The organism is Streptomyces griseorubiginosus, assembly GCF_001514195.1.
In the GTDB taxonomy this organism is placed as follows: domain Bacteria; phylum Actinomycetota; class Actinomycetes; order Streptomycetales; family Streptomycetaceae; genus Streptomyces; species Streptomyces griseorubiginosus.
In genome coordinates this window covers 720252-947642 of the sequence record NZ_KQ948734.1, presented here as the reverse complement: position 1 = coordinate 947642, position 227391 = coordinate 720252, and the positions used below count along the sequence as shown (strand labels likewise).

The following is a 227391-nucleotide window of genomic DNA, read 5'->3' as shown; positions in this document are numbered from 1 at the left end:
TCGCACCGCTGCCGGCGGTGGCCGTACCGGAGCCCGAGCCGCGTGAGCACACCGTGGCCGTACCGGAGCCCGAGCCGCGTGAGCGCACCGTGGCCGAGCTGCTGACGGATCTTCAGCGGCTGTACCAGGAGACCGAGAAGGCCACCGAGACCTACAACGCCACCGAGGAGCGGCTGCGGGAGAAGCGCGCCGAGGTGACGCGTCTGGACACCGCCCTCTCCCGGGCCCGGCTCTCCCTCCAGGACAGCCGGGGTGCCGCGGGGCGGCTGGCCCGGCAGCAGTACCAGAGCGTCACCGCCATCTCCCCGTACGTCCGCCTCCTGCTGGCCCGCGATCCCCAGCACGCCCTCGAACAGAACCATGTCATCGGCCGGTTGGCGACGGAGCGGGCGAAGACGGTGGGCCGCCTCACCGGCACCGAGCACCGCGCCGACGGGCTCGCCCGGACGGCCCGCAGAGCGCTCGACGACCAGCTCACCCTGGCCGCGCGGCAGAAGACGGAACGGGACGCCGTGCAGAAGAAGCTCACGGAGGTCGAGGACCTCCTCGCGTCCCTCACCGCCGAACAGCTCGCCCGGCTGGCCGAGTTCGAGGAGAAGGGGGTGGCGAGGGCGCAGGAGGAGCTGACGACCTCCGGCGCCCTCGGCCACGGGGAACGCAAGTCGACCAAGAAGGGCGAGAAAGCCCTGGAGTACGCCCGCCGTCAGCTCGGGAAGCCGTACCAGTGGGGCGCGGAGGGCCCGAGGACGTACGACTGCTCGGGCCTGACCTCCCAGGCCTGGGCGCACGCCGGCACCCGGATCCCGCGGACCAGCCAGGAGCAGTGGGCGCGGCTGCCGAGGGTCGAGCTGAAGGACCTGCGCCCGGGGGACCTGGTGATCTACTTCCCCGAGGCCACGCACGTGGCGATGTACCTGGGGAAGGGGAAGGTCATCGAGGCCCCGAGGACGGGCCAGAGGGTGAAGGTGTCCCCCATCGCCTCCCACCCGATCCTCGGAGCCGTACGGCCGGACGGTGGCGGTCAGGCTCCGGCGACCGAGGCCAGGTAGGCGCCCGCCTTCTCCGGCTCGTAGAAGTACTCCTCGAAGTCCGCCGGGTTGTCGAAGCCGTTGGCGAAACGGTCCGCCACCGGGGGCAGCTGCCCTGCCGCGCCGATGAGGTTCAGGATGTGCTCCGGCGGCGGGGCGAGCATCGCGTTGGTCCACTTGGTGACGTGCCGGGCGGTGTCCCAGTACCGCTCGAACGTCCCCCGCATCCACTCCTCGTCGAACTCCTTCTCGCCCTGCTCCAGGATCGACGCGAGGTAGGAAGCGGCGCACTTGGACGCGGAGTTGGAGCCCTGCCCGGTGATCGGGTCGTTGGCGACGACGACGTCGGCCACGCCCAGGACCAGTCCCCCACCGGGCAGGCGCCCTATCGGGTTGCGCACGGTGGGCGCGTACCGGCCGGCCAGCGTGGCGCCGGCGTCGGTGAGTTCGACGTTCGTGGCGCGCGCGTACTCCCAGGGCAGGAACTTCTCCATGAGCTCCAGGGTCAGCGAGAGGTGCTGCGCCGGGTCCTTCACGCCGTTGAAGACGTCGAGCGGGCCGCCGGGAACGCCCTCCCAGAACAGGATGTCGGCGCGCCCGGAGGTGGTGAGCGTCGGCATGACGAACAGCTCGCCCACGCCCGGGACCAGGTTGCAGCGGACCGCCTCGGTGTCCGGGTGCTCGGGGCGCGGGCCCAGTCCGTGGACGTACGAGACGGCGAGGGCGCGCTGCGGCTCGGTGTACGGGGAGCGCTCGGGGTCGCGGGCGAACATCGACACCAGCTCGCCCTTGCCGGCGGAGACCAGTACCAGGTCGTAGGTGCGGGAGAAGTAGTCGAGGTCGCCGACGGCCGCGCCGTGGATGACGAGCTGGCCGCCGCGCTGGGCGAACGTCTCCATCCAGCCGGCCATCTTGACCCGCTGGTCGACCGACTGCGCGTACCCGTCGAGCCTGCCCAGCCAGTCGATCGCGCGCTGCGAGGGGCCCGGGTCGAAGGAGCCGGGGGCCGCCACCGAGACGCCGAGTCCCTCGATCTTCGGGGCCTGGGACTCCCAGAAGTTCAGCTGGAGGTCGCGCTCGTGCTGGAGTGCCGTGTGGAACATGCACTGCGTCGACATGACCCGGCCGGAACGGATCTCGTCCGCCGTCCGGTTGGACATCAGGGTGACCTCGTAGCCGTGCGACTGGAGGCCGAGGGCGAGCTGGAGTCCGGACTGGCCGGCTCCGACGACGAGTATCTTCCGCATGCGGGTGATGGCTCCTAAGGATGGACTACTCGGGGGTCTCGTCCAGCGCGTGGCCGACGAGGGACAGGAGTGTCTCGATCACCGAGATCCGCCGCCGCGCGTCCATGATCATGACAGGTATGTGCGCGGGGACCGTGAGCGCCTCCCGCACGTCCTGCGGGTCGAACAGCTCGCTGCCGTCGAAGTGGTTGACCGCGACGACGTAGGGCAGTCCGCAGCTCTCGAAGTAGTCGAGCGCGGGGAAGGAGTCCTTGAGGCGGCGGGTGTCGGCCAGCACGACCGCGCCGATCGCGCCGCGCACCAGGTCGTCCCACATGAACCAGAACCGCTCCTGGCCGGGGGTGCCGAAGAGGTAGAGGACCAGGTCGTCGTCGAGCGTGATGCGGCCGTAGTCCATGGCCACGGTGGTGGTGACCTTCTCCGGGGTGCCGGTGAGGTCGTCGACCTGCTCGCTGGCCTCGGTCATCAGCGCCTCCGTCTGGAGGGGCTCGATCTCCGAGACGGTGCCGACCAGGGTGGTCTTGCCGACGCCGAAGCCGCCGGCCACGACTATCTTCGTGGCGACGGGCGCCCGGGTGCGGTCCGTCTGCCAGGACTTCAGGTTGTCGTCGGTGTCCTCGAGAGCGAGGTCCCTAAAGGCGACGGAGTCCACTCAGCACCCTTTCCAGCAGAGCGCGGTCGGGACGGCCCGTACCGTGAGCGGTACCGGTGCCGTACACACGGATCTTTCCCTGGTCCGCGAGGTCGCTGAGCAGCACCCGGACCACACCGAGCGGCATCTTCAGCAGCGCGGAGATCTCGGCCACCGTGCGCATCCGGCGGCACAGTTCGACGATGGCCCGCAGTTCCGGCATGACCGACTTCAGCGAGCCGTTGGTCAGCTCCTTGCGCTCCTCGGGCGCTTCGAGAGCCGCCACGAAGGTCTCGACCAGGAGGACGTGACCGAAGCGGGTGCGGCCGCCGGTGAGGGAGTACGGCCGTACGCGCGCGGGTTTGCGGTCGCCGCCGCGGACGGGGAGCTCGGGCAGGTTCGTCATCGGGTGCTCCCCGTCCCCTCGTTCTCCAGCGACTGCCGTAGCTCGCTGCGGAGTTCGGGGGTCAGGACGTGTCCGGCGCGGCCGACGAACAGGGCCATGTGGTAGGCCACCACGCTCATGTCGCAGTCCGCGGAGCCGTGCACGCCGAGCAGCGAGCCGTCGCTGATCGACATCACGAACAGGCTGCCGTCGTCCATCGCGATCATGGTGTGCTTCGTGGAACCGAAGTCCATGAGCTTGGCGGCACCGAGGGTGAGGCTGCCGATGCCGGAGACGATGGTCGCGAGGTCGGCCGACGAGCCGCGCGGGCCGGCGGGTTTGCCCTCCCGGGCCTCGCGTGCCTCCGCGTTCCGATCGGCGTCGGAGGAGAGCAGGAGCAGGCCGTCGGAGGAGACGACGGCGACGGACTGGACGCCGGGGACCTCCTCCACCAGGTTCGTCAGCAGGAAGTGGAGATTGCGGGCCTCACGACTCAGTCCGAAGGTACTGGGCGCGGTCAACTGCTTGCCTCCTCGACTGTGCCCCCCGTGGCTTCTTCGGATGCGGTGCGGTGTTCTGCGGCCGGCAGCTTGGTCTCGCCGGTTCGTTCCTTGATCTCTGCCTCCACGTCCCGGTGACCGGCCTCCGCCCCCCGACGGAAGCCGCCCAGCCTGCGGCGGAGTGCCTCGGCGTCCACCGACGTGTTGCGTCGGCGCGGGACCGGGGCGGTGGGCGTGGTGATCTTGGGCGTGCGCTTGGGGAGGCCCTTGTCGGTGAGGGGCTCCTCGTCGGCGCGCGGCTCCTCGTCGGCGCGGGTGTGCTCGATCTCGGCGGCGGGTGCGGGTGCCTGCGGGTCCTGGGGTGCGGCTTCCGGGGTGTCCTGGGCCGGTACCGGTACCAGCAGCTCCATCGTCGTCTCGGCCGGGGACTCCGCGGGCTGCTCGCGCACGGCCTCGTGGGCAGGAGCGTCCGCCCTCTGCTCGCGCACGGCCTCGTGGGCAGGAGCCTCCGCCCTCTGCTCGCGCACGGCCTCGTGGGCAGGAGCGTCCGCCCTCTGCTCGCGCACGGCATGTTCGGCCGGGGAATCCCCCGCCTGCTCGCGTACCGCCTGCTCGGCCAGGGTGACCAGTGGGTCGCCCTGGGAACGGCCGCTGAGGACGTTGGAGTTGACCTCCGCGTCCGCGCCCGGCAGGGCGAAGGTGTGGGTGGTGCCGGTCCCCGGGGCGTCGGCGGCCGGTACGGCCGACGCGGGCGCGGCGGAGAGCAGGGGCCCCGGGAGGACGACGACCGCGGCCACGCCCCCCTGCTTCTGCTCGCGCAGCTGCACGCGGACGCCGTGCCGGTGGGCGAGGCGGGCCACGACGTACAGGCCGAGGCCGAGGCCCTCGTCGCCCTCGTCGTACGACTCGTAGGCGGCCTCGGGATCGAACGCGGCGAGGCGGGAGTTGAGCGTGGTCATGCGCTCGGCGGTCATGCCGATGCCCTCGTCCTGGACGGAGAGCATGACCTCGCCGCTCTCCAGGAGCCAGCCGGAGACCTCGACGGGCAGGTCGGGCGGGGAGAACGCGGTGGCGTTCTCCATCAGTTCGGCCAGCAGGTGGGAGAGGTCGTCCGCGGCGAAGCCCGCCACATGGGCGTGCGGCGGCAGGGCGGCGATACGGACCCGCTCGTAGCGCTCGATCTCGCTGACCGCGGCCCGGACGACGTCGACCAGCGGGACCGGACCCGCGCTCTGCTGGACGTGTTCCGTGCCGGCCAGGACGAGGAGGTTCTCGCTGTGGCGGCGCATGACCGTGGCGAAGTGGTCGAGCTTGAAGAGGGTCGCGAGGCGCTCGGGGTCCTGCTCGCGCTCCTCCAGGTTCTCGATGACGGCGAGTTGGCGTTCGACGAGGCCGAGGGTGCGCAGCGCGAGGTTGACGAAGGTGGCGCCGATCGTCCCCCGCAGACGCGTCAGCTGGGCGGCGGACTCGGCGAGTTCGCCCTTGAGCTGCTCGCGGGCGTCGGCCATCTTCTGGCGCTGGCCGACCAGGTGCTTGCGGTCGGCCTCCAGCGTGGTGATCCGCTCGGCGAGGGCGACGGCGTGCGCGTGCAGGGCGTTGACGGAGCGGACGACCTGGGCGAACTCGTCGTTGCGGCCGGTGAAGGAGACCGCTTCCTCGGTGGTCGGGTCCTCCGCCCCGGCGAGCCGCGCGGAGCCCCGGCGCAGCACGGACAGCGGGCGGGTGAGGGTGCGGGCCATGGCGGTGGCGATGCCGACGGCGAGCAGCATCAGCGCGCCGAGTATCGCGACGCGCAGCTCCAGCGCGGTGACGTCGTCGTCGCGCAGCTGCTCCAGCGCCTTGACCCGGCGGTCGAAGAGGGCCGACTCGGCGCCCCGCATCAGGTCGACGCGGGCCGAGAGGGCGTCGTCGAGCTTGGCGGTGCTGGTGCCCAGCTCGCCGCCGGCGAGGGTGGGCTGGTCGGTGAGGGCGGCGAGGTACTTGTCGGCGGAGTTGACGTCGGGGCCGGTGACCGTGGAGTCGAAGCTGGCCTTGGCGGCCGCGGGCGCGGAGTCCTGGAAGTCGGCGAGGGCCGCGTCGGAGCGCAGCCGGGCCTGCTGGGCGGCGGCGCTGAGCGCGTCGCGCTGCTTGGCGTCGGCGGCCGAGGTGACCTTCTTGGTGTCGGTCAGGCCGGTGAGGGGGTTGTAGACGCTCTCGGTCGTCGTCGGCACGCTGAGGGCCGCGAGCAGCAGTCCGCGGGTGGCGGCGGCCTGCTGTACGGCGGAGTCGAGCTCGGCGAGGGCGTAGGCGCCGGAGCCCGCGCGGGGCGGTGTCCTCGCGGCCAGTTCCTCGGCGAGCCGGTGCAGCTCGGTGACGACGGCCGAGTAGGCGCTGTGCGCCTCCAGGGCGGTGGACTTCCCGGTGAGGGCGGAGTGCCGTACGGCGGCGATGTCGTCGAGGTCGCCGCGCAGGGCCGGGGAGAGGTCGGTGTCGGCGCGCAGTTCCTCGATCTGGCGGTCGACGCGGGCGCTCGACTGCTCGCCGGGGGCCTTGGACTTGGGGCGGCCGGCGGCGATGTAGGGGGTGACCTCGTCGCGTTCGTCGGCGAGCGCGTGGGCGAGGTCGAGCGCGTCCTGGGTCTGCTCGGCGAGCGTCACCAGGTCCTGGGAGTCGTGGAGGTCCCCGGACGCGGTGACGAGGGAGGGGACGCCGGCCCCGGCGATCGCGGCGGCCACGACGGCGACGGCGAGAATCAGCCGGGTGCGGACATGAGTGGGGCGGCCCTTGCCGACGGGGGTCTCGGGGGCGCCGGGCGCGACGGGTGTGCGCTCCGCTTCCGTGCCGGAGGCCGTCTGCTTGCCTGTGCGACGAGGCCGCGTCTTCTGCACCGCTGCTCGCATTCCTGAACTCGTGAAACCCATGGGCCCGGAGTGACGCTCCGTCAACTGGTGTGCACACCGGGGTGCGATTCCCGACCCTCCCAGCGCCGGTGGGCGGTGGGCGAGCATCGCCTGAGCCGCCACCCGAAGGAGTGAACCCCGTCGGGGAGTTGGCGGGCAAGTTCCTGGGACACGCGCGCGTGTCGGGTCCGGTGGGCCGGTTGGACGCCGGGGAGAACCGATGGCAGGATTCGCCACCACGTCGGGCCGGAGTGCGCCAATCCCTCCTAAACCAGGCGTCTGACCTGCGCGTGTGCGTCAATTCCGCGACCGTTGCCGGGCTTTGGCGAAGCTTGTGAAGGGGTCGTGCAGACTGGCCGAATGCGTACGGAACTTGTCACGGAGCCCGGGGATGTCCAGCGGCCCAACGAGGACTTCGCGAGTGTCGCCCTGCCCGCGTCCGGGCGGGGCGGAGTGCTGGTCGTGCTCGACGGGGTGACGCCGCCGCGGAGCGGGACCGGGTGTCTGCATTCGGTTCACTGGTTCACGGCCCGACTGGGCGGGGCGCTGACCGAACTGGCCGTTTCGCTCATGGATGTTCCGCTGGTGGAGGTGCTGTCGGGGGCCATCGTGCGCACAGCTCGGTCACACGGTGAAGGTTGTGACCTTTCTCACCCACGCACGCCCCAGGCGACGGTGGCGATGGCGCGGTGGTCGCCGTCGGCCGTGGAGTACCTGGTCCTGTCCGACTCGATGCTGCTGGTGGAGTCCCCGGCCGGGGTGGTGACGCCGGTGCTGGACGACCGGCTGGCGCGCATCCCGCGTGCCGCGCTGGCCACGGACGCGCTGGTCGACACCCACCTCCGCAACAAGGAGGGCGGCTTCTACACGGCGGCCGCGGATCCCTCGGTGGCCGAGCGCTCGGTGACGGGCTCCCTCCCCCGCGCCGAGGTCCGCACCCTGGCCGCGCTCACGGACGGCGCGGCCCGCTGGGTGGAGCGCTTCGAGGAAGGCACCTGGACCGACTGCCTCACCTTCGTACGACAGCGGAGCGCGCAGGCCCTGGTGGACCGCGTACGAGAACTGGAACGCGAGGACGCGGAGGCACGCGTGCGCTTGGGCCGGGCCAAGACCCACGATGACGCGACGGTGGTCTATGCGGAGCTGTGAGGGGGGCGCGGGGCTGGTCGGGGGTCGATGGGGTGCGTCGGGCCGCGCGAGGGGGTGGGGGCGGGGGCTCGACGGGACGGCGGGCGGTTCGACCAGGTGGGACGGAGTGCTCGACGGGTGGGGGCGGCTCAGCCGGGTGAAGAGGGGGCGGGCGCTTGATCGGGTGACGCAGGCGGGTCGGTGCCGCGGAGGTCCGAACGGGTGAGAAGGGACGGCCGATTGGCCGATCAGGTGTCCGAGGCGCCCGATCAGGTGCAGCAACCAGGTGCCTTGGGGCGCTCGACCGGGTTCCGGGGGCGCCCGGCCCGGTGCCGCGAACAGCTCGCTCTACCCGACGCCGGACCACCCGCCCGGCCGACGCGGACGGCCCGACCCGGCGCTGCCGCGGGACGCAGACCGTCTCAGCCGGCGCCACGGGCAACGCGGCACACCGCTTGCGGCAAGCCGCTCGGCGAGTCGCTCGCCGTTCCGCGCCAAGGGCAACTTGATCCACCGACGCCCTGCGTCCCAGCAGCCGCAGCAGATCACCCGACCGCCCGACGCCCCCCGTGGCTGCGGACCAGTGCAGCCCCTCGGCTCGGCCAAGTGGCGGACGCTCGCTACTTCTCCATGCCCCGGTTCAGCTGGTGCAGGAGGCGGGCCAGTTCCGTGACCTCTGCCGGGTTCCAGTGGGCGAGGCGGCCCGCGTAGCGGGCGCGGCGGGCGTCGCGGACGCGGTGGACCCGGGTGCGGCCCTCCTCCGTGAGGTCGACGAGCCAGGCGCGGCCGTCCGCGGGGTCCGGTTCGCGGGCGACCAGGCCCAGTTCCTCCAGGGCGCGCAGCTGGCGGGACATCGTGGCCTTGCCGACGCCGATGTACCCGGCCAGTTCCGTGGCGCGCTGACGGCCGCATTCATCCAGACGGATCAGCAGGCCGTACGCCGCCGACTCCAGGTCCGGGTGGACCTCGCGGGCCATCTCCCCCTGGTTGGCCCGGGCGCGCCGCAGCAGGACGGTCAACTCGCGTTCCAGCGCCAGGAATCCGGGCTGGTCCACACCGCTCGCCGGGGCGTCTGCCGCACCCCGGCCCGCGCCACCCTTTCCGTCTTCGTGCACGTCAGCCCCTGCCTCGGATTTCCCGGTTCTGAAAGTTTGCGCCAAATTGCGCCGTAGCCGCAGCTCCGTAAGTATTTCGCAGGGCTAGACCAACGGCAGCAACCGGTCCCTCTTCCCAGCCGCTCACAGCCGTGCGTAGCTTCTTGACCGGGCGATGTCTGGCATGCCCACGCCACACACCCCGGCCGGGTGTTCCCCCACCGAGCATCACCGAGCCCTTCGGAGGCCCGCCATGCCCGTGCACAGACCCGGATCCCCCCGCCCACGGCGCGCGTTCCTCGCCGGCGCCCTCATAGCCGTATGCGCGCTGGTGCCCATAACCCCGGCGTCGGCCGCGGAGTCGCCCGACGCCACAGCCAGCGCCACCGCCGGCACCACGACCAACACCCCCACCACCCCCGCCCGCGGCACCGCCCGCATGGGCATGGGCGTCGCCGCCCACGACGGCCAGGACGGCCTGCCCACCGGCACCCGCGCCGCCCAGACCGAGGGCGTCGACGTGGCCAGCTACCAGGGCAACGTCTCCTGGACGACCCTGTGGAACAGCGGAGTCCGCTGGTCGTACAACAAGGCCAGCGAGGGGACGTACTACACGAACCCCTACTTCTCCCAGCAGTACACCGGCGCCTACGGCGTCGGGATGATCCGCGGCGCGTACCACTTCGCGACCCCGGACACCACGTCCGGCGCAACGCAGGCGAACTATTTCGTCGACCACGGCGGCGGCTGGTCCGCCGACGGCAGGACCCTGCCCGGCACCCTCGACATCGAGTGGAACCCGTACGGCGACACCTGCTACGGCAAGAGCACGAGCGGGATGGTCAGCTGGATCCGTGACTTCCTGAACCAGTACAAGGCCCGCACCGGCCGCAACGCCGTCATCTACACCTCCACCACCTGGTGGTCCCAGTGCACCGGCAACTACGCCGGCTTCTCCGCCAACCCGCTGTGGATCGCCCGGTACGCCTCGACCGCCGGAACGCTGCCGGCGGGGTGGAGCACCTACACGATGTGGCAGTACACCTCCTCCGGGCCGACGGTCGGCGACCACGACAAGTTCAACGGGGCCCTGGACCGCGTCCAGGCGCTCGCCAAGGGCTGACGCGCTTCCTCACCGACACGGCGAAGGCCCGGGCCTCCCTCACGAGAACCCGGGCCTTCACCTCATCCGGCAGCGCCCGTCACGCCGCCACCGGAACCTCCGGCGCCGCCCCGTTCACAGCCGGGGACAGCGCCAGCTCCAGGACCTGGCGGACGTCGGTGACGGCGTGGACGTCGAGCTTGTCCAGCACCTCCGCCGGGACGTCGTCCAGGTCGGCCTCGTTGCGCTTGGGGATGATGACGGTGCTCACCCCGGCGCGGTGCGCGGCGAGCAGCTTCTGCTTCACGCCGCCGATCGGGAGCACCCGGCCGGTCAGCGAGACCTCGCCCGTCATGGCCACGTCCGTGCGGACCAGTCGGCCGCTGAGCAGCGACGCCAGTGCCGTCGTCATCGTGACGCCCGCGCTCGGCCCGTCCTTCGGGACCGCGCCCGCCGGGAAGTGGATGTGCACGCCCCGGTCCTTGAGGTCGGCGACGGGCAGCTCCAGCTCGGCGCCGTGCGACCGGAGGAAGCTCAGCGCGATCTGCGCGCTCTCCTTCATCACGTCACCCAGCTGGCCGGTCAGGGTCAGCCCCGCCGCGCCCGTCTCCGGGTCGGCCAGCGACGCCTCCACGTAGAGGACGTCCCCGCCCGCGCCGGTGACCGCGAGTCCGGTCGCCACACCCGGGACCGCCGTACGGCGCTCCGCCGGGTCCTGGGCCGACTCGGGCACGTGGTGCGGCCGGCCGATCAGTGCGCGCAGGTCGTCCGCGCCGATGGTGAACGGCAGCTCCCGCTCGCCCAGTTCGTGCTGCGCCGCGACCTTGCGGAGCAGCCGGGCGATCGAGCGCTCCAGGGTGCGCACGCCCGCCTCGCGGGTGTACTCCCCGGCGAGCTTGCGCAGCGCGCTCTCCTCCAGTGTCACCTCGTCCTTGTCGATGCCCGCCCGCTCCAGCTGGCGCGGGAGCAGGTGGTCGCGGGCGATGACGACCTTCTCGTCCTCGGTGTAGCCGTCGAGTCGGACCAGCTCCATACGGTCCAGCAGGGCCTCGGGGATGGCCTCCAGGACGTTCGCCGTGGCGAGGAACACCACGTCGGACAGGTCGAGTTCGACCTCCAGGTAGTGGTCGCGGAAGGTGTGGTTCTGCGCCGGGTCCAGGACCTCCAGGAGGGCCGCCGCGGGGTCGCCGCGGAAGTCGGAGCCCACCTTGTCGATCTCGTCGAGCAGGACGACCGGGTTCATGGAACCGGCCTCCTTGATGGCCCGCACGATCCGGCCGGGCAGCGCGCCGACGTACGTACGGCGGTGGCCGCGGATCTCGGCCTCGTCGCGGACGCCACCGAGGGCGACGCGGACGAACTTGCGGCCCATGGCGTGCGCGACGGACTCGCCGAGGCTGGTCTTGCCGACGCCGGGCGGGCCGACGAGGGCCAGCACGGCACCGCCGCGCCGCCCGCCGATGACACCGAGGCCCCGGTCGCTGCGGCGCTTGCGCACCGCCAGGTACTCGGTGATCCGCGCCTTCACGTCCTCAAGACCGGCGTGCTCGGCGTCCAGGACCGCCTTGGCGCCCTGGATGTCGTAGGCGTCCTCGGTCCGCTCGTTCCAGGGGAGTTCGAGGACGGTGTCCAACCAGGTACGGATCCAGGAGCCCTCAGGGGACTGGTCGCTGGACCGCTCCAGCTTGTCGACCTCCTTGAGGGCGGCCTCCCGCACCTTCTCGGGCAGGTCGGCGGCCTCGACCCGGGCGCGGTAGTCGTCGGACTCCTCGCCGTCCTGTTCGCCGTTGATCTCGCGCAGTTCCTTGCGGACGGCTTCGAGCTGACGGCGGAGCAGGAACTCGCGCTGCTGCTTGTCGACGCCCTCCTGGACGTCCTTCGCGATGGTCTCGGCGACGTCCTGCTCGGCGAGGTGGTCGCGCAGCTGCTGGGTGGCGAGCTTGAGGCGGGCGACCGGGTCGGCGGTCTCCAGCAGCTCGACCTTCTGCTCGGTGGTCAGGAAGGGGGAGTAACCGGAGTTGTCGGCAAGGGCGGACACGTCGTCGATGGCCTGTACCCGGTCCACGACCTGCCAGGCTCCGCGCTTGCGCAGCCAGGCGGTGGCGAGGGCCTTGTACTCCTTGACCAGTTCGGCGACATGACCGGGCAGCGGTTCGGGGACGGTCTGCTCGACCGTGGTCCCCTCGACCCACAGGGCGGCGCCCGGGCCGGTGGTCCCCGCACCGATCTTCACCCTGCCCCGGCCGCGGATGAGGGCGCCGGGGTCGCCGTCGGCCAGCCGGCCGACCTGCTCGACGGTGCCGAGCACGCCGGTGCTCGCGTAGGTCCCGTCGATCCGTGGCACCAGCAGGACCTTGGGCTTGCCGGGTTCCGAACGGGCGGCGGCCTGGGCGGCCTCCACCGCGGCGCGGACGTCGGCGTCGTTCAGGTCCAGCGGCACCACCATTCCGGGCAGCACGACCTCGTCGTCGAGCGGCAGCACAGGCAGAGTGAGCGGTGTGGACGTCGAAGCCATGATCTCCCCTTCGGCAGTCAAGTTGAGCTATGCCGACTCAATGCACGTGAGCCTTCGAATGTTCCCCATGCGCTTCCCTGTTCGCTGTGGGCGATCACCGCTGTCGGGGCCGACCCCCCCGACCCCTATCGTGACCATGCGTAATAGTCATGATGCTCGATAGACCATTACAGGGGGTTCGATGGACGGAATCGTGCAGGCATGGGTGGAGGGCTGGGTCGTGTCCCGCGGGGCCGCCCCGCCGCAGCGTGAGGCGTGGGGCTTCACTGTGGACGTGGGGCAGATCGCCCAGGTCTCGCGGCATGTCTTCGACACGCTGGGCGACGAGGTGGACGAGGGCGCCGTGCGCAAGGTCGCGGACGCGGTGACGGGCGCCGGGGTGTGGCTGAAGGTGTTCCAGGACCCGGAGATCGTGGGGAAGTGGCTGGGCGAGGGCTGGTGGGTGGATCCCGAGCCCGGATATCTGATGACGGTCCCGCTGGCGGGCACGCGAGCGGAAGCCGGCGACGTGCCGGACGGTTACCGCACGCGCGTGTGGTCCGTCGGCGGCGTCACACGCGTGCTCGTCGCCGCGCCCGACGGCTCCCTCGCCGCCCGCGGCCAGGTGGCCCCGACCGGCGCGAGTGCCGTCTTCGACCAGATCGAGACCGTGACGGCCCACCGGCGACGGGGGCTGGGCAGCGTCGTCATGCGCACGCTCCAGGCCGCGGCGACCGCGACGGGTGCGCAGACCGGCGTACTGGCGGGGACACCCGCGGGCCGCGGGCTGTACGAGTCCCTGGGCTGGCATGCGCAAGCTCCGCTCACCAGCGCGAAGTTCACCGGCCCGAACGCCGGGTGACCACCCGTCACCATCCGCGGGAAACCCGGAGGCGGCCCGGGGCGGCCTCTGTCATGCTGCGCCGGTGATCGCCGAAAACGGGGGACGACCGACCATGACCACCGCAGCCGTACAGCCCCTCCTCTCCGCCTACGACGACCAGATGCGCGGCGCTCCCCCGACCCCGCCCACGGGTGTGACGTACGAGCAGGACGGGCCCCTGCTGCGGATCGTCGGCCAGTTCCGCGGGTTCGTGAGCGGGCCGCGCAACCTCGGCGTGGACGGTGACGCGCTCGACGCACTCATCGTCCGCCAGCGCGACTTCTTCGCGGCGCGCGGTGAGGCGCTGGAGTGGAAGACCCGGGCCCACGACACCCCGGCCGACCTCACCGAGCGGCTCCGCGCGGCCGGGTTCGTGCCCGAGGAGCGGGAGACGGTGCTGATCGGCCGGGCCGCCGAGATGGCCGTGGCAGAGCCCGCACTGCCGGACGGGGTGACCCTGCGGCGGGTCACGGCCGACGAGGACATGCGCCGGATCGCCGCGATGGAGTCCGAGGTGTGGGGCCAGGACTGGAGTTGGCTCGCCGAGGACCTCGTCGGCCGGGTCGCCGCCGCTCCGGACGAGATCGCGGTGTACGTGGCCGAGGCGGACGGCGAAGTGGTGTCCGCCGCCTGGCTGGCGTTCCGCGCGGGCACCGAGTTCGCCAGCCTGTGGGGCGGCTCCACGCTCGCCGAGTGGCGGGGCCGGGGCATCTACCGGGCCCTGGTCGCCGTACGCGCGGCTCTCGCCGCCGCCCGCGGGGTCACCTATCTGCACGTGGACGCCTCGGACGACAGCGCCCCCATCCTGCGCCGCCTCGGCTTCCACGCGGTGACCGCGACGACGCCCTACGTCTGGACGCCCACGGGCAGTTGAGGCGGCCGCGGCTTCCCTGCGGCGGCCTGGGCGTCCACCGTTTCGGCGGGCGTGAAGGGACGGGACGGTGCTGTGCCGGACGGCGACGATCACCCCCGTCCAACGTCAGCCAGGCCCGCGACGGCCACCGGCGCTCGGTGCCGTCGCGCACCAGGGACGCCTCGTGCTGCCCGAACCCTGGATGCCGTCGATGCCGGCGTGCCCTCCCGCCTAGCCGGCCCGGAGCGGGTGCCGCTCGCGGTGCCATTGCCGGACCAGCGGCCAGGTCGCGATGCCGGTCAGCAGGGCGATCGGGTGGCCCCAGTCGGTCAGCGGGTCGGTGAAGGTGATCAGGTCGGTCGCCAGCTCCCAGCCGAAGAGGGCGAGCAGCGGCCAGCGCAGCCACGGCCGGAGGAGTCCGGCGAGGGCGCCGAGGCTCGCGGCGACGCCGAAGCTGACGCCGTAGTCGAGCCGGTGCAGCGAGGAGGCGGGGAGGTGTCCGACCAGGACCGCGACACCTACGGGGACCTCCGTCGCGAGGGTCGCGCCGATGTGCCCCAGCAGGAAGACGGCGGCCGTGCGCGTCCCGCCGATCCTGCGCTCCAGCGCGGTGAGGACGAACAGCAGGGCGACGGCGTACGGCGAGAGGATGCCGCCGGCGATCCACAGCGCGCTGGCCACCAGCACCAGCACCGGCGTCCGCACCAGATGGGCCACATCGGTGCTGGAGCCCTGGTGCAGGGTGTGCAGGAGGGCGGGGCCCAGCCGCGCCGAGACGAGCGCGACCGCGACCAGGACGGCGCCGTAGCCGAAGGTGAACGGGGTTCCGGTCGGTGTGGGGAACAGCCGCCGAGCAAGCCGGACGTCAAACCGCCGGGTGGGGACGGCCGTTGAAGCTTCCCGTGGCTCGGTGGCGGCCTGCTCCGCCGCACTCCGCTGCCGGGGCATGCCGTCGAGCAGGACGGCGACATCCGGGAGGCGGTCGTCGGGAGGGGAGCCGTCGGGAGGAGCTGCGGGGGCGGTCCGTTCCAAGGTGAGCTGCTCCTTCCGGTTCGCCTCCAGCCTTCGCGCCCGAACCACCCGCTGTCTGTGACCGGCGCCACCCTGGACCTGATTCACAGTGACTTCTCAAGAACCTGTAATTCGTTCGGCCCGCCTCGCCCTCCCTGCCAGGATGGGCCGATGCCCACCTCGTACGACATTCCCGAAGTCCTGGACCGTCGCGAGGGCCCCTACGGGGAGGTCGTCCTGCGGCGCCACGGCGAGTTGCTCCAGATCATCGCCAACGGCTGCTTCCTGATGGACACCTCCGACGGGCGCTCGGAGCGGATCCTCGTCGACGCGGCGCTCGGTGCGCTGGACGACCGCCCGGACCCGCACGTCCTGATCGGCGGTCTGGGCGTGGGCTTCTCGCTCGCACACGCCGCCGCGAATCCGCGCTGGGGCCGGATCACGGTCGTGGAGCGGGAGCCTGCCGTCATCGACTGGCACCGCGCGGGGCCGCTGTCGGAGCTCTCCGCGGCCGCGCTGGCCGATCCTCGGACGAACATTCTGGAAACGGATCTAGTCGGATTCGTCAATGAGACATGCGCCACTTTTGACGCGCTCTGCCTCGACATCGACAACGGCCCCGACTGGACGGTCACGGACGGCAACCACGGCCTCTACGCACCTGCCGGACTCACAAGCTGCGCAAGGGTGTTGAAGCCGGGCGGGGTACTGGCGGTGTGGTCCGCCAGACCATCAGCGGAATTTGAGGGATCCCTAGCAAATGCCGGGTTCCAGCAGGTACGTACCGAGGAGATCCCCGTTGCCCGGGGCGTACCCGACGTCGTACATCTCGCCGTCCGACCTGGATAGCAAAGGGGTGATGACTCCCCGTACTCTGCTTCCCTACGCCGATCATTCAAGCGTCAATCGCAGTCATGCGCAGACAAGGAATCACCCCACATGGTTCCGGAAAGCACTCCCCAGGGGCGGGCGATGGAGCAGACACACACCTCCCAGAACGGCACGACGACCACCCAGGGCGCACAGCGTCGGGTCCTGGTCGTCGAGGACGATCCGACGATCGTCGACGCCATCGCGACCCGCCTGCGCGCCGAGGGATTCCTCGTGCAAACGGCGGTCGACGGTCCGTCGGCGGTGGACACGGCCGAGGCCTGGCAGCCCGATCTGCTGATCCTCGACATCATGCTGCCCGGCTTCGACGGTCTGGAGGTCTGCCGACGCGTGCAGGCCGCCCGCCCGGTGCCGGTGATGATGCTCACCGCGCGGGACGACGAGACCGACATGCTGGTCGGACTCGGCGTCGGCGCCGACGACTACATGACCAAGCCCTTCTCGATGCGTGAGCTGGCCGCGCGCGTGCACGTCCTGCTGCGGCGGGTCGAGCGGGCCGCCCTGGCCGCCGCGACCCCCAGAAGCGGCATCCTCCGGCTCGGCGAGCTGGAGATCGACCACGCGCAGCGCCGGGTCCGGGTGCGCAGCGAGGACGTGCACCTCACCCCGACCGAGTTCGACCTGCTGGTGTGCCTTGCGAACACCCCGCGCGCGGTGCTCTCCCGTGAGCAGCTGCTGGCCGAGGTCTGGGACTGGGCGGACGCCTCCGGCACCCGCACGGTCGACAGCCACATCAAGGCGCTGCGCCGGAAGATCGGCGCCGAGCGGATCCGCACGGTGCACGGCGTGGGCTACGCCCTGGAGACGCCGACGCCATGAGCGAGGGTCCGGCAGGCCGGAGAGGTCCCAGGGAGGCCTGGGGGGGCGTCAGCCCGTTCTCGATCAAGACGAAGCTGGGCGCGCTGGTCGTCATCGCGGTCCTCATCACCACCGGGCTGATGATGATCGCGATGCGCACGGCGACCGAGCTGCGCTTCATCACGGTCTTCTCGATGATCGCCACGCTGCTCATCACGCAGTTCGTGGCGCATTCGCTCACCGCGCCCCTGGACGACATGAACGCGGTCGCCCGGTCCATCTCGCACGGCGACTACACCCGCCGGGTCCGTGAGAACCGCCGGGACGAGCTGGGCGACCTGGCCCAGACCATCAACCGCATGGCGGACGACCTGGAGGCCCAGGAACGCCAGCGCAAGGAACTTGTGGCAAATGTCTCCCACGAGCTGCGCACCCCCATCGCGGGCCTGCGCGCGGTGCTGGAGAACATCGTCGACGGGGTCACCCAGGCCGACCCCGAGACCATGCGCACGGCCCTCAAGCAGACCGAGCGGCTCGGCCGGCTGGTGGAGACCCTGCTGGACCTGTCCCGCCTGGACAACGGCGTCGTACCGCTGAAGAAGCGCCGTTTCGAGGTGTGGCCGTACCTCTCGGGCGTGCTGAAGGAGGCCAACATGGTCGCCACCGCGCGCGCGGGCATCGCCTCCGGATCCGGCAGCCACACCCGCAACGACGTGCATCTGCACCTCGACGTGACGCCGCCGGAGCTGACCGCGCACGCCGATCCGGAGCGCATCCACCAGGTGGTCGCCAACCTGATCGACAACGCGGTCAAGCACAGCCCGCCGCACGGCCGGGTGACGGTCAAGGCGCGGCGCGGGGCCCTGCCGGAATCCCTTGAGCTGGAGGTCCTCGACGAGGGCCCCGGCATCCCGCGCTCCGAGTGGCACCGCGTCTTCGAGCGGTTCAACCGCGGTCAGGTGCCGCGGCCGCACGGTCCGGGCAGCGACGGCGGCACCGGCCTCGGGCTCGCGATCGCCCGCTGGGCGGTGGATCTGCACGGCGGCCGGATCGGTGTGGCCGAATCCGAGCGGGGTTGCCGGATTCTTGTCACCCTTCCAGGGCTTCCCTCTCTGCCAAGTTGACGTAAAGTTCGAAGCGGAGCCACAAGATCCATCTCTGTTCCGCACTGACGGACACGTGTGATCAGGCAGAGGGCCGCGCGGTCGTCGCGCAGGGCCCCGCTCGGCGCTTCCCGAACCGGCCGTCACAGAACGGAACCCCGCTTGTTTCCCGCCATTTCCGGCCCCGAAACCCGCAGTTTCATGTGACTTACACGACGATGGACGGGCCCGGCCTGACCTTAGGGGTCTTGGGGGCGTAGCCTTTATTCCCGCTGTCCATCACCTTGTGAAGCGGAAGAGGGCGGTTGCCGCCGTGTCGCCACAGTCCCCCAGTAACTCGAGCATCTCGACCGACGCAGACCAAGCGGGCAAGAACCCCGCTGCCGCGTTCGGCCCGAACGAGTGGCTCGTCGACGAGATCTATCAGCAGTACCTCCAGGACCCGAATTCGGTAGACCGAGCCTGGTGGGACTTCTTCGCCGACTACAAGCCGGGTGCTGCGGGCGCTCCGGCTCCGGCGGGTACTGCGGCCGCGGGGGCCGCAGGGACCACCACCCCGGCTCCGGCCGCCGCGGCTCCGGCCCAGGCTCCCGCGCCGGCCGCTCCTGCCGTGCCGGCTCCCGCCGCCGCGAAGCCCGCCACCGCTCCGGCTCCCGCGCAGGCCGCCGCGCCCGCCGCCCCGGCCCCGGCGGCTCCGGCCGCCAAGCCGGCGGCCGCTCCCGCGAAGCCCGCCGCCGCGAAGCCGGCCGCGCAGGCCTCCTCGCCGGAGGGCCCTGAGCTGATCACGCTGCGCGGTCCCGCCGCCGCGGTCGCGAAGAACATGAACGCGTCCCTGGAGCTGCCCACGGCCACGTCCGTGCGCGCGGTCCCGGTGAAGCTGCTCTTCGACAACCGCATCGTCATCAACAACCACCTCAAGCGCGCCCGGGGCGGGAAGATCTCCTTCACGCACCTGATCGGCTACGCGATGGTGCAGGCCATCAAGGCCATGCCGTCGATGAACTGGCACTACGCGGAGAAGGACGGGAAGCCCACCCTCGTCAAGCCGCCGCACGTCAACTTCGGCCTCGCCATCGACCTGGTGAAGCCCAACGGCGACCGTCAGCTGGTCGTCGCGGGCATCAAGAAGGCCGAGACGCTGAACTTCTTCGAGTTCTGGCAGGCCTACGAGGACATCGTCCGCCGCGCCCGTGACGGCAAGCTGACGATGGACGACTTCTCGGGCGTCACCGTCTCCCTGACCAACCCCGGCGGCCTCGGTACGGTCCACTCCGTGCCGCGTCTGATGCCCGGCCAGTCGGTCATCATGGGCGTCGGCTCCATGGACTATCCGGCGGAGTTCCAGGGCACCTCCCAGGACACCCTGAACAAGCTCGGCATCTCGAAGGTCATGACGCTCACGTCGACCTACGACCACCGGGTCATCCAGGGCGCCGCCTCCGGCGAGTTCCTGCGGATCGTCGCGAACCTCCTGCTCGGCGAGAACGGCTTCTTCGACGAGATCTTCGAGGCCCTGCGCATCCCCTACGAGCCGGTCCGCTGGCTCAAGGACATCGACGCCTCGCACGACGACGACGTCACCAAGGCCGCCCGCGTCTTCGAGCTGATCCACTCCTACCGGGTCCGCGGCCACGTCATGGCCGACACCGACCCGCTGGAGTACCGCCAGCGCAAGCACCCCGACCTGGACATCACCGAGCACGGCCTCACCCTGTGGGACCTGGAGCGGGAGTTCGCGGTCGGCGGTTTCGCCGGCAAGTCCCTCATGAAGCTGCGCGACATCCTCGGCGTGCTGCGCGACTCGTACTGCCGCACCACCGGCGTCGAGTTCATGCACATCCAGGACCCGAAGCAGCGCCGCTGGATCCAGGACCGCATCGAGCGCTCCCACACCAAGCCGGAGCGCGAGGAGCAGCTGCGCATCCTGCGCCGGCTCAACGCCGCCGAGGCCTTCGAGACCTTCCTCCAGACGAAGTACGTCGGCCAGAAGCGCTTCTCCCTGGAGGGCGGCGAGTCCGTCATCCCGCTGCTCGACGCGGTCCTCGACTCGGCCGCCGAGTCGCGCCTGGACGAGGTCGTCATCGGCATGGCCCACCGCGGCCGCCTGAACGTCCTGGCGAACATCGTCGGCAAGTCGTACGCGCAGATCTTCCGCGAGTTCGAGGGCAACCTGGACCCGAAGTCGATGCACGGCTCCGGCGACGTGAAGTACCACCTGGGCGCCGAGGGCACCTTCACCGGTCTGGACGGCGAGCAGATCAAGGTCTCGCTGGCCGCGAACCCCTCCCACCTGGAGACGGTCGACCCGGTCATCGAGGGCATCGTCCGCGCCAAGCAGGACATCATCAACAAGGGCGGCACGGACTTCACCGTCCTGCCGGTCGCCCTGCACGGTGACGCGGCCTTCGCGGGCCAGGGCGTGGTGGCCGAGACCCTGAACATGTCGCAGCTGCGGGGCTACCGCACCGGCGGCACGGTCCACATCGTCATCAACAACCAGGTCGGCTTCACGGCGGCGCCGGAGTCCTCGCGCTCGTCCATGTACGCCACCGACGTGGCCCGCATGATCGAGGCCCCGATCTTCCACGTGAACGGCGACGACCCGGAGGCCGTGGTCCGCGTCGCGCGGCTGGCCTTCGAGTTCCGCCAGGCGTTCAACAAGGACGTGGTGATCGACCTCATCTGCTACCGCCGGCGCGGTCACAACGAGTCGGACAACCCGGCCTTCACCCAGCCGCTGATGTACGACCTGATCGACAAGAAGCGCTCGGTGCGCAAGCTCTACACCGAGTCCCTCATCGGTCGCGGCGACATCACCCTGGAAGAGGCGGAGCAGGCGCTCCAGGACTACCAGGGCCAGCTGGAGAAGGTCTTCACCGAGGTCCGCGAGGCCGTCACGGCCCAGCCGGCCGCCGGTCCCGTCTCCGACCCGCAGGCCGAGTTCCCGGTCGCCGTGAACACCGCGATCTCCACGGAGACCGTGAAGCGGATCGCCGAGTCCCAGGTCAACATCCCGGACACCTTCCACGTCCACCCGCGTCTGCTGCCGCAGCTCCAGCGGCGCGCGGCCATGGTCGAGGACGGCACCATCGACTGGGGCATGGGCGAGACCCTCGCCGTCGGTTCGCTGCTCCTGGAGGGCACCCCGGTCCGCCTGTCGGGCCAGGACTCCCAGCGCGGCACCTTCGGCCAGCGCCACGCGGTCCTCATCGACCGCGAGACCGGCGAGGAGCACACCCCGCTCCAGTACCTCGCCGAGGAGCAGGCCCGCTACAACGTCTACAACTCCCTGCTCTCCGAGTACGCGGTCATGGGCTTCGAGTACGGCTACTCGCTGGCCCGTCCCGACGCGCTCGTGATGTGGGAGGCGCAGTTCGGCGACTTCGTCAACGGCGCGCAGACGGTCGTCGACGAGTACATCTCGGCGGCGGAGCAGAAGTGGGGCCAGACGAGCGGTGTCACGCTCCTCCTGCCGCACGGCTACGAGGGCCAGGGCCCGGACCACTCCTCGGCCCGTGTCGAGCGGTTCCTCCAGCTCTGCGCCCAGAACAACATGACGGTCGCGATGCCGACCCTGCCGTCGAACTACTTCCACCTCCTGCGGTGGCAGGTGCACAACCCGCACCACAAGCCGCTGGTGGTCTTCACCCCGAAGTCGATGCTGCGTCTGAAGGCCGCGGCGTCGAAGACGGAGGAGTTCACCTCGGGTCAGTTCCGCCCGGTCATCGGCGACGCGACGGTGGACCCGGCCGCGGTCCGCAAGGTCGTCTTCGTGGCGGGCAAGCTGTACTACGACCTCGAGGCCGAGCGTCAGAAGCGCGGCATCACGGACACGGCGATCATCCGCATCGAGCGCCTGTACCCGCTGCCGGGTGCCGAGCTCCAGGCGGAGATCGCCAAGTACCCGAACGCCGAGAAGTACCTGTGGGCCCAGGAGGAGCCGGCGAACCAGGGTGCCTGGCCGTTCATCGCCCTCAACCTGATCGACCACCTGGACCTCGCGGTCGGCGCGGACGTCCCGCACGGCGAGCGCCTGCGCCGCATCTCCCGCCCGCACTCGTCGTCCCCGGCGGTCGGTTCCGCGAAGCGGCACCAGGCGGAGCAGGAGCAGCTGGTGCGTGAGGTGTTCGAGGCGTAACCGTTGGCACTCGGCCGGGCCGCACTCCTCTTGCGAGGGGTGCGGCCCGGCCGTTTGCGCGCACTTATCCTTGACGGCATGTACTTCACGGACCGTGGCATCGAAGAGCTGGAGAAGCGGCGCGGCGAGGAGGAGGTCACCTTCGAGTGGCTGGCCGAGCAGCTGCGGACCTTCGTCGACCTCAATCCCGACTTCGAGGTGCCGGTGGAACGACTGGCCACGTGGCTGGCCCGCCTGGACGACGAGGACGACGAGTAGGACCGCGGTGTGGTGCGGGGCGCTCCTTCGGGGGCGCCTTTTGCGTTGTCCCGTCGCGTCTGCAACCGCCTACGGCCGCCCCCCTCCCCCGAAAGAGCGCCTTGACTTTCGGAGCCCACGATATATCGTGAATTGCAGGAGACGCGATATGGCGCGTTGCTACGGGGAGGTCTGCCACCATGTCCGAGTGGTCCGTCACTGAGCCCAGCAAGCTCACCTTCGACGAGCCCGTCCGCGAACTTCACGTACGCATCGTCAACGGAACGGTGAACGTGGTGGGCACGGACGAAGGTTCCGCCCGCCTGGAGGTCTCGGAGATCGAAGGCCCGCCCCTGATCGTCACCCAGGAGGCGGGCACCCTGACCGTGGCGTACGAGGACCTGCCCTGGAAGGGCTTCCTCAAGTGGCTCGACCGCAAGGGCTGGCGGCGCAGCGCGGTCGTCTCGCTGGCGGTGCCTGCCGAGACCCGCGTCGAGGTGGGCGTGGTCAGCGCGGGGGCCGTGGTGTCGGGGGTGCGCGGCCCGTCGGTGGTGAAGGGGGTCAACGGCGACACCACCCTGGTCGGACTCTCCGGCCCCGTCCGCGCCGACACCGTCTCCGGGAATCTGGAGGCCCAGGCCGTCACCGGTGACCTGCGCTTCAACTCGGTCTCCGGGGACCTCACCGTCGTGGAGGGCTCGGGCTCCTCCGTGCGGGCGGACTCGGTCAGCGGCTCGATGATCGTGGACCTCGACCCGGAGGGCCCCACCGACGTCCGGCTGACCAGCGTCTCGGGCGAGATCGCCATCCGGCTGCCCCAGCCGGCGGACGCGGAGGTGGAGGCCAACACCGCGAGCGGCACGATCTCCAACGCATTCGACGGCCTGCGGGTGCACGGCCAGTGGGGCGCCCACAAGGTCACCGGCCGCCTGGGCGCCGGCACCGGGAAGCTCCGCGCCACCACCGTCTCCGGCTCCATCGCCCTGCTGCGCCGCCCGGCCCGGGAGGACGAGGAGGAGCCGTGGGACAGTGCCCCGGGGGACCATCCCCTCTCCGGCCAGGACGAGCCCTCCACCCCCACGGACACCTCCACTCCCCCGGCCGACGGCACGACCGACAAGAAGGTGCTCTGACATGCCCCCCGTCTTCGCCCACGGCCGCCTCCGCCTCTACCTGCTGAAGCTGCTGGACGAGGCCCCGCGCCACGGCTACGAGGTGATCCGGCTCCTGGAGGAGCGGTTCCAGGGCCTGTACGCCCCCTCGGCGGGCACGGTCTACCCCCGCCTGGCCAAGCTGGAGGCCGAGGGGCTGGTCACCCACACCACCGAGGGCGGCCGCAAGGTGTACGCCATCACGGACGCGGGCCGCGCCGAGCTGGCCGACCGCAGTGGCGAACTGGCCGACCTGGAGCTGGAGATCCGCGAGTCGGTCGCCGAGCTCGCCGCGGAGATCCGGGCCGATGTGCGCGGCGCGGCGGGCGACCTGCGGCGCGAGATGCGGGCGGCGGCCACCGAGGCCCGCCGGGGATCCGGCAGCGCCGGCAAGGGCGCCGGAGCCGAGTCCGAGGGCCCCTTCGGCGACTTCACGGAATACGCCGACAAGGAGTCGTGGCGGGCCGCGAAGGAGGAGATGCGCCGGGTCAAGCAGGAGTGGAAGGAGCAGGCCCGGCGCGCCAAGGACGAGAGCCGCCGGGCTCGTGAGGAGGCCCAGCGGGCCCGCCGCCAGGCCAAGGAGGCACAGGACCGGGCGAGGGAGCAGGCCCAGGAGGAGGTGCAGCGCATCGCCCGCCGCGTCCAGGAGCAGGTGCAGGACCACTTCGCACGCGGCGACTGGCCGACGGGGGTGCGCGAGGGACTGACCGAACTGGCCAAGGAGTTCGGCGAGTTCGGGAAGGACTACGGCAAGGAGTTCGGGAAGGACTTCGGTTTCGGCCGGGGCGGGGCGAGGTCGGAGAAGGCCGGGCGGTTCGAGAAGGCCGAGGGCTCGGCATCCGGCCCGGAGTACTCCCACACCCCTGAGGACTTCCCCGCCGAGTACGAACCGTCCTGGGCCCACGAGGACTCCACCGGCAACCCGGCCCGGGACCTGGACCGCCTGCTCGACCGCTTCCGCGACGACGTCCGCGACGCGGCCCGCGACCACGGCGTCACGGCGGACCAGTTCCGCGAGGCCCGCCGCCACCTGTCGACGGCGGCGGCGCACATAGGAGCACTGCTGCGGGCCCCGAAGGCGTGACCGGCCCGCGCCTCCGGCGGTACGACGGCTCCGGCCCCGCCGGCCAGCGGCGGCCGGGCCGGACCGCCGGAGCGGACCGCCGGAGCGGGGGCCGGAGCGGGGGGCCGGAGCGGGTGCCCAGAGCGGTTGCCGGGTGGCTGAACTGTGACGCCGGAGCGGGTGGCTGACCGTGGTGCGGGCGCGGGTAGCTGACCGTGATGCCGGAGCAGGTAGCTGACCGTGGCGCCAGAGCAGGCAGCTCCGCTCAGCCGGCCTTCGCCGCGCCACCCCCGCCGTACAGGACGCGCGTCACCGACTCATGGGTCACTCCGTGATCGGCGAGCACCTCACCGGACACCCCCGGCCTGACCGTCAGCGCCAGCAGGATGTGCTCGTCGCCGATGTGCCGGTCCCGCCGGGCCACGGCGATGCGCAGGGCCTTCTCCAGCGTCTCCTTGGCCCCCTTGCCGAAGGGACGGCGACCGGACCACCGCCCCCGCCCGCCACGGTCGCCCGCCATGGCGCCGGCGCCGTGCGCTTCCTCCACCCGGGCGATGATCTCCGAGACGTCGATGCCGAGCCCGGCCAGGGCCTCGGTGTCCGCCTGGGACAGCCCGGCCCGCCGCCGGGCCTCGCCGAGCGCCTGCCGTACGGCGTCCTCGCGTTCCGCGAGCCCGAGGGCGGCGAGGGCGAAGGAGGCCCGGCTGCCCTCCCGGTCCAGCAGGGCGAGGAGCAGGTGCTCGGCGTCCACGGACCCGGCCCCCGCCTCCTCGGCGTGCTCGACGGCGCCCGCGACCACGGCCCGGGCGTCCTTGGTGAATCGCTCGAACATCAATGCCTCCCGTACTTCTTGTGCACGGCCTGCCTGCTCACACCGAGTTCGGCGGCGATCTCCTGCCACGACCAGCCCTGATTGCGCGCACTGCGCACCTGCACCGACTCCAGCTGCTCGAGCAGCCTGCGCAGTGCGGCGACGGCACGCAGTCCGACACGGGGGTCGCGGTCACCGGCCCGTTCGGCGAGATCCGTTGCTTCGGTCATGATGTCAACCTACATTGACAGCCCGTCGACGTCAACCAAAGTTGACAAGCGAACGGCCGACCCACAAGGAGCCGGCCGCCGACAAATGAACCAAGGAACTCAGCTGTTGGTGAGTACGACCTTCCCGAACAGGTCACCGGCCGCGATCCGCTCGAATCCCTCACGGGCCCGGTCCATGGGCAGCACCTCGTCGATGACGGGACGCACACCGGTGGCGGCGCAGAAGGCGAGCAGGTCCTCCAGCTCGTCCTTCGTCCCCATGGTCGACCCCACGACCTTGAGCTCCAGGAAGAAGATCCGGGTCAGCTCGGCGTGCGAGGGACGGTCGCCGCTCGTGGCACCGGAGATGACCAGCGTGCCGCCGGGCTTGAGCGACTTCACCGAGTGGGACCAGGTGGCCGCGCCCACGGTCTCGATGACGGCGTCCACCCGCTGCGGCAGCCGCGCCCCGGACTCCAGCGCCTCCACGGCCCCCAGCTCCAGGGCACGCTTCCGCTTGGCCTCGTCCCGACTGGTGGCGAAGACCCGCAGCCCCGCGGCCTTCCCGAGGACGATGGCGGCCGTGGCGACACCGCCGCCGGCGCCCTGCACGAGCACGGAGTCACCGGGCCGTACGCCCGCGTTGGTGAAGAGCATCCGGTAGGCCGTGAGCCAGGCCGTGGGCAGACAGGCGGCCTCGGCGAAGGACAGCTCCTTCGGCTTGGGCAGCACGTTCCAGGTCGGCACGGCGACCCGCTCGGCGAACGTCCCCTGATAGTGCTCCGTCAGGATGGACCGCGGCTCCTTGGGCCCGACACCATGCCCGGTCTGCCCGATGACGGAGTGCAGGACGACCTCGTTGCCGTCCTCGTCGATCCCGGCGGCGTCACAGCCGAGGATCATCGGCAACTTGTCCTCGGCGAGGCCGACGCCCCGCAGGGACCAGAGGTCATGGTGATTCAGGGAAGCGGCCTTCACATCGACGACGCTCCACCCCGAACGGGCTTCGGGGGCCGGACGCTCCCCCAACTCCAGTCCCGAGAGCGGGTTGTCGCGGTCGATGCGGGCGGCGTAGACAGCGAACATGACCTTGACGATAGGGTCCCCCGGCGACACGGGGAACAGGGACGCGTTGTGACACATGCCCTCTTGCGAAACGGTACGCCCAGGTTGTGGGGCGAGTGCGGGTCCGTCGTGGCTGGTCGCGCAGTTCCCCGCGCCCCTGGGGAGTTGCAGTCCACGTGCGCCACGACGGAACCGTCAGCCGCGCGCCTCCACCCCCACCGGCCGTTCGCCGCGTACGGCGCGCAGGGGACGGGGTGGGGGGTGTCCGCCCGCAGCGGCCGGCGTCCGAAACCGAGAACTGACCGAGAGACCGAGCCGCCGGACCGAGGACGGACACCCCCCACCCCGGCACCGACCCACAACGCACCCGCACGCGCTACGCACGCCCCCACCGGACAGCAAGAGGCCGCCGCAGGCCTCCAGGGGCGCGGGGAACTGCGCAAAACGCCCGCCCCCACCAAGCCGCACCCAACCGACAACCCCAGCCACCCAACCGGCCCAACCCCCAAGCAAAGAAATGGCCCCGCCCAAGCAACAACACGCCCGGACGGAGCCACCTCCCCGCACAACAGACTCAGCGGCGAGCAACCCCTTCCGCCCGAGCCGCCGCAGCGACCGCCGCCGTGACCGCCGGAGCAACCCGCTCGTCGAACGGCGACGGAATCACATAGTCCGCCGCAAGATCGTCACCGACGACCGACGCCAGCGCCTCCGCCGCCGCGATCTTCATGCCCTCCGTGATCCGGGAGGCCCGCACCTGGAGCGCCCCCGCGAAGATCCCCGGAAACGCCAGCACGTTGTTGATCTGGTTCGGGAAGTCGGACCGCCCGGTCGCGACGACGGCCGCGTACTTGTGCGCGACCTCCGGATGCACCTCGGGGTCAGGGTTGGCCATCGCGAACACGAAGGCCCCCTCCGCCATGGACGCGACGGCCGACTCCGGCACGGTCCCGCCCGACACCCCGATGAAGACGTCGGCGCCGGCCAGGGCGGACTCCAGCGACCCCGACAGACCGGCCTTGTTGGTGAACCCGGCCAGTTCCCGCTTGACGGACGTGAGGTCGTCCCGGTCCGCGGACACGACACCACGCCGGTCGGCGACCGCGACGTCCCCGATGCCCGCCTCGACGAGCATCTTGGCGATGGCGACACCGGCCGCCCCGGCCCCGGAGATCACCGCACGAAGATCCCCGATGGCCCGCCCGCTCAGCCGCGCGGCGTTCCGCAGCGCGGCCAGCGTCACGACGGCCGTGCCGTGCTGGTCGTCGTGGAAGACGGGAATGTCGAGCCGCTCCTGGAGCCGCCGCTCGATCTCGAAGCACCGGGGAGCCGAGATGTCCTCGAGGTTCACCCCGCCGAAGGACGGCGCGAGACGGACCACGGTCTCGATGATCTCGTCGACGTCGGTGCAGGCCAGCGCGAGCGGAACCGCGTCCACCCCGCCGAACTGCTTGAACAGGATCGCCTTGCCCTCCATCACCGGGAGGGAGGCTTCGGGCCCGATGTCACCGAGCCCCAGCACGGCCGTGCCGTCGGTGACGACGGCGACGACGGACGACTTCCACGTGTAGTCGTGGACGAGGTCCGGCTGCTCGGCGATGGCGCTGCACACCTTCGCCACGCCGGGCGTGTACGCGAGGGACAGGTCGTCCTTGTCACGGACCGGCACGGTGGCCTGCACGGCCATCTTGCCGCCGCGGTGCAGCGCGAACGCGGGGTCGAAGGAATCGAGGGGCTCCGCCCCGCCGTCCTGGCCCGTATCGCTGTCGCTGCGAGGATTGACGATCTCCGCTGCCACTTTGTTGTACCCCTTAGGTCTTCATGGTTTGAGGGTTGGCCGCTCCTGATTGAGGAGCGGGCGGGCACCGCGCCACGGCCCTGGTCGTGGACCCATACGGATACGTACGGGCCGCTGCGCGACGGGCGCGCCGCACACGCGCCCTGAGCCCCGGATGAGGGGTGTAAAGAACCTTCTTACCGGACGAACGGCGTCGAGGACGAGTCCAGTACGGCCAAGGTCACACGCCGCGGCGCAAATCGATCATCGATCATCCGAGGGCGGTGACATGAATCATGGATCGGCATCCGGACAAACCGTCGGAGGCCCCTTGACGATCACCGGAGGGCCACTCGGGGGACACCCGGTCCACCCTTTACGGGTCGTCCGCCCCGCGAACGGCACCGAAGATCTTCCGGCCGGAATGCGAGATTCCCGTAGATGGTCCGGCCGTGATGTACGGACATGGTCCGGTTCGGGGGTCACCCGTTATCCGATTTTGACATGACCGTCTCCCTGAATGGTCCAGTCCGAATGGCAAGATGCCGTAATCACACGAGGTCGCGACACTCGAAGACGTGTGCTCTCGTCGACCTGAGGAATGAAGGCAGTCTGCCGAACCCGTCGGCGGCCGCCCCGCCCATCGGCAACTCCACCCATCCGCCGGAGGAACCCAAAATGACCGCAAGCACCACCCGTCGTACGACCGCCGCGCGCACCAGGACAGCCGCGGTAGGCGCGATCGCGGTCGCAGGCGCCCTGATCCTCACCGGTTGCGGTGACCAGACCAACAGCGGCTCGGACAGCTCCAGCTCCGCCTCCACGTCCTCCGCCCCGCTGGCGGACAAGCTGCCCAAGGAGATCCGCGACAAGGGCGTCATCAAGGTCGGCTCGGACATCGCGTACGCGCCGGTCGAGTTCAAGGACAGCGCCGGCAAGGTGGTCGGCATCGACCCGGACCTCGCCGACGCCATGGGCAAGGAACTCGGTGTGAAGTTCGAGTTCGAGAACGGCACCTTCGACACCCTGATCACGGGTCTGCGCTCCGACCGGTACGACATCGCCATGTCGGCGATGACGGACACCAAGGACCGCCAGGAGGGCATCGACTCGGACACCGGCAAGAAGGTCGGCGAGGGCGTCGACTTCGTGGACTACTTCACGGCCGGTGTCTCGATCTACACCCAGAAGGGCAAGAACACCGACATCAAGACGTGGTCGGACCTGTGCGGCAAGAAGATCGTCGTACAGCGCGGCACCGTCTCCGAGGACCTCGCCAAGTCCGAGTCGAAGAAGTGCACGGGTGGCAAGAAGATCGCCCTGGAGTCCTTCGACAACGACCAGCAGGCCCAGACCCGCCTGCGCGCGGGCGGCGCGGACGCCGGTTCCTCCGACTTCCCGGTCGCCGCGTACGCCGTGAAGACCTCCGGCGGTGGCAACGACTTCCAGCTCGTCGGCGAGCAGGTCGAGGCCGCCCCGTACGGCATCGCGGTCGCGAAGAAGGACACCCAGCTGCGCGACGCGCTCAAGGCCGCCCTCGACGCCATCATCAAGAACGGCGAGTACGGCAAGGTCATCAAGAAGTGGGGCGTCGAGGCCGGCGCGGTCACCCAGGCCACCGTCAACGGCGGCAAGTGATCGCGGGCCGAGTCCGCTGAAAGGCAACACCGGTGACTGTTGACATCGACAAGACGGACGGGCCGGCGGACACCCCGCCGACCCGCCCGGAGGCCATCAAGGCCATCCCGGTCCGTCATTACGGGCGGTACGTCTCCGCCGTGATCGCGCTCGCCGCACTGGGCGCCATCGTCTACGCGTTCTCCCAGGGCAGGATCAACTGGGGCGCGATCCCTGACTACTTCTTCAACGACCGCATCCTCAGCGGCGTCGGCAAGACGCTGCTGCTCACGGTGCTGTGCATGCTCATCGGCGTCGTCGGCGGCATCCTGCTGGCGGTGATGCGGCTGTCGAAGAACCCCGTGACCTCGTCCGTCGCCTGGTTCTACATCTGGTTCTTCCGCGGTACCCCGGTTCTGGTCCAGCTGATCGTCTGGTTCAACCTGGGCCTGGTCTTCGAGTACATCAACCTCGGGCCGATCTACAAGGACGAGTGGTCGCAGTTCATGACCCCGTTCCTGACGGCGCTGCTGGGTCTCGGCCTCAACGAGGCGGCGTACATGGCGGAGATCTGCCGGGCCGGTCTGCTCTCGGTCGACGAGGGCCAGACCGAGGCGTCGCACGCGCTGGGCATGAGCCACAGCAAGACGCTGCGCCGGATCGTCATCCCGCAGGCGATGCGCGTCATCGTGCCGCCCACGGGCAACGAGGTCATCAACATGCTGAAGACGACCTCGCTGGTGTCCGTGGTCCAGTACTCGGAGCTGCTCCGCGTCGCCCAGGACATCGGGCAGACCTCCGGCGCACCGGCCGAGATGCTGTTCCTCGCCGCCGCCTGGTACCTGGTGCTGACCTCGGTCTTCAGCGTGGGCCAGTACTACCTGGAGCGGTACTACGCCCGCGGCTCCAGCCGCAGCCTCCCCAGCACGCCGTTCCAGAAGATCAAGGCGAACCTGTTGTCCCTGTCGAACCGTTCGTCGGCGGGAGGCACCGCATGACCGCCATGGTGAAGGCCGAAGGCGTCCACAAGTCCTTCGGGCTCGTCGAGGTCCTCAAGGGCATCGACCTGGAAGTGAAGCAGGGCGAGGTCTTCTGCCTCATCGGCCCCTCGGGCTCCGGCAAGTCGACCTTCCTGCGGTGCATCAACCACCTGGAGAAGATCAACGCCGGCCGGCTGTACGTCGACGGGGAGCTGGTCGGCTACCGCCAGAAGGGCGACAAGCTCTACGAGCTCAAGGACAGCGAGGTCGCGCTGAAGCGCCGGGACATCGGCATGGTCTTCCAGCGCTTCAACCTGTTCCCCCACATGACGGCGCTGGAGAACGTCATGGAGGCTCCGATCCAGGTCAAGGGCGTGAACAAGGGCCAGGCCAGGGACCGTGCAAGGGAGCTCCTGGAGCGGGTCGGACTGGCCGACAAGGCCGGGAACTACCCCTCCCAGCTCTCCGGCGGCCAGCAGCAGCGGGTGGCGATCGCCCGGGCCCTGGCGATGGACCCGAAGCTGATGCTCTTCGACGAGCCGACCTCGGCCCTGGACCCGGAGCTGGTCGGTGACGTCCTCGACGTCATGCGCGACCTCGCCGAGTCCGGTATGACGATGGTCGTCGTCACCCACGAGATGGGCTTCGCCCGCGAGGTCGGCGACAGCCTGGTCTTCATGGACGAAGGCGTGGTCGTCGAGTCCGGCGACCCCCGAGAGGTCCTGACGAATCCTCAGCACGAGCGCACCAGGTCGTTCCTGTCGAAGGTGCTGTAGCGGTACGACGACGAAAGGGGCGGTACGACGGTGTCGTGCCGCCCCTTTCGCGTGCCCCTACTTCAGCGCGAGCAGCAGCGTGTCCGAAGGTGAGCACCACACCGGCCTGGCCTCGGCGAAGCCGCGCTCGCGCAGGACTCGTGCGTGCCACTGGGCCGACGGGGTGTCGCCCTCCGCGTGTTCGCCGTAGATCTCGAAGCGCCGTGCCGTGGGGCCCGCCAGGACCGGGTCGGCGGCGGCGACCTCCCACCAGGCGGCCCAGTCGAGGGCGCCGTCCTGTCGGGCCCGTTCCATGTGCGCGTGGCGCTGCGCGCGTTCGGCCGCGTTGATCCGGGGCGTGGACTCGTCGATCATGTGGTCCGCGTTCATGAAGACGCCGCCGTCGCGGACGAGTTCGGCGATCTGCCCGTAGAGGACCGTGAGGGGTTCGCTGTGCAGCCAGTGCAGGGCCGTGGCGGTCAGGACGGCGTCGTAGGAGTCGTACGGCAGCTCCGCGACCCAGTTGGGGTCCTTGAGGTCGGCCGTCACGAAGGTGACCCGCGTATCGCCCGCGAAGGTGCCCTCGGCGATGGCGAGCAGCGCCGGGTCGAGGTCGACGCCGGTGCTGGTGGCCTCCGGGAACCGGGCGAGCAGCCTGGCCGTGATACTTCCTGTGCCGCACGCGAGGTCCAGCACGCGCGGCCGGGGTCCGACGAGGGCCTCGACCATGTCGAGCATCACCCGGAACCGCTCCTCGCGGTCCGGCATGTACCACTCCTGCTGCCGGTCCCAGCTCTCCTGCCAGGCCTGCCAGTCGGTTCCGACACCGGTCGTCATCAAAGCCCCCTGTCCCGTCATCGCCGTAATACCCTGGAAGCACGATCAGCTGTTACCCGACCGCACCCCGACGATAGAACGCCTCCGTAAGGACTACAAGTGGAACTGGCCTATTACTCGGACTACGCCGTACGTCTGGTCAACAGCGAGGACCCGGCCCGCGGCCAGGACTCCCTGACCTCCGTCGAGGCCGTCCGCGATCTGTTCGGCGCCGGCCAGGAGGCGGGCCGGCGGGCCACGGACGCCGACGTGACCCGCTTCCGCTCGGTCCGGGCGCGGCTGCGCGCGGTCTTCGAGGCGGCCGACCAGGGCGACGAGACCCTCGCGGTGAACCTGCTGAACTCACTGCTCCTGGAGTTCCCGGTGAGCCCGCAGATCTCCGGGCACGACTTCCGGGACGACGACGGCCGCCCGCTGTGGCACATGCACCTGGCGGACCACCCCTCCAACGCGACGGCGGGGTACGCGGCCATCGCCGCGATGGGCCTGGCCTTCCACCTCACCGAGTACGGCGTCGACCGGCTCGGCCTGTGCGAGGCCGCGCCCTGCCGCAACGCCTACCTCGACACCTCCACCAACCGCTCCCGGCGCTACTGCTCCGACCGCTGCGCCACCCGCGCCAACGTGGCCGCCTACCGGGCCCGCAAGCGCCTGGAGGCCGACCGGTCGGCGAACAGCGGCCGCACCGCGGACACCGCCCAGCGCACGGCGGCCAGCGGCGAGCGCTGACCGGGCCTGAGCGGCCGGTACCTGAGCCGGGCCTTCCCCAGCACGAGGTCCTCCGGTACGACGCCGTAGTCGGTGCTGTCGCCGCCCGCGAACGCGTTGTCGCCGAGCACCCACCAGCCGCCCTCGCGGCGCTCCACGGCCCGCTTGACGACGAGCAGGTCCTGCTGGAACGGATGCCTGAGGACCACGATGTCGCCGATCCCGACCCTGGCCCCCCAGTGCACGACGAGCTGGTCCCCGTGCTGGAGCGTGGGCACCATCGACGGCCCGGTCACCTCGGCCACCCCGAGGAAGGGCAGCAAGGACCTCCCCCGCTCGGTCTCCTGCGACAGCTCCGGCATCCCCGGCACCTCCCCGGTACGTTCATCCACCAGTCTCAGTCTGACCCCGGACTTTTGTCCTAAGCCCATGGGGGCACTCGCGAATTCGGCTCTCCCAGGGAGTAATGTCGCACCTGAGAAGACGATCACGAGGAAGGAATGCTCCATGCTTTCCCGCCTGTTTGCCCCCAAGGTCAAGGTCAGCGCACACTGCGACCTGCCCTGCGGTGTGTACGACCCGGCCCAGGCCCGCATCGAGGCGGAGTCGGTGAAGGCCGTGCAGGAGAAGATGGCCGCCAACGACGACCCGCACTTCCAGGCGCGTGCCACGGTCATCAAGGAGCAGCGCGCCGAGCTCGCGAAGCACCACGTTTCCGTGCTCTGGAGCGACTACTTCAAGCCCCCGCACTTCGAGAAGTACCCGGAGCTGCACCAGCTGGTCAACGACACCCTGAAGGCCCTCTCGGCCGCCAAGGCGTCGACCGACCCGGCGACCGGCCAGAAGGCTCTGGACTACATCGCCCAGATCGACAAGATCTTCTGGGAGACCAAGAAGGCCTGACCCAAGGCCTGCTCCGCCTGGTCGGCGATCGGTGCACCATCGCGGATCCGAAGGCGGTCGAAGGGGCCCGGACGGTTCACCGTCCGGGCCCCTTCGCGCTGTTCGGGCCGCTTCGTGCGTTCGGGCCGCTTCGTGCTGTACCGACCACAGGGCGCGGCCACGCCTGCGCAGAGGACCCTCAGTGCTCCCCCGCCTCCAGCAGCCCCGCCGCCGCTCCCACGATCCGCGGGTCCGGGGTGCCGACGACCTCCTCGTCCTTGTCGGAGTAGTCGAAGCGGGCCAGGACGCTGCGCATGGCCTCGACGCGGGCGCGCTTCTTGTCGTTGCTCTTGACCACCGTCCAGGGGGCGAACTGCGTGTCCGTCTCACGGAACATGGCGACCTTGGCGGCGGTGTAGTCGTCCCAGCGGTCCAGGGAGGCCAGGTCCATGGGGCTGAGCTTCCACTGCCGTACGGGATCGATCTGGCGGATCGTGAAGCGGGTGCGCTGCTCGCCCTGGGAGACCGAGAACCAGAACTTCAGCAGGTCCACGCCGTCGTCCACGAGCATCCGCTCGAACAGCGGGGCCTGCCGCATGAAGCGCCGGTACTCGTCGTCGGTGCAGAAGCCCATGACCCGCTCCACGCCGGCCCGGTTGTACCAGGACCGGTCGAACAGCACGATCTCGCCGGCGGTCGGCAGGTGTTCGACGTACCGCTGGAAGTACCACTGCCCGCGCTCGCGCTCGGTCGGCTTCTCCAGCGCCACCACGCGGGCGCCACGGGGGTTCAGGTGCTCCGTGAAGCGCTTGATGGTGCCGCCCTTGCCGGCCGCGTCCCGTCCCTCGAAGACGATGACGAGCCGGCGTCCGGTCTCCTTGACCCAGCTCTGGAGCTTCAGGAGTTCGATCTGCTGGAGCCGCTTGTGCCAGTCGTACTCCTTGCGCTCCATGCGGTGCTCGTAGGGGTAGTTCTCCCGCCAGGTGTCGATCGGGCTGCCGTCCGGGCGGATGAGCACGGGTTCGTCGGGATCGGTGTAGTCGACCTTCAGGTCGGTCAGCAGAGGCGTCATCCTGGGTCCCCTCTCATCTCGGTGGGTCAGTGGAACTGCGGCACGATCAGATGGATGCCGTACGCCACCACCGCCGCGCAGGCCAGGAAGCAGAGGCCGGCCTGGGCGACGCCGAGAGTCGACGTGCTGGTGCCATCCTCCCTCGCTCCCTCGAATCGGGCGAGGCCGAGTACCCCGAGGGCGAAGACGACGACCACGGCGACGGTGACACCCACGCTCACCGCGGTGACCTGGCCGAGTGCGGACCAGTCGATGCTCATGACAGGAACTCCTGGGGAGGCTCAGGCGGCCGTGCGGACACGGGCCGGCGGCTCGGTGCGGAGGGTGACCTCGTGGGTGTCGTTGACGTTGTGCGCGCTCACCGGATTGCGGCGGGACAGCAGCACGATGCCCCCGGCGACGGCCACGCCGACCAGGGCGACGACGACGGTGCCGAGGTTGCCGCCGTGCTTGACCGCGCTCGCGGAGAGGCCGCCCACCAGCGCGGCGGCGGGCAGGGTGATCAGCCAGGCCAGGACCATCCGGCCGGCCACGCCCCAGCGGACCTCCGCGAGCCGCCGGCCGAGGCCCGCGCCGAGGATGCTGCCGGAGGCGACCTGCGTGGTGGACAGCGCGAAGCCGAGGTGGGCGGAGGTCAGGATGACCGCCGTGGACGCGGTCTCGGCGGCGAAGCCCTGCGGGGACTGGATCTCGGTGAGCCCCTTGCCCATGGTGCGGATGATCCGCCAGCCGCCGAGGTAGGTGCCGAGACCGATGGCGAGGCCGGCGGAGGCGATGACCCACACCGGCGGACCGGCGTCGGGACCGAGCGCGCCCGCGGAGATGAGGGTGAGCGTGATGACGCCCATGGTCTTCTGGGCGTCGTTGGTGCCGTGCGCGAGGGAGACGAGGGACGCGGAGGCGATCTGGCCGAGCCGGAAGCCCTTGGTCACCGAGTCCCTGCGGGCGCGGGCGGTCAGCTTGTAGGCGAGGAAGGTGGCGAGCAGGGCCGCGAGACCCGCCACCACCGGGGAGGCCACGGCCGGGAGCAGGATCTTCTCGACGACCTTGTCGAAGTGCACGCCGTGTTGACCCGCCCCGACCCAGACCGCGCCGATCAGGCCGCCGAAGAGCGCGTGCGACGAGCTCGACGGGAGACCGATCAGCCAGGTCAGCAGGTTCCACAGGATCGCTCCGACCAGCCCCGCGAAGATCATCCCGGGTGAGACGAGGGTGTCGTCCACGATGCCGCCGGAGATCGTCCTGGCGACCTCGGTCGACAGGAAGGCGCCCACGATGTTGAGGGCGCCGCTCACCAGGACCGCGGTCCTGGGTTTCAGTGCGCCGGTCGCGATGGACGTCGCCATCGCGTTGGCCGTGTCGTGGAATCCGTTGGTGAAGTCGAAGGCCAGAGCCGTGACGATGACGACCGCCACGAGGAACGTGATGTGGTCCATGCCCTCATGGGAGCAAGCGCTTCCGTACGGGAGGCGAACGCGAGGCAAAGCCCGTTCCAGGTCCACGCACCCGACCGGTGAGCGTCGTGCGATGCTGGCGTGATGGTGAGCGTGTCATGGTGAGCGTCGAGGACCTGGTGCGGCTGCGGCAGGCGCGGGACCGGATGGACCGCGAGTACACCGAGCCGCTGGACGTGCCCGCGCTCGCCCGCACCGCGCTGATGTCCCCCGGACACTTCCAGCGCAGCTTCCGCGCGGAGTTCGGGGAGACGCCGTACGGCTATCTCATGACCCGGCGCATCGAGCGCGCGAAGGCGCTGCTGCGGCGGGGCGACCTGTCGGTCACCGAGGTCTGCATGGCGGTCGGCTGCACCTCCCTCGGGTCCTTCAGCTCACGGTTCACGGAGCTGGTGGGCGAGACACCGAGCGCGTACCGGGCCCGCCCGCACGAGGAACTCGCGGACATCCCGCCGTGCGTGGTCCGCCGGCACACCCGGCCCCGAAGGACCTGAGCGGTCCCCAGGCGGACCCGCCCTCGGCGGGCCTAACGTGAACCCATGGACATCAAACTCAAGAACTGCTTCATCGCCGTCGACGACCACGACAAGGCGATCGCGTTCTACCGGGACGTCCTGGGCATGGAGGTGCGCAACGACGTCGGGTACGAGGGGATGCGGTGGGTGACGGTCGGCTCGCCGCTCCAGCCGGACGTGGACATCGTCCTGGAGCCACCGGCGGCTGATCCGGACGCGTCGCCCGCGGACAAGGAGGCGATGGCCCGGCTGCTGGCGAAGGGGCTGTTGCGCGGGGTCAACTTCACGACCACGGACTGCGACGCGTTGTTCGCGCGCGTGCGGGAGTCCGGGGCCGAGGTGATCCAGGAGCCGATGGACATGCCGTACGGGGTGCGGGACTGCGCGTTCCGGGACCCGGCGGGGAACATGCTGCGGTTCATGCAGGTCGGGGGCAGCTGAGTCCGTCGGCTGCCCGCGGCGTCGTCGTGGCTGGTCGCAGTTCCCCGCGCCCCTTCAGGGCGCATACGATCACCGGCATGACCACGCGCTGGACTTACGCCTTCGTGGACCGGCCCGTCCCCCGCTTCGCCCAGGCCTGCGACTTCTGGGCCGGCGTCACGGGCACCCGTCTCTCCGAATTCAGGGGCGAGCGGCGGGAGTTCGTGACCCTGCTGCCCGCCGACGGGACCGACGCCTGCGTCAAGATCCAGGCCGTCGCCTCCGGGCCCGGCGGTGCGCATCTCGACTTCTGCGTCGACGACGTACGGGAGTTCGCGAGGACGGCGGAGGCGCTCGGCGCGCATGTGGTCGCCGATCAGGGGACGTTGGTGGTACTGCGCTCCCCCGCGGGCCAGTTGTTCTGCGCCGATCCCTGGCGGGGGCAGTCGGCCCGCCAGCCGGTGTTCCGGGGCACCCGCCTGGACCAGGTCTGCCTGGACGTCCCGCCGTCCCTCCACGAGGCCGAAGTCGCTTTCTGGACCGCCCTGTTGCCCGACTGGGAGTCCTTTCCCGGCTCGCTCCCCGAGTTCCACGTGCTGAGGCCGCCGGCCGGCTTCCCCGTCCGCATCCTCCTCCAGCGCCTGGAGGAGGAACGCCCCGCCTCCGCCCACCTGGACCTGGCCTGCGCGGACATCGGGGCGACACGGGCCGAACACGAGCGCCTGGGCGCCGAGTTCGTCGCCGAGGGCCGGAGCTGGACGGTGCTGCGGGACCCGGCGGGCGGCCTGTACTGCCTGACGGGCCGGGACCCGGAGACGGGTGGGCTGCCTAGCCGGAGGTGACTGTCAGGCAGGCGCCCCACCCCTGCTCGTCGGGGGTGACGTCGGGGCACGCCGACCTCCACCCGTCCGGCAGCGAGGGCGTCGGACTGGTCTCCTCCCACACGTACGGCCCCGGGGGCTCGGTGGAGTCCTGGAGCCACAGCGTGAGCCCGCCCGCGACGACCACGAGAACCGCCCAGACGAGCAGCGCCCAGCGCCATAACCGGCTGCGGCGTCCCGTCACCCCCACGGCTCCACGTCCACGACCGCGGACACCGGAAGCGGGCCGTAGATGTGCGGGAACTCCTCGGCGCCGGGCTCGGGGGCCTCGTACTTCAGGGGTACGTCGAGGAGTGCGGGGTCGATGACGAGGACCACGAGGTCGGGCACGTCGGCGAAGAACGCGGCGGCCGTGCGCGGCAGCTGCTCGCGCGTCGAGCAGTGGATGAACCCCTCCTCCTGGAGGGTGCGGCCGCGCGTGGAGATCTCGTAGGTGCCCTTGGCCTGCGCCTCCTCCCAGAGGAAGCGTTCGGTGAGGTGCACGATGGGCTCCGTTGTGGACATGCCGTCACGGTACGGCCTGAGCCGGGCCGCCCGCGCCTGCAAGTACCGCTGCTCGGGCAGGCTCAGCGTCCTGGCGGCCGCCGACGCGTAGGCGGCCCGCGCCTCCTGACGGGCACCGGCCCGCTCCAGCAGGTGCCCGCGTACGGCGTCCAGCCGGTGGCCCAACTCGTCGGGCAGCCGGTCCAGTTCGGCGAGCCCCGCCTGCGGACCGTGGACCATGGCCACCGCGACCGCCCGGTTCAGCCGCTCCACGGGCCCGGGAACCAGCCGTACGAGAACGTCGTAGAGCCCGAGGATCTCCCGCCAGTCGGTCTCCTGCGCCGAGGGCGCCTCGTCGTGCACGGCGGCGATGGCCGCGCGGATCTGGTAGGGCCCGGCACGGTGGCGGGCCAGCGTCCGGGTGACCAGCGCGACGCCCTCCTCGATCGCCGCCCCGTCCCAGCGGGCGCGGTCCTGTTCGTCGAGGGGGACGAGGTCGCCGTCCGGGCCGGTGCGGGCGTCGCGGCGGGCGTCGGTGAGGAGCATCAGGGCGAGCAGGCCCGCGGTCTCGCAGTCGTCGGGCAGGAGCCGGTGGACCGTGCGGGTCAGCCGGATCGCCTCGCCGGCGAGGTCGTGCCGCTGGAGCGCGGGTCCGGAGGTCGCCGTATGCCCCTCGTTGAAGATCAGGTAGAGGGTGTGCAGGACCGCGGGCAGCCGCTCCTCCCACCGGTCGGGGCGCCCGAACCGCACGCCCCGCACCTTCTGCTTGGCCCGGCTGACGCGCTGCGCCATCGTGGCCTCGGGGACGAGATAGGCCCGGGCGATCTCCGCCGTGGTCAGACCGCCGACCGCGCGCAGGGTGAGCGCGATCTGCGCGGACGCGCTGAGGTCGGGATGGCAGCACAGGAACAGCAGCGACAGGGTGTCGTCCTCGCGCGGCGCACGGTCGGCGACGGCCGTGACCCGCAGGTCCAGCGCCGCCGCCCGCTCCTCCCGGGCCCGCCGGGCCTCCTCCGCGCGCAGCGCGTCCGTCAGCCGCCGCGAGGCCACCCTGATGAGCCAGCCGCGCGGATTGTCCGGCACTCCCGCGGCCGGCCACTGTCCGGCCGCGGCCAGCAGTGCCTCCTGTACGGCGTCCTCGGCGGCGTCGAAGCGGCCGTACCGCCGGACCAGCGCGCCGAGGACCTGCGGCGCGTGCAGGCGCAGCAGGTCCTCGATCGCGGTGGTTCCCGGCACGGGTCTCAGATGTCCCCGGCGCCGTCCAGGATGGGCCGGATCACCACCGGGTACTCGGGGGCACCGGCGGGCTGGGGGCACTGGGCGATCCGCTCGGCGATCTCCGTGACCCGCTCCAGGCTCTCGCACTCCAGGACCCAGTAGCCGCACATCAGCTCCTTGGTCTCGCCGTACGGGCCGTCGGTGATCACCGCCTTGCCGTCCGCGTCCCGGCTGACGTGCCGGATCTTCGCGGGCTCGGCGAGACCCTGGGCGTCGAGGAACTCGCCGGTCTCGGAGAGGTCGTTGTTGATGGCGCCCATGAAGGCGTACATCGCCTGGATCTCCTGCTCGCCCCAGACGGGGGAATGCTCGGAGCCCTTGCCGCGCATGGCCTCGTAGTCCGCCTGCGTCGCCTGCACCATCACCAGGTACTTCATGATTCCGCTCCTTCGGCGTCGATCGGCTCGGCCACCCGGGCCGGGCGGCTCTCACAGGGGACGTCGGAGCCGGGGACGGATTCTCGACAGGGTTCGGGAAAGGTTTTCTCGACAGGGCTCAGGAAGGGTTTTCGGCGGGCGCGCCGCCGTGCTCCTCGCCCGGGTCGGCGACCTGGTCCCGGTCGGCGCAGGCCGGGCACTCGGGGTTGTGGCAGGGCCCGCCCGTCCACACGGGGACCCATGCGCCGAGGGTCTTGTGACGCCGTACGACGGTCTCGACCGGCTGCCCGCAGACGGGACAGACGCGTTCGTCAGTGCCCATGCCCTCAGGGTAGGGCGAAGGGGGGCAGGGCGCTCTGTGCCGTACGCCGGTGGCGGCTGCGGTATCGGCGCCCGGACCGCTCGGGTCCTACCGCGAGGCACCCGGTTCGCGCCACATCGGCCACATCAGGGGGCCGTCGGGCAGTTCGAGCGGGCGTTCCACGAGTGCGAAGCCGAGACGCTCGTACAGCCCCCGGCTCCGCTCGCTGCTCGCTTCCAGGTAGGCCGGGACCCCCTCCCGGTCGCAGCGCTCCAGCACCGACCCGATGAGCGCGGTCCCGAGCCCCTCCCCCTGCCGCCCGGGGGCCACGCCGATCATCCACAGGTACTCGTGCGCCCGTCCGGCGGGGTGCACCCCGGCCGTGAGGGTGCCGATCAGCTCGATCCGCTCGTTGTCCGGGTCGATCGCCTCCCGCAGCTCGGCGAAGCCTTCCTCCTCCTCGGCGCTCTCCGCCGGCACCGGCAGCCACAGCGCACACGCCGCCCCGTCCTCCGTCACGTCGACCCGGCCCTCGGCCATCACGATGTCGACGAACGCGGCCATCAGCCGGGGATGCGTGGCACGGCGGTCTTCCTCAGCGGGGAAGATCCACCCGCTGACCGGATCGTCCTGGAAGGCCGCGTCCAGCAGCCGCGTGACCGGCTCCCGGTCGTCCGCGTTCGCCGTCCGTATCGCCACGCCCATGCCTGCCCGCCCCTTTGGTCTCAACAGCCTCTGCTCGCAAGGTTGTTGAGCCTAGCCGGTGTGCAGACGGAAGCGGGCCCCGCACACCGTGGGGATGTGCGGGACCCGTCCGTACCGGAGCCTTCGAGGGCCACGCGGGGTCAGGAACCGCGCGGTCCCCCTCGCTCCGGCGTCCTCAACTGCTGCGCCGGGTCACGAACTCGGCGAGCGACAGCAGGCCGCCCGCCGCCTCAGGATCCGGCACCGCGCGGGCCAGCTGCCCCATCGCCCGGGCCATCCGGTCGGCGGCCTGAACCTGTGCCCAGTCCCGGCCCCCGGCCTCCTCGACGGCGAGGACCGTGCGCGCCAGGTCCTCCTCGTCGTACGGCGCCGCGTACAGCTCGGCCAGTTCCGCGGACGCCGCCGTGCCCGAGGTGAGCGCGGCGACCACCGGGAGGGACTTCTTGCGGGCGGCCAGGTCCGCGCCGGCCGGTTTGCCGGTGCGGACCGGGTCGCCCCATATGCCGATCACGTCGTCGATGAGCTGGAAGGCGAGCCCGGCCTCCCGGCCGAACGCGTCCATCGCCTCGACGTCCGCGGTGGACGAGCCCGCGTACAGCGCCCCGAGCGCACAGGCGCACCCGAGCAGCGCGCCCGTCTTCGCCTCGGCCATGACGAGCACCTGGTCGAGGGTGACCTCGCCGGGGCCGAGCTCCTCCATGGCGGTGTCCTCGTGCTGGCCCTCGCACAACTCGACGACACAGGAGGCGAGCCGGGCCGCGGCGGCACCGGCCGCGGGATGCGGATCCTCGGCCAGCAGCCGCAGCGCCAGCGCCTGGAGGGCGTCCCCGGCGAGGATCGCGTCCGCGTCGCCGAACACGGTCCAGGCGGTGGGGCGGTGTCTGCGGGTGGTGTCGCGGTCCATCACGTCGTCGTGGAGCAGGGTGAAGTTGTGGACCAGCTCCACCGCCACGGCCGCCCGTACGGCGGCTTCCCGCGCCCGGTCCCCACCGAGCGCGGCGGCCGCGGTGAGGACGAGGGCGGGCCGAATCGCCTTGCCGGCGTTGCCCGCGGCCGAGGTGCCGTCGGCGTGCTCCCAGCCGAAGTGGTAGAGCGCGACCCGGCGCAGGGACCGGGGCAGCGACTCCACCGCGCGGCGCAACGCGGGGTCGACCGCCGCCCGGACCCGCTCCAGGATCACAGCGGCCTCATGCCCGTCGGCCGGGCCGGACACGGTCACCCGCTCCCCCGGGCGCTGGGTTCTCTCCGGCGCCCGCGCCTGCGTATCCGTCGTGAACTCCGCCATGGGACCCCCCTCGGTCAGTCCGCGGACGGTGGCGCTTCCGCTGCGGGTGGGCGCCTGCCACCGGGGTGTCTCCACCCCGGTGTCCGACCGGGATGTACCCGCGCCCGAGGGCGAGGACACGGCTCCCAGGTGCAGAAACGTCACCTCCACCGGCCGATCTCGACGTTCTCCAGCACCCCGAGCGCGTCCGGCACCAGCACGGCCGCCGAGTAGTAGGCCGTCACCAGGTACTTGATGATCGACTGTTCGTTGATGCCCATGAACCGCACCGACAGGCTCGGCTCGATCTCGTCCGGGATGCCCGCCTGCTGAAGGCCGATGACGCCCTGGTCCGCCTCACCGGTACGCATGGCGATGATCGACGTCGTCCGCTCCGGGGTGACCGGAATCTTGTTGCAGGGGTAGATCGGCACCCCGCGCCAGGTGGGGATGCGGTTGCCGCCCACGTCGATGGTCTCGGGGACGAGACCGCGCTTGTTCAGCTCACGCCCGATCGCGGAGATCGCGCGCGGGTGGGCCAGCAGCAGCTTGGTGCCCCGCCGGCGACTGAGCAGTTCGTCGAGGTCGTCGGGGCTCGGCACGCCGTCGTGCGGCTGGAGCCGCTGGTCGTACTCGCAGTTGTTCAGCAGCCCGAACTCGCGGTTGTTGACGAGCTCGTGCTCCTGGCGCTCCTTGAGGGCCTCCACGGTCAGCCGGATCTGCTGTTCCGTCTGGTTCATCGGCTGGTTGTACAGGTCGGCCACGCGCGTGTGGATGCGCAGGACGGTCTGGGCGATGCTCAGCTCGTACTCGCGGGGCCGGGCGTCGTAGTCGACGAAGGTGTGCGGGATGTCGGGCTCGCCGTCATGGCCCGCCGCGAGGTCGATCTCCTTCTCGCCGTACTTGTTGGTGCGCTGCGAGGGGATCGCCCGCTGCTCCCGCAGGTGCTCGCGCAGGGCGTCGGAGCGCTCCGCCACCTGCTCGACGTCCTGGCGGGGCAGCACCAGGACCGTGCAGGTGGTGGCCGCGCGGGCGGTGTACTCCCAGATGGCGTCCGGGTCCAAAAGCGCCTGGTCGCCGAAGTAGGCGCCGTCGGCGAGGACTCCGAGGACCGCGTCGTCGCCGTAGGGGCCGGTGCCGACCTTCTCCACACGGCCGTGCGCCAGCAGGTAGACCTCCTCGGTCCGGGCGCCGAACGAGGCGATCACCTGGCCGGGGGCGAACTCCCGCTGCTGGCAGCGCTGGGCGAGCTCGGAGAGCACGTCGTCGTCCTCGTAGGACCTGAGCGCCGGCAGCTCGCGCAGTTCGTCGGGGATCACCTCGACCCGGTCGCCGGTCTTCACGAACGTCACCCGGCCGTCACCCACGGCGTAGCTCAGCCGCCGGTTCACCCGGTACGTGCCGCCCTGGACGTTCACCCAGGGCAGCATGCGCAGCAGCCAGCGGGAGCTGATCTCCTGCATCTGGGGTGCGGACTTGGTGGTGGTGGCCAGGTTCCGCGCGGCCGCCGTGCCGAGACTCTGCTGCGGCCGGCCCTGCTCGGTGCGGACCTCTTCGCCTACCGACATAAGGAATTGCCCTCCCGATACATGCCCGGACGCGATCTGCTCACGGGCATCGATGTGCGGGACCAACCCTTCCTCACGGAACGTGCCGGTGCTATTACCCGAAAGAGCGGGAATGGATCACCGCGAGGCTGGGCATATGCGCGTTTCGTGTCCCCTTCCGCCCGGCCAAGTCCGTTGGCCGGAGCGGAATATGACTGTCCGAATCAGCTCGCACGCCGCACGAACCAGGAGTCGGATCCCGCCGCCTTCGGTACAAGCACGGGTACGAGCCGACCCGCGCCGGGCGGTCGGCGCGCAGCGCGAAGGAGGGGGCCATGGCCTCACCCATGTCCGCCGCCAGATTCCTGGCCGTCCTGAAGGCGGAGGGCGCGACCGTCGTCGAGGTCGGTGACTGGGAGCACCACAACCGCAACCACGTCGGCGCCTGGGGGCCCGTGCACGGCGTGATGATCCACCACACGGTGACCAGCGGCAGCGCGGCCACGGTGGAGCTGTGCCGCAAGGGCTACACGGGCCTGCCGGGCCCCCTCTGCCACGGCGTCATCACCAAGGACGGCCGGGTCCATCTCGTCGGCTACGGCCGCGCCAACCACGCCGGTCTCGGCGACGACGACGTCCTGCGGGCCGTGATCGCGGAGACGGCACTGCCGCCCGACAACGAGGCCAACACCGACGGCAACCGCCACTTCTACGGCTTCGAGTGCGAGAACCTCGGCGACGGCGACGATCCCTGGCCGGACGCCCAGCTGAAGGCGATCGAGCGGGTCTCCGCGGCGGTGTGCCGTCACCACGGCTGGACGGAGCGCTCGGTCATCGGCCACCTGGAGTGGCAGCCGGGAAAGGTGGACCCCCGCGGCTTCACGATGTCCTGGCTGCGCGGCCGGATCCGCGAGCGCCTGGAGTGACCCCGCAGGTCACAATGGGGGCGTGACCGTCCTCGACGCCCTGCGCCCCCGCCTCCCCTCCCCCGTGCAGGAGCTGTCGGACCGCCGTTTCGCCCGCCACGGCCTGCGTCTCGTCCTCAAGCGGGACGATCTGATCCACCCGGAGATCGTCGGCAACAAGTGGCGCAAACTGGCGCCGAACCTCGCCGCGGCGGCCGGCCGTACCGTCGTCACCTTCGGCGGCGCCTACTCCAACCATCTGCGGGCCACGGCCGCCGCGGGACGCCTCCTCGGCCTGCCCACGGTGGGTGTGGTCCGCGGGCAGGAGCTCGCCGACCGGCCCCTGAACCCCTCCTTGGGCCGGTGTGCGGCCGACGGCATGCGCCTGCACTTCGTGGCCAGGTCGACGTACCGCGACAAGGCCGACCCGGCCGCCCTCGCGCGCGTGCTGCGCGCGGCGGACGCCGAGGACGCCTACGTCGTCCCTGAGGGCGGCAGCAACGCGCTCGCGGTACGCGGCTGCCGGGCACTCGGCGAGGAGCTCGCAGGGCAGGCGGACGTGGTCGCGATCGCCTGCGGCACCGGAGGCACCCTGGCGGGCTTGGCGGCGGGCCTCTCCCGGGATCAGCGCGCCCTCGGCATACCGGTCCTCAAGGGCGGCTTCCTGACAGCCGAGACGGAGTCCCTGCAACGCCGCGCCTTCGGCGACCGGCGGGGCGACTGGACGCTGGACGACCGCTTCCACTGCGGCGGTTACGCCCGCACCACCCCGGAGCTCGACGTGTTCGCGGACGACTTCGAGCAGCGCCACGGTGTGCCCGTGGAACGACTTTATGTCGCCAAGTTGCTGTTCGGACTGGTCGCTCTGGCTGAAGAGGGCGCCTTCGCGCGCGGGACGACCGTCGCGGCCGTGGTCACGGGCCGGCCCTTTCCCTGACGAGGGGCCGGCCCCGGCCCTACTCCGCCGCCTCCCGGTAGGCCGCCGCCTCCTCCAGGTCCAGCCTGCGCAGCAGGGTGCGGAGCATCTCGTCGTCGATGTAGCGCAGGTCCCGCAGCTTGACGAAGACCGTGCGCTCGGCGCCGATCATCTCGCGGGAGAGGCGGCGGTAGGTGTCGTCGACCGTCTCGCCGGTCAGCGGGTTGGACTGGCCGAGGCGTTCCCAGACGGCGTTGCGGCGGCGTTCCAGGACCGTGCGCAGACGGTCGGCGAGGGGCGGGGGGAGGGCGTTGCGCTCGTCGGCGAGGAGTTCGTCCAGGCGGCTCTCGGCGGCCCGGGAGGCCTGCGCCTGGGCGTTGGCCTCGGCGAGGGTCTCCGCCTGCCGGTCGCGGCCGGGGAGCTTCAGCACGCGGATCAGCGGGGGCAGGGTGACGCCCTGCACGACGAGGGTGCCGATGACCGTGGTGAAGGTGAGGAAGAGGATCAGGTTGCGGCCCTCGAAGGCCTCGCCGTCGTGCAGGGTCTCCGGGATCGAGAAGGCGATGGCCAGCGAGACCACGCCCCGCATTCCGGCCCAGGCGATGACGAACGGCCCCTTCCAGGTGGGGTTCTCCTCACGTTCGCGGATCCGCGCGGACAGCATGCGGGGCAGGAAGGTCGCCGGATAGACCCACACGAACCTCGACAGGACGACCACGAAGAACACGGCGACCGCGTACCAGGCGGCGCGTCCGCCCTCGTACTCGCCGAGGCCCTTCAGTACGACGGGCAGTTGCAGTCCGATGAGGGCGAACACCGACGACTCCAGGACGAAGGCGACCATCTTCCAGACGGCGTCCTCCTGGAGGCGCGTCGCGAAGTCGACCTCCCACGCGCGGTGCCCGAGGAACAGCGCCACGACGACCACCGCGAGCACCCCGGAGGCGTGGAACGACTCCGCGGACGCGTAGGCGACGAACGGGATCAGCAGGGACAGGGTGTTCTGGAGCAGGGGCTCCTTGAGGTGGGTGCGCAGCCAGTGGATCGGCACCATCAGCACCAGGCCGACCACGACCCCGCCGACCGCGGCGAGCAGGAACTCCCCGATGCCGCCCGCCCAGGAGGCGCCCTCGCCGATCGCGGCCGCGAGCGCGACCCGGTAGGCGGTGATCGCGGTCGCGTCGTTCACCAGGGACTCGCCCTGGAGGATCGTGGTGATCCGGGAGGGCAGCCCCACCCGCCGGGCGACCGCCGTGGCGGCGACCGCGTCCGGCGGCGCCACCACCGCGCCCAGCACGAGCGCCCCGGTCAGCGAAAGGCCCGGCACGATCCGGTACGCCGCCCAGCCGACGACGAGGGTCGCGAAGAGCACGTACCCCACCGACAGCAGCGCCACGGGCCGCAGTTGCGCCCGCAGGTCGAGATAGGAGCTGTCGGTGGCCGCGGTGTGCAGCAGCGGCGGCAGGATGAGGGGCAGGACCACGTCCGGGTCCAGCGTGTACTCGGGCACCCCGGGCACGTAGGAGATCACGAGCCCGGCGGCGACCAGCAGCAGCGGTGCCGGCACCGGGGTGCGCCGGGCCGCCGCGGCGACCGCCGCGCTCCCCGCCACCAGCAACAGCAGTGGCATCACGTCCATGTCCCTCGCCCGCCCTCGTTCATCGTCGTACGCCCACCCTCGTTTTTCCGCGCCGCCATCCGCGCGGCCGTCGTAACCTGGCAATCATGAAACAGTGCACGCACGCCGACGCGCTGCCGCACCCGGAACCCGAGCCTCTCAGCGAGACGTGTCCGGAGTGCCTGAGGGACGGCACCCACCCGGTACAGCTGCGCCTGTGCCTCGACTGCGGTCATGTCGGCTGCTGCGACTCCTCGCCGGGACAGCACGCGACGAAGCACCACAAGGACACCGAGCACCCGATCATGCGCACGCACGAACCCGGGGAGAACTGGCGTTGGTGCTTCGTGGACCACGTCCTTGTGTGACCCTGGACCCCCGGGTTCCAGGACGGTTCGACCGTCTGACGTCTGGGTACGTCAACCCGGCGCGCGTTCTTCCCAATTGGAGCCGCAAACCCCCTAGACACGGAGCGTGTCCACAGGTTTACTGTGAGTGACGGTATGGGGTTGGGGTCCCGGGACAGAAAAGCCGAGAGCGCGGTAGCGTCACCGCTGAACCACACTTCGCGTTACTCCGGGGGGCGACCCTCGGCCCCCGAAAAGCTTGTACCACCTTGGAGGTGAGGGTGTCCCAGATCGCAGGCGAGCCCGCGACCCAGGACTTCGTGGAAGTCCGGCTGCCGGCCGCGGGTGCCTACCTGTCGGTGCTGCGGACGGCCACGGCCGGCCTCGCAGCCCGTTTGGACTTCACCCTCGACGAGATCGAGGACCTGCGCATCGCGGTGGACGAGGCCTGCGCGATCCTGCTCCAGCAGGCCGTGCCCGGCTCGGTGCTCAGCTGTGTCTTCCGCCTCGTCGACGACTCGCTGGAGGTCACCGTCTCGGCCCCGACCACGGACGGGCACGCCCCCTCGCGCGACACCTTCGCCTGGACCGTCCTGTCGGCCCTCGCGGGCAAGGTCTCGTCGGCCGTGGACGAGGACAGGACCGTGTCGATCAGCCTCTACAAACAGCGCGGCGCGGGACCCGGGCCGGCGTGAGGAACGGGGACGGGCCGGTGCGGGACGAAGAGCGCGGCACACGGGAGCTGCCGGCCGAGGGCGGACTCCGCCCTGACCGCCCGAGCGGCACCGACCGCCTGGGCGACGACGGCCCCGGCGGTTCCCGGCACATGGTGGACGGCATCGACGGCATCCCCGAGCAGGCCCGGCCGCACCCCGAGGAGAGCGTCGGTGACACCACGGCGACCGGCCTCCTGGACGACGGGCAGGGTGATCGGGAAGGTGCCGTGCAGGACACGCCTCCGGCAGGACCGGCCGGGGTCTTCCCGGCGCGGACGGAGGCGAGGGCTCGTGGAAGGGCGACGGGCGGGACGATGAGCGAGCACGAGCGAAACGCAGAGGACGGCGCGGCGGGCGCGAACAACACGCCGGTCCCGCACCATGATCCACAGGACCGCAGCGGGGCACGCGCGCTGTTCGTCGAGCTGCGCACGCTGAAGGACGGCAGCCCGGAGTACGCGGAGCTGCGCAACCGGCTGGTCCGGATGCACCTGCCGCTCGTCGAGCACCTCGCACGCCGCTTCCGCAACCGCGGCGAGCCGCTGGACGACCTCACCCAGGTCGCCACCATCGGTCTGATCAAGTCCGTCGACCGCTTCGACCCGGAGCGCGGCGTCGAGTTCTCGACGTACGCGACACCCACGGTCGTCGGCGAGATCAAGCGCCACTTCCGCGACAAGGGCTGGGCGGTCCGCGTGCCGCGCCGTCTCCAGGAGCTGCGGCTGTCGCTCACGACGGCCACGGCGGAGCTCTCCCAGCAGCACGGCCGCTCCCCCACGGTCCACGAGCTGGCCGAGAAGCTGGCCATCTCGGAGGAGGAGGTCCTGGAGGGCCTGGAGTCCGCCAACGCGTACTCCACGCTGTCCCTGGACGTCCCCGACACCGACGACGAGTCGCCCGCGGTGGCGGACACCCTCGGCGCGGAGGACGAGGCGCTGGAGGGCGTCGAGTACCGCGAGTCGCTGAAGCCGCTGCTGGAGGATCTCCCGCCGCGCGAGAAGCGCATCCTGCTCCTGCGGTTCTTCGGCAACATGACCCAGTCACAGATCGCGCAGGAGGTCGGCATCTCCCAGATGCACGTCTCCCGGCTGCTGGCCCGCACCCTGGCCCAGCTCCGGGAAAAGCTCCTCGTGGAGGAGTAGACCCGCAGACCCACAGCCCGGCGAGAGCGGCCGTCCCCGCCGCCGGGCTCGGTCCGACGGGGGCCCGCGGAACCCCGGGCCCGACGAGGGGCGGACACCCCGGGCATCGCGTCCCAGCGGTCGCCGGTCACAGCACGCAGGTGTGCCACGGTCGGCGCCGTGGGGCCGGATCGCCCAGGACCCGCACGCCTCGGCCGGTTCGCGCCTTCTCGGCGACCGGCCCCGCCGCGTCAGAAGGCCGGGCACCGCCTCCGCGGCCGGGCCCACCCCAGTTCTACGACCGGCCCTCGCCGTCCTGGGTGCGCCCAGGTCCCCTGATTCCCAGCGCCCTGGTCGTCTCCGAGTTGATCAGGAGGATCAGGGCCGCCACCGCGACGACCGCGAGGGCGATGCCTGCCGGGATGGCCGCGCTGTCGGCCTGGAGGAGGTTGTAGGCGACGGGCAGGGCCATGATCTGGGTGATGACGGCCGGGCCCCGGCTCCAGCTGCGGCGGGCGAGCAGTCCGCGCGCGGCGAGCAGCGGCAGCAGGGCGAGGACGATCAGCGTGATGCCCCCGGTGACGGCGGACTGCCGGTCGTCCGGGTCGCCGACGATGCCCTCCACGAGCAGCCAGCCGCCCCCGACGACGAGCGCGAGCCCTTCCAGTCCGGCCAGAGCGGCGGCGTACGTCAGTCGCCGCGGGCGCGGACCGGAGATCTCGGCGGTCTCGGCCGTCTCGGCGGAAGAAGGGGTGGCCGGGTTCTGCTTGCTGCTCACCCCTGAAGGGTAGCCCTCGGGCTCGGGGCCCCGCGGTGAGGCGCGGGCAACGCATGCCGCCTCTCACGGGTTGCCTGGCGCCCCCGTGGCAAGGCTCACGGACCGAAGTCTTACGTGATCCCTACCTCGAACTGTGCCCGGTACCACCCAGTAGGTACGCTGCAACCCATGCGTGCACTTCTCGTGGTCAATCCGGCGGCAACCACCACAAGCGCACGTACGCGCGATGTCCTGATCCACGCGCTCGCGAGCGAGATGAAACTGGAAGCGGTCACCACCGAGTACCGCGGCCACGCCCGCGACCTGGGCCGGCAGGCGGCGGAGAGCAAGGACATCGACCTGGTCGTGGCCCTCGGCGGCGACGGCACGGTCAACGAGGTCGTCAACGGCCTCCTGCACGCGGGGCCCGAGCCCGACCGCCTCCCCGGGCTCGCCGTGGTCCCCGGCGGCTCCACCAACGTCTTCGCCCGCGCCCTGGGTCTGCCCAACGACGCCGTGGAGTCCACCGGCGCCCTCCTGGACGCCCTGCGCGAGGGCCGCGAGCGCACCGTGGGCCTGGGACTGACCTCGGGCACGCCCGGCACCGAGGACGAGGCCGTGCCGGGACGGTGGTTCACCTTCAACGCGGGGCTCGGGTTCGACGCCGGTGTGGTGGGGCGGGTGGAGCAGCAGCGGGAGCGCGGCAGGAAATCCACACACGCTCTCTACGTCCGCCAGGCCTTGCGCCAGTTCTTCGGCGAGGCGCACCGCCGGCACGGGACGATCACGCTGGAGCGGCCGGACGCGGAGCCGGTGACCGGTCTGGTCCTTTCCATAGTCTCGAACACCTCACCGTGGACCTTCCTGGGCAATCACCCGATGTACGCGTCACCTAAGGCCTCGTTCGATAAAGGCCTCGACGTACTCGGTCTGAGCCGCATCACGGCGCCCGCGATCACCCGATATGGCACGCAGTTGCTCACTTCGTCCCCCGAACGCGGCCCCCACGGCAAGCATGCGATCTCCCTGCATGACCTGGACCAGTTCACCTTGCATTCGAAGGTGCCTCTGCCCCTCCAGATGGACGGCGACCACCTCGGACTGCGTACGAGCGTGACGTTCACAGGCGTACGCCGTGCACTGCGTGTGATTGTGTGAGCAGAAGGGGCTAAAGTCCTTTCACTCGAACGTTTAGGCCAGGGTCCACCCCATGGAAGTACGGCTGTGACCTAGTCGACACCGAGGAATCAAAAAAAACTTTCCGGAAGGGGTTGTATCCGCCGCTGAGGTTTGCGAGTCTCTACGTGGCGGTCGGGACAGCCCGCAACACCAGCGTCCACAGGCCACCGGAACCCCTCTTCAATCAACAGGACCACGCCGGGGAAGACTCGGCGGTCGGCCCTTCACTTGTTGAGGGATTCGTGAAAGCGTTCACATTCACAAGCAACTTGCACGTAATACCAAGGAGAGGTAGCAGCCATGGACTGGCGTCACAACGCCGTTTGCCGCGAGGAAGACCCCGAGCTCTTCTTCCCCATCGGCAACACCGGTCCTGCGCTGCTGCAGATCGAGGAAGCCAAGGCCGTCTGCCGTCGCTGCCCCGTTATGGATCAGTGTCTGCAGTGGGCGCTCGAGTCCGGCCAGGACTCCGGCGTCTGGGGTGGTCTCAGCGAGGACGAGCGTCGCGCCATGAAGCGCCGTGCCGCCCGCAACCGGGCCCGTCAGGCCTCCGCCTGACACACCCGCCCCGCAAAACAGCCTGAGCTTGGCGGCGCGTACACCGCGTACGCTTCTCCCGCCCCCGAGCCGCAGCGCGCAGTACCCCCGATGCGCAGCACACGCTGGCAACGAGCATGTGAGCCCCGGACCCCTGAACGGTCCGGGGCTTTTTGCTGTCCGCGGTTCCGTCGCCGCCCTACTTGTGCGCCCGCACCGGCACGTCCAGGATCACCCGGGTCCCGCGCTCCGGCGCCGGGACCATGTCGAACGTGCCGCCCAACTCCCCCTCCACCAGGGTCCGTACGATCTGGAGCCCCAGGTTTCCGGCGGTGTGCGGGTCGAAGCCCTCGGGCAGGCCGACGCCGTCGTCCTGGACGGTGACGAGGAGGCGGGCCTCCTTCGTGGTGCCGCCGCGGACGGCCGAGACCTCGACGGTGCCGGTCTCGCCCTCCCGGAAGCCGTGCTCCAGGGCGTTCTGGAGGATCTCGGTCAGGACCATCGAGAGCGGGGTGGCGACCTCGGCGTCCAGGATGCCGAAGCGGCCGCTGCGCCGGCCGGTGACCTTGCCGGGCGAGATCTCCGCGACCATCGCGAGCACCCGGTCGGCGATCTCGTCGAACTCCACCCGCTCGTCCAGGTTCTGGGACAGCGTCTCGTGCACGATCGCGATCGAGCCCACGCGGCGGACCGCCTCCTCCAGCGCCTCACGGCCGCGGTCGGACTCGATGCGCCGGGCCTGGAGCCTGAGCAGGGCCGCGACCGTCTGGAGGTTGTTCTTCACCCGGTGGTGGATCTCCCGGATGGTCGCGTCCTTGGTGATCAACTCGCGTTCGCGGCGGCGCAGTTCGGTCACGTCCCGGAGCAGCACCAGTGAACCGATGCGGGTGCCCTTGGGCTTGAGCGGGATGGCCCGGAACTGGATGACCCCGTCGTGGGCCTCGATCTCGAACTCGCGGGGCGCCCAGCCGCTGGCGACCTTGGCGAGCGCCTCGTCCACCGGCCCCCGGGTGGGGGCGAGTTCGGCGGTGGTGCGGCCGAGGTGCTGGCCGACGAGGTCGGAGGCGAGGCCCATGCGGTGGTACGCGGACAGCGCGTTCGGGGAGGCGTACTGGACGATGCCGTCCGCGTCCAGGCGGATCAGTCCGTCGCCGACGCGCGGGGCGGCGTCCATGTCCATCTGCTGGTTGGGGAACGGGAAGGAGCCGGCCGCGATCATCTGGGCGAGGTCCGACGCGCTCTGGAGATAGGTCAGTTCGAGCCGGCTCGGGGTGCGGACGGTGAGCAGGTTGGTGTTGCGCGCGATGACACCGAGGACGCGCCCGTCCCGTCGTACCGGGATCGACTCGACGCGGACCGGGACCTCCTCGCGCCACTCCGGGTCGCCCTCGCGCACGATCCGGCCCTCGTCCAGCGCGGCGTCCAGCAGGGGGCGGCGGCCGCGGGGGACGAGGTGGCCGACCATGTCGTCCTGGTAGGAGGTGGGGCCGGTGTTGGGGCGCATCTGGGCCACGGAGACATAGCGGGCGCCGTCCCGGGTGGGGACCCACAGGACGAGGTCGGCGAAGGAGAGGTCGGAGAGCAGCTGCCACTCCGAGACCAGCAGATGGAGCCACTCGAGGTCGGAGTCGTCGAGTGCGGTGTGCTGGCGGACCAGTTCGTTCATGGAGGGCACGGGTGCGAGCGTACCTGGGGGTATGTGAGTGACCTAAAAGCGCTGTCACCGGGGACGCTCGGGCCCGGAAACACCCGCGGGCCGCGGCGCCTGGGAAGGACCCTCAACCTTCCCGGCACCGCAGCCCGGAGCAATATCGGCCGTGGGGTGTGCGGTCCCGGTCGGCCGAAGGATGAGGACCCGGGGCAGTCAGGGCAGAGAGCTCCGGTTCCTCGATCCCGCCTTCCTGTGCGGGGAAGACGGAAGTCACGATTCAATTGTGGACTAGACCACTAGGTGTGTCCATGCGTGGGAGCCTGTTTGTTGTTGGAGCTTTCCCCCACGGGAGGCAACTAGTCGGACGCCCTAACATCCACCACGCAGCCTAACGCGTGTGGGTTCATGTGCGGGGCGGCTTTGTCGGGCAATTTCCGCGACGGTCGTCAGATCCGGACCCGCTCGGCCGCCGGAAGTGGACTCGCTCAGTGCGTCTCCGTCACCTTCGCCAGGGCGCGCGGTGCGTCCGGGTCCTGGCCGCGGGCGATGGTGACCTCGTAGGCCAGGAGCTGGAGGGGGATGATCTCCAGGACGGGCTGGACCTCCTCGGCGACGTTCCCGGTGGGCAGGACGAAGCCGGCCGAGGCGCGCTCGACCTGACCGCGGGGGCCGATCACGACCAGGTCGGCGCCCCGGCCGCGCAGCCGGTCGAGGACGGGCTGGAGCGCCTCGCCGCCCTTGCCGTCGGTGACGACCGCGATGACCGGGGAGACGTTGTCGACCATGGCGAGCGGCCCGTGCAGCAGATCGGCGCCCGAGTAGGCGAGGGCGGGGATGTAGCTGGTCTCCATCAGCTTGAGGGCGGCCTCCTTGGCGGTGGGATAGCCGTAGCCGCGCGAGGTGATCACCATGCGCTCGGCGAAGCGGTAGCGGGCGGCGAGGGCGCGGACCTCGTCCTGGCGGGCGAGCAGTCCGGCGGCCAGTTCGGGCAGGACGTGGGCGGGGCCGCCGTCGCCGCCGCGCAGGCCCTCGACGAAGAGGTAGAGCGCGAGCAGGGAGGCCGTGTAGGTCTTGGTCGCGGGGAGGGCCTTCTCCGGTCCGGCCATGATGTCGATGTGGTACTCGGAGACCGCGGCCAGCGGGGAGTCGGGGTTGTTGGTGACCGCCAGGGTGACGGCGCCGGCCTCGCGGGCGGCCCGGGTGGAGGCGACCAGGTCCGGGGAGCCGCCGGACTGGCTGACGGTGACGACGAGGACGTCGGTGAGGTCGGGTCGGGCGCCGTAGGCGGTGGTCGTCGACATGGAGGTGAGGCCGCAGGGCAGGCCGAGGCGCACTTCGAGGAGGTACTTGGCGTAGAGGGCCGCGTTGTCGGAGGTGCCGCGGGCGGTGAGCAGGACGAAGCGGGGGGCGCGGGCGGCGATCTCCTGGGCGACCTTGCGGATGGCCGGGGCGCCCTCGTCCAGGATGCGGCGCAGGACCTCGGGCTGTTCGGCCATCTCGCGGGCCATGATCCGGCCGGGGAGTTCACTGTGCGGGTCGGGTGTCGTGACGGTGCTCATGGCTCCTATTGCACTACCCGTTCGACTCCCCCGCGAGGAAGGGGATCCGACCTCGGCATGACGCGGGGGCGGCGGGGCGATGACGCCCGGGGACTCTGGGCCGGGACGCCCGATTCTGTTAGATTGGTCTAAACCACATGGGCTGTGCCGGGTCCGGTCGAGCCCTCCCGGTGCAGAGCGTTTCTCCAGATCAGATCGTTTCCTCAGATCGGCAGGCCCAGCGTGGAAGTTGTCATCGTTCCGGACGCCAAGGCAGGCGGCGAGCTCATCGCCGAGGCCATGGCCCAGCTCCTGCGGCGCAAGCCCGACGCCCTGCTCGGGGTGGCGACCGGCTCGACCCCGCTGCCGATCTACGAAGCGCTGGCCTCGAAGGTGCGGTCCGGTGCCGTGGACGCCTCGCGGGCGCGGATCGCCCAGCTCGACGAGTACGTGGGGCTGCCGGCCGAGCATCCGGAGTCGTATCGCTCGGTGCTGCGCCGGGAGGTCCTGGAGCCGCTGGGGATACCGATGTCCTCGTTCATGGGGCCGGACGGGACCGCTGAGGACATACCGGGTGCGTGTGCGGCGTACGACGCGGCGCTGGCCGAAGCCGGGGGCGTGGACCTCCAGTTGCTGGGGATCGGGACGGACGGGCACATCGGGTTCAACGAGCCGTGTTCCTCGCTGGCCTCGCGGACCCGGATCAAGACGCTCACCGAGCAGACGCGGGTGGACAACGCGCGGTTCTTCGAGGGGGACATCTCACAGGTGCCGCACCATGTGATCACCCAGGGGATCGGGACGATCCTCGAGGCCCGGCATCTGGTGCTGCTGGCGACGGGTGAGGGCAAGGCGGATGCGGTGGCGGCGACGGTGGAGGGGGCGGTTGCGGCGGTGTGTCCCGCGTCTGCGCTTCAGTTGCATCCGCATGCGACGGTTGTCGTCGACGAGGGGGCGGCTTCCAAGTTGAAGTTCGCCGATTACTTCCGGCACACGTTTGTCAACAAGCCGGACTGGCAGGGGATTTAGGGAACTCGTCTGCCGGGTTCTGTTCGTTGCCGGGTGCGGGTTCGTGGTGGCTGGTCGCGCAGTTCCCCGCGCCCCCAAAAGAAAAGACCTAGGTGCCGGTTCCTTTCGAAGGGACCGGCACCTGTGGCGTCGTCAGACTCAGGCCCCCGCAATTACCTCCGCCGCCGCCCGTCCGCACACCCTCGCCGCGCCGTGGGTTGCGATGTGGAGGGCTCCTCGGGCCGGGGCCTGGGGGAGGCCCATTTCGATGACGACGGTGTCGGGGCGGGTGCGCAGGACCGTGTCCAGGGCCGCTGCCATCCACGGGTGGCGGTGTTCGTCGCGGACCACGGCCACGATGCGGCGGGGGCCGGCCGCGGCCAGGGTCGCGAGGCCCGCGTCCTCGCCGGCGAAGCTCCCCGTCTCCGTGCCGGGGAGGAGACGGGTGAGTTCGGCGGCCACGCCCCAGGGCGTCTCGTCACCGACGGCGATGTTGGCCACCGGGGTGAAGGCGGCGACATAGGGGGCCGCGGACAGCGGGGTGAAGTCGGCGCCGGTGAGGCGCAACGCCCGCCGGGCCGCGCGCAGTCCCACCTCCTCGTCGGCCGGGAGCTGGGGGTCGGCCGCGCCGGCCGCCGTCCAGTGGGCCAGGGTGCGGACCCGTTCCGCCGCCTGGGCCAGGCGCTCCTCGGGGAGTTCGCCCGAGCGGACCGCGGAGACCAGGGCGTCCCGCAGCCGCCGTACCGTGTCGTCGTCGGCGAGGCCGCCGCCCACGCAGATCGCGTCGGCCCCTGCGGCGATGGCGAGCACGCTGCCGCGCTCGATGCCGTAGGTGCCGGCGATGGCCCGCATCTCCATCCCGTCGGTGACGATGAGGCCGGTGTAGCCGAGTTCGCCGCGCAGCAGCTCGGTCAGGACCGGGTGGGACAGCGTGGCCGGGCGGTCCCGGTCCAGGGCCGGGACCAGGATGTGGGCGGTCATCACCGCACGGGTGCCGGCGGCGATGGCGGCGCGGAAGGGCCGCAGTTCGCGCTCCAGCAGCACCTCTCTGTCCACGTCGATGCGCGGCAGGGCGTGGTGGGAGTCGATCGCGGTGTCGCCGTGGCCCGGGAAGTGCTTGGTGCAGGCGGCGACGCCCGCCGACTGGAGCCCGGTGACGTATGCCGCCGTGTGCCGGGCGACCAGGTCGGCGGAGGCGCCGAAGGAGCGGACGCCGATCACCGGGTTCGCGGGATTGGAGTTCACGTCGGCCGACGGGGCCCAGTTGAGGTTGACCCCGCAGGCCGCGAGACGGCGGCCCAGCTCGGCGGCGACCGCGTGGGTCAGCTCCACGTCGTCCACCGCGCCCAGGGCGTTGTTGCCCGGGAAGGACGAGCCGGAGCGCACCTCCAGGCGGGTGACGTCGCCGCCCTCCTCGTCGATGGCGACCAGGACGTCGTCGCGCTCGGCCCGCAACTGGGCCGTCAGGGCGGCGAGTTGTTCCGGGGAGGTGATGTTGCGGCCGAACAGGCCGACCGAGGCGAGGCCCTCGCCGAGGCGGCGCAGCAGCCAGTCGGGGGCGGTCGTCCCGGTGAAGCCGGGTTGCAGCACGGTCAGCGCGTCGCGCGTGAGGGTGTCGGTACCGCTGGCGAATGTCGTCATCGGGGGGCGTTATCCCTTCACGGCGCCCGCGGTGAGACCCGCGGCCATCTTGCGCTGGACGAGGAGGAAGAGGACCACGATCGGCACGGCCATCATGGTGGCGCCGGCCATCATCGGGGCGTATTCGGTGCCGTGTTTGGTGGTGAAGTTGCCGAGCCAGACGGTCGCGGTCTGGTTCTTCTGGCTGAGCAGCATGAGGGCGTAGAGGTACTCGTTCCAGGCCTGGATGAAGGCGTAGACCGAGGTGGCGACCATGCCGGGGGCCAGGAGGGGGAAGACCACGCGCAGGAAGGCGCCGGTGGGTGAGCAGCCGTCGACCATCGCCGCCTCCTCCAGCTCCCTCGGGATGTTGACGATGAAGCCGCGCAGCGTCCACACCGTGAAGGGGAGGATGAAGGTCAGGTACGTGATGATCAGGCCGGACAGCTTGTCGTACTGGTCGAGGTCGTTCAGGAGCAGGAAGACCGGGATGATCATCGCGACCAGGGGGACCATCTGGACCGCGAGGATGCCCACGATCACGACCTTGCGGCCGCGGAAGGCGAAGCGGGAGATGGCGAGGGCGGCCAGGGTGCCGACCACGATGCCGATCGCCACGACCGCGAGGGACACGACGAGGCTGCGGCCGACCGGGCCCCAGAAGTCGGCGATGTCCAGCGCGCGGCTGAAGTTGCTCAGCGTCACGCCCGTCGGCAGCAGGCTCGGGTCCGGGTCGATGGCGTCCTTCGCCGGCTTGAACGCGGTGTTGAGCATCCAGTAGACGGGGAAGCCGGCGGTGACGAAGACGAGGAGACCGAGGAGGTTCCAGCCCAGCTTCGACCTGCGGCGGACCCCGGGAGCGAGCGTGCTCATTCGACCTCTCCGATCTTCAGCATCTGACGCATGTACACGGCGACGACCCCGAGCAGCAGCAGCACGGTGATGAGGGCGATCGCGGAGCCCTGCGCGTAGTCGTTGACCACGAAGGCTCGGTCGTAGGAGTACGTCGGCAGGATCTGGAACTCCGGCTCCGGGTGGCCGTTGCGCATCACGAACACCTGAGGGAAGACGCCCATGTCCCAGATGACCGACAGGGTCGTCAGCATCACGATGATGGGCTTGAGGATCGGCAGGGTGACGTACCGGAACACGCCCCAGGCGCCGGCGCCGTCGAGACGGGCGGCCTCCTCCATCTCCTTGGGGACCTGGGTGAGTCCGGCGCTCAGGGTGATCACGACGAAGGGCACCGCGCCCCAGACCACCAGCAGCATGATCACGGCCAGGCCCTGGGGACCGCTGGCGAACCAGTTGTGGCCGATCATCTCGACCCCGGGCAGCTTGCTGAGCAGCGCGTTGAGGATGCCGTAGTCCGCGTCGAACAGCCACTTGAAGACCGTGGTGGCGACGACGATCGGCATGCCCCAGCTGGCCACCAGCGCGATGTTGATCAGGGTCTTCACCCAGCCGGACACCCGCTGGAGCAGCAGGGCGATCAGCATGCCGGTGACCATCGTGAAGATGACGCAGCCGGCCGCGAAGACGACGGTCCGGACGACGACCGTCCAGAACTCGCCGTCGCCCAGTACGGCGGTGAAGTTGTCGAAGCCGACCCACTGGGCGGGCAGGAAGCCCCACAGCTGGGACTGGCCGAACTTCTGGAAGGACAGGGTGACCAGGCGGACCAGCGGATAGCCCATGACCAGGCCGAGGATGAGCAGGCAGGGCGCGAGCAGCAGCCACGGGGTGGCGCCGGGCCCCCGCCTTCTGCGGGGCGCCGACGGGGTGGGCGGCGGTGGTACCGACAGCGGCGGCGGCACCTCGGTGGGGGTGGTGGTGTCTGCGGCACTCATGGCGCGCTCCTCAGCGGTCCCTCTGGTCGTACGAAAGCGATGCGCGCGGTCGTGCACGGGGCGCAGCCCGCACGCTCGTCTGCGGAGGCGGGGCCCGCACGCTCGTCTGCGGAAGCGGGGCCCGCACGGCCGTCCACGGAGGCGAAGCCGGCACGTCGTGCGGACGGCGGGGTCCGCGCGGACGTACGAGAGGCGATGCCCGCGCAGCCGTACGGGAGGCAGGGCCCCGTCGGTCCCGACGGGGCCCTGCCTGCGGTCACTTGGTGTTGATGACCTTGTCGATCGCCGCGTCGGCGGCCTTGGCCGCCGCTTCGACGGACTGCTTGCCGGTGCCGATGTTCTGGAGCATGTTCTGAAGGACCTGCGCCTTCTCGACCTGGCCCCAGCCGGGCGCCATGGGCACGAACCAGTTGGACTCGGCGGCGGTGGCCGGGACCGCCGTCGCCGGGTCCTTCTTCAGGGTGGCGAGGTCGGTCTTGTTGTTGGGCAGGTTGCCCTTGGCCATCAGGCCCTTCTGGCCGGAGGGACCGGTGAAGGCGTTGATCCACTCGGCGGCGACGGCCTGCGCCTTGGACTTCACCGGAACCGCGAGGTCCGAACCGCCCAGGAAGACGGGCATGTTCTTGCCGGACGGGCCGGGCATCACGAAGTTCTCGAGGTTGTCCTTGAGCTTGCCGGTCTTGTCGTTCTTCGGGTCGGCGGAGGTCGCGCCCTCCCAGGCCGCGCCGAAGATCATGCCCGACTTGCCCTGGCCGTAGACGATGTAGCGGTCGGACTCGTCCTTGGTCTTGTCGCCGTGCATGTACTTGTCGACGACGTTCTTGAACTCGGTGAGGCCCTTGAGGGACTCCGGCGAGGAGAGGTTGGCCTTCCAGGTGCCGCCCGAGTCCACCGCGATGGAGCCGCCGGCGTCGTAGACGAAGGACATGGCCGCATACCAGTCACGGGTGGGCTGGTACCAGGCGGAGAACGTGTTGCCCTCTTTCTTCTGGACCTTGTCGAGGGCGGCGGTCAGCTCCGCGTAGGTCTTCGGGGCGGACTTGACGCCGACCGAGGCGAAGACGTCCTTGCGCCAGTTGCCGACGCGGCCGCCCGCGTAGTACGGGACGCCGTAGGTCTTGCCGTCGTAGGTCACCGAGGCCTTGAGGCCGTCGAGCCAGGCCGCGGAGTTGGTGAACTTCGAGGCGTCCAGGGGCGCGAAGGCCCCCTTGACCATGTAGCCGAGCATCTCGGTGTTGCCCATCTCGACGACGTCGGGGGCCTTGTCGGTGGCGAGGACCGCGTCGAGCTTGGTGTTCTTGTCCGGCCAGCCGTAGTACTCGTGGTTGATCTTGATGCCGGGGTGCTTCTTCTGGACCGCGGCGTCCGCGGCCTTCACCAGCTCGGGCCAGTTGTTCTGGGCGTCGACGGTGAGCCAGACGGTCAGCTCCTTGGCGTCCGCGCCGCTGTTGTCCGAACTTCCGCTGTCGCTGCCCCCACATGCCGCGACCGAGACCATCATGCCCGCGATGCCTATCGCGGCTGCCAGCTTGCGCTTCACGCCACCCTCCTCAGGGATGCCCACACCTCCCGCCCACCAGCCGGGACCTGGACCAATGGTGTAGACCAGTAGAGGGAGCTTGGACCAGACCACAGAGCCTGTCAAGAGCCCGAGAAACGCCCCTGACCAGCCGTTATGCGAGCTACATATGCAGGGACCATTAGTAAAGAAGGCAGCGAAAACAGCGGCGGCGGAGTACTCTCGTCCGCTATACCACTCACCTCTGTGGACTAGACCAAAAGAGTCGGCGACGGTATACAGAAGGGATCACGATGTGACCCGCATCCGGAGCCGGGAAGGCAGACCATGAGCAGCGACGTCAGCAGTGCGGAGACCGAGGGCGGGGCAGGAGTCCGTACCGCGCGCGTGCCGAAGTACTACCGCCTGAAGAAGCACCTGCTCGACATGACGGAGACCCAGTCGCCCGGCACCCCGGTACCGCCCGAGCGCACGCTCGCCGCCGAGTTCGACACCTCCCGCACGACCGTGCGCCAGGCACTCCAGGAGCTGGTGGTCGAGGGGCGCCTGGAACGCATCCAGGGCAAGGGCACGTTCGTCGCCAAGCCGAAGGTCTCCCAGGCGCTGCAACTCACCTCCTACACCGAGGACATGCGCGCCCAGGGCCTCGAACCCACCTCGCAGCTCCTCGACATCGGCTACATCACCGCCGACGACCGGCTCGCCGAGCTCCTCGACATCACCGCCGGCGGCCGGGTGCTGCGCATCGAGCGGCTGCGCATGGCGAACGCCGAGCCGATGGCCATCGAGACGACCCACCTGAGCGCCAAGCGCTTCCCGGCCCTGCGCAGGTCCCTCGTCAAGTACACGTCCCTCTACACGGCGTTGGCCGAGGTCTACGACGTCCATCTCGCCGAGGCCGAGGAGACCATCGAGACCTCGCTGGCCACCCCGCGCGAGGCCGGCCTGCTCGGCACCGACGTGGGCCTGCCGATGCTGATGCTGTCCCGGCACTCGTTCGACAAGGCCGGAGAGCCGGTGGAGTGGGTGCGGTCGGTGTACCGGGGGGACCGGTACAAGTTCGTGGCCCGCCTGAAGCGGCCGGTCGACTAGGACACCGCGGGGGCCGCGGGGGCCGTACCGATGTACGGCCCCGCCGATGCTTCACAGAATCGACATACCGATACGCCGACGAGGTCTTCCCCTCACGTGACGCGTGACCTAGATTGCCTGCGCGTTACAGGTGATCAACGCTGATCAGTGAGGGGTAGGAGCCACGACATGTCGGACGCACCTGAAGTGAGACCACCGGTGGTGACACCGGTGCGCGTGGTCATCGCGCTCTGCCTGCTCGCGCCCTTCGTGGCGATGCTCTGGGTCGGCTCGTACGCCAAGGTCGACCCGGAGTTCATCGGGATCCCGTTCTTCTACTGGTACCAGATGCTGTGGGTGCTGATCTCCACCGCGCTGACGATGATCGCCTACCAGCTCTGGAGGCGTGACCAGCGCGCCCGCCACGGAGGTGCCAAGTGAACGGCGGCGTCAACGGCGTGGCACTCACCGTCTTCATCCTCTTCTTCCTGGCCGTCACGGTCATGGGCTTCCTGGCCGCGCGCTGGCGCAAGGCCGAGAACGAGCACTCGCTGGACGAATGGGGCCTGGGCGGCCGGTCGTTCGGCACCTGGATCACCTGGTTCCTGCTGGGCGGCGACCTCTACACGGCGTACACCTTCGTCGCGGTGCCCGCGGCGATCTACGCGGCGGGCGCGGCCGGCTTCTTCGCGGTGCCGTACACGATCCTGGTGTACCCGCTGATCTTCACCTTCCTGCCCCGGCTGTGGTCGGTCTCCCACAAGCACGGATACGTCACCACCTCGGACTTCGTGCGCGGCCGCTTCGGCTCCAAGGGACTCTCGCTGGCCGTCGCGGTCACCGGCATCCTCGCGACCATGCCGTACATCGCGCTCCAACTGGTCGGCATCCAGGCCGTCCTGGACGTCATGGGCGTCGGCGGCGGCGAGAACACCAACTGGTTCGTGAAGGACCTCCCGCTGCTGATCGCCTTCGGCGTGCTCGCGGCCTACACGTACTCCTCGGGCCTCAGAGCCCCCGCACTGATCGCGTTCGTGAAGGACACGCTGATCTACATCGTCATCGCGGTGGCGATCATCTACATCCCGATCAAGCTGGGCGGCTTCGACGACGTCTTCGGCGCGGCGAGCGAGAAGTACACGGCGGCCAAGGCGGGCGGACTCGTCCCGCTGGAGGCGGGTCAATGGACGTACGCCACGCTCGCGTTGGGCTCCGCGCTCGCGCTCTTCATGTACCCGCACTCGATCACCGCGACGCTGTCCTCCCGCAGCCGTGAGGTGATCCGCCGCAACACCACGATCCTGCCGCTGTACTCGCTGATGCTCGGCCTGCTGGCCCTGCTCGGCTTCATGGCGATCGCGGCCGGGGTCAAGGTCACCAACCCGCAGCTGGCGATCCCGCAGCTGTTCGAGGACATGTTCCCGGACTGGTTCGCGGGCGTGGCCTTCGCGGCGATCGGCATCGGCGCGCTCGTCCCGGCGGCCATCATGTCGATCGCGGCCGCGAATCTCTTCACCCGCAACATCTACAAGGACTTCATCAAGCCGGACGCGACCGCGGCCCAGGAGACGAAGGTCTCCAAGCTGGTGTCCCTGCTGGTGAAGGTGGGCGCCCTGGTCTTCGTCCTGACCATGGACAAGACGGTCGCCATCAACTTCCAGCTCCTGGGCGGCATCTGGATCCTCCAGACCTTCCCGGCCCTGGTCGGCGGCCTGTTCACCCGCTGGTTCCACCGCTGGGCGCTGCTCGCCGGCTGGGCGGTCGGCATGGTCTACGGCACGGTCGCCGCGTACGGCGTCGCCTCGCCGACCCAGAAGCACTTCGGCGGCTCGGCGAAGGAGATCCCGGGCATCGGCGAGATCGGCTACATCGGCCTCACCGCGTTCGTGCTCAACGTGGCGGTGACGGTGATCCTCACGTTCATCCTGAAGGCGGCGAAGGCCCCCGAGGGCGTGGACGAGACGAGCCCGGAGGACTACACGGCGGACGCGGGCGACCCCGGGGTCCAGGTGGAACTTCCCCCGGCTACCGCGGGAACCTCGCACTAAGGCTTTTTGGGGGCGCGGGGAACTGCGCGAGCAACCACACACAACCGTCAAGCGGGCCACCGAGAGCAACCCCCCTCGGCGGCCCGCTTTCGTGCACACTCTCCCCCATGGACTTCCTGATCCGCCCCGCAGAACCCACCGACTACGAACCCCTCGGCGAGATCACCGCCCACGCCTACCTGAACGACGGCCTCCTGGCCTTCGGCGGCGAGGACGACTGGTACTTCCAGGAGCTCAAGAACGTGGCCAAGCGAGCGGACACCGCAGAGGTCCTGGTGGCCGCGGCGGACGACCGCATCCTCGGCGGAGTCACCTACGTCCCGTCCGGCGGCCCCCTGGCCGAACTCGCCGGCCCCGCAGAGGCCGAGATCCGCATGCTCGCCGTGTCCCACGAGGCCCGCGGCCGAGGCGTCGGACAGGCCCTGGTCCAGGCCTGCATCGACCGCGCGGCGGCCACGGGCCACGACCTCGTCCTGTGCACCCAGCCCACCATGCACACCGCCCACCGCCTCTACGAGCGCCTCGGCTTCACCCGCGACCCGCAGCGCGACTGGCGGCCGGTCCCCGGCGACGACTTCACGCTCCTCACCTACAAGTTGACGCTGTCAACCAGCCGGCGCTAAGGCACCGGGCTTGCACAACGGGCACCACTGGCGGTGGGGCTACGTTTGCGTCCAGCTCCGTTCCCTTTACGCGGCGTCGGAGCAGGGGCCGGTGACTGGGCCCCGCATCTCCACAACTCCCACGCGCGAGCGCGGATGTTGCGGGAGCTGTTCCGGTCGGCGTGATCAACGAATCCGCAGGACCGGCATGCGAACCAGGCCTGGGAGACCCGGTTCGCCTTGTCGATGTGTCCGCACTCAGCGCAGGTACGAGAGGTGTATGCCGGATCGACGTACACCACCAGCACCCCTGCACGGCGGCCCTTGTACGCGATGAACGAACCCAGCTGGGCGAAGCTCCAGCTGGAGTGGGTGGCCCTCCCCCACTGCCTCAAGGGCGTGGGAGGTGCCCCCAGGCTTGCGAAGCCGGACCCGCTCACGGATGCCCGTCAAATCCTCCAAGGCGATTCCGCGACCGGTGCGTTCCGCCTCGGCCACCACATGCTTCGCGATCTTGTGGTTGATGTCTCTGGCCCGCCGGGCCTCCTTGCGTCGCCGCTTCCTCAGTCGGCGCTTGGTGGACGGAGTGTTCTTCTTTTGCAGTTTGCGCCGCAGACCGCGCTCTCGTGTACGCATTCGATTGAGCGCCCGACCGGCCATGATCTCGCCGTCGGAGGTGGTCGCGATGTTCACGACTCCGAGGTCCACACCCAGAAAATCCACCGGGTCCGTATTCAGCGGCGCCTCGGGCACCTCACAGGTCGCGAACAGGAACCACATGCCATCCCGGAGGACGAGATCGGACTCGCCCTTGCGATACAACTCCAGCGTTGTCAGTTGTTCGGCAGATCCGGTGAACGCCACGTTCTTGATCCGCCCGTAGGTGGTCCAGACGGACACAGTGCGGTCCGGCATCTGCCAGGACAGCATGCGATCGTCTTAGGGCTGGGCACCCTGGGGGCGGAAAGCGATCGGCCTCTCAGTAGCCTGGCGATGGCGCCTAGACCCCGGCCGTCCCAGGTTCCCGGCCCTCAGGTTCGCCTTGAGGGAGGCGTACGCGTCGCACGTCTTCTTGATCACTTGTTGAGCGGCCTGAGCTCCCAGACCCCAGCGGGATTTGACCACCCCGTACACATGCCTACGGAGCGCGAAGTTCTTGAACTGTCCGCGCTCAAAGGCCACCTGACTCACCCAGGTGGCAGCCTCGTTGCAGGAGTACATGGTTGCCTCGAGCGCCGCCGCCTGCTCGGGCGTCGGCAGCAACCTGACCTGCATGACGAGTTTCATGATGCCCAAGCTAGACGCGTATGCGAGTTGCATCCGCGTGTTCGCAATCGATCACCCGATCAGGTGACTGGTTCCCACGCGTCCGCGACACCGAACGAACACCGACCCCGGGCCATATCGAGGATGGTTGCCGACGACAACACGCTCTGAAGTCACCGCGACACAACATATGGGCCTGCTTCCACCACCGGGCACAAGATGTATGCTCATGCTCGCTGTCGCCGCAGGGGAATCCGGTGTGAATCCGGAACTGTCCCGCAACGGTGTACTCATGCGTGCATAAGCGCACATGAGCGTCAGTCCGAGGACCTGCCGACAGTACGCCCGGCCACCGTGGCCCGGGTGTCTTGACGTCCGGGCCTCGTGGAATGGGCCGGTGGACGCGACGCCGTGTGCGCTCGTGTGCTGCCCCTGCCCTCCGCAAGGCCCCGTGCCAGCGAGGGAGAGCCCCACGTGACCATCGCGCCAGCCGATCCGGCCTCAGCGGCGATCGAGCGGACCGAGCAGCGGACCGAGCAGGAGAACGACGGCCCCGGAGCCGCGTTGCTGCGGACCCTGGCCGAGCTGACCGCCGACCTGCCCGACGCCGACCCCGGCCGGGTCGCCGCCGCCGCGCTCCGCGGCCGGTCCGCTCGGGCCGACGAGTCGGAGCTGCGCGAGCTGGCCACCGAGGCGGCCGCCGGGCTCATCTCCGAGGACCCGGCGTACAGCAGGCTCGCCGCCCGGCTGCTGACGATCTCCATCGCCGCGGAGGCCGCCTCCCAGGGCGTCACCTCGTTCACCGGCTCGGTCGCGGTCGGGCACCGCGAGGGCCTGATCGCCGACCGTACGGCCGAGTTCGTGCGGGTGCACGCCGAGCGGCTGGACGCGCTCGTCGACACCGAGGCCGACGACCGCTTCGGCTACTTCGGGCTCCGCACCCTCCACAGCCGCTATCTGCTGCGGCACCCGATCACCCGCAAGGTCATCGAGACGCCCCAGCACTTCATGCTGCGGGTGGCGTCCGGCCTCGCCGAGGACGACACGGTCCGCGCCCTGGACGAAGTCGCCGCGCTCTACGGGCTCATGAGCCGCCTCGACTACCTCCCCTCCTCCCCCACCCTCTTCAACTCCGGCACCCGGCACCCCCAGATGTCGTCCTGCTACCTCCTCGACTCCCCGATGGACGAGCTCGACTCCATCTACGACCGCTACCACCAGGTGGCGCGGCTCTCGAAGCACGCAGGCGGCATCGGCATCGCGTACTCCCGCGTCCGCAGCCGCGGTTCGCTGATCCGTGGCACCAACGGGCACTCCAACGGCATCGTGCCGTTCCTGAAGACGCTGGACGCGAGTGTCGCCGCCGTGAACCAGGGCGGCCGGCGCAAGGGCGCGGCCGCGGTCTACCTGGAGACCTGGCACTCCGACATCGAGGAGTTCCTGGAGCTCAGGGACAACACCGGTGAGGACGCCCGCCGTACGCACAATCTGAACCTCGCGCACTGGATCCCGGACGAGTTCATGCGCCGGGTGAACGCGGACGCCGAGTGGTCCCTGTTCTCCCCCGCCGACGTGCCCGAACTGGTCGACCTGTGGGGCGAGGAGTTCGACGCCGCGTACCGCGCGGCCGAGCAGAAGGGGCTGGCGAAGCGGACCATCCCGGCCCGTGACCTCTACGGCCGCATGATGCGCACCCTCGCCCAGACCGGCAACGGCTGGATGACCTTCAAGGACGCCGCGAACCGCACGGCCAACCAGACGGCCCTGCCGGGGCACACGGTCCACTCCTCCAACCTCTGCACGGAGATCCTGGAGGTCACGGACGACGGGGAGACGGCGGTCTGCAACCTGGGGTCGGTGAACCTGGGCGCGTTCGTCGACACCAGGACCGGCGACATCGACTGGGAGCGGCTGGACGAGACCGTCCGCACCGCCGTCACGTTCCTCGACAGGGTCGTCGACATCAACTTCTACCCGACCGAGCAGGCCGGGCGTTCCAACGCCAAGTGGCGTCCGGTCGGCCTCGGCGCGATGGGCCTCCAGGACGTCTTCTTCAAGTTGCGGCTGCCCTTCGGCTCCCCGGAGGCGCAGGCCCTGTCCACCCGGATCGCCGAGCGCATCATGCTCGCCGCCTACGAGGCCTCCACCGACCTCGCCGAGCGCAGCGGCCCGCTGCCGGCCTGGGAGAAGACCCGTACCGCTCAGGGTGTGCTGCACCCGGACCACTACGCCACGGACCTGGCCTGGCCCGAGCGCTGGGCGGCACTGCGCGAGCGCATGGCCACGACGGGGCTGCGCAACAGCCTGCTGCTGGCCATCGCGCCCACCGCGACCATCGCCTCGATCGCCGGGGTGTACGAGTGCATCGAGCCGCAGGTCTCCAACCTGTTCAAGCGCGAGACGCTGTCCGGGGAGTTCCTCCAGGTCAACTCGTACCTGGTGAACGACCTCAAGGCGCTGGGCGTGTGGGACGCGCGCACCCGTGAGGCGCTGCGTGAGGCGAACGGCTCGGTGCAGGACTTCGCGTGGGTCCCGGAGGACGTACGGGCGCTGTACCGCACGGCGTGGGAGATCCCGCAGCGTTCCCTGATCGACATGGCGGCGGCCCGGACCCCGTTCCTCGACCAGTCGCAGTCCCTGAACCTGTTCCTGGAGACGCCGACCATCGGCAAGCTCTCCTCGATGTACGCGTACGCCTGGAAGTCCGGGCTGAAGACGACGTACTACCTGCGCTCGCGCCCGGCGACCCGTATCGCCCGCGCCGCTCAGGCGACCGTCCCGGTCCAGCAGGTGACGTCGGAAGAAGCCGTCGCCTGCTCCCTGGAAAACCCCGAGTCCTGCGAGGCATGCCAGTAATGACCACCGAAGCCAAGAACCTTCTCGACCCGGGCTTCGAGCTGACCCTCCGGCCCATGCGCTACCCGGACTTCTACGAGCGCTACCGGGATGCCATCAAGAACACCTGGACCGTCGAGGAGGTCGACCTCCACTCGGACGTGGCCGACCTGGCGAAGCTCAGCCCCGCCGAGCAGCACCTCATCGGCCGGCTGGTGGCGTTCTTCGCGACGGGGGACTCGATCGTCGCGAACAACCTGGTGCTGACGCTGTACAAGCACATCAACTCCCCCGAGGCGCGGCTGTACTTGAGCCGTCAGCTGTTCGAGGAGGCCGTGCACGTCCAGTTCTACCTGACGCTGCTCGACACCTACCTCCCCGATCCCGAGGACCGCGCGGCCGCCTTCGACGCGGTCGAGAACATCCCCTCGATCCGTGAGAAGGCGGAGTTCTGCTTCAAGTGGATCAACGAGGTGGAGAAGCTGGAGCGCCTGGAGTCCCGGGCCGACCGCCGCCGCTTCCTGCTCAACCTGATCTGCTTCGCCGCGTGCATCGAGGGCCTGTTCTTCTACGGCGCCTTCGCCTACGTCTACTGGTTCCGCAGCCGGGGTCTGCTGCACGGCCTCGCCACGGGCACCAACTGGGTGTTCCGTGACGAGACCATGCACATGTCGTTCGCCTTCGACGTGGTCGACACCGTCCGCAAGGAGGAGCCGGAGCTGTTCGACGAGGAGTTGCGGCAGCAGGTCACGGACATGCTGGCGGAGGCCGTGGAGGCGGAGCTCCAGTTCGCCCGGGACCTGTGCGGCGACGGACTGCCCGGCATGAACACCGAGTCGATGCGGCAGTACCTGGAGTGCGTCGCCGACCAGCGGCTCACGCGGCTCGGTTTCGCGCCGGTGTACGGCTCCGAGAACCCCTTCTCCTTCATGGAGTTGCAGGGTGTCCAGGAGCTGACGAACTTCTTCGAGCGCCGCCCGTCGGCCTACCAGGTCGCGGTGGAGGGCACCGTCGACCTCGACGAGGACTTCTGACCGTAAAGTAAGGAACGGCCAGTGGACGGCCCATGGAGCTTCCATGGGCCGTCCATGAGGCTGCTATGGGGCAGCAAAGATCTCCTCTGGCTCCTTCTCCCGGCTTCACACCCGCCGCTAGCTTCTGGCACGTCATGCTCATGACTGCGTGATCTGCCGCCGCTGCGCGCGTCACGGGCCTGCCTGTAACCCCACCGATGGAGGCAGTACCCCATGCGTGAAATGCCCCGACGGAGCCTGCGAAGACTCCTGACCGCAGCGATACCCGCCCTCGCCCTCGGCCTCGCCGGATTCGCGGCCGTTCCGGCGCACGCGGCACCGGCGACCACCCACACCTCCCGGGTGACCCAGAACAGCAAGGCCCTCACCTCCCCCGACCGGCAGACCTTCCACACCACCGGCAAGGCCGGCCAGAAGGTCCCGACCACCCACCTGTGCGCCACCGCGGCCCCCGGCGAGGCGTCCTGCTTCGCCCAGCGCCGTACCGACATCAAGCAGCGCCTGGCCACCGCGCTGGCCGCCGCGGCCCCCTCCGGCCTCAGCCCGGCCAACCTGCACAGCGCGTACAACCTGCCGTCAACGGGTGGATCCGGCCTCACGGTTGCGGTCGTCGACGCCTACAACGACCCCAACGCCGAGGCGGACCTGGGCACGTACCGCTCGCAGTACGGCCTCTCCGCCTGCACCAAGGCCAACGGCTGCTTCAAGCAGGTCAGCCAGACCGGCTCCACCACCTCGCTGCCCACCAACGACACGGGCTGGGCGGGTGAGGAGGCGCTGGACATCGACATGGTCAGCGCGGTCTGCCCGAACTGCAACATCACCCTCGTGGAGGCCAACTCGGCCAACGACACCGACCTCGGCATCGCCGAGAACGAGGCGGTGTCCCTGGGCGCCAAGGTCGTCTCCAACAGCTGGGGCGGCTCCGAGGCCTCGTCCCAGACCAGCGAGGACACCTCGTACTTCAAGCACCCGGGTGTGGCGATCACCGTCTCGGCCGGCGACTCCGCCTACGGCGCCGAGTACCCGGCGACATCCCAGTACGTGACGGCAGTCGGCGGCACCGCGCTGTCGACGTCCTCCAACTCCCGTGGCTGGACCGAGTCCGTCTGGAAGACCAGCTCCACCGAGGGCACCGGCTCCGGCTGCTCCGCGTACGACCCGAAGCCGAGCTGGCAGACCGACACGGGCTGCTCGAAGCGCATGGAGGCCGACGTCTCCGCGGTCGCCGACCCGGCCACCGGTGTGGCGGTCTACGACACCTACGGCGGCTCCGGCTGGGCGGTCTACGGCGGCACCAGCGCCTCCGCCCCGATCATCGCCGGTGTCTACGCCCTCGCGGGCACCCCGGGTTCCAGCGACTACCCGGCGAAGTACCCGTACTCCCACACCGGCAACCTGTACGACGTCACCAGCGGCAACAACGGCTCGTGCTCCCCGTCGTACTTCTGCACCGCGACCACCGGCTACGACGGCCCGACCGGCTGGGGTACCCCCAACGGCACCACCGCCTTCACCGCCGGCACCAGCACCGGCAACACGGTGACCGTCACCAACCCGGGCAGCCAGTCGACGACGACCGGCGGCACGGTCAGCCTCCAGATCAGCGCCACCGACAGCGCGGGCGCGGCCCTGACCTACAGCGCGAGCGGCCTGCCGACCGGGCTGTCGATCTCCAGCTCCGGCAAGATCACGGGTACGGCGTCCACCGCGGGCACCTACCAGGTCACCGTCACCGCGAAGGACTCCACCGGCGCCTCCGGCTCCACCTCCTTCACCTGGACCGTGGGCTCGACCGGCGGCACCTGCACCTCGTCCCAGCTGCTCGGCAACGCGGGCTTCGAGTCGGGCAACACCACCTGGACCGCGTCCAGCGGGGTCATCACCAACGGCACCGGCGAGTCGGCGCACAGCGGCTCCTACTACGCCTGGCTGGACGGCTACGGCTCCGCGCACACCGACACGCTCTCCCAGTCGGTGACCGTCCCGAGCGGCTGCAAGGCCACCTTCACCTTCTACCTGCACATCGACACCAAGGAGACCGGCAGCACCGCCTACGACAAGCTGACGGTCAGCGCCGGTTCGACCACCCTGGCCACCTACTCCAACGTCAACGCGGCCACCGGCTACGTCCAGAAGTCCTTCGACCTCTCCTCGTTCGCCGGCTCGACCGTCACGCTGAAGTTCAGCGGGGTCGAGGACTCCTCGCTCCAGACCAGCTTCGTCATCGACGACACGGCCGTCACGACCAGCTGATCCGGATCCATGAGCGGGGGTCGTACGTCACAGAAGGGAGAGGAGTCTCCCATGCGTCGTACGACCCACCGCACGACCCTCGCCCTCGCCGCACTCACCCTGCTGGCGGGGGCGGGATGCGGCACCCAGGCAGGAAGCGACGGGGGTGGCGCCGCCACGGTGTCGCCGCCACCCCCCTCGTCCGCATCGCCGTCCCCCTCGTCGTCACCCGGCTGTACGTCCGTCCCCGAGCTCGGCGCCTCCGACAGCGGCGCCCGGGTCTGCCTGGCCGTCGGTGACACGGTCCGGCTGAGCCTGGACGGCACGAAGAGCCGCCCCTGGAGTCCGGTCACCGTCGAGGGCACCGGCCTGGAGCCCGTCAACAGCGGTTTCGTCCTCCAGCCCGGCGACGCGAACGCGGCGTACAGGGCGGTCTCGGCGGGACAGGTGCGACTGAGGTCGTCGCGGCCCCTGTGCGCCACCGAGACCGGCAAGGTCTCCTGCAAGGGCATTCAGGAGTGGTGGGTCACCGTGGTCATCGCTGGAGCGTGACCGCGTCCCCTGCCGACGCCTTCAGCGAGGTCGTCGTGGTGCCGGGGAAGTACCAGCGCCAGCTGCCCGCCTGCGTGGCGGTCACCTTGGTGCTGAGCCGGCCCACGTTGTCCGTCTTCACGGTCTTGACCGTGCGGTAGTGGGCGGCACCGGCCGCGCGGAACTGGAGCCTGACCGACTGACCCGGGTAGCCGTGGTACTTCAGGTCCTCCCAGTTGGCCCGGGAGAGCTTGCCCTTGACGGTGAGCTTGGCGCCCTTGGCGACGGGTTCGGGGGTCGCGTCGGTGGTGAGCTGCGCGGCCCGCTTGACCTTGTACTCGGCGATGGCGTCCGAGATCCAGTAGTCGCCGTCGTTCGCGTTGACGGTGGCGTTGACCTGCCAGACACCGGCGACCCTGTTGCTGTCGATGTCGTCGCTCGCGGCGATCCAGCCGGGGTCGACCGTCATCGTGCCCGTGCACACGGAGGTGGTCGCGCTCTTGCGCACGCAGGACGAGTCGCCGTCCCAGTCGACGAAGCCATAGCCGTTGGACTTGTTGAACGTGCTGAGACGGCTGATCTTCTTGACGCCCGAGTCGTCCTTGATGGTGATCGCGATCGGGTACTTGACGGTCCTCGCCGTACCGATGATCACGTTCCCGCCCCTGTTCACCACGGTCTTGGTGACCCTGATGTCGCCCTCGCCCTCGGCGTGGGCCCCGGTGGCCGTGAGCAGGGTCAGGGCTGCCGCCCCGCCTGCCACGGCCCACAGTCTGTGTCTCATGTTCCTCCCCTGTTGATCAGGAGAGACTAGACCGTGCGGGTCGCCCCGTGCGCGGCCCGGAACTCGCGGGCCCGACGGATCTGACGGTCGACGCGCTTGTCGTGGACGATCCCGATCACGGACGGGAGCACCAGCAGAGCGAGGATTCCGAGAACAATCAGCATTCCGATCAGTCCTTCTGTCTGCGCTGAGGTCATGTCACTACTGTCGCGCCGTAGACTCCTGACAAACAGTGGCAGGACTGCCGCACACCCTCGATTTACTGCCAACCCTGAGGCACACTGGCAGCATGCTGACCAACGTGGCCGCCGTCGTCCTGGACGGTGTGAATCCCTTCGAGCTCGGAGTCGTCTGCGAGGTCTTCGGCACCGACCGCAGCGACGACGGACTGCCCGTGTACGACTTCGCGGTGGCCTCGGCCGAGGGGCCCACCCTGAAGTCCCGCTCGGGCTTCTCGCTGAGCGTGGAGCACGGTCTGGAGCGGCTGGAGTCGGCCGACCTGATCGCCGTGCCGGCCGGCGCCTGCTACGAGACGCGGGAGTTCCCTCCCGAGCTCCTCGAGGCCCTGCGGCGCGGGGTCGAGCGCGGCGCCCGGGTGCTCAGCGTGTGCTCCGGCGTCTTCGTGCTGGCCGCCGCAGGACTGCTGGACGGCCGGCGCTGCACCGTGCACTGGCACCACGCGGAGGAACTGGCGCTCGCGTATCCCCGGCTGACGGTCGAGCCGGATGTCCTGTACGTCGACGAGGGCCCGGTGATCACCTCCGCGGGGACCGCAGCCGGCATCGACGCCTGTCTGCACATCGTGCGCACCGAGCAGGGCCCCGAGATCGCCAACAAGATCGCCCGGCGCATGGTCGTACCGCCGCACCGGGACGGCGGCCAGGCCCAGTACATCGAGCGGCCGCTGCCCCGGTCGAAGTGCGACACGGTCGGCGAGGTCCTCGTGTGGATGGAGGGCCACCTCGACGAGGACGTCACCGTGGAGCAGCTCGCGGAGCGCGCGCACATGTCCCCGCGCACCTTCGCCCGCCGCTTCCAGCAGGAGACGGGCACGACTCCCTACCGCTGGATCCTGCGCCAGCGGGTGCTGCTGGCCCAGCGGCTGCTGGAGGCGACGGACGAGACGGTGGACGCGATCGCGGGCCGAACCGGGTTCGGCACCGCGGCCGCGCTGCGCCACCAGTTCCTGCGGGCGGTGGGCACCACCCCGAACGCCTACCGGCGCACCTTCCAGGGCCCCGAGGCGGCCGCCTGAGCCGTCACCTTGCCACCGGCCGCACGAGAAGCCGGTTCGGGCGCAGGGTGATGCCGGGGCGGGGGGTGTCGTCCGAGCCCGGCACCTGTTCGAAGCGGTACCTGCGGGCCAGGGCCGCCGTGAGCAGCGTCAGCTGGGCCATCGAGAAGTGGTCGCTGGGGCACTTCCGGTTGCCGGTGCTGAACGGGCTCATGGCGTGTTTGGGAACCGCCCTCGCGCGCTCCGGACTCCAGCGCAGCGGGTCGAACTCCGCACTGTCGTCGAAGGACTTCGCGTCCCGCTGGATCGCGTAGGGACTGTAGACGATGTCGGACCCGGCCGGAATGCGATAGCCACCGAGTTCGGTGTCGCGTACCGCCCGCCGCGTCAATATCCATACCGCGGGCCACAAACGCATGGTCTCGACCACCAGATAGTTCGTGTACGTGAGCGACCGGACGTCCTCGAATGCCGCGGGACGGCCACCGGTGACGGATTCAACTTCCGCGCACACCTTGTCCGCGTGTTCCGGGTGTTCGGCGAGTACCTGAAGCAGCCACATGATCGTGGACGCGACGGTTTCACCGCCGGGGGTGAGTATCGCGACGACCTGGTCGTGGATCTCCTGTTCGCCGATCGGATCGCCATTCGCATCCTTGGCCGCCAGCAATGCCGTCAGCAAATCGTCCGGCTTTTGACCGGATGCCCGGCGTTCGGCGATGATCTCGTCGACCACGAGATGCAGATCGGCGAGCGCCCGGTTGAATGCGAGGTTGGCCGGAAGGGGCAGCTTGTACAGCGGCCCCGCCGGTATCACCATCCGCCGGTACATGCCCCGGAAGACGGTCGTCAGCGCGACGCACAGCCGCTCGGCGCGCTCGTCCATGTAGTCCCCGCGCAGCAGGCACCGGGCCGCGATGCGCACGGCGACCCGGAACGACTCCAGGGTGGCGTCGACCGTCTCGCCGGGCCGCCAGCGCTCGGCCAGCGCCTCGGCCTCCTCCTCCATGATCGGCCCGTACGCCGGTATCGCGTCGAGCCGGAACGCGGGCTGGATGGTGCGCCGCTGACGCCGGTGCTGCGGGCCGTTGGCGGTGGCCACGCCCTCCTTCCCGACCAGCCCCTCCAGGGACTCCCAGAGCGGCCCGGCGATGATGAAGTCGGGGTTGAGCGCCACCGCTCCGGTCAGTTCGGGGGTGGTGGGCGCGTACACCGTCTTGGGGCCGAGCCGCAGGCGCACGACGTCGCCGTACGCCCGCAGGCCGGACAGGAAGGTCAGCGGATCGCGTGCGAGGCGCAGCCCGTGCCCGAGGAGCGGCACCCGGCTGCCGGCGAGGGGCGGCTCACCCGGCTCGGGAACCACCGGGGTGTCGGGTTTCACGGATTCGACGGTCATTTCTCACCTGCCGCTTCGTTGTTGACGTACGGGGGCGTGGACCGGTCGTCCCAGCTGTCGACCTGGTAACGGCCGGACTCGTGGTGGAACCAGTAGACGGCGCTGAACCAGTTGCGCATATTGCGGACGCAAGTCCTCACGGCCGCGCTGAGTTCCTTTCCGCGCGCTGTGCCGTCGTCGAGACCGAGGGCGAACTGAAGGGCGTCCGCCTCGGCCACCAGGAATGCGTCCACGCATTTGGCGACCAGTCGCTGCATTTCCCGGATCGCCTCTTCGAGGGTCAGTCCCTCGTGGTGAATGAGGCTGATTCCGAGATTGTGCACCTCGTCGCCCGCGATTTCCTTGGGGAGCGAACACAGGTCGTTGTACCAGGCGGCGAATTCCTGACTGAGCAGGGCGGCCCGCCGATAGGAGGAGTGTTTCCTCACCGGGTCCGGGAGTTCGCGTCCGGCGGCGGCCTCCAGAAGGTCCGTCCAGATCCAGTGGGCGAACGTCAGGCGACGCAGCGCCAGATACTCCTGGACCGGGGGGACGACTCCCTCGACACGATTGCGGAATTCCCGGTCGTAGGCCTCGATCACGTCGTGGAAGTGCCGGGCGAACCGGGCGTTCCACGTCGGCGGCAGGAACGAGTACAGCCGGGTGAGGGTGTCGGCGAAGGCGGCGACCAGCGGATCCTCGTGGTGCAGGTGGACCCGCGGGGCGTCGAGCGCCGAGTGCAGCCGGCGCCTCAACCGCCGCCAGGCCGCCGGACGGTGGTGGACGATGTCACGGTCGTGCCGGTCGTCCCAGACGAAGAACCAGGCGCTGAAGTCCGCTATCGCCTGGAGGACCTCGTCGGGGGCCTCGAGGTAGTACCCCGCCATGAGGTCCGTGTAGCACAGTCCGTCGGCATATTCTGCGACCGCGTCCGGCGGCATGAGCCGCTTTTCCAGAAGCCAGGTGCGGGTCCTCTCCTGGAGCCTGGGCCAATACGGATGCAGTTGCCTGGGAAACGCTGCCTCGATCACCGGGAGTGAGAGTGACGGTGGAACCGCGATCGCCGTCGGCGACGGCGCCGACGACGTGATGCCGTGTTGGAAAGCAGGCACGAACAAACCCCTTCCAGCCGCCAGTTGACGCACGCCCTCCGCTGAACCGGGCGTGCGCCGTTGCGTATCCCCGCACTTCCCATTCAGCACCACAACTGACCGTTTTGAGAACGGATTTGCTTCGTTCACTACCCCCAAGGTGCCGAGATTCCCCCCATGCGTGACCAGAACCGGATCACCGCATGAGCACATCCGATCGAACGTGCGACGCACATGCGAACGGCGCCTGTCGGGGCGGTGCTCCCTGAACAGGCGCCGTGCGGAAGGGCGTTGTACGACGTCAGTCGTTCGCGACCACGGGGTAGCGGGGCTCGTTCTCCGCCATCTGCCGCAGCGCGTCCTTGCGTTCGCGCTTGGAGAGACGGTCGATGTAGAGGTAGCCGTACAGGTGGTCGGTCTCGTGCTGGAGGCAGCGGGCGAAGTAGCCGGTGCCGCGGACCTTGATCGGGTTGCCCTTCTCGTCCTGCCCGGTGACCTCGGCGTAGTCGGGGCGGGCGAGCGGCGCGTACGCGGTGGGCACCGAGAGGCAGCCCTCGTTGCTGTCGTCGAGCCGGCGCTGGTCGGCGGGCAGGTCGACGAGCTTCGGGTTGCAGACGACACCGACGTGCCGCTTGCCCTCGTCGTCCTGGCAGTCGTACACGAAGACCTTCAGGTCGACACCGATCTGGTTGGCGGCGAGGCCGACGCCCTCGGCGGTGCGCTGGCTGGCGAACATGTCCGCGACCAGCTGGTCCAGCTCCGCGCCGAACTCGGTGACGTCCTTGCACTCCTTGTGCAGCACGGGGTTCCCTACGACGGTGATGGGCCGCGAGGTGCCGCGCTCACGCCAGGCGTTCTCCCGCTCCTCGGTCTCCTCGGTGTCGACGACGAACCCGTCGTCGTCGACGGGGAGCACGCCCGCGTGCTGCTGATCGGTGTCCTGCTGGGCCATGACCTACGGATCGCCTTCCTCAAACAAGAACAGGGGGTGACTGCGCATACAGGGTACGGGGAGCTCGCTTTTTGCTTTCAGGGGCGCGGGGAACTGCGCGACAAGCCACGACGAACCCGCGGCCGAAATCCGTCAGCACACCTCTTCAAGATCACGCCAGTCTCGGGAATCAGGGCTGTCGGCAACCCACCCGTCCAGCAACCCCCGTACCAGCGAGGCCGGCGCCGCCACCCCGCACTCCCGCTCCGGCACCCACAACTGCCCGTCCGTCCGATGCCCCAACGGCCCGGGATGCCCCGGCTCGCTGTGATCGTGCGGATCGAGATGCTCCCCGTCGCCCTCATCGGACGGCATCCGCGACTCGGAACACATCCGGCACAGCAGCCGTACGGACGACGACCAGTCCTCCGCGGCGAAGCCCGCGTCGGCGGCCAGCTGTTCCAGCGCGTCCCGGTCCGCCTCGGTGGCCGCCTCCAGCAGCACCACCCAGGTCGGCACCGGCGACGGCGCCCACAGCTCGATCTCGTCGAACACCGGGTAGGCATGGCCGGACGCGGTCGTCCGCTCGCCGTGCGGCACACCGTCGTGCAGCACGACCTCGCCCCAGCGCCGCCCCGAGGACGGCAGCGGGATCGACAGCACCTCGATCCGGGCGGGGTCCAGCCGCCGCCCCCAGACCACCTCGGCCTCCCCCTCCGGGGACAGCCGTACGGCGGCACTGCCCAGGTCCATCCCCAGCGGCTCGCCCGAAGCGGTGGCGCCGCCCGGCACCCGCAGCCCGTACGCCTGCCAGGCCCGCCGGGCCAGCGGCCAGTCCTGGAGGGCGGTCGCGGCGATGCCGACGTTCCACCAGTCGGGCGCCCCGGCCTCCCGGTCGAGCAGCGCGACGGCCCTGAGTCCCGCGGCCCGCGCCTGCTCCCAGTCGTGCCGGAACTTGTGCAGCAGGGCGAGGTTGAACCAGGACTCGGACAGCCACGGCTCCAGGTCCGCGGCACGTGTCAGCAGCGCGCCCGCGTCCTCGTACCGGCCGTCGCCGATCAGCGTGAACGCACGGTCCGTGGCCTGCCGCCAGGAGGCGGAGGGCCGGTGCCGTCCCTTGCCGAAGATCCTCACGATTCCCGCCTGCCAGTTCCGTCGAGTGGGCTGGCTGTGCCCCCGGACACCCTCTCTCTCGCATCCAACCACGTGTGGTCGGAAGGGCGCTCATTACCCATGGGTTACCCCGTCCCGGGCGAGGTCAGACAGTCTCTCGACAGCACTCTGGCCAGCGCCTCCACGACCTCCGGAGCGTAGTCCCCCGCGGTGCCCAGGCGCAGCTCCTCGAGCGCGGTCAGGGGCCCGCCGGGGCCGGCGTCCCGGGCCTTCTCCTCGTACGCGTTCACCGCCCGCACGATCCGGGCCGCCGTCGGCTGCTCCCGGCAGGGGTCGGCCTGCCGCTCCACGACCACCGCGACGGCCGCGTCCACGCCCGTCTGCCGCACGACGGCCCCGCCGAGCAGGGCGATACGGCGCTGTTCGGCGACGGGCAGCGACGCGGTGGCGCCCGCGGGCACCGGGTCGACGAGGCTGAGCTGGCCGATGTCGTGCATCAGGGCCGCGTACTCCAGGACGGTGAGCTCGGGCCGGGTGAGCCCGAGGTCCCGGCCGACCTCCCGGCAGAGGGCGGCGACCCGGCGTGCGTGCCCGGCGGGGGTGTAGCCGGCGATCTCGGTGGCGCGGGCGAGGGAGGCGATGGTCTGCCGGTTGGTGGCCCGGACGGCGGCGTACCGGCGGACGGAGAGCTGGGTGAGCAGCAGCGGCACGGAGAACACGGGCAGCGCCCACAGTCCCGCGACGGCCACCGCGAGCGCCATCACGGCCCCGGTGGCGACGACGGCGGACCCGATGCCGAGCAGCGCCCGCAGCTCGTCCCTGAGCAGCGGGGTGAAGGGCCAGCCGGTGCGGGAGTGCGCGAGCGCGGCGGCGAGCACGGCGTCGCACAGCGCGGTCAGGGAGAGCAGCGCGAGCAGGAGCAGGGCGTAGGCGGGGCCGCCCCAGTGCTCGAACGTCCCCTGGTTGTAGAGGGGTTGGAAGCACACGGCGGCGAACCCGACGGTGAGCACCCGGCGGGCCAGCTGGTCGGTGGTGGGGCCCTGGCCGCGCCCGACGTGCGGCACGCTGCCCACGAGGGAGGCGGCGAGGACCACGGTCACGACCTGACCGGCGCCGTGATGGGTGGGCGCCCCGGCGTTCTCCCCGAGCAGCGCGTAGGACAGCGCCCCGGCGGCCCCGAGCGGCGCGGCCTCCCGGACGTGGGACCCACCGCGCCGGTTGAGCTCGCCGACGGCGATCAGCACCCCGAAGGCGAGAGCGGTCCCGCGCTCCTCCAGCCCGCCCCAGAGGGAACCGGCGAGACAGCCGAGCGCGAGGAGGGCGGCACAGGTGTGGACGACGACCCGGAGCCAGGAGCACCGACGGGATGTCCTCGACAGCTGTCGGCCGTTCATCGGCGTGCTCCCTGCGGCCCGGCGACTCCCGGCCGCGGCCGGGGCACGTCCGTCTCGTCGGCCGTGACGGCGGGATGCCAGCCGTGCCGGGACAGGGCGTTGACGAGGGCGGCCACCATGCGGGGGTCGAACTGGCTGCCCGCGCACCGCTCCAGCTCCTCCAGCGCCGCGCCGACCGGCCGGGCCCGGCTGTAGGACCGGGTGGAGGTCATGGCGTCGAAGGCGTCGGCGACCGCCACCACCCGTGCGGACTCCGGGATCTGGGCCCCCCTCAGTCCGTACGGGTATCCGCTGCCGTCCAGCCGCTCATGGTGGTGGAGCACGGCGGCCCGGGCCTCCCCGAGGAAGGAGATGCCGCGCACCATCTCGTGCCCGTACTCGGGATGCAGTTCGATGACCCGCCGCTCCTCGGGCGTGAGCGGCCCGTCCTTGCGGAGCAGCCGCGTGGGCACCCCGAGCTTGCCCACGTCGTGCAGGATCCCGGCGAACCGCAACACCTCGGTGCGGGCGTCGTCCATGCCGAGCTCCCGCGCGATCATCATGGACGCCTGTCCGACCCGCTCGCTGTGCCCGCGCGTGTACTCGTCCTTGATGTCGACGGCCTGCACCAGGGCCCGGATGGTGGCCTGGTGCGCGGCCCGCTCCCGGTGGTACTGCGCGAACGCCCACCACGACACGCACATCGGCAGCAGCACGAGCAGCGCGGCGACGGGGCCGTAGGGACTGCGCCAGAGCACGGCCATCATCAGCCCGGCCAGGCCGTGGACGGCGACGGGAGCGAGAGAGCGGAGGAAGAGACCGCGCCAGGCCCGTCGTACCGGAATCCGGTCGGCGAGCGCCAGGATGCCGCCATCCAGCAGGCTCAGCACCAGGCAGAAGGCGAGCACCGCGGCCCCGGCCGAGACCAGCGCGTACGGGAAGTCGGAGGCGGCGACGGCGTCCCGGCCGCCCAGCGTCCCGTGCACCCGCGCGGCCGCCCACACCCCCACGGCGAGCTGCGCTCCCCGCCAGAGGCGCCTGAGCCACCGGGGGCGCTGACCGACCGGGGACAGCAGTGCCCCCGGCAGGGCCACGAGGGCGGCGGCGGACGGCGGCAGCAGAAAGGCACCGGCGAGCAGCACGGGATGGAAGGTGCCGGCGTACCGCCATCGGGCGGCGGCCTGCTCGCATCCCGCGTACAGCGCGGCGAGCAGGAGGACCGCCCACCAGGGGGCGCGGACGGCGGGGGGCGGCAGCAGGCAGAGCAGTGCGGCTACGGCGACGCAAGCGACGTACGCACGCGCGCGTACCGGTACCGCCTCCACGCCAACGCCTCCCCCGGCCGCGCCTGCTACGGCTCCGGAGCGTAGAACGCGGGGCAGGCCGCGGGAGGTGCTATGAGGGAATCTGCGAGCGTATGGCCTCAGGATTAGCCCGATCGGGTGACCGTCGCCTGCATGTTCTCGTGTGCGTGTTCCCGTGGGCGGCGGCGCGGCCGCGTTCCCGTGTCAGTGGGAGACGTCAGCGGCGAGCACCTTGCCGAGTTCCTCGACGACGGCGGGCGACTCGCGTTGCAGGGCGGCGAGGTCGAGCCCCTCGTCGCAGATGAGTGTGAGCAGCGCGCGGTCGCCGACGGCCGTCACGACCACGTGTCCCGTACCGCCCCGCACCACCACCTCGCGCAGCGGTCCCGCGCCGCACTGGTCGGCCATCCGGCGGCCGACCCCCAGGGTCGCGGCGGCGAGGGCGGCGACGGACTCGGGATGCACGGAGTCGACGTCGGCGACGACGAGCAGTCCGTCCGCGGTGGACAGGACGCTCTCGCTGACGCCCATCACGCGGTCGCGCAGGGAGGTGAGGATGTCGGTGAGGGTGGTACCGGAGTCCTGCGGTTCGCCGTCCGGCCGGGGCGAGGGGTTTTCGGTCATGGACACGTGCTCCTTGGTCCGGACGCCGACGGGGGCTCGGTCGAGCTCCTGTTCTCGGGAAGGGCCCCGAGCCCCTGACGGACGCGCCGCAGTGTTTCGATCGAGGGTTGTTCGGCGGCCAGTTCCTCGGGCGAGGGAACCGGAAACGCGAACGGAGGCGCGGTGGTGGGGGAGACACCGCGCACGGGGAGGGGTGGGCGGGGAGAGGGCCCGGCGGGTCGGGCGCCGGGGCTCGCCGAGCCGTCAGGGCCGAGGGGGGTGGCGGCGCCTGGGGAGCGGGGGAATGCAGGGGAGTTGGGGTTTCCGGGGGCCTCGGGGGTGATCGAGGGCCCGGTGGGTCTTGGGGGTTCGGGGGTGGCCGACGTTCCTGGGGATCCGGGGGGTTCGGGGGTGGCCGACGTTCCTGGGGATCCGGGCGGCTCGGGGGTGGCCGACGTTTCTGCGGATCTGGGCGGCTCGGCGGTGGCCGACGTTTCTGCGGATCTGGGCGGCTCGGCGGTGGCCGACGTTTCTGCGGATCTGGGCGGCTCGGCGGTGGCCGAAAGCTCCGGACGTAAGCACACGCTCCCCGCACCGGGATCCGACGGCACGGTCCCCGCATCCGAAGCCGCATCCATGCCCTCGGCGGATCTCTCCGCTCTCCCTGCAAACTTCCCCGACCGCGCGGCGCTCGCTCTCCGTCGTCTCGCGGGCTCGTCGGCTGCCGGGCTCACCGGTCGGCCTTCTCTCCGCGCTCGCCGGAAGGCGTGCCGCCGCCCGGTCTGCGTCGGGGCAGGGGGCCGCCCGTGGGGGTGGACCCGTCGGCGGTCCCCGGGATGACACGGGGCGCGGTGCTCGGCCGGTCGCCCGGCGTGGTCCTGGCCTCCCGGCGGATCAGGCCCTGTGATTCCAGGTGGTCGAGATCCAGCATGACCGCGTACAGCCCCCGCCCGAGAGCGAAGGCGAGATCGCGGGGAGTACGCCGCCCGTTGACCGCGTCGAGCAGTCCCCGGAGCCGCGGCTGCACCCACGGCCCGCCGCGGCGCCCTGCGGGCGCGACGGCAGACTCCTCCACCGCCTCGGGGCGCGACCGTGCCAGCTCGCCCGCCGTCACCCCGGCCCGGCCCAGCAGGCCCACCCGGCGAGTGACCTCGTCGGTGAGCGCCCGGGGTTCCACTCCGGGCGCGGCGACCAGCGTCGGCTCGCGGTCCCCGATATCCCAGCCGCCCGCCGCCCCGAGGGACATCGCGAAGGCGCCGTCGTGGACCGCGGCCGTGCAGACGACCTCCAGTTCCGCCGCGCCGATCAGCCCGGCGGTGACCAGGTGGGCGCCGAGCCGGTCGGCGTCCGGTTCGGTGGCGCAGGCGGTGAGCCAGGCCTCGTCGTCGATGCGGCCCGTGGTGAGCAGGGCCGAGGTGGCGGTCGGCGCACCGGGCGTCTCGATGGCGCCGACCAGGCCGTTCCTGAGATGGATCGTTCCGCCGGGTGAGCCGGAGACCCGGACCGTGCCGGTGAACTCCTCGTCCCGCAGCGCCTGGAGGAGCGCGGGGACGTTCCGCGCGGCGGGCGCTTTCACGCCAGCACCTCGGTGACGCGGTCGCCCAGGCTGCGCAGGGCGAGCGCCACGTTGGCCCGGTCGCGGTCCAGTCCGGCGGCGAGCAGCAGGGGGTCACCGGCGGGCCGTACGACGGAGAACAGCATCTGATGGCGGCGCCTGCTGGTCAGGACCACGCTCTCCAGATCGCCCTCGGCCCCGGCCTCGCCGAGCCGCTGTGCGATGAGGGCGGCGAGTTCGCTGCTCTCCGCACCGCCGCCGGCCTCGCCGATGTCGCCCGCGGCGCCGTAGACCAGTCCGGTCACCGCGTCGATCAGGGCCACGCCCGTGACTCCGGGCGAGTCGAGCAGTCGGTCGAGGGAGGTCTGGAGCGCCGTCGCGTTTTCCCCCATTGGCCCTCCACGGTCAGACACCACGCACTACTTTGAACGACAAGTTTCGGCGCACACGCCAAAGTTGGCGCTAAGTGACCCATGAGTCGCTTGCTGTCGATCGTAGTTGGCCGAGCATCGACCGGTCAGCAGCACGGAAGAATTGAGGGAACCGGTGAACATCGAGACCGCACTCAAGGAAGCCATGAGCCTGGACGGCGCGATCGGCGCCGCCATCGTGGACTATGACAGCGGCATGACGCTCGGCTCGCTGGGCGGCGGCCAGGGCCTTGACCTGGAACTCGCGGGTGCGGGCAACACCGAGGTGGTGCGGGCCAAGATGCGCACCCTGGCCTCGCTGGACATGGACGACGTGATCGAGGACATCCTCATCACACTCGGCAAGCAGTACCACCTGATCCGGCCACTGACGAGCAGCCAGGGTGCGCTCTTCTTCTACGTCGCTCTCGACCGGTCCCGCAGCAATCTGGCGCTGGCCAGACATGGGCTCAAGCGGATAGAGAGCGGTCTGGAGATCTGATCCCGCGGTACTCCGCGGGCCCCACGGCACGCGCGGACGGCGGCGCTCAGGAGTCCTGCGGCGTCGCCGGCGCGGCGGTCACGTCGTGCTCGGGCACCGTCTGCCCGGAGCGGATCAGGTCGAGCCGCCCCAGGACCTTGGCGCGCAGGTCGGTCGGGACGTCGTCCTGACCGCAGCAGCGCTTGACGAGCTTCTTCACGGCCTCTTCCAGGCCGTACTTCTCCAGGCACGGCGAGCACTCCGTGAAGTGCTGCTTGAACTTGGCGCGGTCGACGTCCGGCATCTCACTGTCGAGGAACTCGTAGAGATGGTCCAGGACTTCAGAGCAGTCCGTCTCGTGCGGCTCTCCGCAGCTCATGAGCCCGAGCCTTTCGCTTCGTTCGACTCCCCTGCACCGGCCGGGACGAGCCCGCGCTCGCGGGCGTAGTCCTCGAGCATGCCGCGCAGTTGACGGCGTCCGCGGTGCAGGCGGGACATCACCGTACCGATGGGTGTCCCCATGATGTCCGCGATCTCCTTGTACGCAAAGCCCTCTACGTCAGCGAGATAGACGGCGATGCGGAATTCCTCGGGGATCGCCTGGAGCGCTTCCTTCACGTCCGAGTCGGGCAGGTGGTCGAGCGCCTGCGACTCGGCGGAGCGCAGACCGGTCGACATGTGCGACTCGGCACGGGCGAGCTGCCAGTCCTCGATCTCCTCGGCCGCGGAGCGCTGGGGTTCGCGCTGCTTCTTGCGGTACGAGTTGATGAAGGTGTTCGTGAGGATCCGGTACAGCCACGCCTTGAGGTTGGTGCCCTCACGGAACTGGTGGAAGGACGCGTACGCCTTGGCGTACGTCTCCTGCACCAGGTCCTCGGCGTCGGCCGGATTGCGTGTCATACGCAGAGCGGCCGAGTACATCTGGTCGAGGAATTCGAGCGCGTCCCGCTCGAAGCGCGCAGTGCGCTCCGCGGTGGTCTCCGTGCTCGTGCCCTGGCCCTCGGGCTGCTCCGCCTGGCCGTTGTCGGTCCCTGCGTCGATCCCAGTGACCGGACCCACCTCCTCAAGATTCCTGGCAGCAACGAAACCGGTGCCACCGGAATTGGAGGATAGACGACTACCCGTCCCGGCCGCCCCTCGAATCGGGGTGGTCTTGGCCGCATGCAGTACCGTCCAGTCCAGGTCAGCACGGCTGCTACGGCTCGGGCAGAAGGTCGAACCCATGCGGCGGACTTCCTCTCCACGACGGTCGGTGCTGGGTGTTCAGCACTTCTGTCCGCCTCAACAGAGGGCCGCGGCTCAACATTCCCGGGGCTTCACCCCAGTGACCCGGCCCACGTCAAGACGGCGTCCGTGATGACCGTCACGGCCTCCTCCTGGGTCAGCCCGGCCCGCTTCGGCACCGCGAAGCCGTGATCGCCGTAGGGGACCTCGACCAGCTCGAACGAGCCGTCCGGGAACTCCTCCGGCTTCCCGAAGGGGTCGTTGCCGCCCTGTACGACCAGGGTGGGCACCCCGGATCCGAGCAGCTCCCCGGCCCGGGACTTCTCCGGCTTGCCGGGCGGGTGCAGCGGGAAACTGAGGGCGAGCACGGCGGCGGCGCCCAGCTCGACGGCCGTACGGCAGGCGACCCGGGCGCCTGCGCTGCGCCCGCCGGAGATCACCGGCAGGCCCGGCTTCGCCAGGGCGGGCCACAGACCCCGCCAGCCCACGTCCAGCGTCTTCGGCGCGGGCGCGAGCTTCTTGCCGGCCACCCGCCAGGGCTGTTCGACGAGGGCGACGGTCACTCCGTGTCGCGGGAGGGTTGCGGCGAGGGCCTGGAGGTCCCGTGCCTCGATGCCGCCGCCCGCGCCGTGGCTCACCGCCAGGACGAGCCGTGCCCTGCTCGCCCGGTGCCAGGTGATGCGGGCGTCCCCCGCGTCGGTACCGACGATCTCCGTGGTGGTCTCACTGGAAGTCACGTCAGAAAAGTGTGCCCTCTTCGGGGCCGTCGAGCTCCTTCAGCAGCTCCGGGCCGTTGTTGCGGACGTTGCTGACGGCCGTGCTCACCGGGTACGCGCGCATGAGCCCCTCGGGCGGCGGCGCGAGCAGGGAGCGCAGGTCCTCCACGTCCGTGCGGGACGGGTCGAGCCAGCTGTCCCAGCGGTCCGGGGTGAGCATGAGCGGCATCCGGGGGTGGATGTCGGCGAGGGAGCGCGGTCCGTCGGCCGGGGACACGGCCAGCGGGCCCGTCTCCGCCTCGGTCGTGATCACCGAGCAGGTGACCCACCAGGCCCCCGGGTGGTCGTCGGGCAGGGTCTTGTCCCGCCAGAACTCGTACAGCCCGGCCATCGCGAAGACCGAGCCGTCGGCGGGCAGCACGAAGTAGGGCTGCTTGCGCGGCCGCTTCTTCTTCCCCTCGACCTCCAGGTCGCGCTCCTGGGTGCCGGTGACCCACTCGTAGTAGCCGTCGGCCGGGATGATGCAGCGGCGGGTGGCGAAGGCCCTCTTGTACGACGGCTTCTCGTGCACGGTCTCCGCGCGGGCGTTGATCATGCGGGCGCCGCCCTCGGGCGTCTTGGACCAGCTCGGCACCAGTCCCCACTTGAGCCTGCGCAGCTGCCGAACCGGCCGAGGATCCTCCGCGTCCTTGAGAGGACGGTCGAGGACGGCGTAGACCTCCTTGGTCGGGGCCACGTTGTAATCGGGCTCCAGGGTCTCCTCGGGTTCCCACTTCTCGATCTCAAAGATTCCTGCGAGATCCTCGGGCCCACGACTCGCTGCATACCGTCCGCACATACGTGCCACACTGCCAGACTCCGTACGAGGAGAGGGAGCCACCCGGAAACATGGACACCAGCACAGCGACCTCTCTCTGGGACGAGCTCACCGGCCTCCAGCCCGATCCCGACCTGTGGGTGGTGCTGGCCACCCTGGTGGCGGCGCTGGCCGTAGTGGTCCCGCATCCGCTGTGGCGCGTCTCGCGCAACGCGATCACCATCGCCCACGAGGGCGGACACGGCCTGGTCGCCCTGTGCACCGGCCGGCAGCTCACCGGCATACGGCTGCACTCGGACACCAGCGGCCTCACCGTCAGCCGCGGCAAGCCGCACGGCATCGGCATGATCCTCACGGCAGCGGCCGGCTACACCGCTCCCCCGCTGCTGGGCCTGGGCGGCGCGGCGCTGCTCGCGGCAGGCCGGATCACCCTGCTGCTGTGGGCGGCGACGGCCCTGCTGGTGGCGATGCTGGTGATGATCCGCAACGCCTACGGGGCCCTGACGGTCGTGCTCACCGGCGGCACCTTCGTGGTCGTCTCCTGGCTCACCGGCCCCCAGGTACAGGCGGCCTTCGCCTACGCGGTCGTGTGGTTCCTGCTGCTCGGCGGAGTACGTCCCGCTTTCGAGCTACAGGCGAAGCGCTCGAGAGGCGGCGCGGGCGACTCGGACGCGGACCAGCTGTCCCGCCTGACGCATGTACCGGCGGGGTTGTGGCTGTTCCTGTTCCACGCGGTGTCGCTGTGCTCGCTAATAGGCGGGGGCAGGTGGCTACTGGAGGTATGACGCGCCCCGAAGGGGCAGGCGTCAGGGGCGCGGGGAACTGCGCGACCAGCCACGACGGCGCAGCACCCGACACACAACCCCCGACTAAAGTGAACCCATGGCTTTGAACCCCTCAGACACCGCCCTCTGGCCCGCCCCCCAAGCAAGCGGAGCCGTAGACGCAACAGTCCACGTCCCGGGGTCGAAGTCAGTCACCAACCGCGCCCTCGTACTGGCCGCCCTCGCCTCAGAACCGGGCTGGCTCCGCCGACCCCTCCGCTCCCGCGACACCCTCCTCATGGCGGCAGCCCTCCGCGAGATGGGCGTCGGCATCGAGGAGGGAGTCGGCCCCGACGGCACCGGCGAGACCTGGCGCGTCCTGCCGGCAGGCCTCCGCGGTCCCGCCACCGTCGACGTCGGCAACGCCGGCACCGTCATGCGCTTCCTGCCCCCCGTCGCCGCCCTCGCCGACGGCCCCGTCCGCTTCGACGGGGACCCGAGGTCGTACGAACGCCCCCTGCACGGCGTGATCGACGCCCTGCGCGTGCTCGGCGCCCGCATCGACGACGACGGCCGGGGTGCCCTGCCCCTGACGGTGCACGGCAGTGGCGCCCTGGACGGCGGCCCGGTGGAGATCGACGCCTCCAGCTCGTCCCAGTTCGTGAGCGCCCTGCTGCTGAGCGGGCCGCGCTTCAACCAGGGCGTCGAGGTCCGCCACGTCGGCTCCTCGCTGCCGTCGATGCCCCACATCCGGATGACCGTCGACATGCTGCGCGCGGTCGGCGCCCAGGTGGACACCCCGGAGTCGGGCGGCGAGCCGAACGTCTGGCGGGTCACGCCGGGCGCCCTGCTGGGCCGGGACCTGACCATCGAGCCCGACCTGTCCAATGCCCAGCCCTTCCTGGCGGCCGCCCTGGTGACCGGCGGCCGGGTGGTGATCCCGGCCTGGCCGGCCCGCACCACCCAGCCCGGCGACCGGCTGCGCGAGATCTTCACCGAGATGGGTGGTTCCTGCGAACTCACCGAGTACGGCCTGGTGTTCACCGGTTCGGGTGCCATCCACGGCATCGATGTCGACCTCGGCGAGGTCGGCGAGCTGACCCCGGGCATCGCGGCGGTCGCCGCCCTCGCGGACTCCCCCTCCACCCTGCGCGGGGTGTCCCATCTGCGTCTGCACGAGACGGACCGGCTGGCCGCGCTCACCAAGGAGATCAACGAACTCGGCGGTGACGTCACCGAGACGGCCGACGGACTGCACATCCGCCCGCGCCCGCTGCACGGCGGGATCTTCCACACCTACGAGGACCACCGCATGGCCACCGCCGGCGCGATCATCGGCCTCGCGGTCGAGGGAGTGCAGATCGAGAACGTCGGGACGACGGCCAAGACCCTGCCGGACTTCCCGGATCTGTGGACAGGGATGCTCGGGAGCGACAGGCCGTAGGGACGTAGACGATGCGCCGCTACGGCAAGCACACCGACGAGGACGACATCCGCAGCCGTCCCAACCGCAAGGGGAACCGGCCGCGCACGCACATCCGGCCCAAGCACGAGGACGCCTCCTGGGGCATGGTCCTGACCGTCGACCGGGGCCGGCTGACCGTCCTCGTCGACGACCGGATCGTGATGGCGATGAAGGCCCGCGAACTGGGCCGCAAAGCGGCGATCGTCGGCGACCGGGTGGCCCTCGTCGGCGACCTGTCCGGCCAGAAGGACACCCTCGCCAGGATCGTCCGTATCGAGGAGCGCACGTCGGTCCTGCGCCGTACCGCCGACGACGACGACCCCTACGAACGGGTGGTCGTCGCCAACGCCGACCAGCTCGCCATCGTCACCGCCCTCGCCGACCCGGAGCCCCGCCCCCGTCTCATCGACCGCTGCCTGGTGGCGGCCTTCGACGGCGGCCTCACCCCGCTCCTGGTCATGACCAAGTCGGACCTCGCCCCGCCGGACAAGCTCCTGGAGCTCTACGGCGACCTGGACATCCCGTACGTGGTCACCAGCCGCGAGGAACTGGAGAACGGCGACGCGGCGGCCCGGGTGCGCGAGCAACTGGACGGCAAGATCACGGCGTTCGTCGGCCACTCCGGCGTGGGCAAGACGACCCTCGTCAACGCGCTGGTCCCGGAGGACCGCAGGCGGCTGACCGGGCACGTGAACGCGGTGACCGGACGCGGCCGGCACACCACGACCTCGGCCCTCGCGCTGCCCCTGGCGGGCGACGACGGCTGGGTGATCGACACCCCGGGCGTGCGGTCGTTCGGGCTGCACCACGTGGACCCGTCCCGGGTGATCCACGCGTTCCCCGACCTGGAGCCGGGGACCGAGAACTGCCCTCGCGCGTGCAGCCACGACGAGCCGGACTGTGCGCTGGACGAGTGGGTGGCCGAGGGCCACGCCGATCCGGCCCGGCTGTACTCGCTGCGCCGGCTGCTGGCGACGCGGGAGCGCACGGAGGGGGACTGACCGGGGGCCCGGGCGACTGACCTCCGCGTTGTTTGGGTGTACGCGAGTTCGGTAAGTGCATACTCGCACCGGGCCGGACATACGGGAGGACAGCACATGGCGTGGCTGCTGGTGGTGGTGGCCGGGTTGCTGGAGACCGGTTTCGCCGTGTGTCTGAAGCTCTCCCACGGGTTCACCCGGCTGTGGCCGACCGTCGCGTTCTGCATCTTCGCGCTCGGCAGCTTCGGCCTGCTGACCCTGTCACTGAAGAAGCTGGACGTCGGCCCCGCCTACGCCGTGTGGACCGGTATCGGCGCGGCGGGCACCGCGATCTACGGGATGATCTTCCTCGACGACCTCGTCTCGACGCTGAAGATCGTCTCGATCAGCCTGGTGATCATCGGCGTGATCGGCCTCCAGCTGTCGGGCTCGCAGCACTGACGCACGCGCTAGACCGGTTGCCGCTGCAGCGCGCTGCGGACCAGGTCCGCGACCCCGCCCTCGCCCGGCGGAGCGACCACGCAGGACAGGGCGAGCCGGACGGCCAGTTCGCAGGAGCGGGCGAGTTCGGGGACGTCCGCCTTGTGCACGCCGGGTCCGGCGAGGACCGAGACGGCACGGTCGCGGACCAGCGCCACGAAGTCACCGGGCGACGGCAGCGGCCCGTCCGCCCGGCGCTGGGCCGGCACCGCGGAGGAGGACGGCACCGCGGAGAGCGTCGGCGAGGGGAGCCGTTCACCCCAGCAGCCGGTGAGCATGGCCCGTACCAGCGCGTTCTCCCGGGCGGAGACCGTGGTCCACTCGGCGGCCGCCGTGAGCCGCTCGCGGGCGTCGCCGTGCCCGGTGAGCGCTCGCTCCACGCCGACGAGGTAACCGTCGGCCTCTCGTCTCACGAGCGCGCGGGCCAGCCCTTCCTTGCTCCCGAACTCGTTGTACAGCGTCTGCCGGGACACCCCGGCCACCACCGCTACGTCCACCATCCTCACGGCGGACCACGGCCGACGCGCCAACGCCGCGTAAGCGGCATCCAGCAGCGATTCCCGCGCAGCAGGCATCATCGCCTCCCAGGGAGCAAGCAGCCCTGCGCCCAGATTTGACGCGCCCGGGGGCACTGTCAAGGGTTCGCGGGGCGCAGAGGGGAGGCGTCCACACTCCGACCCCTATGGCCCCGTACCGACAGGGACGGATACCGTTCGCCCCATGCCGGACTACCTCGACGACCTCCGCCTCGCCCACGTCCTCGCCGACGCGGCCGACGCGACCACCATGGACCGCTTCAAGGCGATGGACCTCAAGGTCGAGACGAAACCGGACATGACCCCGGTCAGCGAAGCCGACAAGGCGGCGGAGGAACTCATCCGCGGCCACCTCAAGCGGGCCCGCCCGAGGGACGCGATCCTCGGCGAGGAGTACGGCGTGGAGGGCACCGGCCCCCGCCGCTGGGTGATCGACCCCATCGACGGCACCAAGAACTACGTGCGGGGCGTCCCCGTGTGGGCCACCCTGATCTCCCTGATGGAGGCGGCGGAGGGCGGCTACCAGCCCGTCGTCGGCGTGGTCTCGGCCCCCGCCCTCGGCCGCCGCTGGTGGGCCGCGAAGGGCCACGGCGCCTTCACCGGCCGCAGCCTGTCCTCCGCCTCCCGCCTGCACGTCTCCAAGGTCGGCAAGCTCACCGACGCGTCCTTCGCGTACTCCTCGCTCACCGGCTGGGAGGACCAGGGCCGGCTGGGCGGGTTCCTGGACCTGACCCGCGAGGTCTGGCGCACGCGCGCGTACGGCGACTTCTGGCCGTACATGATGGTCGCCGAGGGCTCGATCGACATCTGCGCCGAGCCGGAGCTGTCCCTGTGGGACATGGCGGCGAACGCGATCGTCGTCACCGAGGCCGGCGGCACCTTCACCGGCCTCGACGGCCGCCCCGGCCCGCACAGCGGCAACGCCGCCGCCTCCAACGGCCTGCTCCACGACGAGCTGCTGGGTTACCTCAACGAGCGCTATTAAGAAGCCACATCTGAGCGCGCACGCCCTCAATTGGCGACGCGCGCCCTCTTGTTGACCCCCGCTTTACCTGGGACTCTGAGGGAACCCTCGTTTGTGAACTTGTGAACCACTGAACTTTCTCAGTGGCCCACCAGGAGGTGACCGAGAACCCATGCTCGTCCGCGACGCCATGAGCACGGTGGTCCTGACCATCGGCCCCGCCCACACCCTCCGCCAGGCCGCCGCCCTGATGTCCGCCCGCCGGGTGGGCGCGGCCGTGGTCCTCGATCCCGACGGCACCGGCACCGGCATTCTGACCGAGCGCGACCTCCTCAACTCCGTGGGTCTGGGCCAGAGCCCGGACGCGGAGCACGTCCACGCCCACACCACCACCGACGTCGTCTTCGCCACCCCGACCTGGACACTGGAGGAGGCCGCGCAGGCGATGGCGCACGGCGGCTTCCGCCACCTCATCGTGCTGGACCGCGGCGAGCCCGTGGGCATCGTCTCGGTCCGCGACATCATCCGCTGCTGGGCACCGGCGCGGCAGCGCGTACCGGCCGCGACCGGCTCACCCCGCTAGAGCCACACCAGAGAGCCACATCAGAAGAGTCACACTGGACTCAGTCCAATTCGAGCAGCCATCCAATCTCACACCCGTTCGGATTCTGGTCTCCAGCTGTTAGGCTGGTGCACATGAGCGACCTACTGGAACGACTGCGCGGCCGCGGATGGCGGATGACCGCGCAGCGGCGCGTCGTGGCCGAGGTCCTCGACGGCGATCACGTCCATCTGACGGCCGACGAGGTCCACGCGCGCGCCGTGGCCAAGCTGCCCGAGATCTCCCGGGCGACCGTCTACAACACTCTGGGCGAGCTGGTCACCCTCGGCGAGGTGCTCGAGGTCGCGACCGACAAGCGCGCCAAGAGGTACGACCCCAACGCGCACCGGCCGCACCACCACCTGGTCTGCGCCCAGTGCGGCGCCATCCGGGACGTCCACCCCACGGGCAACCCGATGGCCGACCTGCCCGACTCCGAGCGCTTCGGCTTCACCGTCTCGGACGTCGAGGTGACGTACCGCGGCGTGTGCCCGAACTGCGCGGCGGCCTAGCACCCCGTACCTGAGCCCCGGCGTCCTTCCAGGACTCCGGGGCTTCGTGCTGCCCACGGGACAACAAACCGACAGGTCAACAAACCGAGGGCCGGAACCCTTTCGGATTCCGGCCCTCGGCCTTCAGTAGCGGGGACAGGATTTGAACCTGCGACCTCTGGGTTATGAGCCCAGCGAGCTACCGAGCTGCTCCACCCCGCGTCGATGAATGCAACGTTACGTGAAGGGTGAGCCCAGAAGCAAATCGCTTCGCTGCACCCACTCAGGGGCGCGGGGCTGCATCCGATGTGCGGCTACCGCCGCGCGGGCGCGACAAGCCACAACGAACCCGCAGCCGCCAGACATGCGCACCCGGCACCCTCTTAGGCGGACAGTTCTTCCCGCAGAGCGTCCCGCAGCCGCGCCGCCCGCTCCGACACCTCCGCCGGCCCGAGCGCCACCGCCCGGTCGGCCCACCGCTGCCCCTCCGCCAGCTCTCCCCGACGCGCGTAGACGAGGGCCAGCCGCAACGCCGCCCGCCCGTGCCCCGCGTCGGCGGCCCGGGTCCACCACACGGCGGCCTCCGGCTCACTCCCCTCGCGGGCGAGCAGCAGCCCCAGGTTGAACGCGCCGTTGCGGGAGCCGGCCTCCGCGGCCTCCCGGTACCACCGGGCCGCCTCGACGACATCGCCCCGGGACGCGGCGAGCATCCCCACCCGCACCTGGGCGCGCCGGTGCCCCTGCGAGGCCGCCCGCTCGTACCACTCCTCGCACTCGCTCTTCTCCTCGTGCACCGGCTCCCCGAGCGTGTGCGCGGGCACCGGCGGCCGCCGGGCGTCGAGCACGGTGGCGAGCCGGTACGCCGCCTCCGCGCTGCCGCCCCCCGCCGCGCACCGCAGATGCCGCTCGGCGGTGGCCTCGTCACCGTCCCGCAGCCTGGCGATGCCGACCTGGAGCGCCGCCTCGGTGTGCCCGGCGGCGGCCGCCCGCTCGTACCAGCGCAGCGCGACGGCCTCCTCGCCCCGTCCGGCGAAGAGGATGCCGAGGTTGAACGCGGCGTCGACGCTCCCGGCCTCGGCGGCCTTGGAGAACCACGGCTCCGCACCGGCGGTGTCGCCGCCCTGGAGCAGCAGGATGGCGAGCGCGTTGGCCGCCTCCCGGTGCCCCGCGTAGGCGGCCCGCCGGTACCACTGCTCGGCCTGCGCGGTCCGGCCCTGCTCGGCGCAGAGCAGCCCGAGGTTGTACGCGCCGTTGTCGTCCCCGGCGTCCATCGCGGCCCGGTACCAGCGCTCGGCGGTCTGCGGCTCGCCGCGCTCGGCGTGCAGCGCGCCCAGCGCGTTGGCCGCGTTGCCGTCGCCGTCCTGGGCGGCGCGCAGCCACCACACGGCGGCGCTCTCGGTGTCGCCCGCGTCCCGCAGCAGGAACCCGAGCGCGCAGGCGGCCCGCGCCTCGCCGTCCTTCGCGGAGGTCAGGTACCAGCGGCCGGCCTCCTTGAGCGCGCCGCGCCGCTCCAGGATGGCCCCGAGGTGCAGGGCCGCCCGCCGGTGTCCGCGCGCGGCGGCCTGGCGGTACCACTGCTCGGCGTCGGCCCCGGCGCCGTGGTCCTCGCCGACGTCCCCCTCGGGCACCAGCCGGCGGTCGAGGGTGCGGGCGAGCCGGTAGGCGGCCTCGCGGTGGCCCCGCTCGGCGGCGGTCCGCATCCACTGCTCGGCGTCCGCGTCCCCACGGTGCTCCAGCAGGTCGGCGAGGGCGTAGGCGCCCAGCGCGTGCCCCTGCTCGGCGGACTGGCGCAGCCAGTACTCGGCGGCGGGCTCGTCGCCCCGCTCGCGGTGGTGGCGGCCCAGCGCGTGGGCGGCCGCGGCGGATCCGGCGACGGCGGCGATCCGCCACCAGCCGGCCGCGTCGTCGGCGTAGCCGCGCTGGTGGAGGAGGACGCCCAGGTTGTTGGCGGCGGCCCGGTCGCCGGCGGCGGTGGCGGCACGCAGGTGGGGCTCGGCTCCGTCGAGATCGCCGCGGCGCAGCAGCAGGGCGCCGAGGACGCTCATCGCCTCGACGTCCCCGGCTTCGGCGGCGAGCCGCTGCCGGACCTCCTCGGCGGCGTCGTCAGGCGCCTCCCCGACCCCGTCCCGCCCGGAAGGTTGCACAAAACGCCCTGTCTCGAACAGAGTTGCCTTGTCCCCCATAACGTCCATCGTCGCACCACCTGCAACCTGGGTACACCTGGTATACCGCAGCCAGTGAGGTCACTTCAGCGTTTTGTCGACATGCCCACAGAACGACAAGTGAAACACAGTTCCCGCCAACTGCCCCCGGCGGCACGGCCGTCGTTTCCTCGGCACATGCGTTCGCACACCACGAAGGCCCGGATCCTGAAAAGGATCCGGGCCTTCGATTCCAGTAGCGGGGACAGGATTTGAACCTGCGACCTCTGGGTTATGAGCCCAGCGAGCTACCGAGCTGCTCCACCCCGCGCCGTTGTGTTCTCACCGTATCACGGCGCGGGGGTGGGCTTTTGACCAGCGCTGCTCAGCCGCCGGGGCTGCCGCTCGGGCTCGGGCTGCCGCTGGGTTTCGGACTGCCAGTGGGTTTCGGGCTGCTGCTGGGCTTCGCGCTGCTGCCGCCGCTCTTGTTCGCCGCGGCCTGGGCGTCCTCCGCACGCTTGAGTGCGTCCTGGAGGTCGTCCTGGGCCCGGCCGTACGCCTCCCAGTCACCCTTCTTGAGGGCTTCCTGGCCGGCGTCGAAGGCCTTCTGGGCGTCGTTCAGGGCCTGTTGGACCGTCGGGTTGCCGGCCGTCGGCGGCGGTTTGGTCCCGCCGTCGTCCTCCGGTGGCGGGGTGGTCGAGGCGTCCGCTCCGAAGACCTTGTTCAGGGCCTGGTCGAGGGTGTCCTCGAAGGCGGTGTTGCCTCCGTAGGTCACCAACACCTTGCGCAGCAGCGGGTACTTGAGTCCACCACCGCGTACGTAGACCGGCTCCACGTAGAGGAGACCTCCGTCGAGCGGCACCGTCAGGAGGTTGCCGTACTCCACATTGGAATCGCCTCTGTTGAGGAGGCTGATGGTCTCGGCGATGTCCTGTTCGGAGTTGAACTGGCTCTGCACCTGTTTGGGCCCGTTGACCGTGGTGTTGGTCGGCAGTTTCAGGATTCTGATCTTGCCGTAGTCACTGGTGCCCGCCTCGGCGTCGACCGCCATGAACGCGCTGAGGTTGTCGCGGCCGTTGGGCGTGAACGTCGTCGTGAGCGAGAACGCCTGCGCCTTCTGGTCGGGCATCTTCATGCTCAGGTAGTACGGCGGCACCGCGTCGCCCGACTTGTTGGTCGGGTCGTCCGGCACCTGCCACACCTCGCTGCCGCTGAGGAAGGTGTCCGCGTCCTCGACGTGGTAGCGGGCCAGCAGTTCGCGCTGGACCTTGAACAGGTCCTGCGGGTACCGCAGATGCGCCATCAGGTCGGTGGAGATGTCCTTCTTCGGCTCCACCGTGCCCGGGAACGCCTTCATCCAGGTCTTGAGGACCGGGTCCTTGGTGTCCCACTGGTAGAGCTTGACCTGGCCGGTGTACGCGTCGACGGTCGCCTTCACCGAGTTGCGGATGTAGTTGACCTGGTTCTGCTGGGCGACCACCGCGCGCTGGTTGTTGGTCGCGGTCAGCGAGTCGGCCGTGGTGTCACCGAGGGTCGTGCGCGAGGAGTACGGGTAGCCGTTGGTCGTGGTGTACGCGTCGACGATCCACTGGATCTTGCCCTTCACCACGGCCGGATAGGCGTCGCCGTCGATGGTCAGCCAGGGGGCGACGGCCTCGACGCGCTGCTTGGGCGTGCGGTTGTACAGGATCCGCGAGCCCTCGCCGATCGCTCCGGAGTAGAGGATCTGCGGCTCGCTGAACGCCACCGCGTACGCGGCCCGGTTGACCGGGTTGGAGAGGTTGACCCCGCTCTTGGCCTTGTAGCTGTAGGTCTTCTCACCGTCGTCGTCGGAGTAGTCGATCTCCTTCTGGGGACCGCCGACGATCGAGTAGGTGGTGGTCTTCTCGCCGTAGTAGACGCGCTGCTGGTACGTCCCGAGGTCGCCCTGCGACGGCAGGTTGGACTCGGTGAAGACCGGGCGGCCCTCGTCGTCGGCCTCGGTGCCCTTCGCGGCGACGACGCCGTAGCCGTGGGTGTAGCGGAAGTGGTCGTTGATCCAGTTGTTCTTGGGGATGCCCGCGAGGTTCAGCTCACGCAGCCCGATGACCGTGTCTTGATCCCCGGCGTTCTTGCCGTCCTTGCTGTAACGGTCGACGTCCAGGTTGGTCGGGAACGCGTAGTAGTTGCGCATCTGCTGGAGCTGCTGGAACGTCGGCGAGACGACGTTGGGGTCCACGACCCGGATGCTGGCCGTGGCGTCGACGTCGTCGCGCAGCGTGGTCTTGTCCGTGGTGGTGGACTTGCCCGCGTACTCGGTCACCGAGGCGTCGTCGATGCCGTACGCCTCGCGCGTCGCCTTGAGGTTCTTCTCGACGTACGGGGCTTCCTTGGCCTGCTCGTTGGGCTGGACCTGGAACTTCTGGACGATCGCCGGGTACAGGCCGCCGATGAGGATCGCCGAGAGCACCATCAGGCCGAAGCCGATCACGGGCAGCTGCCAGGTGCGCCGCCACAGCGTGGCGAAGAACAGCAGGGCGCAGATGACGGCGATGCAGAACAGGATGGTCTTCGCCGGCAGATAGGCGTTGGCGTCGACGTACCGCAGGCCGGTCCAGCTGTCGGTGGCCTTGAAGTCACTGGACTTGACCGCGAGGCCGTACCGGTCGAGCCAGTAGGCGACCGCCTTCAGGGTGACGAAGACGCCGAGCAGCACCGAGAGGTGTCCGGTGGCCGCGGCCGTGGCCCGCGCGCCCGGCGAGGTGATCCTGAGGCCGCCGTAGAGGTAGTGGGTCAGGGCCGCGGCGATCACGGAGAGGATCGTGGCGGCGAACCCGAAGCCGAGCAGGAACCGGTACCAGGGCAGGTCGAAGGTGTAGAAGGAGATGTCGAGGTGGAACTGCGGGTCCTTCTGGCCGAAGGAGACGCCGTTGACCCACATCAGCCAGGTCCGCCACTGGCCGGCCGCCGAGGCGCCCGCGATCAGGCCCACCAGGGAGACGATGCCGAGCAGCAGCCACTTCTTGTACGGCGCGATGCCCATCCGGTAGCGGTCGAGGTTCTGCTGCTCCATGGACATGGCGCTCAGCGGCGGGCGGAGCCGGTGCGCCAGCCAGATGTTGAGGCCGACCGCGAGGGCCATCAGCACGCCGAAGACGAAGAACAGCCCGATCTTGGTCCACAGGGTGGTGGTGAACACGGACGAGTAGTCGACCGAGCGGTACCAGAGCCAGTCCGTCCAGAAACCCGCGAACATGGTGAACGCCATGCCGAGGACGGCAAGGACGCCCAGCGTCATGAGCAGGGTCCTGGCACGCCGGGACGGGCGGCCCACTCTCATCCGCGGCCCTGTCGGGCCTCCGCCGCGGTCCGGCATCTGGAAAGCCAAGGTGCGCACCTCGAAGTTCGCTGTCGTTCCTTCAGACCCCCGGGTTCGCGGGCCCTGGGTGGCCCCCCGTGATCGCGGGCCCACACCTATGCAACTTACTCACCGTTTACTCGGTTCCCGATTCCGGTGATGAACGAGGCAGGATTGTGACCATGTCCAACACCCCCATGGCGGCGAGCCCGCTCACCAGGGCCGTGCTCGAGATCGACGAGTACGCCTCCGGCCTCGGCTGGGACCAGCCCGCTCGCCTCTTCGCCCTCGTCGACACCGCCCGGCTGCGCGCCCAGGAACCCGCTCTCGCGAGCCAGCTCGGTCAGGAGGGCGGGCAGGAGTCCGCGGCTCTGACCCCCGTCGAGCAGGAGGAGATTCCCGCGGGCAAGCCCCTCGACGAGTTCCTCGGCACCATCGCCTGGCCCGACGCGGTCGTCGGCTGCGCGCTCACCGTGGAGCGCCTGATGCTGCCGCCGTCCGCCGAGGCGTCCGTCCCGCAGGGGCTGAGCGAGGCCAGGCTGGCGAAGTGGGTCGCCGAGCACCCGGACCGCCAGGAGGTCCGTATGACGGTCGGGGTGCTGCGCGACGGCACCCGCGACTCGGCGCTGCGGCTGCGCGAGAAGGACTCCCCCACGGAGGTCCTCACGGGCGGCGACCTGGTCCCTGGTCTCGCGGAGGCGTTGTCGGCGACGTTCGAGGAGTAGCCCGCGCGGCTAGCTCTTCGTGCACTTCGGCAGGTCGGACGTCTTGCCCTCGCGGAGGTCCTTGAGCGCGCCGAGGGCGTCGTCGATGGTGCTCACCTTGATCAGGGTGAGTCCGCTCGGGGTGTCCTTGGCGGCGGCCGCGCAGTTGTCGGCGGGCGTCAGGAAGTACTGGGCGCCCTTGTCGCGCGCGCCGACCGTCTTCATCTCGATGCCGCCGATCGGGCCGACCTTGCCGTCGTCGTCGATCGTGCCGGTGCCCGCGACGAACTTGCCGCCGGTGAGACTGCCCGGGGTGAGCTTGTCGTAGATGCCGAGCGCGAACATCAGGCCGGCGCTCGGGCCGCCGACGTCGGCGAGCTTGATGTCGATGGTGAACGGGAAGGTGTGGTCGGTCCCGGCGGCGATCCCGACGATGGCCCGCTTGGCGCCCTCGTCGTCGGACGTCCTGGTGGTGATGGTGATCTTCTCGGTCTTCGTCGCCGGCTTGTTCGCCTTCTCGGCGGCGGCCTGTTCCTTGGCGGGCACGATCGTGAAGACGACCTTCTCGCCCGGCTTGTGCCTGGTCACCAGCTTGGCGACGTCGTCCGGCGCCTTCACCGCCGTCCCGTCGACGTCCTTGATCACGTCACCGGCGTGCAGCCGGCCCTCGGCCGGGGAGTCCTTGACGACGGTCGAGACGATCACCCAGGACTGCACGGGGACGTGCAGCTCCTTCAGGGCGGCGACCTTGGCGCTCTCCTGGGACTGGCTGAACTCCTCGGCGTTCTCCTGGGTCGACTGCTCCTCGGTCTTGCCGTCCGGGTAGAGCGTGTCGTGCGGGACGATCTTGGCGTCGTGCGCGAGCCAGCCGTAGACGGCCTCGACCAGGTTCATCCTGAAGTCGGCGCTGGTGACCCGGACCGTGGTCATGTTCAGGTGACCGCTCGTCGGATACGTCTTGCGTCCGGAGATCTGGAGCACCGGCTCGCCGCCGTGGTCCCCGAGGGTGTTCACCGTGGGGCCCGGTGACAGCTCGGAGTAGGGCACTTTGATGAAGACTCCCGCGCAGAGAAGCGCGATCAGCATCAGGGTGGAGGCGAGCATCGTCGCGGTGCGGCGTGGCATGGCACGACAGTACGGGACGTGTCTGTCGGACCCTCGTCAGGGCGCCGTACTCGACCGAGGTCAGGTACCGGAGTGGGACTTCTCCATGGCGGCGCGGAAACGGGCGTATCCGTCGAGCTCGGGCCCGTCGCTGCGGACCTTGCGGGTGCGGTTGGCCCAGCTGCCCCACAGCCCGGCCGCGACCGCGGCCACGAGTGGAATCAACAACCAGATGAGCGCCCCCATGCCGACCTCCGACCCCGGACCGAGCGACCGCCGAGCGATCGCGGAAAACTGACTGATCAGCAGATTAACCATCCGCACTGACAACGCTCGTGCCAGGGGTGCGGTTACGCAACCGGAGGGGTGAAGGAAGGGTTCAGCAGGCGCCGGTGAGGAGGCTCAGCAGGCGCCGACCCATTCCTCCGTACCGTCAGAAAACGTCTGGTGCTTCCAGATCGGCACCTCGTGCTTGAGATCGTCGATCAGTTTCCGGCAGGCCTCGAAGGCCTCGCCCCGGTGCGGGCAGGAAACGGCGACGACGACGGCGAGGTCCCCGACCCCGAGATCCCCCACTCGGTGCACAGCCGCGAGCGCCCGCACCGGGAACCCGGCGACGACCTTCTCCGCGACCCTTCGCATCTCGGCCTCGGCACTGGGGTGGCAGGAGTACCCGAGCTTGTCGACGTCGGCCCCACCGTCGTGATTCCGCACGGTCCCGACGAACAGCGCGGTCCCCCCGGCGGCGTCGTCCCCCACGGCCCGGAAGACCTCGTCGAGGGAGAGCGGGGTGTCGCGAATGGCGAGGAGCTTGATGGGCTCGTCGGCGGTCTGCTCACCGGGGTGATCGAAGGTGGGTGCCATACGTCCATCGTGCCGTACGTCCTGGGCACCGGGGAATGAAGCTTTTGCCCGGGACACGCGCGTGTGGCGTTGGAGACTCGTACAGGTGGTCCACCCAGGGGCGCGGGAACTGCGCGACCAGCCAGGACCGACCCGCAGCCGCCCGACGACCTCCCGCGGCACTCCCTGAAGCGCTCAGATCCTCCGCCGAGCCTTCCGAGCCCGCCGCACCACAGCCGCCGCACCCAGCAGAGCGACCGTCGCCCCCGCCGCCCCCGCCGCCGTCGCGTCCTTCCGCCCCAGCCGCCGCCCGGCGACCGTGTGCCGCCCGGCGACCTCCTCCAGGAGCTCCGCGAGCACCTCCTCGTTGGTCCACCGCGGCCGCCACCCGGCGTCGTGCAGCCGGCTGCCGCTCACCACCCAGGGGTACATGGTGTACGCGAGGTCCCCGGCGGGGGACGGCGTGAGTCCGATCCGGTGCAGCCGGGCCGCCGCGCCCAGCGCCACCGCCGACGGCAGCTCCATCCGGCGGATCCCGCTGAGCTCCTCGATCTCCTCCTGCTCCAGCCACCCGTCACAGCCCACGGCGAGCTCCCCGTCGACCTTCTCCAGGACGGCGTGCTCCAGAGCGGCGCACAGGTCCTCGACGTGGCAGAACTGCCAGGCGGGCCGGGACCCGGCCACCACCAGCAGCCGGGGCGACTCGAAGTACCGGGTCAGGGCCGTGTCGGTGCCCCCGCCCACCAGTACGGCGGGCCGTACGACGGTGACGTTGAGCCCGGGGTGCGCCCTGGGGGCCCGCCGCGCGAGCCGCTCGATCTCCAGCAGGTCGCCGACGCCGGTGGCCTCGGCGGTGGCCCGCAGCTCGGCGTCCTCCGACAGGGGCAGCTCGTTGTCCGGCAGCGCGCCGTAGACCATCGCGGAGGTGCACAGCACGACCCGGTGCACGCCCGCGGCCGCGGCCGCGGTCAGCACGGTCTGGGTCCCCCGGACGTTGTAGGCCGTGCGCGCGGCGGGGTCCGTCTCCAGATCGAGGTCGAGGGCCAGATGCACCACGACGTCGGCCCCGCGGAGCTTGTCCGCGATGGCCGGGTCCCGCACGTCCAGGATGTGCCACTGCGCCGCCGCGCACTCGCCGCGCCGCTCGTCCAGCGCGATGACCTGCTTGATCTCCTCCGAGGCGGCGAGCCGCTCGACGAGCAGTGCTCCTACGCCGGACGCGGCACCGGTGACCGCGACGACTGGCCCGCGCGCGGCGGGATTGGTTGACTGGTTTCGCGCTGCGCGAACCTGCGGATCAGGGGAACTCACCGGGCGTCTCCAGCGGTTGTCTTCAGTAGGAACGCGAGTGACGCGTACGTACCAGGTGGCATCCATCCTGCCGCAGGCGGAGAGTCGGCGGAGCACCGAGGCCCTCACGGCCCGCGGTGTCTACGCTGGGGGGTGTTATCGGGCAGCCGCGCCACCGGGGCAACCGGTGGCCTTACCAGCCGAGGAATCCCGTGAGTGACACCCCATTCGGATTCGGCCTTCCGCCGGAGGAGCCGGACGACGGCGACGAGGGCAAGAAGAAGGACCAGCAGAGCGGCGGTGGTCAGGGACCGAACAACCCGTTCGGTTTCGGCGGCCTGCCCGGCGCCGGAGGCTTTGGCGGCCCCGGTGCGGACAATCCGCTCGCTGCCATGTTCGGATCGCTGAACCCCACCGACCTGGGCGCCGCCTTCCAGCAGCTGGGGCAAATGCTCTCGTACGAGGGCGGCCCGGTGAACTGGGACATGGCCAAGCAGATCGCCCGCCAGACGGTGTCCCAGGGCACCGCGGACGGCACCAAGGACGCGAGCGTGGGCCCCGCCGAGCGCACCGCGGTCCAGGAGGCCGTCCGCCTGGCCGACCTGTGGCTCGACGACGCGACGTCCCTGCCGTCCGGCGCGGGCTCCGCGGTGGCGTGGTCCCGCGCGGAGTGGGTCGAGGCGACCCTGCCCGCGTGGAAGGAGCTCGTCGACCCGGTGGCCGAGCGGGTCGGCACCGCGATGGGCGATGTCCTGCCGGAGGAGATGCAGGCCATGGCGGGCCCGCTGATCGGCATGATGCGCTCGATGGGCGGCGCCATGTTCGGCACCCAGATCGGACAGGCCGTCGGGGTGCTCGCGGGTGAGGTCGTCGGCTCCACCGACATCGGCCTGCCGCTGGGCCCGGCCGGCAAGGCCGCGCTGCTCCCGGCCAACATCGAGGCGTTCGGCAAGGACCTCGGTGTCCCCAAGGACGAGGTGCGGCTGTATCTCGCCCTGCGCGAGGCCGCCCACCAGCGCCTCTTCGCGCACGTGCCGTGGCTGCGCTCGCACCTGTACGGCGCGGTCGACGGCTACGCGCGCGGGATCAAGGTCGACACCGCCAAGCTGGAGGACGTGGTCGGCCAGTTCGACCCGCAGAACCCCGAGCAGCTCCAGGACGCCCTCCAGCAGGGCATGTTCCAGCCGGAGGACACCCCGGAGCAGAAGGCCGCCCTGGCCCGTCTGGAGACGGCTCTGGCGCTGGTGGAGGGCTGGGTGGACGCGGTGGTCCACGCGGCCGCGAAGCCGCGTCTGTCGTCCGCCGACGCGCTGCGCGAGACCCTGCGCCGCCGGCGTGCCTCGGGCGGCCCGGCCGAGCAGACCTTCGCCACGCTGATCGGCCTGGAGCTGCGCCCCCGCCGTCTGCGGGACGCCTCCCGCCTGTGGGCCTCGCTCACGGACGCGCGCGGTGTCGACGGCCGTGACGGCCTGTGGGCCCACCCGGACATGCTGCCGACCGCCTCCGACCTGGACGACCCGGACGGCTTCGTGCACCGCGAGCAGCTGGACTTCTCCGAGCTGGAGAAGATGCTCGGCGAGACGGGCAGCGGCTCCGACGGCACCGACGGGAAGCCGGACCTGAAGAAGGACGACGACACCGAGTGAGCCTCCATGACGACGCGGTCCTCGTGATCAAGGGGTACGAGGGCCAGGAGGAGCTGCGCCAGGCCTACCTGGACCATCTCGCGGCCCACCCGGACGGCGTGTGGAAGGCCTGCCGGGCGGGGCACGTCACGGCGAGCGCACTGGTGATCGACCCGTCACGCGGACAGGTCCTGCTCACCCTTCACAAGAAGTTGCGGATGTGGCTCCAGATGGGCGGCCACTGCGAGCCGGCCGACACCTCCCTGGAGGCGGCGGCCCTGCGCGAGGCGACGGAGGAGTCGGGGGTCGCCGGTCTGACCCTGCTGCCCGGCGGCCCGGTCCGCCTGGACCGGCACCCCATTCCGGCGCCCTGCAACTGCCACTTCGACGTCCAGTACGCGGCTCTCGCCCCGGCCGGAGCCGTGGAGACGATCAGCGAGGAGTCCCTCGACGTGCGGTGGTTCGCCTACGACGAGGTGGCGGGCGTGGCGGACGAGTCCGTCGTACGCCTGCTGGAAGCGACCCGCGCGAGGCTGTGAGCGCCTTCTTGGCGCATGGGTAAGGGGCGCCCGGTATTGCCGGGCGCCCCTTACCCATGTCTAGCTGTTGCTGCCCCCGTGCCTAGCTGTTGCTGCCCCCGAGGGAGTTGCCGCGCATGCCGAACTGGCCGAGCACCCCGCCGTTGCGCATGCCCTGCGGCGGCAGGAGCTCACTCGGCTGGACCAGGACGTGGCCGGTGCCGCCGAAGTGCATCTCCCAGCCCTCGCCGGTGGTGCCGCGGCGGCGCCACACTCCGGAGGTGGAGGTGGGTGCCTGGAGCTGGGTGCGCAGGGACGTGGACCAGGCGATGACGGCGTCGGAGTCGACGCAGACGTTCTTGTCCGGGCCGACCTCAAGCACCAGCGGCTCGCCCGAGGTCATCAGGACGACCTGCCCGGAGCCGGACAGCTCCAGGTTGTAGGCGCCCGCGGCCGCCACCTCGACGGCGCTGTCCACGGCGACGATGCCGACGCCGAGGGAGCCGTCGAAGGCGAGCACATAGGAGCTGTCGACGGTGATGCCGCTGCCGACCTCCATGATGTGCAGGTGCTGGGCGAGGTTGGCCAGGTAGACGATGCCGTTGCCCTTGCAGCGCATGAGTTCGAGGCGCTCACCGGTCATCCGCTCGACGTTGCGCCAGCTGCGGTTGCGGTACTGGCTGTCGAACTCGACCTGCCCCTCGAAGGCCACCATGGCGCCCTGCCGGGCGAGGACGGGACTGCTGCCCTGGGTGACGTCGGTCTTCAGGAGCTGCGGGTTCTGAAGCGTGTAGCGGCCGGTCGACTCGACCGGGACGTGTGCGAAGAGTGTGCTGTGCATGATGTGCCTGGTGCTCCCCTCAGCCCCGGATCTTGAATCGGTCGCCGGTGTCCTCGCTCGGCTGGACGACGACGAAGCCCTGCCCCTTGAAGCCGATCTGGAAGGCCTCGCCGCTGCCGCGGCCGATGAGGGCACTCGCCTTGATGGTGCGGCGGGCCTTCATCTCCAGACCGGCCGTCCAGGCGACGAGGGCGTCCGGGTCGACGTACGTCTCGCGTTCGGCGCAGTCCAGGGCCATCGGGATGCCCCGGCTGACCAGGGCGACCCAGCCGGTGCCCTTGACGACCAGGTTGGTCAGACCGGAGCCGGACAGCTTGGCGAGTCCCTTGACCGGCTCGATGGCCAGTTCCAGGGAGGCGTCGCAGGCCAGCAGGGTGGCGCCGTTCACGGACAGCGCCTCGCCGTTGAGGTGCAGGACGAGGATGTCGCCGCCGTAGTCGGCGAGGTACAGGTCGCCGTCGCCGCGGGCCAGCATCAGCCGGCCGCCCTCTCCGGTGACCATCTCCTCCGCCGAGCGGCGCAGGCTCGCGGGCGCCGCGTCGAACTGCACATAGCCGTCGTAGGCGATCATCGAGCCGGCCTTGGCGATCAGGTCGTGGCCGGTGACCATGGTGACCTTGAGCGTCTTGGAGCTGTGCACACTCATGCGGACGCCGGTCGCGGCGGCGCGGTGCGCACTCAGAGTCTGGGTGTCCATGGCCTCACACCTCGAAGGGCTGTACGACGACGAAGTTTCCGGGGGCGCCGCGGAACTGGAGGTTCACGGCCTCGGTGGTCTGCCGGGCGTACCCGGAGCGGCGCAGCCTGAGCGAGGTCGTGGTGACCGCCTGCGCACCGGCCGACCAGGCGATGACGGCGTTGCCGTCGACATAGGTGGCCGGACCGACGGGCAGGACGACGGGCACACCGCGGGTCTTGACGACGACGGCTCCGGTCCCGGAGAAGAGCATGCTGAAGAAGCCTCCGCCGGGCAGTCCCGCACCCTCGATGCGGCGGACCTCGGTCTCCAGGGTCTCGTCGAAGGCGAGCACGCCCTGGGCGCTGGTGTAGAGCTGCTCGCCCTGGAGGCGGATCACGAAGACGCGGCTGGCCTCGTCGGCGAGGAACACCTCTCCGTTGCCGGTGCAGCGCATCAGGGACATGCCCTGGCCGGTGAGCGCTCCGGTGAGCTTGCCGAGCACTCCCGAGCCCTTGTGGGCGAAGTCGATGTCGCCCTGGTAGGCGACCATGCTGCCCTGCTTGGCGAGGATGGGCGTGTCCTTGGTGAGGGCGGCCCGCACCAGGTTGGCGTTCTGCTCGGTCCAGCGGTCGCCGACGGGCGCTTCCGCGTACTTCGTCAGGACGACCCGGACGTTGGCCTCCGGCGGCACGGGGGCGAGCTGGGTCCCGCCGCCGAAGGGCTGCGCCTGGCCGGGGAAGGCACCGGGCGCGCCGGGGGGCGCGAACTGACCGGCGACGGCGCCGGGAGGGGTGAACTGGCCTGCGGGGGCGCCGGGAGGGGCGTACTGGCCGGCGGGTGCTCCCGGAGGGGCGTACTGGCCCGCCGGAGGTGCTCCTGGTGGCGTGAAGGTCTGCCCCGGAGGAGTGAAGGCCTGCGGGCTCGACGGAGCGGCGGGCGCGGGCGACGGAGCGGCGGGGGTGGTGGGGGCCGGGGCGGGCGCCGGGGGCGCGCCGAACGACGGCGCGGGCGCGGGCGCGGGCGGGACGGCCTGCGGGGGCGGCGCGAAGGCAGGCGCCTGGGACTGCGCCGGGATACCGGGCTCGGGCGCGGGCTCGGGAGCGGACTCCTCCTCGGCGACCTCGCCGCCGAAGTTCTTCAGCAGCGCCTCCAGACCGCCGTCGAAGCCCTGGCCGACCGCGGCGAACCGCCAGACGTCCTTCAGGTAGAGGTCGCCCACCATCAGGGCGCGCTCGGTGGAGAACTCGCTGCCGTCGAACGAGTACCGGGCGACTTCCTCGCCGCCGGCGACGATCCGGAGGTAGCCGGGAGCGATCTGCGACATCTGGCCGTCGCCGTCGATCGTCGCCGTGAACGACAACTTCTGGATCTGCGACGGAATCTGGTCGAGAGTGACCCGGAACGACTCCGTGTCGCCCGACTGCGCCCCCAGGAGCTGGATGGAGTCCTCGGGGGACTTGGGCTGGTTGAAGAAGATGAAGTACCGGTCGTCGGAGAGCCGTTCGTCGGCGTCGAGGCCGAAGCAGCTGATGTCGAAGGTCAGTCCGGGGCCGGAGATCTGTACACCTACGTACAGATCCGTGCCCGCGGTCAGGTCACTGATCTTGGCCTTGTGGCCGCGCTGGAATTCCCTGGCCATGCGTTACGACCGTCCCCCATCCCGAATGCGAGTGCGTCGCGACAGGCTAACGGCAAATTCGGACACCGGCTCAAGCCGGTACGGATCCGGTACAAAAACCCGTTCGGGTCGACCGTCACTCTCCGCGCCCGGGCGGCAGGTGCGGCAACCGGTCGGCGGCCACCACGCCCTCGAGATAGCCCTTGGCCCGCTCGGTGCGCGGATACGCCTCCAGCAGCCGCCAGAACCGGGGCCCGTGACCGGGTACGAGCAGATGCGCCAGCTCGTGGAGCAGGACGTAGTCGACGACGTACTCCGGCATCCCCTGGAGCCGGTGCGACAGCCGGATGCTGCCCTCGGACGGGGTGCAGGAGCCCCAGCGCGTGTTCTGGTTGGTGACCCAGCGCACCGAGGCGGGCCGGGCCCGGCCGTCGAAGTACTGCGCCGACAGCCGCTGCGCCCGCTCGGACAGCTCGGCGTCCCCGAGCACCCGTTTGCTTTCCTGCGCGGCCAGCTTGTCGAGCATGACGCTGACCCAGCGCTGCTCCTCGGCCTCGGACATCCGGGCAGGGATGAGCACGACGGTGCGATCGCCCTCGCGGTACGCGGAGACCGTCCGGCGTCGGCGGCTGCTCCTGCGTACCTCGATCGCGCTCGCCCCCGAGCCGCTCGGCGGCTGGCTCGTCGTGCTGCGCTGTGGCGTTCCGGCGCTGTGCAGTGGATCGGCGGGCACGCCCTGACGTTACCCGCTGCACACGGGGGAAGTCCCGACTCCGGGACGGTTCGGTTCCGATCCCCCTCCAAGCGTCTGATTTGTACGACGAACAGCCCTCACCTGTGGACAACTTTCGGCACGTGATGTCCGGCTCGGGGCATGCTGGCACCGCCGCCGGGACCGCGGCCGAGCGTCGCCGGGCTTCGACGGCGGACCGTCGGCTGGTTCCGGTGGCGGACCGTCGCCGGATTCGGGTGGCGGACGGGGATGTTCTACGAGGGCTACGGGGGCCTGTCATGGAAGCAGTGGTTCCGCCGGCACACGCCATGGTTCCGCGGATGAAGCCCGCGCTGCGGCGCGGCTGGCGCGATCTGAACACGGTGCAGTTCGGGATGACCCCGGCGCACGCGATGACGCTGGGCCCGATGGACCAGGCGACGGGCGACTTCCTGGATCTGCTCAACGGCACGCGCGGCCTCGCGCTGCTGCGGGAGGAGGCACGCGGAATGGATCTTCCCGAGGGTCATGTCGACGCGCTCGTGGACCGGCTCGCCCGGGCCGGGCTCGTGGAGGACGCGAAGGGCGGCGGACCGGCCGCGGACGCGCTGCGCGGGAAGAAGGAGGTCATGGACCGGCTGGCGCCCGACCTGGCGTCCCTCTCCCTGACCACGTCAGGACCGGATGACGCGATCAGCCTCCTGTCCGCCCGCCGCTCACTGCGTGTGCAGGTCAGAGGCGCCGGCCGGGTGGGCGCGGTGCTGGCCGCACTGCTCTCGGGCGCCGGCGTGGGAGAGGTGGACGTGCGGGACTGGGGCCGGGTCGAGCCGGGGGACGTGGCGCCGGGCGGGCTGCCCGCCGCCTCCGTCGGCGAGCGCAGGGACACGGCCGCACGCCGGGCGGTGTCCGCGGCGGCTCCCGGCCGCCCGCCGCGCCGCGCCTCCCGGACCGCGGCAGGAGGGGAGGACCCCGGTTTCTCCCTGGTGGTCCTCGCCCCGCGCGACGACGTCGACGTGCACGCTCCCGCCATGGCGGTGGCCGAACCCCTGGTCCGGTCCGGGACACCGCATCTGTACGCGGGTGTGGTCGAGGCGACCGGGGTGGTCGGCCCCTTCGTCCTTCCGGGCGAGACGGGCTGTGCGGGCTGTCTGCACGAGACGCGGACCGACCGGGACGAGGTCTGGCCGCGACTGGTGGCCCAGTGGCGCTCGGGCAGCGGGCCCCGGTCGGCCCGCCCCTGCGACCTGGCGCTGGCCACCACCGTCGCGGGGCTGGCGGCCGCGCACGCCCTCGCCTTCCTGGACGGCCGGGTCCCGTCGAGCGCCGGTGCCCGCTGGGAGGTCTCGCTGCCCGGCCTGAACTGGCACGCACGGCCGGTGTGGCCGCATGCGGCATGCCCGTGCGGGGCCGCGGAGAAAGGTAAGGGAGAACACACCTCCAAGGAGGAGGCTGCACACGAGACAATGGCAGTGCAAGGGTCGTCGGAGGAGTCGTGCCGCAAGGCAACCGCACCACGGCCTGCTGGGACCTGGAGGGCGCATGTCTGATCTTCCCCGGAAGGCGGTCACCCGGACCGCCAAACTCGCCGCGCTCCCGCTCGGCTTCGCCGGGCGGGCCACCTGGGGACTCGGCAAGCGGATCGTGGGCGAGTCCGCGGAGATCGTCGGCCGCGAACTGCAACAGCGCACCGCCGATCAGCTCTTCAAGGTGCTCGGGGAGCTCAAGGGCGGTGCGATGAAGTTCGGGCAGGCCCTGTCCGTCTTCGAGTCGGCGCTGCCCGAGGAGGTCGCAGGACCCTACCGGGCGGCCCTGACGAAGCTCCAGGAGGCGGCGCCCCCGATGCCCACCCGCACCGTGCACACGGTGCTGGAGGAGCGGCTGGGCGAGGACTGGCGGCAGCTGTTCGCCGAGTTCGACGACAAGCCCTCCGCGGCGGCCTCCATCGGCCAGGTGCACCGGGCCGTCTGGCACGACGGACGTGAGGTCGCGGTCAAGGTCCAGTACCCGGGGGCCGGTGAGGCCCTGCTCTCCGACCTGAACCAACTGGGGCGCTTCGCCCGCCTGTTGGGGCCCCTGGTACCCGGCATCGACATCAAGCCGCTCATCAACGAGCTGCGCGACCGGGTCTCGGAGGAACTCGACTACGGTCTGGAGGCCCAGGCCCAGCAGGCCCACGCCGAGGAGTTCGCGGACGACCCGGACGTCGTGGTGCCGGCGGTGGTCCACCAGGGCGAACAGGTCCTGGTCACGGAGTGGATCGACGGCGTCCCCCTGTCCGAGGTGATCGCCGACGGCACCCAGGAGCAGCGCGACCGCGCCGGCCAGTTGCTGGCCCGCTTCCTCTTCTCCGGCCCCGCCCGCACCGGCCTGCTGCACGCCGACCCGCACCCCGGCAACTTCCGTCTCCTGCCCGGCGGACCCGACGGCGAGGAGGACTGGCGCCTGGGCGTCCTGGACTTCGGCACCGTCGACCGGCTCCCCGGCGGGCTGCCGGAGACCATCGGCGACTCACTGCGCATGACACTGGAGGGCGACGCCGAGGCGGTCTACGAACTGCTGCGCACCGAGGGCTTCGTCAAGGACTCGATAGAGCTGGACCCGGACGCCGTCCTCGACTACCTCCTGCCGATCATCGAACCGGCGGTGGTCGACGAGTTCACCTTCACCCGGAGCTGGATGCGCAGTCAGGCCGCCCGGATCGCCGACCCGCGCTCCCCCGCGCACCAACTGGGCAAACAGCTCAACCTTCCGCCGGCGTACCTGCTGATCCACCGGGTGACCCTGAGCACCATCGGCGTCCTGTGCCAGCTGGGCGCCGCGGTCCGGTTGCGCGAGGAACTGGAGGAGTGGCTGCCGGGGTTCCTGCCGGAGGACGACGGCGGGGAGGACGAGTCGGCCGCAGAGGCGTGACGCGACGCGGTCTACCACCAGGCCGAGTCGAGCCGCCCCTCGATCGCCCTGAGGTGCTCCCGGGAGCAGGTGTCGCAGACGTACTGCCGGACGCCGTTCTCCACAGAAAGGGTCCAGGTGGGCTCGGGTCCCCCGGCCCGTCGTCCGCAGCGGGCGCACACGAGAGGCCGCGCCTCCGCCTCGGCGTCCTCGCTCGGGAAGCCGCCGTCGTCGCTGTCTCCGGAAGGAGTCGTCACGCGCCGACGATAACGCCGGGCCGACCCGTTCGGCGCGCGGAACGCACCGCGGGGGCCGGTCCGTTGCGACGGACCGACCCCCGCGGGGAACTACCGGGTCGTGTTACTGCATGACGGCCATGGCGAGCGCGCGACGGGCACGCAGCGAGGCGCGCTCCGCCCGGCGCTGCATCCGGCGAGCGGTCGCGAGGCGGATCGCCCTGCGTTCCTGCTCGGCCTCGTGCAGCCGGTCGCGCATATGCGCACGAGCCAGGGCTTCTGGGATGAGTTGCATCTCTCGGGTCCTGTTCTGACGCGAGTCGATCGCGCCGGTGGTGGTGAAGTCTGGGATCGCGGAGCCTGCGGGCTCGCTGGTGGACGGCTTCATCGGGGCCTGCTTCTTGGGGTCGTTCGTGAGGGGGCGGTCGATCGTTCCAACGATGGTGTTCATGCCGTGACCGGGTTCTTGCGCGGGCGACCACGGGGCCGCTTCCGGGCTACGACGACACCCTGGACGAACAGCTCGCCACCCCAGACGCCCCAGGGCTCACGCCGCTCCTTGGCGCCGGCGAGGCAGGCCTCCATCAGCGGGCAGGTACGGCAGAGGGACTTGGCGTACTCGACGTCCGCCGGCGACTCGGCGAAGAAGACCTCCGGGTCGTAGGAACGGCAGGGGACGGGTACGCCGAGGTTCTCGATGGCGTCGTCGAGCGCGGTGAGCGCAGTGAGGGGGATCAAGGTGGAGTCCTCCGTGGAACCGGGCGGGGGGAGCGTTGCGGAAGGCGGTACGGACGGGGCGTGCGCTTCGAGTTGCACGGTTCGTCTTCCTCGTCTGGTCGGTCCGGCCCTGTGGGACCGGTAGTCGGCTTGGTACCGGGTTCTTTTCTTGTCCCGAGGCCCCTTCGCTCCGCTGTCCCCGTTCGGGGAAAACAGAAGGGCCGCGGATCCCGGATGGGGTTCCGCGGCCCTGAAGGCGCCGGCCTGAGTCGATCAGGCTGGATCACTCCAGGGTTCTGGCCCACGGAAGGCCCACATCTGGTGGTGCTGCGTCGTCAGCTTCCGGAATCCGGCACCGGCAGCCGCAAAGGCATAGGCGTGCGCCTGTGCCACTACTGCTTCCAGTGCCTTGGTCGGTCGCTCATTGCGCTCACGGACGGGAAGGACCGCGAGAGACAGGGAGGACGCCGGACGCACGGCAGAGATGCCGGACAGACCAGTGCCCAGGTTCGAAACGCCGAGCATGCACGTGGAGACGACCGAGCGATCGGTCATTTTGGCGGTGCTGATGGCCTTGGTGCTGTTGATGCTGATCACTTCAATCGCCTCCTCTCGGCGTCTAGGGGGACTGCGGCGCGAGCCGCTGTCCGACGGATATGCAAGTAGAACACGGAATCGGGGCCTCCGAGAAGGCCTCCGTCCCCGTGGCTAAGAACCTATGGGGATTCCCGGGGCATGCGCAAACTATTTTTTCGACGAGTTGGGATCAGTCCTCGTCTTCTTCCTGCGCAACCTCCTGGCCTGCGCAGATGGCCAGCACATCGGCTCCGTAACGGTTGAGCTTGCGCATGCCGACGCCCGGGATCCGGGTCAGTTCGTGCTCGTCGTCGGGGACGGCCTCGGCGATCGCCATCAGGGTCTTGTCCGTGAAGACGCAGAACGCGGGCTGTCCGCTGCGCTCCGCCTGCACGGCCCGCCACTCGCGCAGTCGCTCGTAGAGCCCCTCGTCCATGTCGGAGGGACAGTCCTCGCAACGCATCAGCTTCATCTCGCCCGCGTCGGTGAGCGTGCGCCCGCAGACCCGGCAGCGCGCCGGGGTGCGCCGGGTGCGTCTCGGGACCTCGCCCGCGGGGCTGGTGAAGCCGCGCTCCACACCGCCGGGACCGCCCGCGGCGGCCCGCCCCGCGGTGGCGGTGGAGCCGGGGCGCAGTCCGTCGAGGAAGCGGCTGGGGCGGCGGTTGGGGCGGCCGCCGGGCGAGCGGGAGAGCGACCAGGAGACATGGAGGCGCTCGCGGGCGCGGGTGACGCCGACATAGAGGAGCCGGCGCTCCTCCTCGATCTGCTCGTCGGTCTTGGCGTAGGTGATCGGCATCATGCCCTCGGCGACCCCGACCAGGAAGACGGCGTCCCACTCCAGGCCCTTCGCGGAGTGCAGGGAGGCCAGGGTGACGCCCTCGACGGTCGGGGCGTGCTGGGCGCCGGCCCGCTCGTCGAGTTCGGCCACGAGGTCGTTGAGCGTGGCCCCGGGGCGGGCGGCCGCGAAGTCCTGCGCGAGGTTCACCAAGGCGGCCAGCGACTCCCAGCGCTCTCTGACGGCGCCGGACCCGGCCGGTGGTTCGCTGGTCCAGCCTTCGCCCGACAGCACGGCGCGGACCTGCGAGGGCAGGTCGACGGCGTCGTCCAGCCGGCTGTCGTTGCCGCCGAAGCGGGCCGCGCCCCGGAGGTTGACGATGGCCCTGCGGACCTCGGGCCGGTCGAAGAACCGCTCGGCGCCGCGCAGCTGGTAGGGCACTCCGGCGTCGGCCAGGGCCTGCTCGTAGGTCTCGGACTGGGAGTTGGTGCGGAACAGGATGGCGATCTCGCTGGCCCGCACGCCCGCGTCCATGAGATCCCGGATGCGCCGGGCGGCGCCCTCGGCCTCGGCGGGCTCGTCGGTGTACTCGGTGTAGACGGGGTCGGGGCCGGAGCGGCGCTGGGAGATCAGTTCCAGCCGGTGGTCGGCGGCGCGGCCGCGGGCCTGGGCGAGCAGGCCGTTGGCGAGATGGACGACCTGGGGGGTGGAGCGGTAGTCGCGGACCAGCTTGACGACGGTGGCCCCGGGGTGGCGGGTGCGGAAGTCGAGCAGATGGTCGGGAGTTGCTCCTGTGAAGGAGTAGATCGTCTGGCTGGCGTCGCCGACCACGCACAGGCTGTCCCGCTGCCCGAGCCACAGCTCCAGCAGGCGCTGCTGGAGGGGGCTGACGTCCTGGTACTCGTCGACCACGAAGTGCTGGTACTGCGAACGGACCTGGTCGGCGATGTCGTGCCGGTCCTGGAGGATGGCGACGGTCAGCAGCAGCACGTCCTCGAAGTCGATGACGGCCCGCTCGCGCTTGACGTCCTCGTAGGCGGCGTAGAGCTGGGCGATCTCGGCCGCGGCGCGGGGTGTCTCACGGCCCGCCTTCGCGGCTGCGAGCGCGTAGTCGGAGGGCACGGTCTGGGTGACCTTGGACCACTCGATCTCGCCCGTGACGTCCCGCAGCTCGCCCCGGTCGAGGCGGATGCGGCACGCGGCGGCCGCGTCGGCGACGAGCTGGATCTTGCGGTCGACGAGCCGGGGCATGGACCCGCCGACGGCTTTCGGCCAGAAGTACTGGAGCTGGCGCAGGGCGGCCGAGTGGAACGTACGCGCCTGGACGCCCGCCGCGCCGAGCTGGCGCAGTCGCCCGCGCATCTCCCCTGCTGCGCGGTTGGTGAAGGTGACGGCGAGCACGCTGGAGGGCTGGAGGATCCCGGCCCGCACCCCGTAGGCGATGCGGTGGGTGATGGCCCGGGTCTTGCCGGTACCGGCACCCGCCAGCACGCACACCGGCCCGTGCAGGGAGGTGGCGACCTCGCGCTGCTCCGGGTCGAGCCCTTCGAGCACGGCGTCGGCCGAGTCCGGTGTGCGCGGGAAGAGCGTGGAATGCGTTGCTGCTGTCACACCGCCATGCTGCCAGGTCGCTGGAGACGGGTGAGCCGGTTGTCCACAGGCAGGTAGCCGCAGTCGTACTAATGCGGCAGGCGAATGCGGCAGGCGTCACCGGGCCGGGAACCCCGCATCGGGAATGGCGTCCCGCTCGCGTACGTTCCCTCTTCGGACGACCTCATCCCCGAGCCCCCGAAGGAGCGCGCGAGACATGCAGGGCACTGTGACGATGTACAGCACCACCTGGTGCGGTTACTGCCAGCGGCTGAAGAAGCAGATGGACCGCGAGGGCATCGCGTACACCGAGATCAACATCGAGCAGGACCCGGCGTCCGCGGCGTTCGTGGAGAAGGCCAACGGCGGCAACCAGACGGTTCCGACGGTGCTGTTCGGGGACGGTTCGACGCTGACGAACCCGTCGCTGGCGCAGGTCAAGCAGAAGATCGGCGCGTAACGCTGCGCGGGGTACGGGCGGTTCCTGGGGCGACTCAGGGGCCGCCTTCTTTTGGCTTGTCCCACACCGCCGGGTACCGCCACAGCAGCCTGCGGCGGTAGCGACAGCCCGGCAGGAGACTTCGGGCGCCTCTGCGGACCTCGCCCCAGTGCATGGCCGAGTCCTCCACGGGCATCCCGGCCGGAGCCCGCCTGCCGCCCCGCAGCCACCTGAGTAGCAGGCGCACGAGGCTGCCCACCGCTTCCTCGTAGGGTGCATGGTGCACGACGGCGACCGGCTGACGAAGTCGTAGGTGCCCTCGGGCAGGGCGGTCCTGTCAAGGTAGTCCGCCGTCAGGAACGTGGCGTTCGCTGGAGCCTCCTCGCATGCCTGGCGAATCATCTCCGGTGAGCGGTCCACGCCTGTCACGCAAGTGGCCTTCCCGGCCGGCTTGCGGGCGAGCAGCCCGTCCCCACACCCCACGTCCAGGGCCGCGCGGCAGTCGTGCGGGACGGCGTCGAGCACCGCGCGGTGGTAGTGGACGTTGTGGTTCCAGTAAGGGTCGGGCATGCCCGTCGCTCTCAGACGAAGCTCCTCGTGGGCAGCGGCTTGCCGTACCAGAGTTCGATCAGGCGGGCCGCGATCGAGATGCCGTACGGCGGGAGGACCTCGCCCGACTCGAAGGCGGCCTGCAGTTCGTCGCGGGAGAACCAGCGGGCCTCGTGGATCTCGTCTCCGTCGACATTGATGTCGGTGGAGGTGGCCCGGGCCTTGAAGCCGAGCATGAGGCTGGACGGGAACGGCCAGGGCTGGCTGGCGACGTACTCGACCGGACCGACGGTGATGCCGGCCTCCTCGAAGACCTCGCGGCGCACCGACTGCTCGATGGACTCACCCGGCTCGACGAACCCGGCCAGCGTCGAGAAGCGGCCCTCCGGCCAGTGCACCTGGCGGCCGAGCAGGATGCGGTCCCGGTCGTCGGTGACGGCCATGATCACGGCCGGGTCGGTGCGCGGGTAGTGCTCGGCGCCGCAGGCGGGGCAGCGGCGGATGTGGCCGGCCGCGGCGATGACGGTGCGCTCGCCGCAGCGGGAGCAGAAGCGGTGGGTGCGCTGCCAGTTCTCCAGCCCGACCGCGTGCACCATGAGGCCCGCCTCGCGCGCGGACAGCAGCAGACCGGCCTCACGCAGTCCCGCGGGGCGCGCGGACTGGTCGATCCGCCCGGGCAGGGCGTCCTTCTGGAGGGCGAAGTAGCGCACGCCCTCGTCGTCGATGCCGAGGAAGTAGCGGTGCGCCTCGGTGAGCGGGGCCTCGAAGGCCGGGGTCATGACGAGTTCGGTACGGCCGTCCGGCGTCTCGTCTATGAGGACCTGGCCGCCGGAGACCACGAAGCAGCGGGTCGTGGGGTGACTCCACGCCGCCGCGAGCCAGGCCTCGTCGAGCCGGTGGTGCGCGGCGCGGTCGATGCCGCTGGGGGCGGTGAGTGAGACGGGACGGTCGGCGGTGTGGTCGGTCCAGGTGGTCACGGGTGCTTCCAACTCCCCCGGTGCAGCGGATTGTTTCGGCGGACGGTTCGGAGGGACGTACGACGCGGGACGCTCGGGGCGCATGGACGCTCAGGGCGCATGGCTGAAGTGCTCGCCGAGATCACCCCACAGGTAGGCGGAAGTCTCGACGCCCTTGAGGAGGAGGTCGAGCTCGACCTTCTCGTTCGGCGCGTGCCAGCCGTCGGAGGGGACGGAGATGCCGAGGAACAGCACGGGTGCGCCGAGGAGTTCCTGGAGGTCGGCGGCGGGGCCGGAGCCGCCCTCGCGGGTGAAGCGGATCGGCCGGCCGAAGGCGCGGCCCATGGCCCGGACGACGGACTGGAGGGCCGGGTGGTCCAGCGGGGTGAGGCACGGGCGCGTGGCGGCGCCGAAGGTGATCTCCTGGCGGATCCCGGCGGGCACCTGCGCGGCGGCCCAGTCGCGGACGGCCTTCTCGATGTGGTCGGGGTCCTGTCCTGCGACCAGCCGGAAGGACAGCTTGACCATGGCGGAGGACGGGACGACCGTCTTGCTGCCCGGGCCCTGGTAGCCGCCGCCGATGCCGTTGACCTCGGCGGTGGGGCGGGCCCAGACGCGCTCCAGGGTGGTGTGTCCGGCCTCGCCCAGGGTGGCGTACGACTTTGCGGTGCGCAGCCACCGCTCCTCGTCGAAGGGCAGTTCGGCGAAGAGCTCCCGCTCGCGGTCGGTGAGTTCGACGACGCCGTCGTAGAAGCCGGGGATCGCCACCCGCGCGTGCTCGTCGTGCAGGGCGGCGACGAGGCGGGCCACGGCGGTGGCCGGGTTGGGGACGGCACCCCCGAAGGAGCCGGAGTGGATGTCCTGGTCGGGGCCGTGCAGGACGATCTCGCACTCGGCGAGGCCGCGCATGCCCGTGCAGACCGTGGGGGTGTGCTCGTCCCACATGCCGGTGTCGGAGACGATCACGGCGTCGGCCGCGAGCCGCTCTCGACGCTCCTCCACAAGGGCACGGAAGTGCGGGGATCCCGACTCCTCCTCGCCCTCGATCAGCAGCTTGAGGTGCACCGCCGGGGCGGTGCGGCCGGTGGCCGCGAGGTGGGCGCGGACGCCGAGGGTGTGGAAGAAGACCTGGCCCTTGTCGTCCGCCGCCCCGCGCGCGTAGAGGCGGTCGTCCCGGACGACCGGCTCGAAGGGGTCGCTGTCCCAGCCGTCCTCGCGGGCGGCGGGCTGTACGTCGTGGTGGCCGTAGACCAGGACCGTGGGCGCCCCGGGGTCCTCCGCCGGCCACTCGGCGAAGACGGCGGGTGCGCCCGGGGTCTCCCAGACCTCGGCGGTGGGGAAGCCGGTCTCCCTGAGCTTGGCGGCGAGCCAGTCGGCGCTGCGGCGTACATCGGGTCCGTGGTCGGGCTGGGCCGAGACGGACGGGATGCGCAGCCATTCGGCGAGGTCGTCGAGGAAGGCGGCGCGGTGCTGCTGGATGTACGAACGGACGGCGCTGTCCGGGGTCGGGCTCATGGTCATGAGCCTATCGGCCCGCACCGACATCCTCGGTGGGCGGTTCCTCACAGTTCGCCGGCGCGGAACCGTCCGGTTCCTGGGTCAGGAGCCGTTCCAGGGCGGCCCGGCCCGGAAGGTTCCTGGGGCGTACGACCTCTCCCGTGCGGACGTACAGGAAGGCCGCCGTGACCGATTCCACAGGCACTCCCTGCCGCTCGGCCCAGGCCAGCCGGTACACGGCGAGCTGGAGCGGGTCGGCGGTGCGGGTGCGGCTGGTCTTCCAGTCGACGATCTCGTACGTCGTCGTCTCCCCGTCGGTCTGCCGGTAGACGGCGTCGATACGGCCCCGGACGACCCGTCCGGCGATGGCGAGCTGGAAGGGCGTCTCGACGCGGTAGGGGGTGCGGTGGGCGTACTCGCTGCGCTCGAAGGCGTCCTTGAGGGTTTCCAGGTCGCGTTCGTCGGCGATCTCGGCGTCGCTGCCGGGGAGGTCGTCCGGTTCCAGCATGGGCAGGGTCAGTGCCTCGAAGCGGGCCTCGACCCAGGCGTGGAAGCGGGTGCCTTGACGTGCGGCGGGTTGTGGCGGGCGCGGCATGGGGCGCGCGAGTTCCTGCGCAAGCCCGTCCGGGTCGGCGGCCAGGCGCAGCACCTGGGACGCGGTGAGCGACGCGGGCAGCGGTACGTCGGTCACGGCGGCCCGCGCGCGCAGGAGCTCGCCGGTGAGCGCGTCGAGGTCGCGGTCCCAGGAGGCGATGGTGCGGGCTTCCTCAGGGGTGAGCGACTCCCGTTCCCGCGGGTGAGGGCGGGCCGGCGCGCCGAGTTCTTCCGGGGTGGGCCGGTGTCGGGCCGGGTGGGTCTCCGGGGCCGTGGGCCGGTGCGGGGCCGGGGGTGCTTCCGGAGCCGTGGCCTGGTGCGGGACGGCCGGGCGCTCCGTGCTCCAGGCGTCCCAGTCGGACGGGCTGTCCTGCTCGACGACATCGTCGTAGGGCGCCTCTTCGTCGTACGGCACCCCGTCGTCCTCGTAGGGTGCCTCTTCGTCGTCCGGCGGCGGGGGCCAGTCCGGGTCGTCGTAGGTGTCCGGGTCGTGTACGGCGGCGGGGTGCGGGTCCGTGTGGTCGGCGAGCCCGGCGAGCTCCTCCAGGTGGTCCAGGACCGTCTGCGCGGCCGCCCGGCGGCGGGCCAGGGCCTTGTCGTCCAGGGGAAGGGGCCAGACCTGGTCCTCGGTCCGGCTGTGCAGCGCCGGGTTCTCCTCGTCCTCGGCCGGCTCGTCGGCCCATGCCTCGATCTCGCCGTGGCCGGCCGCGCAGTGGTCGTGGAGGTCCTGGAGGAAGTCCGACGGCCCCCGCGGCTTCTTCTGCGTCGGGCCCCACCAGTGGCCGGAGCCGAGGAGCAGGGAGCGGGGGCGGGTGAAGGTGACGTAGCCGAGGCGGAGTTCCTCGGTGTGCTGGTGGTCCTTCATGGCCTCGTGGAAGGCCTTCATGCCGCGTGCGTCCCAGGAGGCGATGTCGGGCAGGGTCTCGGCGTCGCCGCGCAGGGCGTGCGGCAGCACCTTGCTCTGCGCGGTCCACTTCTCGCGGCCCTTGGCGCTCGGGAAGGTGTCGGTGACCAGCCCGGGGACGGCGACGACGTCCCACTCCAGGCCCTTGGACTTGTGCGCGGTGAGCACCTTGACGGTGTTCTCGCCGCCCGGGAGGGCGTTGTCGAGGCCCTTCTCGTACTGGGCGGCGGTGCGCAGGAAGCCGAGGAAGGCGAGCAGGGTCGCCTCCTGGTCACCGGCCGCGAAGGAGGCGGCGACGTCGAGGAAGTTGGACAGGGTCTCGCGGCGGCGGGCGGCCAGCGCGTGCGGGGACGCCGACAGTTCGACCTCCAGGCCGGTGACGGCGAGGACGCGGTGCAGGACGTCCATGAGGGGGTCGGCCAGCGAGCGGCGCAGGTCGCGCAGTTCGGCGGCGAGGCGGGCGAACCGCACGCGCGCGTCCGGCGAGAAGGGCAGCCCGTCGTCGTCCTCGTCGCTGTGGAGGGGCGTCTCCAGGAAGGTCTCCAGGGCGTCGGCGAGCGATATCACCTCGGCCGGGTCGACCCCCTCGACGGCCTCGGCGAGCCGGCGGTCGGGATCGTCGTCGGCGTCCACGCGCGCGTAGGACACCAGACGGCGGGCCCGCCGCCCGAGGAGGGCGAGGTCGCGCGGGCCGATGCGCCAGCGCGGGCCGGTCAGCAGCCGGACCAGGGCGGCGTTGGCGCCGGGGTCCTGGAGGACCTCGCAGACGGCGACGAGGTCGGCGACCTCGGGCAGGTGCAGCAGGCCCGAGAGTCCCACCACCTCCACCGGCACGTCTCGTTCGACCAGGGCGCCCTGGATCTCGGCGAAGTCGGTCGCGGTGCGGCACAGGACGGCGATCTCGCCGGGCTCCTTGCCGGTCCGTACGAGATGGGCGATCGAGTCGGCGAGCCAGTCGATCTCCTCGGCGTGGGTGGGCAGGAGGGCGCAGCGCACCACGCCGTCGCGTTCGGCGCCGGGCGCCGGGCGGAGGGCCTCCACGCCCGCGTGCATGGCGCGCAGGGGCTCGGCGAGACCGTTGGCCAGGTCGAGGAGACGGCCGCCGCTGCGGCGGTTCTCGCTGAGTGCCTGGCGGGTGGCAGGCCGGCCGTCGGGGTGGGCGAAGTGCTCGGGGAAGTCGTCGAGGTTGGCGACGGAGGCGCCGCGCCAGCCGTAGATGGCCTGGCAGGGGTCGCCGACGGCGGTGACGGGGTGGCCGGTGCCGCCGCCGAACAGGCCTGCCAGCAGGACGCGTTGGGCGACCGAGGTGTCCTGGTACTCGTCGAGGAGCACCACCTTGAACTCCTCGCGCAGGAGGCGGCCCACCTCCGGGATGCCCGCGAGACGGGCGGACAGGGCGATCTGGTCGCCGAAGTCCAGCAGGTCGCGTTCGCGTTTGGCGGCGCGGTAACGGACGACCAGGTCGGCGAGTTCACGGCGGGCGGCGGCCGCCTCGGGGGCCTTGCGCAGGGTGTCGTTGGTGAGCTTGGCGCCCTGGAGGGTCAGCAGCAGCTCGGCGTCGTACGCCCGCAACCGCTCGGGGCGGACGAGGTGCTCGGAGAGTTCGGCGTCGAGGGTGAGGAGATCGCTGACCAGGTCGGCGAACGAGCGGGTCAGGGCCGGGTAGGGGCCGGGGGCCTCTCGGAGCACCCGCGCGGCGAGCTGGTAGCGGGTGGCGTCGGCGAGCAGCCGGGAGGTCGGCTCCAGGCCGATGCGCAGGCCGTGGTCGGTCAGCAGGCGGCCCGCGAAGGCGTGGTAGGTGGAGATCACGGGCTCGCCGGGCGGGTTGTCCGGGTCGATGACGTCGGGGTCGGTGACGCCTGCCCTGACGAGTGCCTTGCGGACGCGCTCGGCGAGTTCTCCGGCGGCCTTGTTGGTGAAGGTGAGGCCGAGGACCTGTTCGGGGGCGACCTGGCCTGTGCCGACCAGCCAGACCACACGGGCCGCCATCACCGTCGTCTTGCCGGAGCCGGCACCGGCCACGATCACCTGCGGGGCCGGGGGCGCGGTGATGCAGGCCGTCTGCTCCGGGGTGAACGGGATGCCGAGGAGCTCCTTGAGCTGATCGGGATCGGTGATACGGGCGGCCATGTCGGAGAGGCTAGCGGCGCGCACTGACAACGGAGGACGAATCGCCCCCGGGGCACGGACGAAACGCAGGTCAGCACGTGGGGTGCGACTGATCACACCGACCGCGCCGCTCACTCCACGACGTGCCGTCCCTCCGGCTGCGCGCTGCACGAGGCCCGGAACGCGCAGTGGGAGCAGTGCTGTCCCGCGCTCGGCGTGAACCGTTCGTCGAGGACCTTGCCGGCGGCCGTGGCGAGCAGGTCGCCGACCCACTCCCCCTCCAGCGGTTCCTGGGCCTGCACCTTGGGCAGGGTCTCGCCGCCGTCGCGCTTGGGGGCGCCCTGGCGCAGCTGGACGAGTTCGGCGCCGCCCGGTTCGGGCCGTACGCCGTCGAAGGCCTCGTCCACGGCACCCTCGCGCACGGCGAGCTGGTAGACGGCGAGCTGGGGGTGGCGTTCCACGTCGGCCGAACTCACCGGCTGCTTGCCGGTCTTGAAGTCGACGACGTACGCGCGTCCCTCGCCGTCGGCCTCCACGCGGTCCATCTGGCCGCGGATGCGCACCTCGACCTCGCCCGCCTCCAGGGTGACGTCGAAGTCGTGCTCGCTGGCCACCGGGGTGCGTCCGGTGCGGACGCCGTTGGAATCGACGTGCCACTTCAGGAAGCGTTCGAGCGCCACGCGCGCGTTCTCCTTCTCCTGCGCCGACTTCCAGGGCGCGTCGAAGGCGAGCGCGTTCCACACGGAGTCGAGGCGCTCCATGAGGACGTCGAGGTCGGCGGGGGTGCGTCCGGAGGCGACCTCGTCGGCGAGGACGTGCACGACGTTGCCGAAGCCCTGGGCGACGGTCGCGGGCGCGTCGGCCTTCACCTCACGGCCCAGGAACCACTGGAGGGCGCAGGTGTTGGCGAGCTGGTCCAGCGCGCTGCCGGAGAGCACGACGGGCTGGTCGCGGTTGCGCAGCGGCACCTTGGACTCGGTCGGCTCGAACATGCCCCACCAGCGGTACGGGTGGGCCGCGGGGACGAGCGGGCGGCCGTCGTCGTCGGCGAGGGCGGCGAGCCGGGCCAGGCGGCGCGCGGCGGCCTCCCTGAGGGTGTCCGAGACCCGCGGGTCGACGGTCGTGGCGCGGAGTTCGGCGACGAGCGCGGAGACCGACAGGGGGCGGCGGGGGCGTCCGGTGACGTCCTTGGGTTCGACCCCGAGCTCGGTCAGGAAGCGGGAGGGCTGGTCGCCGTCGTCGGCCGGTGCCTTCACCGCGGTGACGACCAGCCGCTCACGCGCGCGCGTGGCGGCGACGTAGAACAGGCGGCGCTCCTCGGCGAGCAGGGCTCCCGGGGTGAGCGGTTCGGCGAGGCCGTCGCGGCCGATGCGGTCGGCCTCCAGGAGGGAGCCGCGGCGGCGCAGATCGGGCCACAGGCCCTCCTGGACGCCCGCGACGACGACCAGGCGCCACTGAAGGCCCTTGGAGCGGTGCGCGGTCATCAGGCGCACGGCGTCGGGGCGTACGGCGCGCCGGGTGAGGGTGTCGGCGGCGATGTCCTCGGCGTCGATCTCCTCCAGGAAGTTCAGGGCGCCCCGGCCACCGGTGCGCTCCTCCGCGCGCGCGGCCGTCGCGAAGAGGGCGCACACGGCGTCGAGATCACGGTCGGCGTTGCGGCCCGCCGCGCCGCCGCGCCGGGCGGCCCGCTCCAGCCGTCCGGGCCACGGGGTGCCGTCCCACAGGTCCCACAGCGCCTCCTCGGCACTGCCGCCGCCCGCCAGGCGCGCCCGGGCCTTCCCGAGCAGCGCGCCGAGCCGCTGCGCCCCGCGCGCGTACGCGGGGTCGTGCGCGGCCAGTCGCTCGGGCTCGGCGAGCGCGCGCGCGAGCAGTTCGTCCGAGGGCGGCGGAAGGGCGTTCCCACCGGCCCGTTCCTCGTCCCGCAGGGCCCGCCCGAGGCGGCGCAGGTCGGCGGCGTCCATCCCGGCGAGGGGGGAGGTGAGGAGGGTGAGCGCGGTCTCGGTGTCGAGCCAGGAGGCGACGGGTGCCAGGGCTTCGTCGGCACCTTGCCGATCGGCAGCGCTCGGTTCCTCGTCGGCACCTTGCTCGTCGGAGGCGCCGGCCTCGTCCGCGGCACCTTGCTCGTCGGAGGCGCCGGCATCCCCGGAAGCGCCCTGCCCGTCGGTAGCGCCGGCATCCTCGGAAGGGCCCTGCCCGTCGGAGGCGGCGGCGTCCTCAGGCGCTGTCTCCTGGTGCCGTACGGCGCTCCCCTCGGTCTCCGCCGTGGCCACCGCCCGAAGTGCCGTCAGCAGCGGTGCCACCGCCGGTTCGTGCCGCAGCGCGAGGTCGTCGCCGTCGATGTCGAGCGGCACCCCGGCGGCGGTGAGTGCGCGCCGGACCGTCGGGATCGTGCGGGAGCCCGCGCGGACCAGCACCGCCATCTCGCCCCAGGGAACGCCGTCCTCCAGGTGCGCGCGGCGCAGGATGTCCGCGATGTTGTCCAGTTCGGTGCCCGGCGTCGGGTAAGTGAAGACCTCGACGCGGCCGCCCTCGCGGACCGGGGCGAGCTCCCGGTGGGCGCGGACCTTCTCCGCGGGCAGGCGGGTCAGCGGCATGCGCTGGGTCACCAGCCGGGTCGCGGCCAGCAGGGCGGCGCCGGAGCGGCGGGAGGTGCGTAGGACCTCCACGGGGGCCGGTCGGCCGTCCGCGCGCGGGAAGGCGTAGGGGAAGTCGAGGATGCCGTTCACGTCGGCGCCGCGGAAGGCGTAGATCGACTGGTCGGGGTCGCCGAAGGCGACGAGGGTGCGGCCGCCGCCGGCGAGGGCGTCGAGCAGCCGTACCTGGGCCGGGTCGGTGTCCTGGTACTCGTCGACGAACACGGCGTCGTACTGGGCGGCGAGCTGCTCGGCGACCTCGGGGCGGCGGGCGAGGAGCACCGCGCGGTGGACCAGTTCGGCGTAGTCGAGGACGCCCTGGAGGTCGAGGACGTCGAGGTACTCGGCGAGGAAGGCGGCCGCGGCCCGCCAGTCGGGGCGGCCGATGCGGCGGGCGAAGGCGTCCAGGGCGCCGGGGCCGAGACCCAGCTCGCGGCTGCGGGCGAGCACCGCGCGGACCTCGTCGGCGAAGCCGCGGGTGGTCAGGCAGGCGCGCAGTTCGTCCGGCCAGCGCACGTGGGCGAGGCCGAGCCGCTCCAGGTCCGGCTGGCCTGCGAGCAGCTCGCGCACGGTGACGTCCTGTTCGGGACCCGACAGCAGCCGCAGCGGTTCCACGAACAGGTCGCTGTCCTGGTGGGCGCGGACGAGGGCGTAGCAGAACGAGTGGAAGGTGGTCGCCTGCGGGGCGCGGGCCGCTCCGACGCGCAGCGCCATGCGGTCGCGGAGCTCGACGGCCGCCTTGCGGCTGAACGTCAGCACGAGCACGCGCGCGGGGTCCCCTCCGCGGGCGATTCGTGAGGCCACCGACTCGACGAGGGTCGTGGTCTTCCCCGTGCCCGGACCTGCAAGAACGAGCAAAGGCCCGCTTCGGTGCTCAACCACGGCGCGCTGTGCGGCGTCCAGATGAGGGGGATCCACCCGGGCCGGCGGGGTACGAACCAGTCGGTAAGCGCCACGGGCCCCCTGTCGCACCTGGGCGTGCGACGGGTGCCTGGTGGAGAAAGAGGAGCTCACGTGGTTCGCCGGTCCTGGTGGGTGTGCTGTCGGTCGGCCCGCCGCGCGTGCAGGGCGGTGGACGGGGGGTGAGGGGGACGCGTGCAGCCGACGCTACGCCGACGAGTGGAGCGGAAGCAGGGCTTCCCCTTCTTCCCTCGCACCACTCACGACACCACGGCCACGTGCGTCCCTCGCCTCACGAACGTACGCCATGCCTCGGACATGCCCCGATTCCCCCGTACGGGTCGCGGGGTGTCCCCGGGGCGGCCGGATGGCGGAAGCTGTCAGGTGTGACCCTCCGCGCGATCGTCGCCGTCCCAGCGCGCCCGTCTCATGTCGAGTCGCGGGAGATGGCCCTCGGCGGCCCTGCTCGCCTCCTTCAGGGGCGTGCCCTCCGCGCGGTAGCGGTTCAGCGCCTCCAGCTCGTGCCCGGGCAGCAGCACGCCGTCCGCGCGGACGACACGCCACCACGGCACCGGCGACCCGTACAGGGCCATGACCCGGCCCACCTGGCGCGGCCCGCCCTCCTCCAGCCACTCGGCGACGTCGCCGTACGTCATGACGCGCCCGGGCGGGATGCGTTCGGCGACGTCGAGGACCCGCTCGGCGTACTCCGGCAGGGTGTCCGCGTACTCCGGGTGGGCGTCCCGAGGAAGGCTCTGCTCGCTCATCCGCCCCATCCTGCCCCACCCCACCGACAATGTGACGGGCTCGCGACGGTGCGTATCCCTCGCCCGGAAAGGGCGCTTCGGGCAGACTGTGCGCCCCCGCATGTGCACCCTGACACCCCCGTGTGTCGGTGGGGCATGCCACCATCGTGCGGGCGGTGACTGGTGATACGAGATCAAGAAGAGACGATGAAGCCACAGGGTGTGCACCCGGAGGACGCCGAGAGCACCTCTGCCGCCTCGTCGCGCCCTGACGCCGCCGAGGGAGACGACGGCCGGGCTCCCGGCACGGACGCCGACGTCGCAGCCGAGGAGACGCACTCCGAAGAGGCCGAGGAGACACACGCCGAAGAGGTCGAGGGCGACGAGCCCCTGCTCCCCGCGCGCGTGCACCGGCCCTCCGACCTCATGCGACTGCTGGTCGGCGTGCTGGCCGTCGTGGTCCTGCTCGCGATCGCCGCGTTCGCGCACGGCACCACCTCGGGCCTAGAACAGGACATCAACAAGGGCACCGGACAGGCGCCCGACCTGCTCATCAAGATCGCCGGACTCGCCTCCAGCATCGCGATCCTCCTGGTCCCGGTCGCGTTCGCGATCGAACGGCTGATCAAACGCGACGGGCTGCGGATCGCCGACGGTGTGCTCGCCGCGGTCCTCGCCCACGGTGTGACGCTCGCCACCGACCTGTGGGTCGCCAAGGCCGCCCCGGACTCCATCCAGGAAGCGCTCACCCAGCCCTCCCCCGGCGACATCCACGCCCTCACCGACCCCGTGCACGGCTATCTGGCGCCCGTCATCGCCTATATGACGGCCGTCGGCATGTCCCGCAGGCCGCGCTGGCGGGCGGTGCTGTGGATGGTGCTGACGCTCGACGCGTTCTCCATGCTCGTCACCGGCTACACCACCCCCTTCTCGATCATCCTGACCGTGCTGATCGGCTGGACGGTCGCCTACGGCACGCTGTACGCGGTCGGCTCGCCCAATGTCCGGCCGACCGGACAGACGCTGATGGCGGGCCTGCGGACCGTCGGCTTCCACCCGGCCGGCGCGGCCCGCGAGGAGACCCCGGAGACCGCGGAGAACGGCGACCGCGGCCGGCGCTACTTCGTCACCCTGGAGGACGGGCCGCCCCTGGACGTCACCGTGGTCGACCGCGAGCAGCAGGCACAGGGCTTCTTCTACCGGGTGTGGCGCAATCTCACGCTGCGCGGCTTCGCCACCCGCAGCAGCCTCCAGTCGCTGCGCCAGGCACTGGAGCAGGAGGCCCTGCTCGCGTACGCCGCCATCGCGGCCGGCGCCAACGCGCCCAAGCTGATCGCCACCTCCGAACTCGGCCCCGACGCCGTGATGCTCGTCTACGAGCACACCGGCGGCCGCACGCTCGAATCGCTGTCCGAGGACGAGATCACCGACGAACTGCTGCGCAACACCTGGCGCCAGGTGCAGGCGTTGCAGTCACGGCGCATCGCGCACCGCAGGCTCGCCGGAGACGCGATCTTGGTGGATCGTTCCGGCTCGGTGATCCTCACCGATCTGCGCGGCGGCGAGATCGCGGCCAGCACCCTGCTGCTGCGCATGGACGTCGCCCAGTTGGTGACGACCCTGGGGCTGCTCGCCGGCGCGGAACGCGCGGTCGCCTCCGGAGTCGAGATCCTCGGCCCCGACGCCGTCGCCGACTGCCTGCCGATGCTCCAGCCCATCGCGCTGACGCGCTCCACGCGCGCGACGCTGCGCAGACTCGCCCGGGAGCGCGCCCAGCGCGAGCGCGAGGCGGTCCTGGAGGCCTCCCGGCTGGCCAAGCAGGCCCGGCTGGACGAGGCGGCGCAGGACGCCGGGCCCGTACTCGACAAGCCCGACAAGAAGGCCGAACGCGCGGAGGCGCGGGCCGAGAAGCGGGCCATCGACGAGGCCCTGGAGGAGGCCCGCGAGGAGGATCTGCTGAGCCAGATCCGCAACCAGGTCCTGCTCATCAGGCCGCAGGCACCGGTGGAGCCGGCCCGGCTGGAACGGGTCAAGCCGCGCACCCTCATCAGCGTCTTCGCGGGCGCCATCGGCGCGTACTTCCTGCTGACGCAGCTCACCCACATCGAGTTCGGGCCGCTCATCGAGAACGCCGAGTGGGGCTGGGTCGCCGCGGCCGTGCTGTTCTCGGCGTGCAGCTACTTCGCCGCGGCCATGGCCCTGCTGGGGTTCGTGCCCGAACGCGTGGGCTTCCTGCGGACGGTCGCTGCCCAGGTCGCCGGGTCGTTCGTGAAGATCGTCGCACCGGCCGCGGTGGGCGGTGTCGCGCTCAACACGCGCTTCCTGCAACGCCAGGGCGTACGGCCCGGGCTCGCGGTCGCGAGCGTCGGCGCCTCGCAGCTCTTCGGGCTCGGCTGCCACATCCTGATGCTGCTGTCCTTCGGCTATCTGACCGGCACCGAGAAGACGCCGTCGCTGTCGCCGTCCCGGACGGTCATCGCGGGTCTCCTGACCGTCGCGGTGCTGGTGCTCGTGGTCACCTCGGTGCCGTTCCTCAGGAAGTTCGTCGTCACGCGCGTGAGGTCGCTGTTCGCGGGTGTCGTGCCGCGCATGCTGGACGTGCTCCAGCGACCGCAGAAGCTGGTCACCGGCATCGGCGGCATGCTGCTGCTGACGGCCTGCTTCGTGATGTGCCTGGACGCCTCGATCCGCGCCTTCGGCCAGGAGGGCACCTCGCTGAGCATCGCCAGCGTCGCGGTCGTCTTCCTCGCCGGCAACGCGCTCGGCTCGGCCGCCCCGACGCCGGGCGGTGTGGGCGCCGTCGAGGCGACCCTGACGGTCGGTCTGATCGCCGTGGGGCTGCCCAAGGAGGTCGCCGCGCCCGCCGTCCTGCTGTTCCGTCTGCTGACGCTCTGGCTGCCGGTGCTGCCGGGCTGGCTGGCCTTCAACCACCTGTCCCGCAAGGGCGCCCTGTGAGGCGGTAGGACGTACCCCTTCCGGCGCCTGCCCCGAGCGCACCCGCGCGCGCGAGCGCAGGATGGGGTCATGCCGAACCCCCCTCGCCCGCGTGTCGCCGCCCTGACCGCCACCGCCCTGCTGCTGTCCTGCACGCTGGCGGGCTGCGGCGGCGACTCGCACGACGAGGACCTGCCGGCCCAGAAGCTGAGCTGGAAGGACTGCCAGGCCCCGTCCCGGGCCGAGGGCGGTGGTGAGGCCCCCTCTCCGCTGCCGGGCGGCGCCGAATGGCAGTGCGCCACCCTCAAGGCCCCCCGCGACTGGGCGAAGCCCAAGGGCGACACGATCGACCTCGCGCTGATCCGGGCCAAGACCAGTGGGCCGAAGGACAGGCGCATCGGCTCGCTCGTCTTCAACTTCGGCGGCCCCGGCGGCTCCGGCGTCACCACCCTGCCCGCCTTCGGCACGGAATACGCCAAGCTGCGCACCCGCTACGACCTGGTGAGCTTCGACCCCCGCGGCGTCGGCCGCAGTGCCCCCGTGGAGTGCCTGAACGACCCCCAGCTCGACTACTACTTCGAGCAGGACTGGACGCCGGACGACTCGGCCGAGCGCACCGCGCTGCTGAACAACACCAAGGAGTTCAACGCGGCCTGCGAGGACAACTCCAAGAAGATGCTGCCGCACGTGCGCACCACCGACGCGGCCCGCGACATGGACCTGATGCGCCAGGTCCTCGGCGACGACAAGCTGTACTACTTCGGCATCTCGTACGGCACCGAACTCGGCGGCGTCTACGCCCACCTGTTCCCCGAGCACGTGGGGCGGGCCGTCTTCGACGCGGTCGTCGACCCGACGCAGAACAGCGAGCAGGGTTCGCTCGGGCAGGCCGAGGGCTTCCAGCTCGCGCTGGACAACTTCGCCGAGGACTGCACCTCCAAGACCGAGGACTGCCCGGTCGGCGACACCGCCCAGGACGTCAAGGACCGTATCGCCAAGCTCCTCGCGGACCTCGACCGCAAGCCCATCCCGGGAATCGGCCAACGGCTGCTGACGCAGACCGCCGCGACCAACGGCATCGCGCAGGCGCTCTACTCGAAGGACTTCTGGGAGTACCTCGTCGAGGGCCTTCAACAGGCGTACGACGGAGACGGCAGGGTCCTGATGCTGCTCTCCGACTCGCTGAACGGGCGCAGCGAGAACGGCGAGTACAGCAACATCACCGCGGCCAACATCGCCATCAACTGCGCCGACGACAAACCCCGGTACACCGCGGCCGACGTCGAACGGAGACTGCCCGCGTTCCGCGCCGCCTCCCCGCTGTTCGGGGACTTCCTGGCCTGGTCCATGGTGAGCTGCACCGACTGGGCGGTGCCGGGCGCCGCCGACCATCCCGACGTGAGCGCCGCCGGCTCCGCCCCGATCCTCGTGGTGGGGAACACGGGCGATCCGGCCACCCCCTACGAGGGCGCCCGGAAGATGGTGGAGGCGCTCGGCCCGGGCGTGGGCGTCGAGCTGACGTACAAGGGCCAGGGGCACGGGGCCTACGGCAGCAAGAACAGCTGTGTGCAGAAGGCGGTGGACGGCTATCTCCTGAACGGAAGGGTGCCGGCTGCAGGCACCGTCTGTTCTTAGCTCTCGGCCTGTCCGTAGCTCATTTCGGCGACGAATCCCCAGGTCACAGGGTTATCCACAGGCTCTGACGGGCTCCACGTGCTCGGCCTACCATGGCCGGACCGACGTTCGTGGATCGGCACGGACGGCTTGGGAGGGGGACTGTGATGGGGCGTTTCGCACGGTGGGCGGGGGTGGCCGCCGCGGCCGCGCTGCTGGCGACGGGCTGCTCCGGTGGCTCGTCCGGCGGCCCGTCCGGCGGCGGGGAAGGGGTCGAGCGATCCGGTGGCGCGGGGCCCGCCACGAGGGACGCGAAGGCACTGCCCGCCTCCCTGACCTCGCAGCAGCTCGACTGGCGGCGCTGCAAGGCCACCGGGGACTTCTCGCCGCCCGGCAACGACTGGCGGTGCGCGACGCTGAAGACGCCCCTGGACTGGTCGAAGCCGGACGGCGAGACGATCGACCTCGCGCTGATCCGCACCAAGGCCCGCGGCGGCGACCGCATCGGCTCGCTCCTCTTCGACTTCGGCGGCCCCGGCCTCACCGGCGTGGGCACGCTGCCCGCCTACGCCGCCACCGCCTCCCTCCTGCGCGAGCGGTACGACCTGGTGAGCTGGGACCCGCGCGGGGTCGGCGCCAGCGAGGGAGTCCGCTGCCGCGGCGACAAGGAGGTCCAGGCCGCCGAGTCCGTGGACGCCACCCCGGACACCCCGGCCGAGGAACGGGCCTACCTCCAGGACGCCACCGACTTCGCGCGGGGCTGCGAGAAGGACGCGGGCAAGCTGCTGGCCCACGTCTCGACCACGGACACCGCGCGCGACATGGACCTGATGCGGCAGGTCCTGGGCGACGACAGGCTGTACTACTTCGGCATCTCGTACGGCACCCAGCTCGGCGGTGTCTACGCCCACCTGTTCCCGCACAGGGTGGGGCGGCTGGTGCTCGACGCGGCCGTCGACCCGAGCGCCGACGCGGTGGGCCACCGGAAGAACCAGGCCCGGGGTTTCCAGCGCGCGCTCGACAACTACCTGAAGTCCACCGGGCAGGATCCCGCGCGGGGCACCCGGAGGATCGCGGACCTGCTGGAGCGGATCGACGCGAAACCGCTGCCCACCTTCTCGGGGCGGAAGCTGACCCAGGTGCTCGCGTTCACCGGGATCGTCTATCCGCTGTACCGCCAGGACAGCTGGCCCTCACTGACCAGCGCTCTCCGGACGGCGGAACAGGGCGACGGCTCCGAACTGCTGGCGCTCGCCGACGGCTACAACGAGCGGGATCCGTCAGGGCACTACGGCCTGCTTCCGCAGTCCCAACGGGTCATATCGTGCTTGGACGACAGGCAGCGGCCCACGCTCGCGCAGGCGAAGGGACTGCTGCCGGAGTTCGAGAGGATCTCGCCGGTGTTCGGCCCCTTCCTCGGCTGGGACGCGGCCGGCTGGTGCCACGACTGGCCGGTGGCCGGGCAGTTCGCGACACCGGAGGTGAGCGCGCCGGGTGCGGCGCCGGTGCTGGTGGTCGGCAACACGGGCGATCCGGCGACGCCGTACGAGGGCGCCCGCAAGATGGCGGACGAGCTCGGCAAGGGGGTCGGGGTGGAGCTCACCTGGGAGGGCCAGGGGCACACGGCGTACGGAAACGGGAGCGACTGCGTGGACTCCACGGTGAACGCGTACCTGCTCAAGGGCACGGTGCCGAAGGACGGCAAGGTCTGCGCCCAGGGCCGGTGACGGAAAGGGGCCCGGCACACGTGGTGCCGAGCCCCTTCCCGGAAGGCGTGGGCCTGGGTGCAGGCCTGGGCCTAGTAGACCGGCTTGTCCGGCTCGATCTGGTTGACCCAGCCGATCACGCCACCGCCGACGTGGACCGCGTCGGAGAAGCCCGCGGACTTCAGGACCGCGAGGACTTCCGCACTGCGGACACCCGTCTTGCAGTGCAGGACGATCTTCTTGTCCTGCGGAAGGCTCTCGAGGGCGGTGCCCATGAGGAACTCGTTCTTCGGGATCAGCTTGGCGCCCGGGATGGAGACGATCTCGTACTCGTTGATCTCGCGGACGTCGATGATCTCGATGTTCTCGCCGTCGTCGATCCACTCCTTGAGCTGCTTGGGAGTGATCGTCGAGCCGGCGGCCGCCTCCTGGGCCTCCTCGGAGACGACGCCGCAGAAGGCCTCGTAGTCGATGAGCTCGGTGACGGTCGGGTTCTCGCCGCAGACCGCGCAGTTCGGGTCCTTGCGGACCTTGACCTGGCGGTACTGCATCTCCAGGGCGTCGTAGATCATCAGGCGGCCCACGAGGGGTTCACCGGTGCCGGTGAGGACCTTGATGGCCTCGGTGACCTGGATGGAGCCGATGGACGCGCACAGCACGCCCAGCACGCCGCCCTCGGCGCAGGAGGGGACCATACCGGGGGGCGGGGGCTCCGGGTAGAGGCAGCGGTAGCAGGGGCCGTGCTCGGACCAGAACACCGAGGCCTGGCCGTCGAAGCGGTAGATCGAGCCCCACACGTAGGGCTTGTTGAGCAGCACGCACGCGTCGTTGACCAGGTAGCGGGTCGCGAAGTTGTCGGTGCCGTCGACGATCAGGTCGTACTGGCTGAAGATGTCCATCACGTTGTCGGCCTCGAGCCGCTCCTCGTGAAGGACCACGTTCACGTACGGGTTGATGCCGAGGACGGAGTCACGGGCGGACTCGGCCTTGGAACGACCGATGTCGGCCTGGCTGTGGATGATCTGCCGCTGGAGGTTCGACTCGTCGACCTCGTCGAACTCCACGATGCCGAGCGTGCCGACGCCCGCCGCGGCCAGGTACATCAGCGCCGGCGAGCCCAGGCCGCCGGCGCCCACACAGAGCACCTTGGCGTTCTTCAGCCGCTTCTGCCCGTCCATCCCTACGTCGGGGATGATCAGGTGGCGGGAGTACCTGCGGACCTCGTCTACGGTGAGCTCGGCAGCCGGCTCGACCAGGGGTGGCAGCGACACGGGGACTCCGTTGGTCGGTCAATCACTACAGTTGTTCTCCCCGTAACACTGCCATGGGCTTCTTCATTCCGAGACACCCGTTCCGATCCGCGAGACGATTTCGTCCCAGTAGCCGGGCATGGTCTCCCAGGGGTCGACGCGACCGCCGCGGTCCGTGCGGTCGGTGAACCAGATGGTGGACGCTCCCTGCCAGCGGGCGATCCGCAGGGCCTCCTCGAGATGCGGCCCCGGCAGTCCGTGGACCAGGTGGCAGAAGGTCTCGGGCGGGTAGTCGGCGGTCCACTCGGCCACCTGCGACCAGCGGTAGTCGCTCCAGGGGCCGGAGAAGGTGATCAACTGGTCGGCGTTCTCGGCGTACCCGGGATAGGGGTGGGTGCCGTGCCCGAAGACGATGTGAGCGTCGTCACGGAGCGCCCGGAGCGTGGTGACGGCACGTCGGATCTCCGGGAGCGCCGCCCGGCCGGTCGGGCAGCGGTCCAGGAGGAAGCCGTCGACCTGGTACCAGTCGAGGTAACGCTGCCCTTCGGAGATCAGCTCGCCGAAGGTCCGGGCCCCGTACGTGGTGTCGAGATGGCCGAGGACGCGGACGCCCGCGTTGCGCAGCCGGCCCGCCGCTTCGAGGCAGTGCGGGTCGGGTCGGGCGCCGGGACCGTCGGCGATGTTGAGAACGGTCCAGTGCAGCGGGGTGCCCGGGCGGGTGAGTTCGGCCCATTCGGCGGGAGCGACCAGGGGGTGGGCGAACCCGGGGACACCGAGGCCGGTATGGAGTTCGGTGCTCGGCGTACTGCTCTTCGTGCTGGTCAGATGCGGCATGCCGCCTCCATCCAGATGTCGGCGAGGGACTCTTCGAGGTTGATCCGGGGGCGCCAGCCGAGCCGGTCGCGTGCGGTGCGCACATCGGCCTGCTGCCAGCTGCCGCAGCCGTCCGGGTACGGGTACGCGACCGGGGCCGCGTGGTCGGACTCGGAGCGGGGGTGGCCGATGGATGCCCTCAACGGGCCGGGAGGACCGTCGAGTTCGTGGAGGGCGCCGCCGTATCCGGCGACCCGGGCGAGCACCGCGGCGGCGTCCCGGAGGCGGACCGCGCGGCCCGAGCCGATGTTGATGACGCCCTGTGCGGCGGAGAGCGAGGCGGCGTGGACGGCGCGGGCCACGTCGCGGACGTCGACGAAGTCACGCTGGGCACCGAGGCCGCCGAGCTTCAGCTCGCCGTCGCCGGACTGCATGGCCCGGCGCATGGCCTCGGCGAGCCGGCCGAGCGGGGAGCCGGCGGGGGTGCCGGGGCCGGCCGGGGAGAAGACGCGCAGGACGACCGCGTCCAGGCCGGAGCCCAGGACCAGTTCGGTGGCGGCGAGCTTGCTGACGCCGTACGGGCCGCCGGGGCGCGGGACGGCGTCCTCGGCTGTCGAGGAGCCGGGCTGGCTGGGGCCGTACTCCGCGCCGCAGCCGATCTGCACCAGCCGGGCCCCGCAGCCGCTGCGGCGCAGGGCCTCGCAGACGGTGGCGACGGCGACCGTGTTGTGGCGGGTGAGTTCGCGGGCACCGCCGCGGGTGGCGCCGGCGCAGTTGACGACGACGCCCGGGTGGACCGCGTCGAGGAAGCGGGTGAGGGCGCCGGGGCTGCCGGACGCGAGGTCGAAGCGGACGTCGGCGTCGTCGCCCCGGCCGAGGGCGGTGAGCTGGACGGCGGGGTCGGCGAGCAGACGGTCGGCGACGAAGCGGCCGAGGTAGCCGTTGGCTCCGATCAGCAGGACTCTCATCGGGCTGCTCCCGGGGCCTTGGGGGCGGGTCGGGAGGTGGTCATTGCGGGTTCTCCTTCGGGAGGGGCTTGCGTGGTGCTTGCGTAGTGCTTCCGGCGGTGGGGCCGGGGGCGTGGTGCCTTCGGCGGTGGGGCCGGGAGGCGGGTTGCCTTCGGCTGTGAGCCGGGATGCTTTGCGGCGGGCGGGGTGCGCCCGAGGCGGGTTCAGGGGCGGGTGGCGTTGCCCGGACCGGTGGGTGGCCGCGGTCGCGGCGAGAGTGGTCGCGGCCGAGGCCGGGCGCGGCCGGCGCGGGCTGCCGCGGGAGCGGGGCGCCACCTGTGGGTGCCGCCGCTCAAGCGGATGGCCACCGGCGCGAACCCCCTGAGCCGGAGTTCGCTCGCGCGGGCGCGGTCGGCGCTACGGCGGGTGCGCGGGGCGGCGGGGTCGGGTCAGCACGGCTCCTCCTGGGCGTGGGCCGATGCCCGGGTGAGCTTGCGGGTCGCGTGGATCAGCAGGGCCAGGGCGCCGATTCCGCAGGAGAGGGTCTGGATGCCGGCCGCCCCCCAGAGGTCCACGAGGGCGTTCACCGGCGTGGCCAGGAAGGCGCAGCCCGGCAGGCGGGACGCGAAGGTGGTGGCCAGGGCCGTCGCCTGGGCTGTCGTGGCGGCGATGAGGACCACCACGGGGGCGTGGGTGAACCCGTGGGTGGTGAGGAGGCGGGCGAGGAAGAGGAGGGCGCCGAGGGTGAGGGTCTGCGCATAGGGGGCGGGTTCGTCCAGGGCCGCGGCGGTGAGGGCGAGGAGGGCCGTCAGGGCGCACAGGTACAGGGCGAAGGTGCCGAGCAGCAGGGGTCGTACGGAGGCCGCGAAGTCCTCCAGGCCGCGACTGGCGGTCAGTTTGCGGCGGGCGCGGGCCCTGAAGAGGTGGGCGGCCCAGGCCGCGGGGGCGCAGGACAGGGTCAGGGCGAGGAGGGGTGCCGTGGCGACGGGCCAGGGTGCGTCGGCGGCGCCGGTGGGCAGCGCGTCGGGGCCGCCGGTCACGGCAGCGCCGAGCAGGCCGTCTCCGAGGGCGGCGTAGGCGAGCAGCCAGTAGGTCCAGGTGGAGGGGGTGGTCGTGCGGGCGCGGACAGGGGCGCCGAGTGGGCCGCGGGACAGGGCCGCGCGGACCGCGAAGGAGATGACCAGGGCGCCGACCAGTGCGGTGACCAGGCGGGACCGGCCGTCGGTGAGGCGGATGCCGGCGACCGTGGCGGCGCACAGCACGCCGGGAAGGAGGGTGAGCAGGGCCCAGGCCGCGCGGGGCCGGGGTGTCCTGTCGACCGCCGGGGACGGCGGTGTCTCGCCGTCTCTCGGGATGCGGGCGTACATCTCCTCGGCGAGCGAGAAGACGTCCCGGTGGCGGAAGCGGACGGCGGTGCGGTCGGTGACGCCGTGTGCCTCCAGACCGGCCGCGATCTCCAGGGGGTCGACGGCCCGTTCGCACAGCTCCCGGTGACGATGCATCAGGGCCTTCACCGGGTCTGCCGCGGAACGCCGGGCGGAGCTGGTGGTGGAGGTGGAGGTGCGGCCGGTGGCGATCTCGGGGGCGCGGGGGGTGGGTGCCGGCGGGGTGGAAGCGTCCGCCTCTGGGACTGCCTGTCCGGCGGAGGCGGGTGCGGCCCGCTCCGGACGCTCGGCCGAGTCCGGAGACGCGTCGGCGGGTGCGTCCGGGTTGCCGAGCTCCCCAGCGGCGCCACTCACCTCGCGCTCGCCGAGCTCTGCACCGGCGCTACTCACCTCGCGCTCGCCGAGCTCCCTACCGGCGCTACTCACCTCGTCCTCGCCGAGTTCCCTACCGACGTCACTCACCTCGTCCTCGCCGAGCTCCCCACCGGCCTCAGCGGCCTCGCGCTCGCCAAGTGCGCCAGTGGTGTCGGTGTCGCTCATCCCGGCGCTCCTTCCGTGGCGGCGAAGGGGGGTGTCGCGCAGACCGGGGGCCCCGCGGCCCAGCCGGGGCCGCCGCGGGCCACGACCCGGGTGCTGCGCTCGGTCCAGCGGCCGGGGACGTGCGCCTCGGCGGGGGCCGCGAACGGCAGGGGTTCACCGGTGCCGTCCAGGACGACTCTGCGGACCGGGGTGCGCGAGACGATATCGAGGTAAATGCCGTGAAATGCCGCGATGTTCTGTTCCACGGTGAACAGTTCGAGTGCGCGGGCGCGGGCGGCGGCTCCCAGGCGCTCACGGCGCTCGGGGTCGCGCAGCAGGGTCAGGCACGCCTCAGCGAGCGCCTTGGGGTTGCGCGGCGGGACGACGAGCCCGGTGCCTCCGATGACCTCCACGACGGCACCCACGTCGGTGGACACGGTCGCCCGGGCGCAGAACATGGCCTCGACCAGGCTGATCGGGAAGCCCTCGACGACGCTGGACAGGACGGTCACCGCCCCCGAGCCGTAGGCGTCGGCCGCACTCGGCAGCTCCGGACCGCCGATCTCCTCGAAGGAGACCGGGTTGTCGCCGACGGCGTGCAGCCCCTCCGCCTCGTCGGGGAAGAGCTGGGCCGCGAGGGCCTTGCAGTGCCCCAGATAGGCCGCACCTTCGGGGCCGGAGGGCGCGCCGACGATCCGCAGGCGGGTCTTGGGTTCCTCCTTGCGGATCTCGGCGAAGGCGTGGAGCAGCGAGATCAGGTCCTTGGCGGGTTCGACCCGGCCGACCCACACCAGGGTGTCCGGGTCCACGCACTCCGCCGACTCGCCGACCTCCGCGAAGTGTCCGGCCTCCATGCCCGGGTAGACCGTGCGGATCTTCTCGCGGTCGGCGCCGCAGCGTTCCTGCCAGCGGCGGGCGTGGGTGTTGCCGGGCGTGACGACCGCGGCCCGCCGGTAGGTCTCGGTGGCGAGCCGGCCGTGGAAGGCGGCGAGCAGGGCGCGCACGGCGGGCGGGGAATCGCTGTCGGCGAGGTAGTGCGTCCGCAGCCGTACGCCGTACTCGGTCACGAGCAGGGGCACACCGCAGAAGTGGTGGGCGAGGAGTCCGGGCAGGGCGGCCGGGCCGCCGGAGGCCGCGTGGCAGACGTCGACGGCGCCGAGGCCGTCGTCCTCGTACCAGTCGAGGGAGAGGGGGCGCAGGGCGCGCTCAAGGTGTGCGGCCACGGCGAGGAGATCCGGGACGCGCGCCTCGCGAGCCGTCTGCCGGGCGCCGGGCGCACGACAGGCGCGCTCCAGGGCTCGTACGGCGGTCTCGGAGCGGAGCGCTCCCACCAGTCCGCCCTCGTCGCGGGCGAGTTCGGCCAGCCCGTACAGAGCGCTGGCGAAACGGTCCGCCTCAACGCCGGACGCCTCCCCCGAGCCCTTTGCCGAGCCCGTTGAACCCACTGAGCCCACTGAGCCCGTTCCGGAGGCTTCCCCGACACCCCCCTCGCACAGCGCCGCCGCCAACTCCCCGTAGGACTCGGCGAACCGGCGCCGGGCGCGCCGCCCGTACACCACGCCGTCGTCCTCGGCGGTCCACAGCGGGGCCGTGATCACCCTGTCGACCTGCGGTGGCAGGGGAACCCAGCCCTCGTCCTCCTGGTGCTCGCTGCGGCTGAGCGCGTAGATGTCGAACTCGTGCTGCTCGAGCCCGCGCACGAGCCGGTCGCACCAGAGCCTGGCGTCACCGCTCACATACGGATAGCCACCCTCCGTAAGCAGTCCGATGCGCACGAGTGCACCCCCGATCTCCCGTATGAGGAGCCGCCGTTGGCCCGGCGGCTCGCAGCGGGACGAACGTATGCGGACAAGGCGGTGGCGCGACGGACGGTTGTCCATCGCGCCACCAAAAGGGGTGAACGCTCGTAACTTTCCCGTGCGGGTCGCGTTCGGTCGCGCTAAGAGATCATGCGGACACGGAACGTCAGCTCACGGCCACTGCCCCGCGTTCGGCCCGGCGCCGGGCCGCGATCTCGGGATCGAGGGCCGGTACGGCGGTCAGGAGCTGCTTGGTGTACGCGTCGCGCGGGCTGTCGTAGACCTCGTCGGCCGGGCCCTCCTCGACGATCCGGCCGCGCCGCATCACGGCGACCCGGTCGCTGACCTGGCGGACGACGGCGAGGTCGTGCGCGACGAAGACCAGGGCGAGTCCGAGCTCCCGTTGCAGCTCGCCGAGCAGGGCCACCACCTGGGCCTGGGTGGTGACGTCGAGCGCGGAGACGGGCTCGTCGCAGACGATGACGCGCGGATCGGCCGCGAGCGCCCGCGCGATGCCCACGCGCTGGCGCTGGCCGCCGCTGAACTCGTGCGGGTAGCGGTCGTAGTGCGCCCCTTCGAGCCCCACGCGCTCCAGGAGCTCCCGGACGCGCCCCCTGATCCGCTGCTCGTCCCGTTCGCCACGCGCGCGGATGGGGTCCGCGATGGACTCGCCCACGCTGCGGCGGGGGTTGAGGGAGGAGACGGGGTCCTGGAAGACCATCTGCACGGCCGGGTTCACGCCCACGCGCGCGTGGCCGTCGTGACGGACCTGCCCCGCCGTGGGTTCCAGCAGGCCGACCAGCATCCGCCCCAGCGTCGTCTTGCCGCTGCCGCTCTCGCCGACCACGCCGAGGGTCTCGCCCCGGCGGACGGTCAGGGAGACGCCGTCGACGGCCGCAAAGGCCCTCTTCCCGCGGCCGAACTCGCGCCGAAGACCCACGGCCTCCAGAACGACCTCGGGCGCGGGCTCCAGAACAACCTCGGGCGCGGCCTCCGCAGCGCCCTCTCCGGACCCGCCGAAGGCACCCCCGCCGGACCCGCCGGAAGCGCCGGACCCGCCGGAGGCACCCCCGCCGGACCCGCCGGAAGCGCCCACAGCGGACCCCCCGGAGACGCCCGCTCCGGACCCCCCGGAGGTCACGCGGGGCGCGTCCACGCGTGGGACCGCGGCGAGCAGTTCGCGCGTGTAGGCCTGCGCGGGCGCCCCGAGGACCGTGCCGACCGGCCCGTGCTCGACCGTCCGCCCGTGCCGCATGACGAGCACGTCGTCGACGCTCTCGGCGGCGACACCCACGTCGTGCGTGACCAGCAGCAGGCCCATGCCGGTCTCCTGGCGCAGCGTGTGCAGCAGGTCGAGGATCTGGGCCTGGACGGTCACGTCGAGCGCGGTGGTCGGTTCGTCGGCGATCAGCAGCTCGGGCTCGCAGGCCAGCGCCATCGCGATGAGGGCACGCTGGCGCATCCCGCCGCTGAACTCGTGCGGACGGGACCGGGACCGGCGTACGGCGTCCGGGATGCCGACCCGGTCGAGCACCTCCACCGCACGCGCGCGTGCCGTTCGACGCGACACACGCGTGTGCACGCGGTACACCTCGGCGATCTGGTCGCCGATCGCGTAGTACGGGTCGAGGGAGGACAGCGGGTCCTGGAAGACCATGGCGGCCTTCGCGCCCCGCAGCCGGCGCAGTTCGTCGTCCGACGCCTGCTGTACGTCCACTCCGGCGACGCCGACCGAACCGCTCACGCGCGCGCCCGTGCCGCGGTGCAGCCCGAGCAGGGCCGAGGCGACGGTGGACTTGCCGGAGCCGGACTCGCCGACCAGGGCGAGCGCGGCACCCGGGGCCAGGGTGAAGGAGAGGCCGTCGACGGCGCGCAGGTCGCCGAACTCGACCGTCAGGTCGGTCACATGGACGAGACTCATGCGAGCACCACCCGTCGGTCGGCCACCGCGTACAGGACGTCCGCGACGGCGTTGGCGAGCACCACGAAGAAGCCGATGACCAGGACCATGCCGACGACGACCGGGAGGTCGACGACGGTGACGGCGTGGACCAGTTCCTGGCCGATGCCGGGCAGCCCGAACAGCGACTCGATGAGGACGGCACCGCCGACCGCGCTGCCGAAGTCGTTGGCGTTCAGGGCGATGATCGGCGCGAGGGCGCCGCGCAGGGCGTGCCGGCCGACGATGGAGCGCTCGCCGACGCCGTAGGCACGGAAGGTGCGGATGTGGTCCTCGGCGAGCGTCTCCAGCATCGACGCCCGGGTGAGCCGCGCGAAGTAGGCCGCCTCGCCGAGGGCGAGCGTGACCCAGGGCAGCAGCAGGCCCCACATCCACTGCTCGGGGTCGTCGGAGAAGGGGACGTACTCCGGGAAGGGCAGCAGTTCCAGCTGTCCGCAGACCACGATCATCAGGACCAGGCCGATGACGAACGCGGGCGTGGCGACGCCCGCGAGGGTGACGCCGGTCAGGGCGCGCTCGCTGAAGCGGCCGCGCCGCCAGGCGGAGAGCACACCGGTGCCGACGCCCAGCAGCAGCCAGAGCACCATGCCGCCGACGACCAGGGACAGGCTGACCGGCAGCTTGTTCAGGATGATCTGCGTGACCTGTTGGTCGCTCTGGTACGACAGCCCGAGGCAGGGCGCCGGGCAGTGCTCGACGGAGGTGCCGGTGGAGTAGTCGTGGCCCACGACCATGCCCTGGAGGAAGTGCCAGTAGCGCAGGTACAGCGGGTCGTCGAGCCGGAGTTGCTGGGCGACCTGGTGGACCTGTTCCGGCGAGCAGCGCGGGCCGCAGGTGATCTGGGCGACGTTGCCGGGGGTGGCGTAGAAGACGACGTAGATGATCACCGAGAGGGCGAGCAGGGTGAGGACGGCGCTCACGGTCCGGCGTACGGCGAATCCCGTGAAGCCGCTCATGAAATGGCCTCCTTGGCGTTGGCGGGCCCGGGTTCGGCCGCCCCGCTCAGGTCGGACCGCGCCTCGCGCTTGCGGCCCGTGCCGACGCGCAGGCGGGAGGCCGCGCGCGGGTCGAGGGCGGTGCGGACGCCGTCGCCGAGGACGGTGAGGGCGAGCACGGTCACGAAGAGCGCGGCCGCGGGCAGCAGGAGGTACTGCGGGGCGGCCTGGTACCAGACGTTGGCGGAGGAGAGCATCTGTCCCCAGGACGCGGTGGGCGGCTTCACGCCGACGCCGAGGAAGGACAGCGACGCCTCGATGCTGATGTTCGCCGGGACCATGAGCGCCGCGTACGTGATGACGGGGGCGGCGAGGCCGGGCAGCAGTTCGCGGCGGGCGATCCGCCAGGTGCCCCAGCCGCTGAGCCGGGCGGCGGCCACGTAGTCGAGTTCCTTGAGGGTGAGGGTCTGGGCACGGGCGATCTTGCCGATGGTGCCCCAGGCGACGAAGCCGATGACGAGGGCGACCAGGATCGGCCTCGGGAAGTTCTCGGGCACGATCGCCAGCAGGGCCAACGCCATGATCATCAACGGCATCGCCACGATGATGTCGGTGACCCGGCTCAACAGTTGATCAACCCATCTGTTGCCGAGCGCGGCGGCGACGCCCACGACGACGCCGAGCAGGACCTGGACGGCGGTGGCGCCCAGCGCGACACCCAGGGAGACCCTGGCGCCGTACACCAGCCGGGCGAACAGGTCGCGGCCGGTCTGCGGTTCGACGCCGAGCCAGTGGTCCCCGCTGACGCCCCCGAAGGAGCCGATGGGGACGCCGCCGCGCGCGGAGTCGACGAGGGAGGGGTGGTAGGTGGTCGGGTCCTGGCCCTCCAGCGCGGTGAGCAGGGGCGCGGCGAGCGCCACCAGGACGAGCAGCGCGACGACGCCCGCCGCGACCATGGCGGCGCGCTGCGCCCGCAGCCGCCGCCAGAACTGACGGGCCCCCGAGATCCCCGGGGCGGTTGCCCCGGGGATCTCGGCGGCGACAAGTGCCTCGCTCATCGGGTTACTTGACCGCGACCTGCGAGATGTCCAGGACGCCGGTCCAGTCGCTGATCACGACGTTCCTGATGTCCTTGCCGACCAGCCGCTTGTAGACGGGGTGGAACAGCGGCACGGTCAGCGCCTGCTCGCCGATCTTCTTGTCCAGTGCGCCCCACCTCTTGGCGGCCGCGTCAAGATCGGTCAACTTGTTGATCGCGTCAATCTCGGCATTGACCGACTTGTCATTGAGCAGGCCCGAGTTGAAGTTCGCGCCGTCCTTGACGATCTGCCGGCCGTCGAAGATCGGGGCGAGGAAGGGGCCGCCGGAGGGCCAGTCGGCACCCCAGGCGGAGAGGAAGAAGCCGGGCTCCTTCTTCACGTCGTGGATCGTGTCCGAGTAGTTGTTGTCCTCCAGGCCCTGGAGCTTGACCGTGATGCCGGCCTTCTTGAGCGCGTCCTGGATCGCGGTGGCGATCTCGGGGCTGGTCTTGAAGTTCTGGGCGTTGTCGTGGGTCAGCGTGACGGTCAGGCCGTTCGGGTAGCCGGCCTCCTTCAGCAGTTCCTTGGCCTTGGCCGCGTTGCCGGTGGCACCCGCCGGGAAGAGGTCGTACGGCTCGTAGCCGAAGGACTTCTGGTCGGGCAGGAAGGTCGTGGCGGCCTCGGCAAGGGCGGAACCGCCCGCCGCGTTCACCACGGAGGAGCGGTCGACGGCGTAGGAGATCGCCTGACGCACCTTGGCGTTGTCGAACGGCTTGACCTTCGGGTTGAACGCTATGTAGTTCGTGTAGCCGAAGTGGCCGGTGCCGACGCGGGCCGCGAGCTCCTTGTCGCCGGTCACCTTGGCGAGTTCGGCCGGGCCGAGGTTGGTGTCCGTGGTGACCGCGGCCGCGTCCGCCCCCTGGGACGCCGACAGCCGCTGGTTGATCACCGAGGAGTCGAGGCCGGACTTCACGTCGATCCTGTCCGGGTAGGCCTTGCGCTCGGGGTCGGTGGCGGCGGACCAGTACGTGTTGCGCTCCAGGAGGAGCGTCTCGCCGTCGTTCTCGTTCTTGACGACCTTGTAGGGCCCGGACGAGACCGGGTGCTCCTCGTACTTGGTGCCGGTGTCCTTGGCCTTCGGGACGGGCGCGAACTGCGTCTGCGTGGCGAGGTACGGGAACTCGCCCTCGGGCTTGTTCAGGTGGAAGACGATGGTCCGCGCGTCCGGCGTCTCGATCGCCGGGAGGCCCTTCTTGTCCTTGTACGGCCCCTGGTAGTCGGAGGCGCCGACCAGCCAGTCCCGCAGGTAGGGGGCGCCGCCGGACAGCTCGGGCGCGAAGGACCGCTCGATGCCGTACTTGATGTCGGCCGAGGTGATCGCGGTGCCGTCCTCGTACTTGAGGCCCTTCTTCAGGGTGTACGTCCACACGGTCGCGTCCTTATTAGGGCGCCCGGTGTCGGTGGCGAGGTCGGGGACGACCTTGGTGCCCTCGGCGCCGCTCTCGCGGTTGCGGGTGGTGAGGGTGCGGAAGACGAGCGAGGGCACGTTGCCGCCGCCGGAGGTGTACAGCCGGGCCGGGTCGAAGTCCGACTGCGGGTCGGAGTTCAGGACCGTGAGGGTGCCGCCCTTGTGGGGCGTGGAGTCGCCACCGGAGCTCTTGGCATCGTTGTCCTCAGGACCGCAGGCGGCTGCGCCCGCGGCCAGAACCAGGCTTACGGACACCGCGGCCACGCGGCGCTTAGTGAGGGACGGTTGACGCATCGGAGACGACCTCTCGAAATGACGAGTCTCGAATGGCGAGACAGATTGACGAAGGGTGAGACAAAAGTGGACGGACGTCTGCCCCGGCGTCAGGTCGTCGAAAAGCCGTGACCGAGGTCACGGAAGGTGATCGGAATTCGCGACGCGCGCGCCAGAGGGGCGGGCGTCAGCGACAGAGAATGTCGGCCACGCAGAGCGGGGTCACACCGATGAGCGCCAGCTCAATGGCGGCGCTGTTCTCGACGGCATGACTAGACCACATGGGCAGCAATATGTATGACTGGATCAACCCATGTCAATCTGACTGTCAATCCGACATCCGCGCCCTTCGTCAACTCCCCGGGTAGGGCCAGGGATTGGGCCGGCAGTGGATCCCGTCGTGGTCGAGGAACTTGGTCTGCTGCTGCATCACGGGCGCGAGCTCGCCGTTCTTGTCGCACGTCACATGGGAGTAGCCGAGACGGTGGCCGACTTCATGGTTGATCAACATCTGCCGGTACGCATGGATCCGATCACCGTATGTGGTTGATCCCTGCGCCCATCGATACGCATTGATCATCACTCGTTCGGTGGCGGCCGAGTCGCAGGAGACGTTGTCCTCGGTGGTGTCGAGACCGGACTTGGCGCACCAGTCCGCCGTGGTGCCGGGGCTCGCGAGCGTGATCACGAAGTCGGGCTTGCCGGTGTAGACGCGCTCGAAGGTCCGGGCACCGCCGTGGGCCCAGCTGCGGTCGTCGTTGAGCGTCTTCTGGACGGCCTCGGCGAAGAGCGCGCCGTCGAGCCCGAGTCCCTGCTCCACGTCCACGCGGTAGGTGTACTTCTGTCCCTTGCCGGGCGCCTTGTCGACCCCCGGGACCGCGTCGAACTTCCCCGAGCCGTCGAGCTTCGCGCTCAGCGGGTACTTGGTGCCCATCGCCTGCTCGTACGTCAGCGTGGCGACACTGGGCGAGCCGGACGGTGTCGGCTGCCCGGCCGTGACGGAGTCCCGGGCGTCGCGCGCCTGGTCGGTCGCCGCCGAGGTGCCCGCGGCGGTGTCGCGGTCACCGGTGACCTGTCCGGCCACGACGACCGCGAGCACGGTGACGACGGCCGCGGCCGCTATGCCGGTGAACGTCCGGCCCTTGCCGCCCTTCGCCGACGGCGGGGCGTCGAGGGGCGGCGTCTCGTCGGAGCCCGAGCCGGAGGCGGCGCCGGTTCCGACGCCGCCGCGGGTGTCGTCCGGCCAGTCGGTGACAGAGCCGTAGGAGCCGTAAGGGTCGGAGGGGAGCGCGGCGACGGACGTCGCGGCGCCTCGGCGAGGCCCATGACCTTCGGTGAACGCGTCGAGGTAGTCCTGGCGGGGCCCCTGCCGAGTCCCCGCCGACTGCTGCCGCTGCCCCTGCCGCTGGCGCGGGAGAGCGCCCGCCGGCCCGGTGGCGGCCTGTCCGCCCGGACCGCGGCCGTCCAACTCCCCCCAGCCGCCGCCGGATTCACGCTGTTCGGGATGCCCGCCACGCGCCCGGGGGGTTCCCTGGGCAGGGGTGCCGTCGGCGATGCGGGGGAAACCGTGCGCGGGCGTGCCGTCCGGCAGCCGGGGCAGACCCCGCGCGGGGGTGCCCTCCGGAAGCCGCGGGAAGCCGTGCGCCGGCGTGCCGTCGGGCAGCCTCGGGCCGCCCTGTGCGGGAACCCGGCGTCCGGCACCTCCCGGCGCAGGCACCCCGGCCTGGCTCAGGTTCCGCGCCCGGCCGCCCGGCACCTCCGCGCCCGCACCGGGACCGGGACCCGCCTTCCCCGCCCCGCCGCCGTCACTCGAACTGCTGTTGTCGGACCCCTTCTTGGGAGCGGGCCCGCGTCGACTGTGGCGTCCCACGCCCCGCCTCAGCTCCCCACGGCCGTGGCATCGGCGCCGCCACCGGAGGCCGTCCCGGCCTCGCTCCGACCCACTGAGCCCCGCACCGGGCCGGACCCGCCCGAGGCGGATTCCCCCTTGTCCGAGACGAAGTCGCGGAACGCGCCCGCCACCGTCTCCGGGTACTCCATCATCGCCACGTGCCCCGCCTCCGGCAGGGTCAGCAGCCGGGAGTCGCGGAAGGTGCGGGCCGCCTTCTGGGCCATGCGGAAGCCGACGAGCTGGTCCTTGCCGCCGTAGACGAGCAAGGTCGGGGCGAGGACCCGCTCGGCCTGACGCCAAAGCGCGTGCTGGCCGCCCAGGGTGTACGCGTTGACCAGCCCGCGCGCGGACCGTGCCATCGCGTCCCAGAAGTACGGCAGTTGCAGCCGCCGTTCCATCTCCTCCACGGCGTGCTGGAAGCCCTCGGGGGTGACCCGGCCGGGGTCGCCGTAGCAGAGTGCCGTGACACCGCGGACGCGCTGCTCGGCCGTCCAGTTCCTGCTGTACCGGGTGAACAGACCGGCCACACCCGGCAGCGCCAGCAGGCCCGTGGGCACGGCGGTGCGCTGGACGCGGATCTCCGGGAGGGCCGGGGAGACGAGGGTGAGGGTGCGGACCAGGTCCGGCCGCACCGCGGCGACCCGCGTGGAGACCGCGCCGCCGAGGGAGTTCCCGAAGAGGTGGACGGGCCCGCGGCCGGAGGCGTCGAGGAAACGGATCACCGCGCGGGCGTGCGCGGTGACCGAGTAGTTGCCGTCGTCCGGCGGCGGGGAGTCTCCGAAGCCGGGCAGGTCCAGGGCCTCGCCGTCGACATCGCCCTCCAACTGCTCCATCAGCGCGGACCAGTTCTGCGAGGAACCGCCGAGGCCGTGGACGTACAACGCGGGCGGCAGGCCCTCGCGCGCGGGTGGTCGTGAACGCACCGTCAGGGTGATCCCCTGAAGGCCCACCGAGCGGAGCCGCTCGCCCTCACCGACCCTGACGGGCGACACCTTCGGAAGCACATTGGCGGGCGGCACGAAGGGCACCTCGGTCGAAGACATGCGGCAATGTTACGAGACGATCACGCACTGGTTCATGTGTTCGCCATCACAGAGCACATGTACGGGGCGCCGTCACCGGGGTCCACGGGGCACATACCGCCCACATTCACCGCACTCGCATCGCAGGCGCATCGCATGGCGTCCAGATCGGGTGTCTCCTAGGCTCGAAGGCAGGGCACCCGCATGTGGCCCCCTGTGCGCATCAGGGACGTTCTAGGAAGGGAGCCCGCCATGGCCCACGACCCCACCGACCCCGAGGCCTTCGAGGAAGAGTCCGACGACGTCGAGCTCGACGTCGAGGCTCCGGAGGTGGACGCGGCCGAGCAGCACACCGACATCGCGCCGGACCGCGACGACCCGCTGACCGGCGTGGACCCCGGCCTGGCCAGCGAGGCCGACCTGATCGAGCAGGCCAGGGTGGTCTCGATCGACGAGGACGACTACCGGTGACACCGAGCCATTCCAGGCAGGAACGGGACACAAACGGAGCGGGCCCTGCCCGTCGGATCCCTGTTTGAAACCTTTGAGTGGCTTTCGTCACTGTCCGGTCCGTGAAATTCTGCGTCCGCACCGCGCACAGCACGGTTACCGAAAAGTACGATGGCGGCGCGGCGCACACCGCACGTGGACGACATTGGGAGGCGGCGTGACAGCCATCGAGCAGACAGAGGCGGCGCGCCCGCGAGGGACGCGACTGCCCCGCCGTGCCCGACGGAACCAGCTGCTGGGTGCCGCGCAGGAAGTCTTCGTGGCACAGGGCTACCACGCGGCCGCGATGGACGACATCGCCGAGCGGGCCGGCGTCAGCAAGCCGGTGCTCTACCAGCACTTCCCGGGCAAGCTCGACCTCTACCTGGCGCTGCTGGACCAGCACTGCGAGTCGCTGATCCAGGCCGTGCGCAGCGCGCTGGCGTCGACGACCGACAACAAGCAGCGCGTCCGCGCGACCATGGACGCGTACTTCGCGTACGTCGAGGACGACGGCGGCGCTTTCCGTCTCGTCTTCGAGTCGGACCTGACGAACGAGCCCGCGGTCCGCGAGCGCGTCGACAAGGTCACCAACGAGTGCGCGGAGGCCATCCGCGACGTGATCGCCGAGGACACCGGCCTCTCGCCCGCGGAGGCGATGCTGCTGGCCTCCGGGCTCGGTGGCCTCGCCCAGGTCGTGGCGCGCTCCTGGCTGCACAGCGACCGCAGCGTGCCGCGCGACCAGGCGGTCCAGCTGCTGACCTCGCTGGCGTGGCGGGGCATCGCCGGCTTCCCGCTGCACGGCACCGACCACCACTGAGGCCGCCGGCGGTGCGCCGCCGGCAACACCATCCGACCCGCACGTGCGCGTGCGGGTCGTTTGTTCCCGTCCGGTGTTCGCTGTTGGCGTTCTCAGGCGGAGCGTGTACGTCCCCTCACCGGGCTAATGTGTGCTGGGTACGGCGCGGAAGGTCGCGCACTTCACTGACCGTCGGAGGGACATAGCCGTGGAGGTCAAGATCGGCGTGCAGCACGCGCCCCGCGAGATCGTTCTGGAGAGCGGTCAGAGCGCCGAGGATGTCGAGCGGGCGGTGGCGGACGCGCTGGCCGGCAAGTCTCAGCTGCTGAGCCTGGTGGACGAACACGGCCGCAAGGTCCTCGTCCCGGCCGACCGTCTCGCGTACGTCGAGCTCGGTGAGCCGGCTCCGCGCAAGGTGGGCTTCGGCGCCCTGTAGGCAGACGACGAGGAGGGGCCCGGCGACATGAAGTCGCCGGGCCCCTCCTCGCGTTGTGCCCGGAATCTCCCCTCCCCGTACGGAGCACGACTCGCGCCTCGGGGAGGATTGCATTCCGCAGGTCACGGGTATGACGGGCTACGACCGTGATGGCAGTGTGGCCGTGTGGGAGGGACTCCATGATGTTGTTCGAAGCGCTCGGCTCCGCACTGCTCGGTCTGGTGCTGGCGGGGGTGGCATTGCGCCGCCTCTCGCACCGTCTGCCCGCCCGGTCCCTGGTCCTCGCGACGGGCCCCGCGGGAGCCCTCTTCGGCGCCTTCGTCACGCACACCGCCCTGGACCCGGGCAATGTCCTGCTGATCCTGCTGGGCGCGGCGGTCGTCTCCGTCGCCTCACTGTCCCTCCTGCTGCGCCCGTCGGGAAGACTCCGCCGCTCAGCCACGGCGTGAAGAGCGGCAACGGGGACGCCGAGTAGGGCGGCGGCGGGGGTCGCGCGCCAGGAGGCGCGGCCTCACTGGAGTCAGGCTGCTCAGGGCTGGTCCTGTCAGGCAGGACCAGCCCTGAAACCGGAAAGGCCTACGTGAAGCAGGCGCCCCAGTGGAGCGCCCGCAGCCGCAGCAGAGACCGGCCTCTCGCCAGTGACACCGCCCCGGCAGCTCCGGCGGGAGACCGGCAGCCTCCCTTGGGCGCCCTCAGTGGGAGATCAGCGGCCTCCTCCGGGCGGCCCCATAGGAGATCAGCCGCCTCCCCCGGGCGGCCCCGGTAGGAGATCAGCCGCCTCCCCACGTCAAGGCGCCCCGGCAAGAGGCCGAGCCGGCACCCGTGCCCTCGGCCGGGCTGCCCCGCCGCCCCCGACAACTACGCCGCGAGCCCCAGCGCGGCCATCCGCTTGGTGTGGGCCTCGGTGATGCGGGAGAACATCCGGCCCACCTCGGCGAGATCGAAGCCGTCGGCGACGCCGCCCACGAGCATCGTCGACAGGGCGTCCCGGTCCGCGACCACCCGCTGCGACTGCGACAGCGCCTCCCCCATCAACCGCCGTGCCCACAGGGCGAGTCGACCGCCCACCCGCGGCTCCGCGTCGATCGCCGCGCGCACCTTCTCGACGGCGAACCCGGCGTGCCCGGTGTCGTCGAGCACGGCCAGGACCAGCTCGCGCGTGTCCGAGTCGAGCCGCTCGGCGACCTCGCGGTAGAAGTCACTGGCGATCGAGTCGCCGACGTACGCCTTGACGAGCCCCTCCAGCCAGTCCGAGGGCGCCGTCTGCCGGTGGAAGCCGTCCAGGGCCGCGACGAACGGCTCCATGGCGAGTGTCGGCTCCTCCCCGATCTCGGCCAGCCGGTCGCGCAGCTTCTCGTAGTGGTGGAACTCGGCCGACGCCATCTTCGCCAGCTCCGCCTTGTCCGCGAGGGTCGGCGCCAGCTTGGCGTCCTCCGCGAGCCGCTCGAAGGCCGCGAGCTCGCCGTACGCCAGTGCGCCGAGGAGATCGACGACCGCGGCCCGGTACTGCGGTTCCGTGGCGGCCTGGGCCCAGTCCTGGGCGGCCACTCCGGTGCGTTCGGCGGGTGCGTCAGAGGTGTTGTCAGGCGTCGTCATGAAGCGCACAATAGTCCGCTCGCCGCGCCTCGGAAGTCCCTGGTCAATCAGTGTGACGACGACGACGTGACCAAATCGGCCATCACATGTGCGCGATTCCGAGGTATGGTGGTAATGCGCCTGCTGGTACGACGGCACTTCACTAGTGCGCCGTGCCTCGACAGGCCGCACGTATGAGGATGCCCGGTCGGTGGCCCGATCGGCTCCGACCCGACAGCCCTCCTCGCCCGTACGGCACTGTGCGTACGGAGTTCGGAGGGGGACCCTCAGCGGTACGAGCGCTAGAGCGTCGGCAGTGGTCCCGTGCCATTACGGCTTCGCCCGTAAGGCAGCCGACGTCCCCAGCACGGTTATGACGACCCCCCGCGCTCGCCTCGCACCGCGCACACAGAAGAGGCAGCACCCTGACTACGACTTTCCGCGATCTCGGGATTCTCACCGAGACGGCCGAGGCCCTCGAAGCCGTCGGCATCATCAACCCGTTCCCCATCCAGGAGATGACGCTCCCGGTCGCCCTCTCCGGCACCGACGTCATCGGCCAGGCGAAGACCGGCACCGGCAAGACGCTGGGCTTCGGCCTCCCGCTCCTGGAGCGCGTCACCGTCCCCGCCGACGTCGAGGCCGGCCGCGCCAGGCCCGAGGACCTCACCGACGCCCCGCAGGCGCTCGTCGTCGTCCCGACCCGTGAGCTCTGCACGCAGGTCACCAACGACCTGCTGACCGCCGGCAAGGTGCGCAACGTCCGCGTTCTGGCCATCTACGGCGGCCGCGCCTACGAGCCCCAGGTCGAGGCCCTCAAGAAGGGCGTCGACGTCGTCGTCGGCACCCCGGGCCGGCTCCTGGACCTCGCGGGACAGAAGAAGCTCAACCTGGGCCACATCAAGGCGCTCGTCCTCGACGAGGCCGACGAGATGCTCGACCTGGGCTTCCTGCCCGACGTCGAGAAGATCATCAACCTGCTGCCGGCCCGCCGCCAGACCATGCTGTTCTCGGCGACCATGCCGGGCGCGGTCATCGGTCTCGCGCGCCGCTACATGTCCCAGCCCACCCACATCCGCGCCACCGCGCCGGACGACGAGGGCAAGACGGTCGCGAACACCGCGCAGTTCGTCTACCGCGCGCACAACATGGACAAGCCCGAGATGGTCGCGCGGATACTGCAGTCCGACGGCCGGGGCCTGGCCATGGTCTTCTGCCGTACCAAGCGCACCGCGGCCGACCTCGCCGACCAGCTCAAGCAGCGCGGCTTCGCGGCCGGCGCGGTCCACGGCGACCTCGGCCAGGGCGCCCGCGAGCAGGCGCTGCGCGCCTTCCGCAACGGCAAGGTGGACGTCCTCGTCTGCACCGACGTCGCCGCCCGCGGCATCGACGTCGAGGGTGTCACCCACGTCATCAACTACCAGTCGCCCGAAGAGGAGAAGACGTACCTGCACCGCATCGGCCGTACCGGCCGCGCGGGTGCCAAGGGCATCGCCATCACCCTCGTCGACTGGGACGACATCCCGCGCTGGCAGCTGATCAACAAGGCGCTGGAGCTCAACTTCAACGACCCGCCGGAGACGTACTCCACCTCCCCGCACTTCTACGAGGAGCTGAACATCCCCGCGGGCACCAAGGGCATCCTGCCGCGCGCCGAGCGCACCCGCGCCGGGCTCGACGCGGAGGAGCTCGAGGACCTGGGCGAGCCGGGCGGACGCGGTGCGCGTGGCCGCGGCGACCGGGACCGGGGTCGTGGCCGGGGTGGCCGGGACGAGTCCCGCTCCGCCGACCGCGAGCGTTCGGAGCGTACGCCGCGCCGTCGCCGTCGTACCCGTGGCGGGAGCGCGCTGGACACCACGGCGCCCGCCGAGGCGGTCGCCCCGTCGGAGAACAGCGTGTCCGCGCCGGCCTCCTCGCCCGAGGACGGCACCGCGACCCGTACGCCGCGCCGCCGTCGCCGTACCCGTGGCGGAGCGGCCGACTCCGCGCCGGTCACGGCGACCACGGCAGCGGTGACGGCTGAGCCGGCCGTGTCCGAGGCCGCCGAGGCCGCGGTCACGACGGCGGAGAGCCCGTCCCTCGACACCGAGGCCCCGGCCAAGCCGCGCCGCCGCCGGACCCGCAAGTCCGCGGAAGCGCCGGTCGAGCAGGCCCAGGCCGCTGTCGTCGAGACCGCGCCGGAGGTGGTCGCGGAGACGCCGGCCACCAAGCCGCGCCGTACCCGCAAGAGCACCGCCGCGGCTCCGGCCGCCGACGCCGCCGAGGTTGCGGTGGACACGGCCGAGGCCACGGAGGCCAAGCCGCGCCGCCGTACCCGCAAGGCCGCGGAGCCCGCCGTGGCAGCGGTGGCCGCGGTCGAGACCGTGGAGGCCCCGAAGGTCACGGAGGCCGCGGACGTCACGGAGGTCGCGGAGACCAAGCCGCGCCGCACCCGCAAGACGGCCGCGACCAAGGCAGCCGAGAGCGCCGAGGCCGCTGTGGACACCGCGGAAGGCACGGCCACCACGCCGCGCCGCCGTACCCGCAAGACCACGGCTGCCGCCCCCGCCGAGATCGCCACGGCCGAGGCCACCGAGACCGCTGCCGAAGCCAAGCCGCGTCGCACCCGCAAGACGGCCGCGACCAAGGCCGCCGAGGCCGCTGTCGACACGGTTGAGGCCACGGCGACCGCGCCGCGCCGCCGTACCCGCAAGGCCGCCGAGCCGGCCGTGGCCGCCGAGATCCCGGTCCAGACGGTCCAGGAGCCGGAGGTGGCCGAGGCCGTCAAGCCGCGCCGTACGCGTAAGACGGCCGCGACCAAGGCCGCCGAGGCCGCTGCGGACACCGCGGAGGGCACGGCCACCAAGCCGCGCCGCACCCGCAAGACCGCCGCAGCCGCCCCCGCGGAGACCGCCACGGCCGAGGTCGCCGAGGCCAAGCCCCGTCGGCGCACCACCCGCAAGGCCGCCGAGCCCGCGGTGACCGCCGACATCCCGGCTCAGGCCGACCAGGAGCCGGCCGCCCCGCGGCGCCGCACCCGCAAGACGGCTGCCACGGAACCCGCGGACAGCTGACCCCACACCGAACGGCCCGGCCCACCTCACGGGGGCCGGGCCGTCGGCGTTCCCCCAGGAGCGCCGGGCACCGCGTGACCAACACCCACCACACCCACCGAGGAACGCCGGGCACCGCGTAACCAACTCCCACCGCACCCACCGAGAAGCGCCGGGCACCGCGTGACCAACACCCACCACACCCACCGAGGAACGCCGGGCACCGCGTAATCAACTCCCACCGCACCCACCGAGGAGCGCCGGGCACCGCGTGACCAACTCCCACCGCAACCGCTCAGGGGCGCGGGGCTGTGTTGATGTGCGGCTCCCCCGCGTGGGCGCGACCAGCCCCCACGCACCCGCACCCGACCGCGCACCCGCAGACCCACTGCGGCCCACCCCGCCCGCTACCCTCACCCCGTGAGCACCCGAGCCGTCTTCGCCCTGCCCCCCGGCGCCCGCGCCTACCCCCTGCACACCGCCCGCGGTGACTTCGCGGTCGTGGAGTCGGACGTGCCCGCCGGTGTCGCCAGGAAGGGCACCGCCCTCTTCGTGCCGGGGTTCACCGGGAGCAAGGAGGACTTCACGCTGCTGCACGGGCCGTTGACGGCACGCGGGTACCGGGTCGTGGCCGTGGACGGGCGTGGGCAGTTCGAGTCGGACGGCCCGGAGACCGACGAATCCGCTTACGCGCAGGACGAGTTGGCGCGAGACGTGCTCGCCCAGGCCGCCGCCGTGGGGACACCCGTGCACCTGGTCGGACACTCCATGGGCGGCCAGGTCTCCCGCGCGGCCGTCCTCCTCGACCACTCCCCCTTCCTGTCCTTCACCCTCGTCTCCTCGGGCCCGGCACAGATCTCCGACTCCCAGCAGCAGCGCGTCAAGCTGCTGCGGGACGCGCTCGGGACGATGACGATGGCCAAGGTGTGGGACGCGATTCTGGCGATGGGCCCTCCGGAGGAGGTCGGCGGCCCCGCACAGGGCATCGGGGACGTCATACAGCTCCGCCGCCGCTGGCTCGGCAACAAGCCCGCCCAACTCCTCGTCGCGGGACGCCAATTGTGCACGGAGCCGGACCGGGTCGCCGAACTGGCCGCCGTCCCGCTGCCGTTCCACGTCCTGTCCGGCTCCCAGGACGACACGTGGCCCGTCCCCCTCATGGACGACATGGCCGTACGGCTCCGGGCGCGTCGTACGGTGATCCCGGGCGCCGACCACTCCCCCAACGCCGACGAGCCGCTCCCCACGGCCCGCGCCCTGGCCGACTTCTGGGACGGCCGTGCCCCGGGCGACGACGACTGAGGCGTCAGTACTGCGCCTGCACGTGCTCCCAGAAACCGTCCCGCAGCGCCCGTCGCAGATCCGACTGGCCGCGCAGCGAGTACTGGAGCAGGCCCTCCGCCTCCACCAGCAGGTCCTGGTCCACCGAGCCCGGTAGGTAGGGGTGGCCGGGCAGGAGTTCCTGGAGCGACTCCCGGCCCCGCTCCGCCAGCCACTTCGCGGCGATCTGCGCGCCCACGAAACGGACGTTCTCGCGGGTGGGCCGGGCGGCCGTCGACTCGTAGGCGGCGGCGGTGCGCCGGGAGACGTACGGCTTGAAGAAGTCGAGGTCGAGGGTGCGCTGGCTGTCGACCTCCCAGAGCAGGGGCTCCGCCTGGTTGCGGCCCTCGGGTGCCTCGATGCCCCACAGATGGACGCGGGCGCCGTAGCCCTGGGCGGCCTCGACCGCGGAGACCAGGTCCTCGTCGCCGCCGAGGAGTGCCGCGTCGCTGATGGCGCGGTGGCGGGCCAGGGACTCCAGGTCGGTGCGGATGAGCGAGTCGACGCCCTTCTGCTGGTTGTTGGCGTTGAGGTTGCCCAACCGGACCTTCACGTCCGGGAGTTCGGCGATGGACTGCTGCTCGGCGGTGTGGATACGGCGTCTCGCGCCGTCGTACCAGTAGACCCTCAGCAGTCTGCTGTCCGCGAAGATGGTGCGGGCCCGGTCGATGAGGGCCTCGATCAGGCCCTCGGCGTCGAGGTCGAAGGCGCGGCGGTCCTCGGTGCCGGCGACGAGTCGTCCCGCGGCCGCGTAGAGGTATCCCGCGTCGACGAAGATCGCATGGGTCGAGGGCGTCTTCGCCACCTCGGCGAGCATGCGCTGGAGCAGCTCGTTGGTGCGGTCGATGCGGGCGCTCAGGGGCGCGAGGTCGTCGTTCATCGCCTCCATTGTCCCGGCGGTCACGCTGCGAACACAACCGGTCCCAATGAGTTCCCGAAGGCTCGCTTACCGGTCAGTAGTTAGTCGTTCGAAAAATTTCTTTAGCGTAGGGAATGTTTGTAACACGCACCCCGTTGAATACCTATGTACGCAGCAATTCTCCGCAGGAGGATGACCAGACGAAGGGAGAAGCCTGTGCGCTTCGAAATCATGCGACTCGACGACGTCGACGGCACGCCCGTGGACAGTACCGTCGTGGACGCCGCCTCCGTCAACCGGATCGTTCAGCAGGCCGCCGCCATCGGGCAGCGGTTGTGGATCCGTCCGGCCGACACCACGGCCTCGTAACACTCACTGATACTCACCGCAGACGGCTCGGACGACTCGGACGACCCGGACGCGATCAACACACACGCTTCGGACGCGGCTCCCCGCACAAGCTTCAGGGCCCCGGTCTCTTCGACCGGGGCCCTTTCGGCTTCCCGGACCGGAGTCAGCTCGCGTGCACGACCTGCGTGATCCCGTTGATGATCTGCTGGACGGCGATCGCGGAGAGCATCATGCCCGCGAGCCGTGTCACCAGCACCACCCCGCCGTCCTTGATGACCCGGATGATCAGCAGCGAGTACCGCATGACCAGCCACAGCACGACATGGATGGCGAGGATGGCCACCCACACCGAGACCTGCGTGGCCACACTGTCGGCCTTCTGCACGGCGAGGATCACGGAGACGATCGCGCCCGGGCCGGCCAGCAGCGGCATGCCCAGCGGTACGAGCGCCACGTTCACGTCCTTGGTCTGCTTAGGCTCGTCGGTCTTGCCGGTCAGCAGGTCCAGGGCGATGAGCAGGAGCAGCAGCCCGCCCGCGATCATCAGCGCGGGCACGGAGACGTGCAGGTAGTCGAGGATCTGGTGGCCGAGGAGCCCGAAGACGGCGATGACACCGCCCGCCACGCAGACGGCCTGGAAGGCCATCCGCTTCTGCACCTTGCCGGGGCGGCCGGCGGTCAGGGCGAGGAAGATCGGGGTGATCCCGGGGGGATCCATGATCACGAAGAGGGTCAGGAAGAGCGAGCCGAAGACGGCGACGTCGAACATGAAAGCCTTGCAGAAGAAGAGAGATGAACAGGGGAGCCGGGCCTGACCTCAGGCCCCGCCGGTCCCCGGCACCGGGAACGCGCCCGTCGCCCGCCGCGTGATCTCCCCGTACACCTCGGGGTCCGTCGTGTGCGCGCCGAGGGCGACCGTCTTGCGGCTGCCGTGGTAGTCGCTGGAGCCGGTGACGAGCAGCCCCAGGTCCGCGGCGAGCCCGCGCAGCCGTACGCGCGTCTTCTCGTCGTGGTCCATGTGGTCGATCTCGATGCCGTCGAGCCCGGCGGCGGCCATCTCGGCGATCGCGGACTCCGGGACGGTGCGGCCGCGCTTGCTCGCGCCCGGGTGGGCGAACACGGTGACACCACCGGCCGCCTTGACCAGCCGGATCGCCTCGAAGGGGTCGGTCTCGTGCTTGGCCACGTGGGCCCGGCCGCCGTCGCCGAGCCAGTCCGGGGTGAAGGCCTCGTCCACGCTCGCCACTACGCCGAGCTCGACGAGCGCGGTGGCAACATGCGGCCGACCGACCGACCCGTCCCCGGCGATCCGTGCGACCTGCTCCCAGGTGACCGGTACCCCGATCTCCTGGAGCCGCGCGACGATGGCCCGCGCCCGCGGCACCCGGTCGTCCCGCACCAGTTCGCGCTCGGCGAGCAGCGCGGGCTCCTCGGGGTCGAAGAGGTAGGCCAGCATGTGCATGGACACCCCGTCGATCCGGCAGGACAGCTCGGCGCCGGTGACGAGGGTCAGCCCGGCGGGCAGGGCGGCAAGCGCCTCGCGGTGTCCACGGGTCGTGTCGTGATCGGTGAGCGCGACGACGTCCAGCCCGGCAGCGGCGGCGTTGCGCACCAGCTCGGCGGGGGTGTCCGTACCGTCGGAGGCGGTGGAGTGGGTGTGCAGATCGATGCGCACGCGGACTCCAGGCGATGACGGGACGGGGAGGGACGCTCAAGGATAACCGGATTTTCCAGGTCCGCTGTCACATCCGCAGGCGGGGTGCGCCCCCTACAGTCGGGGCCAGCAGGACAGTCCGGGCTCCAGCAAGACATCAGGGCCCCAGCAGGACAGCCGGGCCTCAGGAAGACAGCCGGGCTTCAGCAAGACGTCAGGACCTCAGCCCAGGACGGCTGGGTCTCGGTAAGACAGCCACGGCTTCAGCACGACAGCCGGGTCTCGGCAAGACAGTCACGGCTTCAGCAAGCGCGGCGACAGCGCGCCGCACGGCACCAGTTCCAGCTCCGCCCCGGCGTCCCGCAGATCCGTCAGCACCAGTTCGTCGTACATCAGGAGCCCTGACTGCTCGGGCCAGACGACCGCCCACAACCACAGGCCGAGCGCCTCCCCGGCGAAGACCGCCCGGTCGTCCGGCACCCCCGCCACATGCCACAGCGGAGTCGGCCGTCCCGCGGCCAGCACCTTCGCCTGCGCCGGTTTCTCCACGCTCATGTACGGCCCCGGGTCCGGCCCGTCGATCCCCGCGTACCGCGCCCCGAGCCCGACCCCGAGCTCCTCGGCGACGAGGATCAGCTCGCCGACACCCCCGAGCGGGCCGGGGCCCGTGCAGGCCACCGCCGTGGCACGGCCGCCGCTGCGGTCGTCACCCGCGCAGGCCACGCCCGTGAACAGCCAGCCGACCGGCAGCGGCCAGGGCATCCACACCGGCACCTGCGTGCGATGCACCACGACACCGAGGGCCTCGACGCTGGGCGGGATCACGGGCTGCAGCGGATGCACGGTCCCGTGCACATCGCACTGCCAGCTATCGGCGAAGAGTCCGGGAGCCCTGACCCGGCCACCACACTTCGGGCAACTGGGTTCGCCCCTCATAGGGCCCCACGGTCCTACCCTCGCCCCGCCACGTCAAGGACGATCACCCGTCCGGTCGGAAGCGGTTCGCCCCGGCATCACCGGCCGAAGTTAGATGTAGCTTGCATTTATTAGCCACCCTAACTTAGTATGTGTATATACCAACCATCACCGTGAAGCCTCGTCGAGAGTGGAGGAAAGACCATGGACCCCTTCGATGCGGGAGCCGGCGGCATCCTGCGCCAGCCGAAGGCCGTGTGGGCGACGGCAGGTGCGTCCGTCGTCGCCTTCATGGGCATCGGACTCGTGGACCCGATCCTGCCGTCGATCGCCAAGGGCCTGGACGCCACGGCGAGCCAGGTCTCCCTCCTGTTCACCTCGTACTTCCTGATCACCGCGATCGCCATGCTGGTCACCGGCTTCGTCTCCAGCCGCATCGGCGGCAGGAAGACCCTGCTGCTCGGCCTCGCCCTCGTCGTGGTCTTCGCCGGACTCGCCGGCACCTCGGGCTCGGTCGGTGAACTGGTCGGCTTCCGGGCCGGCTGGGGCCTGGGCAACGCCCTGTTCGTCTCGACCGCCCTCGCCGTCATCGTCGGCGCGGCGGCCGGCGGGAGCGCGGCGGCGATCCTGCTGTACGAGTCCGCCCTCGGCCTCGGCATGGCGTGCGGCCCGCTGCTCGGCGCCCTGCTCGGTGACGCCAGCTGGCGCTACCCGTTCTTCGGCACGGCCTTCCTGATGGCGATCGGCTTCCTGTGCATCACCGTGTTCCTGAAGGAGCAGCCGAAGCCGGCCCGCAAGACGTCCCTGCTCGACCCGCTCAAGGCGCTCGGCCACGGCGGTCTCGCCTCGGCGGCCGTCTCGTCCTTCTTCTACAACTACACGTTCTTCACCGTGCTGGCCTTCACCCCGTTCGTGCTGGACATGACCCCGTACAAGTCGGGTGCCGTGTTCTTCGCCTGGGGTGTGCTGCTCGCCGTGTTCTCGGTGTTCGCCGCGCCGCGCCTCCAGGAGCGGTTCGGCTCGCTGAAGGTGCTCGGCGGCTCACTGGTCCTGCTCGCGGCCGACGTGCTCGTCCTCGGCTACGGCAACCACACCGCGGCCATCGTCTGCACGATCCTGTCCGGCGCCTTCATCGGCGTGAACAACACCGTCTACACGGAGCTGGCGCTCGGCGTGTCGGACGCGCCGCGCCCCGTGGCGAGCGCCGGCTACAACTTCGTGCGCTGGTTCGCGGCCGCGGCGGCGCCCTACTTCGCGCCGAAGATCGAGGAGTGGACCGACATCCGCATCCCGTTCGTGGTGGCGGCGGTGACCGCGGTACTGGGTGCGCTCGTGGTCGTCGTACGGCGGAAGGCGCTCACCCACGACGCCGAGGAACTCACACCCCGGCACGCCGTCGAGGACAGCGTCACCGTGTTCGCCAACTGACCGCTTCCGGCCAGTACTTGGTGAGCTTGCTCACGCGGGGCTCAGTCCAGCGGGACGGACCTCCGGGACGGATCCCGGAGGTCCGTCCCGTGCGTCAGCCAGCGCTCCTGGAGGGCCTGGGCACCGTGGACGCGCTTCCAGGCGGCCTCGTTGGGGGTCATCGGGAGCAGCGGCAGGAAGTGCACCGGGTCGAGGGGCTCGTCGAGCTCCAGGTCCTCGACCAGACCGCCCGGCTCGGCGACCAGGACCGAGGTGAACGGGGCGCCGGGCCACAGCGGTTCACCCACGTCGAGCGAGGCGCCCGGGGCCACGACCACGCCCTCGACCTGCGGGGACGCGGCGAGCACGGCGAGCGGGCGGAGCACCTTGTCGGTCTCGGCGAGCCCTGCCCGCACGGAGAGGACCAGTTCGGCGCGCGGGCCCTTGACCGGGTCGGCGAGCATCGCGGTGGGGTCGCTCATCGGCTGCGCCGACATGCCGAGGGTGGCGTAGCGGACGACGTCCCCGTCGGTGAAGCGGAGCACCTCGATGCGGTCCGTACCGAGGAAGGTGACCGCCGCGCGCGCGTCCGGCTCGCCCAGCGCGCCGCGCAACCGGGCCTCGACCAGAGGAAGAACATCTGCCATGCGGCGAGCATAGAACTCGTCAGTACCGGGCAAAGCAGCGCCTTGACACTTCGGGCTGCTGCTAGTCTGGCCCGGTCGTCGGGGCAGCACGCAGAAGCGTCGCGCATCGAGTCCCGACGCCTGTGAGACTCCCTAACGGGAATGATCGTCCCTTACGAGGGACCGGCCGGAGGAGGTGGGGCTGTCATGGATCGAAGTCGACCTGGTAGTACCACTCGTTCTTCCGGCCGCTGATGCAGCCCTGTGACGTTCGGCAACCGCCGCCTCTCACGTTCGCGTCTTCGTGCGGAAGAGCACTTCGTTCGTTTTGCCTGATCACTTTGATCACTCTGATCGCCAGCAGTAGCTGAGTCAGTAACGAAGTCCGCCACCGCGATGGTGCGGTGCTCCCCGCTTTGTGGACGTGCCAAACACCCTTCCCTGCCTCAAGGGCGGGGACCCCTTGCAGGACGTCCTCATTCCGGGTAGTTCCACCCGTCGCCGGGGCCCTTTGTTGCCCGTCACGAAGGAGCCTGCCATGTCGATGATCCGTGACCTGCGTGCCGCCGTGCGCCCGTCGCGTCCCTCGCTGCGCAAGGACAACGGCGCGTACGACGCGACGCGCGACCCCTCGACTCCCTCCGCCGTCGTCGACTGCGCGGTCTACCGCGACGGCCGACGTGTGGAGACCGACTGCCAGCTGAGCCCGCACGAGGCGATGCGCCAGGTGCGCCGGGACGGCGGGTTCGTGTGGATCGGGCTGCACGAGCCGAGCGAGGCCGAATTCTCCGGCATCGCAAGCGAGTTCGGGCTCCACCCGCTCGCCGTCGAGGACGCCGTACAGGCCCACCAGCGGCCCAAGCTGGAGCGCTACGACGACTCCCTGTTCACCGTGTTCAAGACCATCCACTACGTCGAGCACGACGAACTCACCGCCAACAGCGAGATCGTCGAGACCGGCGAGGTCATGTGCTTCACCGGCCGGGACTTCTTCATCACCGTCCGGCACGGCGGCCAGGGCTCCCTCAGGGCGCTGCGCCACCGCCTCCAGGACGACCCGGAGCTGCTCGCCAAGGGCCCCTCGGCGGTGCTGCACTCCATCGCCGACCACGTCGTCGACGGCTATGTGGCGGTCGCCGACGCGGTGCAGGACGACATCGACGAGGTGGAGACCGAGGTGTTCACCCCGGGTCGCGGCGGCAAGGTGTCGCGCGGTGTCGACTCGGCGCGGATCTACCAGCTCAAGCGCGAGGTGCTGGAGTTCAAGCGGGCCGTGGCCCCGCTGCTGCGGCCCATGCAGCTGCTCAGCGAGCGGCCGATGCGGCTCGTGGACCCCGACATCCAGAAGTACTTCCGCGATGTCGCCGACCACCTCGTCCGGGTCCAGGAGCAGGTCCTCGGCTTCGACGAGCTCCTCAACTCGATCCTCCAGGCCAACCTCGCGCAGGCGTCCGTCGCCCAGAACGAGGACATGCGGAAGATCACGTCCTGGGCCGCGATCGTCGCCGTACCGACGATGGTGTGCGGGGTCTACGGCATGAACTTCGACTACATGCCGGAGACGCACTGGCGGTTCGGCTACCCCGTGATCATGGCGATCACCGGTGTCATCTGCCTGGGCATCCACCGCACCCTCAAGCGCAACGGCTGGCTCTAGAGTGGGCGCCATGACCAGCGAGCTGCTCGACCGCGCCCTCGTGGAAGAGGCCACCAAGAAGTCCGGCCTCGTCTGGGTCCAGGGGCCCGGCGCCCCGGCTCGCGCGCTGTGGCACGTGTGGCACGCGGGCGCCGCCTGCCTGGTCGGCGACGGGCCCGGGGAGCAGCCGCTGCCGGGTCTTGTCGACTCGGGCACCGCCGAGGTGACCGTCCGCAGCAAGGACAAGGGGGGCCGGCTGGTCTCCTGGGCGGCCCGGGTCGTGGAGCTGGCGCCGGGGTCCGAGGCGTGGGAGGCGGCGGTCGGCGAACTGAAGGGCAAGCGGCTGAACGCCCCGGACGGCGAGGCGATGACGGAGCGTTGGGCGCGTGAGTGCCGGGTGCTGCGGCTGGAGCCGACCGGGGTCGTGGGCTCGCTGCCCGACGGCGACCTGGCCGAACCGCCCCTGCCGACACCGGCGACCACACGAGAACCGATCCCGGCCGGGCTGCCCCGGCTGCTCCTGAAGCGCCGCAAACGCGGCTGAGCCGCTTGTCCGGGTCGTCGGCCGCCCCGCGCGGCTAGGACGTCGGCAACTGCTTGCCGTAGTCCACCGTCTCGCCCTTCGCCGGCTCGGTCAGGGGGAAGTCCTTGCCCCAGGCCGAGAAGGTCAGCGTGCCCGCGCCGCCCGCGCGGGCCAGGCGCAGCGGGTACGGCTGCCCCTCCAGGGAGACGTCCAGCGTGCCTCCGTCGCCCTTGTCGCCCGTGATGCGGATCGTGCGGGTACCCGCCTGCTCGTGGTGGCCGTCGGTGTCCAGACTGCCGTGCAGCGTCAGAAGCCCGTCGAGGAGAACGTCCTTGTCCGTGAAACCGCTGAACTTCTTGTACGCCGGGTCGCCCGACGGCACCTTCACGTACTTGCCGTCGAGCTTGTCGGCGGCCGCGTCGGTGTCGTCGCCCTTGCCGTCCTCCTGGGCCCAGAAGCCCGCGTCGGCCTTCAGATACAGCTTCTCGCCGATCCGCAGCAGCTGGAAGGTGGCTCCCTCGGCGGTGACCGAGCCGGAGCCGCCGGCGGCGCTCAGGCGCATGTCGAGCTTGTACGTACGCCCGCTGGTGACCACGTTCCCGGACAGGCGCAGTGCGTCGGCCGCGCCGGCGGCCGCCCGGGTCTTCGCCTGGATCTGCTCGGCGGGCAGTTTGCCCACCCCGTTGGTGCCCGCGTCGGGGTCCTCGCTGCATCCCGTGAGCCCCGTGCCCGTCACCACCAGGGCGCACACCGCGCCCGCCAGTACGGTCCTGCGGGTTCGGTCCCGGGCGATCGCGGTCACAGGTGGGGCTGCCTCTCCGACGACGGTCCTTCAGCGTGGTACGGCAGCGTACCGGGGCTCGGGCCCCCGGGCGGAGCCGGACCGTCCGGACCCCTCACCAGGGCGTATCCGATCGGTACGGGCTAGCCTTAAGCCCTCCCGAGCGGGCAATCCGGACAAGGAACGTCGAACGAATCACCCCGTACGCAAAGGAAGCACAGCCATGGCAGCGGGAGCCCCCCGGATCTTCGTCTCGCACCTCGCCGGTGTCGCCGTCTTCGATCCCAACGGCGACCAGGTGGGCAGGGTGCGCGACATGGTCGTCGTACTGCGCGTCGGGCGCAGGCCGCCCCGGGTGCTCGGCCTGGTCGTCGAACTGTCCACCAGGCGCCGCATCTTCCTGCCCATGACCCGGGTGACGAGCATCGAGTCCGGTCAGGTCATCACCACCGGTGTGCTCAACGTCCGCCGCTTCGAGCAACGGCCCACCGAGCGCCTGGTCTTCGGCGAACTGCTGGACCGGCGGGTGACCCTGGTCGAGTCCGACGAGCAGGTCACCGTCCTCGACATCTCGGTGCAGCAGCTGCCGGCCCGCCGGGACTGGGAGATCGACCGGGTCTTCGTCCGCAAGGGCGGCAAGGGCGGGGCGTTCCGGCGCAAGGGCGAGGCGCTGACCGTCGAGTGGTCCGCGGTCACCGGCTTCACGCTGGAGGAGCAGGGACAGGGCGCCGAGAGCCTGCTGGCCACCTTCGAGCAGCTGCGCGCGGCCGACCTCGCCAATGTCCTGCACCACCTCTCCGCCAAGCGGCGCGCCGAGGTGGCGGCCGCCCTCGACGACGACCGCCTGGCCGACGTCCTGGAGGAACTCCCGGAGGACGACCAGATCGAGATCCTCGGCAAGCTGAAGGAGGAACGGGCCGCCGACGTCCTGGAGGCCATGGACCCCGACGACGCGGCCGACCTGCTCTCCGAGCTGCCCACGGAGGAGCAGGAGCGGCTGCTGAGCCTGATGCAGCCGGGGGACGCGGCCGACATGCGGCGCCTGATGGCCTACGAGGAGCACACGGCCGGCGGTCTGATGACGACCGAGCCGATCGTCCTACGGCCCGACGCGACCGTCGCCGACGCGCTCGCCCGCGTCCGCAACCCCGACCTCTCCCCCGCGCTCGCCGCCCAGGTGTACGTGTGCCGGGCACCGGACGAGACCCCGACCGGCAAGTACCTCGGCACGGTCCACTTCCAGCGGCTGCTGCGCGACCCCCCGTACACCCTGGTCAGCTCGCTCGTGGACGACGACCTCCAGGCCCTCGACCCGGACGCGACCCTGCCGGTCATCGCCGGGTTCTTCGCGACGTACGACATGGTCGCGGCCCCCGTGGTCGACGACTCGGGTTCGCTGCTCGGTGCGGTCACCGTGGACGACGTACTCGACCACATGCTGCCCGAGGACTGGCGGGAGACGGAGTTCGACGCGGAGGGGGCGGCCCACCATGACGCCTGAGCGAGAGAGCTCGAACCGCGAGCGCGGCGGGCCGGCCGGGGCCACCGCGGCGAGCCGCACCCGCGCCCGCCTCGACCAGCCGCGTCCGCCGCGGCGCAGGCTGCTGCCCGAATGGGACCCGGAGGCATTCGGACGCCTGTCCGAACGGATCGCCCGGTTCCTCGGCACCGGCCGGTTCATCGTCTGGATGACGGTCGTCATCATCGCGTGGGTGCTGTGGAACATCTTCGCGCCCGGCGACCTGCGCTTCGACAACTACCCGTTCATCTTCCTCACGCTGATGCTCTCCCTCCAGGCCTCCTACGCCGCCCCGCTGATCCTGCTCGCGCAGAACCGGCAGGACGACCGGGACCGGGTCAACCTGGAGCAGGACCGCAAGCAGAACGAGCGGTCGATCGCGGACACCGAGTACCTGACCCGGGAGATCGCCGCGCTGCGGATCGGTCTCGGGGAGGTGGCGACCCGCGACTGGATCCGCTCGGAGCTCCAGGACCTGATGAAGGAGCTGGAGGCACGCCAGCACGACGGGCATGCCCTATTCCCGGCAGAACGGTCGGATCGGCCGTCGGGACGTGACGTAGACGACCGTTGATGACCGTGCAGGGGGCCCCGCACGGCGCCGTACCATCGTCTGTATGGCTAGCGAAGACGCGGTGCGCGAGGCACTGGCGACGGTGAACGACCCCGAGATCAACCGGCCCATCACGGAACTCGGGATGGTCAAGTCGGTCGAGATCGGGGCGGACGGGGCGGTCGCGGTCACCGTGTACCTGACGGTCTCCGGCTGCCCGATGCGCGAGACGATCACGCAGCGCGTGACGGACGCGGTCGCGGCGGTCGAGGGCGTCACGCGCGTCGACGTCACGCTGGACGTGATGAGCGACGAGCAGCGCAAGGAGCTGGCGACGGCCCTGCGCGGCGGCCAGACCGAGCGCGAGGTCCCGTTCGCCAAGCCCGGCTCCCTGACCCGCGTCTACGCGGTCGCCTCCGGCAAGGGCGGCGTCGGCAAGTCCTCGGTCACGGTGAACCTGGCGGCGGCGATGGCGGCCGACGGCCTCAAGGTGGGCGTGGTCGACGCCGACATCTACGGCCACTCGGTGCCGCGCATGCTCGGCGCGGACGGCAGCCCGACCCAGGTCGAGAACATGATCATGCCGCCGTCGGCGAACGGCGTGAAGGTCATCTCGATCGGCATGTTCACCCCGGGCAACGCGCCGGTGGTGTGGCGGGGCCCGATGCTCCACCGCGCGCTTCAGCAGTTCCTGGCGGACGTGTACTGGGGCGACCTGGACGTCCTGCTCCTGGACCTGCCCCCGGGCACCGGCGACATCGCGATCTCGGTCGCCCAGCTCGTCCCCAATGCCGAGATCCTGGTCGTGACGACCCCGCAGCAGGCGGCGGCGGAGGTCGCCGAGCGCGCCGGCTCCATCGCGGTCCAGACCCACCAGAAGATCGTCGGCGTGGTGGAGAACATGTCCGGCCTCCCCTGCCCGCACTGCGGCGAGATGGTGGACGTCTTCGGCACGGGCGGCGGCCAGACGGTCGCGGACGGCCTCACCCGCACGACCGGCGCCACGGTCCCGGTCCTCGGCTCCATCCCGATCGACGTCCGCCTCCGCGAGGGCGGCGACGAGGGCAAGCCGGTAGTACTGAGCGACCCGGACTCCCCGGCGGGGGCTGCGCTGCGAGGGATCGCGGGGAAGCTGGGGGGACGTCAGCGGGGGCTTTCGGGACTTTCGCTGGGGATCACGCCTAGGAACAAGTTCTGACAGACCGAAAGAGGCCTGCAGGAATTCCTCCTGCAGGCCTCTCGTGGACCGTCGTCACATCATTCGCTGCTAATATTACCGGCTTGCGGGTCCGGCTTCATCCACAAGTACCTTGATCCGGCTTTTCCTCTAGCCTGACGTACCATGAAGCGCATCACATGGTTGGCGTCATGGATCATGAGCATGCTGGAATTCGCGGCGGCTTCGCCTCGCGGACCGTATTCGGCTCCGCGTTACCCACTCAGGCAATTCCGAATCTTGCCCCTTGGCCGCCTAGCTGCGAACAACGGTTGGAGACCAGCGATAACGCCCCGCCGATTCCCCCGCGGGGCGTTATCGCTCGTTCTGAAATTAGCTTGACGGAATCGCCACGACCGTCACTTGTCCATCCATTAGACATTCGATGAGCACCGAACTGCCAAGCGGGTGGATCCAGAAGTGCGGCCCGGCGTCCAGGATGTCCCGCGCATGTCGCACCGCAACATCCGCAGGCATGGTAACGGTCGGCATCAAATAGTTGCCCCAGATGACAGCGATTCGCTCACCCCGCTGGACGTAAGAGGAAAGCAGCTCCGCCGCCATCATCGTCCACTGCTCCTCGTCGTCCCACCAGACGCGGTCTTCGAACGGAGTGGACTCGAAGTCGATCACGTCGCCTGTAGCAGCCGGAAATCTGCTCAGCGTCGCTGCCGCCAGCGCACGGTTCTCGGCGAGATCCAGCTTCATCACCTGCCGGCCGTCATCGTCGCGGGAGTCATTCATGAAGTCCGGAAGGTATTCCGGATGACTCCCATAAGAACTACCGTCAGTCACACGTTCCGCCTCAACCACGTCGAAATACCCCCGCTCCCACCAGGGAACCTTATCGCCCATTTTCTAACCGACGCACCCTTGCCCGTCATCACATTGATGTGCGGGCCGATTCGGTCGTCGGTATCCAGGCGGAACGACCTATATTCCCCACCGCTGGTCGCGGTGAACCCGGTATCCCTACCGAAGGTGTCGACCGCAGACTCCATCGTCCCCTGCCGACGCTGCCACGAACCGGTGTCGATAGGCCCCACGATGTCCATGGCCTGGTTTCTGGCCTGTTCGAACGAGTCCGCGTCCAGGACAACCTCACTGCGAGGATTCGCAGGTTTGCACTTACAAAGATCGGAGTGTCCGGGTTGCGATCCGCCACAGTTGTGGACCAGGACCGACGTAGCGCCCGCCAGCACATAGTACGTGTGCAGGTCACCGACAGTGAGGTTGTGGACTGTTGCCGTCAGCGCTGTCCGGCGGTTCACCGCGGTGATCTGGACGTGGGTTCCCGCGGCGGTGGTCAGCCACTCTCCGGTGTGCAGGTCTGTGGCGTTGATCCACTCGCCGAGTTCGGGCACCCAGAAGGGGTGTTTGTCGGTGGCGGTAACCGAGGCCGTCTTGTCGCCCTTGTCGCCGTCAACGTCGATCGTGACCTTGACCAGGTGCTTGAGGCCCTTGCCCTTGATCTCGGCGGTGACTTTCTCGGCCTTGGTCTTTCCCGTCTTCGGGTCGGTGGCCAGGACCTCGTCGCCGATGTCGACGTCTTCGATCTTCTTGGTCGTGCCATCGGCCATCAGGACGAGCGTTCCGGGTGTGAAGCTGTTCGGCTTCTTGACCACGCACTCCGCGGCGTCCTCGGCAGCCTTCGCCGCCTTTCTGCTCTTCCGCCAGTCCTGGAAAGTGGCCAGCAGGTCCTTGCCCAGACCCCAGATCCGCTTCCCCAGCGCCGCGGCCTTGTTCCAGCGGAACAGGTACTTCTTCGCCAGCTTCGCCAGAGGGCCGCCGCCCAGGAAGGACGACACCACGTTCAGGGCCGTGTTGCCGCAGGCTGCCAGGTTGCCTGTTGTGAAGCAGTCCAGGGCGTCCGTGATGCCCAGTTCGTCGGCTGCGATCTTGCCGAGTTCCTTGGCGATCGCGATCGCCTTCTGCTTCGCGGAGTCCTCCGCGTCGCGGGCGATGTCGGCCTTGGCCTGGGCCTCCGTGTAGGTGCTGTTGCCGGCGCTCGTGTCCGCCCTGCCGTCGCCGTCACTGTCGACCGCGCCCGAGTGCTTCTTCGGACCCGGACCGCACTGGTTCCAGCCGCCGACGCACTCGGCCATACGCAGGCCCGACGCGTCGCTGTTCGAGACCGGGCTGTTGTTGGCGTAGGCGTAACCGTTGATCTGCTGGGGATCGGTGTAGTCGATGATCGGGTCGGCCGAGATGAAGCGGCCGGTGTCCGAGTCGTACTCGCGGGCGCCGAGAGTCGTCAGGCCAGTGGACTTCTGGACCGTACCGCCCACGAAGCCCTTGTCGTTGACCCAGCCGGACGCCGAGGATGTCGACTCGTCCCGCGCGTTGCCGAAGGCGTCCATGCGACGGCGGTTGATGGTGCCCGTCTTCGCGTCCACCGCCAGTTCCGCCGTGCCCTGGTGGTCCGAGGCCAGGAAGTGGACACCGTCCGCCTCCCGCATCGCGACCGTCGTGCCGGCGAAGGTGTAGTAGCGGGTGGCCGTGACCTTGGCGGTGGCCTTGTCGTAGTGGAGTTCCGTGCCGGGGAGATAGAACGTCTTCTCCGTCGGGGTGTCACGGAGGATGCGGGCACCGGACGCGTCGTATTTGTACGTCGTCACCGACGAGTCCGCGTTGGTGACCTGCGTCAGCTCACCCTGCTTGTCCCAGGTCAGCGACTGGGTGTCGCCGTCCAGGACGCGCTTGTTGGTGTTGCCCGAGGCGTCGTAGACGTAGGTGTCCCGGGACGTCACCTGCGGGGTCGTGCTCGTCGCCGCGGTCTGCTGGGTGACCGACGACACCGTGTGCGGACCGGACGCGCCGCCGTTCGGACCCGAGCCCGTTTCGCCGTACTTGTAGGTGCGGGTCGACGTCGCCGTGCCGTTCAGACCGTGGCGGGTCTCGGCGGTGCGGTTGCCGAGTGTGTCGTAGCCGTAGTCCGTCCAGTACGGGGCCACTCCCCCGACGGTCGATGCCGAGGCACCCGACGCGCAGGAGGTGTCCGTGCTGCCCGTGCCCTTGGCGCCGTTCGACGCCACTGACGACGTCCAGGCCGAGGAGACCCGGCCGAGACCGTCGTACGTGAAGCACTGCACGTCACTCGTGCCGCCCGACGGCGTGTCCGCGATCGAGAGGATGTCGCCGGCGGCGTCGTAGGTGTAGTCGGCGTCATAGGCGACCGCCGAAGCGCCCTCGACCCGGACCGAGGAGTTGGTCAGGCGGCTGGTGCCTGCCTCGTAGTAGTTGTTGATCCAGGTCTTCTTCGCCGTCGACCCACCGGTGGACAGCTCCAGGGTTTCCAGGTTCGACGTCGGGGAGTACGACGCGTCCGTGACGTAGTTCAGGCCGCCGAGGGAGGTGTTGAGGCCCACGGGGCGCCGCAGGGCGTCGTAGACGTTCGCAAGCGACTCCCCGGGCAGATCAGCGATGGCGGGCAGCGTCTGCTTGCCGACCACCCCGTCCCTGTCGTACTCGACACCGAACTCGTACGACCCGCCCAACTGCGGTTCGGCGGTCTTGGACAGGAAGTACTTGGTCGAGACAGGTGCGTAGTCGTTGTTGGGATCGAGGGTCGGATAGGTCACCGACGAGTAGACCGCGCCGTCCTTGTAGGTGTAGACGCCGTACAGCTCGCCCTTGTAGACCGTGTCGTACTTCGACACCGACAGTTTGGTGCCGGTGGTCGGCTCGCCCTGCCAGGTGGAGGCCACCCGGCCCAACTCGTCGTAGACCGTGGAGGTCTTGTCGCCGTTGACCGTGGCCGACGTCTGACGGTCCAGCAGGTCGTAGGTGTACGAGGACGAGCCCGCGTCGGGGTCGGACGCAGTCTTCTTGCGGCCCAGCTGGTCATAGGTGTAAGTCCAGTTGTTGCCCTTGTCGTCGGTCACCCTCGTGAGCAGACCAGCCGCGTTGTAACCGTAGGACGTGGTGACGGCTGCGCCGTCCGTCGGGTACTGGATCTGGGTCGTCGTGCGGTCCCGGCCGTCCTTGACCGCCGTCGTCCTGACCCCGCCCTTGGGCGGCGTGGTCGTGACGCGGTCGCCGCCGTACGTGTACGTGGTGCGGTACTTCTCCGTGCCCTGGACCTTGAAGATCGACGCCGTCGTGCGGCCCGCGCCGTCGTACGTCGTCTCCGTCTGGGCGTCCAGGTCGGCGTCGACCGGGTCGAACAGGTCGGAGGACGGGGCCTTGGTGGTGAAGTAGGTGTCGTTGACCTGCGCCACGCGGCCCGAGCCGTCGTACAGCGTGTCGGCGACCATACGGCCGCCCTCGCCCTGGGTCTGCTCCTGCCGGGGCCTCAACCAGCCGTCGTACAGCGACCATTCACTGCCGTACGTCGTCCCGTCGTTCTCGATCTTCTGGGTGTGGACGGCGGCCGGGCCGTCGTCGCCGCGGATCAGGTACTCGTACTTGATGGACGGGGTGAAGTTGTTCGCCTTGGGGCGGTCCGGCATCCATACCGAGACCAGGCGGCCGAAACCGTCGTAGGCCAGGTCCGTGCGCAGGCCGTTCTGGTCGACCTTGGCCGTCGGCTGGCCCCAGGCGGGGGCGTATTCGGTCGAGGTCGTCCAGCCGTCGATGTTGGTGACGACGGCCTTCGTCGCCAGGCCGTAGGTGTCCGTGTACACGGTCGAGGACGTGTACTGCGTCTGCGACGACGCCGTCTCCGCGTCCTTCACCACCTTCGGGCGACCGTAGTCGTCGTAGTTGGTCACCGCGGTCGTCTGGTAAGTCGCCGTGGTGCCGTTGTGCGACTGGAGCCGCTTTGTCGTCGTCGGGTCGCCCTTGGTCGGGGCCGCGCCCAGCGTCGCCGAACCGTCGTAGTACGTCAGATCGTCGGAGATGACGTCCTTGGCCCGGTCCGGGGTCGAGGCGCAGTCGACGGCGACCTTCTCCACGCGGGAGACGAGTGAGTAGATGTGCGCGCTCGCGCTGTCGGCGTACTCGGTGCGGGTGCACTGGTTGTCGGCGACACCGACCTCACCGTCGTCGTCGACCATCGTCGCGCGTCCGGTCGAACCGTCGTACGTGGTGGACGACTTGAGGTGGCGCCAACCGCCCGCCGCGAGTGCCGTGTACGTGTCCACCGACCCGGTCGCCACATAACGGGCCTGGTATGTGGCCCAGTCCCGGACCTCGGTCGCGGTGACCGCCGTCCATGGAACCGTCACCGACTTCTCGGTGACGACGTCACCGTTGTAGGTGATCGTCTCCAGCTCCTGTCCGGCCTTCCAGTCGGAGTCGTCGTAGGAACCGCCCGTGGAGTCGGTGACCTTGACCGACCGGGTGGCGCCGGCCTTGTTGACGTCACCGTCGAGGCCGCGGAAGTAGACGTGCTCGGTCTTGGTGTTGGACGCGGAGTTGGTGCCGGCCGACGTGACGACCTGGACCTTGCCGTAGCCGCGCCAGTCGCTCCAGGTGCGGTACTCGGCCTTGGAGATGCCGTCGGCCGGGGTCTTCCGCCAGCCCGCGTCACCGAGGTAGGTGTACGAGGTGACCTGGTTGGCGTTGTCTCCGGTCAGGTCGGTCTGGACGACCGAGCCGACGACGTACTTGTGGAACCAGTCGGTGATCGGGTCGGTGACGCCCGGCGGATTCCACTTCACCGGGAAGCAGCGCTTGACGGAGGAGTCCTCCGCCGGGACGGTGCTCGTCGTGCACTGGTTGGCGGCGTAGTTGACGCTGAGCGCGCCACCGCTCTCGTTGAGGATGCCCGACAGCCGGTACCGATAGAAGGGCAGCAGGTTGTCGCCGGACTCGTCGACACGGTTGGGGAGTTGGGTGCCGTACAGCTCCACCGACGGGACCGACGCATCGGTTCCGACCTTGCCCGTGTGGTCGATCTTGTTCAGCCACAGGGACTTCGAGGCGTCACCGTTGTCGGTGAAGAGGTGGGTGAGTTTCCACTCGTCCACCGGGGTGTAGGCCGAGTCGCCGGTGCGAATCTGCGTGGTGATCTTGGTGAGCTTCTTGCGGGTCCAGAAGGTCGGCGAGTTCTGGCCGGGGCACTTCGTGTTCGCCTTGCAGTTCTGGTCCCAGGGGACGTCCGGCCAGTCGGCGGCCGTGGCGTCGGTGAGCGCGCTCGCGGAGCAGTCGGTCAGGGAGCCCACGCAGCGCTCGGCCGTGGTGAAGACGACCTGGGCGGCCGGCTTGGTGGTGTACACCTGCTTGTCACGCTGGCCGTAGTCGATGCGCTTGAGGTAGCCGCCGCGGATGTACGGCTTGCCGTTCTCCGTGGTCTTCAGGCCCTGCGTGTAGTAGTTGGTCTCCGTGCCGTAGAAGTACGACAGGGCGTTCCCGTGCGGGTCCACGACGTAGTCGAGGTTCCAGCGCCAAGCCTGGGTGCAGTACGCGTCGGCGAAGGTCGCGTTGTAGCAGGGCTCGCCGGTGTCGTCACCGTAGACGGGGACGGTCCAGGTTGAGCCGGTCTCCTCGTTGCCGCTCGCGTAGCCGGGCAGCCGGTTGAGGCCGAACCAGTACTGGGTGCCGTCGGCGGTGGTGATCTTCCAGTACTCGCCGTTGTCGTCACCGTTGGTGGTGCCGGTCAGGTGCTCGACCTTGGAGTTGTCGTCGGAGCTGATCCGCCACTCGCCGCTCTTGTCCTTGACGAGCCGCCCGGAACTGCCGCCGGTGAGCGAGATCGTGGCGTTGTCGAACGCCCAGCACTCGTCACCGTTGGTGTCGGCGTGACCGTCGTCGGCACAGGACTTGTAGCTGCGCTCGATGTAGCCGGGTTCGTAGGAGAAGCCCTGGCCGATCCAGGAGCCCTGGTTGTTGGTGGTCGCCGTCTGGCCGTCGATGGACTGGGAGTTGTAGCTCAGGCCGACGGTCGGCTGGAGGCCGCCGGGGACTGGCGGGGTGGTCATCGGATACGACCACGTGAAGGCGCCGGAGCTGGTGTCGACGCCCCACTGCGAGGACTGCGCCAGGCTGGTCGCCTTGTAGGAACCGCCGTCGCCGCTGCCACCGGCGGTGGCCGCCACGACCGTGGCCGAGGAGGCGGCGGAGCCGGCCGTGAGGAGCTGGGTGGCGGGACCGGAGGTGTCACGCGCCGCCTGCACGGTCGCCGTCAGCGTCTGCCCGGCCTCGTCGTTCGACGTCTTCAGATACGTCGGGGTCGAGCAGGCCTTCCTCTCCGGCGTGGTCAGGACACAGGAGGGGTAGGTGGCCAGCCGCAGCCGGGAGCCGTAGGAACCGCCGAAGGCGTCGGCGAAGTCCGAGTAGTCCAGGGCGATCCTGGCCGGTCCGGCGGTTCCGCCTCCGTCGGTGCGGGCGACGGTGAAGAGCACGCCGTCCACCCCCGCCGCCTCGGTGGCCTGACGACCCAGCATCTCGAGGCGGACGGAGTCGGCACCCTTGGTGCCGCCGGCCGCCTTCGCGATGAGGGGCAGCCCCTTGGCCTTGGCCGGCTTGCCGGTGAGCTGCACCTCAGCACTGCCGGCTCCCGGCCAGTGCGCCTTCTCCGTCTTCCTGACCGCGGCCTTCTCTGCCTGGTCCGTCTTCTTGAACGTCTCGGGAGTGGCGTTCTTGCCGCGCACCGGGGCGTCGAGGTCGGTCTGCGACTTCGGGCGGCCAAGGCCGGTGTCTGCCGTGGCGGTGGGGGCGTATTGCGGCAGCAGCCCTATGGACAGCGCGAGGCCGAGGACCATCGCGGCCCGTCTGCGACCGCTTCGCCAGGCCGGTCGTGGGGACCGGAACCAGGGAGGCGAGGACATCAACTCTCCTAGCTTGTAGGGGGAATGGAGGGGTGGTGCGCACGTCGAGACGGGCGGGCGGCAACGAGGCCGCCCGCCCACACACGGAGGTGGTTACGCCGCGTTCTCCTCGACGCTGGAACCACCGGGCAGACCTGCCACGAGTGACACCAGTGAGGCGTCCAGCGGCCCCTGGTACATCCGCACCTCGTCCACGGCACCGGAGAAGTACTCGCCCGCCGTCTTTCCGGTCAGCGCGCGGCCGACCTGGAGGTTCGTGGTGCTGAAGTCCCAGGAGTTGTCCCAGGCCACGTCCACCGCGGCGACACCGTTGACGTAGAGGAGGGCGTCACCGAAGACCGCGTTGTAGACCAGCGCGAGGTGGTCGCCGGCTCCCGTGGAACTCGGGACGTCACCCTTGTCGAGTTCCTTCGTGATCACCGGTGCGGCGGTGTCGCCGCTGGTCACCACGAGCTGCCAACGGGCTTCGGCCACCGAATACTTGACCTTGATGGCGGTGCCGTTGGCACCGGACAGCGAGAGCACCGTCTGGTCCGCCGTCGGGTTCGCCGCGGCAAGCCGGGCGCGGGCGGTGAGGGTGAAGCTGTCCTGTGCGGTGAGCGGTCCCGCGGCCGCGCGGGTGGCGTATCCGGAGAGGCCGTCGAGAACCAGGTGGCCGTCGCCCCGCAGCGGCTCGGCGGGGGGCTTGCTCGCGCAGTCGGGGTCGGCCTCGGGGTCGCAGGAGTCGTCCGGGATGGTGTAGATCGAGGCATTCCCGCCGAGCGTCAGCCCGGTGCCGCCGCCGGTCTCCGGGGAGACTCCGGCTGTCGCAGAGTCCAGCTGCCAGTAGGCGAGCTGGTGCGGCTGGATGCCGCCGAGTTCCTGGCCCTCCGCGGGCGGGACCACCCGGTCGTGGAGCTTGACGTCGGCGACGCTGCCCTTGAGGGGGGCCGTGTAGCCGTCGAGGTCCAGCCTGCGACCGATCTGCACCGCGCCGGAGGAGCTCCAGACGGTGTGCCGGGCCTGGACGTCGTCGGCGACGAGGACGCCGTTGACGTACAGCATCAGCTTGCCCAGTTCGTCGTCGTAGACCCCGATGAGGTGCGTCCAGCTGCCGACGACGGCCGTGGCGCCGGACACCTTCCAGCTGCCGAGGGACTCCATGTCGCTGATCGGGATGCGGAAGGTCCAGGAGGCGCTGTCCACGTCGTAGCCGAGCTCGAAGCCGGGCTTGGCGGTGCCGTCCTGACTCACCACGGTCATGTTCTCGGTGGGGATCGCGGGCAGTTTCACCCAGGCGCTCACGGAGAAAGTGGAGCCGGTGTCGACGGCGGGCTTGCCCGCGTCGAGGTAGGCGTTGTCGCTACCGTCGAACGTGGCCGCGGTGTCGGTGGAGCCGAGCGGGCCCGTGTCTCCGAAGGTCACCCCGGAACCAGCCGTCGCGTCAGGGGTGCTGCCGCTGCCGTCCGCCTTGGTGGAGCCCTTGGCGTCACCGAGGGTCCAGGCGGCCACGGGCGCGCGACCGTCGCTGACCTGGAAGACATGGACGGTGGGTGTCTCCTGCGCGTGACCGGCACCGTCCACCGATGTCACGTGCAGGGTGTACGGGCCCTCGCTCGGCGGCATCCAGCGGACGGTCGCCGGCCCGCCGGAGGTGGCGGCCGCCACCGTCTTCTGAGCGCTGTTGGCGTTCGGACCGGTGAAGTAGTAGCGGTACTGCGTCACGTCAGCGGCCGGCGAGTCCATGGTGAAGCTGCCGTAGTCGCCGACGCCGGCGTGCCAGGCGTCGTCGTCCGGGTACTCGGCCGAGGTGACGACGGCGGACTCGGGCTTCTTGGAGTCGTAGATGAACTCGCAGCGGGTCTGGTTCCCTTCAGTCGACCAGGCACCGTACGACTCCTGGTCGTAACCGCGGACCGCCCAGGCCACCGTGACGTTCGGGGGGATGCTGAACCCGGGCTGGTCGTCACCTGAGATGTCTTCCCCGATGGTGTAGAAGAAGGTCGCCACGCCGGTCTGGTCACTCCAGCTGGAGTCCACCGTGGACTCCTTGGCGGTCGTCGCATAGTGGGTGACCGTGGTGCTGCCGGAGGTCCACCAGACCTTGAACTGGGCTTGCAGGATCTCCGATTTGGCGCCTGTGTCGCCGTGGTCGTAGTCCCGGATCACGGCGGAGACACGGGGTGCCCTGGTGACGTAGTGTTCGGTCGCCTTGCCGTACTCACAGCTGCCACCGGGCTTCATGTTGAGATCGGACTGGGCCGGCTCCAGCGGCGGGCGGTTGTACTTCACCGACAGGAGGGCGTTGCCGCAGAACCGCTTCCAGTACGAGGTCTCCGACTCGCTGCCGGCCTTCAGCCGGAACGTGGTCGTGTCCCAGCCCTTGTCGGCCGCGGTCTGCACGGCGCTCTTGGCGTTGAAGACGGCGTTCTGGTTGGTGGAGGTGCACGAACCGGCGTTGGCCGTGGGCGACTTGGTGTCGATGGTCGCCTTGGATCCCGGCTGGTTCTCCCAGTTCGTCTTGGAGTTGATTGCGCTGGCACCGGTGCTGTTCACCCGGGCCAGCTGCACCTCGCGGGCGGACGAGCTGTAGGTGAAGACCAGGGTGACCGCGAACTCGGCGCTGATGATGTCCTTGCCCTCGAAGGAACCGGTGGGCAGGGCGAAGAACTGGCGTTTGACGTCGCTCGAACCGGCGCAGCGGACCGAGACGTCCGTGGGACAGCGGCCCACACCCTCGTCGTCGTCGAACTTCCAGTACGAGTTCTGCGCCCAGTTGGAGGACACCATGGCCCAGCCTGTGCGGCTGGCGGTCTTCACGGCCGGGTCGATGTAGACCGGGTAGACGGTGTCCTTGTCGGTGAGCAGGTCGCGGTCGGGGGTGAGGGTGACCGTGTCGTTCGAGACGTCGAGGCCGACGTCGGCCACCTGGGCGCCGTCGGGCGGGGTGGCGGAGTCGGTGTCCGCGGCACCGGCCTCGGTGTCCGCGGCGTCCGAGGCGCCTGTGTGCGCGGAGTCCCACATCAGCGGCTGCGGTGCCTCGAAGACGGCTCCGCCCGCACCGGGGTCGCTGGCGGTGAGGCCGCCGTCCGCGTCCTGGGTGAGGTTCACGGAGTCGGTGCCGACGGGGAGTTCGAGCTGGGCCAGTTCCGGGTTGGCGGCCGCCTCGGCGTCCTTGACGACCAGGATGTGCGAGAAGCCCTCCGCACTGGCGGTGACCTTGAGGTCGACGCCGTCCAGGACGTCGGCATAGGTGGCGGTCGAGCCGTCGACCTTCGGCTTGGGCAGCTTCGTCGGCCAGTCGAGGGAGAGCCCGTGGCCGTCCTTCTCGATCTGGGCGAAGGTCGTGTCACCGCCGCCGGAGAAGGACATAGCGGTGGTGGCGGCCTTCGGCGCGAGAGTGCCGTTCTTCTGCTTGACCAGAGTCGTGTCGATGTCCGTCCACTTGCCGTCCTTGCGGGTGCGGACGGGCTGGACGTACTGCTTGGTCGTGAACGTCCCGTCGGGGTTGGCGACGGTGGTGCTGCGTTCGTCGCGCAGCGTCTGGATCTCGACCGCCTTGCCGGACTTCTTGGCCTTGGCCTGAGCGTCGGACGGAGAGAGGGACGCGCCGTCGCCCGTGGAGGCGCTGGCATCGGCGGAAGCCTGCTCGGCGGCGGGGGCGGGGAGGATGCCGAGGCCGGGGGTGAGGAGGGCCGCGATGGTGGCGGCGGCGATGAGGGGGTGTCTCCTGCGGGTCTTCATCGTGCCGTGCTTTCTGCTTCTCGATCCGACGTTCACCCGATCACCCCGAAGACCGAGCCCGCGTCAGGCAGGCCGTCGGATCCCGGCTTGTTCGTGGTGGTGCCCGTGCTGGTCGTGCCGTCGACGTCCGTCCAGGGCAGGACGTAGAGCACACCCTTGGAAGTGGCCGTCTCCTTGCTGTAGGGCACGCCCACATAGAGGTAGGAGGTACCCGCCACGACCGCGACGCCCGTGTAGTCCCGGGCCGTCGCCGTACCCGGGAGTCCCGAACCACGGGTGAGGAGTTTGTCGTTCGCTCCGAGGTCCGCGTCGAGCGGACGGAAGACGTGGACGGCGCCGGCGTCCTTGGCCGCCTTGTCCCTGCCGGGCTCGCCCACGGCCAGGCGCACATTGGCCGAGGTGGTCACTCCGCTGGAGTCCGTGTTGACGATGGCCACACGCTGCCCCATGAAGTCGCCGGCCAACGCACCGCCGCCCTCGAGGCCAGCGACACTGTTGTCGAAGGCGGTGATCTGGGTGTAGGCACCGGACGGCTGGATGCGGAGCACGAGGACGCCGCCGGCGTCCTTGGTGGTGCCGATGTCCTCCCCCGGGATGCCCACGGCCAGGAGCGCGTCGGAGTTGTACGTCTGGTCGCTCGGCCGGTAGCCGGTCAGCGAGATCGAGGTTCCGAACCCGTCTCCGGCCTCCGACGCTCCGCCGATCCCGGTGCTGTCCTGACCGAGGCCCACGAGTGGCGTCGGCATGCCGCCCGAGAGGGTGTGGTTGAAGACGGCCACCCCGCCGGCGAACTCGAGGTCACCGGCGCTCTCCCCCGGGGCTCCGACGGCGAAGTAGCGGTTGGTGCCGGAGAGCGAGTAGCCGAACCGGTCGTTCGCCTCGGCGTCGCCGGGAACACCGGTGGAGTTCTGGCTCAGGGAGACCTTGGTGCTCCCCTGGATGTACTCGATGCATCCCGCGTCGGTGTAGGTGGTACCGCCCGAGGTGACGCCCTCACCGGGTACACCGATGACCAGGTACGGCACGCTGTTCGCGGTCGTGCCCGCCTTCAGCGCGTAACCGAACCAGTCGTACGCCTCGGTCGTGGTGGCGGAGTCGAGGCCTGCCTGGGTGTATCCGTCGATCGTGGAGCCGGCACCGATGCCGGTGGGTGTGCCGTGGACGACGTAGACCGCTCCGGCGTCGACGAGATTGACGCCGTCCTTCACCACGTCCTCGTACGGCGTTCCGATCACCAGGTCGCTGCACCCGTCGCCGTCGGCGTCGTAGGCGGCGTAGGAGGTACCGAAGCCGTCACCGGCCTCGGGTATGGCGGACATGCCCGCGGTGGCCTGGGATATCTCCGAGACTCCCTTGCCGCCACCGAGCACCACCCGCACGAGCCCCGCCCGCTTGGCACCGCTCACTGTGGCCTCGGGGTCCGCGATCACTCGGTCGCCCACTCCGTCGCCGTTGAAGTCGCTCGACGTTCCCGCCGTGCACGTGGCTGCCGCCGCCTGTGGCGAGGTCAACGTCACGCCCCCCGCCACGGCCAGGAACAAGCCGACCGATACGGCCAACCCCCCGGCCAGATGTGTACGCGTGCGCACACTCCACCCCTTGTTTCCCCTTTGGGCAGGCCTACGTAAGACCACCCTATGAATGACGTAAGAGGAAACTAAATACGAGCGAGATAAAGAGCGTCAAGGCTTCACGGAAAACGAGGGGCTACAGGAATTGCACAGGCTGTGACGATCTCTGCTTACGTACTGCAATCGACTGGAAGCGGACTGTTGAAACGGAAACGGAGCAAAAGCCCCATGAAAGCATCTCTACCCCCTTGATCCAGCCATTGCTTCACAGGATCCTCACTCTCCGGGCGCAGAGGGGTCGTGATATGTTCATGGCTCAAGCAAGCTCCACAGAAGCCAATTGAGCCCAGGGGAAGGGGCTCAGCAATTGACTCTCGCCATGGCCTTCCATTTCGCGCACCGCAATTTTCCACAGATTTTTCGTGACTGCCGGTCGATCATTCAGGCGTATTTCTTGGCTTCCCCATAGGCTCTTTCACTCGGCGAACGACTCACCACTGCCGGCACGGGCAGGTAAGGTCCGTGGAATGCCGAGAGTCAAAGTCAGCGTCGTCGTCCCCGTCTACAACACCGGGAAGTACGTCGACGAGTGCGCGCCGTCGCTGCTGGGGCAGAGTCTGCCCGCCGACGAGTACGAGGTCATCTACGTCGACGACGGGTCTACGGACGACACGCTGGCGCGGGTGGAGAAGCTCGCGGACCGGCATCCGAACGTCCAGGTGCACACCCGGCCCAACTCCGGCTGGCCGGGAGCACCGCGCAACCTGGGCATGCGGCACGCGAAGGGCGAGTACATCCAGTTCGTCGACCACGACGACACCCTCGGCCCGGAAGCCCTGGAGCGGCTCTACGAGCACGCGAAGCGCAATGACGCCGACGTGGTGCTCGGCAAGATGTCCAGCACGATGGTGCGGCCCAGACGTCTGTTCCGGCACACCGTGGACGCCTGCACGATCGAGAACGACGAGCTCATGCAGAGCATGACGCCGCACAAGATGTTCCGGCGGGCCTTCGTCGAGCAGCACGGGCTCCAGTTCCCCGAGGGGCCGTGGTTCTTCGAGGACATGTTCTTCGTCGGCGCGGCCTACCTGAAGGCGGAACGGATCTCCGTCCTCACCGACTACCCCTGCTACTACTGGATGAAGCGGGACGACGGCGGCAACAACACCCAGCACCGCTTCAGCCCCCGGTTCGGGTTCTGGGACAACGTCCGCACCATCGTCCGGCAGATCAAGGACGGCACCGAGGCCTCGGACGATATCGACGCCCTCCAGAACCGCCTGCTGCACCGCAACTACCACGTCGAGATCCTCTCCCGAGCCCGCGAACCCGAGATCCTCCGCGAAGACCCCGCCCAGCAGCGCGAGCGGTTCGAGGCGGCTCGACGGCTGGCGTTGGAGGAGTTCCCCCCGGCCGTACGCGAGGGCCTGCCCGTCGTGTCGCGGCTGCGGGCCGAGCTGCTGGAGGCCGGGGACTTCGACGGGGCCGTGGCGCTCGCCGAGCGGGTGCGTGAGGTCAGGGCCCGCAGCACCGTGGGCGAGTTGCGGTGGGCGGACGGGCGGCTCGTCGCCGACGTCACGCTGGAGCTGCTCCGCGGGGACGGTGAGCCGCTGGTGCTCGTCGAGCGGGACGGGAAGCAGTGGCTGGACCCGGAGCTGCTGGCCGGGGTGCCCGGGACCGAGGACGGCTGGGAGGTCCGCGACCCGTTCCGGCTGGCGTACGCCGAACTGGTCGTCAAGGACCGGGACCGGGAGGACTGGTGGTACCCGGAGGGAGACCTGGAGGTGCGGCTCGAGCCCGCCGGTGCGGGCCGGTCGCGGCTCGTCGCGTCCGGGCGGCTCAGCCTGGACCCCGAACGGCTCGCCGGTGGGCGGCCGTTGGAGCGCGGTGTGCACGACGTGTGGGCCTTCGTCCAGCTGCTGGGCATCGACCGGATGGTCCGCCTGACCGGTGACGGCACGCCGGGTGCCCCGGCCGCGGGCCCGGCGCTGACCGGCGGGCGGCTCGCTCTGCCGTACTGGACCGGCAGCGGCCAGCTCGCCCTCGACGTGGACCAGCGTCAGCGCCGACTCGGTTCCGACACGGCCGATGCCGCCGCGGCGAACACCGCGCGTGGTGAGCGGTCGTTGCCGTTGCCGTACGTGGCGGCCACAGCGGGCGGGACCCCGGCCCGCGTCAAGGTCACCGTGGCCGCGCTGACGGTGGAGGCCGAGCTGATCGGGGGGACGACGGCCGAACTGCGGCTCCCCGGCCGCCTCAAGCTCCCGACCGGGCGTCACCCGGTCAAGCTCCCGAAGACCGACGCCCCGGTCGCGTACGCCGTCGTCCGGGACGGCGCGCTGCTGCGGCTGGAGGGCCCGGCCCACGAGTCCGGCGCCGGCCGTCGACTGCTCGACGCGGTCGCCGACAACCGCCAGGTCCGGCGGGTACGGCGGCGACTGGGCCGCTAGACCGGTAGCGCCGCCAGGCCGGTAGGGCCGCCAGACCGGTAGGGCCTCCAGGCCGGTAGGGCCGCCAGGCCGGTAGGGCCGCCAGACCGGTAGGGCCTCCAGGCCGGTAGGGCCGCCAGACCGGTAGGGCCGCTCCGACCGCCGTCCAGGACAGATGTGGGGCACCGCTCGGGTCCGCGGTGCCCCTTCGTCCTTCTACTCGTACGCCGAGATGTCCTTGATCATCGCGAACCCGAGTCCGTACGCGCTCATCCCTCTCCCGTACGCCCCCACGTGCACCCCCTCCTGGGTGGAGCCCGCGAGGACCCAGCCGAACTCCGACTCCCGGTAGTGGAAGGGCGTGGGCACGCCGTCCACCGGCAGGGACAGGGTCGACCAGTCGGATCCCTCCAGGTCGTCCGCCAGGACCCAGGCCGTCTCGGTCTGCTGGTCCAGCCAGTCGTCGCGCAGGGAGTGGTCCATCTGCCCGGGCCAGGTGAAGGACAGCAGGCCCACCCCGGCCAGCCAGGCGGCGGAGGAGACCGAGGTGGCCTCCAGCAGTCCGGTGCCGTCCGCGCTCCTGCGTGACGGGTTCGCGGCGACGGTCACCACGACCGCGAACTTCTCCTTCGGCTCCCCCGTCGACCCCGCCTCGTTCTTCACGGAGGGCTCGTCACCGTGTCCGATCGAGCCGTGCTCGACGGCCCCGTCGGCCGAGGTGCCGACCTGCATCAGCCAGCGCGGTCCCGTGAAGGCCTCGTCGAGGCCGTACCAGGGGAAGGGCGCCTGAAGGTAGCCGTCGACCGTGCGCCGGGCGGAGGGGACCTGCTGTCCGCTCTCCGCGGCCGGCGCCTGCGCGACCGTCCCGCTCGTCGTCTCCATGTGCCGGACGCCTCCTACTAGCTCTCGTCGGACCGGACCGGCCCCGCCCCCCTTCGGGCGGCGTCGCTGGTTCGCGTACGGCCCGCACAACAACTCGGCAGCATATCCACACCGCTCCGAGCTGCCGGGAAACCGCCCTGGCGCGCGAGGCATACGGGGGTGGGATCAGGCCCTCAGGGGTGTCGGCCGACTATGAAACGCGTCACGTGCCGGGATGAAACGACGTCACGTGCCGGGATGCAACGGCATCACGTGTCGGGCGTACGGCAGCGAGCGGCGCCCGCGAGCGGAAGGGCTCGGCAGGCGCCAACTGGTGAGGGGGCGTACGGCTCAGGTGGCGTCCGCGTCGAAGGGCGGACGGTCGTCCTTGCCGTTCTCCTCGGGCTTCTTGGTCATGTCGATCCGGCCGCCGGAGGAGGACGACGAAGAGGAGGAGGACGCGGACGACGAGGTGTCGGTGCTGTGCACCGCGTCGGTGACCTCGGCCATCTCCTTCTTCAGGTCGAAGCCGTTGCGGATCTCCTTGAGCCCCAGTTCGTCGTTGTCCAGCTGCTTGCGGATGAACGTCTTGGGGTTGAGGTCCTCGAACTCGAAGTCCTTGAACTCCGGGCCCAGCTCCGAGCGGATGTCCTGCTTGGCGCTCTCCGAGAACTCGCGGATCTTGCGGATGGTCCGCATGACGTCCTGGATGACCTTCGGGAGCTTGTCCGGACCGAAGACGAGCACGGCGAGGACAACGAGCGTGATCAGCTCGAGCGGTCCTATGTCATTGAACACCTGAAGCTCCTTGGGGTCCGGGCCAGCACCACGGTACCTGCCGTTCCCGTATGACCGGTACTGTCCCGCGGGCTCCGGGCGCGGGTCCGTGAACGGTTTTCCGGGATGTTTGCCATGTGGGGCGGGATCCGCAGCGGTCCCTGTGAGGTTCGTGTCGATCCGCGAGCGTCAGGCGTACGTCAGCCGCCCTCCGAGGAACCAAGGGTCAGCGTGACCGTGAACTCCCTGCCGGCCCGCTCCAGGGTGAGCCGGAGCAGGTCACCGGGGCGGTGGGCACGGGTCCTGACGATGAGCTCGTCACCGGAGTGGACGGGCCGGCCGTCGACTCCGGTGATCACGTCACCCGCCTTGAGCCCGGCCTTCTCACCGGGCCCTCCCTTGCTCACCGCGGGTCCGCCACCCCGTCCCGTGGTCCCCACGCGGGCGCCGTCGCCGGTGTAGCCCATGTCGAGGGTGACCCCGATGACGGGGTGGGTCGCCCGACCGGTGTTGATCAGCTCTTCCGCGACCCGTTTGGCCTGGTTGACGGGGATCGCGAAACCGAGGCCTATGGAGCCGGCCTGCCCGCTCTCGGAGCCGATTCCCTGACCGGCCGAACGGATCGCGGAGTTGATGCCGACGACCCTGGCCCGCGAGTCGAGCAGGGGGCCGCCGGAGTTGCCGGGGTTGATGGGCGCGTCGGTCTGGAGGGCGTCGACGTACGACACGTCGCTGCCGTCCCCGCGTTCGCCGCCCGCGGTGATGGGCCGTTCCTTCGCGCTGATGATGCCGGAGGTGACGGTGCCCTCCAGGTCGAAGGGGGCGCCGATCGCGACGACGGGGTCGCCGACCTGGACGTTGTCGGAGTTGCCGAGGGGCAGCGGCCGCAGCCCCCGGACCCCGTTCACCCTGACGACGGCGAGGTCGTAGCCGCTGTCCCGCCCCACGACCGTGGCCTTGGCGGTGTCCCCGCTCTGGAAGGTCACCGATATCTCCCCGTCGGACCCGGCCGGCTCGACGACGTGGTTGTTGGTCAGGATGTGCCCGAGACCGTCCAGCACGAAGCCGGTTCCGGTGCCGGACTCCCCGGTGCCGCGCACATGCAGGGTCACGACGCTGGGCAGCGCCCGTGCGGCGATCCCGGCGACCGTCCCGGGGGCGCGCTCACCGGACTCCCGCCCGGCCTGCGGCAACTCCACGACACCGCCCTCGACCCGGTTCCGCTCCAGATACACCCCTACGGCCCCTCCGACCCCGCCGGCCACGAGCGCGAGCAGGACGGCCCCGGTCAGCAGGGCCTGCCGGGTCGGCCGACTTCCTTGGTCCTGGGTGGGGGCGGCGGCACCGGTCTGTTGGAAGGGGGCGGGGGCCCAGGGGTCGTAGTTCTGCCAGGGGGTCGAGGGAGGGGGCGCCGTGTCGTCCGCCGGGGCGGGCAGGTCGTCCGGCGGGACGGGCAGGTTCTCCGCTGGGGCGGGCAGGTTCTCCGGCGGGGCGGGCAGGTCGTCCGCCGGGGCGGGCAGGTCGTCCGCCGGGGCGGGCAGGTCGTCCGCCGGGGCGGGCAGGTCGTCCGGCGGCCGCGTCGACGTGCCGCCCTGCGGGGATACGGTCGCCGCCGGGTGCTGGACCGGCGGGGCGAGCGCCCAGGGGCCCGGTACGCCGTACGGCGGGGTGTCGGTGGAGCTGGCGTCGGTGTCCTGCGGCGGCTCGGGACGGTCCGTGACGGGCTCGGCGGCAACCGCCTCCGGCGGGGCAAGCTCGAAGTCACCGTCGGGCGTCGGCGCAACCGGGACAGTGCCGGAACTCCCACCCGGAGCCCTCAGCTCGAAGTCCCCGTCCGGCTCAGGAGGACCCTCCGGAGCCCTCAGCTCGGAGTCCCCCTCCGGCTCCGAAGGACCCTCCGGAGCCGTGCGCTCGAAGACCCCGTCCGGCTCCGCCGAACCCCGCGGAGCCGCGAGCTCGAAATCCCCGTCGGAAGAGGCCGCCGCGTCAGACCCCGGCGTGTCCTGCGGAGCATCAGGCTCGCTCGGCCCGAAACTCTTCCGCCCCTGAGGTCGGCTCCACCATTTCGACTTCGTGAGCTTCCCCTGGTCCACGCGATCCCCCCAACACACACCCACAGCTGACCCGCCGCGTCCGCGGCGCGTCGACCTCTCTGTGGATTCAACCAGGTTCACGCGCCCCGGAGCAGGGCGCCGGTCAGCGGGCGGAGGCGGGGGGCGTCGGCGCTGACGTGTTCGGCGGGACGGGTGCGGCGAGGAGGCCGGTGGCGGTGAGGTCCGGCGTGGGGGACAGGGACGTCAGGGTGAGCGGCGGGGTCTCGCTGAGCGGACGTATGAGCGGGGACATGGCGGCGGCACCCGCGACCACAGGAGCCGTGAGGGTGTGCAGCGCGGCCTGCTGGACCTGGGCGGGGATACCCGGGAGCAGTGGAGCGGAGGCCTCGGTGGGGGCGACCGGGGTTTCGCCCAGTGCCCGCTGCCCCTGTTCCTGCGCGAGCAGCGGGCCCACGCCACGCCGACGCTGGTTCTCCGGCACCGCCGCTCCCGTGCCAGGGGCGCGCGCCGGAGTGACGTTGCTGCCGGCCCCGCGGGCCTCGGTGTCGCCCGGCACGCCGGTGGTCACGCCGCCCAGCGCGATCGCGGCGAGCGACACCGCCCCGGCGGCGACGAACGCGATCCGCATACCGCGCGAGGCGGAGCGCTCGGCCTCGTGGCGGCTGACGTCATGGATGCGGAAACCCCGGCCGGCGACGGGCGGAAGCACCCCCGCGTGCGTGCCTGCGGGGACGTAGTCGAACTCGAAGCGATCGCCACGTCTCACCCCGAAGGCCCCGGCGCCGGGTCGTCCCGACAGTCCTCCGATGCCTCCCCCGCCGAACGGCGAGCTGTCGCCGTCCTCCGGATCACCTCCGGGCAGCCCCTGGAGGCGGGCGAGGAAGCTCTCGGAGGGCGGCGGCGGGGCGGCCTCCGCGAAGACGTTCTTCAGGCGGCGCTGTGCGTCCGCCTCCGCCTTGCACTTCGCGCAGGTGGCGAGATGCGCGAGGACACGCTCACGCGTGGCATGACCGAGCTCGCCGTCCACCAGGGCGGCGAGTCGGTCTCCCAGATGCTGTTCCGCGAGGCTTCCCTCGCCGGGTTTGGGCAGTGATCCACTCACGCGGGCGCGCCCCCTCCTCCCAGCGCGGGGACCCGGGCCATGAAGGAACGGCGCTCGGCGCGGGCCTCCGGGGAGCGGTGGGCGAGGGCCTTGCGCAGCTGGGAACGGCCGCGGTGGATCCGCGAGCGCACGGTGCCCAGCTTGACGCCCAGGGTCGCGGCGATCTCCTCGTACGACAGTCCCTCGATGTCGCACAGGACGACCGCGGCGCGGAATTCCGGCGCGAGGGTGTCGAGGGCCTGCTGGACGTCCGCGTCGAAGTGGGCGTCGTTGAAGACCTGCTGGGGGGAGGGCTCACGGCTGGGCAGTCGCTCGGCCGCGTCCTCACCGAGGGCGTCGAAGCGGATGCGCTGCTTGCGGCGGACCATGTCCAGGAAGAGGTTGGTGGTGATGCGGTGCAGCCAGCCCTCGAAGGTGCCCGGTGTGTACGTCGACAGCGAGCGGAAGACGCGGACGAAGACCTCCTGCGTGAGGTCCTCGGCGTCGTGCTGGTTGCCGGTGAGGCGGTACGCGAGGCGGTAGACGCGGCCGCTGTGCGTGCTGACGATCTCCTCCCAGGTGGGCGGAGTCCACGCCTGCCCGTCCGCGTCGGTGGCGAAGGTCGCGGTCTGGGCGTAGTCGCCGGCGTGGCTGTGGTCAGCGGTGTCGTTCACGGATTTCGGCCTGCCCGCCGATCCGAGGAAGCGCCGCAGCACTCCCCCACGATCCCCAGGCGCGGCCGCACCTCCCCTGTCGGCTCTGGTTGTCTCCAGTGGAGCCCCTACCATAGCCACCTCGCCCGTTAGCTCCGGATAAGCGGTTTTACGAGAATTTGATCTGGGCTGATACCACTCGGTCCCCTGCGTCAGCAGTTGCTCGAGGGCCTGCTCGTCATCGTGATCCAACTGTGTCCCCCCGGGTGCGTCTCCACCCCTCTAAACGCCCGGTCCCATCTGCGGGTTCCCGACGCCAACGGATACAGTCACGCCCAGGCAACCACGGGGCAAGGAGAGGGCCATTACCGCCAACCGGCAGACGAGCTGGGCGTTCGCCGACGCCTACGTCGCCGAGGACGAAGTGCTGCTCTGGGCCCGCGACCGGGCCCGTGAGGCGGGGCTGCGCTCGGTGTCGCCCGGCACGGGCGCGGCGCTGCGGTTGCTGGCGGCCTCCGTGGACGCGAAGGCGGTGGCCGAGATCGGCACCGGCACCGGTGTCTCCGGCATCCATCTGCTGCACGGCATGCGCCCCGACGGGGTGCTGACCACCGTGGACCCCGAGCCGGAGCACCAGCAGTTCGCCCGCCAGGCCTTCCGCGCCTGCGGTTTCGCCAGCAACCGGGCCCGCTTCATCCCGGGCCGCGCGCTGGACGTCCTGCCCCGCCTCGCCGACGCGGGGTATGACCTGGTCTTCTGTGACGGCGACCGGCAGGAGGTCATGGACTATCTCGCTGAATCGTTGCGCCTGCTGCGTACGGGTGGCCTCGTGGTCTTCGAGGGCGTCTTCGCCAACGGCCGCACGGTGGACTCGGGACCGCAGCCGACGGAAGTGCTGCGGCTGAGGGAACTGCTGCGGGCCGTCCGCGAGACCCAGGAGCTGCTGCCGTCACTGCTGCCGGTCGGCGACGGGCTGCTCTGCGCCGTCAAGCGATAGCGAGACCGGCACCGATGCCGAGACCGGCATCGGCATCGGCATCGGCATCGGCAGCTCCGGGAGCAGCCGCTTCCGGCCCGTACCGCCATCCGGGTGTCCGTCCGGGCAGACCGCTGCCCCGGCACCTCAGGAGATGCCGGGGCAGCCGAAAGGGTATGGTCGCTTCCGCGTCAGCCGACGACCTTCTTGAGGGCGTCGCCGAGCGCGTCGGCCTCGTCAGGGGTCAGCTCGACGACGAGCCGACCGCCGCCTTCGAGCGGAACGCGCATGACGATGCCCCGCCCCTCCTTGGTCACCTCGAGCGGGCCATCGCCCGTCCGCGGCTTCATGGCCGCCATGCTCGTTCCCCTTCCTGAAACCAGCTCATCGCCAAAGCCGACGGCCCTGGAGGGCACGCGCGTCAAAGTGGGACACGCGACACCGGCATCGAACACATTGCTTCCAGGCCATTATCCCGCATCGCGGGACCCGATGACCAACATCAGTCGGCATCGCTTGGGCAACGCGCGCGAGCAAAACCACTCAATTCGGCGATGTGGCTGCGATACTCCGCCACCGCGCGGATCCGGACCCGCTGGGAACGCTCCCGAATTCTTTGACGCAGGTCACACGTCCGGTCCGGTCCCCGGACGACGATCTCCGCCATGCTGTGCTGTGGACATCGGGTCCATCGGACGCAGCGGAGGGGATACGCCATGACCGACACCGTGCTCTACGAGGTGAGCGACGGACTCGCGACGATCACGCTGAACCGCCCCGAGGCGATGAACGCGCTGAACATCGCCACGAAGGTCGCTCTGCGGGAGGCGGTCGAGTCGGCGGCGCAGGACGACGCCGTACGGGCCGTGCTGCTGACCGCGGCCGGGGAGCGGGCCTTCTGCGTGGGCCAGGACCTCAAGGAGCACATCGGGCTGCTGGCCGACGGCTCGACGGAGGTCATGAGCACGGTCAAGGAGCACTACAACCCGGTGGTGCGCGCCCTGACCGAGATGCCCAAGCCGGTGGTGGCCGGGGTGAACGGGGTCGCGGCGGGCGCCGGCTTCGGGATCGCGCTCGCGGCCGACTACCGGGTGGCGGCGGACACCGCGGCCTTCAACACGTCGTTCGCGGGCGTGGCGCTGACCGCGGACTCGGGCATCTCGTGGACGCTGCCGCGCGTGGTGGGTCCGGGCCGGGCCGCCGACCTGCTGCTCTTCCCGCGGACCATGTCGGCCCGGGACGCGCACGACCTCGGGATCGTGAACCGTCTGGTGCCGTCCACCGATCTGCCCGCGGAGGCGGAGAAGGTGGCGCGGGCGCTGGCCTCGGGGCCGACGGTGGCGTACGGGGCGATCAAGGAGTCGCTGGCCTACGGGGCCACCCACAGCCTGTCGGAGACCCTGGACAAGGAGGACGAGCTCCAGACCCGGGCCGGGGCCTCCGAGGACCACGCGATCGCCGTACGGGCGTTCGTGAACAAGCAGGCGCCCGAGTACCTGGGCCGCTAGGCATCCGAGTCCTCGGCCCGCACCCGGGCCGCCGGGGCTCAGCCCGTTCGCGCGACGCACGTCTCCAGGTGGTCGTCCACCAGTCCGCAGGCCTGCATCAGGGCGTACGCCGTCGTGGGGCCCACGAAGCGCAGGCCGCGCTTCTTCAGGGCCTTCGACAGGGCCGTGGACTCCGGGGTGACGGCCGGGACGTCACCGAGCGTCTTCGGGGCCGGGCGCGGGGCCGGCGCGTGGGACCAGATCAGCTCGTCCAGCTCCCCCGGGGTCCATTCCGCCAGCACGCGCGCGTTGGCCAGCGTCGCGTCGACCTTCGCGCGGTTGCGGATGATCCCGGGGTCCAGGAGCAGGCGCTCGCGGTCGGACTCGTCGAAGGTCGCAACCTTGGCGATCTCGAAGCCCGCGAAGGCCGCCCGGAAGGTCTCGCGGCGGCGCAGGATCGTGATCCAGGACAGGCCGGACTGGAAGGCCTCCAGGCTGAGGCGTTCGTACAGGGCGTCGTCGCCGTGGACGGGGCGGCCCCACTCCTCGTCGTGGTACGCCACGTAGTCCGGGGTGGACAGCGCCCAGGGGCAGCGCAGCGCGCCGTCCGGGCCGGCGAGGGCGGCGCCGGTCACCGCTGCTCCTCGTGGCCGTGGTCCGGCTTCTCCATGCTCACGTGGGCGGTGGCCTGGGCGCCGGCCAGCGCGGACTCCAGGTCGGCGATCCGGGCGTCCCGCTCGGCGAGTTCGGCGCCGAGCCGGCTGAGGGCGTCGTCGACGTCGGCCATGCGGTAGCCGCGGGCGGCGAGCGGGAAGCGCAGGCTGTCGATGTCGGCGCGGTCCACCGGGCGGTCGGGCGGCAGGGGGTCCTGGAGCCGCTCGGGGGCGACGTCGGGCAGCGGACCGTCGCTCTCGCCGCCGCCCACCACGGCGAGCGTCACCGCGGCGACGACGACCGCGAGCGCGATGACCAGGAACAAGAACATAACCATCGCTGAGGTCCCCATGGTCCCTGCCGGCGGCCGGCCGCCGGCGTCGAATGTGTCAGGGTCCGATCGTGCCATGCGAGTCTGACAGTTAGGGTCGCAGGCGGCCGCGGAAGCCGAAGACACAGGCGGCTGAAGCCGAGGACACAGACGTGGGAAGTGAGGTCACAGGGGATGCTCAGGCTGGGCAGGCGCTCCTTCGAAGCGCACGAGCCGGTGATCATGGCGATCGTGAACCGGACCCCCGACTCCTTCTACGACCAGGGGGCCACGTTCCTCGACGAGCCCGCCCTCGCGCGCGTGGAGCAGGCGGTGGCCGAGGGCGCCGCCATCATCGACATCGGCGGGGTCAAGGCCGGGCCCGGCGAAGAGGTGTCCGCCGAGGAGGAGGCGCGACGGACCGTGGGGTTCGTGGCGGAGGTGCGGCGGCGGTTCCCCGACGTGATCATCAGCGTCGACACCTGGCGGGCGTCCGTCGGCGAGGCGGTGTGCGAGGCGGGGGCGGATCTCCTGAACGACGCGTGGGGCGGGGTCGATCCGGGGCTCGCGGATGTCGCGGCGCGGTACGGGGCGGGGCTGGTGTGCACGCATGCGGGGGGCGCGGAGCCGCGTACCCGGCCGCACCGGGTGACGTACGACGACGTCATGGCCGACATCCTGCGGGTCACCGTGGGACTCGCCGAGCGGGCGGTCTCGCTCGGGGTGCCCCGGGAGTCGGTGCTGATCGATCCCGGGCACGACTTCGGGAAGAACACGCGGCACAGCCTGGAGGCGACGCGGCGGCTCGGGGAGATGGTCTCCACCGGGTGGCCGGTGCTGGTGTCGCTGTCCAACAAGGACTTCGTCGGCGAGACGCTGGACAAGCCGGTGAAGGAGCGGGTGGTCGGGACGCTGGCGACGACGGCGGTGTCGGCCTGGCTGGGGGCGCAGGTGTACCGGGTGCACGAGGTGGCGGAGACCCGGCAGGTGCTGGACATGGTGGCGTCGATCGCGGGGCACCGGCCACCGGCGGTCGCGCGTCGGGGGCTGGCGTAACGCCGGAGGGCTGACATGCCGCATGCGTCCCCTCCGGCGTTCGAGGACGAGGCCCCTTCAGGGACCCCGGTTCAAGCCCAGCGCTAGCGTCCCGCCTCCTTGGACACCAGCGCCACCGCCTCGTCCACGTCGTCCGTCACGTGGAACAGGAGCAGGTCCTTCTCCGAGGCCTTGCCCTGGGCGACCAGGGTGTTCTTGAGCCAGTCGACCAGGCCGCCCCAGTACGCGCTGCCGAACAGCACGATCGGGAAGCGGGTGACCTTCTGGGTCTGGACCAGGGTCAGGGCCTCGAAGAGCTCGTCGAGGGTGCCGAGGCCGCCCGGGAGGACGACGAAGCCCTGCGCGTACTTCACGAACATCATCTTGCGGACGAAGAAGTAGCGGAAGTTGAGGCCGATGTCGACGTAGGGGTTGAGCCCCTGCTCGAAGGGCAGCTCGATGCCGAGGCCCACCGAGGTGCCCTTGGCCTCGCAGGCGCCCTTGTTGGCCGCCTCCATGGCGCCGGGGCCGCCGCCGGTGATGACGGCGAAACCGGCCTCCACCAGGCCTCGCCCGAGCCGCACACCCGCCTCGTACTCCGGGGAGTCGGCCGGTGTCCGGGCGGAGCCGAACACGCTGATCGCGGGCGGGAGTTCGGCGAGGGTGCCGAAGCCCTCGATGAACTCCGACTGGATGCGAAGCACGCGCCAGGGGTCGGTGTGGACCCAGTCCGAGGGGCCGCCCGCGTCCAGCAGACGCTGGTCGGTCGTGCTCGCCGTGACCTGGTCCCGCCTGCGGAGGACCGGTCCCAGGCGCTGCTCCTCCGGCGGCTGCTTCTTGCCCTCGGGGTTCCCGGTAGCCATGTGCGCTCCCTCCGCTTGCCTGGTCTTTCCATCTCAGCGTAGATCTACGCGGGTTACGGAGGGGGGACGTCCGCGTGTCCGGCACGAAGCGCCACCGCGCCGACCGACCTCGGCCCGTCAGCCACGCCGCACCGCGCCGGCTCACCTCACGCCGTCAGCCAGGCCCTCAGCTTCTGCTCCGCCTCCGGGATCAGCGAGACCTTCACCCGCTCGTCCACCTTGTGCGCGAGCAGCGGCTCACCGGGGCTGTAGTTCACCGCGGGCACGCCGAGCGCGCTGAAGCGGGAGACGTCGGTCCAGCCGAACTTGGGGCGGGCGACGCCGCCGACCGCGGCCATGAAGGCCTGCGCGACGGGGTGGGTGAGGCCGGGGCGGGCGCCGCCGGTGTGGTCGTCGACGGTGAACTCGTCGACGCCGCAGTCCGCGAAGAAGTCCCGCACGAAGGCCTCCGCCTCGGCCTCGCTGCGGTCGGGCGCGTAACGGAAGTTGACCGTCAGGACGCAGGAGTCGGGGATGACGTTGGTGGCCACGCCGCCCGTCACACCGACCGCGTTGAGGCCCTCGTGGTACTGGAGGCCGTCGACGACCGGCTTGCGCGGCTCGTACGCGGCCAGCTTGGCGAGGGCCGGGGCGGCCTTGTGGATCGCGTTGGACCCCATCCACGCGCGCGCGGAGTGCGCACGCTCTCCCTTGAACGTCAGCAGCACCCGCAGGGTTCCCTGGCAGCCGCCCTCGACCTGGTTGTCCGTGGGCTCCAGCAGGACCGCGAAGTCGCCCTCCAGCCACTCCGGGTGGGCCTCGGCCACGTGTCCCAGGCCGTTGAGGTGGGCCGCGACCTCTTCGTTGTCGTAGAAGATGAACGTGAGGTCGCGGTTGGGCTCGGGGACGGTCGCCGCGATGCGCAGCTGGACCGCGACACCGGACTTCATGTCGCAGGTGCCGCAGCCCCAGAGGTACCCCTCGTCGTCGAGCCGGGAGGGGACGTTTCCGGCGATGGGCACGGTGTCGATGTGGCCGGCGAGGATGACGCGTTCCGGGCGGCCGAGGTGCGTGCGGGCGACGACGTTGTTGCCGTGCCGGTCGACCGTGAGGTGCGGCAGGGCGCGCAGGGCGGTCTCGATCGCGTCCGCCAGGGGCTTCTCGGTGCCGCTCTCGGAGGGGAAGTCGACGAGCTGCGCGGTGAGCTGAGCCGCGTCGAGGGAAAGGTCAAGAGGGGTGTCGGCCATGCTGTCGACCCTAGCGCCCCCCGCTGCCCGCCCCTCTGTCCCCATCGGGCTCTGGCTCCTCAGTACTCTCCAGTATCTTGTGCGGATGCCAGAGCCGTTGCCCCCTACCCGCAAGCGCCGTGGCCGCCTCCTGCGTTTCGCGGCGGCCCTCGTGATCCTGTGCGCGGTCGCCGGTTACCTCGTGGTGCAGTACGTCACCGGAGGTTCGGGCGGTCCGGGATGCAAGGTCGTCTCCGGCGAGGCGGGCGGACCGTCGTACGAGTTCACGCCCGAGCAGGCGGTGAACGCGGCGACGATCACCGCCGTCGGCACCGGGCGCGGGCTGCCCGAGCGGGCCGTGGCCATCGCGCTGGCCACCGCGCTCCAGGAGTCGGGGCTGCGCAACATCTCGCACGGCGACCGCGACTCGCTGGGCCTGTTCCAGCAGCGTCCCTCGCAGGGCTGGGGCACCCCGCAGGAGATCCTCGACCCGACCTACGCGGCGGGCGAGTTCTACAAGCACCTGGTCAAGGTGGCGGACTACCAGAAGCTGCCGCTGACCGTCGCAGCGCAGCGGGTGCAGCGCAGCGGCTATCCGGAGGCGTACGCCAAGCACGAGCCGGACGCCACCGTGCTCGCCGCCGCCCTCACCGGCACCTCGGCGGCCACCCTGACCTGTGACGGCCGCCAGGACCCCGCACAGGCGGCCGCCACCGGCTCGGCGGGCGCCACGACTCAGCAGGCCGCCACGGGCCCGGACGCGGTGCGCTCGGCCCTCGTACGGGACTTCGGGCGGGACGTGTTGGACACGACCGCGGCGGAGGTGGGCGGCAAGGCGTCGCCGCGCACGCTGTCCGCCCCCGGTGACGGGCGGACCGTGACCCTTCCGGTGCGCAAGGACACGCGCCGGGGCGCCGGCCGCAGTCTCACGGAACGCGGCTGGCAGCTCGCGCACTGGGCCGTCGCCAACTCCTCCGCGCTGCGCATCGAGCGGGTCTCGTACGCCGGGCGGCAGTGGACCGCGGGCAGCACGGACAGCCAGTGGCGTCCGGCGGGCGGCGAGAGCTCCACGGCGTCGGTGCGGATCCTCACGGCACGGTAGTTCGGAAGATCACCTGGGAGGGTCACGTCCGGCCGCGGCGGGAGCGGGTGTGCGCAGGTTTTCGCCGCGTCACCCCCGTATCCGCCAGAACCCTTGAGAACAAAGGGCTCCAAGGATTCGACGGACTTTCAGACCGGTAGCTTTTTGCCCGTTTTTATCCGGAGGTGATAATGCGACGCATTGCCAACTCTTTACGTTGGGCCTCCGCAACCTTCGTCGGCTTCGAGCGGTAGTCACGGCGTCCTAGCAACGTTTCCTCGTCGAAGGAGCAACATGTCCCTCCCCCTGACCCGCAGGATCGCCCGTGCCGCGCTGCTCGTCGCTGCGGGAGCGGCAGCCGGGGTCGGTGCGGCCGGCGCCGCCAGTGCGGCCCCCGCGCAGCTGCCGGCCACCCCGAACCTCGGTGGCCTGACCGCTCTGGACGGGGCGCACGTCGGCAACACGGTGGACGGTGCGGCGCAGAACCTGGCCGGGACCGCGGGCAAGGCCGGTGGCAAGGCGGTCGAGAAGGCCGTGCCGACCGCGGGCAAGACCGGCGGCAAGGCCGTGAAGAAGGCGGCTCCGGCCGCGCAGAAGACGGCGGGCGAGGCCGCCGGTTCCGCCGGGGGCCTCCTCGGGGACACGACGTCCACGGCCACGAAGGGCGGCCTGCCGACCGACTCCCTCACCAAGGGCGGCGGCCTGCCGTCGGCGGACACCCTGCCGGTCAAGAGCCTCCCGCTCGGCTAGTACCCCGCGCACACGAGCAAGGGGCCCGGAGATCTCTCCGGGCCCCTTCGCCGTACGGCAGAAACAGTCACCGCCGTGCGGCAGAAGCGGTCACAGACGTACGGCGGAAACAGTCACCGCCGTACGGCAGAAGCGGTCACAGACGTTCCACGGCCGCCCGGACCCGCTCGTCCGTCGCCGTCAGGGCCACGCGGACGAACTTCTCGCCGGCCTCGCCGTAGAAGTCGCCCGGCGCCACCAGGATGCCCCGGTCGGCCAGGTGGTCGACGGTGGACCAGCAGGACTCGTCCCGGGTGGCCCACAGGTAGAGGCTGGCCTCGCTGTGCTCGATGCGGAAGCCGTGGTCCAGGAGGGCCTCGCGCAGCAGCGCCCTGCGGGCCGCGTAGCGTTCGCGCTGCTCACGCACGTGCGTGTCGTCGCCGAGGGCCGCCACCACCGCCGCCTGCGTCGGCGCCGACGTCATCATGCCGCCGTGCTTGCGGATCTCCAGGAGGGGTGCCAGGACCGCCGGGTCGCCCGCCAGGAAGGCCGCGCGGTAGCCCGCGAGGTTGGACCGCTTGGAGAGCGAGTGGACGGCCACGATGCCGTCGTACGAGCCGCCGTTCACGTCCGGGTGGAGCACCGAGACGGGGTCGGCCTCCCAGCCGAGCTCCAGGTAGCACTCGTCGGAGAAGAGCAGGATGCCGTGGGACCGGGCCCAGGCGACGATCCTCGTCAGCTCGTCCTTGGAGAGCACCTTGCCGGTCGGGTTGGACGGGGAGTTGAGCCACAGGAACTTCAGGCCCGCCGGGTCCAGCTCGGTGGGGTCGTCGTAGACCTCGTAGTCGGCCCGGGCCAGGCGCGCGCCGACCTCGTACGTCGGGTACGCGAGACGCGGGTAGGCGACCCGGTCGCCGGGGCCCAGGCCCAGCTGGGTGGGGAGCCAGGCGACGAGTTCCTTGGAGCCGACGATGGGCAGCACGTGCCGGTGGGTGACCCCGCGGGCGCCCAGGCGTCGCTCGACCCAGCCGGTGATCGCGTCGCGCAGCGCCGGGGTGCCCCAGACCGTCGGATAGCCCGGGGAGTCAGCCGCGTCGATCAGGGCCTTCTGGATCAGGTCGGGGACCGGGTCGACGGGGGTGCCGACGGAGAGGTCGACGATGCCGCCGGGGTGCTCGAGAGCCTTCTTCTTGTACGGCTCCAGCTTGTCCCAGGGGAAGGTGGGCAGGCGGTCGGAGACTGCGGACACGGCTGTCGCGCTCACTTTCGGGTCGTACGGCAAAACGCCTCGGTCCCGTACCGCCGTGATCAGTGACGATCAGGCCGTACGGGACCGAGGCGGCACGCCTGGGGGTGCCGGATGATCAGGCCTGCGGCGGCAGCGCGGCGATGAACGGGTGGTCCCGCTCGATCAGGCCGAGCTTGCTGGCGCCACCGGGCGAACCGAGGTCGTCGAAGAACTCGACGTTCGCCTTGTAGTAGTCCTTCCACTCATCCGGGGTGTCGTCCTCGTAGAAGATCGCCTCGACCGGGCACACCGGCTCACAGGCACCACAGTCGACGCATTCGTCCGGGTGGATGTACAAGGACCGGGAGCCCTCGTAGATGCAGTCGACCGGGCACTCCTCGATGCAGGCCTTGTCCTTCACGTCGACACAAGGCTGCGCGATGACGTAGGTCACGCTGTCGTTCCTCCTCCATAGGGCGCTGGCGGGCCTCCTCAGGCTCCGCCGCCTCGCGCGCGGGAGCGCGGCGTCGTCGATGCCCGCCCCTAGTATCTCCGTTCTTGGCCATGATCCGAACAGGAGGGGTGAACTGACCTGTGGAAATCTCCGCCGCGGGGCGCCTCGTCGTCCGTATCTCCGCTGCTGACGTGGGGAAACGGGTGTCCGTGCGGTCCCTGGACGAAACCGCCGTCACGCACGAGAAGTTCACCGACACGGTGGGTGTTCTCACATCATGGGATGCCGGTGTGCTGATGATCACGCGACGGGACGGCGAACGCGTCCGCATTCCGGAATCCGCGCTGGTGGCGGGCAAGGTCGTGCCCGCCGCGCCGGCCCGCCGCCGGGGGCCCGCCGCCTCGTACGAGGAACTGGCCCGGATCACCGCGCGCGGCTGGCGCCCGGTGGAGAGCGAGCGGCTCGGTGAGTGGGAGCTGCGCGCCGCCTCCGGGTTCACCCGCCGCGCCAACTCCGTCCTGCCGCTCGGCGACCCCGGACTGCCGCTCGACGAGGCCCTGGCCGCCGTACGGCGGTGGTACGGCGAGCGTGGGCTGCCGGCGTACGTACAGACCGCGACCGGCGCCGCGGGCACCCAGGAGGTGCTGTGCGCGGAGCTGGAGGCGCGCGGGTGGACGCGGGAGGTGACCGCGGAGCTGTGGACGGGGGGCTTGGCACCGGTCGCGGACCGTTCCGGTGACGGTGTGGTCCTGTCCCGGGAGGCCGACGCGGGCTGGCTGGCGCGCTATCAGCGCAAGGGCGTGAGCGAGGTCGCGCTGCGGGTGCTCGGGAGCGGGCCCTCGGTGTGGTTCGCCACGGTCCCCTCGGAGACGGGAGGGGCACCGGCCGCGATCGGGCGGTGTGTCGTCGACGGCCGCTGGGCGGGGTTCGCCGCGGTCGAGGTGGATCCCGCGCTACGGCGACGGGGGCTGGCCTCGACCGTGATGGCGGCGCTGGCACAGCGGGCGCTGGAGGAGGGCGCGTCGGCCGCGTGGCTCCAGGTCGAGTCGGACAACGCCGGGGCGCGGGCGCTGTACGAGCGGATGGGGTTCAGCGCGCACCACGCCTACCACCACTACCGCGAGCCGGATGTCTCCGGCGCCGCGCGGTAGTAGCGATCGCCGCGAAAGGGCACGAGCCAGCTATGCGTCCCCCGAATCCCCCGTACCCGCCGCCGCACCCGCCCCCGTCCGAGCGTTCCGCCGCGCTGCGACGGCGGTTCGCCGAGGAGGCGCGGTCCGAGCGGCCGGATCTGTCCGCGCTGTGCCTGCTGGTGGCGGCGCAGGCGGACGGCACCCTCGACGAGGCCGGGATCGACACGGCCCAGATCGAACTCGACGAGCTGGCGGGGCGGTTGCCGTTCCGGCCGGGTGGGCCGCGGTCGTGGGCGGTGTCGCTGCGGGAGCTGCTCGGGGACCGGTGCGGGTTCCGCGGCTCCGCCGCGGACTATCAGCGCCTGGAGTCCTCGCTGCTGCACGAGGTGCTGCGGCGGCGCAGGGGTCTGCCGATCCTACTGTCCGTGGTGTGGATGGAGGTGGCCCGGCGGGCGGGGGCGCCGGTGTACGGGGTGGGTCTGCCGGGGCACTTCGTGGTGGGCTTCGGGCCGCCGGAGGAGCAGGTGCTGGCGGATCCCTTCGACGGCGGGCGGGTGCTGGCGGGCTCCGACGCCGAGGTGCTGGTGGCGGGGGCGACGGGGGCTTCGCTGGACCCGTCCATGCTGCGTCCGGCCGATCCGCTGGAGGTGGTGCAGCGGATCCTGAACAACGTGCGGGCGTGGGCGGCGGCTCGGCCGGAGCGGTCGGATGTGGGGCTGTGGGCTGTGGAGTTGGCGCTGCTTTTGCCTTCGCATCCGGCCCGACTGCGGTACGAGCGGGCGCAGTTGCTGGTGCAGCGGGGTGACTTCGTCGAGGGGGCCGGGGAGTTGGAGGCGTATGCGGGGGTGGTGGCGGCGGTGGATGAGGTAGCGGCGGCGAAAGTTCGTCAGCAGGCTCATGCGGCGCGAGCGAGGTTGAACTGACGGCCGTGGGCGTCTGCGGGTGCGTCGTGGCTGGTCGCGCCCACGCGGCGGAGCCGCATATCGACACAGTCCCGCGCCCCTGAGTCAGTTGCCCTGGGCGGCGATCAGAGCCACCCCTTCTCACGCGCGATCCTCACCGCCTCCGCCCTGTTCCGTACCGCCAGTTTCTGGATCGCCGTCGACAGGTAGTTGCGGACCGTGCCCTGCGAGAGGTGCAGGGTGGTCGCCAGTTCGGCGTTGGTGGAGCCGTCGGCCGCTGCCCGCAGGACCTCGCGTTCGCGGTCCGTCAGAGGGTTCGCGCCCTCCGCCAGGGCCGCCGCCGCCAGGGTGGGGTCGATGACCCGCTCGCCCGCCAGGACCTTGCGCACCGCTGCCGCCAGTTGGGCCGCCGGGGCGTCCTTGACCAGGAAGGCGTCGGCACCCGACTCCATCGCGCTGCGGAGGTAGCCGGGGCGGCCGAAGGTCGTGAGGATGACCAGCTTGACCGCCGGGAGCTCTTCGTGGAGCTGGGCCGCCGCCTCTATGCCGGTGGCGCCGGGCATCTCGATGTCCATGAGGGCCACGTCGATGTCGTGGGCGCGGGCCGCCGCCAGGACCTCGTCGCCGCGGGCGACTTGGGCGACGACCTCGATGTCGTCCTCCAGGCCGAGCAGTGCGGCCAGCGCCTCGCGGACCATCGACTGGTCCTCGGCGAGCAGGACCTTGATCGTGCGGCTCGTCATGGGGCGGATCCTACGTCGGCCGCGGTACCGGCGGGCACGCGGGCGACGAGCCGGAAGCCGTGCCGGGTGCCGGTGGCCTCCAGGGTGCCGCCGGCCTTCTCCAGGCGTTCGGTGAGGCCGGTGAGGCCGTTGCCGTGCCCCTTGCCGGAGCCGCCCGATCCGTCGTCCTCCACGGCGAGTTCGAGCATCGGTCCGTCGAGGGTCTGCCGGCGCAGCAGCTCGACCGTGCAGCGCCGGGCCCCGCTGTGCCGTACGACGTTGGTGATCGCCTCGCGCAGGGCCCAGGCGAGGGCCGCCTCGCGGTCCTCGGGGACGCCGGTGAGTTCGGGTTCGGCGGGGATCGCGGCGGTGACTCCGGCGGCCGTCAACGCGACCTGGGCACCGGCGAGTTCCGCGGCGAGGCGGGGACGCCGGTAGCCGGTGACGGCCTCGCGGACGTCCACCAGGGCCTGGCGGCTGACCTGTTCGATGTCGGCGACCTGCTGGGCGGCCTTGTCGGGGTGGGCGGGCAGCATCCGGCCCGCCAGCTCGCTCTTGAGGGTGATGAGGGACAGGGAGTGACCGAGCAGGTCGTGCAGGTCCCTGGCGAGGCGCAGCCGTTCCTCGTTGGCGGCGAGCTGCGCGACCCGCGCCCTGGCCTCCCGCAACTCTATGGTCGTACGGATGAGTTCACGCACCCCCGTCATCGCGAAGCCGCCGAGGAGCGCCGGGATGAGCAGGGCGCCGATGTAGTCCGTGCCGTCGGCGACGACCAGGGCCAGGCCCGCCATGACGGCGGACACGGCCGGGATCGTCAGGCGGGCGAGCCGCAGCGGCAGGGCCGCGCCGGACGCGATCGACACGTACACGAAGAGCACGAGCCACTCGCGGCCCAGGGTGAGGACGAGGACGGTCGACTCCGCGGACAGCACCGCGAGCGAACCGAGCACGAACTCCTGGGCGTTGCGGCGGCCGGTGCGGAACAGCAGGGCCAGGTACCAGGCGACGAAGCACGCGAGGCCGAGCCAGCCGAGGACGACGGCCACGACACTGTGGCCGCCGTGCAGGAGGTCCGAGACGGGCGCGCTGAGGTAGACCAGCCAGATCCCCGTCCACAGCATCTTGACCATCAGCTGCTTGCGGGTCTCCGGGCGCTGCCCGATGCCGACGCCGGTGCCGCTCACGCCTTCAACGTGTCCTTCCGGTACAGCCAGGCCGCGCCGCCCGCGAACAGGGCGAACGAGACGACCAGGATGGCGATGTCCTGTGCGTGCGGGGCGCGGCTCTGTTCGATGGCCTGCCCGAGGGCAGCGTACGCGTGCGTGGGCAGCCACTTGGCGATGTCCTGGAGCCACTGCGGGAACGTCGTCGTCGGCATCCACAGGCCGCCCAGCATCGACAGGCCGAAGTAGGTGATCATCGTGATCGGCCGGACCGCGTCACCGGTGGCGAGGTAGCCGATGGCGACGCCGAGCGCGGCGAAGACCAGGCTGCCGGCCCAGATCGCGCCGGTGAGGGCGAGCCACTGCCAGGCGTCCAGGCGTACGTCCTTCACGGCCGCGGCGACGACGAACACGATCACGATCGAGGGCAGGCTCACCACGGCCGCGCTCGCCGTCTTCGCGAGGACGTAGCCGCGCCCCGGGAGGGTCGTCAGCCGCAGCTGCCGTACCCAGCCGCCCTCCCGCTCCTTGGCGATGCGCTCGCTGTTGCCCATCAGGACGGCGGTCAGGGCGCCGAAGGAGGCCATGGAGACCATCATGTAGGTCGGCAGGGTCAGGCCCGTGCCGTCGACCTTGCTGGTGCTGTCGGCGTTGCCCGCGATGATCAGGAACAGCAGCGACGGGTACATCACCGAGAAGAACAGGAACTTCCGGTTGCGCAGGGCGCGGGTGAGTTCCAGCTTGATCAGGCTGTTCATGACTGCTTGGCCTCCTCGGCGGCGGTGATGGCGACGAATGCCTGCTCCAGGCCGAGCCCGGCGACTTCGAGATTGCGGGGGTAGAGGCCGAGGCCGTAGAGGGCGTGGACGGTGGCGTCGGCGTCGGTGGACTGGATGCGGACGGTCTGCGCGGAGATGTCGATGCTGGTGAGAAAGGGCAGTTCGCGCAGAGGCGCCTCGTCGATCACACCGTCCAGGTCGAACGCGATCCTGCGGGCCCCCGCCTTCGCCTTGATCTCGGCCGCCGTGCCGTCGGCCAGCAGCCGGCCCCGGTGCAGCACCAGCACCCGGTCGGCGATGGCGTCCGCTTCCTCCAGGTAGTGGGTGGCGAAGAGGACCGTACGGCCCTGGTCGGCCTGTTCGCGCATGGTGGCCCAGAAGGCCTGCCGGGTGGTGACGTCCATGCCGGTGGTCGGCTCGTCCAGGACGATCAGGTCGCTGTCGCCGGCGGTCGCGAGGGCGAAACGGACCCGCTGGGCCTGGCCGCCGGAGAGCTTGTTGACCTTGCGGTCGGCGATCTGGGCGACTCCGGCGCGGGCGAGGACGTCGTTGGGCTTGTACGGCTTCGGGTGCAGGGCACAGGCCAGCCGGACCAGCTCCGCGACCGTGACCTCGTCCATCAGGCCGCCGCTCTGGAGCATCGCGCCCACCCGACCGGCGACGATCGCCTCACGCGGGGTGGTGCCGAAGAGACGGACGCTGCCGCCGTCGGGCTGCTTGAGGCCGAGCAGCAGATCGAGGGTGGTCGACTTGCCGGCGCCGTTGGGGCCGAGCAGCGCCACGGTCTCCCCCGGCCGCAGGGTCAGGGTCAGTCCGTCGACGGCGCGTACCTCGCCGTATGCCTTGCTCACCTGGTCGAAGGCGACCACCGGGGCTGTCGTTGTCATACGGCCATGGTGGCGCCGCGGGTGCGACGGCGGGCAGTGTCGGCCGTCCGGAGTGCCGCATGACAGATGTCATGTCAGCGGCACTCCGGAGCGGTCTCCGTCGGTGCGGGCGGCTCAGCTCGGGTTGGTGTCGATGACCACGACGCGCTGCGCCGCCGTCTTGCCGCGCAGTGCCTTGCCCAGTGCGGAGGCGACGTCCTGCGGCAGGACGTCCCGCTTGCCGCTGGCGCCGTTGATCTGCACGCCGGCGAAGGTGGCGCCGTACGCCTCCTTGAGCGCCTCCAGGTTGTACGTCTCCACGAGCTTGCCGCCGACGGCCTTGAACCCGAGGATCTTCGGCAGGGACACCGCACCGAAGTCGATGCTGTGCGTCGCGTCGGTCTTGATCGTGACGAGTCCGGACATCGCGGGCTCCGCGAACTCCTTCATCATCCGGTCGACCTCGGCGTTGGACACCGACGGCTGCTTGGTGGTCGTCGGGAGCGTGACCGTGCCGGAGGTGCCGGTCTCCACCTGGGTGCGGTATGCCTCCTCGACCGCGGTGGTCGACCTGGCGACGTCGATGCCCTTGCCGGCCTTGCCGTAGACGGCGACGGCCTTGCCGTTCTTGAACTTGATCGTGCCGTCGGTGGCCGAGCCGGTGCCGCCCGAGGCGTTCTCCAGGGCCGCCTGGAGCTTCTCCTCGTCGACCGGCATGACCGGGTCGACGATCCGGTGGTTGCCGAAGAGGGAGCCGATGACCGAGACGGGGTTGTAGTCGCTCTTCGCGGCCGCGGCGACCGTGGCCTGGTCGTCGAGCTGGAGGCCCGCCTGGTCCGGCTTGAGCTCGATGGTCCTGCCGTCGACCGAGAGCTTCAGGGGTGCTTCGACCGACTTGCCGAGGGAGTCGTCGAGCTTCTTGACGGCGTCGTCGCGGGTGCCGCCGCCGATGTCGACGCCGAGCACGGTGGTGCCCTTGGGGACGTCGGAACGGTTCATCAGCAGACCGGCCCCGTAGGCGCCGACACCGAGGAGGACCACGGTGCCGCCGACCATCGCGAGCTTGCTGCGGCCCTTCTTTTTCTTCTTCGACGAGGCCGCGGTGTTCTGCGCGGCGGTGCCGGGTGCCTTCGGGGCGGTACGGGTGTCGGCGCCGCCCGGACCCTGGGTGCCCGGGGGCACGACCGGGATGCCGCTGGTGACGGTGTGTCCGGAGACGTTGTCCGGGTTGCCGTAGCCGGGGGCGCCGGGTCCGGGGGTGCCCGGTCCGGGGGCCGGCTTCTGCGGGGTGAGGATCGCGGTGTCGTCGCTCAGGCCGCCGCCGGGGCCCATGCCGGTGCCGGGGGCCGTGCCGGTGCCGGGGGCCGTGCCGAGACCGGGACCGGCGCCGAGGGCCGCGCCGGGGGCGCCACCGAGCGTGGGAGGACCGCCGGGGCCGCCAGGACCGGCGGGAGCGCCGGGGCGGGCGCCGATGCCGTTGGGGCCGCTGACGCCGTTGGGGGCGCTGGGGCCGCTGCGGCCACGGGTGCCGCCGGGGCCTCGGGAGCTGCCCGGGCCGACCTGGCCGTTGGGAGCCTGACCAGCAGGGCCGCCTTGACCAGCTGGGCCACTTTGACCGCCGAAGCCGTCGGCGCCGTTGAAGGGCTCGCCACCGAAGCCGTCTGGTCCGGTGAAGGACTCGGCCCTGGCGAAGGGGTCCGGTCCGGCGGGCGGTACGACCGGGCCGTCACCGGTGACCGGGCCGCCCGTGGGGCCCGCGGGGCCCTGGGGTCCGCCCGGGCCGCCGGGGCCCTCCGGTCCGCCGAAGCCGCCGCCGTAGTCGATCCGGCCGCCCTGGCCGCCGTAGTCGATGCCGCCGTTCTGACCGCCCGGGCCGCCGGAGCCGCCCTGCGTGCCGAAGCCGCTCTGACCGGCGGGGCCGCCCTGGCCGCTCTGCCCGCCGAAGCCGCCCTGACCGTTCAGGACGTCCTGCCCGGACTGGCCGGACTGGCCTGACTGACCGCCCTGGCCGCCGTAGCCGCCCTGGCCGTTCTCGCCGTTCGGTCCGGCAGCGGTGCCGTTGCCGTTCTCCGCGAAGTACGGGAGGTCGTCGCGGCGGGGTTCCTGGCCGCGCTGGCCGGGGCCCAGCGGGCCCGCGTTGAGAGCCTCGGTGACGTCGAAGGAGCCGGTGCCGCCGCCGTGGCCGGGGGCCACCGGGCCGCCGGTCGCGCCCGGGAGCCCGGCGCCGTTCGTACCGCCGGAGCGCGAGCCGCCCGGCACGCTCATGGATCCGACCACGCCGCCGGGCCGGCCGGCAGGACGTGCACCGCCCGCCGCGCCGGAACCGCCCTGGCGGGGCCCTGACGCACCGGCACCACCAGCGCCACCGGCACCCGCGGCCGCACCCGGCGCTGCGGGCGCACCCGCACCCGAACCGCCCGGCAGACCGGCCCCGTTGGTCCCACCGCCGCCCGGACCGCCCTTGGCGGGGCCGGACTTGCGGGGCGCGAACCAGTCGCTCGCCTTCTCCTCGGCGGGCGGGGCGGGTTCGGCGGGCAGTTCGACGGTGCCCGTGGTCGAGGAGGAACTCGGCGCCGGCGACTCTGTCTCCGCACCCCGGTCGACGGAGCTGTCCGTCTCACCGACGGGCTGGCGCACGACGACCGGCGGAATCGGCCGCGACCCCGGGATGTTGATCCGGATCCGGGTCGTCAGCGTGGTCTCGGTCTTGCGCTCCTCCGGCTGCGCGCCCGAACGGCCCGCGTCCGGACCGCCGTCGGACACCTGGGGCGTCCCGTACGGCGGCGTACCCGAGGGGTAGGCGGCTCCGCCGCGCCCGTTGGGCCCGGAGGACGGACTGTCAGTTTCACGACTCAAGGCAGGTTCTCCTGGTTGGCTCCGCCGCCCGTTTCGACCTCACTGCTTCGGGCGTCGGCGGCGCGCACCACCATACTGGCCACTTCTGGCCCGTATCCCACGACCGCCGGGGAAACCCACACGGGACTCGCACGCATCCGATGCGGAGAAGTGGTACGTCACTTGCCAAGTCGGACGGGACCGCCGCCCGGTTGCCGCCCCGACCCAAGGGTGGCGCAGATCACAGCAACTGCCATGCCGCCGAGCAGGAAGAGGTAGGAGCCGGCTCCCGCGGCGAAGACGAAGTCGCCTTCCGGGCGGCTGGCGGTGAGGAAGATGACGGCGACCATCCAGCCGCCGGCGGGCGCGACGGCCCCGGCCCGGCTGTCGGCCGCGCGGGCCCCGCCGAGCAGCAGTCCTGCCTCACCGAGCAGGGCGAGCAGCAGGCCCCAGGGGAACCAGCCACCCTGCACGAGCGCCCCGGCGAGCCCGACGAGCGCGCCGAGCACGAAGAGGCCGAGGTAGGCGGCGGCCCGGCCGGCGGACGGGCGTTGCAGGGGCTGGGCCAGCATCGACGTCCGGTCGCTCATGACGTGCCCTCGATTCCGGGAGACTCGATCCCGGGGACCTCGATCCCCGCGAACAGGTCGGTCTCCCTGGTGCTGCCGTGTTCCCCTCTCACCAATTCGTAGTACTCGGTGGTGAAGAGGGGTTGCGCGAGTTCGTTGGAGAGCGCGAAGTACGCCCCCGACACCTCGATCTGGGTGGCGTGCGCGGCCATCGCGGCGCTCTTGGCGGCGGCGTACCCGGTGCCGTCGATCTCCGTGGTGATCCGCTCGTCGTCGACCACGCCCGGTACGTCGTCGAGGACGCCGGCCTTGCCGAAGGGAAGAGCGGCCAGGTCGCCCTGGAGGCGGGCGAAGGCCTGCTCGCCGACCGTGCGCGGGACGCGGTTCCAGTAGACCTTCGGGATCTCCCAGCCGGCGTCGGCGGCGAGCTCGACGGCTCGCATGGCGACGCGGTGGGCCTGGATGTGGTCGGGGTGGCCGTACCCGCCGTGCTCGTCGTAGGTGACGAGGACCTGGGGGCGGACCTCCAGGATCACCTCGACGAGGTGGGCGGCGGCGGTGTCGACGTCGGCCTGCCAGAAGCAGGCGGGGTCGTCGTTGTCCGGCAGGCCCATCATTCCGGAGTCCTGGTAGCGCCCGGCGCCCCCAAGCAGGCGGAAGTCCGCGACGCCGAGCTCAGCCATGGCCGCGGTGAGCTCGCCGCGGCGGTACTCGCCGAGGGCGGCGCCGGTCAGGTGGCGCAGCCCGGGCGGGATGACCTCGCCGAGCTCGCCGAGGGTGCAGGTGACCAGGGTCACCCGAGCGCCCTCGGCCGCGTACCTGGCCATGGTCGCGCCGTTGTTGATCGACTCGTCGTCCGGGTGCGCGTGCACCAGGAGCAGACGCCGAGCGGGCTGTTCCGTCATGGCCCCAGCCTACGAGGGGCCACCGACAGTCCCGCGCAGCCGGGTCGTCGAGGACGGGTCAGAACTTGATACTGCCGATCATGCCCGCGATGTTCGTCGTCAGCTCGCTGATCGTCGGGGCGATCGAGGAAGCCGCGAGATAGAAGCCGAGCAGGATGCACACGACCGCGTGTCCGCCCTTCAGACCCGACTTCTTGATCAGAAGGAAGACGACGATCGCCAGCAGCACCACCGCCGAAATCGAGAGTGCCACGGCGGCTCACCTCCAAAGATCCCAGGGACGCGGGGGGTCGGACCAGGGGGCAGATAAATCCATACGTCAGCCAGCAGGTTCATACCCACTATGCGGTAGTGATCATAACTATCCGTGGCTGCGCATCGGTCGGCGCACGGCCGCACAAGGGGGCGCATGGCCAATATGGTCGGGTCATGACGACTGAGCCTGACTCCTTTCCCCGTCGGCACGCCCGCACCCAGCGCTTCACTCTCGGCGCGCCGCGCGCGTTCACCGTGGCTCCCGACGGGTCGCGTGTCGCCTTCCTGCGCTCCAACTCCGGCACCGATCGGGCCAATTCACTGTGGGTGCTCGACACGGCGGACGGCGGGGAGCGCGTGGCCGCCGACCCGCGCGCCCTCCTGGGCGGCGCCGAGGAGCGGCTGTCGCCCGAGGAGCGGGCCCGGCGCGAGCGCAGCCGCGAGGGCGGTGCGGGCGTGGTCGGCTACGCCACCGACGCGGCCGTCGAGTTGGCCTCTTTCGCCTTGTCAGGGCGGCTTTTCACGGCGGAGCTGCGGGCCGGCACGGCACGTGAACTGCCCGTGCCCGGACCGGTGATCGACCCCCGTCCGGCGCCCGACGGGCGGCACGTCGCGTACGTCGCGCGGGGCGCCCTGCGGATCGTGGGCGCCGAGGGCGAGGACGACCGGGTGCTCGCCGGGCCCGAGTCGGATCAAGTCACCTACGGCCTGGCGGAGTTCGTCGCGGCCGAGGAGATGGGCCGCACCCGGGGCTTCTGGTGGTCGCCGGAGTCGGACCGACTGCTGGTCGCACGGGTGGACGACACGCCGGTGCGGCGCTGGTGGATCTCCGATCCGGCCCATCCCGAGCGTGATCCACAACACGTCCCGTACCCGGCGGCGGGCACCCCCAACGCGGACGTACGGCTGTTCGTGATCGACCTGGGCGGGGCGCGCACGGAGGTCTCCTGGGACCGTGCGCGGTATCCGTATCTGGCCCATGTGCACTGGTCAGCGGCGGGTGCTCCACTGCTGCTCGTACAGGCGCGCGACCAGCGCAGTCAGCTGTATCTGGCGGTGGACCCGGAGTCCGGCGCGACCCGGATGGTGCACGCGGACGAAGATCCGATTTGGCTGGATCTTTTCCCTGGCGTGCCCTGCTGGAGTCCCTCGGGGCAGCTCGTGCGGATCGCCGACGAGGGGGGCGCGCGGGTCCTCGCGGTCGGCGAACGGCCCCTGACCGGGCCCCAGTTGCACATCCGCGCGGTGCTGGACGTGACCGCGGACGACGTGCTGGTCTCGGCCTCGGCCGGCACGCGTGCCGAGTCACCGGAGACCGGCGAGGTGCACGTCTATCGGGTGAACGAGCTCGGCGTGGAGCGCGTGTCACAGGAGCCCGGCGTGCATTCCGCGGTGCGTGCCGGGGGCGTGACCGTGCTGGTGTCCGCGAGCCTCGACCGGCCGGGCGCCCGGGCGCGGGTGCTGCGCGACGGCAAGGAGACGGCGACTGTCACGTCGTATGCGGAAGATCCCGGTTTGACCCCGCGCGTGACCCTCATCGAGGGGGGCGCACGCAGGATCCCGTGCGCCGTGCTTATGCCGCAGGACTACGCCGGTGACAGCCCCCTTCCGGTTTTGCTCGACCCGTACGGGGGTCCGCACGGTCAGCGGGTGGTCGCCGCCCACAATCCCCACCTCACCTCGCAGTGGTTCGCCGACCAGGGTTTCGCGGTCGTCGTGGCCGACGGCCGGGGCACCCCGGGCCGCTCCCCCGCCTGGGAGAAGGCCGTCCGGGACGACCTGGCGGAGGTGGTCCTCCAGGACCAGGTCGACGCGCTCCAGGCGCTCGCCGAGGACTTCCCGCTCGACCTGGACCGGGTCGCGATCCGCGGCTGGTCCTTCGGCGGCTATCTGGCGGCCCTCGCCGCCCTGCGCCGCCCGGACGTGTTCCACGCGGCGGTGGTCGGCGCCCCGGTCACCGATCTGCGCCTGTACGACACCCACTACCAGGAGCGGTACATCGGACACCCGGACGAGCAGCCCGAGGTCTACCGGCGCAACTCCCTGGTCGACGACGAGGGCCTGGTGGACGCGGTGGAGCCGCACCGCCCGATGATGATCATCCATGGCCTCGCGGACGACAACGTGGTGGTCGCCCACTCCCTGCGGCTGTCCTCGGCCCTGCTCGCCGCCGGCCGCCCGCACGAGGTGCTGCCGCTGTCCGGGGTGACCCACATGACCCCGCAGGAGACGGTCGCCGAGAACCTGCTGCTGCTTCAGCTGGACTTCCTGAAGCGGTCGTTGGGCCTGGTGTAGCACGGCAACGGGCCGGGGCGACATGGCGCGCCCCGGCCCGTTTACGGCACCCGCACGGCCGTACGTTCCTCAGCCTGACGTGTCCGTATATCGAGACCGGGTCGGCGAAGTTGCCTCCGTGTTACTCCGGCTCCTCGGGCGGCACGGCCCCGCCCGGCGTGGAAGGGCTGACGGACAGGGTCTCGGCGAAGTGGCAGGCCGAGTCATGGGCCTCCGGTCCGTTCGTGTGCCGGAACTCCGCCGGGACCGCCAGCGCGGGCACCTCCAGGGCGCAGCGTTCCCGTGCCTTCCAGCAGCGGGTGCGGAAGCGGCAGCCGGAGGGGATGTTCGTCGGGGACGGGACGTCTCCGGCCAGGATGATCCGCTCGCGGTGCTCACGGGCCTCCGGGTCGGGCACCGGCACCGCGGACAGCAGCGCCTGGGTGTACGGGTGCGTGGGGTGGTCGTAGATCTCGGCGTCCTTGCCGATCTCCACGATCCGCCCGAGGTACATCACCCCGACCCGGTCCGAGATGTGCCGGACGATCGACAGGTCGTGGGCGATGAAGAGGTACGACAGCTCGAAGTCGCTCTGGAGCCGGTCGAGGAGGTTGATCACCTGGGCCTGGACGGAGACGTCGAGGGCGGAGACCGGTTCGTCGGCGACGATCACCTCCGGGCGCAGGGCCAACCCGCGCGCGATGCCGATGCGTTGGCGCTGGCCGCCGGAGAACTGGTGCGGATAGCGGTTGATGTACTCGGGGTTGAGGCCGACGACGTCCAGCAGGTCCTGGACCTTCTTGCGGCGGTCGCCCTTGGGGGCCACCTCGGGGTGGATGTCGTACGGCTCCCCGATGATGTCGCCGACCGTCATCCGGGGGTTGAGCGAGGTGTAGGGGTCCTGGAACACCATCTGGATGTTGCGGCGGACCGACTTGAGGGCCTTGCCGGACAGCTTGGTGATGTCCTCGCCCTTGTACTTGATCAACCCTTGCGTCGGCCGCTCCAGATTGACCAGCATCTTGGCGACGGTGGACTTGCCGCAGCCGGACTCTCCGACGATGCCGAGGGTCTCTCCCTTGTGGAGGGTGAAGTCCACCCCGTCGACGGCCTTGACGGCACCGACCTGTCTCTTGAACAGGACGCCCTGGGTCAACGGGTAGTGCTTGACCAGTCCACCCACTTCCAGGATCGGCTCAACCATGGAGGCACTCCGTCCAGAAGTGGCAGGCACTGGTCCGTCCGCCGTCCATGTCATCCCTCTTGTCCATGCCGTCAACACCACCGTCCACTTCGTACAGGGGTGGTACATCCGTCCGGCACACGTCCCGGGCCATCGGGCAGCGGGGGTTGAACGCGCAACCCGGAGGGATGTTCATCAAGTTGGGCGGCAGTCCCTTGATCGCGTACAGCTCCTGGCCCTTCTGGTCGAGACGGGGGATGGAGTCGAGGAGACCGCGCGTGTAGGGGTGGGCGGGGGCCTTGTAGATGTCGTGGACGGGCGCCTGCTCGACGATCCGGCCCGCGTACATGACGGCGATCCGGTCGGCGACGTCCGCGACGACACCGAGGTCGTGGGTGATGAGGATGAGCCCCATGTGGTACTCGCGCTGGAGTTCGGCGAGCAGGTCCATCACCTGGGCCTGGACGGTGACGTCCAGGGCGGTGGTCGGCTCGTCGGCGATGATCAGCGCGGGCTCCAGGGCGAGGGCCATCGCGATCATGATGCGTTGGCGCATGCCGCCGGAGAACTGGTGGGGGTAGTCCTTGACGCGCTCCTTGGCCGCGGGGATCCGCACGTGGTCCATCAGCTCGACGGCCTTCGCGCGGGCGTCCTTCTTCGACATCCCGCGGTGCACGACGAACATCTCGCCGAGCTGGTCGCCGACGGAGAGCACCGGGTTCAGGGAGGAGAGCGCGTCCTGGAAGATCATCGCCATCTCGGCGCCGCGGATCCTGCGCCGCTCGTCCTCCTTGAGCGTGAGCAGGTCCTGGCCCTGGAAGACGATCTCCCCGCCGGTGACCTTTCCTGGCGGTGTGTCGAGGATCCCCATGATCGCCTGCGCGGTCACGGACTTCCCCGACCCGGACTCCCCCAGCACGGCGAGGGTCTCCCCCGCGTCCACCGCGTAGTCGACCCCGTTGACGGCCTTGGCGACCCCGTCCCTGGTCCTGAACTCCACATGCAGATCACGCACTTCGAGCAGCACGACGACTCACCTCGGCTTCGGCGGGGACGGGGGAGGTGCGACACGACCGACGGCAACGCCGTTGACCGCCGGTGGCACGGGGACGGACTGCGGGGGAACGCCGAGCCGCCCTGTGGGTGGAAAAGGATCGGCGCCGTCGGTCCTCCGCGCCCCTCGCCACGCCCTCTCACCTCAGCTTCGGGTCGAGGGCGTCGCGGACCGCGTCGCCGAGCATGATGAAGGCGAGGACGGTGATCGCCAGGGCCCCGGCCGGCCACAGGAGCATGTGCGGGGCGTTGCGGATGTAGGCGGAGGCGGCGGAGATGTCGATGCCCCAGCTGACCGTGGGCGGCTTCAGGCCCACGCCGAGGTAGGACAGCGTGGCCTCCAGCGAGATGTACGTGCCGAGCGCGATGGTCGCCACGACGATCACCGGGGCCACCGCGTTCGGGGTGATGTGCCGCAGCAGGAGCCGGGAGTTGGAGGCGCCCAGCGCCCTGGCCGCCTGGACGTAGTCGTTCTGCTTGGCCGTGATGACCGAGCCGCGCGCGATGCGGGAGATCTGCGGCCAGCCCAGCAGCACCATGAAGCCGATCACCGGCCACACCGTGCTGCTGGTGACCACCGACAGCAGGACCAGGCCGCCGAGGACCACCGGGATCGCGAAGAAGATGTCGGTGAGGCGGGACAGGAGCGAGTCCCAGAACCCCCCGAAGAAGCCCGCGAGGCCGCCGAGGGCCGAGCCGAGCAGGGCCACCCCGAGCGTGGCGCAGACGCCGACCGTCACCGACGTACGGGCGCCGTACACCGTGCGCGTGTAGACGTCGCAGCCCTGGCCGTCGAAGCCGAAGGGATGGCCCGGCTGGGATCCCTCCTGGGCCTTGGCGAGGTCGCACTTGAGGGGGTTGCCGGACGCGATCAGCGACGGCCACAGGGAGATGACGACCAGGAAGAGGATCACCAGGCCGGAGATGATGAAGACGGGGTTGCGGCGCAGGTCGCGCCAGGCGTCGGACCACAGGGAGCGCGGCTTGCCCGCAGGGCCCGAGCCGTCCGGGCGGCCCGCCTCCAGGGTGGTCGCCTCGCTCACCGCCAGGTCCATCGCCCCGCCCATACCGGTCCCGGCGATCGCTCCCTCTGGTTGCTGGGGCTCAGGCATAGCGGATCCTGGGGTCGAGGACGGCGTACAGCAGATCGACGAGCAGGTTGGCCACCAGGAACACCAGGACGAGGACGGTCACGAAGCCGACCACGGTCTGGGTGTTCTGGCGCAGGATGCCCTGGTAGAGCTGGTAGCCGACGCCATGGATGTTGAAGATGCGCTCGGTGACGATCGCGCCGCCCATCAGGGCGCCGATGTCGGTGCCGATGAAGGTGACCACCGGGATGAGCGAGTTGCGCAGCAGGTGCCGCACGATGACGCGCTGTCTGGGCAGGCCCTTCGCCACGGCCGTGCGGACGTAGTCGGAGCGGCGGTTCTCGGCGATCGAGGTGCGGGTCAGCCGGGTCACGTACGCCAGCGACACCGAGGCGAGGACCAGACCGGGCACGATCAGCTCGCCGAACGTGGCGTCCGTGGACACCGACGGCTTGATCCAGCCCCACTCGACACCGAGCAGCAGCTGGAGCAGCAGGCCGGTGACGAAGGTGGGGACGGAGATCACGACGAGGGTGAGCAGCAGCACCGAGGTGTCCACCGGCCGTCCGCGGCGCAGGCCGGTGATCACCCCCAGCGTGATGCCGATGACGATCTCGAAGAGGATCGCGACGATGGTGAGCCGGATGGTCACCGGGAACGCCGTCGCCATCAGCTCGGTGACCTTCTGGCCGTTGAAAGCGGTGCCGAAGTCGCCGGTGAAGACGTGCCCCATGTAGGTCAGGTACTGCTGCCAGACCGGCTTGTCGAGGCCGAACTCCTTCTTGAGCTGGGCGGACGTCGCCGCGTCGCACTGCTTGTCGCCGCACAGGCCCGCGATGGGGTCGCCCATCACGTTCACCATGAGGAAGATCAGCAGGGTCGACCCGATGAACACCGGGATCATCTGGAGCAGACGCCGGACGACGTACCGTCCCATGGCGGGCTCAGCCGACCTTGATCTCGTTGTAGACGGGCACGCTGAACGGGTTGAGCTTCACGTTGGAGAGCCGCTCGGAGTAGCCCGCGCTGCCGTTCTGGTACCAGAGCGGGATGGCGGCCATGTTGTCCCGTACGACGCCCTCCGCCTGCTGGAACTTCTCGACGGCCTTGGCGGTGTCGGTCTCGGCGTTGGCCTCGTTGACGAGCTTGTCGAAGTCCTTGTTGGTCCACTTGCCGTCGTTGGAGGAGGCGTTGGTGTAGTAGAGCGGCTGGAGGAAGTTCTGGATGAGCGGGTAGTCCATCTGCCAGCCCGCCCGGAAGGGGCCGCTCATCTTCTTCGCGGTGATCTGGCTGCGGAAGTCGGCGAAGGTGCCGACCGGGTTGCCGACGCAGGCCTTGTCGTTGCCGAGCGCGTTGTTGATGGAGTTGCAGACCGCGTCGACCCACTCCTTGTGGGAGCCGGTGTCCGCGTTGTACGTGATCTTGACCTGGCCGCCGGGGAGCCCGCCGCCCTCCTTGATGAGCTTCTTGGCCGCGGCCGGGTCGTAGTCGCAGGCGTCCCCGCACAGGCCTTCCTTGAAGCCGCCCTCCTTGCCGAGGACCGGCGAGGTCCAGTCGGTGGCGGGGGTACGGGTCTTCTGGAAGATGGTCTGGGTGATCTGGTCGCGGTTGATGGCCCGGGAGAGCCCGGTGCGGACCTTCTCCATGCCGGGCTTGTTCCAGTTCTTGTCGTAGAACGGGAAGGCGAGGGTCTGGATGATGCCGGCGGGAGTGTTGATGTAGCGGTCGCCGAGGTCGCTCTTGACGTTCTTGAGCTGGGCCGCGGGGACGTCGTCGACCAGGTCGAGGTTGCCGGCCATCAGGTCGGTGTAGGCGGTGTTGTTGTCGGTGTAGACCTTGAGGGTCACGCCGCCGTTCTGGGCCTTGTCGGGGCCTTTGTAGCCGTCCCACTTCTTCAGGGCCATCTGGGAGCCCTTGGTGTACGACTCGATGGTGTACGGCCCGTTGCCGATCGGCTTCTTCACCCAGCCGGCGTGGTCGGTGAAGAAGGCCTGCGGGAGCGGGGCGTAGGCGGGGTAGCCGAGGGTGTCGGGGAAGGTCGAGAACTTCTGGTTGAGCTTGACGGTGAAGGTGTTGGTGCCGGTGACCTTCAGGCCGGAGAGGGTGTCGGCGGTCTGCTTGCTGCCGTCCTCGGGGTGGGTCTTGTCGTAGCCGTCGATGTAGCCGAAGAAGTAGGCGTTCTTCTGGTTGTTCTTGAGAGAGGCCCCGTAGTTCCAGGCGTCCACGAAGGACTTGGCGGTGACCTTCTCGCCGTTGCTGAAGGTCCAGCCGTCCTTGACGGTGATGGTGAAGTTCTGCGAGTCGGTCGTGTCGATCTTCTCGGCGAGCATGTCCTCGGCCTTGCCCGTCTCCGGGTTGTACTTCTTCAGGCTGCGGAAGATCATGTCGAGGACCTTGCCGCCCTGCACCTCGTTGGTGTTGGCCGGCTCCAGCGGGTTCTGCGGGTCGCCCCAGGAGGAGCTGAGCACCGCGCCGCCGTCGCTGCTGCCGCTGCCGCCGCCGCTGTCCCCGCCCCCACAGGCCGTCGCCGCGAGCGCTACCGCCGCCGCGCATGCGGCCCATTTGGCGTGCGTGCCTCCACGCATGGAGTGCCTCCTCAAGATGATCCGTTACCGGCCAATATCGGATCATGAACGACATTCCGCACGCCTGAGTAGGCCTTTGGGGGGTGGGCGTGAGGAGAGTGGCCGGCGCATCGAGGACGGTGACGGGAGCGAGGAGACGATGGGTCAGGGGGCCGGGGACACCGGGGTGCTGGGGAGCGGGCGCCGTCATGCGGGGGCGCTGCGTGGGGGTGGTGCGTGGCATGGCGGGGCGCCGCGTGAGGGGGCTGATGCGTGGCATGGCGGGGTGCAGCGTGAGAGGGCCGGGGCACGGCACGGCCGGGGGCCGCCAGGCCGACGTGGCTGACGGACCCAGCTGCCGCGAAGGCAGAGGTCGGCACACCCGGACCCCGCCCCCGTCAGCCCAGGCGTCACCCCGTCACCGCGACCACCTCGGCCCCCGGCCGGCACCCCCGTCACAAACACCGACGGCCGGGAGCAGAGACCCATGTCTCCGCCCCCGGCCGTCGCCGGAGTTGCCGGGCGCGTCAGTCCTTCGTCGGCACCGTGTCCGACTCCGCCGCGTCCTCCAGGGCGAGCAGCGCCGGGTCCATCACGACGTCCTCGTCGCGGGCCTCGGTGGTCGGGTCCTCCGGGAAGTGGCAGGCCGTGAGGTGGCCGGCCTTGTTGCCGGAGATCTGGACCAGCGGCGGCTCGTCCGTGGCGCACTTGTCCTGCGCCTTCCAGCACCGCGTGCGGAAGCGGCAGCCGGACGGCGGCAGGATCGGCGAGGGCACGTCACCGGAGAGCCGGATCCGCTCCCGGTTCGGACCCGTGCCGTCGATGTCGACCTCCGGCACCGCGGACAGCAGGGCGTGCGTGTACGGGTGCCGGGGACGGTTGTAGATCGACTCCCGGTCGCCGACCTCGACCACCTTGCCGAGGTACATGACCGCGACCCGCTGCGAGAAGTGCCGTACGACGGCCAGGTCGTGGGCGATGAACAGGAACGCGATGCCCAGCTCGTCCTGGACCTTCTTCAGCAGGTTGACGACCTGCGCCTGGATCGACACGTCCAGCGCGGAGACCGGCTCGTCCGCCACGATCAGCTTCGGCTGGAGGGCCAGCGCGCGGGCCACGCCGATGCGCTGACGCTGACCGCCGGAGAACTCGTGCGGGAAGCGGTTGTAGTGCTCGGGGTTGAGGCCGACCAGCTCCAGGAGCTCGCGGACCTTCTTCTCCTGGCCGCCCTCCGGCTCGATCCCGTTGACCTCCATCGGCGACTTGATGATCGAGCCGACGGTCTGCCGCGGGTTCAGCGAGGAGTACGGGTCCTGGAAGATCATCTGGATCTCGGACCGCACCGGCGCCAGCTGGCGGCGCGAGGCGTGCGTGATGTCCTGACCGGCGTACGTGATCTTGCCGTCCGTGGGCTCCAGGAGCCGTGTGATCAGCCGGCCCGTCGTCGACTTGCCGCAGCCGGACTCGCCGACCAGGCCGACGCTCTCGCCGACGCCGACCGTGAGGTCGACCCCGTCGACGGCCTGCACGGCGCCGACCTTGCGTTTGATCGGGAAGCCGCCGTAGATCGGGAAGTGCTTCGTCAGGCCCTCGACCTTGAGGAGTGGCTCGGTCGAGGTGCCGGCGGAACCCTGCTGGGCGGGGAGGGTGAGGTTGTCGCTCATGTCTCGGATCTCCCTAGCGCAGCCGGGGCTGGATCTTGTCGATGAAGATGGTCTGCTTCTGCTCGGCCGTCAGGTGGCACGCGGAGGCGCGGCCCTCGCCCAGCGGCGGACGGGAGTCGGTGCACAGCGTGCCCGGCACCTCGTCCTTGAAGGCGCACCGCGGGTGGAACGGGCAGCCGGAGGGCGGGTTGAGCAGCGAGGGCGGCGAACCGGGGATCGGCTCCAGCGCCTCGTTGATGTCGCCGTCCAGGCGGGGCATCGAGCTCAGCAGGCCCCAGGTGTAGGGGTGCTTCGGCGCGCCGAGGACCTCGCGGACGGAACCGCGCTCGACGGCCCGGCCGGCGTACATCACCAGCAGGTCGTCGGCCATGTTGGAGATGACGCCGAGGTCGTGCGTGATGAAGATGATCGCGGAGCCGAACTCCTGCTGGAGGTCCTTGAGCAGGTCCAGGATCTGGGCCTGCACGGTGACGTCCAGCGCGGTGGTCGGCTCGTCGGCGATCAGCAGCTCGGGGTCGCACATCAGCGCCATGGCGATCATCGCGCGCTGGCGCATACCGCCGGAGAACTGGTGGGGGTAGTCGTCGAAGCGCGCCTTGGGCTGCGGGATGCCGACCTTCTCCAGCAGCTGGATGGCCCGGTCCTTGGCCTCCTTCTTGGAGGCGCCGCGGTGCTTCATGAACGGCTCGGACAGCTGGCGGCCCACCGTGTAGAACGGCGACAGCGCGGTCAGCGGGTCCTGGAAGATCATCGCCATCTTGTTGCCGCGGAGCTGCTCCAGCTCCCGCTCGGTGGCCGTGACGAGTTCCTTGCCGTCGAGGACGATCTCGCCGTCGACGGTGCTGGTGCGGGGGTTGTGCAGGCCCAGGATCGTCAGGTTGGTGACGGACTTCCCGGAGCCGGACTCGCCGACGATGCCCAGGGTCTTGCCGCGCTCGACGTCGAAGGAGAGGCCGTCGACCGCCTTGACGATGCCGTCCTCGGTGGAGAACTGCACCTTCAGATCACGCACCGAGAGGAAGCTCTCCGGACCGGTCGGGGCCGGCGCGTCCTCGGTCTTGGTCAGTGTGGTCACGGTGGTTCGTTCTTCCTAGGAGAGCCGGACGCGCGGGTCGATGTAGGCGTACGCGATGTCGGTGAGGATGTTGACGATCAGGATGAAGAAGGCACCGAACAGCATGACACCCATGGTGAGCGGCAGGTCCTTGTGGACCGCGCCGTCCACGGCGAGACGGCCGATCCCCTGGAGGGAGAAGGTCAGCTCGGTGACCACGGCGCCGCCGAGCATCGAGCTGATGTCGATGCCGAGGACGGTGACGATCGGGATCATCGAACCGCGCCAGGCGTAGCGGAAGAACACGTACCGGTTCGACATGCCCTTGGCGCGGGCGGTGCGGACGTGCTCCTCGGCGAGCTGCTCGATCATCGAGGAACGCGCCATACGCGTGTACTGCGCGGTGAAGATGGTGGACATCACCAGCACCGGCAGCAGCAGACCGGTGAACCACTTCCACGGGTCGTCCGTGATCGGGTGGTAGGCCGGGTTGTCCATCCAGCCCGTGCTGTAGACGAAGATCAGCAGGACGAGCGGGCCGAGCACGTAGATCTGGAACGAACTGAGCACCATGGAGACACTGGTGGCGACCTTGTCGACCATGGTGCCGCGCCGGTAGGCGGCGATCATGCCGGCGCCGATGCCGACGATGACGAAGACGACCGCGCCGCCGACAGTGAGCGTGAGGGTCGTCGGGAAGCGGTCCATGATCGTGGACCAGACCATGTCGCCCGAGTAGAACGACTGGCCGAGGCAGGGCGCGCTGCAGTGTCCGGTCGGGAAGTCACGGCCCATGACGATGCCGGACATGAAGTCCCAGAACTGCTGGTGGATCGGCAGGTTGAGGCCCAGCGCCTGACGGATGTCCTCGAGTCTCGCGGGCGAGCAGTCCTTGCCACAGGCCAGTGAGGCGTAGTCGGAGGGCGCGGCGACGAACAGGAAGAACGTGGCGGCGCCGATGAGGATCAGGGTGACGAGGGCACCGACTGTGCGCCGGATGATGAACTGAAACATGGCGGGAGGGCTGCTCTCTGCGGAGACGGTGGGAGGTTTCACGGAGGTGCGGGGGTGCGCTCCGCCTGGTGCGCACCCCCGCGATCAGCCGTAGAGAGTTACGACTTCACGAACAGACGGTTGATGTCGATGAGGCTGGACACCGAGCCGTAGCGGGCACCGCCGATGTTCGAACCGGAGAGCTGGAACTGCTTGGTGTACCAGAGCGGCGCGGCCGGGAGGACCTTCTCCAGCAGGTAGTGCTGGGCTTCCTTCCAGGTGGCGGCAGCGGCGGTCGGGTCCTGGGTCAGCGCCTTCTTGATGAGGGCGTCGACCTTCGGGTCCTTGACGTGCGAGTAGTTCGAGGAACCGTCGGCGACCTGGGTGCCGTCGTAGATGGGCGTGATCACCGTGCCCGCGGACGGCCAGTCCTGGCCCCAACCCGTGATGTACAGGTCGTACGGGTTGTTGAGCTTGCCGATCTGCTCGTAGTAGCTCGCGGAGTCGACCTCCTTGGACACCACGTTGAAGCCGACCTTGGTCAGGGCGTCCTCGATGGCGACCTTGCGCTTCTGACCGGCCTCGCTGTTGGAGTAGGCGAAGACGACCTTCTTCTCGGCGGCCGGGACACCCTTGAGGATCTCCTTGGCCTTCGCGATGTTGCCCTGCGGCATCTTCAGACGGCCGTACGGGTCGTACGTCGCCTCGTAGCCCGGCAGGGTCGGGGCGAAGTAGTTCGGCGCCACGTCGCCGCCGTAGGCACCGCCCTCACCGGCGATGAGCGACTTGGAGTTGACCGCGTAGGTGATGGCCTGGCGGACCTTGAGGTCCTTGACGCGGTCCAGGTTGAAGGTCAGCTGCATGACGTAGGGCTGGTAGCCCTTGACCGTGCGCTTGCTGACGGCCGCGTTGCCGATGACGTCCTGGATCTGCGTGGCCTCGACGCCGCCCGTGAGCTGGATGGCGTTCTTGTCCTCGCCCTGGTCGGCGATCAGACGCTTGGTCTGGGTCGACTCGGTGATGCCGAACTGGAAGTCGAAGCCGTTCGCGTACTGGTGACGGACCGAGTCGGTCTTCGGGTCCCAGTTGGTGTTCTTCGCGAGGACGAGTTCCTTGCCGACCTTGTTGGAGACGATCTTGTACGGGCCCGTGGCGACCGGGGCCTTGTCGTACTTCTCCTTGGTGTCGCCCTTGGCCGGGACAACGGCGTAGCCGGCCATGGCCAGGGTCTGCGGCAGGTCCGGGCGCGCGGTGTCGAAGTGGAAGACCACCGTCTTGTCGTCCGGGGTGGCCAGCACGCTGTCCGGCAGGTGCTTGCCGTCGAAGCCGCCGTTCGGCAGGGCCTTGCGGTAGTCCGCGCCGCTCAGCCAGGTCTGCAGGTAGGTCGGGCCGTCGAAGATGAACTTCGCGTACTGGCGCTCGACGGTGTGGCGGATGTCGGCGGACGTGATGGCGTTGCCGTTCTGGTCCTTGACGCCGTCCTTCAGCGTGAAGGTCCAGGTCTTGCCGCCGTCCGAGGCCTTGCCCGAGTCGGTGGCGAGGTCGCCGACGACCGAGACGTTGCCCTTGTCGTCCTCCTTGAACTGCGTCAGACGACGGAAGAGCAGGTTGGCGACCTGGCCCGCGTCGGAGACGTAGATCTGGCCCGGGTCCAGGTGCGAGAGGCCCGCCTCCTGGTAGACGTTGATCGTGCCGCCGGGCTTGGCGCCGGGAACCTCAGCCGCCGGACCCGTCGAGCCCGCGGCGTCGGCGTAGGTGACCGCCTTCGACTGGACGGAGGCCTCCTTCTGGTCCTTCTTCGAGTCGGCGCCGGAGTCGCCGCCATCGTTCTTGGAGCAGGCCGTGAGAGCCAGGGAACCGGCCGCGAGGGCGACGACGATTGCACGCGCTCTGCGCGAGCTGATGGGCTTCATGAGGCGATTACCTACCTGTCGGTTGTTATCCATGAGTACTGCCTGACGCGGCTGGTAGGCCGACGCGGGGGCGGCAGTCACCCCCCACCAATGGACGAGTTACCGCCCGGACTTGGGGTCGAAAGCGTCCCGGACCGAGTCTCCGAGGAGGTTGAAGGCCAGAACGAAGATCACCAGCGCCAGGCCGGGGAAGAAGAGGAACGCCGGGTCCTGCTCGGTGTAGTTGGCAGCGGCGGCGAACAGTCGTCCCCAGTCCGGAGTCGGCTCGACGAACCCGACACCGGCGAACGAGAGGAAGGCGATGGTGAGGATGGTGCTGGGCAGCGAGTACGTGAACTGCACCAGGATCGGCGTCACCACGTTCGGCAGGATCTCCTTGCGGACGATCCGCCACGGGGAGGCACCGGAGACCTTGGCGGCCTCGACGAACTCCCGCTCGCGCAGGGACAGCACGGTCGAACGGACCAGACGCGCCATACCCATCCAGCCCAGCAGCCACAGCACGATCAGCATCGCCAGTGCGCGGAAGTACGTGGGGGTAGCCTCCCGCGGGTCGACGAAGAACGCGGTGACCACGGGCATGAAGGCGATGAAGAACAGCTGCTGCGGGAAGGACAGGAAGAAGTCCGTGACCCGGCCGATCCAGTAGTCCGTGCGGCCGCCGAAGTAGCCGCCGATGAGGCCGATGACGACACCGGTGGCCATCAGCAGGACGGTCACACCGAGGGCCATGAACAGCGACGTCCGCATGCCGTACACGAGCATGGCGAACAGGTCACGGCCGTACTGCGGCTCCACACCGAACCAGTGGGAGCCCGAGACACCGCCGAAGTAGCCGAGCGGCAGACCGAACTGGTCCAGGATCGGCTTGTCCGCGTAGGTCGGGTCCTGTCCGTACAGCGTGTACGGGTCGGTCCCGCTGATCTTGGTCAGCAGCGGCGCGGCCAGCGCGATCACGAAGTACAAAATCACTACCACGGCGCAGACGACCCCGGTACGGTCACGCTTGAAGCGCTGCCACATCAACTGGCCGGGAGAACGACCCTCGAGCTTCTGCTCGGCCTTGACAGGCTCGGCGTTCGACTCGAGCTCGGGGTCCAAGGCGACTGGACTGGTCATGTGTGTACTTCCCCCGGGGGGTTGGAGAGTTGAGCGCAGCACAGATACCGGCAGGTTCTGTGGTTTGGGGGAACTTTCGCCAAAGTGTTCAACGCGCGTCAAGGGCGGAAGGCATAGGGATCTCCCTACCGGCCATATTTTGAGGAAAAATTGCAAAGATTGACACCTGGTCGCGCTTGACACGTGAACCGACAGACCGTCAAAACGGACATACCGCAATGGATTTCTGTTCACATGTCCGAAACACGATGGGCTGATTACCGATTACCGGACGGTATCGCACAGGTCACGGACAGGCCTCTTACCCTCGTTCCGGCACCCGCTTCCACGGCACGCCGAAGGCCCGGTTCCCCGTCACTCGGAGAACCGGGCTCAGCTGCGTTCGGATCAGCCGTGCTTGGCGCGGCTCGCGGCGCGGGCGCGCTCGCGGGCGTCCAGGTTGACCTTGCGGATGCGGACAGCCTCCGGGGTCACCTCGACGCACTCGTCGTCGCGGCAGAACTCCAGGGACTGCTCCAGGGAGAGCTTGCGCGGCGGGACGATCGACTCGGACACGTCGGCCGTGGACGACCGCATGTTGGTGAGCTTCTTCTCCTTGGTGATGTTGACGTCCATGTCGTCGGAGCGGGAGTTCTCGCCGACGATCATGCCCTCGTACACCTCGGTGCCGGGCTCCACGAAGAGCACACCGCGCTCCTGGAGGTTCGTCATCGCGAAGGCGGTGACGGCGCCGGCGCGGTCGGCGACCAGGGAGCCGTTGTTACGGGTCTGGAGCGTGCCGAACCAGGGCTCGAAGCCCTCGTGGATGGAGTGCCCGATGCCGGTGCCGCGGGTCTGCGTCAGGAACTCGGTCCGGAAGCCGATGAGGCCGCGGGACGGCACCACGAACTCCATGCGCACCCAGCCGGAGCCGTGGTTCGACATGTTGTCCATCCGGCCCTTGCGGACGCCCATGAGCTGCGTGACCGCGCCCATGTGCTCCTCGGGCACGTCGATCGTCATGCGCTCGACGGGCTCGTAGACCTTGCCGTCGACGTCCTTGGTGACGACCTGCGGCTTGCCGATGGTCAGCTCGAAGCCCTCGCGGCGCATCTGCTCGACCAGGATGGCGAGCGCGAGCTCACCACGGCCCTGGACCTCCCAGGCGTCCGGACGCTCGGTCTCCAGGACGCGCAGCGAGACGTTGCCGACCAGCTCGCGGTCCAGGCGGTCCTTCACCTGGCGGGCGGTGACCTTGCGGTCCTTGACGGCCGCCTTGTTGTCGGCACCCTTGCCGGTGCCGCCACGGCCGACCAGCGGCGAGGTGTTGGTGCCGATGGTCATGGAGATCGCGGGCTCGTCGACCGTGATCAGCGGCAGCGGGATCGGGTTCTCGGGGTCAGCGAGGGTCTCGCCGATCATGATGTCGGAGATACCGGCGACGGCACAGATGTCACCCGGGCCGGCCACCTCGGCGGGCTTGCGGGTGAGCGCCTCGGTCATCAGCAGCTCGGAGATGCGGACGTTGCTGATGGAGCCGTCCCGCTTGATCCACGCGACCGTCTGGCCCTTGCGCAGCTCGCCCTGCTCGACGCGGAGCAGCGCGATACGGCCGAGGAAGTTGTCGGCGTCCAGGTTGGTGACGTGCGCCTGGAGCGGGGCCTCCTCGTCGTACGTGGGGGCCGGGATGTGCTGGAGGATCGTGGAGAAGAACGGCTCCAGGCTGGTGGAGTCCGCCGGGACCGTGCCGTTCTCCGGCTTGGTCAGCGAGGCGATGCCGTCACGGCCGCAGGCGTAGACGATCGGGAACTCGATCTGCTCCTCGTCCGCGTCCAGGTCGAGGAAGAGGTCGTAGGTCTCGTTGACGACCTCGTCGATACGGGAGTCCGGGCGGTCCGTCTTGTTGATGCACAGGATGACGGGCAGCCGCTGCTGGAGGGCCTTGCGCAGCACGAAGCGGGTCTGCGGGAGCGGGCCCTCGGAGGCGTCGACGA

Annotated in this window: 198 protein-coding genes, 2 tRNA genes, 3 pseudogenes and 1 riboswitch (2 of these 204 running past the window's edge); of the genes and pseudogenes, 76 read left to right on the top strand and 127 right to left on the bottom strand. The window is 70.7% G+C overall.

Annotated elements, in window-relative coordinates; translation table 11 throughout:
- A protein-coding gene (locus AQJ54_RS04255; RefSeq protein WP_062233978.1) for a C40 family peptidase crosses the window boundary here: on the top strand, nt 1–1049 show its 3' portion. It extends 58 nt beyond the left edge of the window; the window shows 1049 of its 1107 coding nt (coding positions 59–1107); its start codon lies beyond the left edge, outside the window; its stop codon occupies nt 1047–1049.
- On the opposite strand, the gene AQJ54_RS04250 is transcribed toward AQJ54_RS04255, so the two are convergent.
- From AQJ54_RS04250 to AQJ54_RS04230, 5 genes are read right to left on the bottom strand one after another with little or no spacing between them, the layout of a single operon-like run.
- The gene (locus tag AQJ54_RS04250; protein ID WP_062027154.1) at nt 1022–2275 is read right to left on the bottom strand and encodes a styrene monooxygenase/indole monooxygenase family protein; all 1254 of its coding nucleotides are present in this window, start codon (nt 2273–2275) and stop codon (nt 1022–1024) included. The two genes, AQJ54_RS04255 and AQJ54_RS04250, sit on opposite strands and share 28 nt — an antisense overlap.
- A 25-nt stretch (nt 2276–2300) precedes the next feature.
- Nucleotides 2301–2927 carry a GTP-binding protein gene (locus AQJ54_RS04245; protein ID WP_030320406.1) on the bottom strand — a complete coding sequence of 209 codons (627 nt, stop codon included), beginning with the start codon at nt 2925–2927 and terminating at the stop codon, nt 2301–2303.
- On the bottom strand, nt 2908–3312 hold the full coding sequence (locus tag AQJ54_RS04240; protein WP_062233975.1) for a DUF742 domain-containing protein: 405 nt from the start codon (nt 3310–3312) through the stop codon (nt 2908–2910). Before AQJ54_RS04240 ends, AQJ54_RS04245 begins: the two co-directional genes overlap by 20 nt.
- Nucleotides 3309–3812 carry a roadblock/LC7 domain-containing protein gene (locus AQJ54_RS04235; protein ID WP_062027158.1) on the bottom strand — a complete coding sequence of 168 codons (504 nt, stop codon included), beginning with the start codon at nt 3810–3812 and terminating at the stop codon, nt 3309–3311. Before AQJ54_RS04235 ends, AQJ54_RS04240 begins: the two co-directional genes overlap by 4 nt.
- Nucleotides 3809–6658 carry a sensor histidine kinase gene (locus AQJ54_RS04230; RefSeq protein WP_062233972.1) on the bottom strand — a complete coding sequence of 950 codons (2850 nt, stop codon included), beginning with the start codon at nt 6656–6658 and terminating at the stop codon, nt 3809–3811. Before AQJ54_RS04230 ends, AQJ54_RS04235 begins: the two co-directional genes overlap by 4 nt.
- A 372-nt stretch (nt 6659–7030) precedes the next feature.
- On the opposite strand from AQJ54_RS04230, the gene AQJ54_RS04225 reads away from it, so the two are divergent.
- Nucleotides 7031–7819: a protein phosphatase 2C domain-containing protein gene (locus tag AQJ54_RS04225; RefSeq protein ID WP_062027161.1), complete on the top strand. Its 789-nt coding sequence runs from the start codon at nt 7031–7033 to the stop codon at nt 7817–7819.
- Between the two features lie 599 nt (nt 7820–8418).
- Here the strand turns inward: AQJ54_RS04225 and AQJ54_RS04220 are convergent.
- Nucleotides 8419–8913 carry a MarR family winged helix-turn-helix transcriptional regulator gene (locus AQJ54_RS04220; protein WP_062027163.1) on the bottom strand — a complete coding sequence of 165 codons (495 nt, stop codon included), beginning with the start codon at nt 8911–8913 and terminating at the stop codon, nt 8419–8421.
- 232 nt (nt 8914–9145) lie between these two features.
- On the opposite strand from AQJ54_RS04220, the gene AQJ54_RS04215 reads away from it, so the two are divergent.
- On the top strand, nt 9146–10015 hold the full coding sequence (locus AQJ54_RS04215) for a lysozyme (RefSeq protein ID WP_062233969.1): 870 nt from the start codon (nt 9146–9148) through the stop codon (nt 10013–10015).
- A 79-nt stretch (nt 10016–10094) separates the two neighbouring features.
- Here AQJ54_RS04215 and lon read toward each other — a convergent pair whose 3' ends face one another.
- On the bottom strand, nt 10095–12509 hold the full coding sequence (gene lon, locus AQJ54_RS04210; protein WP_062027167.1) for an endopeptidase La: 2415 nt from the start codon (nt 12507–12509) through the stop codon (nt 10095–10097).
- A gap of 181 nt (nt 12510–12690) precedes the next feature.
- Here lon and AQJ54_RS04205 point away from each other — a divergent pair, with 181 nt between their 5' ends.
- On the top strand, nt 12691–13350 hold the full coding sequence (locus tag AQJ54_RS04205) for a GNAT family N-acetyltransferase (protein WP_062233967.1): 660 nt from the start codon (nt 12691–12693) through the stop codon (nt 13348–13350).
- Nucleotides 13351–13444: 94 nt separating this feature from the next.
- Nucleotides 13445–14245: a GNAT family N-acetyltransferase gene (locus AQJ54_RS04200; protein ID WP_062233965.1), complete on the top strand. Its 801-nt coding sequence runs from the start codon at nt 13445–13447 to the stop codon at nt 14243–14245.
- 210 nt (nt 14246–14455) lie between these two features.
- Here AQJ54_RS04200 and AQJ54_RS04195 read toward each other — a convergent pair whose 3' ends face one another.
- Nucleotides 14456–15256, bottom strand: a complete 801-nt coding sequence (locus AQJ54_RS04195; protein WP_062233962.1) for a rhomboid-like protein — start codon at nt 15254–15256, stop codon at nt 14456–14458.
- Between the two features lie 150 nt (nt 15257–15406).
- On the opposite strand from AQJ54_RS04195, the gene AQJ54_RS04190 reads away from it, so the two are divergent.
- The 7 genes from AQJ54_RS04190 (at nt 15407) to AQJ54_RS04160 (ending at nt 24637) form a co-directional block, all read left to right on the top strand.
- Nucleotides 15407–16084 carry a spermine/spermidine synthase domain-containing protein gene (locus AQJ54_RS04190; RefSeq protein WP_062233960.1) on the top strand — a complete coding sequence of 226 codons (678 nt, stop codon included), beginning with the start codon at nt 15407–15409 and terminating at the stop codon, nt 16082–16084.
- Between the two features lie 123 nt (nt 16085–16207).
- Nucleotides 16208–16945 carry a response regulator transcription factor gene (locus AQJ54_RS04185; RefSeq protein ID WP_020136625.1) on the top strand — a complete coding sequence of 246 codons (738 nt, stop codon included), beginning with the start codon at nt 16208–16210 and terminating at the stop codon, nt 16943–16945.
- Nucleotides 16942–18048: a HAMP domain-containing sensor histidine kinase gene (locus AQJ54_RS04180; protein ID WP_030320436.1), complete on the top strand. Its 1107-nt coding sequence runs from the start codon at nt 16942–16944 to the stop codon at nt 18046–18048. The genes AQJ54_RS04185 and AQJ54_RS04180 overlap by 4 nt, the downstream gene beginning before the upstream one ends.
- Before the next feature lie 292 nt (nt 18049–18340).
- The gene (locus AQJ54_RS04175; RefSeq protein ID WP_062233957.1) at nt 18341–22165 is read left to right on the top strand and encodes a multifunctional oxoglutarate decarboxylase/oxoglutarate dehydrogenase thiamine pyrophosphate-binding subunit/dihydrolipoyllysine-residue succinyltransferase subunit; all 3825 of its coding nucleotides are present in this window, start codon (nt 18341–18343) and stop codon (nt 22163–22165) included.
- Between the two features lie 78 nt (nt 22166–22243).
- On the top strand, nt 22244–22423 hold the full coding sequence (locus AQJ54_RS04170; protein WP_003992906.1) for a DUF6104 family protein: 180 nt from the start codon (nt 22244–22246) through the stop codon (nt 22421–22423).
- A 179-nt stretch (nt 22424–22602) separates the two neighbouring features.
- Nucleotides 22603–23535: a DUF4097 family beta strand repeat-containing protein gene (locus AQJ54_RS04165; protein WP_062024156.1), complete on the top strand. Its 933-nt coding sequence runs from the start codon at nt 22603–22605 to the stop codon at nt 23533–23535.
- 1 nt (nt 23536) lies between these two features.
- Nucleotides 23537–24637, top strand: coding sequence for a PadR family transcriptional regulator (locus AQJ54_RS04160; protein WP_062024154.1), 1101 nt, complete (start codon nt 23537–23539; stop codon nt 24635–24637).
- Between the two features lie 244 nt (nt 24638–24881).
- Here the strand turns inward: AQJ54_RS04160 and AQJ54_RS04155 are convergent, their stop codons facing one another.
- The 4 genes from AQJ54_RS04155 to AQJ54_RS04140 form a co-directional block, all read right to left on the bottom strand.
- Nucleotides 24882–25448: a Clp protease N-terminal domain-containing protein gene (locus AQJ54_RS04155; protein WP_062233954.1), complete on the bottom strand. Its 567-nt coding sequence runs from the start codon at nt 25446–25448 to the stop codon at nt 24882–24884.
- Nucleotides 25448–25657, bottom strand: a complete 210-nt coding sequence (locus AQJ54_RS04150; protein ID WP_007384656.1) for a helix-turn-helix domain-containing protein — start codon at nt 25655–25657, stop codon at nt 25448–25450. Before AQJ54_RS04150 ends, AQJ54_RS04155 begins: the two co-directional genes overlap by 1 nt.
- A gap of 99 nt (nt 25658–25756) precedes the next feature.
- Nucleotides 25757–26722: a zinc-binding dehydrogenase gene (locus tag AQJ54_RS04145; RefSeq protein ID WP_062234904.1), complete on the bottom strand. Its 966-nt coding sequence runs from the start codon at nt 26720–26722 to the stop codon at nt 25757–25759.
- Between the two features lie 553 nt (nt 26723–27275).
- Nucleotides 27276–28499, bottom strand: a complete 1224-nt coding sequence (locus AQJ54_RS04140; RefSeq protein ID WP_062024152.1) for an NAD(P)-dependent malic enzyme — start codon at nt 28497–28499, stop codon at nt 27276–27278.
- A gap of 657 nt (nt 28500–29156) precedes the next feature.
- On the opposite strand from AQJ54_RS04140, the gene AQJ54_RS04135 reads away from it, so the two are divergent.
- Genes AQJ54_RS04135 through AQJ54_RS04125 form a run of 3 tightly spaced genes read left to right on the top strand, consistent with a single transcriptional unit; the run spans nt 29157 to nt 31851 of the window.
- On the top strand, nt 29157–30116 hold the full coding sequence (locus tag AQJ54_RS04135) for an ABC transporter substrate-binding protein (protein ID WP_062024150.1): 960 nt from the start codon (nt 29157–29159) through the stop codon (nt 30114–30116).
- Between the two features lie 32 nt (nt 30117–30148).
- Nucleotides 30149–31093, top strand: coding sequence for an amino acid ABC transporter permease (locus tag AQJ54_RS04130; protein WP_062024149.1), 945 nt, complete (start codon nt 30149–30151; stop codon nt 31091–31093).
- Entirely contained in the window at nt 31090–31851 is a 762-nt protein-coding gene (locus tag AQJ54_RS04125; RefSeq protein ID WP_062024148.1) for an amino acid ABC transporter ATP-binding protein, read from the top strand. The genes AQJ54_RS04130 and AQJ54_RS04125 overlap by 4 nt, the downstream gene beginning before the upstream one ends.
- 57 nt (nt 31852–31908) lie before the next feature.
- Here AQJ54_RS04125 and AQJ54_RS04120 read toward each other — a convergent pair whose 3' ends face one another.
- On the bottom strand, nt 31909–32667 hold the full coding sequence (locus AQJ54_RS04120; protein ID WP_062233951.1) for a class I SAM-dependent methyltransferase: 759 nt from the start codon (nt 32665–32667) through the stop codon (nt 31909–31911).
- A 99-nt stretch (nt 32668–32766) separates the two neighbouring features.
- Here AQJ54_RS04120 and AQJ54_RS04115 point away from each other — a divergent pair, with 99 nt between their 5' ends.
- A complete protein-coding gene (locus AQJ54_RS04115) occupies nt 32767–33396 on the top strand; it encodes a CGNR zinc finger domain-containing protein (RefSeq protein ID WP_020136637.1) in 630 nt (209 codons plus the stop codon).
- Here AQJ54_RS04115 and sodX read toward each other — a convergent pair.
- On the bottom strand, nt 33300–33737 hold the full coding sequence (sodX, locus tag AQJ54_RS04110; protein ID WP_020136638.1) for a nickel-type superoxide dismutase maturation protease: 438 nt from the start codon (nt 33735–33737) through the stop codon (nt 33300–33302). The two genes, AQJ54_RS04115 and sodX, sit on opposite strands and share 97 nt — an antisense overlap.
- A 145-nt stretch (nt 33738–33882) precedes the next feature.
- Between sodX and sodN the strand changes: the two genes are divergently transcribed.
- Nucleotides 33883–34278, top strand: a complete 396-nt coding sequence (sodN, locus tag AQJ54_RS04105; RefSeq protein WP_020136639.1) for a superoxide dismutase, Ni — start codon at nt 33883–33885, stop codon at nt 34276–34278.
- A gap of 178 nt (nt 34279–34456) precedes the next feature.
- On the opposite strand, the gene ppk2 is transcribed toward sodN, so the two are convergent.
- The 3 genes from ppk2 to AQJ54_RS04090 are packed head-to-tail and all read right to left on the bottom strand — an operon-like array spanning nt 34457 to nt 36765.
- Nucleotides 34457–35329 carry a polyphosphate kinase 2 gene (gene ppk2, locus AQJ54_RS04100; protein ID WP_062233948.1) on the bottom strand — a complete coding sequence of 291 codons (873 nt, stop codon included), beginning with the start codon at nt 35327–35329 and terminating at the stop codon, nt 34457–34459.
- Nucleotides 35330–35355: 26 nt separating this feature from the next.
- Nucleotides 35356–35589 carry a hypothetical protein gene (locus AQJ54_RS04095; protein ID WP_062233945.1) on the bottom strand — a complete coding sequence of 78 codons (234 nt, stop codon included), beginning with the start codon at nt 35587–35589 and terminating at the stop codon, nt 35356–35358.
- Nucleotides 35590–35610: 21 nt separating this feature from the next.
- Nucleotides 35611–36765, bottom strand: coding sequence for an inorganic phosphate transporter (locus AQJ54_RS04090; protein WP_062024143.1), 1155 nt, complete (start codon nt 36763–36765; stop codon nt 35611–35613).
- A gap of 116 nt (nt 36766–36881) precedes the next feature.
- Between AQJ54_RS04090 and AQJ54_RS04085 the strand changes: the two genes are divergently transcribed.
- The 3 genes from AQJ54_RS04085 to AQJ54_RS04075 all read left to right on the top strand — a co-directional run bounded on the left by AQJ54_RS04085 (nt 36882) and on the right by AQJ54_RS04075 (nt 38560).
- A complete protein-coding gene (locus AQJ54_RS04085; protein WP_030320473.1) occupies nt 36882–37277 on the top strand; it encodes a helix-turn-helix transcriptional regulator in 396 nt (131 codons plus the stop codon).
- Nucleotides 37278–37322: 45 nt separating this feature from the next.
- Nucleotides 37323–37739: a VOC family protein gene (locus tag AQJ54_RS04080; RefSeq protein ID WP_062024141.1), complete on the top strand. Its 417-nt coding sequence runs from the start codon at nt 37323–37325 to the stop codon at nt 37737–37739.
- A gap of 77 nt (nt 37740–37816) precedes the next feature.
- On the top strand, nt 37817–38560 hold the full coding sequence (locus AQJ54_RS04075; RefSeq protein ID WP_062024140.1) for a VOC family protein: 744 nt from the start codon (nt 37817–37819) through the stop codon (nt 38558–38560).
- Here AQJ54_RS04075 and AQJ54_RS04070 read toward each other — a convergent pair.
- The 8 genes and pseudogenes from AQJ54_RS04070 to AQJ54_RS04040 form a co-directional block, all read right to left on the bottom strand.
- Entirely contained in the window at nt 38547–38783 is a 237-nt protein-coding gene (locus AQJ54_RS04070; RefSeq protein ID WP_248845294.1) for a hypothetical protein, read from the bottom strand. The genes AQJ54_RS04075 and AQJ54_RS04070 overlap by 14 nt on opposite strands.
- The gene (locus tag AQJ54_RS46585; RefSeq protein ID WP_248845318.1) at nt 38780–39103 is read right to left on the bottom strand and encodes a DUF952 domain-containing protein; all 324 of its coding nucleotides are present in this window, start codon (nt 39101–39103) and stop codon (nt 38780–38782) included. Before AQJ54_RS46585 ends, AQJ54_RS04070 begins: the two co-directional genes overlap by 4 nt.
- Nucleotides 39104–39115: 12 nt before the next feature.
- Nucleotides 39116–40327 (bottom strand): annotated as a pseudogene (locus AQJ54_RS04065) (RNA polymerase sigma factor); the annotation flags it as partial.
- Nucleotides 40324–40737 carry a YciI family protein gene (locus tag AQJ54_RS04060; protein WP_062024137.1) on the bottom strand — a complete coding sequence of 138 codons (414 nt, stop codon included), beginning with the start codon at nt 40735–40737 and terminating at the stop codon, nt 40324–40326. The gene AQJ54_RS04060 and the pseudogene AQJ54_RS04065, both read right to left, overlap by 4 nt.
- 118 nt (nt 40738–40855) lie before the next feature.
- Nucleotides 40856–41059 carry a hypothetical protein gene (locus AQJ54_RS04055; protein ID WP_062024135.1) on the bottom strand — a complete coding sequence of 68 codons (204 nt, stop codon included), beginning with the start codon at nt 41057–41059 and terminating at the stop codon, nt 40856–40858.
- 87 nt (nt 41060–41146) lie between these two features.
- A complete protein-coding gene (locus tag AQJ54_RS04050) occupies nt 41147–41743 on the bottom strand; it encodes a GNAT family N-acetyltransferase (protein ID WP_062024134.1) in 597 nt (198 codons plus the stop codon).
- Nucleotides 41744–41918: 175 nt separating this feature from the next.
- Nucleotides 41919–43028 (bottom strand): family 2 encapsulin nanocompartment cargo protein polyprenyl transferase, encoded by a 1110-nt coding sequence (locus AQJ54_RS04045; RefSeq protein WP_062234901.1) that lies wholly within the window; start codon nt 43026–43028, stop codon nt 41919–41921.
- A 140-nt stretch (nt 43029–43168) separates the two neighbouring features.
- Nucleotides 43169–44575 (bottom strand): family 2B encapsulin nanocompartment shell protein, encoded by a 1407-nt coding sequence (locus AQJ54_RS04040; protein WP_062233939.1) that lies wholly within the window; start codon nt 44573–44575, stop codon nt 43169–43171.
- A gap of 314 nt (nt 44576–44889) precedes the next feature.
- Here AQJ54_RS04040 and AQJ54_RS04035 point away from each other — a divergent pair, with 314 nt between their 5' ends.
- Nucleotides 44890–45480, top strand: coding sequence for an N-acetylmuramoyl-L-alanine amidase (locus tag AQJ54_RS04035; RefSeq protein WP_062233936.1), 591 nt, complete (start codon nt 44890–44892; stop codon nt 45478–45480).
- Between the two features lie 22 nt (nt 45481–45502).
- Nucleotides 45503–46396: a 1-aminocyclopropane-1-carboxylate deaminase/D-cysteine desulfhydrase gene (locus tag AQJ54_RS04030; RefSeq protein WP_062233933.1), complete on the top strand. Its 894-nt coding sequence runs from the start codon at nt 45503–45505 to the stop codon at nt 46394–46396.
- 19 nt (nt 46397–46415) lie between these two features.
- Here the strand turns inward: AQJ54_RS04030 and AQJ54_RS04025 are convergent, their stop codons facing one another.
- Nucleotides 46416–48014, bottom strand: a complete 1599-nt coding sequence (locus AQJ54_RS04025; protein WP_062233928.1) for a Na+/H+ antiporter — start codon at nt 48012–48014, stop codon at nt 46416–46418.
- Between the two features lie 86 nt (nt 48015–48100).
- Between AQJ54_RS04025 and AQJ54_RS04020 the strand changes: the two genes are divergently transcribed.
- From AQJ54_RS04020 to AQJ54_RS04010, 3 genes are all read left to right on the top strand, one after another.
- Nucleotides 48101–48361, top strand: coding sequence for a UBP-type zinc finger domain-containing protein (locus AQJ54_RS04020; RefSeq protein WP_020136655.1), 261 nt, complete (start codon nt 48101–48103; stop codon nt 48359–48361).
- 260 nt (nt 48362–48621) lie between these two features.
- The gene (locus tag AQJ54_RS04015) at nt 48622–49035 is read left to right on the top strand and encodes an ATP-binding protein (RefSeq protein WP_006136266.1); all 414 of its coding nucleotides are present in this window, start codon (nt 48622–48624) and stop codon (nt 49033–49035) included.
- Nucleotides 49036–49052: 17 nt separating this feature from the next.
- A complete protein-coding gene (locus tag AQJ54_RS04010) occupies nt 49053–50198 on the top strand; it encodes an RNA polymerase sigma factor SigF (protein ID WP_079069732.1) in 1146 nt (381 codons plus the stop codon).
- Nucleotides 50199–50472: 274 nt separating this feature from the next.
- Here AQJ54_RS04010 and AQJ54_RS04005 read toward each other — a convergent pair whose 3' ends face one another.
- A complete protein-coding gene (locus tag AQJ54_RS04005) occupies nt 50473–50955 on the bottom strand; it encodes a hypothetical protein (RefSeq protein ID WP_062233925.1) in 483 nt (160 codons plus the stop codon).
- A 168-nt stretch (nt 50956–51123) separates the two neighbouring features.
- Between AQJ54_RS04005 and AQJ54_RS04000 the strand changes: the two genes are divergently transcribed.
- Together AQJ54_RS04000 and AQJ54_RS03995 are read left to right on the top strand one after the other, a co-directional pair.
- Entirely contained in the window at nt 51124–52092 is a 969-nt protein-coding gene (locus AQJ54_RS04000) for a diacylglycerol/lipid kinase family protein (protein ID WP_062233922.1), read from the top strand.
- Between the two features lie 321 nt (nt 52093–52413).
- A complete protein-coding gene (locus AQJ54_RS03995; RefSeq protein ID WP_006142322.1) occupies nt 52414–52671 on the top strand; it encodes a WhiB family transcriptional regulator in 258 nt (85 codons plus the stop codon).
- 178 nt (nt 52672–52849) lie between these two features.
- Here the strand turns inward: AQJ54_RS03995 and AQJ54_RS03990 are convergent, their stop codons facing one another.
- Complete coding sequence (locus AQJ54_RS03990) at nt 52850–54316, bottom strand: sensor histidine kinase (protein ID WP_062234898.1); 1467 nt, start codon at nt 54314–54316, stop codon at nt 52850–52852.
- Between the two features lie 470 nt (nt 54317–54786).
- Nucleotides 54787–55860 (bottom strand): SIS domain-containing protein, encoded by a 1074-nt coding sequence (locus AQJ54_RS03985; RefSeq protein ID WP_062233919.1) that lies wholly within the window; start codon nt 55858–55860, stop codon nt 54787–54789.
- Between the two features lie 222 nt (nt 55861–56082).
- Here AQJ54_RS03985 and nagB point away from each other — a divergent pair, with 222 nt between their 5' ends.
- Complete coding sequence (gene nagB / locus AQJ54_RS03980; protein WP_062234895.1) at nt 56083–56868, top strand: glucosamine-6-phosphate deaminase; 786 nt, start codon at nt 56083–56085, stop codon at nt 56866–56868.
- 138 nt (nt 56869–57006) lie between these two features.
- Here nagB and AQJ54_RS03975 read toward each other — a convergent pair whose 3' ends face one another.
- From AQJ54_RS03975 to AQJ54_RS03960, 4 genes are all read right to left on the bottom strand, one after another.
- Nucleotides 57007–58488: a glycoside hydrolase family 3 protein gene (locus tag AQJ54_RS03975; protein WP_062233916.1), complete on the bottom strand. Its 1482-nt coding sequence runs from the start codon at nt 58486–58488 to the stop codon at nt 57007–57009.
- Between the two features lie 9 nt (nt 58489–58497).
- Nucleotides 58498–59340, bottom strand: coding sequence for a carbohydrate ABC transporter permease (locus AQJ54_RS03970; RefSeq protein ID WP_062233913.1), 843 nt, complete (start codon nt 59338–59340; stop codon nt 58498–58500).
- The gene (locus AQJ54_RS03965; RefSeq protein ID WP_030320504.1) at nt 59337–60317 is read right to left on the bottom strand and encodes a carbohydrate ABC transporter permease; all 981 of its coding nucleotides are present in this window, start codon (nt 60315–60317) and stop codon (nt 59337–59339) included. The genes AQJ54_RS03970 and AQJ54_RS03965 overlap by 4 nt, the downstream gene beginning before the upstream one ends.
- A 256-nt stretch (nt 60318–60573) precedes the next feature.
- Nucleotides 60574–61857: an extracellular solute-binding protein gene (locus AQJ54_RS03960; protein WP_062024116.1), complete on the bottom strand. Its 1284-nt coding sequence runs from the start codon at nt 61855–61857 to the stop codon at nt 60574–60576.
- Nucleotides 61858–62163: 306 nt separating this feature from the next.
- On the opposite strand from AQJ54_RS03960, the gene AQJ54_RS03955 reads away from it, so the two are divergent.
- The 4 genes from AQJ54_RS03955 to AQJ54_RS03940 all read left to right on the top strand — a co-directional run bounded on the left by AQJ54_RS03955 (nt 62164) and on the right by AQJ54_RS03940 (nt 65578).
- Complete coding sequence (locus tag AQJ54_RS03955; RefSeq protein WP_030320506.1) at nt 62164–62928, top strand: GntR family transcriptional regulator; 765 nt, start codon at nt 62164–62166, stop codon at nt 62926–62928.
- A gap of 168 nt (nt 62929–63096) precedes the next feature.
- Nucleotides 63097–63348 (top strand): DUF3311 domain-containing protein, encoded by a 252-nt coding sequence (locus tag AQJ54_RS03950; protein ID WP_062024113.1) that lies wholly within the window; start codon nt 63097–63099, stop codon nt 63346–63348.
- A complete protein-coding gene (mctP, locus tag AQJ54_RS03945; RefSeq protein ID WP_062024111.1) occupies nt 63345–64955 on the top strand; it encodes a monocarboxylate uptake permease MctP in 1611 nt (536 codons plus the stop codon). The genes AQJ54_RS03950 and mctP overlap by 4 nt, the downstream gene beginning before the upstream one ends.
- A gap of 107 nt (nt 64956–65062) precedes the next feature.
- Nucleotides 65063–65578 carry a GNAT family N-acetyltransferase gene (locus AQJ54_RS03940; RefSeq protein WP_062233910.1) on the top strand — a complete coding sequence of 172 codons (516 nt, stop codon included), beginning with the start codon at nt 65063–65065 and terminating at the stop codon, nt 65576–65578.
- On the opposite strand, the pseudogene AQJ54_RS03935 reads toward AQJ54_RS03940, so the two are convergent.
- Nucleotides 65575–66844, bottom strand: a pseudogene (locus AQJ54_RS03935) (RNA-guided endonuclease InsQ/TnpB family protein). The gene AQJ54_RS03940 and the pseudogene AQJ54_RS03935 sit on opposite strands and share 4 nt — an antisense overlap.
- A gap of 202 nt (nt 66845–67046) precedes the next feature.
- Nucleotides 67047–67175: riboswitch (cobalamin riboswitch) on the top strand.
- 122 nt (nt 67176–67297) lie between these two features.
- On the opposite strand from AQJ54_RS03935, the gene AQJ54_RS03930 reads away from it, so the two are divergent.
- The 4 genes from AQJ54_RS03930 (at nt 67298) to AQJ54_RS03915 (ending at nt 73479) form a co-directional block, all read left to right on the top strand.
- Nucleotides 67298–69679, top strand: a complete 2382-nt coding sequence (locus tag AQJ54_RS03930) for a ribonucleoside-diphosphate reductase subunit alpha (protein WP_062233907.1) — start codon at nt 67298–67300, stop codon at nt 69677–69679.
- Nucleotides 69679–70692, top strand: a complete 1014-nt coding sequence (locus tag AQJ54_RS03925; RefSeq protein ID WP_030320511.1) for a ribonucleotide-diphosphate reductase subunit beta — start codon at nt 69679–69681, stop codon at nt 70690–70692. The genes AQJ54_RS03930 and AQJ54_RS03925 overlap by 1 nt, the downstream gene beginning before the upstream one ends.
- A 213-nt stretch (nt 70693–70905) precedes the next feature.
- The gene (locus AQJ54_RS03920) at nt 70906–72948 is read left to right on the top strand and encodes a putative Ig domain-containing protein (protein ID WP_062233904.1); all 2043 of its coding nucleotides are present in this window, start codon (nt 70906–70908) and stop codon (nt 72946–72948) included.
- A 51-nt stretch (nt 72949–72999) separates the two neighbouring features.
- The gene (locus AQJ54_RS03915) at nt 73000–73479 is read left to right on the top strand and encodes a hypothetical protein (RefSeq protein WP_062233901.1); all 480 of its coding nucleotides are present in this window, start codon (nt 73000–73002) and stop codon (nt 73477–73479) included.
- On the opposite strand, the gene AQJ54_RS03910 is transcribed toward AQJ54_RS03915, so the two are convergent.
- Nucleotides 73463–74242, bottom strand: a complete 780-nt coding sequence (locus tag AQJ54_RS03910; RefSeq protein ID WP_211278486.1) for a hypothetical protein — start codon at nt 74240–74242, stop codon at nt 73463–73465. The genes AQJ54_RS03915 and AQJ54_RS03910 overlap by 17 nt on opposite strands.
- A 26-nt stretch (nt 74243–74268) precedes the next feature.
- On the bottom strand, nt 74269–74406 hold the full coding sequence (locus AQJ54_RS46010; protein WP_162952025.1) for a hypothetical protein: 138 nt from the start codon (nt 74404–74406) through the stop codon (nt 74269–74271).
- Nucleotides 74407–74531: 125 nt separating this feature from the next.
- On the opposite strand from AQJ54_RS46010, the gene AQJ54_RS03905 reads away from it, so the two are divergent.
- On the top strand, nt 74532–75497 hold the full coding sequence (locus tag AQJ54_RS03905) for a GlxA family transcriptional regulator (RefSeq protein ID WP_062024100.1): 966 nt from the start codon (nt 74532–74534) through the stop codon (nt 75495–75497).
- Nucleotides 75498–75501: 4 nt separating this feature from the next.
- On the opposite strand, the gene AQJ54_RS03900 is transcribed toward AQJ54_RS03905, so the two are convergent.
- From AQJ54_RS03900 to AQJ54_RS03860, 9 genes are all read right to left on the bottom strand, one after another.
- Entirely contained in the window at nt 75502–76872 is a 1371-nt protein-coding gene (locus AQJ54_RS03900; protein ID WP_062233895.1) for a bifunctional albaflavenone monooxygenase/terpene synthase, read from the bottom strand.
- Complete coding sequence (cyc1, locus tag AQJ54_RS03895; protein ID WP_107121014.1) at nt 76869–77963, bottom strand: epi-isozizaene synthase; 1095 nt, start codon at nt 77961–77963, stop codon at nt 76869–76871. The genes AQJ54_RS03900 and cyc1 overlap by 4 nt, the downstream gene beginning before the upstream one ends.
- A gap of 280 nt (nt 77964–78243) precedes the next feature.
- Nucleotides 78244–78894, bottom strand: coding sequence for a peptide deformylase (gene def, locus AQJ54_RS03890; protein WP_030320529.1), 651 nt, complete (start codon nt 78892–78894; stop codon nt 78244–78246).
- A 132-nt stretch (nt 78895–79026) separates the two neighbouring features.
- A complete protein-coding gene (locus AQJ54_RS03885) occupies nt 79027–80007 on the bottom strand; it encodes a tetratricopeptide repeat protein (RefSeq protein WP_020136680.1) in 981 nt (326 codons plus the stop codon).
- 104 nt (nt 80008–80111) lie between these two features.
- The gene (locus AQJ54_RS03880) at nt 80112–81380 is read right to left on the bottom strand and encodes an HD-GYP domain-containing protein (RefSeq protein ID WP_062233892.1); all 1269 of its coding nucleotides are present in this window, start codon (nt 81378–81380) and stop codon (nt 80112–80114) included.
- Nucleotides 81377–82684 (bottom strand): HD-GYP domain-containing protein, encoded by a 1308-nt coding sequence (locus tag AQJ54_RS03875; protein ID WP_062233889.1) that lies wholly within the window; start codon nt 82682–82684, stop codon nt 81377–81379. The genes AQJ54_RS03880 and AQJ54_RS03875 overlap by 4 nt, the downstream gene beginning before the upstream one ends.
- Before the next feature lie 183 nt (nt 82685–82867).
- A complete protein-coding gene (locus AQJ54_RS03870) occupies nt 82868–83287 on the bottom strand; it encodes a roadblock/LC7 domain-containing protein (protein WP_062024091.1) in 420 nt (139 codons plus the stop codon).
- A 709-nt stretch (nt 83288–83996) separates the two neighbouring features.
- A complete protein-coding gene (locus AQJ54_RS03865; RefSeq protein WP_062233886.1) occupies nt 83997–84842 on the bottom strand; it encodes a hypothetical protein in 846 nt (281 codons plus the stop codon).
- Nucleotides 84839–85213 (bottom strand): hypothetical protein, encoded by a 375-nt coding sequence (locus AQJ54_RS03860; protein WP_030320542.1) that lies wholly within the window; start codon nt 85211–85213, stop codon nt 84839–84841. Before AQJ54_RS03860 ends, AQJ54_RS03865 begins: the two co-directional genes overlap by 4 nt.
- A 154-nt stretch (nt 85214–85367) precedes the next feature.
- On the opposite strand from AQJ54_RS03860, the gene AQJ54_RS03855 reads away from it, so the two are divergent.
- Nucleotides 85368–85733 carry a hypothetical protein gene (locus tag AQJ54_RS03855; RefSeq protein WP_062024084.1) on the top strand — a complete coding sequence of 122 codons (366 nt, stop codon included), beginning with the start codon at nt 85368–85370 and terminating at the stop codon, nt 85731–85733.
- 46 nt (nt 85734–85779) lie between these two features.
- Here the strand turns inward: AQJ54_RS03855 and rsrA are convergent, their stop codons facing one another.
- The 4 genes from rsrA to AQJ54_RS03835 all read right to left on the bottom strand — a co-directional run bounded on the left by rsrA (nt 85780) and on the right by AQJ54_RS03835 (nt 88490).
- On the bottom strand, nt 85780–86091 hold the full coding sequence (gene rsrA / locus AQJ54_RS03850) for a mycothiol system anti-sigma-R factor (protein ID WP_062233883.1): 312 nt from the start codon (nt 86089–86091) through the stop codon (nt 85780–85782).
- Nucleotides 86088–86771 (bottom strand): RNA polymerase sigma factor SigR, encoded by a 684-nt coding sequence (sigR, locus tag AQJ54_RS03845; RefSeq protein ID WP_020136688.1) that lies wholly within the window; start codon nt 86769–86771, stop codon nt 86088–86090. Before sigR ends, rsrA begins: the two co-directional genes overlap by 4 nt.
- A 257-nt stretch (nt 86772–87028) precedes the next feature.
- Nucleotides 87029–87673 carry an alpha/beta hydrolase family protein gene (locus tag AQJ54_RS03840; RefSeq protein WP_062233880.1) on the bottom strand — a complete coding sequence of 215 codons (645 nt, stop codon included), beginning with the start codon at nt 87671–87673 and terminating at the stop codon, nt 87029–87031.
- Between the two features lies 1 nt (nt 87674).
- Nucleotides 87675–88490, bottom strand: coding sequence for an SOS response-associated peptidase (locus tag AQJ54_RS03835; protein ID WP_079069730.1), 816 nt, complete (start codon nt 88488–88490; stop codon nt 87675–87677).
- 50 nt (nt 88491–88540) lie between these two features.
- Between AQJ54_RS03835 and AQJ54_RS03830 the strand changes: the two genes are divergently transcribed.
- The 4 genes from AQJ54_RS03830 to AQJ54_RS03815 all read left to right on the top strand — a co-directional run bounded on the left by AQJ54_RS03830 (nt 88541) and on the right by AQJ54_RS03815 (nt 92119).
- A complete protein-coding gene (locus tag AQJ54_RS03830; protein WP_062233873.1) occupies nt 88541–89254 on the top strand; it encodes a M50 family metallopeptidase in 714 nt (237 codons plus the stop codon).
- Nucleotides 89255–89351: 97 nt separating this feature from the next.
- Nucleotides 89352–90677: a 3-phosphoshikimate 1-carboxyvinyltransferase gene (gene aroA, locus AQJ54_RS03825; RefSeq protein WP_062233871.1), complete on the top strand. Its 1326-nt coding sequence runs from the start codon at nt 89352–89354 to the stop codon at nt 90675–90677.
- 11 nt (nt 90678–90688) lie between these two features.
- On the top strand, nt 90689–91699 hold the full coding sequence (gene rsgA, locus AQJ54_RS03820) for a ribosome small subunit-dependent GTPase A (protein WP_062024075.1): 1011 nt from the start codon (nt 90689–90691) through the stop codon (nt 91697–91699).
- A gap of 96 nt (nt 91700–91795) precedes the next feature.
- Complete coding sequence (locus AQJ54_RS03815; RefSeq protein WP_007384590.1) at nt 91796–92119, top strand: DMT family transporter; 324 nt, start codon at nt 91796–91798, stop codon at nt 92117–92119.
- An 8-nt stretch (nt 92120–92127) separates the two neighbouring features.
- On the opposite strand, the gene AQJ54_RS03810 is transcribed toward AQJ54_RS03815, so the two are convergent.
- Nucleotides 92128–92736, bottom strand: a complete 609-nt coding sequence (locus AQJ54_RS03810) for a TetR/AcrR family transcriptional regulator (protein WP_062024074.1) — start codon at nt 92734–92736, stop codon at nt 92128–92130.
- A gap of 142 nt (nt 92737–92878) precedes the next feature.
- Between AQJ54_RS03810 and hisN the strand changes: the two genes are divergently transcribed.
- From hisN to AQJ54_RS03795, 3 genes are all read left to right on the top strand, one after another.
- Nucleotides 92879–93679, top strand: a complete 801-nt coding sequence (gene hisN / locus AQJ54_RS03805; RefSeq protein WP_062024072.1) for a histidinol-phosphatase — start codon at nt 92879–92881, stop codon at nt 93677–93679.
- A 151-nt stretch (nt 93680–93830) separates the two neighbouring features.
- Entirely contained in the window at nt 93831–94241 is a 411-nt protein-coding gene (locus AQJ54_RS03800) for a CBS domain-containing protein (RefSeq protein ID WP_062024070.1), read from the top strand.
- Nucleotides 94242–94354: 113 nt separating this feature from the next.
- A complete protein-coding gene (locus AQJ54_RS03795) occupies nt 94355–94771 on the top strand; it encodes a Fur family transcriptional regulator (protein ID WP_030320559.1) in 417 nt (138 codons plus the stop codon).
- A 127-nt stretch (nt 94772–94898) separates the two neighbouring features.
- On the opposite strand, the gene AQJ54_RS03790 is transcribed toward AQJ54_RS03795, so the two are convergent.
- The 4 genes from AQJ54_RS03790 to AQJ54_RS03775 all read right to left on the bottom strand — a co-directional run bounded on the left by AQJ54_RS03790 (nt 94899) and on the right by AQJ54_RS03775 (nt 100246).
- A tRNA-Met gene (locus AQJ54_RS03790) sits at nt 94899–94972 on the bottom strand.
- A 161-nt stretch (nt 94973–95133) separates the two neighbouring features.
- The gene (locus AQJ54_RS03785) at nt 95134–96942 is read right to left on the bottom strand and encodes a tetratricopeptide repeat protein (RefSeq protein WP_030320561.1); all 1809 of its coding nucleotides are present in this window, start codon (nt 96940–96942) and stop codon (nt 95134–95136) included.
- Nucleotides 96943–97148: 206 nt separating this feature from the next.
- Nucleotides 97149–97222: transfer RNA gene (locus tag AQJ54_RS03780), tRNA-Met, on the bottom strand.
- A 54-nt stretch (nt 97223–97276) separates the two neighbouring features.
- Nucleotides 97277–100246 (bottom strand): UPF0182 family membrane protein, encoded by a 2970-nt coding sequence (locus AQJ54_RS03775; RefSeq protein ID WP_248845317.1) that lies wholly within the window; start codon nt 100244–100246, stop codon nt 97277–97279.
- 164 nt (nt 100247–100410) lie between these two features.
- Between AQJ54_RS03775 and AQJ54_RS03770 the strand changes: the two genes are divergently transcribed.
- Nucleotides 100411–100953, top strand: coding sequence for a PPA1309 family protein (locus AQJ54_RS03770; protein ID WP_062024063.1), 543 nt, complete (start codon nt 100411–100413; stop codon nt 100951–100953).
- 9 nt (nt 100954–100962) lie between these two features.
- Here the strand turns inward: AQJ54_RS03770 and AQJ54_RS03765 are convergent, their stop codons facing one another.
- The 4 genes from AQJ54_RS03765 to AQJ54_RS03750 form a co-directional block, all read right to left on the bottom strand.
- The gene (locus tag AQJ54_RS03765) at nt 100963–102057 is read right to left on the bottom strand and encodes a YlbL family protein (protein ID WP_062024056.1); all 1095 of its coding nucleotides are present in this window, start codon (nt 102055–102057) and stop codon (nt 100963–100965) included.
- Nucleotides 102058–102117: 60 nt separating this feature from the next.
- On the bottom strand, nt 102118–102282 hold the full coding sequence (locus AQJ54_RS46005) for a hypothetical protein (RefSeq protein ID WP_162952026.1): 165 nt from the start codon (nt 102280–102282) through the stop codon (nt 102118–102120).
- A 156-nt stretch (nt 102283–102438) separates the two neighbouring features.
- A complete protein-coding gene (locus tag AQJ54_RS03755) occupies nt 102439–102900 on the bottom strand; it encodes a molybdenum cofactor biosynthesis protein MoaE (protein WP_062024054.1) in 462 nt (153 codons plus the stop codon).
- Nucleotides 102901–103074: 174 nt separating this feature from the next.
- The gene (locus AQJ54_RS03750; RefSeq protein ID WP_062024053.1) at nt 103075–104190 is read right to left on the bottom strand and encodes an SDR family oxidoreductase; all 1116 of its coding nucleotides are present in this window, start codon (nt 104188–104190) and stop codon (nt 103075–103077) included.
- A gap of 191 nt (nt 104191–104381) precedes the next feature.
- Between AQJ54_RS03750 and AQJ54_RS03745 the strand changes: the two genes are divergently transcribed.
- Both AQJ54_RS03745 and AQJ54_RS03740 read left to right on the top strand, forming a co-directional pair.
- Nucleotides 104382–105815 carry a zinc-dependent metalloprotease gene (locus AQJ54_RS03745; protein WP_062024052.1) on the top strand — a complete coding sequence of 478 codons (1434 nt, stop codon included), beginning with the start codon at nt 104382–104384 and terminating at the stop codon, nt 105813–105815.
- Nucleotides 105812–106333: an NUDIX hydrolase gene (locus AQJ54_RS03740; RefSeq protein WP_062233863.1), complete on the top strand. Its 522-nt coding sequence runs from the start codon at nt 105812–105814 to the stop codon at nt 106331–106333. Before AQJ54_RS03745 ends, AQJ54_RS03740 begins: the two co-directional genes overlap by 4 nt.
- A gap of 82 nt (nt 106334–106415) precedes the next feature.
- Here the strand turns inward: AQJ54_RS03740 and AQJ54_RS03735 are convergent, their stop codons facing one another.
- From AQJ54_RS03735 to AQJ54_RS03720, 4 genes are all read right to left on the bottom strand, one after another.
- Nucleotides 106416–107153, bottom strand: coding sequence for an AIM24 family protein (locus AQJ54_RS03735; RefSeq protein ID WP_062024050.1), 738 nt, complete (start codon nt 107151–107153; stop codon nt 106416–106418).
- Between the two features lie 19 nt (nt 107154–107172).
- Complete coding sequence (locus tag AQJ54_RS03730) at nt 107173–107850, bottom strand: AIM24 family protein (protein ID WP_020136711.1); 678 nt, start codon at nt 107848–107850, stop codon at nt 107173–107175.
- Between the two features lie 4 nt (nt 107851–107854).
- Entirely contained in the window at nt 107855–109471 is a 1617-nt protein-coding gene (locus tag AQJ54_RS03725; protein ID WP_062233860.1) for a TerD family protein, read from the bottom strand.
- 115 nt (nt 109472–109586) lie between these two features.
- Nucleotides 109587–110183 (bottom strand): M48 metallopeptidase family protein, encoded by a 597-nt coding sequence (locus tag AQJ54_RS03720; RefSeq protein WP_063741191.1) that lies wholly within the window; start codon nt 110181–110183, stop codon nt 109587–109589.
- A 308-nt stretch (nt 110184–110491) separates the two neighbouring features.
- On the opposite strand from AQJ54_RS03720, the gene AQJ54_RS03715 reads away from it, so the two are divergent.
- Both AQJ54_RS03715 and AQJ54_RS03710 read left to right on the top strand, forming a co-directional pair.
- Complete coding sequence (locus AQJ54_RS03715) at nt 110492–111709, top strand: TOMM precursor leader peptide-binding protein (protein WP_062233856.1); 1218 nt, start codon at nt 110492–110494, stop codon at nt 111707–111709.
- Nucleotides 111702–113072: an ABC1 kinase family protein gene (locus AQJ54_RS03710; RefSeq protein ID WP_062233852.1), complete on the top strand. Its 1371-nt coding sequence runs from the start codon at nt 111702–111704 to the stop codon at nt 113070–113072. Before AQJ54_RS03715 ends, AQJ54_RS03710 begins: the two co-directional genes overlap by 8 nt.
- Nucleotides 113073–113083: 11 nt before the next feature.
- Here AQJ54_RS03710 and AQJ54_RS03705 read toward each other — a convergent pair whose 3' ends face one another.
- The 5 genes from AQJ54_RS03705 to AQJ54_RS03690 all read right to left on the bottom strand — a co-directional run bounded on the left by AQJ54_RS03705 (nt 113084) and on the right by AQJ54_RS03690 (nt 116966).
- On the bottom strand, nt 113084–113308 hold the full coding sequence (locus tag AQJ54_RS03705) for a hypothetical protein (RefSeq protein WP_062233849.1): 225 nt from the start codon (nt 113306–113308) through the stop codon (nt 113084–113086).
- Between the two features lie 103 nt (nt 113309–113411).
- Nucleotides 113412–113738 (bottom strand): hypothetical protein, encoded by a 327-nt coding sequence (locus tag AQJ54_RS03700; RefSeq protein WP_062233846.1) that lies wholly within the window; start codon nt 113736–113738, stop codon nt 113412–113414.
- Nucleotides 113735–114103, bottom strand: a complete 369-nt coding sequence (locus tag AQJ54_RS03695; protein WP_028809468.1) for a WhiB family transcriptional regulator — start codon at nt 114101–114103, stop codon at nt 113735–113737. Before AQJ54_RS03695 ends, AQJ54_RS03700 begins: the two co-directional genes overlap by 4 nt.
- Before the next feature lie 174 nt (nt 114104–114277).
- Nucleotides 114278–114601: a hypothetical protein gene (locus AQJ54_RS43220; protein ID WP_079069728.1), complete on the bottom strand. Its 324-nt coding sequence runs from the start codon at nt 114599–114601 to the stop codon at nt 114278–114280.
- A gap of 169 nt (nt 114602–114770) precedes the next feature.
- On the bottom strand, nt 114771–116966 hold the full coding sequence (locus AQJ54_RS03690; protein ID WP_211278485.1) for an ATP-dependent DNA helicase UvrD2: 2196 nt from the start codon (nt 116964–116966) through the stop codon (nt 114771–114773).
- Between the two features lie 196 nt (nt 116967–117162).
- Between AQJ54_RS03690 and AQJ54_RS03685 the strand changes: the two genes are divergently transcribed.
- Nucleotides 117163–117405 (top strand): mycoredoxin, encoded by a 243-nt coding sequence (locus AQJ54_RS03685; protein WP_020136719.1) that lies wholly within the window; start codon nt 117163–117165, stop codon nt 117403–117405.
- Nucleotides 117406–117702: 297 nt separating this feature from the next.
- Here the strand turns inward: AQJ54_RS03685 and AQJ54_RS47555 are convergent.
- The 6 genes and pseudogenes from AQJ54_RS47555 to AQJ54_RS03660 all read right to left on the bottom strand — a co-directional run.
- A pseudogene (locus AQJ54_RS47555) lies at nt 117703–117954 on the bottom strand (class I SAM-dependent methyltransferase); the annotation flags it as partial.
- Between the two features lie 11 nt (nt 117955–117965).
- Complete coding sequence (gene nudC, locus AQJ54_RS03680; RefSeq protein WP_062233840.1) at nt 117966–118910, bottom strand: NAD(+) diphosphatase; 945 nt, start codon at nt 118908–118910, stop codon at nt 117966–117968.
- A 90-nt stretch (nt 118911–119000) separates the two neighbouring features.
- A complete protein-coding gene (locus AQJ54_RS03675; protein ID WP_381013070.1) occupies nt 119001–120410 on the bottom strand; it encodes a dipeptidase in 1410 nt (469 codons plus the stop codon).
- Nucleotides 120411–120414: 4 nt separating this feature from the next.
- Entirely contained in the window at nt 120415–124014 is a 3600-nt protein-coding gene (locus AQJ54_RS03670; RefSeq protein WP_062233837.1) for an ATP-dependent helicase, read from the bottom strand.
- 110 nt (nt 124015–124124) lie between these two features.
- Nucleotides 124125–127640, bottom strand: coding sequence for an ATP-dependent helicase (locus AQJ54_RS03665; RefSeq protein ID WP_079069727.1), 3516 nt, complete (start codon nt 127638–127640; stop codon nt 124125–124127).
- Between the two features lie 266 nt (nt 127641–127906).
- Nucleotides 127907–128293 (bottom strand): MGMT family protein, encoded by a 387-nt coding sequence (locus AQJ54_RS03660; protein ID WP_062024037.1) that lies wholly within the window; start codon nt 128291–128293, stop codon nt 127907–127909.
- A 186-nt stretch (nt 128294–128479) separates the two neighbouring features.
- On the opposite strand from AQJ54_RS03660, the gene AQJ54_RS03655 reads away from it, so the two are divergent.
- The 3 genes from AQJ54_RS03655 to AQJ54_RS03645 all read left to right on the top strand — a co-directional run bounded on the left by AQJ54_RS03655 (nt 128480) and on the right by AQJ54_RS03645 (nt 134547).
- Nucleotides 128480–131227 (top strand): lysylphosphatidylglycerol synthase domain-containing protein, encoded by a 2748-nt coding sequence (locus tag AQJ54_RS03655; protein WP_062233831.1) that lies wholly within the window; start codon nt 128480–128482, stop codon nt 131225–131227.
- Nucleotides 131228–131296: 69 nt separating this feature from the next.
- A complete protein-coding gene (locus AQJ54_RS03650; protein WP_062024035.1) occupies nt 131297–132841 on the top strand; it encodes an alpha/beta hydrolase in 1545 nt (514 codons plus the stop codon).
- A gap of 146 nt (nt 132842–132987) precedes the next feature.
- Entirely contained in the window at nt 132988–134547 is a 1560-nt protein-coding gene (locus tag AQJ54_RS03645) for an alpha/beta hydrolase (protein WP_062233827.1), read from the top strand.
- 71 nt (nt 134548–134618) lie between these two features.
- Here AQJ54_RS03645 and moeZ read toward each other — a convergent pair whose 3' ends face one another.
- The 12 genes from moeZ to AQJ54_RS03590 form a co-directional block, all read right to left on the bottom strand.
- Complete coding sequence (moeZ, locus tag AQJ54_RS03640; RefSeq protein ID WP_062024032.1) at nt 134619–135797, bottom strand: adenylyltransferase/sulfurtransferase MoeZ; 1179 nt, start codon at nt 135795–135797, stop codon at nt 134619–134621.
- A 63-nt stretch (nt 135798–135860) separates the two neighbouring features.
- On the bottom strand, nt 135861–136610 hold the full coding sequence (locus AQJ54_RS03635) for a spherulation-specific family 4 protein (RefSeq protein WP_020136729.1): 750 nt from the start codon (nt 136608–136610) through the stop codon (nt 135861–135863).
- A complete protein-coding gene (locus tag AQJ54_RS03630) occupies nt 136598–137557 on the bottom strand; it encodes an NAD-dependent epimerase/dehydratase family protein (RefSeq protein ID WP_030320602.1) in 960 nt (319 codons plus the stop codon). The genes AQJ54_RS03635 and AQJ54_RS03630 overlap by 13 nt, the downstream gene beginning before the upstream one ends.
- A gap of 428 nt (nt 137558–137985) precedes the next feature.
- Nucleotides 137986–139461, bottom strand: coding sequence for an ICP22 family protein (locus tag AQJ54_RS03625; protein ID WP_346265456.1), 1476 nt, complete (start codon nt 139459–139461; stop codon nt 137986–137988).
- Nucleotides 139458–141215 (bottom strand): DUF3492 domain-containing protein, encoded by a 1758-nt coding sequence (locus tag AQJ54_RS03620; RefSeq protein ID WP_062234886.1) that lies wholly within the window; start codon nt 141213–141215, stop codon nt 139458–139460. Before AQJ54_RS03620 ends, AQJ54_RS03625 begins: the two co-directional genes overlap by 4 nt.
- A gap of 190 nt (nt 141216–141405) precedes the next feature.
- Nucleotides 141406–143160, bottom strand: a complete 1755-nt coding sequence (locus tag AQJ54_RS03615; protein WP_062233824.1) for a dipeptide ABC transporter ATP-binding protein — start codon at nt 143158–143160, stop codon at nt 141406–141408.
- On the bottom strand, nt 143157–144155 hold the full coding sequence (locus tag AQJ54_RS03610; RefSeq protein ID WP_062233821.1) for an ABC transporter permease: 999 nt from the start codon (nt 144153–144155) through the stop codon (nt 143157–143159). The genes AQJ54_RS03615 and AQJ54_RS03610 overlap by 4 nt, the downstream gene beginning before the upstream one ends.
- Complete coding sequence (locus tag AQJ54_RS03605; protein ID WP_062233818.1) at nt 144152–145192, bottom strand: ABC transporter permease; 1041 nt, start codon at nt 145190–145192, stop codon at nt 144152–144154. Before AQJ54_RS03605 ends, AQJ54_RS03610 begins: the two co-directional genes overlap by 4 nt.
- A 4-nt stretch (nt 145193–145196) precedes the next feature.
- Entirely contained in the window at nt 145197–146915 is a 1719-nt protein-coding gene (locus tag AQJ54_RS03600; RefSeq protein WP_062233816.1) for an ABC transporter substrate-binding protein, read from the bottom strand.
- A gap of 166 nt (nt 146916–147081) precedes the next feature.
- Nucleotides 147082–147177, bottom strand: coding sequence for an Ms4533A family Cys-rich leader peptide (locus AQJ54_RS47550; protein WP_324606064.1), 96 nt, complete (start codon nt 147175–147177; stop codon nt 147082–147084).
- A 69-nt stretch (nt 147178–147246) separates the two neighbouring features.
- On the bottom strand, nt 147247–148764 hold the full coding sequence (locus AQJ54_RS03595; protein WP_062233813.1) for a DUF3152 domain-containing protein: 1518 nt from the start codon (nt 148762–148764) through the stop codon (nt 147247–147249).
- An 8-nt stretch (nt 148765–148772) separates the two neighbouring features.
- Nucleotides 148773–149828, bottom strand: a complete 1056-nt coding sequence (locus tag AQJ54_RS03590; protein WP_062233810.1) for an alpha/beta fold hydrolase — start codon at nt 149826–149828, stop codon at nt 148773–148775.
- Nucleotides 149829–150059: 231 nt separating this feature from the next.
- Here AQJ54_RS03590 and AQJ54_RS03585 point away from each other — a divergent pair, with 231 nt between their 5' ends.
- The 4 genes from AQJ54_RS03585 (at nt 150060) to AQJ54_RS03570 (ending at nt 151980) form a co-directional block, all read left to right on the top strand.
- A complete protein-coding gene (locus tag AQJ54_RS03585) occupies nt 150060–150278 on the top strand; it encodes a hypothetical protein (protein ID WP_062024022.1) in 219 nt (72 codons plus the stop codon).
- Nucleotides 150279–150474: 196 nt separating this feature from the next.
- Nucleotides 150475–151116, top strand: a complete 642-nt coding sequence (locus AQJ54_RS03580; RefSeq protein WP_028809475.1) for a TetR/AcrR family transcriptional regulator — start codon at nt 150475–150477, stop codon at nt 151114–151116.
- A gap of 187 nt (nt 151117–151303) precedes the next feature.
- On the top strand, nt 151304–151531 hold the full coding sequence (locus AQJ54_RS03575) for a DUF3107 domain-containing protein (RefSeq protein WP_020136741.1): 228 nt from the start codon (nt 151304–151306) through the stop codon (nt 151529–151531).
- 182 nt (nt 151532–151713) lie between these two features.
- Nucleotides 151714–151980 carry a hypothetical protein gene (locus AQJ54_RS03570; protein ID WP_062024221.1) on the top strand — a complete coding sequence of 89 codons (267 nt, stop codon included), beginning with the start codon at nt 151714–151716 and terminating at the stop codon, nt 151978–151980.
- 409 nt (nt 151981–152389) lie between these two features.
- Here AQJ54_RS03570 and AQJ54_RS03565 read toward each other — a convergent pair whose 3' ends face one another.
- Entirely contained in the window at nt 152390–153127 is a 738-nt protein-coding gene (locus AQJ54_RS03565) for a ferritin-like fold-containing protein (protein ID WP_207917350.1), read from the bottom strand.
- A gap of 497 nt (nt 153128–153624) precedes the next feature.
- Here AQJ54_RS03565 and AQJ54_RS03560 point away from each other — a divergent pair, with 497 nt between their 5' ends.
- On the top strand, nt 153625–156159 hold the full coding sequence (locus AQJ54_RS03560; RefSeq protein WP_062233807.1) for a DEAD/DEAH box helicase: 2535 nt from the start codon (nt 153625–153627) through the stop codon (nt 156157–156159).
- 399 nt (nt 156160–156558) lie between these two features.
- Nucleotides 156559–157440, top strand: a complete 882-nt coding sequence (locus tag AQJ54_RS03555; protein WP_062233804.1) for an alpha/beta fold hydrolase — start codon at nt 156559–156561, stop codon at nt 157438–157440.
- Nucleotides 157441–157444: 4 nt separating this feature from the next.
- On the opposite strand, the gene AQJ54_RS03550 is transcribed toward AQJ54_RS03555, so the two are convergent.
- Nucleotides 157445–158338 (bottom strand): NYN domain-containing protein, encoded by an 894-nt coding sequence (locus AQJ54_RS03550; protein ID WP_062233802.1) that lies wholly within the window; start codon nt 158336–158338, stop codon nt 157445–157447.
- A 195-nt stretch (nt 158339–158533) separates the two neighbouring features.
- Here AQJ54_RS03550 and AQJ54_RS44820 point away from each other — a divergent pair, with 195 nt between their 5' ends.
- Nucleotides 158534–158686 (top strand): hypothetical protein, encoded by a 153-nt coding sequence (locus tag AQJ54_RS44820; RefSeq protein WP_020136747.1) that lies wholly within the window; start codon nt 158534–158536, stop codon nt 158684–158686.
- A 145-nt stretch (nt 158687–158831) separates the two neighbouring features.
- Here AQJ54_RS44820 and AQJ54_RS03545 read toward each other — a convergent pair whose 3' ends face one another.
- The 3 genes from AQJ54_RS03545 to AQJ54_RS03535 form a co-directional block, all read right to left on the bottom strand.
- Nucleotides 158832–159437 (bottom strand): MarC family protein, encoded by a 606-nt coding sequence (locus AQJ54_RS03545; protein WP_062024016.1) that lies wholly within the window; start codon nt 159435–159437, stop codon nt 158832–158834.
- A 48-nt stretch (nt 159438–159485) separates the two neighbouring features.
- Nucleotides 159486–160343, bottom strand: coding sequence for a PHP domain-containing protein (locus AQJ54_RS03540; RefSeq protein ID WP_062233799.1), 858 nt, complete (start codon nt 160341–160343; stop codon nt 159486–159488).
- Nucleotides 160344–160616: 273 nt separating this feature from the next.
- Complete coding sequence (locus AQJ54_RS03535; RefSeq protein WP_062024014.1) at nt 160617–161258, bottom strand: DUF6758 family protein; 642 nt, start codon at nt 161256–161258, stop codon at nt 160617–160619.
- A 183-nt stretch (nt 161259–161441) separates the two neighbouring features.
- On the opposite strand from AQJ54_RS03535, the gene AQJ54_RS03530 reads away from it, so the two are divergent.
- The gene (locus tag AQJ54_RS03530) at nt 161442–162665 is read left to right on the top strand and encodes an MFS transporter (RefSeq protein WP_062024013.1); all 1224 of its coding nucleotides are present in this window, start codon (nt 161442–161444) and stop codon (nt 162663–162665) included.
- Between the two features lie 41 nt (nt 162666–162706).
- Here the strand turns inward: AQJ54_RS03530 and AQJ54_RS03525 are convergent, their stop codons facing one another.
- Nucleotides 162707–163291 carry a suppressor of fused domain protein gene (locus tag AQJ54_RS03525; protein WP_062024012.1) on the bottom strand — a complete coding sequence of 195 codons (585 nt, stop codon included), beginning with the start codon at nt 163289–163291 and terminating at the stop codon, nt 162707–162709.
- A gap of 517 nt (nt 163292–163808) precedes the next feature.
- Between AQJ54_RS03525 and AQJ54_RS03520 the strand changes: the two genes are divergently transcribed.
- Together AQJ54_RS03520 and AQJ54_RS03515 are read left to right on the top strand one after the other, a co-directional pair.
- On the top strand, nt 163809–164927 hold the full coding sequence (locus AQJ54_RS03520) for a magnesium and cobalt transport protein CorA (protein ID WP_062024010.1): 1119 nt from the start codon (nt 163809–163811) through the stop codon (nt 164925–164927).
- A 10-nt stretch (nt 164928–164937) separates the two neighbouring features.
- Nucleotides 164938–165450: a hypothetical protein gene (locus AQJ54_RS03515; protein ID WP_062233797.1), complete on the top strand. Its 513-nt coding sequence runs from the start codon at nt 164938–164940 to the stop codon at nt 165448–165450.
- Nucleotides 165451–165484: 34 nt separating this feature from the next.
- Here the strand turns inward: AQJ54_RS03515 and AQJ54_RS03510 are convergent, their stop codons facing one another.
- A complete protein-coding gene (locus AQJ54_RS03510; protein WP_062233793.1) occupies nt 165485–166231 on the bottom strand; it encodes a hypothetical protein in 747 nt (248 codons plus the stop codon).
- A gap of 202 nt (nt 166232–166433) precedes the next feature.
- Here AQJ54_RS03510 and AQJ54_RS03505 point away from each other — a divergent pair, with 202 nt between their 5' ends.
- From AQJ54_RS03505 to AQJ54_RS03495, 3 genes are read left to right on the top strand one after another with little or no spacing between them, the layout of a single operon-like run.
- Entirely contained in the window at nt 166434–167711 is a 1278-nt protein-coding gene (locus tag AQJ54_RS03505; protein WP_062024007.1) for a magnesium transporter MgtE N-terminal domain-containing protein, read from the top strand.
- Nucleotides 167701–168303 (top strand): DUF1003 domain-containing protein, encoded by a 603-nt coding sequence (locus AQJ54_RS03500; RefSeq protein WP_062024006.1) that lies wholly within the window; start codon nt 167701–167703, stop codon nt 168301–168303. Before AQJ54_RS03505 ends, AQJ54_RS03500 begins: the two co-directional genes overlap by 11 nt.
- A 43-nt stretch (nt 168304–168346) precedes the next feature.
- Complete coding sequence (locus AQJ54_RS03495) at nt 168347–169480, top strand: Mrp/NBP35 family ATP-binding protein (protein WP_062024005.1); 1134 nt, start codon at nt 168347–168349, stop codon at nt 169478–169480.
- A gap of 351 nt (nt 169481–169831) precedes the next feature.
- Here the strand turns inward: AQJ54_RS03495 and AQJ54_RS03490 are convergent, their stop codons facing one another.
- From AQJ54_RS03490 to AQJ54_RS03475, 4 genes are all read right to left on the bottom strand, one after another.
- Nucleotides 169832–170311 carry a hypothetical protein gene (locus tag AQJ54_RS03490; RefSeq protein ID WP_062233789.1) on the bottom strand — a complete coding sequence of 160 codons (480 nt, stop codon included), beginning with the start codon at nt 170309–170311 and terminating at the stop codon, nt 169832–169834.
- Entirely contained in the window at nt 170290–177144 is a 6855-nt protein-coding gene (locus AQJ54_RS03485) for a polymorphic toxin-type HINT domain-containing protein (protein WP_428843772.1), read from the bottom strand. Before AQJ54_RS03485 ends, AQJ54_RS03490 begins: the two co-directional genes overlap by 22 nt.
- Before the next feature lie 159 nt (nt 177145–177303).
- Nucleotides 177304–180933: a LamG domain-containing protein gene (locus tag AQJ54_RS03480; protein WP_062233784.1), complete on the bottom strand. Its 3630-nt coding sequence runs from the start codon at nt 180931–180933 to the stop codon at nt 177304–177306.
- A gap of 32 nt (nt 180934–180965) precedes the next feature.
- A complete protein-coding gene (locus AQJ54_RS03475) occupies nt 180966–182522 on the bottom strand; it encodes an FG-GAP repeat protein (protein WP_248845291.1) in 1557 nt (518 codons plus the stop codon).
- Nucleotides 182523–183031: 509 nt separating this feature from the next.
- On the opposite strand from AQJ54_RS03475, the gene AQJ54_RS03470 reads away from it, so the two are divergent.
- Nucleotides 183032–184954 carry a glycosyltransferase family 2 protein gene (locus tag AQJ54_RS03470; RefSeq protein ID WP_062233781.1) on the top strand — a complete coding sequence of 641 codons (1923 nt, stop codon included), beginning with the start codon at nt 183032–183034 and terminating at the stop codon, nt 184952–184954.
- 195 nt (nt 184955–185149) lie between these two features.
- On the opposite strand, the gene AQJ54_RS03465 is transcribed toward AQJ54_RS03470, so the two are convergent.
- From AQJ54_RS03465 to sigE, 5 genes are all read right to left on the bottom strand, one after another.
- Nucleotides 185150–185815 carry a hypothetical protein gene (locus AQJ54_RS03465; protein ID WP_020136764.1) on the bottom strand — a complete coding sequence of 222 codons (666 nt, stop codon included), beginning with the start codon at nt 185813–185815 and terminating at the stop codon, nt 185150–185152.
- Between the two features lie 330 nt (nt 185816–186145).
- Complete coding sequence (locus tag AQJ54_RS03460) at nt 186146–186592, bottom strand: sec-independent translocase (RefSeq protein ID WP_062024002.1); 447 nt, start codon at nt 186590–186592, stop codon at nt 186146–186148.
- 179 nt (nt 186593–186771) lie between these two features.
- The gene (locus AQJ54_RS46000) at nt 186772–188664 is read right to left on the bottom strand and encodes a S1C family serine protease (protein ID WP_062233778.1); all 1893 of its coding nucleotides are present in this window, start codon (nt 188662–188664) and stop codon (nt 186772–186774) included.
- A 103-nt stretch (nt 188665–188767) separates the two neighbouring features.
- Nucleotides 188768–189727, bottom strand: coding sequence for a zf-HC2 domain-containing protein (locus AQJ54_RS03450; RefSeq protein WP_062233774.1), 960 nt, complete (start codon nt 189725–189727; stop codon nt 188768–188770).
- Nucleotides 189724–190422: an RNA polymerase sigma factor SigE gene (gene sigE, locus AQJ54_RS03445; protein ID WP_062023999.1), complete on the bottom strand. Its 699-nt coding sequence runs from the start codon at nt 190420–190422 to the stop codon at nt 189724–189726. Before sigE ends, AQJ54_RS03450 begins: the two co-directional genes overlap by 4 nt.
- A 301-nt stretch (nt 190423–190723) precedes the next feature.
- On the opposite strand from sigE, the gene AQJ54_RS03440 reads away from it, so the two are divergent.
- Nucleotides 190724–191356 (top strand): O-methyltransferase, encoded by a 633-nt coding sequence (locus AQJ54_RS03440; RefSeq protein ID WP_079069724.1) that lies wholly within the window; start codon nt 190724–190726, stop codon nt 191354–191356.
- 170 nt (nt 191357–191526) lie between these two features.
- Here AQJ54_RS03440 and AQJ54_RS43205 read toward each other — a convergent pair whose 3' ends face one another.
- The gene (locus AQJ54_RS43205) at nt 191527–191694 is read right to left on the bottom strand and encodes a DUF3117 domain-containing protein (protein WP_003966491.1); all 168 of its coding nucleotides are present in this window, start codon (nt 191692–191694) and stop codon (nt 191527–191529) included.
- Nucleotides 191695–192051: 357 nt separating this feature from the next.
- Between AQJ54_RS43205 and chcB the strand changes: the two genes are divergently transcribed.
- Entirely contained in the window at nt 192052–192843 is a 792-nt protein-coding gene (chcB, locus tag AQJ54_RS03435) for a 2-cyclohexenylcarbonyl CoA isomerase (RefSeq protein WP_062023998.1), read from the top strand.
- Between the two features lie 38 nt (nt 192844–192881).
- Here chcB and AQJ54_RS03430 read toward each other — a convergent pair whose 3' ends face one another.
- Nucleotides 192882–193457: a DNA-3-methyladenine glycosylase I gene (locus AQJ54_RS03430; RefSeq protein ID WP_062023996.1), complete on the bottom strand. Its 576-nt coding sequence runs from the start codon at nt 193455–193457 to the stop codon at nt 192882–192884.
- Complete coding sequence (locus AQJ54_RS03425; protein ID WP_062023995.1) at nt 193454–193807, bottom strand: DivIVA domain-containing protein; 354 nt, start codon at nt 193805–193807, stop codon at nt 193454–193456. The genes AQJ54_RS03430 and AQJ54_RS03425 overlap by 4 nt, the downstream gene beginning before the upstream one ends.
- 174 nt (nt 193808–193981) lie before the next feature.
- Between AQJ54_RS03425 and folP the strand changes: the two genes are divergently transcribed.
- Nucleotides 193982–194842, top strand: coding sequence for a dihydropteroate synthase (gene folP / locus AQJ54_RS03420; protein WP_062233773.1), 861 nt, complete (start codon nt 193982–193984; stop codon nt 194840–194842).
- Between the two features lie 83 nt (nt 194843–194925).
- On the opposite strand, the gene AQJ54_RS03415 is transcribed toward folP, so the two are convergent.
- A complete protein-coding gene (locus AQJ54_RS03415) occupies nt 194926–195684 on the bottom strand; it encodes an LOG family protein (protein ID WP_020136774.1) in 759 nt (252 codons plus the stop codon).
- A gap of 146 nt (nt 195685–195830) precedes the next feature.
- A complete protein-coding gene (gene dapE / locus AQJ54_RS03410; protein ID WP_062233770.1) occupies nt 195831–196910 on the bottom strand; it encodes a succinyl-diaminopimelate desuccinylase in 1080 nt (359 codons plus the stop codon).
- A gap of 85 nt (nt 196911–196995) precedes the next feature.
- On the opposite strand from dapE, the gene AQJ54_RS03405 reads away from it, so the two are divergent.
- Complete coding sequence (locus AQJ54_RS03405) at nt 196996–197991, top strand: VldE C-terminal domain-containing protein (protein ID WP_079069723.1); 996 nt, start codon at nt 196996–196998, stop codon at nt 197989–197991.
- Nucleotides 197992–198264: 273 nt separating this feature from the next.
- Nucleotides 198265–198720, top strand: a complete 456-nt coding sequence (locus AQJ54_RS03400) for a hypothetical protein (RefSeq protein ID WP_030320691.1) — start codon at nt 198265–198267, stop codon at nt 198718–198720.
- A gap of 136 nt (nt 198721–198856) precedes the next feature.
- Here AQJ54_RS03400 and AQJ54_RS03395 read toward each other — a convergent pair whose 3' ends face one another.
- The gene (locus tag AQJ54_RS03395; protein WP_062233765.1) at nt 198857–199948 is read right to left on the bottom strand and encodes a bifunctional succinyldiaminopimelate transaminase/glutamate-prephenate aminotransferase; all 1092 of its coding nucleotides are present in this window, start codon (nt 199946–199948) and stop codon (nt 198857–198859) included.
- Nucleotides 199949–200063: 115 nt separating this feature from the next.
- A complete protein-coding gene (fdxA, locus tag AQJ54_RS03390) occupies nt 200064–200381 on the bottom strand; it encodes a ferredoxin (RefSeq protein WP_020136779.1) in 318 nt (105 codons plus the stop codon).
- 140 nt (nt 200382–200521) lie between these two features.
- On the opposite strand from fdxA, the gene AQJ54_RS03385 reads away from it, so the two are divergent.
- Both AQJ54_RS03385 and AQJ54_RS03380 read left to right on the top strand, forming a co-directional pair.
- Nucleotides 200522–201532 (top strand): GNAT family N-acetyltransferase, encoded by a 1011-nt coding sequence (locus AQJ54_RS03385; protein WP_062233762.1) that lies wholly within the window; start codon nt 200522–200524, stop codon nt 201530–201532.
- A 32-nt stretch (nt 201533–201564) separates the two neighbouring features.
- Nucleotides 201565–202437: a transglutaminase-like and tetratricopeptide repeat-containing protein gene (locus AQJ54_RS03380; RefSeq protein ID WP_062233759.1), complete on the top strand. Its 873-nt coding sequence runs from the start codon at nt 201565–201567 to the stop codon at nt 202435–202437.
- A 104-nt stretch (nt 202438–202541) separates the two neighbouring features.
- On the opposite strand, the gene AQJ54_RS03375 is transcribed toward AQJ54_RS03380, so the two are convergent.
- The 8 genes from AQJ54_RS03375 to AQJ54_RS03340 form a co-directional block, all read right to left on the bottom strand.
- A complete protein-coding gene (locus AQJ54_RS03375; RefSeq protein ID WP_062233756.1) occupies nt 202542–203159 on the bottom strand; it encodes a response regulator transcription factor in 618 nt (205 codons plus the stop codon).
- Nucleotides 203156–204322: a sensor histidine kinase gene (locus tag AQJ54_RS03370; RefSeq protein WP_062233753.1), complete on the bottom strand. Its 1167-nt coding sequence runs from the start codon at nt 204320–204322 to the stop codon at nt 203156–203158. The genes AQJ54_RS03375 and AQJ54_RS03370 overlap by 4 nt, the downstream gene beginning before the upstream one ends.
- A complete protein-coding gene (locus AQJ54_RS03365; RefSeq protein ID WP_062023983.1) occupies nt 204319–205059 on the bottom strand; it encodes an ABC transporter permease in 741 nt (246 codons plus the stop codon). Before AQJ54_RS03365 ends, AQJ54_RS03370 begins: the two co-directional genes overlap by 4 nt.
- Entirely contained in the window at nt 205056–205967 is a 912-nt protein-coding gene (locus AQJ54_RS03360; protein ID WP_062023982.1) for an ABC transporter ATP-binding protein, read from the bottom strand. The genes AQJ54_RS03365 and AQJ54_RS03360 overlap by 4 nt, the downstream gene beginning before the upstream one ends.
- A 114-nt stretch (nt 205968–206081) precedes the next feature.
- Complete coding sequence (locus tag AQJ54_RS03355) at nt 206082–208802, bottom strand: peptidoglycan binding domain-containing protein (protein ID WP_062233750.1); 2721 nt, start codon at nt 208800–208802, stop codon at nt 206082–206084.
- Nucleotides 208803–208960: 158 nt separating this feature from the next.
- Complete coding sequence (locus AQJ54_RS03350) at nt 208961–209371, bottom strand: DUF6113 family protein (protein ID WP_062023979.1); 411 nt, start codon at nt 209369–209371, stop codon at nt 208961–208963.
- Entirely contained in the window at nt 209368–210255 is an 888-nt protein-coding gene (gene mshB, locus AQJ54_RS03345) for an N-acetyl-1-D-myo-inositol-2-amino-2-deoxy-alpha-D-glucopyranoside deacetylase (protein WP_062233747.1), read from the bottom strand. Before mshB ends, AQJ54_RS03350 begins: the two co-directional genes overlap by 4 nt.
- 58 nt (nt 210256–210313) lie before the next feature.
- On the bottom strand, nt 210314–210508 hold the full coding sequence (locus AQJ54_RS03340; RefSeq protein WP_020136789.1) for a hypothetical protein: 195 nt from the start codon (nt 210506–210508) through the stop codon (nt 210314–210316).
- Between the two features lie 176 nt (nt 210509–210684).
- Between AQJ54_RS03340 and AQJ54_RS03335 the strand changes: the two genes are divergently transcribed.
- Nucleotides 210685–212805, top strand: coding sequence for a S9 family peptidase (locus tag AQJ54_RS03335; RefSeq protein ID WP_062233744.1), 2121 nt, complete (start codon nt 210685–210687; stop codon nt 212803–212805).
- Between the two features lie 121 nt (nt 212806–212926).
- On the opposite strand, the gene AQJ54_RS03330 is transcribed toward AQJ54_RS03335, so the two are convergent.
- From AQJ54_RS03330 to typA, 11 genes are all read right to left on the bottom strand, one after another.
- The gene (locus tag AQJ54_RS03330) at nt 212927–213988 is read right to left on the bottom strand and encodes an ABC transporter ATP-binding protein (protein ID WP_062233741.1); all 1062 of its coding nucleotides are present in this window, start codon (nt 213986–213988) and stop codon (nt 212927–212929) included.
- Complete coding sequence (locus AQJ54_RS03325) at nt 213981–214994, bottom strand: ABC transporter ATP-binding protein (RefSeq protein WP_062233738.1); 1014 nt, start codon at nt 214992–214994, stop codon at nt 213981–213983. The genes AQJ54_RS03330 and AQJ54_RS03325 overlap by 8 nt, the downstream gene beginning before the upstream one ends.
- A gap of 166 nt (nt 214995–215160) precedes the next feature.
- Entirely contained in the window at nt 215161–216132 is a 972-nt protein-coding gene (locus AQJ54_RS03320; protein WP_062233735.1) for an ABC transporter permease, read from the bottom strand.
- Entirely contained in the window at nt 216125–217048 is a 924-nt protein-coding gene (locus AQJ54_RS03315) for an ABC transporter permease (RefSeq protein ID WP_062023972.1), read from the bottom strand. Before AQJ54_RS03315 ends, AQJ54_RS03320 begins: the two co-directional genes overlap by 8 nt.
- A gap of 7 nt (nt 217049–217055) precedes the next feature.
- Nucleotides 217056–218696 (bottom strand): peptide ABC transporter substrate-binding protein, encoded by a 1641-nt coding sequence (locus AQJ54_RS03310; RefSeq protein ID WP_062233732.1) that lies wholly within the window; start codon nt 218694–218696, stop codon nt 217056–217058.
- 506 nt (nt 218697–219202) lie between these two features.
- On the bottom strand, nt 219203–220339 hold the full coding sequence (locus AQJ54_RS03305; protein ID WP_062023970.1) for an ABC transporter ATP-binding protein: 1137 nt from the start codon (nt 220337–220339) through the stop codon (nt 219203–219205).
- Nucleotides 220340–220352: 13 nt separating this feature from the next.
- A complete protein-coding gene (locus tag AQJ54_RS03300) occupies nt 220353–221414 on the bottom strand; it encodes an ABC transporter ATP-binding protein (RefSeq protein ID WP_062023969.1) in 1062 nt (353 codons plus the stop codon).
- A gap of 15 nt (nt 221415–221429) precedes the next feature.
- Complete coding sequence (locus AQJ54_RS03295) at nt 221430–222407, bottom strand: ABC transporter permease (RefSeq protein ID WP_062023968.1); 978 nt, start codon at nt 222405–222407, stop codon at nt 221430–221432.
- A 98-nt stretch (nt 222408–222505) separates the two neighbouring features.
- Entirely contained in the window at nt 222506–224299 is a 1794-nt protein-coding gene (locus AQJ54_RS03290) for an ABC transporter substrate-binding protein (protein WP_062023966.1), read from the bottom strand.
- A gap of 99 nt (nt 224300–224398) precedes the next feature.
- Complete coding sequence (locus AQJ54_RS03285) at nt 224399–225418, bottom strand: ABC transporter permease (protein ID WP_062023965.1); 1020 nt, start codon at nt 225416–225418, stop codon at nt 224399–224401.
- Nucleotides 225419–225805: 387 nt separating this feature from the next.
- A protein-coding gene (gene typA / locus AQJ54_RS03280) for a translational GTPase TypA (RefSeq protein ID WP_062233729.1) crosses the window boundary here: on the bottom strand, nt 225806–227391 show its 3' portion. 322 nt of this gene lie beyond the right edge of the window; the window shows 1586 of its 1908 coding nt (coding positions 323–1908); its start codon lies beyond the right edge, outside the window; the stop codon is at nt 225806–225808.

What these genes read in the sequence shown, in the direction of transcription:
- AQJ54_RS04250 (WP_062027154.1), bottom strand. Translation starts at nt 2,275, where the DNA reads ATGCGGAAGATACTCGTCGTCGGAGCCGGCCAGTCCGGACTCCAGCTC.
- AQJ54_RS04240 (WP_062233975.1), bottom strand. Translation starts at nt 3,312, where the DNA reads ATGACGAACCTGCCCGAGCTCCCCGTCCGCGGCGGCGACCGCAAACCC.
- AQJ54_RS04225 (WP_062027161.1), top strand. Translation starts at nt 7,031, where the DNA reads ATGCGTACGGAACTTGTCACGGAGCCCGGGGATGTCCAGCGGCCCAAC.
- AQJ54_RS04215 (WP_062233969.1), top strand. Translation starts at nt 9,146, where the DNA reads ATGCCCGTGCACAGACCCGGATCCCCCCGCCCACGGCGCGCGTTCCTC.
- lon (WP_062027167.1), bottom strand. Translation starts at nt 12,509, where the DNA reads ATGGCTTCGACGTCCACACCGCTCACTCTGCCTGTGCTGCCGCTCGAC.
- AQJ54_RS04205 (WP_062233967.1), top strand. Translation starts at nt 12,691, where the DNA reads ATGGACGGAATCGTGCAGGCATGGGTGGAGGGCTGGGTCGTGTCCCGC.
- AQJ54_RS04200 (WP_062233965.1), top strand. Translation starts at nt 13,445, where the DNA reads ATGACCACCGCAGCCGTACAGCCCCTCCTCTCCGCCTACGACGACCAG.
- AQJ54_RS04190 (WP_062233960.1), top strand. Translation starts at nt 15,407, where the DNA reads ATGCCCACCTCGTACGACATTCCCGAAGTCCTGGACCGTCGCGAGGGC.
- AQJ54_RS04185 (WP_020136625.1), top strand. Translation starts at nt 16,208, where the DNA reads ATGGAGCAGACACACACCTCCCAGAACGGCACGACGACCACCCAGGGC.
- AQJ54_RS04180 (WP_030320436.1), top strand. Translation starts at nt 16,942, where the DNA reads ATGAGCGAGGGTCCGGCAGGCCGGAGAGGTCCCAGGGAGGCCTGGGGG.
- AQJ54_RS04170 (WP_003992906.1), top strand. Translation starts at nt 22,244, where the DNA reads ATGTACTTCACGGACCGTGGCATCGAAGAGCTGGAGAAGCGGCGCGGC.
- AQJ54_RS04165 (WP_062024156.1), top strand. Translation starts at nt 22,603, where the DNA reads ATGTCCGAGTGGTCCGTCACTGAGCCCAGCAAGCTCACCTTCGACGAG.
- AQJ54_RS04160 (WP_062024154.1), top strand. Translation starts at nt 23,537, where the DNA reads ATGCCCCCCGTCTTCGCCCACGGCCGCCTCCGCCTCTACCTGCTGAAG.
- AQJ54_RS04155 (WP_062233954.1), bottom strand. Translation starts at nt 25,448, where the DNA reads ATGTTCGAGCGATTCACCAAGGACGCCCGGGCCGTGGTCGCGGGCGCC.
- AQJ54_RS04150 (WP_007384656.1), bottom strand. Translation starts at nt 25,657, where the DNA reads ATGACCGAAGCAACGGATCTCGCCGAACGGGCCGGTGACCGCGACCCC.
- AQJ54_RS04145 (WP_062234904.1), bottom strand. Translation starts at nt 26,722, where the DNA reads ATGTTCGCTGTCTACGCCGCCCGCATCGACCGCGACAACCCGCTCTCG.
- AQJ54_RS04135 (WP_062024150.1), top strand. Translation starts at nt 29,157, where the DNA reads ATGACCGCAAGCACCACCCGTCGTACGACCGCCGCGCGCACCAGGACA.
- AQJ54_RS04125 (WP_062024148.1), top strand. Translation starts at nt 31,090, where the DNA reads ATGACCGCCATGGTGAAGGCCGAAGGCGTCCACAAGTCCTTCGGGCTC.
- AQJ54_RS04120 (WP_062233951.1), bottom strand. Translation starts at nt 32,667, where the DNA reads ATGACGACCGGTGTCGGAACCGACTGGCAGGCCTGGCAGGAGAGCTGG.
- sodX (WP_020136638.1), bottom strand. Translation starts at nt 33,737, where the DNA reads ATGCCGGAGCTGTCGCAGGAGACCGAGCGGGGGAGGTCCTTGCTGCCC.
- sodN (WP_020136639.1), top strand. Translation starts at nt 33,883, where the DNA reads ATGCTTTCCCGCCTGTTTGCCCCCAAGGTCAAGGTCAGCGCACACTGC.
- ppk2 (WP_062233948.1), bottom strand. Translation starts at nt 35,329, where the DNA reads ATGACGCCTCTGCTGACCGACCTGAAGGTCGACTACACCGATCCCGAC.
- AQJ54_RS04095 (WP_062233945.1), bottom strand. Translation starts at nt 35,589, where the DNA reads ATGAGCATCGACTGGTCCGCACTCGGCCAGGTCACCGCGGTGAGCGTG.
- AQJ54_RS04090 (WP_062024143.1), bottom strand. Translation starts at nt 36,765, where the DNA reads ATGGACCACATCACGTTCCTCGTGGCGGTCGTCATCGTCACGGCTCTG.
- AQJ54_RS04085 (WP_030320473.1), top strand. Translation starts at nt 36,882, where the DNA reads ATGGTGAGCGTCGAGGACCTGGTGCGGCTGCGGCAGGCGCGGGACCGG.
- AQJ54_RS04080 (WP_062024141.1), top strand. Translation starts at nt 37,323, where the DNA reads ATGGACATCAAACTCAAGAACTGCTTCATCGCCGTCGACGACCACGAC.
- AQJ54_RS04075 (WP_062024140.1), top strand. Translation starts at nt 37,817, where the DNA reads ATGACCACGCGCTGGACTTACGCCTTCGTGGACCGGCCCGTCCCCCGC.
- AQJ54_RS46585 (WP_248845318.1), bottom strand. Translation starts at nt 39,103, where the DNA reads ATGTCCACAACGGAGCCCATCGTGCACCTCACCGAACGCTTCCTCTGG.
- AQJ54_RS04060 (WP_062024137.1), bottom strand. Translation starts at nt 40,737, where the DNA reads ATGAAGTACCTGGTGATGGTGCAGGCGACGCAGGCGGACTACGAGGCC.
- AQJ54_RS04055 (WP_062024135.1), bottom strand. Translation starts at nt 41,059, where the DNA reads ATGGGCACTGACGAACGCGTCTGTCCCGTCTGCGGGCAGCCGGTCGAG.
- AQJ54_RS04050 (WP_062024134.1), bottom strand. Translation starts at nt 41,743, where the DNA reads ATGGGCGTGGCGATACGGACGGCGAACGCGGACGACCGGGAGCCGGTC.
- AQJ54_RS04045 (WP_062234901.1), bottom strand. Translation starts at nt 43,028, where the DNA reads ATGGCGGAGTTCACGACGGATACGCAGGCGCGGGCGCCGGAGAGAACC.
- AQJ54_RS04040 (WP_062233939.1), bottom strand. Translation starts at nt 44,575, where the DNA reads ATGTCGGTAGGCGAAGAGGTCCGCACCGAGCAGGGCCGGCCGCAGCAG.
- AQJ54_RS04035 (WP_062233936.1), top strand. Translation starts at nt 44,890, where the DNA reads ATGGCCTCACCCATGTCCGCCGCCAGATTCCTGGCCGTCCTGAAGGCG.
- AQJ54_RS04025 (WP_062233928.1), bottom strand. Translation starts at nt 48,014, where the DNA reads ATGGACGTGATGCCACTGCTGTTGCTGGTGGCGGGGAGCGCGGCGGTC.
- AQJ54_RS04020 (WP_020136655.1), top strand. Translation starts at nt 48,101, where the DNA reads ATGAAACAGTGCACGCACGCCGACGCGCTGCCGCACCCGGAACCCGAG.
- AQJ54_RS04000 (WP_062233922.1), top strand. Translation starts at nt 51,124, where the DNA reads ATGCGTGCACTTCTCGTGGTCAATCCGGCGGCAACCACCACAAGCGCA.
- AQJ54_RS03995 (WP_006142322.1), top strand. Translation starts at nt 52,414, where the DNA reads ATGGACTGGCGTCACAACGCCGTTTGCCGCGAGGAAGACCCCGAGCTC.
- AQJ54_RS03990 (WP_062234898.1), bottom strand. Translation starts at nt 54,316, where the DNA reads ATGAACGAACTGGTCCGCCAGCACACCGCACTCGACGACTCCGACCTC.
- AQJ54_RS03985 (WP_062233919.1), bottom strand. Translation starts at nt 55,860, where the DNA reads ATGAGCACCGTCACGACACCCGACCCGCACAGTGAACTCCCCGGCCGG.
- AQJ54_RS03975 (WP_062233916.1), bottom strand. Translation starts at nt 58,488, where the DNA reads ATGACGACATTCGCCAGCGGTACCGACACCCTCACGCGCGACGCGCTG.
- AQJ54_RS03970 (WP_062233913.1), bottom strand. Translation starts at nt 59,340, where the DNA reads ATGAGCACGCTCGCTCCCGGGGTCCGCCGCAGGTCGAAGCTGGGCTGG.
- AQJ54_RS03965 (WP_030320504.1), bottom strand. Translation starts at nt 60,317, where the DNA reads ATGAGTGCCGCAGACACCACCACCCCCACCGAGGTGCCGCCGCCGCTG.
- AQJ54_RS03955 (WP_030320506.1), top strand. Translation starts at nt 62,164, where the DNA reads ATGAGCAGCGACGTCAGCAGTGCGGAGACCGAGGGCGGGGCAGGAGTC.
- AQJ54_RS03950 (WP_062024113.1), top strand. Translation starts at nt 63,097, where the DNA reads ATGTCGGACGCACCTGAAGTGAGACCACCGGTGGTGACACCGGTGCGC.
- AQJ54_RS03940 (WP_062233910.1), top strand. Translation starts at nt 65,063, where the DNA reads ATGGACTTCCTGATCCGCCCCGCAGAACCCACCGACTACGAACCCCTC.
- AQJ54_RS03925 (WP_030320511.1), top strand. Translation starts at nt 69,679, where the DNA reads ATGACCACCGAAGCCAAGAACCTTCTCGACCCGGGCTTCGAGCTGACC.
- AQJ54_RS03920 (WP_062233904.1), top strand. Translation starts at nt 70,906, where the DNA reads ATGCGTGAAATGCCCCGACGGAGCCTGCGAAGACTCCTGACCGCAGCG.
- AQJ54_RS03915 (WP_062233901.1), top strand. Translation starts at nt 73,000, where the DNA reads ATGCGTCGTACGACCCACCGCACGACCCTCGCCCTCGCCGCACTCACC.
- AQJ54_RS03910 (WP_211278486.1), bottom strand. Translation starts at nt 74,242, where the DNA reads ATGAGACACAGACTGTGGGCCGTGGCAGGCGGGGCGGCAGCCCTGACC.
- AQJ54_RS46010 (WP_162952025.1), bottom strand. Translation starts at nt 74,406, where the DNA reads ATGCTGATTGTTCTCGGAATCCTCGCTCTGCTGGTGCTCCCGTCCGTG.
- AQJ54_RS03905 (WP_062024100.1), top strand. Translation starts at nt 74,532, where the DNA reads ATGCTGACCAACGTGGCCGCCGTCGTCCTGGACGGTGTGAATCCCTTC.
- AQJ54_RS03900 (WP_062233895.1), bottom strand. Translation starts at nt 76,872, where the DNA reads ATGACCGTCGAATCCGTGAAACCCGACACCCCGGTGGTTCCCGAGCCG.
- def (WP_030320529.1), bottom strand. Translation starts at nt 78,894, where the DNA reads ATGGCCCAGCAGGACACCGATCAGCAGCACGCGGGCGTGCTCCCCGTC.
- AQJ54_RS03880 (WP_062233892.1), bottom strand. Translation starts at nt 81,380, where the DNA reads ATGAACGGCCGACAGCTGTCGAGGACATCCCGTCGGTGCTCCTGGCTC.
- AQJ54_RS03870 (WP_062024091.1), bottom strand. Translation starts at nt 83,287, where the DNA reads ATGACCGAAAACCCCTCGCCCCGGCCGGACGGCGAACCGCAGGACTCC.
- AQJ54_RS03860 (WP_030320542.1), bottom strand. Translation starts at nt 85,213, where the DNA reads ATGGGGGAAAACGCGACGGCGCTCCAGACCTCCCTCGACCGACTGCTC.
- rsrA (WP_062233883.1), bottom strand. Translation starts at nt 86,091, where the DNA reads ATGAGCTGCGGAGAGCCGCACGAGACGGACTGCTCTGAAGTCCTGGAC.
- AQJ54_RS03835 (WP_079069730.1), bottom strand. Translation starts at nt 88,490, where the DNA reads ATGTGCGGACGGTATGCAGCGAGTCGTGGGCCCGAGGATCTCGCAGGA.
- AQJ54_RS03830 (WP_062233873.1), top strand. Translation starts at nt 88,541, where the DNA reads ATGGACACCAGCACAGCGACCTCTCTCTGGGACGAGCTCACCGGCCTC.
- aroA (WP_062233871.1), top strand. Translation starts at nt 89,352, where the DNA reads ATGGCTTTGAACCCCTCAGACACCGCCCTCTGGCCCGCCCCCCAAGCA.
- rsgA (WP_062024075.1), top strand. Translation starts at nt 90,689, where the DNA reads ATGCGCCGCTACGGCAAGCACACCGACGAGGACGACATCCGCAGCCGT.
- AQJ54_RS03815 (WP_007384590.1), top strand. Translation starts at nt 91,796, where the DNA reads ATGGCGTGGCTGCTGGTGGTGGTGGCCGGGTTGCTGGAGACCGGTTTC.
- AQJ54_RS03810 (WP_062024074.1), bottom strand. Translation starts at nt 92,736, where the DNA reads ATGATGCCTGCTGCGCGGGAATCGCTGCTGGATGCCGCTTACGCGGCG.
- hisN (WP_062024072.1), top strand. Translation starts at nt 92,879, where the DNA reads ATGCCGGACTACCTCGACGACCTCCGCCTCGCCCACGTCCTCGCCGAC.
- AQJ54_RS03800 (WP_062024070.1), top strand. Translation starts at nt 93,831, where the DNA reads ATGCTCGTCCGCGACGCCATGAGCACGGTGGTCCTGACCATCGGCCCC.
- AQJ54_RS03795 (WP_030320559.1), top strand. Translation starts at nt 94,355, where the DNA reads ATGAGCGACCTACTGGAACGACTGCGCGGCCGCGGATGGCGGATGACC.
- AQJ54_RS03785 (WP_030320561.1), bottom strand. Translation starts at nt 96,942, where the DNA reads ATGGACGTTATGGGGGACAAGGCAACTCTGTTCGAGACAGGGCGTTTT.
- AQJ54_RS03775 (WP_248845317.1), bottom strand. Translation starts at nt 100,246, where the DNA reads ATGCCGGACCGCGGCGGAGGCCCGACAGGGCCGCGGATGAGAGTGGGC.
- AQJ54_RS03770 (WP_062024063.1), top strand. Translation starts at nt 100,411, where the DNA reads ATGTCCAACACCCCCATGGCGGCGAGCCCGCTCACCAGGGCCGTGCTC.
- AQJ54_RS03765 (WP_062024056.1), bottom strand. Translation starts at nt 102,057, where the DNA reads ATGCCACGCCGCACCGCGACGATGCTCGCCTCCACCCTGATGCTGATC.
- AQJ54_RS46005 (WP_162952026.1), bottom strand. Translation starts at nt 102,282, where the DNA reads ATGGGGGCGCTCATCTGGTTGTTGATTCCACTCGTGGCCGCGGTCGCG.
- AQJ54_RS03755 (WP_062024054.1), bottom strand. Translation starts at nt 102,900, where the DNA reads ATGGCACCCACCTTCGATCACCCCGGTGAGCAGACCGCCGACGAGCCC.
- AQJ54_RS03735 (WP_062024050.1), bottom strand. Translation starts at nt 107,153, where the DNA reads ATGCACAGCACACTCTTCGCACACGTCCCGGTCGAGTCGACCGGCCGC.
- AQJ54_RS03730 (WP_020136711.1), bottom strand. Translation starts at nt 107,850, where the DNA reads ATGGACACCCAGACTCTGAGTGCGCACCGCGCCGCCGCGACCGGCGTC.
- AQJ54_RS03725 (WP_062233860.1), bottom strand. Translation starts at nt 109,471, where the DNA reads ATGGCCAGGGAATTCCAGCGCGGCCACAAGGCCAAGATCAGTGACCTG.
- AQJ54_RS03715 (WP_062233856.1), top strand. Translation starts at nt 110,492, where the DNA reads ATGGTTCCGCGGATGAAGCCCGCGCTGCGGCGCGGCTGGCGCGATCTG.
- AQJ54_RS03710 (WP_062233852.1), top strand. Translation starts at nt 111,702, where the DNA reads ATGTCTGATCTTCCCCGGAAGGCGGTCACCCGGACCGCCAAACTCGCC.
- AQJ54_RS03700 (WP_062233846.1), bottom strand. Translation starts at nt 113,738, where the DNA reads ATGAACACCATCGTTGGAACGATCGACCGCCCCCTCACGAACGACCCC.
- AQJ54_RS03685 (WP_020136719.1), top strand. Translation starts at nt 117,163, where the DNA reads ATGCAGGGCACTGTGACGATGTACAGCACCACCTGGTGCGGTTACTGC.
- AQJ54_RS03675 (WP_381013070.1), bottom strand. Translation starts at nt 120,410, where the DNA reads ATGACCATGAGCCCGACCCCGGACAGCGCCGTCCGTTCGTACATCCAG.
- AQJ54_RS03670 (WP_062233837.1), bottom strand. Translation starts at nt 124,014, where the DNA reads ATGGCCGCCCGTATCACCGATCCCGATCAGCTCAAGGAGCTCCTCGGC.
- AQJ54_RS03660 (WP_062024037.1), bottom strand. Translation starts at nt 128,293, where the DNA reads ATGAGCGAGCAGAGCCTTCCTCGGGACGCCCACCCGGAGTACGCGGAC.
- AQJ54_RS03655 (WP_062233831.1), top strand. Translation starts at nt 128,480, where the DNA reads ATGAAGCCACAGGGTGTGCACCCGGAGGACGCCGAGAGCACCTCTGCC.
- AQJ54_RS03650 (WP_062024035.1), top strand. Translation starts at nt 131,297, where the DNA reads ATGCCGAACCCCCCTCGCCCGCGTGTCGCCGCCCTGACCGCCACCGCC.
- AQJ54_RS03645 (WP_062233827.1), top strand. Translation starts at nt 132,988, where the DNA reads ATGGGGCGTTTCGCACGGTGGGCGGGGGTGGCCGCCGCGGCCGCGCTG.
- AQJ54_RS03635 (WP_020136729.1), bottom strand. Translation starts at nt 136,610, where the DNA reads ATGCCGCATCTGACCAGCACGAAGAGCAGTACGCCGAGCACCGAACTC.
- AQJ54_RS03630 (WP_030320602.1), bottom strand. Translation starts at nt 137,557, where the DNA reads ATGAGAGTCCTGCTGATCGGAGCCAACGGCTACCTCGGCCGCTTCGTC.
- AQJ54_RS03625 (WP_346265456.1), bottom strand. Translation starts at nt 139,461, where the DNA reads ATGAGCGACACCGACACCACTGGCGCACTTGGCGAGCGCGAGGCCGCT.
- AQJ54_RS03615 (WP_062233824.1), bottom strand. Translation starts at nt 143,160, where the DNA reads ATGAGTCTCGTCCATGTGACCGACCTGACGGTCGAGTTCGGCGACCTG.
- AQJ54_RS03610 (WP_062233821.1), bottom strand. Translation starts at nt 144,155, where the DNA reads ATGAGCGGCTTCACGGGATTCGCCGTACGCCGGACCGTGAGCGCCGTC.
- AQJ54_RS03605 (WP_062233818.1), bottom strand. Translation starts at nt 145,192, where the DNA reads ATGAGCGAGGCACTTGTCGCCGCCGAGATCCCCGGGGCAACCGCCCCG.
- AQJ54_RS03600 (WP_062233816.1), bottom strand. Translation starts at nt 146,915, where the DNA reads ATGCGTCAACCGTCCCTCACTAAGCGCCGCGTGGCCGCGGTGTCCGTA.
- AQJ54_RS47550 (WP_324606064.1), bottom strand. Translation starts at nt 147,177, where the DNA reads ATGTGGTCTAGTCATGCCGTCGAGAACAGCGCCGCCATTGAGCTGGCG.
- AQJ54_RS03590 (WP_062233810.1), bottom strand. Translation starts at nt 149,828, where the DNA reads ATGTCTTCGACCGAGGTGCCCTTCGTGCCGCCCGCCAATGTGCTTCCG.
- AQJ54_RS03585 (WP_062024022.1), top strand. Translation starts at nt 150,060, where the DNA reads ATGGCCCACGACCCCACCGACCCCGAGGCCTTCGAGGAAGAGTCCGAC.
- AQJ54_RS03570 (WP_062024221.1), top strand. Translation starts at nt 151,714, where the DNA reads ATGTTGTTCGAAGCGCTCGGCTCCGCACTGCTCGGTCTGGTGCTGGCG.
- AQJ54_RS03565 (WP_207917350.1), bottom strand. Translation starts at nt 153,127, where the DNA reads ATGACGACGCCTGACAACACCTCTGACGCACCCGCCGAACGCACCGGA.
- AQJ54_RS03560 (WP_062233807.1), top strand. Translation starts at nt 153,625, where the DNA reads ATGACGCTCCCGGTCGCCCTCTCCGGCACCGACGTCATCGGCCAGGCG.
- AQJ54_RS03550 (WP_062233802.1), bottom strand. Translation starts at nt 158,338, where the DNA reads ATGAACGACGACCTCGCGCCCCTGAGCGCCCGCATCGACCGCACCAAC.
- AQJ54_RS03545 (WP_062024016.1), bottom strand. Translation starts at nt 159,437, where the DNA reads ATGTTCGACGTCGCCGTCTTCGGCTCGCTCTTCCTGACCCTCTTCGTG.
- AQJ54_RS03535 (WP_062024014.1), bottom strand. Translation starts at nt 161,258, where the DNA reads ATGAGGGGCGAACCCAGTTGCCCGAAGTGTGGTGGCCGGGTCAGGGCT.
- AQJ54_RS03530 (WP_062024013.1), top strand. Translation starts at nt 161,442, where the DNA reads ATGGACCCCTTCGATGCGGGAGCCGGCGGCATCCTGCGCCAGCCGAAG.
- AQJ54_RS03525 (WP_062024012.1), bottom strand. Translation starts at nt 163,291, where the DNA reads ATGGCAGATGTTCTTCCTCTGGTCGAGGCCCGGTTGCGCGGCGCGCTG.
- AQJ54_RS03520 (WP_062024010.1), top strand. Translation starts at nt 163,809, where the DNA reads ATGTCGATGATCCGTGACCTGCGTGCCGCCGTGCGCCCGTCGCGTCCC.
- AQJ54_RS03515 (WP_062233797.1), top strand. Translation starts at nt 164,938, where the DNA reads ATGACCAGCGAGCTGCTCGACCGCGCCCTCGTGGAAGAGGCCACCAAG.
- AQJ54_RS03505 (WP_062024007.1), top strand. Translation starts at nt 166,434, where the DNA reads ATGGCAGCGGGAGCCCCCCGGATCTTCGTCTCGCACCTCGCCGGTGTC.
- AQJ54_RS03500 (WP_062024006.1), top strand. Translation starts at nt 167,701, where the DNA reads ATGACGCCTGAGCGAGAGAGCTCGAACCGCGAGCGCGGCGGGCCGGCC.
- AQJ54_RS03495 (WP_062024005.1), top strand. Translation starts at nt 168,347, where the DNA reads ATGGCTAGCGAAGACGCGGTGCGCGAGGCACTGGCGACGGTGAACGAC.
- AQJ54_RS03485 (WP_428843772.1), bottom strand. Translation starts at nt 177,144, where the DNA reads ATGGTCCTCGGCCTCGCGCTGTCCATAGGGCTGCTGCCGCAATACGCC.
- AQJ54_RS03480 (WP_062233784.1), bottom strand. Translation starts at nt 180,933, where the DNA reads ATGAAGACCCGCAGGAGACACCCCCTCATCGCCGCCGCCACCATCGCG.
- AQJ54_RS03470 (WP_062233781.1), top strand. Translation starts at nt 183,032, where the DNA reads ATGCCGAGAGTCAAAGTCAGCGTCGTCGTCCCCGTCTACAACACCGGG.
- AQJ54_RS03465 (WP_020136764.1), bottom strand. Translation starts at nt 185,815, where the DNA reads ATGGAGACGACGAGCGGGACGGTCGCGCAGGCGCCGGCCGCGGAGAGC.
- AQJ54_RS43205 (WP_003966491.1), bottom strand. Translation starts at nt 191,694, where the DNA reads ATGGCGGCCATGAAGCCGCGGACGGGCGATGGCCCGCTCGAGGTGACC.
- chcB (WP_062023998.1), top strand. Translation starts at nt 192,052, where the DNA reads ATGACCGACACCGTGCTCTACGAGGTGAGCGACGGACTCGCGACGATC.
- AQJ54_RS03425 (WP_062023995.1), bottom strand. Translation starts at nt 193,807, where the DNA reads ATGTTCTTGTTCCTGGTCATCGCGCTCGCGGTCGTCGTCGCCGCGGTG.
- folP (WP_062233773.1), top strand. Translation starts at nt 193,982, where the DNA reads ATGCTCAGGCTGGGCAGGCGCTCCTTCGAAGCGCACGAGCCGGTGATC.
- AQJ54_RS03415 (WP_020136774.1), bottom strand. Translation starts at nt 195,684, where the DNA reads ATGGCTACCGGGAACCCCGAGGGCAAGAAGCAGCCGCCGGAGGAGCAG.
- dapE (WP_062233770.1), bottom strand. Translation starts at nt 196,910, where the DNA reads ATGGCCGACACCCCTCTTGACCTTTCCCTCGACGCGGCTCAGCTCACC.
- AQJ54_RS03405 (WP_079069723.1), top strand. Translation starts at nt 196,996, where the DNA reads ATGCCAGAGCCGTTGCCCCCTACCCGCAAGCGCCGTGGCCGCCTCCTG.
- AQJ54_RS03400 (WP_030320691.1), top strand. Translation starts at nt 198,265, where the DNA reads ATGTCCCTCCCCCTGACCCGCAGGATCGCCCGTGCCGCGCTGCTCGTC.
- AQJ54_RS03380 (WP_062233759.1), top strand. Translation starts at nt 201,565, where the DNA reads ATGCGTCCCCCGAATCCCCCGTACCCGCCGCCGCACCCGCCCCCGTCC.
- AQJ54_RS03375 (WP_062233756.1), bottom strand. Translation starts at nt 203,159, where the DNA reads ATGACGAGCCGCACGATCAAGGTCCTGCTCGCCGAGGACCAGTCGATG.
- AQJ54_RS03365 (WP_062023983.1), bottom strand. Translation starts at nt 205,059, where the DNA reads ATGAACAGCCTGATCAAGCTGGAACTCACCCGCGCCCTGCGCAACCGG.
- AQJ54_RS03360 (WP_062023982.1), bottom strand. Translation starts at nt 205,967, where the DNA reads ATGACAACGACAGCCCCGGTGGTCGCCTTCGACCAGGTGAGCAAGGCA.
- AQJ54_RS03350 (WP_062023979.1), bottom strand. Translation starts at nt 209,371, where the DNA reads ATGAGCGACCGGACGTCGATGCTGGCCCAGCCCCTGCAACGCCCGTCC.
- mshB (WP_062233747.1), bottom strand. Translation starts at nt 210,255, where the DNA reads ATGACGGAACAGCCCGCTCGGCGTCTGCTCCTGGTGCACGCGCACCCG.
- AQJ54_RS03335 (WP_062233744.1), top strand. Translation starts at nt 210,685, where the DNA reads ATGACGACTGAGCCTGACTCCTTTCCCCGTCGGCACGCCCGCACCCAG.
- AQJ54_RS03330 (WP_062233741.1), bottom strand. Translation starts at nt 213,988, where the DNA reads ATGGTTGAGCCGATCCTGGAAGTGGGTGGACTGGTCAAGCACTACCCG.
- AQJ54_RS03320 (WP_062233735.1), bottom strand. Translation starts at nt 216,132, where the DNA reads ATGCCTGAGCCCCAGCAACCAGAGGGAGCGATCGCCGGGACCGGTATG.
- AQJ54_RS03315 (WP_062023972.1), bottom strand. Translation starts at nt 217,048, where the DNA reads ATGGGACGGTACGTCGTCCGGCGTCTGCTCCAGATGATCCCGGTGTTC.
- AQJ54_RS03310 (WP_062233732.1), bottom strand. Translation starts at nt 218,696, where the DNA reads ATGCGTGGAGGCACGCACGCCAAATGGGCCGCATGCGCGGCGGCGGTA.
- AQJ54_RS03305 (WP_062023970.1), bottom strand. Translation starts at nt 220,339, where the DNA reads ATGAGCGACAACCTCACCCTCCCCGCCCAGCAGGGTTCCGCCGGCACC.
- AQJ54_RS03295 (WP_062023968.1), bottom strand. Translation starts at nt 222,407, where the DNA reads ATGTTTCAGTTCATCATCCGGCGCACAGTCGGTGCCCTCGTCACCCTG.
- AQJ54_RS03290 (WP_062023966.1), bottom strand. Translation starts at nt 224,299, where the DNA reads ATGAAGCCCATCAGCTCGCGCAGAGCGCGTGCAATCGTCGTCGCCCTC.
- AQJ54_RS03285 (WP_062023965.1), bottom strand. Translation starts at nt 225,418, where the DNA reads ATGACCAGTCCAGTCGCCTTGGACCCCGAGCTCGAGTCGAACGCCGAG.